This window comes from Blastococcus carthaginiensis (assembly GCF_030731085.1).
In the GTDB taxonomy this organism is placed as follows: domain Bacteria; phylum Actinomycetota; class Actinomycetes; order Mycobacteriales; family Geodermatophilaceae; genus Blastococcus; species Blastococcus carthaginiensis.
Genome location: NZ_JASNFN010000004.1, coordinates 113,354 through 336,374 on the forward strand (window position 1 = coordinate 113,354; position 223,021 = coordinate 336,374).

Below are 223,021 nucleotides of genomic sequence, written 5' to 3' on the forward strand. Positions count from 1 at the left end.
ACTCGTCGGCCGGGACGAGGAACGCGGTACCGCGCTTCGAGACGATCTCGACCGCGACCTGATCGGCGTTGACCTCTTCGATCAGCCGGAACAGCCGCTGACGGGCCTCGCTGGCGGTGACGGACATGAGACCTCCATCGGCGAGTGGTACGAGAAACCGTACGACTTCCTTCGACGCCGGGTAGGTGGTGTGCCTCCGATGAGCCGGGGTAGCGGCCGGTGTGTGCGAGCGATCTCCTACACCCAGCCCGGTGGCCCCGACGTCCTGGAGCTGGTCGACCGCCCGGTGCCCGAGCCCGGCCCCGGCGAGGTGCGGGTCCGCGTGGCCTTCTCCGGGGTCAACCCCACCGACTGGAAGTCGCGCACGAACGCGCAGCCCGGCCCGGACGGGCAGGTGCCGAACCAGGACGGCTCGGGCACCGTCGACGCCGTCGGCCAGGGCGTGGAGCCGGCGATGCTCGGCCAGCGGGTGTGGATCTGGGAGGCCGCGTGGCAGCGGCCGTGGGGCACCGCCGCGGAGTTCACCGTCGTCCCCGCGCGGCACGTCGTCCTGCTGGGCGAGAACACGCCGTTCGAGCTGGGCGCGGCGCTCGGCATCCCGTTCCTCACCGCGCACCGCTGCCTGACCGTGGCCGAGTCCCTCCCCGACCGGCTGGGGGCCGGGGCGCTCACCGGCCACACGGTCCTGGTGCAGGGCGGGGCGGGTGCGGTGGGCAACGCCGCCATCCAGCTCGCCCGCTGGGCGGAGGCGACCGTCATCGCCACCGTGAGCAGCCCGCGCAAGGCGCAGCTGGCGGCCGTGGCCGGCGCCGACCACGTCGTGGACTACAAGGAGCAGGACGTCGTCGCCGAGGTGCGCAAGATCGCGCCGAAGGGCGTGGACGCGATCGTCGAGGTCTCCGCCGCCGTCAACGCCGCCGTCGACGCCCAGGTGATCGGGATGCACGGCGCGGTCGCCATGTACGCCGACGACGGCGGCGCCGAGGTGACCGTGCCGGTGCGCGCGCAGATGGGACCCAACGCCCGCTGGCAGTTCGTGCTCGTCTACACCGAGCCCGAGCGGGCCAAGGTGCTCGGCATCGAGGACGTCGCCACCGCGGTCGCCGAGGGCGCGATACGGGTCGGTGAGGACGCCGGCCTGCCGCTGCACGTGCACCCGCTGGCCGAGACCGCGGCCGCCCACCAGGCGGTGGAGGACGGCGCCGTCGGCAAGACGCTGATCGACGTCACGGCCTGAGCGTGCGCCGACCGGCGTGGCTAGCCTCGGGCCATGAGCGGACCCGCGATGACCGACCTGTCCGCGCTCGCCGAGGAGCTCCTGGAGAAGGCCACCGGCGAGCACTCCGGCCGAGCCGGACGCACCCTGCCGCACCCCGTCGACGGGCTGCGGCAGACGGTGATCGCCTTGCGCGCCGGAGCGGAGCTGGGCGAGCACGAGAGCCCTGGGCCGGCCACGCTGCTGGTCGTCCGCGGCCGGGTCCGCCTGGTGGCGGGCGAGGCGTCCGCGCCCCTCGACGCCCACCAGATCTGCCCGATCCCGGACCGCCGGCACAGCCTGCACGCCGACGAGGACTCCGTCGTCCTGCTCAGCGTCGCGGTCCCGCAGCGCGCACCTTCCGCGCGCTGACGGCCGACCACGGATCACCGGGATAGCGTCAGCGGGATGACCGGCTCCCCCGCGCGCCCGCCGTCCCCCCTGGACCAGCTCGCCGACGGCTTCGTCGAGAGCTACGCCGCGGCCCAGCCGGTGGTCGCCACCTACATCGGCGTGCGCGGCCACGACGACCGGTGGCCCGACCTCAGCACCGACGGGCACGCCGCCCAAGCCGAGCTGCTGCGCCGCACCCGCGCCCAGGCCGAGGCGCTGGAGCCGGTCGACCGCCGGGACGAGATCGCCCGCAGCGCCATGCTGGAGCGGCTCGGCGCGGAGCTCGACCGCTACGACGCCGGCTACGCCCAGGCCGACCTGAACACGGTCGACAGCCCGCTGCAGGGCTTCCGCGAGGTCTTCGACCTCATGCCCACCGATTCCGACGAGGACTGGGCCGCCGTGGCGGTCCGGCTGGCGGCGCTGCCTGCCGCGCTGCTCAGCTACGCCCGCGGGCTGGACGGCGCCGCCGACCGCGGCCGGGTCTCCGCCGCCCGGCAGGTGCGGCTGGCGGCGGAGCGGGCACGGCAGTGGGCCGGCACGCCGGAACGGCCCGGCTTCTTCACCCGGCTGGCGCGCGAGGCGCCGGTCGAGCCGCGCAGCGCGCTGGGCCGCGACCTGGCCGACGGCGCCGAGCGGGCGTCGGGCGCTCTGCTGGGCTTCGCCGGGCACCTCGAACGGGTGCTGCTGCCACTGGCGCCGGAGGCCGATGGCGTGGGGCGCGACCGCTACCTGGTGGAGTCCCGGTACCACACCGGGGCGCGGCTGGACCTCGACGAGACCTACGACTGGGGCTGGGCCGAGCTCGCCCGCATCGTCGCCGAGAAGGAGCGGGTGGCCGAGGAGATCGCGCCCGGCGCGGGGGTGGCCGGCGCGATGGCCGCGCTCGACGCCGACCCGGCGCGGATCATCCGGGGCCGGGAGGCGCTGCAGGCCTGGCTGCAGGAGACCGCCGACCGCGCGGTGGCCGCGCTCGACGGCGTGCACTTCGACATCCCGGGGCCGGTACGCCGCATCGAGGGGCGGCTCACCCCCACCGCGGGCGAGGGCGTCTACTACACCGCCCCCAGCGAGGACTTCAGCCGCCCGGGTCGGATGTGGTGGTCGCTGCCCGAGGGCGTCGAGGAGATGACGACCTGGCGGGAGACCACGACCGTCTTCCACGAGGGCGTGCCCGGCCACCACCTGCAGATCGGGCAGACGGTGCACGACGCGGAGCGGCTCAACCGGTGGCAGCGGCTGCTCTGCTCCTGCTCGGGCAACGCCGAGGGCTGGGCCCTCTACGCCGAGCGGCTGATGGGCGAGCTGGGCTTCCTCGAGGACCCGGGCGACCGGCTGGGCATGCTCGACGCCCAGGAGCTCCGGGCGGCGCGGGTGGTGCTCGACATCGGGGTGCACCTGGATCTGCCCATCCCCGCGGGTGCGGCGGCCGGCACCCGCTGGGACTACGACGTGGCGCTGGCCTTCCTGCGCCGGCACGTGAGCATGGAGGACGCCATGCGCGTGGACGAGCTGCACCGCTACCTCGGCTGGCCCGGGCAGGCGCCGGTCTACAAGGTGGGCGAGCGGGTGTTCCTGACCTGCCGGGAGGAGGCCCGGCGGCGTGCGGGCGACGCCTTCGACCTGGCGCAGTGGCACCGCGACGTCCTGGCGCTCGGGCAGCTCGGCCTCGACCCGCTGGCCGCGGAGCTCGCCCGCCGCTGAGCGAGCGCGCGGCTCAGCCCGCGAGCGAGGCCAGGTGCTCCACCCGCGCGGGTGTGCGCTCCTCAGGGCTCCGCAGGTCGCGATGACCCCGGTGAGCGCACACCCGGGCGCGGTCGACGTCGGTCAGCCGACGCCGAGGTCGCGGGCGATGAGCATCCGCTGCACCTCGCTGGTCCCCTCGCCGATCTCGAGGATCTTGGCGTCGCGGTAGAAGCGGCCCACCGGGAACTCGTTCATGAACCCGTACCCGCCGTGCACCTGGGTGGCGTAGCGGGCGTTGTCCATCGCCACCTCGGAGCTGTACAGCTTGGCGATCGAGGCCTCCCGCTTGAACGGCTCGCCGCGCAGCATCTTCTCCGCCGCCCGGTAGTAGGCCAGCCGCGCGGTGGAGGCCCGCACCTCCATGTCGGCGATCATGAACTGCACGGCCTGGTTGCGGCCGATGGGCTGGCCGAACGCCTCCCGCTGCGCCGCGTACTTCACCGACTCGTCCACGCACCCCTGGGCGAGCCCGACCGACAGCGCGGAGATCGCGATCCGGCCCTCGTCGAGGATCGAGAGAAACTGCGCGTAGCCGCGCCCCCGCTCCCCCACCTGGTTCTCCTCGGGCACCCGGCAGTCGTCGAAGGAGAGCTCGCGGGTGTCCGAGGCATTCCAGCCGACCTTCGAGTACCGCTGGCCGACGGTGAAGCCCGGCGTCCCCGACGGCACGATGATCGCCGAGATCTCCTTCTTGCCGTCCGGCTTGGTGCCGGTGACCGCGGTGACGGTCACCAGCGACGTGAGGTCCGTGCCGGAGTTGGTGATGAACGCCTTGGAGCCGTTGATCACCCAGTGGCCGTCCTCCAGGCGCGCGGTGGTGCGCGTCGCCCCGGCGTCGGACCCGCCACCGGGCTCGGTCAGCCCGAAGGCGCCGAGCGCCTCACCGGTGCACAGCCGGGGCAGCCACTCCCGCTTCTGCTCCTCGGTGCCGAACCGGTAGATCGGCATCGCACCGAGCGAGACGCCGGCCTCGACGGTGATCGCCATCGAGCTGTCGACCCGGGCCAGCTCCTCGAGCGCCACGCAGAGGTCGAAGTAGGTGCCCCCGGCGCCGCCGTACTCCTCGGGGAAGGGCAGGCCGAACAGGCCGAGCTCCCCCATCTGCCGGACGATCTCCGTGGGGAACTCGTCGCGCTCGTAGAACTCCCCGATCTGCGGGGCGATCACCTCCCGGGCGAACTCCCGGACGGTGGTCCGCAGCGCCTCGGTCTCGTCGCTCAGCCGGTAGTCCAACATCAGTTCTCCTGCTGCTCAGGCGCGGCCGCCGGGGTCACCAGGGCCACCCGCTCGTCCAGCGCGACCGTCTGGCCCGCCGTCACCCCGAGCTCGGCCACCGTCCCCGCGACCGGGGCGGTGAGCACGTGCTCCATCTTCATCGCCTCGACGACGAGCAGCGGGGTGCCCGCCTCGACCTCGTCGCCGACGGAGGCGCGCACGACCGTCACCGTCCCCGGCATGGGGGAGGTCACGGCACCGTCACCCCCGGCCTGGCCGGCGGAGCTCGCTAGCCGCTCGTGCTCGCGCAGGGCCGTCACGCGGCCGCCGGCGGCCAGCCACACCGTCCCGCCGTCGTGCACCAGCGCGTAGGACGACGACTCCCCGGCGTAGGTGACCAGCAGCCGGTCGCCGTCCCGCACCGCCCGCGCCGGGGCGGGCGCCGCGTCGCCCACGGCCACCTCGGCGTCGGCGGCCCGGCCGCGCACCCGCACGGTCACCGGGTCGGCGCCGGCCACCTGGAGGCGCCGCACCGTCCACGCGGGCTCGCCCAGCCGCCAGCCGTCGGGGACGTCCCAGCGGTCGACGACGGGGCCGGCCGGCTCGGACTCCACCAGCAGCGCGAGCGCCGCGGCCGCGTAGACGTGCGCCGACGACTCGCGGACCGCGGTCAGCTCCTCGCCGCGCCGCTCGATCAGCCCGGTGTCCAACGTGCCGGCCACGACGTCCGGGTCGCCGAGCAGCGCGCGCAGGAAGGCCGCGTTCGTCGTCACCCCGAGGACGGCGGTGTGCCCGAGCGCCCCCACCAGGCGCGCCCGCGCGGTCTCCCGGTCGGGCGCCCAGGCGATGACCTTGGCGAGCATCGGGTCGTAGTCGGTGCCCACCCGCCCGCCGACGGCGAGCGAGCTGTCGACGCGTACTCCCGGGCCGGTGGGCTCCACCAGGCCGAGCACGGTGCCGGCCTGGGGCAGGAACCCGCGGGCCGGGTCCTCGGCGTAGAGCCGGGCCTCGATGGCGTGGCCGTCGAGCGCGACGTCGCTCTGGTCGATCGGCAGCGGCTCCCCCGCGGCCACCCGCAGCTGCAGCTCCACGAGGTCGAGCCCGGTGACCATCTCGGTGACCGGGTGCTCGACCTGCAGCCGGGTGTTCATCTCCAGGAAGAAGAAGTCGCGCGGCCGGTCGGCGTCGACGATGAACTCGACCGTGCCCGCACCCGTGTAGCCGACGGCCCGGGCGGCCTCGACGGCGGCGCGGCCCATGGAGGCGCGCATCGCGGTGTCCAGCAGCGGAGACGGCGCCTCCTCGATCACCTTCTGGTGGCGCCGCTGCAGGCTGCACTCGCGTTCGCCGAGGTGGATCACGGTGCCGTGGGCGTCCCCGAGCACCTGCACCTCGATGTGCCGGGAGTTGCCGACGTAGCGCTCCACGAGGAGGGTGTCGTCGCCGAAGGAGCCGCTGGCCTCGCGCCGCGCGCCGGCGATCGCATCCGGCAGCTCGTCCTCCGACCGGACGACCCGCATGCCCTTGCCGCCACCGCCGGCGCTCGGCTTGAGCAGCACCGGGAAGCCCACGGCGACGGCGGCGTCGGCGACCTCGGCGTCGCTCATGCCGGGCTCCGTCCGGCCCGGGACGACCGGCACCCCGGCGGCCATCACCGTCTGCTTGGCGCGGATCTTGTCGGCCATCGCCTCGATCGCGGCGACCGGCGGGCCGATGAAGACGATCCCCGCCGCCTCGCAGGCCCGGGCGAACTCCACGTTCTCCGACAGGAAGCCGTAGCCCGGGTGGACCGCCTGGGCGCCGGTGCGGGCGGCGGCGTCGAGCACCCGCTCGATGGAGAGGTAGCTCTGCGCGGCGGGGGCCGGCCCGATGGGGACGGCGACGTCGGCCAGCCGGGTGTGCAGCGCGCCGGCGTCGGCCTCGCTGTGCACGGCGACCGAGCGGATGCCCATCGCGCGCAGCGTGCGGATGACGCGGACGGCGATCTCGCCGCGGTTGGCGACCAGGACGGTGTCGAACATCTGGCTCACATCCGGAAGACGCCGTAGCCGACGTCCTCGAGCGGCGCGTTGGCGCAGGCGGACAGGGCGAGGCCGAGCACGGTGCGGGTCTGCGCCGGGTCGATGACGCCGTCGTCCCAGAGCCGTGCGGTGGCGTAGTACGGGTGGCCCTGCGACTCGTACTGGTCGCGGATCGGCGCCTTGAACGCCTCCTCCTCCTCGGCCGGCCACCCCTGCCCGCGGGCCTCGATCCCGTCCCTGCGGACGGTCGCCAGCACCGAGGCCGCCTGCTCCCCGCCCATCACCGAGATGCGGGAGTTGGGCCAGGTGAAGAGGAACCGCGGCGAGTACGCCCGGCCGCACATCGAGTAGTTGCCGGCGCCGAACGAGCCGCCGATGACCACGGTCAGCTTCGGCACGCGGGCGCAGGCGACGGCGGTGACCATCTTGGCGCCGTGCTTGGCGATGCCGCCGGCCTCGTAGTCGCGGCCGACCATGAAGCCGGTGATGTTCTGCAGGAACAGCAGCGGGATCTTCCGCCGGTCGCACAGCTCGATGAAGTGGGCGCCCTTGAGCGCGGACTCGGCGAACAGGACGCCGTTGTTGGCGATGATGCCGACCGGGTGCCCGTGCAGGCGGGCGAACCCGGTGACCAGCGTCTGCCCGTAGAGCGGCTTGAACTCCGCGAAGCGGGAGCCGTCGACCAGGCGGGCGATGACCTCCCGGACGTCGTAGGGCGTGCGCGGGTCCGGCGGCACGACCTCGTACACCGACTCCGGGGTGTGCAGCGGCTCCTCGGCCGGCTCGAGGTCCCACGGCCGCGGCTCGCGCGGGCCCAGCGTGGACACGATCTGGCGGACGATCTGCAGCGCGTGCGCGTCGTCGTCGGCCAGGTGGTCGGTGACCCCGCTGACCCGGCTGTGCAGGTCCCCCCCGCCCAGGTCCTCGGCGGTGACGACCTCGCCGGTCGCTGCTTTCACCAGCGGCGGCCCGCCGAGGAAGATCGTGCCCTGCTCGCGGACGATCACCGCCTCGTCGCTCATCGCGGGCACGTAGGCGCCGCCGGCGGTGCAGGAGCCCAGGACGGCGGCGATCTGCGCGATCCCGGCCTTGGAGAGGTTGGCCTGGTTGTAGAAGATCCGGCCGAAGTGCTCGCGATCGGGGAAGACCTCGTCCTGCATCGGCAGGAACGCCCCGCCGGAGTCGACCAGGTAGATGCAGGGCAGCCGGTTCTGCAGGGCCACCTCCTGGGCGCGCAGGTGCTTCTTCACCGTCATCGGGTAGTAGGTGCCGCCCTTGACGGTGGCGTCGTTGGCGACGACGACGCACTCCCGCCCCGAGATGCGGCCGATGCCGGTGATGATCCCGGCCGCGGGCGCCTCGCCGTCGTAGAGCCCGTGCGCGGCCAGCGGCGAGAGCTCGACGAAGGGGCTGCCGGGGTCCAGGAGTGCGTCGACCCGTTCGCGGGGCAGCAGCTTGCCCCGGGCGGTGTGCCGTTCGCGCGCCCGCTCGCCGCCGCCGAGGGCCACGGCGCGCAACTGGCCGGCCAGGTCGGCGACGAGCTCGGCGTGCGCCGCGGCGTTGCGGGCGGCGCCCGCCGGGTCGGCCGGCGAGGCGTGGGAGAGCACCGGTGCGTCCACGCCGCAGAGGTTAACCATGGTTCACCCTCGCGGTCCACTCCTCCCGGTCGAGGGGTTAACCGGTGTTCACCGCCGGGCTAGCATCCGTCGCATGACGTCGGCCGGCACGGGTCTGGAGCCGGGCTCCCCAGCCCAGGACAGCGCGCTGCACGCCGACGCCGCCCGGCCGTCCCGCCGCGAGCAGATCCTGCAGGCCGCCGCCCGGCTGTTCGCCGAGCGCGGCTCGCGCGCGGTGGGGGTGGACGACGTCGGGGCGGCGGTCGGGGTCACCGGGCCGGCGATCTACCGGCACTTCGCGAGCAAGGACGCGATGCTCGCCGAGATGCTGCTGCGCATCAGCGCCCGGCTCGCCGACGGCGGGCGCGACCGGGTGGCGGCCGCGGGCAGCGACCCGGCCGACCAGCTGCGCGCGCTCATCGGCTTCCAGGTCGAGTTCGCGCTGGACAACCCGGCGCTGATCGTCGTGCACGACCGGGACCTCGCCTCGCTGCCCGAGGCCGAGGCCGCCCAGGTGCGGCGGCTGCAGCGCCGCTACGTCGAGGTGTGGGTGGCGGTGCTGGCGCGGGTGCACCCCGACGCCGAGGCCGCCGCGTGCCGCGCCCGCGCGCACGCCGTCTTCGGACTGATCAACTCCACCCCGCACAGCGCGGGCCGCCTCGACCGGTCCGCGATGGCGGAGCTGCTCCGCGCCATGGCCTGGGCAGCGGCCACCGCCTGACGGAGAAGCCGGTCCCGCTCGCCGTTCGCCGGCGCGCCCCGACCCTCCGGGCCGTTCCGGGCCGTCACCTGAGAGGCGGCACCGGCAGGGCCAGGCCGTCGGAGGCGACCTTGTCCACCGCCGCGGCGCTGCCGGCGCCCGCACCGGCCCACGCGCTCTCGACGACGGTGACGGTGGAGCCGGACACCGCGCTGGCGTACTGCGCCGACCGCAACCCGGCCGGAGCACCGTCGTAGGTGACACCTTCGCGCAGCAGGTCGCTGACGTTGCCGCTGCCGTCGCGGTCGGTGAGCGCGCGCAGTTCGCGTGCGGCGGCGTCGTCGTCCATGGTCACCCGGGACACCGACACCACGACCGGTGCACCCTCCGCCTGCGCCGAGTACAGCGCGCGGGAGAGCCCGACGCAGTCGCGCGCGGCGAAGAACCCGGCCACCTCCCCGTAGGCGTGCCCGGCGCAGGTGTCGTCGACCTGCACCGCCTCCACGGTGTAGGCGGTGCCGTCCACCTCGCGCACCTCGCCCGGCGTGGGCCCGGCCACGACGGCGTCGGACGGGATCCCGACGTCGCCACCCGCGCCGTCGCCGGCCGGCTCGTCGCCGAGCAGCCACACACCGAAGACGCAGACGACCAGGACCGCCGCCACCGCGGCGGCCAGCACGGCGATCCGGCGGCGGTCGGCCGGCGTCCGGTCCCCGCCGCGCCCCGACGCGGTGGCACCCCACGCCGGGGAGAGCGGCGGCCGCGCGGGTCGCTCGGCGGCGGGTGGATCGGCGGCGGGTGACGCGGCGGTGGGTGACGCGGCCGGGAGCACCGCGGTACGGGGGCCGGACGGGGCCGGCGGCCCGTCGCCGCCGTCGCGGTCCGGCGTGCCGGTCCGCCCCTCGGTGCCCGCGTCGGGGCGCGGCGGGGCGGGCGCACCACCCACCTCGACGGTGTCGCGCTGCCCGGCGAGCCCCGGGGTCGCGCCCGTCGGCGCGGCCGCGGCCACGGCGGCGGCGTGCGCCGAGGCCACCGAGGCGGCGACCGCACGGGCCACGGCCGTGGCGCTCAACGCGCCGCCCTCGCCCTCCGGGGTGTCCGCGTTCCCGCCCGGCCCGGGCTCGCCGGCGTCCGGCGGGTCGGGCACCGGTGGGACGATCAGCGGCGAGGCGGCCATCGCCGCCGGGGTCAGCAGCTGGGGACGGCGCAGGACGTAGGGCGAGTACGGGAAGGCCTCGCCGCCCAGCTCCTCGACCGTGGGGCCGCGGCCGGGCAGCTCCAGCGCCGCCAGAGCCGCCCGCACGTCGGCGGTGGTCCAGAGCCGGGGGTTGGCGACGCCGGCGTGCCGGGCGGCCCGCGCGAACGCCAGCAGCAGGGAGCGGGGGTCGAGCGTGGCGACCAGGTCGCCCTCGCCGAGGTCGCCGTCGACGGGCACCAGCCCGGTGATCTCGCCGACCAGCACGGTGAGACGGGCGATCCGCCCCGGCTCCAGCCCGGCCCGGCGCAGCTTCATCGCGGTGTCCATGCCCGCGGCCATCAGCCCGTCGAGCGGCGAGGAGCCGCCACCGGCCAGGTGCAGCACCTGCTCGGGGCCGGGTCCGGCGATCGTCCAGGGCCCCTCGGGCTTCGCCGTCACCGTCCCGGACTGCCGGAGCACCTCGACGACGCGGATGACCGCGAGGCCCTCGGGGACCAGCAGCACCGCGTCGGACTGGCGGCGGCCGAGCGGCTCGTCGACCAGCGGGAGGGAGGCCACCACCGCGGCGCGGACCGAGGCGCCGGTGTCCCACCGGGTGAGCTCCCCGAAGAGCGCCCGCTCACCTGCCGTCTCCAGCGGCGCCGGGGTCAGGACCAGCACGTCGTCCTCCGGGCGGTCGGGATCTGCGGTCGGGGCCGGGCCGGTGCGGGCCACCGCCGGCGGCTCCCGCGGGCAGCCGACGACGACGCTACGTCATCGGTGCGACGGCTCCGTGGCGCGCGGAGCGGCTCCGGGTTCAGGCCGGGACGGTCGTGGCGGCCGGCTCGTCCGCGGCGCGCCAGCGCGCCAGCCAGGCGCTGGTGGCCAGCGCGTCGACCGCCGCCCACAGCGCGGCGGACGTCACCGCCACGGGCAGCACCGACCACCAGTTCCACGGCGGCAGCAGCCCCAGCTGCGCCAGCGGGTAGGCGACGGCGTACACCGCCGCGGTGACGACCGGGCCGGCCAGCCAGCCGGGGACCCGCCGGTCCACGGCGACGTCGACCAGCACCGCCCCCGCGATCAGCACCACCGGCAGCACCGACGGCGGGAAGTCCAGCGCCACCAGCCCGAGCCACATGAGCCCGCGGTAGCCGAGGTATCCCACGGCGACGAGCGTCGCCGTCCAGCGCAGGCCCACGACGCGGCGGGCGACGAGCAGCGCCAGCAGGCCCGCGCAGACCAGCCACGCCGGGTGCACCCACGACGGCACCGGCAGCATGAACATCGCCGGCGACTGGCCCTGGGAGGCCGCGAAGTCCAGCAGCGACGGCTCGGCCGTCGTCCGCCCGGCCTCGTAGGCCTCCAGCGACAGCACGCCGTACTCCTGGTGCTGGTTGGCGAAGAGCACGTTCTCGACGAAGAACAGCCAGAGCCCCAGCGAGACGAGGTCGCGGGTGCGCCCCGGCGCGGCGTAGAGCCACCAGCCGCGCAGCGCGCCGGCCAGCATGATCGCCGTCCCCAGGTAGAGCAGCGCGTGGCTGGGGCTCCAGCTGGTGATGTCCAGCCCGTTGATCCGGTGGTTGACCAGGTCGACCGGGATGGCGATCAGGAAGGTGGCGGTGCCGACCTGCATCCACCGCAGCGCGCGGCGGTCCACGCCGTAGCCGGTGTAGCTGTGGAACAGCACCAGGGCGACGACGACCGCGGTGCCCACGGTGTTGAGCAGGTGCGGGGGCGCGAGGTCGTCGCGCAGCCACTTGAAGTGCCAGGAGACGTCCCAGGAGGAGCCCAGCATCTTCAGCAGGAACGCCGCCAGCCAGGCGGTGTAGATCCAGCGCAGCTCGGTCTGCTCGGCGGGCCGCCCGGGCCGTCCCGGGGTCATGTACGCGGCCCACAGCCACCGCACCAGGGCGATCGGGTGGGCCAGGCCGGCGCGGAGCGTGCCGGGCGCCTGGGGCACGGCGGTGGCGACGGGTGCGGGTGCAGAGGACACGGGAGGGCTTCCTGACGGCGGGCGTTCGGGCGACCCTAACGGTCAGCCGCGCCGAATCCGAGCCCTTCGGGCCGCGCCGTCGCAGCCGCTGGGATGCGCGTCGACACGAGGGGTGATCGGGGCGGTCGTGGTGCGCGGTGCGTACTGTCGGGCGCCGTGGCGGAGAGCGCAGGGCACCTGGTCTGGATCGACTGCGAGATGACCGGGCTGGACCTCACCAAGGACAAGCTGATCGAGGTCGCGGTGCTCATCACCGACTCCGAGCTCAACGTCCTGGACCCGGGCCTGGACCTGATCATCTCCGCCGAGGACGCCGACCTCGACGGCATGACCGAGTTCGTGGCGGAGATGCACGCGAAGTCGGGGCTGACCGACGCCGTCCGGGCCGCCACGCTCACCGTGGCCGAGGCCGAGCAGCAGGTCCTGGCGTACGTGAAGCGGTTCGTCCCCGAACGGCGCACCGCTCCCCTGTGCGGCAACTCGATCGGCACCGACCGCGGATTCCTCGCCCGCGACATGCCCGAGCTCGACGACCACCTGCACTACCGGATGGTCGACGTCTCCTCGGTCAAGGAGCTGGCCCGGCGCTGGTTCCCCCGCGTCTACTTCGCCCAGCCGCCCAAGGGGCTGGCCCACCGGGCGCTGGCCGACATCATCGAGTCGGTGCGCGAGCTGGCCTACTACCGGCGCACGCTCTTCGTCCCGGCACCCGGGCCCAGCGGCGACCAGGCCAAGCAGGCCGCCGACCAGGTGGTCGGCTCCTTCGCCGAGCTGCTCGCGGCCGGGGACGCCGGCACCGCCTGAGCACGGCGACTCCCCCGGCGGGTCGCCCCGCGGCCTCCGGTATCGTTGTCGCGTTCCCCCGGGCCGCTGCGCCCGGGAGAAGCACGGTGGGTGTAGCTCAGCTGGTAGAGCACCAGGTTGTGATCCTGGGTGTCGCGGGTTCGAGCCCCGTCACTCACCCCGTCGCAGAAGGGCCCCGGTCAGGCGACTGACCGGGGCCCTTCTGCGTTCCCGCGGCTGGACCGGCGTGGCCGGACACGGCGAGACGTTGTCCCGCAGCACGACTTCGCACGCCTCGGAATGTCCGGTGGCGGGACAACGCCAGGAGCGACACCCATGCGGAGCGGCGATGACGTGGCGGCGTGACGCCTCATGGACATCGAAGTCGTCGCCGGTCATCGACGACGACCGGATGCTGGGCGGGGCTCACCGGCTGGCCCTGCGTCGGTGCCCTCGGGCGGGCCGCCCCGGCCCAGCCCCAGGATGCGGCCGTCAGGCGATCGCGGCGAGTGCACCCGGCGCGCTGACGGCGACTGTCAGCACGCTGGGCAGCCGCTCCAGCCGGAGGGTCACGAGGTCCAGCTCGTGAGGCGTGGCAGACAGGTCCACGGTGACCGTCCACCGCCCCTGGTCGGCCTCCTCGGCTGCCAGGCGGGTGAATCCGTGGTTGCGCCCGGTCAGCATGGTGAGGACGCGCTGCAGTCCCAGCGCGTCGGTGACGACGACGCGCACCTTGGCCGCGCTGGGAACGAGATCGTGGTGGGTGGTCATGGGTGCCTCCGGGCCGACGAAGCCCTGGTCAGCAGGGGAACGACCTCGACCGACGTGCTCTCGGACCCACCGGCGCGAGAGTCAGTCGCCGGCGAGCCCGCAGAGAATCCGGAACCCGACCACGCCGGCACGCTACCAGCGGCGGAGGAGCCCGCGAGCGGTGGCGGTGGCGGTGGCCACGGCAGCGGTCCGCCAATCGACGCCGAGCTTGGCGTAGACGTGCACGAGGTGGGATTTCACGGTCGCCTGACTGAGGAACAGTTGCTCGCTGATCTGCTGGTTGGACAACCCTTCGGCCACCAGCTGCAACAGCTCGACCTCACGGGGACTGAGCGTCTCGGCCGGCCTCCGCACCTGGTTCCGGCCGCCGAGCACCGTGCCCGGCGGCCAGGGCTGCGGGCGTCGTAGCCTCGCTGAGAATGGGGGTGGGCATGGCAGCACGAGGATGGACAGCGCTGCTGCTGCTGGCCGCCGTCTTCGCGATGCACGGTCTGCAGTGCACCGCCGCCACGACCGAGCACACGGCCGGCCACGGCGCGGCTCCGGTCGCCGCAGCCCCCGCCGGCCTGCTCGCGAGCGGTCCGCACCCGGGCCCGGTCAGCCGCGGCCTCGAGGCGCACACCGGCGTCCACGACGGAGACCCCACCAGCGCCCACGACACCGTTGCGACGATTGCCGCCGCCCCCCTGGCCGGCCTGCTCGCCGCGGGGCACGACAGCGCGCCGGCCGGAGCAGGCGCGCACCTGTGGTCCTTGTGCCTGGCGGTGCTCGCCGCCGGCCTCGCGGCGCTGGTCGCCCTGCTGCTGCCCCGCCTGCCGACACTGCTGCCGGCGGCGTGGGGGCGGCTGCGCGCGCACGCTCCCGCCGGCCTGGCGCCACCGCGCCCGCCGGACCTGCACTCCCTCTGCCTGCTGCGGATCTAGGCCGACCGCCTTCACCGCCGGCGCCTCAGCCCCACGCTGGCCCGCCGGCGGTGTACGCGCACGCCCACCGGTCCACATCCGCAGCTCCAGGAGACATCCACCATGACCCGCACCACCGCACGCCTGACCGGCCTCACCGCCGCCCTGCTCACCGGCGCGCTCGTCCTCGCCGGCTGCGCCGATGACCCCGACGCCGCCGGGCACGGCTCGATGATGAGCGGCAGCTCCTCCCCGGCCGGCGCGTCGGCCGAGCAAGCCCAGTTCGACGACGCCGACGTCGCCTTCGCCCGCGAGATGATTCCGCACCATCGGCAGGCGATCGCCATGGCCGAGCTCGCCGAAGGCCGCGCCACCGACCCTCGGGTGCTCGACCTGACCGCCCGCATCCAGGCCGCGCAGGACCCCGAGATCCAGACGCTGACCGGCTGGCTCGACCAGTGGGGCGCCGACCACATGGACGGCATGGGTCACGATGGCATGGGTCACGGCGCGGGGATGATGTCCGAACGGGATATGCATGCGCTGATGAGCGCCGGCGGCACCGAGTTCGACCGGCGTTTCCTCGAGCAGATGATCGTCCACCACACCGGCGCGGTGCAGATGGCCGAGACCCAGATCGCCGACGGGCGGGACGCCGACGCGATCGCCCTGGCCGAGGCCATCCGCGACAGCCAGTCCGCCGAGATCGCCGAGATGCAGCAGCTGCTCGCCAACCTCGGCAGCTGATCGACGCGGCGGGGCGGGCCTCCGTCCGTCCCGCCGCAGTCCCGAACTCGGCCACACCCACGCACACCTGGAGATCTCCATGCGCGCACCGCGCTCCGCCTGTCGCGTCACCGTCACCACGGCCGCCCTCGGCCTGGTCCTGGTCGGCTGCTCCGCCGGCGGCCCGGCGCCGGCCGCCACCCCGACCGCCGCCCCGACCGCGGCGCAGGCCGGTGAGTTGCCGGCTGCGCACGTGCACGCTGTCGCGATCGACCCCGGCGACGGTGCGCTGCTGCTGGCCACCCACGACGGCCTCATCGCGGTCGGTGACGACGGTGCGCTGACCGCGTCCGGTCCGGTCATCGACCTCATGGGTTTCAGCGTCGCCGGCCACGACCACTACCTGGCCTCGGGCCACCCCGGGCCGGGTACCGACCTGCCCGACCCCGTGGGGTTGATCGAGTCCACCGACGGTGGCCGCACGTGGACGCCGCTGTCCCGGGCGGGCGAGTCCGACTTCCACGCCTTGACGCTGCTGCCCGACGGTGGCGCGCTGGGCTACGACGGTGCGCTGCGCCGCACGACCGACGGCACCACCTGGGAGCAGCTGGACATCCCGGCCGAGCCGCACACCCTCGCCGCCGCCCCGGACAGCGGCACCGCGCTGGCCACCACCGCGCAGGGGCTGCTGCGCTCGACCGACTCGGGCAGCACGTGGGCCCGGGTGGCCGGGGCGCCGGTGCTGCAGGTCGTCGCCTGGGCGGATGCCAGCACAGCAGCCGGGGTCGACCCGGCCGGTGTCGTCTGGACGAGCACCGACGACGCCCGCACGTGGCAGCGCGCCGCGGACCTCGGCGAGGCCCCGCACGCCATCGGGGCTGCTGTCGCCGCGGCTGGGCTGCGGGTGGCCGTGGTCACCGGCGAGGGGCTCGTCGAGTCCGTCGATGGTGGGGCGACGTTCACCACGCTGCTCACCTCTTGACACCACCGCAGGCCGGCCCACCGACCAGGGACGACGGCGCCCGCCCGGCGGCGTGCCGTCGTTCCTGCGGGACAGGCGGCGTCGTCCGTCAGCCGGTGGGGCAGTCGCGCAGTGCGGACCCACTGAACTCCGGAACGGGCCGAGCCTGGGCCTCCTCGACGGTCTCGGCCTCCCCGTTCTCCTCGATGTCCTCGATCAGCCACTCCATCTCGGCGATCTCCCGCTCCTGGGCGCGGATGATCTCGACGGCGAGCTGGCAGACGCGGACGTCGTCGATGTCGGCACGCTCGGAACGGGTGATGGCCATGGAGTGGTGCGGGATCATCGCCTGCATCCAGTCGACGTCGTCCACCGTGGCTTGGCTGCGGTCGAGGGCTATGCCCCCACCCAGCAGCAGGAGGCTCACCGCCACGATGGCGATGTTGCCCTTTACGTTCTTGTACATGTTCAGCATCCAGCCGAGCATGACCAGCCCCATGGTGCCGCCCATGGTGAGCGCCATGAACACACGGCTCTCGCTGAACTGGACGTGGCTCCACTCCCACGTGCTCGCGAACATGGTCCAGTACATGACGACCACGGATGTGGTGATCATCGCCGCGAAGCGCAGGTACATCTTCGTCTCCATCTTGCGGTGACCGGATTCGTCGTGGTGGCCGGACTCCTCGCCGCCATGACCGCGCCGGTGCTCCTCGTTGCTGCTCTTCGTCGCCATGGGGGTGGTGCTCCGTTCTCTCGCCACCGGTGTCCGGAGGCCGGATGGGGATCGTCGTGCCGGTACGACGTGCCGGCGCCGCCTCGGACGTGCTGGTGCCCGGGGAGGCCTGCACGTCGGGCCGGGGGTTCGGTCAGCCCAGCGAGCCGGCGACATCGCGCAGCTTGTCGCCGACAGAACCCGCGGTACCCGTAGACCCGTACGGGTATGAGCGCGTCGGAGGTGTTTTCTGGATGTCCGAACCCACCCACGCGCACCCGGTCGACCCCGAGCGGGTCGCCCACGCCCGGGCCCGGCTGCCCAGCCGTGACGACGCAGCCCGGCTGACCAGCGTGCTGAGCCTCATGGCCGATCCCACGCGCGCCCGGGTCCTGTTCGCACTCGACCTCGTGGAGGAACTCTGCGTGGGCGACCTCGCGCTGGCCCTGGAGGCCAATGAGGACGCCGTCGGGTACGCGCTGCGGCTGCTGCGCACGGCGGGGTTGGTGGTCAACCGGAAGGAGGGGCGCGTCGTGTACTACCGCCTCGCCGACGGCTTCCCCGAGCCGCTGCGCGAGCACTGCCTGCACCAGTTGATCAGCCTGACCGAAGCACCGGCGCCCGACGAGGGCTGAGCGCCAGGCGTCCCGGGCTCCGGCAGCGCTCGGTGGTGGGTCCAGTAGCGCTGCCCCGCGTGGTCCTCACCAGGCCGGCGACCGGCACCACGCTGGACGGACTACCTGACGGTCATGTGCCGAGGTAGACCGAAATGGCACCGAACAGGGCGAAACCGGCAGTGAGGAAGACCGGCCCCAGCCGCGAGGTCTCACCCTCGTGGGCCTCGCTGATCATCTCCTCGACCACGACGGCGGTCAGCGCACCGCCGGTGAGGGCCAGCACGGACAGGGTGACGATCTCGGGAGCGTCTCGCAGGGCCCAGAAACCGATGGTGGCGCCGAGCAGGATCGGAACGGTGAATCCTGCCGCCATGGCGATCCGCTTCTTCCGGCCGATGCCGGCGTTGCGCAGGGTGGCGACGGCGGCGAAGCCCTCCGGCACGTCGGCGGGCACCTGGCCGACCGCCAGCAGAAGACCGAGCGCCGGGTCGACCACGGTGCCGGTCCCGATCATCACGCCGTCGCTGAAGAGGTCCATCGAGACCCCGGAGAAGATGGTGAGGGCTCCGGACTGCTTCTCGCCGCCGCCGGTCCGGGCCTGCACGTATCCGATCGACCGGTCGAGCCCGATGAAGGTGGCCCCACCGGCGACGAAGGCCAGCAGGGGAACCCAGGGCAGGCCGGCACTCAGCGCCTCGGGCATCAGCTCCAGGCCGACCACCGCCAGCACGATCCCTGCTGCCAGGTGCAGAGCGAGGCTCAGCGTGCGCTCGGAGACGCGGGAGACCTCGGCGAGCAGGCCTCCGGAGAAGTTGCCGGCCGCGGGCAGGGCAGCCAGGCCGAGGACGATCAGGAAGTCCGACATCCGCCCCTCCAACCACGCCGTGATCGGCGATCTTCGGCGGCGTTCTTTCCCGCACTACCGCGGTACCGCTGACCGCAACCGCGCCCTGGGGCCGGACATCGGCGCGGGCCCCGGCAGCGCGGCTCGGCGCGCCGCGGCCTCCGAGGGCTACGAGCCCCCGGCTCGCCGGCCGGCCCACGACCCACCCGGCGGCGTGCGCCGATCGCCCGGTCCGGTGCCGTCGAGGCCGCCGTGCCCGCAGCCCGCAGGGCGGGTGAGGTCATCGCCCGCGGCGTGGCGGGTCCCAGCGCCGCTGGTCCTGGTGGTGGTCGTCCGCGTACCGCCGCAGCACCTCCGCCGCGGACTGGCCGGTGCCCAGGAACTGCTCGTCGATGATGCGGGCGAGGTCCCCGAGGGCGGTGTCGAGGACCTCGGCCGCGACCCGGACGTCCTGCCGGGGGGCAGCTCGTCCGGCGGCGACCAGATCGACCGCGACCCCCAGCTGCGCCGGCAGCGAGGCATCGGTGCTGCCCTCGCGGAAGTAGTAGGTCTCGGCGTACTCGGTGAGGTCGACGCGGGCCTGCACCACCTGGGCCGACAGGCCGTCGAGCAGGGTCGCCGCCGACGCGGAGCCGGGGTCGTCCAGCAGTCCGGCGGTGGCCGAGCGGCGCAGCAGCGACAGCCGGACGGCGAGGCTGCGCCGACGGATCAGCGCCGGGTAGACCTGCAGCACCCAGGTCACGGACGCGGTGAGCAGCGCGAAACCGAACACGGCTTGCAGCGGCACCGCGATTCTCAGCCACGCTGCGGTCGGCAGCACATCACCGAACCCGAGGGTGGCCACGGTGACCATCGAGACGTAGACGGCATCCAGCACACCACCGCGCTCGGCCCGGTCCAGCGAGGAGCTGAACGCGAAACCCTCCGGCAGGTGCGGCGCGTAGAGCAACGCACCGCCGAGAACGAGGAGCAGCAGCCACACGGCGATCACCCCCGCCAGTGCCAGCGGACCGGTCAGGATGCCCGAGGCGCCGGCTCGCCGTCGCCGGCGGCCCAGGCGCCAGACCAGGCGCATGACGTGGGAACTGAGGTCTCCCTGCCCGCTCGGATACCACAGCGTGCGGAAGATGTCCCGCAGCGTCAGGACCGTCACCGCCGCTCCGGCGACCGTCACCAGCCAGCCCAGCCATCCCGCCATCGTCCCGAGCCTGGCAGAGCAGGACCCGTTCCGCCGTGCGTGGGCACAGGTCCCGGCAGCGGAGCGGGTGACGAAGGACTCACCGGTCAACCCTCACGTGAGGGACGAGTTCCCGGCAGACTGCTCCTGACACCGGCGACGCAGCTGCCGGCGCGATGCACCGGGCACCAGCCGGCGTCGCCGCCGACCCGGCGCGCCACCGCCGCGGTGCATGACGCACCACTCCCGACCCGGCACCACCCGGTGCTGCCCACCCGCGCCGACGACGGCGCACCCCGAACGAGACGGATCCATGACCTCAGCTGTCGCCGCGCCGCCCCGCCTCCGCCGGCCGGCGTGGCTGTCCCCGGGCACCGCCCGCACCGAGGTCCTCGCCGGCCTCGTCGTCGCGCTGGCCCTGATCCCCGAGGCGATCAGCTTCTCCATCCTCGCCGGGGTCGACCCTCGCGTCGGGCTGTTTTCCTCCTTCGTGATGGCCGTGGTGATCGCCTTCACCGGCGGCCGGCCGGCGATGATCACCGCCGCCACGGGGGCGATCGCCCTGGTCGTCGCACCGCTGGCGCTCGAGCACGGCGTCGAGTACCTGTTCGCCGCCGTCGTGCTGGGCGGGATCTTCCAGGTGCTGCTGGCCGCGGCCGGCGTGGCCAGGCTGATGCGGTTCATCCCGCGCAGCGTCATGGTCGGCTTCGTCAACGCGCTGGCGATCCTCATCTTCGCCGCCCAGCTGCCGCACCTGGTCGACGTCCCCTGGCTGGTCTACCCGCTGGTCGCCGCCGGGCTGGCGATGATCTTCCTGCTGCCGCGGCTGACGACCGCCGTCCCCTCGCCGCTGATCTCCATCGTGGTGCTCACCGGTCTCACCATCGCCGCCGGCTGGACCCTGCCGGACGTCGGTGACCAGGGGGAGCTCCCCGACAGCCTGCCCTTCCTCGGCATCCCGGCGGTCCCGTTCACCTGGGAGACGCTGACGATCATCGCGCCCTTCGCGCTGGGCGTGGCCCTGGTCGGGTTGATGGAGTCGCTCATGACGGCGAAGCTGGTCGACGACCTCACCGACACCGGCTCGGACAAGACGCGGGAGTCGTGGGGTCAGGGCGTGGCGAACGTGGCGTCCGGCTTCTTCGGCGGCATGGGCGGTTGCGCGATGATCGGCCAGACGATGATCAACGTGAAGTCCGGCGCCCGGACCCGGCTGTCGACGTTCCTCTCCGGCGTCTTCCTGCTGATCCTCGTCGTGGCGCTCGGCGACGTCGTCGCGATCATCCCGATGGCCGCCCTGGTCGCCGTCATGATCTTCGTGTCGATCGCCACCTTCGACTGGCACAGCCTGCGCACCATCCACCGGATGCCGCGCAGCGAGACGACGGTGATGCTCACGACCGTCGCCGGCACGCTGATCACCCACAACCTGGCCATCGGGGTCGGCGTCGGCGTCCTGGTCGCCTGCGTGCTCTTCGCCCGCCGGGTGGCGCACCTGGTCGAGGTCACCAGCGTCCTCGACCCCGACGGCGGGACGCGCGTCTACTCGGTGCACGGCGCCCTGTTCTTCGCCTCGAGCAACGACCTCGTCTCCCAGTTCGACTACAACGGCGACCCGGAGAGCGTCGTGGTCGACCTGTCCGACGCGCACGTCTGGGACGCCTCGACCGTCGCCGTGCTCGACGCGATCACGCACAAGTACGGGATGCGCGGGAAGACGGTCGAGTTCGTCGGGCTCACCGGCCACTCGGCCGACCGGTTCCAGCGGCACACCGGCCGGCTCGCCGGGGCGCACTGATGCAGGTGACGCGCACGGGGCTGCTCCAGATCGGCCAGGTCGCCGAGCGCACCGGGCTGAGCCTGCGCACCATCCGCTGGTACGAGGAGGAGGGCCTCGTCGTCCCGACCTCGCGGACCGAGGGCGGCTTCCGGCTGTACAGCGCCGACGACGTCGCCCGCCTCGAGGTGATCAAGCGGATGAAGCCGCTCGGGTTCGCGCTGGAGGAGATGCGCGAGCTGCTGGGCCTGCTCGCCGACCTCGACGCCGGCACCGGCGACCGGTCCGCGCTGCTGGACCGGCTGCGGATGTTCCACGAGGCGGCGACCGCCCGGGTCACCGCCCTCCGCGAGCAGCTCGCCGTTGCCGAGGGCTTCGCCGACGGCCTCGCCGGCCAGCTCGACGCCCGGGGCTGACCCGCCCGCCGGGGCGGCCGGTCTCCCCGGACCGGCCGCTCCCGCGATCACACCCTGGTGTTGCGCTTGGTCCACCCCCAGGCCGCGGTGGCCAGGAACAGCACCACGCCGATGACGAGCAGCCAGAACAGCCCCTCGACGATGGCTCCGAGGACGGCGAGCGCCAGCCACACGACCAGCAGCAGTCCGATCAGTCCGAGCACGGGATCCTCCTCCCCCTCGGCGCGTGGGCGCTCCGCGACCCGCGCGCACGTCCGACGTGCCGGTGACCGGGGTCGCGTACCCGACCGGCGCCACCACCATGCGCCGCACCCGCACACGGGATCGGTGGAGGCGTCAGGATGGGCGCGCGCACCGGCGCACCTTCGCCGGCAGCGGACGGAGGTGGGGGGCATGACGGGACGGGCGCCGGCCTCCATCGGGGATCCTGCCGCGGCACGACCACGCCGCACTCCCGGGACGGCGGCGGGAGCGCACGCCGCCACGTCCCCGCCGACCGGCCGGACCGGGTTCCTCCAGCGCGAGGCGACGATCGCGGGACGGGCCCTGGTGATCGGCCTGGCCGCGCTCGGGGTGGTCTGGCTGGTGCTCCAGGTCCAGTTCGTCGCCGCCGCGGCGATGCTCGGCATCGCCCAGGTCGCCATGCTGTGGCCGATCGCGAGCTGGCTGCGGCGGCGCGGCGTGCCGGCGGTGCTCGCGGCGATCCTCTGCGTCGTCGGCTACCTGGCCTTCTTCGTCAGCGTGCTGACCTTCCTGGTCCTGCAGCTCATCGAGGCCTGGCCGGGCCTGGTCGCCGCCGGCGTCGACGCCGTGAACTCCACGACCGCATGGGTGCAGGCGCGGACCGACGACCTGGACAACGCGGGGCTGGACCAGGTGCTCGAGCAGCTGGAGTCCTCGGTGGGCACGGCGGCCGCCGGCCTCGGGGGCGCGGCCGCCCAGGGGCTGAACGCGGTCGGCACCATCACCACGGTCCTGCTCATCGCGCTCTTCTTCACCCTCTTCGCCCTCACCAGCGGGGACCGGCTGTGGCGGCAGTTCGTCCGCGCGCTGCCCGTGGAGTACCGGTCGCCGACCGACGCCGCCTTCCGCGCCGGCCTGCGCACGGCCAGGGCGTGGTTCTACGCCTCGACCGCCACCGGGCTGGTCGACGGCGTGCTCATCGGCCTCGGGCTGTGGCTGCTCGACGTCCCGCTGGCCCTCCCCCTCGGCGCGCTGACCTTCCTGCTCGCCTACGTGCCCCTCGTCGGCGCGACGCTCGCCGGCGCCGTGGCGGTGGCGGTGGCCGGCGTGACCAACGGCTGGAGCACGGCGCTGTGGGCGCTGCTCGTCGTCGTCGTGGTGCAGCAGATCGAGGGCAACGTGCTCGCGCCGCTCCTGCTGTCGCGGGCGATCAGCTTCCACCCGCTGGTCGTGCTGCTGCTCACCACCGGGGCCGCCTCCGCCTTCGGCCTGCTGGGTCTGTTCGTCGCGGTGCCGGTGGCCGGCGTGCTCGCGGCGGCCGTGCAGGGCTGGCGGCGGCAGGTCGGCCGGCAGGCGGCGGAGCCACCGGACGACGGCGACGCCGTGGCCGGCGGGCGCACCGACGACGAGGTCGACGGCGCCGGCCGCCCACCCGCGCGACCGGGGACGCCGGCGTCCTGACCGCGGCACGGGGCGCGCGCGCTCGACCTGCCGGCCGGCGCGAACACCGCTACCGTTCGCCCGATCATCGTCTCCGCCGGAGGTGGGCCCGTGCCCGAATCCATCCTGGTAGGCCTCGACGGCAGCGAGGCGAGCGGTCGCGCCGCGGACGCGGCGGCCGACGCGGCCCGTCGCCACGACCTGCGGCTGGTCCTCGCCTGCGTCGTCCCCTGGTCGCCCTACTCCTTCACCACCGCGGAGGAGAACGAACGCCGCTCCGTGGAGAAGGAACGGGAGGCGACCGCCGCGCGCGAACGCGTGCTCGAACCGGTGATCGCCCGGCTCTCCGAGCCCGGGGACCTCGCGATCGAGAGTGCCGTCCGGCACGGGCACCCCGCCGAGACGCTGGTGCGGCTGGCCCGCGAGCACGACGCCGCCTGGATCACCGTCGGCCGCGTCGGGCAGAGCCGGGTGCGCACCCTGCTGTTCGGCTCGACGCCGAGCAGCCTCATCCAGCTCTCCCCGATCCCCGTCCTGGTGGTGCCGTGATGACCTCGCCGTCCGACTCGCTGCTGGCCGCCACCTTCGACGAGCAGGTCGACGGCTTCTTCGCGCCGATCTCCGATGTCATCACCACGGTCGTCTTCTTCGCCGTGCCGCTGGACTTCATCGACGAGGGCGTGGAGCTCCCGCTCATCGTCGTCTGGCTGGTCATCGCGGGCCTGTTCTTCACCATCTACCTGCGCGGCTTCCAGTTCCGCGCCTTCCGGCACGCCATCGAGCTGATCCGCGGCCGGTACGACGACCCGCGGGACGCCGGCGAGGTCACCCACTTCCAGGCGCTGGCGACGGCGGTGTCGGGCACCGTCGGCCTCGGCAACATCGCCGGCGTCGCGATCGCGATCTCGCTGGGCGGGCCGGGCGCCACGCTGTGGATGATCATCGCGGGCCTGCTCGGCATGTGCACCAAGGGCGTCGAGTGCACGCTCGGGGTGAAGTACCGCAACGTCTACCCCGACGGCCGGGTCTCCGGTGGCCCGATGTACTACCTGACCAAGGGGCTGCGCGAGAAGAGCCCGCGGCTGGGCACCTTCGGCAAGGTGCTCGCCGTCCTGTTCTGCATCTTCACCCTCGGCGGGGCCGTCGGCGGTGGCAACATGTTCCAGGCCAACCAGGCCTTCAACCAGGCGCAGTCGGTCACCGGCGGCGACGACGGCCCGCTCGGGTTCGGCGCCGCCGGCGCGGTGTTCGGGTTCGTGCTGGCACTGCTGGTGGGGGCGGTGATCATCGGCGGCATCCGCAGCATCGCCCGGGTCACCGACAAGCTGGTGCCGTTCATGGCGGTCTTCTACGTGCTCGCCTGCCTGACCGTGCTCCTGGCCAATTTCTCCGACATCCCGGCGGCGCTCTGGGCGATCGTCTCCCAGGCGTTCTCCCCCGAGGCCGGCTTCGGCGGCATCGTCGGCGTGCTCATCCAGGGTTTCCGCCGGGCGGCGTTCAGCAACGAGGCGGGGCTGGGTTCGGCCGCCATCGCGCACTCCGCGGTCAAGACGGAGCACCCGGCCACCGAGGGGCACGTCGCCGTCCTCGAGCCGTTCATCGACACCGTCGTCATCTGCACGATGACCGCGCTGGCCATCGTCATCACCGGCACCTACGCCGACGAGGCGAGCGACGCGGGCGTGGAGACGACGTCGGCGGCCTTCGAGACCGTGGTCAGCTGGTTCCCCATCGTGCTGGCGATCGCGGTGATCCTCTTCGCGTACTCGACGATGCTGGCCTGGAGCTACTACGGCCTGAAGGCCGCGACCTACCTCTTCGGCGAGTCGATGGTCGTCGACCGGACGTGGAAGCTCGTCTTCTGCCTCTTCGTCATCATCGGGGCGTCGTCCACGGTCGAGTCGGTGATCGGCTTCTCCGACAGCATGATCTTCCTGATGTCCCTGCCGAACATCATCGGCCTCTACATCCTGGCCCGGGTGGTGAAGCGGGAGCTCAACGGCTACCGCGCCCGGATCGACAGCGGCGAGATCCTGCCGGTCGCCGAGCGGACCTGACCGGCGCCGCACCGGGTGGCCGGTCCGGGTCACTCCCGCTCGCGCCGGGTGCGCACGGGCGGGAACGGCGCGTGCACGTCGAAGTGCACCCCGACCATCCGGATGGTGCAGCACAGCGCGGCGGCGCTGATCGAGGCGACCGGGCCGCGGGTGCCGAGCAGATCGGCCACCACCACGGCGGTGGCCCCGACCAGCGCCGGGACGGCGTAGAGACCGCTGGTGAGCACCGAGGGCACCTGGCGGATCAGCACGTCCCGGAGGGTGCCGCCGCCCACGCCGGTGATCGTGCCGACGATCACCGCCTGCGCGGGGCCGAAGCCGAGGTCGAGCGCCTTGAGGGCGCCGGTGACCGCGAAGAGGCTCAGGCCGGCGGCGTCCAGCACGTTGATGGTCCCGTTGAGCCGCTCCAGGTACGGGCCGGCGACGAAGGCGATCAGGCCCCCGCCGGCGGCCACGGCGAGGTAGCGCCAGTCGACGAACGTCGCCGGGGGCAGGCTGTCCAGGAAGACGTCGCGGATGGTGCCGCCCCCGAGCGCGGTGATCATGCCCAGGGTGACCACGCCGACGATGTCGAGCCGGGTGGTGCGCAGCGCGGTCAGCGCACCGTTGAGCGCGAAGGCGAAGGTGCCGACGAGGTCGAGCACCAGCAGGGCCGTCGTGGCCACGGATCCGCCCCCTCTGCAGGACTCCGGGAGGCATCAGCTTCCCAGGCGGTCCCCGCGGGCGGTGAAGGCCTCGACGATCGACTGCCAGTGCTCGACGTGCGGGCCGGTGCGGGGGGCGTCGGGCTGCAGCGCGTAGGTGAGCGCCTGACCCCGCATCGAGGTGAGCAGCACCTGGTAGACCGCCTCGGCCTGCGGGTGCCGCGCCACCTGCTCGCCGAACACCTCCATCGCCAGGGTCCGCAGCTGCGCCCCGAGGCGGCGCTCGTGCGGGAGCAGCGCGGCGCGGAGCTCCGGATCGGTCCGGGCCGCACCCCACAGCTCCATCGCCGCGACGAACAGCTCGCCGTGGAAGCGTTCCCAGATCAGCTCCACGCCGAGCCGGACGCGGGCGGCCGCGTCCGCCGGCAGGTCGGCCGCGGCCTGGCGCACGCTCGCGCTGAACTCCTCGTAGAGGTGGTCGACGGCGGCCAGCACGAGGTCGGCCTTCGTCGTGAACTGGTGGGTCAGCGCGCCCCGGGAGACGCCGGCCCGCCGCTGCACCTCCTGGGTGGTGGTGCGCGCGTAGCCGAGCTCGACCAGCGCCTCCACCGTGGCGCGCACCAGCGCCTCGCGGGTGCTGGCCCGCCGCTCGGCCTGCGTCCGGCGCGCGGCCGGGGCAGCGGTCACCTCGGCGTCCTCGCTCCCCCGCCGTCGTGCTCAGACCGCCGCGGCAGCGCGCAGGCTGCCGGCCGGCACGGCGCGCTCCAGCAGGATCGCCGGCGGCCGGAACCGCTCGCCGTAGCGGTCGGCCAGCTCGTCGGCCCGGGCGACGAAGCCCGCGACCCCGCCCGCGTACTGGTCGACGTACTGCAGCACGCCCCCGTACAGGGGTGGGAAGCCGATGCCCATGATCGAGCCGATGTTCGCGTCCTCGACGGTGCGCAGCACCTGCTCCTCCAGGCAGCGCGCGGTCTCCACGGCCATGGCGAACAGCAGCCGCTCCTGCGCGTCCCGGAACGGCACGGCGTCGGACGACGGGAACAGCTCGGTGAGCCCCGGCCACACCCGCTTCTCGGGCTGCCAGTCGAAGAAGCCCTGCCCCGACGACTTCCCGGTGCGGCCGTGCTCGACCATCGTCCGCAGCACCGCGACGCCGGGGTGGTCGTCGGCGGCCCCGGCCTTCGCGGCCTCGTCGCGGATCTTCAGCGGCAGGGTGAGCGTCACCTCGTCGAGCAGGGTGAGCGGCCCGGCCGGGAAGCCGGCCTGCAGCGCGGCCCGCTCCACGCTCATCGGCGCCAGCCCCTCGGCCAGCAGCGCGGCGCCCTCCATCACCAGCGTGCCGAACACGCGGCTGGTGAAGAAGCCCCGGCTGTCGGAGACGACGATCGGGGTCTTGCCGATCTGCCGCACGGCGTCGTAGGCGCGGGCGAGTGCGGTGTCCGACGTCCGCTCCCCCACGATCAGCTCGACCAGCGGCATCTTGTCCACCGGCGAGAAGAAGTGCATGCCGACGACGTCGGCCTGCCGCTGCACGCCCTCGGCCAGGCTCGTGATCGGCAGCGTGCTGGTGTTGGAAGCCAGCAGCGCACCGCGCGCGGCGTGCGCCTCGGCCTCGGCGAGCACCCGGTGCTTGAGGGCGGTGTCCTCGAACACCGCCTCCACGATCACGTCGCAGCCGGCGAGGTCGGCGGCGTCGCCGGTGGGGGTGATGCGGGCGAGGAAGGCATCCGCCTTGCCCTGGCTCATCCGCCCGCGGGACACCTGCTTGCCGACCACGTTCGCGACGTGCGCCTTGCCCTTCCCGGCCGCCTCGGCGCTCACGTCCTTGAGCACCACGTCGACGCCGACCTTGGCGAAGGCGTGCGCGATCCCGGCGCCCATCATCCCGGCGCCGAGCACGCCGACCTTGGAGGCACGAGACGTCTCCTCCACCGCCGGGCGGGAGCCGCCGCCGTTGATCCGGTTCAGGTCGAACCACAGCGCCTGGATCATGTTGGTCGACACCTGGCCGACGACGAGGTCGACGAAGTAGCGCCCCTCGACGGTGAACGCGGTGTCGACGTCCACCTGCAGGCTCTCCACCGCGGCGGACAGGATCGCGTAGGGCGCCGGGTAGGGCGCGCCCTTGAGCTGCTTGGTCAGGTTGGCCGGGAAGGCGGGCAGGCTCGACGCCAGCGACGGCGTGGAGGGGGTCCCGCCGGGCACCTTGTAGCCCTTGGTGTCCCACGGCTGGGCGGCGTCCGGGTTGGCGAGCACCCACTGCTTCGCCTTGGCCAGCAGCTCGTCCGCGCTCGCGAGCTCGTGCACCAGTCCGAGCTCCAGCGCCTTCTCGGGGCGGACCTGCCGGCCCTGCAGCAGCAGCTCCAGCAGCGCCGTCGTCAGCCCGAGCAGCCGGACCGACCGGACCACCCCGCCCCCACCGGGCAGCAGACCGAGGGTGACCTCGGGGAAGCCGAGCTTGACCTTCGGGTCGTCCAGGACGACGCGGTGGTGGGTGGCCAACGCGATCTCCAGCCCGCCGCCGAGCGCGGCGCCGTTGATCGCCGCGGCGACCGGGACCCCGAGGGTCTCCAGCCGGCGCAGCTGGCGCTTCACCAGCGTGACCTGGGCGAGGACCTGGTCGCGGGTCTCGGGTGTGGCCTGGATCAGGCTGCCCAGGTTGCCGCCGGCGAAGAAGGTCTTCTTCGCGCTCGTCAGGACGACGCCGCGGACGGACTCCTTCTCGCGCTCCAGCCGGTCGATCGTCTCGCCCATCGACCGCACGTACGCGTCGTTCATGGTGTTCGCCGACGACGCGGGGTCGTCCAGGGTGAGGGTGATGACGCCGTCGGCGTCCTGCTCCCAGCGGATGGTGCTCTCGGACATGCGGAGTGCTCCTCAGACTCGCTCGACGACGGTGGCGATGCCCATGCCGCCGCCGACGCACAGGGTGGCCAGGCCGTAGCGCAGGTCGCGCCGCTCGAGCTCGTCGACGAGCGAGCCCAGGATCATCGCGCCGGTGGCGCCCAGCGGGTGCCCCATGGAGATGGCGCCGCCGTTGACGTTGACCTGCTCGTGGTCGAAGCCGGTGTCGGCCATGAACCGCAGGACGACGGCGGCGAACGCCTCGTTCATCTCGACCAGGTCGATGTCGTCGACGGTCAGCCCGGCCTTGGCCAGTGCCTTGTGCGTGGCCGGCGCCGGGCCGGTCAGCATGATCACCGGGTCGGAGCCGGAGACGGCGGTGCTCACGATGCGCGCCCGCGGGGTCAGCCCGTGGCGCCGCCCGGCCTCCTCGGTGCCGACGACGACCAGCGCGGCGCCGTCGACGATGCCGCTGGAGTTGCCGGCCGTGTGCACGTGGTCGATCCGCTCGACCCAGTGGTACTTCTGCAGCGCGACGGCGTCGAAGCCGCCCATGTCACCGATGCCGGCGAACGCCGAGGGCAGGGCGCCCAGCGACTCGACGGTCGTGCCGGGGCGGACGAGCTCGTCGGCGTCGAGGACGACGGTGCCGTTCCTGTCCGTCACCGGGACGACGGAGCGCTCGAAGTACCCGTTGGACCAGGCCTTGGCGGCGCGGGCGTGCGACTCGGCGGCGTACGCATCGACGTCCTCCCGGCTCCAGCCGGCCAGGGTGGCGATCAGGTCGGCGCCGATGCCCTGGGGGACGAAGCCGGTGCGGGCGGCGGTCTCGGGGTCCATCGGCCAGGCGCCGCCGTCGGAGCCCATGGGCACCCGCGACATCGACTCGACGCCGCCGGCCAGCACCAGGTCCTCGAAGCCGGAGCGGACCTTCTGCGCGGCGAGGTTGACCGCCTCGAGGCCGCTGGCGCAGAAGCGGTTGATCTGCACGCCGGCCACCGTGTCGGGCAGGCCGGCGGCGAGCGCCGCCGTCCGCGCTATGACCGCGCCCTGCTCACCGACCGGGGAGACGACGCCGAGCACGATGTCGTCGACCAGGCCTGCATCCAGTTGCGGGTTGCGCTGCCGGACGGCGTCGATCAGGCCCGTGGTCAGGCTGATCGGCTTGACCGAGTGCAGCCCTCCGGTCTTCTTGCCCTTGCCGCGCGGGGTGCGCACGGCGTCGTAGATGAACGCCTCGGCGGTCATGCGTAGTCCTCTCGTCTCGCTTCGGATGGGGGTCAGACGCCGAGCGAGCGGCCGACGATCTCCTTCATGATCTCGGTCGTCCCGCCGTAGATGGTCTGGATGCGCGAGTCGAGGAAGGCCTTCGCGACCGGGTACTCGAGCATGTAGCCGTAGCCGCCGTGCAGCTGGAGGCACCGGTCGACGACCCGCTTCTGGAGCTCCGTCGTCCACCACTTGGCCATCGCCGCGTCCTCGACGGTGAACCGGCCGGCGTTGTGCTCGAGGATCGCCTTCTCGAGGTAGGTCTCGGCGATCGACACCTCGGTGTGCATCTCGGCGAGCTCGAACCGGGTGTTCTGGAAGCTGCCGATCGGCTTGCCGAAGGCGGTGCGCTCCTTGCAGTACCGGACGGTCAGGTCGAGCACGATGCGGGCAGAGGCGACGGCGCCCGCGGCGATGCTGAGGCGCTCCTGCGGCAGGTTCTCCATGAGGTGGAAGAAGCCGTGGCCCTCGGTGCCGAGCAGGTTGGCCGCGGGCACCCGCACGTCCTCGAAGAACAGCTCGGCGGTGTCCTGCGCCTTGAGGCCGATCTTGTCGAGGTTGCGCCCGCGCTCGAACCCCGGCATGCCGCGCTCGACGACGAGCAGGGAGAAGCCCCGGGCGCCGGCCTCGGGGTCGGTGCGGGCGACGACGATGACCAGGTCGGCGTTGATGCCGTTGGTGATGAACGTCTTCGACCCGTTCAGCACCCATTCGTCGCCGTCCCGGCGGGCCGTCGTCCGCAGGCCCTGCAGGTCCGAGCCCGCGCCCGGTTCGGTCATGGCGATCGCGGTGATGATCTCGCCGCTGACCAGCCCGGGCAGCCACCGCCGCTTCTGCTCGTCGGTGGTGAGCCCGATCAGGTAAGGGGCGACGACGTCGTTCTGCAGGGTGAAGCCCAGCCCGCTCGCCCCGGCGCGGCTGACCTCGGCGGAGAGGATCGCGTTGTAGCGGAAGTCCTTGACCCCGCCGCCGCCGTACTCCTCGGGCACGTCCATGCCCAGCAGGCCCTGCTCCCCCGCCCGCAGCCAGACGGCGCGGTCGACGACGCCGGCCCGCTCCCACTCGTCGTGGTGGGGGGTCACCTCCTTGGCCAGGAAGTCCCGCAGCATCGCGCGGAACGACTCGTGCTCGGCCTCGTAGAGAGCTGACTGCACACCGACCTCCGGGAAGTCCTGGATCTCCGGCGGTCCCCGCGCCGGGAACCCGAACATACAGACCACTCGTTCTGTATCTTCGCGAGCCACGTCACAACGCCGTGTCGTCACCCCGAGGAGCCCACCCGTGCAGGAGTACTCCAGCCCCACCGCTTTCGAGGTCCCGTCCACCGCCGCGCTGCCCGACGCGGTGACCACGCACGCCCGCGAGAACCCCGACCGGGTCGCGCTGAGCCGCAACGTCGGCGGCAGCTGGGTGCCGGTCACCAGCCGCGAGTTCGCCGAGCAGGTCGCAGCGCTCGCCCGCGGCATGATCGCGGCCGGCGTCGGACCGGGTGACCGGGTCGGCATCCTCGGCCGGACGAGCTACGAGTGGACGCTGGCCGACTACGCGATCTGGACCGCCGGCGGCGTCGGCGTCCCCATCTACGAGACCTCCTCGGACGAGCAGGCGCAGTGGATCCTGTCGGACTCCGGCGCGGTCGCCGTCGTCGTCGAGACCGCCGCGCACCGCGCCCTGGTGGAGTCGGTGCGGTCGGACCTGCCCGGCCTGCGCGAGGTCTGGACCATCGACGCGGGTGATCTGGACGCCGTCGCCGCCCGCGCCGGCGAGGTGCCCGAGGAGGAGCTGGCCGCGCGCCGCGCCACGCTCACCACCGACACCCTCGCCACGATCATCTACACCTCGGGGACCACCGGGCGCCCCAAGGGCTGCGAGCTCACCCACGGCAACCTGCTGTACGTCGCCGAGCTCGCCCCCAGGGTGATCCCGGCGATGGTGGCCGAGGGCGCGAGCTCGCTGCTCTTCCTGCCGCTGGCGCACGTCTTCGCGCGGATCATCGAGGTCGGCTGCATCCAGAACGGCGCACGGCTCGGCCACACCCCCGACCTCGCCTCGCTGCTGGCCGACCTCAGCACCTTCCGGCCGACCTTCCTCGTCGCCGTCCCACGCGTCTTCGAGAAGGTCTACAACGGCGCCCGGCAGAAGGCGCACGCCGGCGGCAAGGGCGCGATCTTCGACCGCGCCGAGCGGGTCGCCGTCGCCTGGTCGAAGGGGCAGGACACCGGCGGCCCCTCGCTCGGGGTGACGCTGCAGCACGCGCTGTTCGACCGGCTGGTCTACGGCAAGCTGCGGGCGGCGATGGGCGGTCAGGTGGAGTACGCGCTCTCCGGCGGCGCTCCGCTCGGCGAGCGGCTCGGCCACTTCTTCCGCGGCATCGGCGTCACCATCCTCGAGGGCTACGGCCTCACCGAGACCGCCGGGCCGAGCACCGTCAGCGGCCCGGACGCCCTCAAGGTGGGCACCGTGGGCCGCCCCGCTCCCGGCTCGGCGGTGCGCATCGACGAGCACGGCGAGATCCTCGTGCGCGGACCGCAGGTGTTCCGCGGCTACTGGCACAACCCGGAGGCGACCGCCGAGGCGATGCGCGACGGCTGGTTCCGCACCGGCGACATCGGGGTGCTCGACGACGAGGGCTACGTGACGATCACCGGCCGGATCAAGGAGCTGATCGTGACCTCGGCCGGGAAGAACGTCTCCCCCGCGGTGCTCGAGGACAGGATCCGCGCCCACCCGCTGGTCAGCCAGTGCATCGTCGTCGGCGACAACCGGCCGTTCATCGGCGCGCTGATCACCCTGGACGCCGAGGCGCTGCCCGGGTGGCTGGAGACCGAGGGGCGCCCGGCCGACACGCCGCTGGCCGAGCTGGTCGACGACCCGGAGGTGCTCGCGGAGATCCAGGCGGCGGTGGACGCGGCGAACAGGCAGGTGTCGAAGGCCGAGTCGATCCGCTCCTTCGCCGTCCTCCCGGTCGAGTGGACGGTGGAGGGCGGGCAGCTGACCCCCTCCCTGAAGCTCAAGCGCTCCGTGGTCATGAAGGAGTTCGCCGCCGAGGTGGAGAAGATCTACGCCTCCTGAACCGGCCCTCCTCCGCGTGCCCCCGGCCCCCTGCGGGCCGGGGGCACGCGGCCGTCCGGGGCCCCCGCGCCCGCCCGCACCCCCGATTCCGGAACGGGTGGGACCGGTGTGACGGGTGCGGCCGACACGTGCCCGGCGGTGGTGGCGCAACCGGCGGCGGGCTCGGACTCTGGGCGCATGACGAGCGTCTACGCGTACGGCACGGCACACGCGGTCGTCATGGTCGGCTCCTTCGGCGCCGAGGGCCTCACCCCGCGCCAGATCGGCCCGGCGCACGCGACGATCGGCCGGGTGAACGGGCAGAGCCGCAAGGCGCTCTGCGGCGCCTACGTCTCCATCGACGAGCAGCTGCCCTGGCCGCCGGAGGGCTACGACGAAGCCCAGCTCTGCCCGAACTGCGCCACCCTCGCCGCCCTCTGACCCCTTGGGGCATAGGAAGCTTTACCTGCGGGTTCGGCCACCAAGACGCAGGTAAAGCTTCCTATGCCCCCTCAGCTGCCGCCGGCGACCGACGGCAGCACCTGCACCACCGCGCCGTCGCGGACCGCCGTCGCCAGACCGCCCTGCCAGCGCGCGTCCTCCCCGTCGACGTAGACGTTGACGAACCGCCGCACTGCCCCCGCCTCGTCCCGGATGCGCCGGCCGAGCACCGGGTGCCGGGCGGCCACCGCGTCGAGCACCGCACCCAGCGTCGTGCCGTCCGGGTCGACCTGCAGGTGCCGCGTCCCACCGGCGAGGTCGGCCAGCGACCCGGGCAGCACCACCTCCACGCGCATGCCGGCCCCCGTCACGGCAGCCGGGCCGCCCGCACGACGAGCACGTCGGGCAGGTGCTCGGCCACCAGGGTGAAGGTGTCCCCCTCGTCGGCGCTGGCGTAGACGCAGCCGTCGCGGGTGCCGACGTACAGGCCGGTGACCTCGTGGTCGTCGGTGCAGAACGCATCGCGCAGCACCGCGGTCCAGGCACCGTCGGGGAGCCCCGCGCCGACCTCGGTCCAGCTGCCGCCGGCGTCGCGGGTGCGGTGGACGCGGAGCCGGCCGTCCGGCGGCACGCGCTGCACGTCGGCGACCAGTGGGACGACCCAGGCCGTGCCCGGCGCGGTCGGCGAGGCCGCGATCGGGAAGCCGAAGTCGGCCGGGAGCCCGTCGGCGATCGACGTCCACGACCCGCCGCCGTCGTCGGTGCGGAAGACGCCGAAGTGGTTCTGCGCGTACATCCGCGCGGGGTCGCCCGCGTCGGCGGCGACCTTGTGCACGCACTGCCCGTACTCCGGTGGCTCGGGCAGGAAGACGGCGCTGATCCCGCGGTTGTGCGGCGTCCACCCACTGGCCCCGTCGTCGCTGACGTAGACCCCGCCGGTGCTCATCGCGACGGTCACCCGGTCGGTGGCCGGGTCGGGGAGCACGGTGTGCACCGCACCGCCACCGGCCCCGGGCTCCCAGGTGGGCCGGTGCGGGTGGTCCCACAGCCCGCGCACCAGCGTGAAGCTGCACCCGCCGTCGGTGCTGCGCCACAGCGACTGCGGCTCGCAGCCGGCCCAGACAAGGTCGGGGCGGTCGGCGGAGTCGGGCCGCAGCTGCCACACCCGGCCGAGCGCGGCGCCGGTGTCCTCCGGGAAGCGGATGGCCCCGTGGTCGGTCTCCTGCCAGCTGCGGCCCAGGTCGTCCGACCACGTGACCGACGGCCCCCAGTGCCCGTACTGGACCCCCGCCAGCACCCGCGGCGTCGGGCGCCGGGTGTCCACCGAGACGGCCGCCACCTCCTGGGCCAGCAGGTGCGGCCCGTCCAGGGACCACGTGCGGCGGTCGTCGTCACTGCGGGCCAGCCACAGCCCCTTGCGCGTCCCGATGGCCAGCAGATCGGTCATGGCACCCCTCCGGTTCGACGGTCCTCGGGATGGGGACCGCCGCGGGGTCGGGAACTGAGCGGTGGGGCCTCAGATCCGCGTGGCGCCGCCCTCGGGGTGCGGCTGCCGGCCGTCGGAGGAGACGTCGGGGGCCAGGCGCTGCGCCTCGGCACGCAGCTGCTCGGCGGCGGTGCGGTCCTCGTCGGCGCGGGCGGCGCGCTGCCGGGCCTCCTGCTCGGCGAGCGCGGCGCGCTCCTGCACCTCGGCGAGCTCCCGGCGGGCGCGGGCCGCCTGCTCCTCGGCGAGCGCCTGCTCCTTCTCGGCGCGGGCGCCGCGGATCTCGGCCTCGCGCAGATGATCGCGGGCCTCCTCGCGCTGCTGCGCCCGCTTGCGGGCCCCCGTGGTCCGCGAGCGCCTGGTCAGCGCGAACGCCACCAACGCCAGCAGCACCAGCGCCACCACGATCAGCACGACGATCAACCACGGCTCCACGACGGACCCCCTCCTCGGATGCGTCGTCGTGGTGCCCCCCTGGGGTGCCCGGGAAACGCCCCGCCCTAGGCCAGCGCGCTGCCGGCGACCCACTTTTCCCACGGGATCGCCCAGTCGTAGATGGCCCCGTCGGCGGCCGAGAGCGTCGGGCCGATCGAGTTCTCGATCTCCACGACGTCGCCGGGCTGCGAGAAGTCGAAGAACCAGGCGGCGCGCTCGGTGGAGAGGTTGATGCAGCCGTGCGAGACGTTCTCGCTCCCCTGCTGGGCCACCGACCAGGGCGCGGCGTGCACGAACTCGCCGTTGTCGTTGAGCCGGACCGCGTACTCCACCGGCGTGCGGTAGCCGTCCGGGCTGTCCACCGGCGTGCCGTAGGTGCTGGAGTCCATGACCCGGTTCCGGTTCAGCTCGGTGACCACGTGCGGGCCGTTGCGGCTGGGGAACTCGGGGCCGCCGGCGCTCATCGGGAAGGTCTGCACCAGCTCGTCGCCGTCGTAGACGCGCATGGTGTGGGCGGCGGCGTCGGCCACGGAGACGTGCCGCTCGCCGATGGAGAAGGAGATCGAGCGGTCCTTCTCCCCCCACACGCCGTCGCCGAAGTCGACGCCGTAGAGGTTCGCGTCCAGGGTGACGTCGGTGTCCGCGGGCCAGTACGTGGACGGGCGGAAGTGCACCTCGGTGTCGCTGAACCAGCTCCAGACGCCGTCGGTGGGCGTCGAGCTGGTGACCACGAGGTTGCGCTCGACCGCGGCCTTGTCCACCACCGGCTCGGAGAAGTAGACGCGGATCGGTATCCCGACGCCGACCGTCTGGCCGTCGAGCGGGCCGATGCCCGGGGTCACCACCGACACCGGGTCCACGGTCGTGAAGGACGACGTCGCCGTCGTCGGCTCCGCCGCGTCGCCCGAGGCGGTCGCGGTCACCGTGTAGCCGGTGCCGTAGGCCAGCGGCGTCTCCGGTGCCCAGAGCGCCGTGCCGTCGTCGTCCGCGTCGTCCTCGACCGCACCGGCGACCGGAGCTCCGCCCGCATCGGTGACGGTGACCCCGTCGAGTTCGCCGCCGGTCACCGAGATCTCCAACGGGACCGCGGGCGAGACGTCCACCGCCCCGTCGGCGACCGCCAGCTCGATCGTCGCCGGCTCGGCCGCGGCCGTGGGCCCGCCCGCCTCCTCGGCGTCCGACCCGTTGCAGCCGGCCAGCAGCACCAGCGCCCCGGTCGCGATCATCGTGGCTGTGCGTCGCACCTCGTCCGACTCCCTCCCCCACCCCGCCCGGATCCGGGCGGGAGCACTCGTCCCAGTGTCCACGGCGGGACGACAGCCGGGGGTGGGATGCGCCACGGGCACGCCGTGGCACGCGGTCGCCGGGACGTGGCGGAGAGCACCCGCCCCCGGCGACGGGCGGGGGGTGGTCGCTGGTATGGTTTTCTCTCGTGCCCGGCCGCCGGGTGCACCGCGCCATTAGCTCAATTGGCAGAGCAGCTGACTCTTAATCAGCGGGTTCGGGGTTCGAGTCCCTGATGGCGCACAGCTCCAGCAGCGAGCGGTTCGTAGCCGCCGTTGCGCTCCACCGCCGCGAGCAGGTCGACGATGGACACGCCCAGCGCGCGGCACATCGCGTCGAGTTCGTTGAGGCCGGGCGACTGAGGCCCGCGGAGCCAGCGGGCGACTGTCGTCTCTGGCTGCCCGATCACCTGCGCTAGCCAGCGGCGGGTGCGGTCCTGGCGGGCCAGCTCGGCTCGAATCTCCTGCGCGACGCGCTGTTCAAGGGAAGCGTCCATGCGGAGACCGTAGCCGATCCTGGCTCAAATGCGCCATATCTGGCACACGCTTCCACTAGTGCGACACGCCGACGTTCACCCGTTCGGCTTGACCCTCACCCGGTCGTGTCTCTACGTTGCCATTTATGGCAGTCAACGTCAGTTCTGACACCGCGGACGCGGTCCGGGCGGAGCTCGCACGCCGGCGGCAGTCCGGGCGTGACCTCGCCGCGGCACTCGGCTGGTCAGAGCGCACGACAAGCCGGCGCCTGAGTGGGCAGCTCCCCTTCACGGTCGACGAGATCCTCGCCGTCGCCCGCTACCTCGGCGTCCCCCTCACCACCCTGTTGCCCACCGAAGAGCAGGTGCCGGCGTGACCGCGGGCCGCACCCAGCTGGCCCCTACCTACTCGGGCGGGGAACGCGGCTACTGGCTCCCCGGCCACGAGCCGGCCGAACTACCGGCCCAGGAACCGGCGCATCCGCTCGATCTCCTCGGTCGCGGCCGCCAGCGCATCGGTCAGCGCGAACACCTGGATCTGCAGCTTGCGGATCGCGTCCTCCGTCGATTCGTTCTCGATCTCGGGAACGCGCTGGAGCGAGCTGGCCGGCGCGTTCAGGTAGCCGCGGATCGTGGGCTGGATCTGGCGCGCGACGTCGAAGTCCATGAGTCGTCCTCTGCGGTTCGGAGCTCCGGCGCTGCAACGCCGGACGTCTCGGAACGAACCGTAGAGGCCCCCGCCGACAGCCCGCCCACCTCTGCGGGACGTGGCGCCGGCGGGACGCGTCCCCGGAGGTGGCCGCTCCGCCGCCTCCGGGGACGCCCCTCCCCCTGACCCCGGGCGCACCGCACCCGGTCCCTTCCCCCTGCAACGGCGACGGCCGCCCCCATGCCCGGGGACGGCCGCCTGAACCGACCGACTGAACCCTGAACAGGAGTCGATCACCTGTGAACGCTACGACCTCCCCGCCCCCGGCGGCGCGCATCTACGCGCCGGCCACCGACACCGTCGAGCTCCCGAGCGTCCGCCGCGGCGACGTCGCGCCCACCGCCGAGCTGCACCTGCTCGACCTGGTCCCGGCCGTGCCGCACCCCGCGCCGCGGCGCGAGGCCCGCGGGCTTCGTCACCTGCGGACGTCGCTCCGGTCCGCGGTCACGCCCGCGGCCGTGCTCGGCAGCGGCGCGCTCGCGATGGGCTTCGTGCTGGTGACCTATCGCCTCGGCGAGGTCCTGCACGCGCTCTCGACCACCGGTGCCACTCCGTGACCGCCGCCGTCACCGTGGCCACGCCCCAGCTCACCTACGAGGCCCACGTCGATCTCCTCGATGACGACGTCGACGGGCCGAACGACTGGACGGTCACGTTCGGCTTCGGGAAGCCGGCGGCCGGCATGTACACCGCCGTCCACTTCGCGGAGGTCCCCCACCTCAGCCTCCCGGAGCGGGTGCTGGAGGAGGTCGTCCGCCGGGTCGCCGTCGACCTGTACGGCACCGCCTGGGCGTTCACCTACCGGCCCGAGCAGTACGCCGACGCGATCGCCCGCTGGGGCCTGCGCCGCCGAGAGCGCGTCGTCGTCACCTCCATCGAGGTGTGGGAGTAGTGGCGACCGCCAGCTGCCGCTGCGGCCACACCGCGGCGCAGCACTACCGCGACCGCAAGGGCCGGCCGATGTGCGCGGGCCCGTGCGGCTGCACCGGCTACCAGCCGGCCGACCCGCCCCGCGCGCCCCGCGTCCCCGAGCACCTGACCGGCTCCGACCGACCCGGCGGCGGCGACCCCCTCGCCGACTACCTGCACCTCAAGGGAGAGCTCTGAGATGACCACGATCAAGCTTGGCGGGAAGCTGCCGAAGTCCGAGGACCGCAACGGGCTGCACGAGCTGTACCGCGACTTCGTCCGCGACCCGCACCGCTCCCACGTCCTGGTCGTCGTCGTCGACACCGCCAAGGTCATCAACGACATCGAGAACTACGACACCATCCCTCAGCTGCGGATCCTCGCCGTCGAGCCCATCTCCGGCGACGACGCCGGCACGCTGCGCGCGATTCTGCAGCGCCACCACGCCGACCGGACCGGGAACCTCGAGCTGCCGGCGGAGTGGGAGTCGGTGCTGGCCGACATGGCCACGCCGCGGCTGCCCGGGACGGAGCCGCGCCGGTGACCGCCGTCGAGACCCCGGTCGGGACGGGCAGTGGGGAACTGCCCGTCCCGACCGGCACCACCGACATCGCGGTGCCCGGCGTGTACGGCGGCATCTCCGACGCCGACTACCACCGGCACCCGGCGCTGTCGTCGTCCGGCGCCCGCGCGCTGCTGCCCCCGTCCTGCCCGGCGCTGTTCCGCCACCAGCAGCTGCACGGGCGGCCGGCCAAGAAGGAGTTCGACTTCGGGCACGCCGCGCACGCCAAGGTGCTCGGCATCGGCGGCGAGCTCGTCGTCGTCCAGCGCACGGCGAAGGACGGCGCGAAGTCCGACGCGGCCGACTACAAGTCCCCGACCGCCGTCGAGCACGCCGACGAGATCCGGGCCGAGGGCAAGGTGCCGGTCCTGCGTCGGCAGCTCGAGGTCGTCGACGCGATGGCCGACGCGATCCGCGAGCACCCGGTCGCGTCGGTCCTGTTCGACCCCGGTCTCGGTGGGCTGCCCGAGCAGTCCGCGTTCTGGATCGACGACCGGTTCGGCGTCGAGCGGCGGGCGCGGTTCGACTGGCTCCCGGGTCCCCGCCCGGACGGGCGGGTCATCGTCCCGGACTACAAGACGACGACCTGCGCCGAGCGCGGCGCCTTCGCGAAGTCGGTCAGCTCCTTCGGCTACCACGTGCAGGACGTCTGGTACCGGGACGCGCTGCACGACCTCGGCCAGGCCGAGGACGTCGCCTTCGTGTTCGTCGCGCAGGAGAAGACGCCGCCCTTCCTCATCAACGTCTTCCAGCTCGACGAGGGCTGGCTGCACATCGGCCGCGTCCAGGCCGACCGAGCGCTGCAGGTGTTCGCCGAGTGCACCGCGACCGACACCTGGCCGTCCTACAGCTCCGACGTCGAGCTGATCACCCCGCCCGGCTGGCTGGTCCAGCAGTACGAAGGAGCACTCCTGTGACCAACGCTCTCGACCAGATCGGGCAGCGCACTGCCGTACGTACCCCGCAGACCATCGGCCAGGCCACCGCCGTCGAGCAGGCCCGCGCCGTCGCCGAGGTCGCCGCAGCCGTCCAGGTCGCCCGTCAGTTCCCCCGCGAGCTCGACACCGTGCGCGCCGAGATGCAGGCCGCGTGCACGAGCTACGCCCTGGCCCGGCGCGCCTTCTACGCGGTGCGGAACCGCGGCGAGGGCCCGTCGGTGCACCTGGCCCGGGAGCTGGCCCGGATCTGGGGGAACTTCCAGTCCGGGGTGCACGAGCTCCGCCGTGACGACGCCGCCGGCGAGTCCGAGGTCCAGGCCTTCGCGTGGGACGTGCAGGCCAACACCCGGTCGACCAGGACGTTCATCAGCCCGCACGCGCGGATGAAGGACGGCAAGCGGATGCCGCTGATCGACCTGCAGGACATCTACCTGTCGAACCAGAACACCGGCGCCCGCGCGGTCCGCGAGTGCATCTTCGCCGCGCTGCCGGAGTGGCTGGTCGCCGAGGCGCAGCAGCTGTGCCGGCAGACGCTGGAGGCCGGCCCCGGCGGGAAGTCGATCGAGCAGCGCCGGCAGGAGGCCGTGGCCGCGTTCGCCCGCGGGAACGTCACCGAGCAGCAGCTGGTCGCCCGCGTCGGGAAGCCGGTCGCTCAGTGGACGGCGCAGGACGTGGCGTCGCTGGAGGTGCTGTTCGACTCGCTGCGGAACGGGGAGACGACGCGGGAGGAGGCGTTCGGGGAGCAGCAGCGGGTGACCGCCGCGGAGATCACCGGCGCCGGGCCGGCCGGGCCACCACCGCCGCCGGGCGACGTCGGGGTGCCGCCGGTGTCCCGGCAGCAGCTGACCGCGCTGCACGCTGGGCTGACGGCGCTGGGCTACACCGACCGGGCGGAGCGGCTGGCGTTCCTGTCGAAGGAGCTGGGTCGGGAGCTGGAGTCGACGACGGACCTGACGAGGAACGAGGCGTCGGGGCTGATCGACCGGATCCAGCAGCGTGAGGTGCCGGCGGCTGCGAGCGATGAGCCGGGCGAGGACTGGGTGCCGGAGCCGCCGGAGGACTGGCAGCCCGAGGACGGTGCCCGCTGATGCGCACGCTCCTGGCGTCCCTGGAGCTCGGCGACGACGTCGAGCTGCGTGTGCTGTCGTCCGTCGGCGGCCAGCTGCTGGTGCTCGCGGTCGACGACGAGGAGGGCATCACCGAGGCGGTACTGGACCGAGACGAAGCGACCCGTCTCCGCGCCACGCTCGACACCTTCCTCGGCGGTGCCCGGTGAGCCCCCGGCGGAACCACCCGGCCAGCCGGGCGCGCTGCTCGGACTGCGGGCACGTGCACGCCGGCCAGCACATGGGCGGCGTGTGCCTGGACTGCGACTGCAAGCACCGCGGCGGCGCCCGGTGAACCCCGAGCTCGTGTTCGACGTCGTGGGCGTCGGGCTGCTCGTCGTGGGGCTCGGCGGCCTGGCCGCCTTCCTCCGGTCGGACAGGCGAGCCCGCGCGGAGATCCGCGACCTGGAGCGCCGGATCCGGCAGGCCGAGGAGGCATCCCGGTGAGGGAGATTCGGCACCCGCACACCAGCCCCCACGACCGCGCCGCGGTCGAGCCGCTCCGCCCCGAGTGGGCCGACGAGCGCGTCGTCGCCGAGATCTCCCTGCAGGCCGGCGGCTTCATGGCCCTGCTGCTCATGGGCCGCGAGCGCGGCCTCACCGTCGAGCAGCTCGCCGAGCTCACCCGGCTGCGCCCGGAGACGGTCACCGCGCTGCTCACCGACTGGCCGATCGACGCCGTCCTGGCGGCGAAGCCATGAGGGACGTCCTCGAGCTCGAGGTGCTCGGCTCCCCGAAGCCGAAGGGCTCCCTGCGGCACGTCGGCCGCGGCCGCCTCGTCGAGCAGTTGGAGGGCTCGAAGCCGTGGCGTGAGGCCGTGAAGTGGGCCGCGCTGGAGGCCATCGCAGCCCGCGCCGGCACCCGGACCCCGGCCGCCGCGCTCACCGGGCCGGTCACGGTGGACCTCACCGTCACCGTCGCGAAGCCGAAGTCCGCGCCCCGCACCCGGCGGACGTGGCCGATCACCCGATCCTCCGGCGACGCCGACAAGCACCTGCGGAACGTGCTCGACGCCCTGGTCGACGCCGCCGTGATGGGCGACGACAGCCAGGTCATCGAGGCGACTGTGCGGAAGGTCTACCCGGGTGAGCACGTGCACGCCCTGGCGGTGCCGGGGGCGCGGATCTTCGTCGTGCCGCTGCAGCCGCTGGTGACGACCCTGCCGCTTCCGGCGGTGGAGCTGTGAACATCTCGCAGGCGGGGGCGGTGAACACGCTCGTCCGGGCGCTGGCCAGCATCCCCGACTACAACGGCGAGCTGCCCACCGTGGAGCAGCAGCAGCGTGCGGTCGACCTGCTGCTGGCCGGGGCGTACCGGAAGCTGTCCGCCGGCCTGCAGCCCGGCGACGTCACCATCGGGTCTGACCGATGAGCCGGCCGCGCCCGGTCGCCGTCCGCTGCAGCCGTGACGACGCCTGGCTGTGCGCCCGCAGGCAGCGGCGGGGCTGGTACTGCGCCCGCGGCCTGCACGTCGACGGGCCGTGTGCGCTGGTCCCCCGCTGGTGGAACGTCCGCGCCCGCTGGCGGTGGTCCCGGTGACGGCCCCTGTGCCGGGCGGCACCCGCGACCAGCTCGCCGCAACGTTCGGGCACGTGCCCTTGCCCGTTCACACCAGCAAGGGCCCGACCGACCTGCTGGCGTGCGACATCTGCATGGCTCCCTGGCCGTGTGCGACGACCCGCAAGATCGAGCGGGTCATGCTGCCCACGGTGGAGCGCATCGCCACCGAGCGGGCCGCCGAAGCGTGGGACGCGGGCTACTCCGCTGCCCAGCTCGACGCCGACGAGCAGCCCTACTCCGACCGGCCCGAGCGCAAGACCTGGCAGCGACGGCAGAACCCGCACCGCGCTTCCGCGCTCCGGGCCGCGACCAGCCAGCAGGAGACGACGTGATGGCGCGGGAGCCGTTCACCTGCCCGCGGTGCGGCCGGCGCAGCTGGCACCCCGAGGACAAGCGGCAGGGCTACTGCGGCGCCTGCCACGACTTCACCGCCACCCCCGCCACCCGCAACGAGGCACCCGACGGGCCAGCGGTCGCCGGACAGCCAGCCGCCGACCGGCTCATGGTCGCCGTCCGCACCCGCTACCGAGGGCCCTTCCGTGACGGCGAGATGCCCGACGCCCACCAGGTCGCGCTCGTCTGCCGCGCCCTGGCCGACCACACCGCCCTCGAAGCCGCCCGCACCTACCGGCGGTCCACCGACCACGCCGGCGACTTCCACCCGACGTCGACGTCGATCGGCCGCTGGCTGCAGGACGTCGCCGACCAGCTCGAAGAACGCGACCGCTCTCCGTAGCCCGCCCCGCGACGCCCGCTCCACCACACGACCACCCAGGGGGACCACCATGCCCACCACCGGGCACCCGCACGACCAGGCCGTCGACGACGCCGCCTGGAACGCCGTCGCCGTCGCCTCCATCGCCCACCGCGAAGCCGAGGACGCCGCCGACCGCGAGCGCCACACGTTCGCCCACGTCCTCGACCGCGGCCGCGCCCACGGCATGACCGTCGACGACCTGTGCGCCGCCTCCGGCCTCGACGAGCGCTTCATCACCGCGCTGCTGGAGCAGGCCGACCCGCGGAGGGCTGAGGCGTGACCTGGTTCAAGGTCGACGACTCGTTCCCGCAGCACCCCAAGGTGCTCCGCATCCCCCGGGTCAAGCGCATCGCCTGCGTCGGCCTGTGGGGGCTGGCCGGTCCCTGGTGCGCCCGGAACCTGACCGACGGCTACCTCGACGAGAACATGGTCGAGGAGCTGGGCGGCAGCAAGAAGCAGGCCGACGAGTTGGTCCGGGTCGGCCTGTGGGAGCGGGTCGACGGCGGCTTCCAGTTCCACGACTGGTCGGACTGGCAGCCCACCCGTGCGCGCGTCGAGGAACGGCGGGACGCCGAGGCGCGTCGCAAGCAGGAGTGGCGGGACAGGAAGCGCTCGGCCCGCGAGCAGACCGAGGATGTCCCGGCGGGACAGGGCCCGGACACGACGCGGGACAGTGACGGGACGGACGCGGACGTCCGCTCTACCCGACCCGACCCGACCCGACCCGACCCGGACACTCCTAACGGAGTGTCTTCTGGGCCGCGCAGCGGCGCGGCGACCGACCGACGCGGAACCAGGCTCCCAGACGACTTCGCCGTGAGCGACGAGATGCGTTCCTGGGCAGCCGAACAGGGTTGGGCAGACCGCTGGGTCGACTCCGTCACCGAGCGGTTCGTCGACTACTGGCGGGCGAAGGCCGGCCGGGACGCGACGAAGACGGACTGGCCGGCGACCTGGCGGAACTGGCTCCGTCGAGAGGCTGAGCGCGGCCAGCCGGTCGCCGCGGCCGCGGGGACTTCGCCCCGTCAGCTGCCGTCGTGGGAGCTGTGATGACCGCCCCGACCACGATCGCCCCGCACAACGTCGACGCCGAGCGCGCGCTGCTCGGCATCCTCATCGAGGTCCCGCAGCTCGCCGAGTCCTGCGGTGTCCGCCCCGGCGACCTCGACTCCTCCCGCGGCCACCCCGAGCTGCTCTCGGCCATCCAGGCCCTGTTCGAGGACAAGGGCACCGCGGACCCGGTGCTGCTGCTCGACGAGCTCCGCCGCCGCGACCAGCTGAACCGCATCGGCGACGGCGACCACCGCGGCGCGCTGTACCTGCACGAGCTGGTCTCCGCCGCCCGCCAGCCCGGGTCGATCGGGCACTTCGCCCGGCTGGTGCGGGAGGCGACGCTGCGCCGGCAGGTGCAGGAGATCGGCGCCGGGCTGGTGCGCACGGCGACGTCGCAGGCCGACCTCGACGTCGTCCTGGACAACGCCTCGGAGCTGCTCGTCCGGCTCGGCCTGGTCGTCGACGAGCCGATCGACGGTGACGCCCCGATCCCCGGCCTGGGCCTGGTGTCGGACTTCGTGAACGAGCCCAGTCCGCCGCACTCGTGGGTGATCCCCGGCGTCATCGAGCGCGCCGACCGGATCATGCTCATCGGCGGGGAGGGGTCCGGGAAGAGCGTGCTGGCCCGGCAGGTGTGCACGCTGCTCGCCGCCGGCCGGCACCCGTTCGCGCCGAAGGTGAAGATACGGCCGCGGCGGACGCTGCTGATCGACCTGGAGAACCCGCCGGACCTGATGCGCCGGGGCCTGCGCGGCATCGTCGGCCAGGTCTGGAACGAGGGCGTCGACGTGGAGGACCGGTTCTGGCGGTGGAACCGGCCCGGCGGCATCGACCTGCGGGCGCCGGCCGACCGGGCACTGCTGGCGCAGGCGATCGAGAAGACCCGCCCGGACCTGGTGGCGATCGGCCCGGCCTACAAGGCGTTCCGCCCGCGGTCGGGGGACACGCACGAGTCGGGGCCGGCCGACTTCGGCGCGGCGATCGACCACCTGCGGGAGCGGTACGGGTGCGCGTTCTGGATCGAGCACCACACGCCGAAGGGCGACGGTGCGGGCGGTTCCCGGCGCGGTGACCCGATCGGCTCGAGCTACTGGCTGCGCTGGCCGGAGTTCGGGCTGACGCTGCGCCAGCCGCGCGACGAGCGGGGCCACCTGACTGCGGAGCCGAACGTGTACGTGCTCCAGCGGTTCCGTGGGGATCGGGAGTCGCGGTCCTGGCCGGATCGGCTGATCAAGGGCGCCAGCCAGTACCCGTGGACGGCGGACTACGACCCGGAGAACCGGGCGAACCTGTTCGACGCGGTCGAGGAGGACAACGCGCTTGCGCTCGACATCCTCTGATCGTCGTCCAGTGCACCCATACTCGACCAAACGCACGCGAATGAGCACACTCGGTGACGAAGGTGGGAGGCGGGACGTGGACGCGAGCGAGCCCGACGAGTACGCGACCTGCGGGGCGGGTGGCCGACATCAGGTGCCCGTCGACCCGGACCGGTCGACGTCGTGCCGGTGCGGCCGCGTGACGCGCCACCCTGCGCCGGCGCCGGGTGGTGGTCGGGCGTGAGCTCGTGGCTGCTTCTGGCCGTCCTGGTCGTCGCGCTCGCGATCGCGGCCGCGCCGATCGCCGGCGACGCCTGGGGGAAGCGGCGGGCTGCCCGCGCGCGGCCGCTCCCGCACCGCCCAGCCCCCGGTGCACCGCGGCCGGCCGGGGCCCGGCACCGGATCGACGACGCGCATACCGCGTCGTACTCGGCGGCCGCGGTGCTGCAGGCGCTGCGGGATGAGGCCGACGCGAGGCACGCGGCGGCGCGGAAGGACACGAAGCGAGGAGGACGGCGCTGATGGGCATGCTCGGTGACGAGGAGATCAATCGGCGGCTGGGCTACCACCCGGCCACGACCGAGACGATCCCGCTGTTCGAGGAGAACCGGGCCCGCTTCGTGGAGCTCGCGCGCTACCTGGACGAGATGCTGCCTCCGGGCCGGGAGGCCGCGCTGGCGCAGACCGCGCTGCAGGAGGCGTTGCAGTGGAGCAACGCGGCGGTGGCGTGCTGCCTGGCGCCGCTGGAGGACCCGGCCGGCCGGGTTCCGAACCTGCTCGTGCGGGAGATGAGCGACCGCGTCGGTCGGCCGCTGCCGCCCGCCGGCTCCCCACCGGGACCGATCGACCGGCCCCGCCCCGCGAACTACCGGCCGTTCGCGTGAGCCAGCCCGATCAGCGGCGCGGTGAGGGCGCCCGCGGCGACGGCGAACCCGACGTCGTCTGCGCCGCACCCACCTGCCGCCGCGCGCCGTCCCGCGGGCTGCTGTGCGCCGCCGACGCCGACCAGCTAGGTCAGTGGCTCGCCGACTTCGCCGCCGACTGGAGGCAGCTCGACGCCACCCCGACGTCGGCGACCTCGGGCGGCGGCCGCGGCGGCGGGCTTGCGTCGCACCGGGCGCCCGCGCGGCTCGACGTCCTGGTCCTCACCGACCCCCGGTCCCGGCCGCGGGACGACGCGGATCCGGACGGCAACGGGGCCCGGTCGCTGCCGGAGGTGCTCGGGTCGTGGGCGTCCACCGTCCGCGAGGACATGGGCACCCCGGGGACCGAGCGGTACGACGTGCAGGCCGACCGCGCGTTCCTGGCGGCGGCGCTGAGCCGGTGGATCGTGCACCGCGACTACGTCGACGAGCTGTTCATCGACGTGCGGGACGTATGGGCGCAGCTGAAGGCCGCGACCGGGCAGTCCGCCGGGCCGCGGCCGGTGCGCGCCTGCCCCACGCTCGCCGGTCAGCCGGCGGCACGCTGCAACGGGCCGGTGTGGCTGGACAAGGACGCCGCCTGGTGCGGGCACTGCGGCACCGCCTGGTCGGGCTTCCAGCTGGTGCGTCTGCTCCGGGAGAAGGCCGCGTGAGGCGGCGGCTGCTGGATCGGGTCACCGGGCCACGGCGGCTGGCGGTGCCCCCGCCCGCGCCTCCGCGGCTGCGGGTCTGGCGGTCACCTCACCGGTTCTGGTGGTGGCGGCTCACCGGCCCGGAAGGCGAGCTGCTCGACGACGGCGCCGTGCCGACGTGGGACGAGGCGATGGCCGTCGGCCTGGCCGCGCTCGAGGTCGCCAGCCTCACCCCTCGGATCCAGGAGCATTGACGTGGACAGGCACCCCCGGGAAGAGCCCAGCGCCATGCACCGCGCCTTCGCGAAGGAGCTGCGGCAGATGTTCGTGGCTCTGCAGCAGGAGGGCTTCACGACGATGGAGGCCCTCACGGTCATCGGGCAGGTCATCGCCGCGAACACCGGCAACGGCCGTCAGGACTGATCGGCAGGATGAACGGCATGTCTGACCGGACGCAGCACGTCATCGACGCGATCGACGGCGCCCTCGCCGACGAGGACCTCCCCGACGCCATGCGCTGGTCCCCCGAGCCGGCCGCCGTCGAGGACGCCGGGAGGCCGTACACCGAGGACCCGTTCCCGACGCTGACCGGCATCCCGTTCGGGCTGGAGCACCGCCGCGCACGTCCCGTCGTGATCGGCCGCCCGCGACAGCAGGGCCGCGGCGTCTGGATCGCTCCCGCCGGCACGTCGTCGCCGATCCTCTTCGACGAGGCGCGCGAGTGGAGCGGCCACTTGGTCGACGACGTCCCCCTGATCACCCGCGCGGCGCTCGCCGTCCGCGCTGCCGAGGACCACGCCCGGGCGGAGCAGGCGCTGCGTGACCTGATGACCGCCGCCGGCGAGGCCGTCGAGCAGCTCATCGACCGCTTCCGCGGCATGGCCGAGGCGATGGGGCAGACGCTCCCGCAGCTGGTCGAGACCCTGCAGAAGCTCGCCACCACTGAGACGCGGCACCGGCCGCCCCCTCCGCAGCCCGACCTGCGCCGGACGGACCCGCGGGGGTACGCGTTGCAGCTGCGGCAGTCCAGGGGCACGGGCCCGTGCCGCGACCTCACCCGGCAACGGCGGCCCCGCCGACTCCCATGAGCCGCGGCCAGCCGCACCCCGAGCCCCGCCGGCTCGACGACGGCCGGATCCTCGTCACCCGCCAGGTCGTTGCCCAGCTCGGACACCGGCACGTCAACTACGTCCGCCGCGAGATCCCCCCGGTCGCTTGCGACGTACGTACACGGGCTGTACTGCTCGATCTCGACCAGGCGGAGGCGATCCTGGCCGGCCGGCAGCGCCTCCACACCGATCGGCTGGTGCCGCTGGGACCGGAGTGACGACACCGCGCGCCGCTCCTTGACGGCCGCACCACGGCAGTGCACCCTTTCGACCGCTGGCACAGCTGTATCCACAGCCGGCCGCACCGCCTGGGGACACGCATCGCGACCCAGGAGCGCCCCGGGAGCGCACGCGCCGCTGAGGCGAAGCGACCAGAGCAGAACGCACACACCTGACGCTGCTGACTGCTCGCTCGCCCACGCCGTGCCGTCGCGCCCCGGGGCCGCCTACTTCCCGGCCAGCCCGAGCAAGGGGAGGTGCCATGCCGACCGTCGTCTGCCTGCGCCACACCCGCTACTGGCTGGCCTCCTGCGGCACCTGCCGCGAAGCGCATCGCCCCCGGCCCACGTGAAGCCGGCCTGCGCCACCTCGGTACTCCCCGCCGAGACCTGGGACGCCGACGTCCTCCGCGAAGGCCGCAAGGCCAAGGCCGCCCGCATCGCCACCGCCAAGGCCGTCTGCGACACCTGCCCGATCCGCCGACCCTGCGGTCAGCTCGCCGACGACCGCCGCGACATCGGCGTCTGGGGCGGCACATACCGTGGCTGGAACCCGGCCCGGCTCCCCCGCATGACGCACGACATCGCCGCCTGAGGGAGGAGCGCGATGGGCCACCGCACCATCGAGGAGATCGACGCTGACCTCGCCGCCTACCGCGTCCGCCGGCAGGCCACGCTCGACCAGCTCTTCGCCAGCATGCTGATGCTCAACGCGATCGACTCCCGCGTCGAGGTCCTCCTCGACCAGCGCCACACCGCACGAGCCGGTGCCTGACCTCGAGGCCTACCGCCGCTCCCTGCAGCCGCACCGGCACGACTGGCAGCCGCTCCACCCCGACCGCGACGCCCCCGAGTGGTGCCCAGGCTGCGGCGCCGTCCGCCAGCGCGAGGACTGAGCCCCCGGACTGTCCAGAACTGGACACCTGGACGCCGGGGAGGCGCGATGCCCACCGCCGCGCCTCCCCGCTGCACGTGAACTTCGCGCTCGGCAACACCATCGCCGGCCTCGCCCTGGTCCTGCTGCTCACCACCGCCCCCTGGCCACCGCGCCCCCGACCGAGGAAGCGAGGACGCCGATGGGCTGGGAGACCAGCGACCGCCGAGCCTCCCTCCCCCCGGACTGGCCAGCACGCCGCCAGGCCCGCCTCGAACTGGACGGGCACCGGTGCACCTCCACCATGCGTGACGGCTCCCGCTGCCGGGACCGAGCAACCGACGTCGACCACCACCGCGGCCGCGACCACCACGAGCTCGACGACCTCCGCTCCATCTGCAGCTGGCACCACAACCGCAAGAGCTCCCGCGAGGGCGCCGCGGCACGCAAGCCGCTCAGCGAGCGCAGACGACGCGAGCCCCATCCCGGCCTGATCGGCTGACCCGCCGAGACGAGGCCGACAGCGGGCAGCTCAGACCCCTGGGGGGCACCCCCTCCCCCGGGGGTCTCCGCCACCGGAGAGGTGCTGCGGAAAAAGCCGTGTACGGGTCTGGGGTTTCGCGCGCAGGCCGCCGTGAGCGCACCGGAGAGGGCCTGCCGGAGCTGTCCGCAGGTGCGATGAGGGGCCGATCGGTCACGGAGGCCTCCGGCGGCCCGACCCGAAGGGGTGCGGCGTTGTCGCAGGTCAGCGCGTTCTTTCGTTACACTCGACGAGTGCGATGCGAAGAGTGCAGCGAGCCGCTCGCGGTCGCTGGCCGCGGTCGCATCCCCCGGTTCTGCTCCACCCGCTGCCGCGTCGTCGCACACCGCCGGCGTGCGCAGCTGCCCGCCGAGCTGCTCGCCGCGGCCCGCTGGGTTCGGCACGACGCGAAGCGGCCGATCACCTCGAGCGGAGCGCCCGCGTCCTCGACCGACCCGGCCACCTGGACCGACCACCGCACCGCGGCGCGCTCCCGCGCAGGTGACGGCCTCGGCTTCGTCCTCGGCGGTGGCTTCGCCTGCCTCGACCTCGACCACTGCCTCGACGAGCGCGGCCGGCCCAACGCGTACGCCGCGGCGGTGCTCGGCCGCCTGCCCGACGCGTACGTCGAGGTCTCCCCGTCCGGCGACGGGCTGCACGTGTGGGGCCGCGCCCCAGAGCTCCCGGGCCGCAGGCACCGCGAGCTGGAGGCCTACAGCGTCGGCCGGTTCATCACCGTGACCCGCCGCGTGCACCGACCTGGGGGCCTGGCCGATCTGGAGGCCTGGTTCCTCGACTGACCACCTGGAGGAACCATGCCCCGCACCCTGATCAACCCGCAGCCGGTCGACGCCGCCGGTGTGAAGCCGGCCTACACCGCTGCGGACGGCGTCAACGGCAACTCGTTCCGGCTCGCGTCCGGGACGGCGCTGCACGTGAAGAACGGATCGGCGGCGGCCGTGACGGCGACGATCCCGACGGCCATGACCGTCGACGGGCTGGCCGTGGCCGACCGCGCGGTGTCCATCCCCGCCGGGGAGGACCGGCTGATCGCGCTCGGCACCAACGCCGCCTACGTGCAGCCCGGTGGCGTCGCGCACCTGGACCTCTCGGCCACCGCCTCGGTGACCGTCGCCGTCCTCACCATCCCCTGACCTCCTCCTAACCGAGGAGGTCGAGCCCCTCGGTTAGGAGATCAGGTCATGGCTGGACGCGGACCGGCGCCGAAGGACCCCAGCAAGCGGGTGCGGCGCGGATCGGACCAGGGCGCGCGGCTGGTGCTCGTCGGCGGGACGGTGTCCCAGCCCGAGCTGCCCGACGACGTCGACTGGCCGGCCGCGACCCGCGCCTGGTGGAAGACCTGGGGCGAGGAGCCGATCAGCTCGGAGTTCCGGGCCACCGACTGGGCGTTCCTCGCGGAGACCGCGCTGCTGCACGCCGCGGTGTGGACCGGCGAGCTCAAGCACATGCCTGAGCTCCGGCTCCGCGTCGCCAAGCTCGGCGCGACGCTGGAGGACCGGGCGCGCCTGCGGATCACCTTCGCGCAGGCGGACGAGGCCGAGAAGCGGGCCGGCCGCCCGGCCCCGGCTGCAGGCGGCTCGGCGCGCGAGCGGTACCAGCGGCCGGTCGCCGTCGCCGAGTAGCCGTGCCCTGGAAGCCGCAGCACCCCGGCGACGTCCCGACGCTCGGCTGGTACGTCCTGGACTGGATGACCGCGTTCCTGGCGCGGCCGGCGCTCGGCTACTACGAGCCGTTCACGCCCTACCAGGAGCAGGCCGACTTCATCCTCCGGTGGTACGAGCTGGACCCGCAGACCTGCCGATTCCGGCACGACCGCGGGGTGATCCAGCGACCGCGTGGCTGGGGCAAGAGCCCGCTGCTCGCCTCGCTCGCGATCGTGGAGGGCCTGGCCGACGTCTTCCCCGCCGGGTGGGACGCCGACGGGCAGCCGGTCGGGCAGCCGTGGTCGAACGTCCGCACGCCGCTGGTGCAGATCGCCGCGGTCACTGAGCAGCAGACCCGCTTCACCTGGCAGCCGCTGCTGGAGATGCTCCGCGACGGCCCGGTCGTCGACGAGTTCCCCGGCCTGGAGCCGCTGGACTCCTTCGTGAACCTGCCGCGGGGCCGCATCGAGCAGATGACCGCCTCCCCACGGTCCGCTCGAGGTGCGCCGGCGACGTTCGTGGTGATGGACCAGACCGAGGCCTGGACGCCGTCGATCAACGGCCCGACGTTCGCGCAGACGCTGCGGACCAACGCCGCGAAGAACGGCGGCCGCACGCTGGAGAGCCCGAACGCGTTCGTGCCCGGCGAGAACTCCGTCGCCGAGGACTCCGCGAAGACCTGGGCCCTGATCAGGGAGGGTCGGTCCCGGAAGACCGGGCTGCTCTACGACCACCGCGAGGCCCCGCCGGAGACGGACATGGCCGACCGGGAGTCGCTGGTGGCCGGCCTGCGGGTCGCCTACGGCGACTCGTCCGGGCACGAGGGCGGCTGCGTCATCCATGAACCGGCGTGCCCGCCTGGTCACGTCGACCTGGAGTCGCAGATCTCGGTGATCTGGGACCCGGCGACCGACCCTCAGCTGGCGCGGGCGGACTACCTGAACCAGATCACCCACGCCTCGGACTCCTGGCTGTCCCAGCCGGAGTGGGCCGCTCGCTGGGGTGCTCCGGAGAAGGCGCCCAACGTCGTGCCGGCGATCGCTGACCGCGACACCGTCGTGCTCGGCTTCGACGGCTCCCGGAAGCGGAAGCGCGGCATCACCGATGCCACCGCGCTGATCGGCTGCCGGGTGTCCGACGGACACATCTTCGTGGTCCAGGTGTGGGAGCAGCCCGACGGCCCGGCCGGCGACGACTGGCAGGTCCCGACCGTCGAGGTCGAAGCCGAGATCCGGCAGGCGTTCGCCCGGTGGAACGTCGTCGGGTTCTACGCCGACCCCGCGCTGTGGGAGTCCTACGTCGCCAACTGGGAGGCCACCTACGGCGCGCGGCTGAAGGTCGGCCGCCGCGACCACCCGATCGAGTGGTGGATGAACCGGCCGAACCTCGTCGTGCAGGCCGTCGAGCAGCTCCACGCCGCAGTGGTCGACGGCGAGATGACCCACGACGGGCACCCGGTGCTCACCCGGCACGTGCTCAACGCCCGCAACCGCCGGTCGAAGGCCGGCATGTCCATCGCCAAGGCCGACCGGGACTCCCCCAACAAGATCGACGCCGCGGTGGCCGCGGTGCTCGCCTGGCAGTGCCGCCTCGACGCGCTGGCCAAGGGCCTGGGCCGCACCAAGGCGGTCGGCTACGTCCGCCGCATCCGCTGACCCACGAAAGGGGGCCTGACCATGACCCCCGAGCAGTGGCTGCAGTACCTGTGCGAGCGGATGGACGCCCGCGCCCCGCGCCTACGCGCGCTGCGCGACCGACTGGAGGGCAACGGCCCGCTCCCCGAGGGCGCCGACGGGATGCGGGAGGCCTACCGCGCGTTCCAGCGGCGAGCGCGAGCGGGCTTCGCCCCGCTGCTCACCAACGCCGTCGCCGAGCGCATGGTCATCTCCGGCGTCCGGGTCGGTGACGGCACCGGCGACGACGACACCGCGCGGAAGATCATGCGCCGCAACCGGCTGGGCATCCTGGCCCCGGACGTGCACCGCGACATGCTCGGCCTGTCCGCCGGCTACGTCTCGGTCGTCGGAACGCAGGGCAACGCCCGGATCGTCTACGAGCGGCCCGAGCAGGTCATCACCGAGTCCGACCCGCTCGACCCGTGGAACACCCTGGCCAGCCTCAAGGTGTGGCGGGACAAGGTCCGAGAGCGCGACTTCGCCGTGTTGTCACTGCCCGGCTACATGTACCGGTGGTTCCGGCCGCACAAGCGGGAGTCCGGGCTGATCGAGGCCCCGCTGCGGGTGTCCGGCGGGTGGATTCCGCAGAGCCTCACCGTCGACCTCGCGCCGTGGGTGACCACCGTGCCGTTCTGGAACGCCGGCGGCGTCGCCGAGTTCGAGCAGCACACCGACATCCTCGACCGGATCGACTACGGGATCCTGCAACGCCTGGTCGTCATGGCGATGCAGGCCTACCGGCAGCGGGCCACCGAAGGTGACCTGCCCGAGCACGACGAGGCCGGCAACGTCATCGACTACGCCGCCCTGCTCAAGCCGGGCCCCGGCGCCCTGTGGAACCTGCCCCCCGGCGTGAAGCTGTGGGAGTCGCAGTCGACCGACCCCACGCCGCTGCTCACGGCGGTCAAGGACGACATCCGCGAGCTCTGCGCGGTCACCAGCACCCCGCTGTCCACGCTGATGCCGGACTCGGCGAACCAGTCCGCCGAGGGCGCCTCGGCGGCGCGTGAGGGCTTGGTCTTCAAGACGGAGAACCGCATCGAGCGGGCCCGCGCGTCCTGGTCGCAGGTTCTCGCCCAGGCGCTGGCGATCGAGACCGGGGTCGAGCAGCTGCCCGACGTCGACGTCGACTTCCGTCCGGCTGCGCAGCTGTCGCTGTCGGAGCGCGCCGACGCCGCGACGAAGGCGACCGACCTGCCGTGGGAGACCCGGATGACCGACATCTGGGGCTACGACGGCGACGCGGTGAAGCGGATGCAGACGCAGCGGTCGCAGGACGCGCTCGTGCTGGGGCTGGCCCAGGCGCCGACCGCGCCTGCGCTCCCCTCCGCACCCACCCCTGCCGAGCTGCCCGCGCCGCGGCCGCCGGCTGAGCTCCCGGCCGCTGGCTGACCCCGGTGCCGGACCTCACCGACGCCTATCAGCGGCAGGCCGCTGCGCTGCGGGAGCGGGTGGAGCGGGTCATCCGCGCCACCTGGGGTGGACTGCCCGGCTTCCGCGACGCCGACGTCGACCGGTGGATCGCCCAGGTCCTCCCGCTGCTGCAGGCCGCGCAGGGGCAGATGGCCAGCCTCACCGACGCCTACCTCGCCCGGCTGGCCGGGCAGGCAGCGGCCGGGCTCGACCTGTCCGCGGTCACCGGGGAGGCGCTGCGCGGCGTCGACCCGGCCGAGGTGTACCGGCGGCCCGCGGTCACCGTGCGCACCGAGCTGTCCCGCGGCAAGCCGTTCGAGGCGGCCGCGGCAGCGGGGCTGCGGCGGGCGCTGTCGATCGCCACCACCGACCTGCAGCTGGCCAAGACCCACGCCGCCCGGGCCAACCAGCGAGCGCGGGGGGTGCGGTTCTTCCGGCGGGTGCTCACCGGCGCCGAGGACTGCGCGCTGTGCGTGATCGCCTCGACCCAGCGCTACCGGGTCGGGTCGCTGTCCCCCATCCATCCCGGCTGCGACTGCGGCGTGGAGGACCTCGACGTCGGCACTGACCCCGGGCAGGTGATCGACCCGGCTCTGCTCGAGCAGGCGCACGAGGCGGTCACCGGCGCCGGCTACACCGCGGACCGGAGTGGCCGGGCCCCGGACTACCGGAAGTTGATCGTCACCCGCGAGCACGGCGAGCTCGGCCCCGTGATCGCGCTGGCCGGCCATCAGTTCACCGGTCCCGGCGACCTCTGATCTTCCGAGCCCCGACAGGGGGCCCGGACCCCACCCGACAAGGGAGAACCGCACCACCATGCCTGCCAGCACCGACAGCTCGCCCCTCACCGCGGCCGCGCACGACCTGGCCGCCGCCTTCCTCAAGGCCCGCCACGCCAAGCACCTGGATTTCCGCATGGAGGGCGGCGCCGAGGGCGCTCCCGCCGGCGGCCCGGCCGGCGAGCCCGACCCCCAGGGCGGTGAACCCGGCGGCACCGACACGGAGCCGACCGACCTCACCGCCCAGGTCGAGAAGTGGAAGGCGCTCGCGCGCAAGCACGAGAACGCGTGGAAGTCGACGGCCGACAAGGCCCGCCAGTTCGACGAGCTGACCGAGGCGCAGAAGACCGAGCTGCAGAAGGCCACCGACCGGGCGGCCGCCGCCGAGGCCAAGGCCGCCGAGATCGAAGCGCGCGCCATGCGCGCCGAGGTCGCCGCCGCCAAGGGCATCCCGGCCAACCTGCTGTCCGGCTCGACCCAGGAGGAGCTCGAGGCCTCGGCCGACGCGCTCCTCGCCTTCCGGGGCCCCGCCACCCGGTCCGCCACCCCCGAGGAGGCGGCCGCCGGCAAGCAGGGCGAGGACATCAGCGCCCCCAAGCAGCTGACCCGAGAAGACCTCAAGTCCATGTCCGCGTCGCAGATCATGGCCGCCCAGAAGGCCGGCCAGCTGAAGACGCTCCTCCAGGGCGCATAGCCCAGAAAGCGAGCCTCCCGTGGCCATCAGCAACTTCATCCCCGAGCTGTGGAACGCCGCCGTCCAGATGCCGTTCGAGACGGCCCTGGTGTTCGGCCAGCCCAGCTGCGTCAACCGCGAGTACGAGGGCCAGATCCGGCAGATGGGTGACACCGTCCACGTCACCTCGATCGCCGACCCCACGGTCCGCAAGTACGACAAGAACACCGACCTGAACACCGAGGACCTCGCCGACGAGGACACCTCGATGGTCGTCGACCAGGGCGACTACTTCTCCTTCCGGGTCAACGACGTCGACCAGGTCCAGGCCGCCGGCAACTTCCAGTCCCCGGCCACCGCCCGCGCCGGCCACCGCATGGCCGAGCAGATCGACGCGTTCCTCTCCGGGATCATGGTCGCCGACGCCACCAGCAAGCTCGGCGTCGAGTCGATCAGCAAGTCCTCCCCCGGCCAGGCCTACGACCTGCTCGTCGAGCTCGGCGTGCGGCTGGACAAGGTGGACTGCCCGCAGGCCGGCCGCTTCGTCGCGGTCGACCCCGACTTCCACGGCGTGCTGCTGCGCGACGACCGGTTCATCCGGCTCGACGCGTCGGGCAGCTCGGACGGGCTGCGCAACGGCATCGTCGGGCGCGCCGCCGGCTTCGACATCCTCAAGTCGAACAAGACCCCGTCCGGGCAGCGCACCGTCACCGACGGCGCGACCACCAGCGCGGACAAGACCGTCACCTCCGCGACGGCGAACTTCACCGCCGGCGACGTCGGGTCGGCCATCAGCGGCACGGGCATCCCGGCCGGCACGACCATCGCCTCGGTCACCTCCCCCACCGAGGTCGAGCTGTCCGCGAACGCCACCGCCACCGGCGCCGGCGTCACCCTGACGATCGGCACCGCCGGCTCCCGGAAGCTCGTCGCCGGCATCCCCGACGCCACCTCGCTGGCCGTGCAGATCACCCAGACCGAGGCGCTGCGGGCCCAGAACCGCTTCGCCGACGTCGTCCGCGGCCTGCAGGTCTACGGCGGCAAGGTGTTCGCCCCCGACGGCCTGGCCGCCGTCACCGCCGTCATCTCCTGACCGAGAGGAGGTCCCGTGCCCGACCTGATCTGCACCGTCGAGCAGGCCGCCGGTTTCGACTACGTCGTCACCGCCGGCAAGCTGGCACGGGCCTCCTCCCGGATCCGCACCTACACCCGGCAGCAGGTGACCGTCGGCACCTCGACGGCCCTGCTGCCGGGCCCGGGGCCGTGGCTGCTGCCGCAGCGCCCCGTCCGCGCCGTCACCGCGCTGGTCGACGGCGACGGGCAGCCGGTCGGCTACCGGCTGGACGGCCAGGTGCTCCACGCCGCCGGCGAAGACCTCACCGTCACCTGGGACCACGGGTTCAACCCGGTGCCCGACGGGCTGCTCGAGGTGTGCGCGCAGATCGCCGACCGGCTGTCGACCGTGCCCAAGGCGCTCGCCGAAGGGGTGCAACAGGAGACCGTCGGCGGCATCACTCGCGGCTTCGGCTCGTGGGCCGCCGGCGGCGTCGCCGAGCTCACCCCCGCCGAGCGGCTGGTGATCGACCGCTTCTTCCCGCGGCGGCCGCGCACCACCCAGCTGGTGCCCTGATGTTCCACCAGCAGGTCACCCGGCTGCGAGGAGTCTCGGTCACCGACCGGTACGAGAACACGACGCTCGACTGGTCGAACCCGGCCCGGCTCATCGTCAACGGCGTCTCGGTGCAGCCGCGGGCCCGCACCGAGACCACCACCGACGGCCGCACCGTGCTCGTCTCCGGCTGGTGGCTGTGCACCGCCCCCGGCGTCGACGTCGACCTGACCGCCGCCGACCGCGTCGAGCACGACGGCCTGGTGCTCGAGGTCGACGGCGACGTCGCCCGCTGGCCCGACCCCGACGGCGACGGCGTGCACCACGTCGAGGCTGCCCTGCGACGCGTGACGGGGTGAGCCGGTGAGCATCCAGATCCGCATCGACCCCGCCGGCGTCGCCGAGGTCCTCCGCAGCCGCGAGATGGCCGCCGCCGTCGACGACCTCGCCGAGCAGCTCGCCGACCAGGTGCGCGCCGGCATCACCGACCCCGACATCGCGGCCACCGTCGACGTCGACTCCTACCTCACCGACCGGGCCGCGGCCGCCGTGACGATCGCGCACCCGGCCGGGCTGCCGATCCAGGCCAAGCACGGGACGCTCACCGCCGCGGCGTCCGCGCTCGGGCTGGACGTGAGGTCGCGGTGAAGCCGCTCGTCGTCTTCGGCGACGCCCAGGCCGCCGCGATCGGCGTGCTGCGCGCCGGCTTCGCCGCCCACCCCCAGCCCTACGCCACCGGCGTCACGATCGGCACCCGCGTGCCCGGTGACCGCTCGCCGGAGACGCCGCGGCTGCCCTTCGTGCTGGTCGCTCTCGACGGCACCCCGCGCGTCGAGTACCCGGTCAACGCCCGCGCCGCCCTGCGGATCACCGTGTGGCACCGCACCGAGGCCGACGCTCACGACCTGGCGCAGCTCGCGATGAGCCTGCTGCTCGTCCACACCGGCGCGGTGCTGCGCTCTGTGCGCCCCGGCGCCGGCGTGGCCAAGACCGTCGACCCGACCACCGGGATCGACCTCGCGACCTTCACCGTCGCGGCCAACGTCCGACCGGTCGCGGTCGAGACACCCACCACCTGAGAGAAGAGGTACCTGACATGGCAGGTGACGTCTCGAACGCGGCCCTGTGGGGCGACGCGGACGTCTACATCGGCACGGAGTCGGCGGCCAACCCGCTCGACGAGAACACCGCCTTCGGCGTCGGCTGGTCCCTGTGCGGGCTGCTCGACGGCGACGCCGGCATCACCGAGTCCCGCAGCGAGGACTCCGCGGACTTCTACGCCTGGGGCGGCATCCTCGTCCGCTCCTCGCGCAGCAAGTTCAAGCTGCAGCGGAAGTTCGTCTGCCTGGAGTCCAACGCGGTCACCCTCGGCCTGGTCTACCCCGGCTCCACCGGCGGCGTGATCAAGGTGCCGACTCGCAAGCGCTTCAAGATCGCGTTCGAGACGCGTGAGGGCACCGAGGTGCGCCGCGTGATCTCCGCGCTCTACGCCGAGGTCGCCGCCGTCGCCGACATCACCGAGTCGGAGACCGCGCTGAAGAAGTACGAGATCACCGTGACGATCTTCCCGAACGCGGCCAAGGAGCTGTTCATCGTGCAGCCGGCCGACCCGGTCGCGGCCTGATCGTCCCCCTGACCGGTGCTCGGCGGGCCGCTCGCAGGCCGGCCCGCCGAGCACCACCTTCCTGACCGCCCTGCGGATCGAGGAAGAAGACCCGCATGCCCAGCCTGCCCAGCTTCACCGACGAGCAGCTCGTCGCCGCCGGTATCCGCTTCGAGATGCTGCTGCCCGACAGTCAGCCCGCCGTCCTCACCCCGGGACTGCGCATCGCGATCAAGCGCCGGCTGCTGGCTGACACCGCGCCGCCGGCGCCGACCACCGCGCGCACCCTCGCCGCCCTGCACCGCGAACTCCTCGCCGAGCACCTGCCCGAGCAGCTCGCCAACGCGATCGTCCTCGAAGCCGCCCGGCTCGAGGTCCGCCGCCTCCACCTGGAGACGGCACCCACCCCCACCAGCTGAGAACTGGAGCCTGCGCATGACCACCACCGACCTCACCCCCGCCACCGACCCGGTGCGCGCCGAAGCCCTCGACCAGTCCACGATCGCCGTCCCCTTCGACGGCGCCACCTACACCGTGCCCCGCGACCTCGAGGACTGGCCCATGGCGGCCATGGAGGCCATGGAGGACGGCAAGGCCGTCACCGCCCTGCGCGCGCTCCTGCCGGCGACGCAGTGGGCGGCGTTCAAGGCCACCGGCCCGAGCATCCGCGCGATGTCGCAGCTGCTCGACGCCATCGCCGTCGAGGCCGGGTTCAAGAGCGCGGGGGAATAACCGGCCTCCGGCGTCTCTACCGCGAACACCGAGACGCCCTGGAGGCCGACCTCCAGATCCACGCGAACGGCACCGATCTGCGTGACCTGCACCGGCCCGGCACCGCGCTGACGTGGCGGCGGCTGGCCGTGCTGGTCCGCTACCTGCCGCCGGACGCACACACCCCGACGCTGCTCGGCGGCCCCGCCGCCGCGTGGCGGCTGGAGCACTACCTGCTGGCCGACGTGTGGCGGGCCACCGCGCACTCCCCCAAGCCGCACCCCGCCGTCCCCGACAGGTCCCAGACCGCCCGGGTCGCCGGCCGCGGCAAGGCCGCCCGGCAGGACGCGCGGCTGCGCGCCCAGCAGCGCCGCATCGAACGCCAGCAGGCCGCCGGAGAGGCGCCCAGCGACTGAGGAGAGGGGTGACCGGTGTCCACCGTCGGCTACGCCACGCTGCAGGTCATCCCCTCCATGCAGGGCATCGGATCCAAGCTGACCGGCGCCCTGAAGGGCCCGCTGGCCAAGGCCGGCGTCGACGGCGGCACCGCGGCGGCCGACGGGCTGGAGAAGAGCATCGGCGGCCGGATGAAGGGCATCGCCGGCGCCGCGGCCGGCGCGTTCATCGCCGCCTGGGGCGCGGCCAAGGTCGGCGAGTTCATCACCGGCAGCATCACCGCCGCCACCGACCTGTCCGAGTCGACGTCGAAGATCGGCGTCGTCTTCGGTGGCGCATCCCAGCAGGTGCTCGACTTCGCCGCCAACGCCTCCTCGGCGTTCGGGCAGTCCCGCGGCCAGGCGCTGGAGGCGGCCGGCACGTTCGGCAACCTGCTGCGCTCCCTCGGCCTCACCGAGCAGGCGTCGGCGGAGATGTCGACGTCGATGGTCGGGCTCGCCTCGGACCTGGCCAGCTTCAACAACACCGACCCCGCCGAGGCGCTGGACGCCCTGCGCGCCGGTCTCACCGGCGAGACGGAGCCGCTGAAGAAGTTCGGCGTCAACCTCAACGACGCCACCCTCAAGGCCAAGGCCCTCGAGCTGGGGCTGTCCGACGGCAAGGCCACCCTGGACGCCAGCGCGAAGGCGCAGGCCGCGTACGCGCTGGTCATGGAGCAGACCAGCCTGGCGCAGGGCGACTTCGCCCGCACGTCGGCGGGGCTGGCCAACCAGCAGCGGATCCTCGGCGCCCAGTGGACCGACGTGTCGGCCAACATCGGCGGGCTGTTCGTGCCCGCCCTGGGCAACGCCGCCAACCTGCTCACCGGCCGGCTCATGCCCGGCATCCTGTCGGCCACCTCCGGGCTGCCCGCCCTCGGCGACGCCCTCGGCTCGGTCGGCGACGTCGCCCGGGTCGCGTTCACCGACGGTCTCGACGCCGCGTTCGCGATGATCGAGGGAACCCAGGGCGCGGCCCGCTGGGTCGGTGTCCTGGCGGCCAACGTCGGCGACCTGTCGGCAGTGTTCCGCGAGGCCTTCGTCGACGGCGCCGGCGCTTCCGCTCTCCTCGGCGCGTCCGGGCTGGAGGGGTTCGCCGTCACCGCCGGGGAGGCGGCGTTCCGGATCCAGGGCGCCTTCTACTCCGTCTGGGAGGGCATCAGGACCGCCCTCGGCCCGGTCGTCGCGCAGCTGCAGACGACGTTCAGTGGCGCGTTCACCGCGATCAGCGAGTCCATCGGGGCCGCGTTCGGGTCCGGTGGCGGCAGCAGCTTCCTGCTGACGTTCGCCGACGCCCTGTCCGGGCTCGCGGAGACCGCGCTGCCGCTGATCATCGACTGGTTCACCCGCTGGGCCGAGGTGGTGCAGGCAGCCATCCCGATGATCGTCACCGTCATCCAGGGCCTGGTCCCCGTGGTGCAGGGCATCTTCGCCCAGCTGGGCCCGGTCCTGCAGTCGCTGGTGCCGGTCATCAGCCAGGTCGCCGGGGTCATGGCCAGCACGCTGCTGACCGTCCTCAACGCCCTCGCGCCGGTGCTACCCGTCCTGGTGCAGGCCATCGGGCAGGTCGCGACGATGCTGGCCGGCGCCTTCATGGGCGTGCTGGAGCAGCTGCTGCCGATCCTGCCTCCCATCGTGGAGGCGATCGCGCAGATCGCCGCGGTCATCGCCCAGGCGCTCGCCGGCGCCCTGCGGGCGATCCTCCCGGTCATCCCGAGCCTGGTGACGGTGCTGGTCACGCTGGTGACGACCGCGATCACCCCGCTGCTGCCGCTGCTGCCGCTGCTGGCTGGGCTGTTCGCTCAGATCATCACGGCACTGGCCCCGCTGCTGCCGCCGCTGGTGCAGATCATCGCGCTGATCATCCAGCTGGCGATCGCGGCGATCAGCCCGCTGCTGCCCTTCCTCCCGACCCTGATCGGCCTGTTCACCCTGATCGTCCAGGCGATCACCCCGATCATCGGCGTGGTCGTGCAGGTGATCGGGGTCTTCATCCGGCTGGTCGCCGAGGTACTGCCCCCGATCCTCGGGTTTGTGTCCCGCATGGTGGGGATCTTCACCACGCTCTGGACCAGCATCAGCACGATCGTGGGCAACATCTTCGGCTCGGTGACGGGCACGTTCGGTGGGCTCGTGAACGCGATCGTCGGGGTGTTCTCCGGGGTCGGCACGGCGGTGGGCACGGCGTTGGGCACCGTCGGCTCGGTCGTCCGCGGCATCGTGAACGGCATCATCTCCGCGATCAACAACACGGTGATCGCCGGGATCAACCTGGTGATCGACGGCGCGAACTTCGTCAACCCCTTCGACGACGTGCCGCACGTGCCCCGGATCCCGCGCCTGGCCGAGGGCGGCATCGTCCCGGCGACCCCGGGCGGTGTGCTGGCGTTCATCGGTGAGGGCGGGGAGGACGAGCTGGTCATCCCACGATCGAAGGCCCGGTCGATCCTCGGCGGCGCCGGTGACCAGGGTGGCCGGCCGATCGAGCTGCACGTGCACACCCGGCAGGAGATCGACGTCCCGGCGCTGGCCCGCCAGGTCGCCCGCGAGCTCGCTTGGGGGACGTCGTGATCGACCACCTGCGGGTGAGCGTGGACGGGTGGACGGCGGTGGCCGGGCCGGGCGCGGAGCCTGACCGGTTCGGCTGCTACTGGGACCTCGCCGAGATCGAGGGCTGGTTCGGTGGGCTGGCGGTGCGCGCGGACAGCGAGGACCGCACCGGCGCCGACGGTGCCCACGACGGCCAGCCGTACTTCGCCGCGCGCACCGTCACCCTCGCCGGGCTGCTGGACGCCCCGGACCCGGCCGCGCTGCTGGCCGCGATGCGGCGACTGGCCGGGGTCCTGGCCGGCCGCCGCACCGGCACGCTCGTCGTCGAGGAGGTCGCCACCGGCATCACCCGGTCGGCGGAGTGTCGGCTGGACGTGCAAGGCCGGGCCAAGCGCACCGGGGAGACGTCCGCGGACTGGGAGATCACGGTGTACTGCCCGGACCCGCTCCGGTACGGGCCGCCGCTGCAGGACTCCACCGGGCTGCCGAAGTCCGGCGGCGGACTGGCGTGGCCGCTGTTCACCAACGGCTTCCTGGACTGGGGGCAGCCCGGAGATCCCGGGCAGGTCATCCTCAGCAACGGCGGCACCGCAGACGCCCCGATCCTCTTCCGAGCGACGGCCGGACCGCTGGGTCTGCCCGAGGGGTTCGAGATCTCCGCCGGTGGGCGCCGGCTGACCTACGCCGCAGTGGTGCCGCCCCGGCAGACGATCTGGATCGACACCGCCACCGGCGCCGTGCTCGCCGAGGGCACCGCCGACCGGCGCAGCGAGCTCACGCACGCCGACTGGCTGCACGTGCCCGCGGCCGACCCGGAGACCGGGGTGGCCGGGGAGCTGACCATCCAGTTCACGTCGCTGGGCGGCGCCTACGACGAGGGGGCGCAGCTGGTCGCGCAGTGGACGGAGGCCGACACGTGACCGAACCGCAGGTCATGACCCTCGCCGCGGCGTCGGCGACCGCCATGGGTCTGCCCAAGCGGTCGCCGGTCACCACCCGGATCCTGTTCGGGGAGCTGCGCACCGGCCGTATCACCGGCGTGCTGCCCGTCACCGGCGCGGCCTGGTCCCGGGTGCAGAACGACGCCGGCACCGTCGACCAGGTGCGGGTCCACCGCAGCGTCGTCGCTGAGCAGCGGCTGCGGCAGAACGCCGCCGCCGCGCGCTGCTTCCTCGCCGTCGAGCAGGGCGACCGGATCCGACAGGCCGGGCCGATCTGGAAGCACTCCTGGTCCCGCCGCGACGGCCGGCTCACCCTCGGCGCCGCCGGGCTGTGGTCGCTGTTCGACCACCGCAAGGTGCTGCCGGTGCTCGCCGGGCGGCGGGTCCAGGACGTGTCCACCACCCTGACCGGCGCGGACTACGGGGAGTTGGCCCGCGCGCTGGTCGCTCAGGCGCTGGGCGACGTCGGTGGGGATCTGCCGCTGGTGCTGCCGGCGGCCCGGACCGGCAGCGACCGCACCGAGACGTGGCCGGGCTGGGCGCTGCCCGACCTCGGCGAGCAACTGCGCCAGTTCACCACCCGCGACTCCGGCGCACCGGACATCCGGTTCACCGCCCGGCGCCGCGCCGACGACGCCCGGTTCCTGGAGTTCGTGATGGAGACCGGCACCGCGGCCAGTCCGCAGCTGTCCCAGGCCGGCGCCGACTGGACCTTCGACACCACCGTCCGCAAGGGCCCGGTACTCGACATCGCCGTGGAACAGGACGCCACCGAGATGGGCATGCGCGGCTGGATCACCGGCAACGGCAGCGAGGCCGACACGCTCATCGCCACCCACGAGGACCTGGCGCTGGTGCAGGCCGGTTACCCGCTGCTGGAGCTCGAGCGGTCCCACTCGTCGGTCGAGGTGCAGTCGACCCTCGACGGGCACGCCCGCACCCTGGTCGCCGCCCGCGCCCGCCCGGTGGAGGTGTGGAAGCTGACCGTCCGCGCCGACGCCGCGCTGGAGGTCCTCGAGGGCGACTACGCCCGGGTGAAGACCAAGGGCGACGACTACCTGCCCGACGGGGAGCACCGCGTGCGCGTGCAGAAGATCAGCGGAGGCCTCGGCGACACCGTGGTCTTGGACATGTACCCGTTGAAGGCGGTGATCTGACGTGGCGCAGGAAGCGGCGGTACCGCTGTCGACGGTGAAGGAGCTCGCGCGGCAGATCGCCCGCGAGGAGGTCGCGAAGTTCGCCCGGTCGGGCTTCCTGCGCAACGCGTCGATCTCAGGTGGCGACGGGCTGACGATCAAGGACGGCGGCGCGCTGCGACTGGAAACCGCGGCGGGGGTCGAATCCTTCTACGTGGGGCCGGTGCAGCCGGATCTGCCGGACGGGTCGCCGCAGCCGGGCATGATCGTGCGCCGCAACGACGGGACCATCGCGCTGCACCTGTACGACCCGATCCCTAGCGCCGAGGACTACAACCAGTTCCTGGCGTGGCGGGACCGCGCGGGCAACGTCGTCATCTCCGACGACACCGACTCCGGCCAAGGCCTCGCCCGGCCGTACCTGGCCGGCGCCTTCTACCCGGCCCGCGTGCAGGACTTCCTGAAGACGACCAACCCTGCCTTCGAGACCATCTGGCGAGAGCGGCGACAGAAGCAGCACCCGAAGCTGTACGTCGAAGCCTGGGGCGCCACCGACACGTCCGGCACGACCGGCGAGGTGCGGGTGATGGTCAACGGCGTGCAGCTCGGGGCAACGCAGTCCGCGACCGCCGGGGTCGTCACCCAGTACCTGTTCGGGCCAGCCGCGATTGATGGCGGCTTCGGTGCAAACCTCAGCGTCGAGATCCAGGCCCGCCGCTCGGCAGGCACTGGCAACGTGCAAGTCGGCGCAGCCTGGGTGGACGGCCGGCAGTCCTAGCCCGACGTCGAGCTACGCGGCGTCTGGTTCAGGTCAGTGATCGAAGTCCCGCCGCCCTCGTAGCCGGGCTCCCCCGGCAGCTTCTCCATCGTCGGGGCAGGCGCCGGCACGTAGACGTAGCCACCCTGCTCGTAGGGCGCAGTCGGGTCGTACTCCTGCGTCGGCGCCGCCGAATCCGGCTGCTCGACCGGCGCCGGCGCCGGCTCAGGTGCCGGCGCGGGCTCGGGCTCGGGCTCGGGCGACGGCGGCGTCACGGCGGCCTTCGTCTCCTCGTACACCGGCGTCGGCTCGGTCTTCGGCACGGCCTCCACCGTAGGGGCCGGCTCCGACGTCGTCGTCGCGGCCGGCTCCGTCGTCTCCACCACCGACGAGTCCGACACCGTCTCCGCGTCCAGCGACCCCGACGCCGCGGCAGCACCGAACCCGAGCCCGGTCAGCAGCAGTGCACCGCCGACCGCGACGAGCCCGACCTTGTTCCGTGCCGCGGACGCCAGCTTCCCCATGCGCATGCCCGAAGTATCGGCACGCCTGGGTTCCCCCTTGAGCCGACGCGCCTCAGCGTCACCCGATCGTGAAGGAGACCCATGCCCGGCCTCGATGCCCTCGCCGTCGGAGGTGGCGTCACCGATCCCCGGGACGCTCGGCACGCCGTCGGCGGCCTGCTCGCCCTGCAGGGCCCCTCCGCCCTGGATGTGCGCACCGGCGTGCTGGTCGGTCCCGGCTCCACGCAGCTGATCACCGGCACGTCGAAGACCAGTCCGATGAGCGTGCAGATCGGAGCCCACGTCGCCGTCACCTCCCGCGGCGCGGCGAACGGCGCCTACCTCGGCCCGACGCTGGAAGCGCCGACCGAGGTCAACGTCGAGCTGGCGCCGGCGTCCGGGTCACGGATCGACGTCGTCTACGTCAAGCAGCGGGACACCACCTCAGGGGTTCCCACTCCGGACGCTACGACCGGCCCGCTGTACGGCGTGCTCACCGGCCAGGTGTCCACCGGCACCCCGGTCAAGCCGTCCCTGACCGACATCGTCGGCGCCGAGGAGCTGGGCACCGTGCAGGTGTCGGCCGGGGCGACGTCGACCAACGGCTCCGGTGTCGTCATCACCAACACGGCCCGGCAGAGCGTCCCTCGCGGCGCTCCGGTTCCCGTCCGCAGCAAGGCCGAGCGAGATGCCCTTCAGGCCTACCCCGGCCTCGAGGTCGTCCTCATCGCCGCGGACGGCTCGATCCCGGCCGGCACGAAGTACGTGTGCACCGTCGCTGGCTCCCCAGGAACGTGGGTGCGCACCAGCGGCCCCGACGTCGTGGGCAACGGCAGCATCACGGGGGGATTCACCGGGATCAGCCGGTGGGTGCAGCAGGGCCGCGTGGTCACCGTCACGACGGCGATCTCCCGCTCTGCGGCGGGGTACACCCTGCTCGCCAACACCGGCACCGTCGTCGTCAGCGGGCTACCTCCCGCCATGGACAACGATGTCCTCCACAACCACTGGGTCACCGGCGTCGTCGACTTCCCGCCCTTCGCGACCCGGATCATCTCCAGCGGGCGCCTGGAGATCTTCGCGCTCCGTGTCGACCGCGGCGTCGCGGACGGCGCCTTTTTCCACTCCACCGTCACCTACATCGCCGCGTCGCAGCCGTGAGCGCCGAGCGCCGCCTGATGGACATCGTCAGCCGCGCGCAGTGGGGCGCCCGGCACGAGGACGGGTTCGGGTCCGCGCCCCTGCCCGCACGAGAGGTGTGGCTGCACCACTCCGTGACCGTCGCCCCCGACCTCGTCGCGCCGTTCGACGACGAGGACCAGGCGATGCGGACCCTGGAGCGGATCGGTGAGCAGCGCTTCGGGCGCGGCATCTCCTACACGTTCGCCGTGATGCCCACCGGCCGGGTGTACGAGGGGCACGGCGTGGCCAGGCAGGGTGCGCACACCGGCGGGCGCAACTCCATCGCCCGGGCGATCGTGCTCGTCGGCAACTACGACACCACCCCGCCGACCCCGGCCCAGGTCGAGTCGACCGCCCGCCTGCTGGTCCACGGGCACCGGCAGGGCTGGTGGAGCGCCGCCCGGCTCGCCGGCGGGCACCAGCAGGCCCCCGGCGCCTCTACGGCCTGCCCCGGTCGGCACGCGATGGCCGCCATCCGCCAGATCAACGACCGTGCCGCCGCCCTTCTCGCCGGCGCACCACCCCTGCAGGAGGACGACATGCCCCGCTACCTGGACTGGTCCCCGGAGGACCGCCGCGCCCTGGCGATGGACATCTGGCGGTACGCCGACGAGACCGTCGTCAACGCCGACAACCAGCACGAGCCGACGTGGGCGATCCACCGCCTCGTCGGCATCGACCGGGCCGTGTGGCAGGCCAAGGACGCCGCCGAGTACGCGGCGCTCGGCGTCGACGGGCGCCCGCACCGCGACGGCCGCCGCTCCCCCCTGGCCGAGCTCCTCACCGGCGGCGCCGTCGACGGTCAGCTCGCCGAGGGCGTCCTGGCCGGCGTGCAGCCCGCCGCGCCCGGTGCGCCGATGGACGACGAGCAGCTCGCCCGCGTCCTGGCCCGCCCGGAGGTCGCCGGCGCGTTCGCCCGCGCCTTCGCCGACGAGCAGGACCGGCGGGCTCGCGACGGCGACCCCGCCACGGGCCCGGTCACGTGACCGTCCCCGTGCAGCGCGACGGGCCCGACAGCGGAGTGCTCGGCTTCGTCGCCGAGTCCCTCCGCCGCCTGGAGGACTCCGTCGCCCGAGGCTTCGCCGACGTCAACAACCAGCTGTCCCGGCTGCCCAACGACTACGTGCCCCGCCGGGAGCTCGACCGTCGCCTCGACGAGTTCACGTTCGACATCGCCGAGCTCCGCAAGCACCGCGAGACCGACGCCGCCGAACGGGCCAACGCCCGCCGCTGGCTGATCGGCCTGGCCGTCACCGGCGCCCTGTCCGCCACCGGCGTCGTCTCCGGCATCGTCCTGCACTTCACCTGAACGGGAGCCCCCGATGAGCACCACCGCCCTGCCCCGCCCCGAGCCGGTCACCCGCGCCGGGCTCATCGCCGGCACCGTCGCCGGCCTGATCATCACGATTGGGGGGCTGGCCCGCGCGCTGGGCTGGCTCACCGACGACCTGGACGTCCATGAGGTCGCCCGGCAGGTGTCCGACCTGATCCTGGGCGCCGGCGTGCTGTGGGCGACGCTGGCGCCGGCCGTGCTGGCGCTGTGGGCTCGGAGCAAGGTGACGCCGCTGGCCGACCCTCGCGACGTCGACGGGAACCCGCTCGTCGTCGACAGCTGGCCGGTCGACGTCGTCACCACGAACCCGGCCGACCTGGTGACCGCCGACCCGCGCGACCACTACCTGACCGACGACGAGCCGGGTGAGCACGCCGCACCCGAGCCGACGACGCAGATGCCGGCGCTGCCCGTCGTCCCGGCGCCGGTCGAGCCGACACCGATCGCGCTCGAGGTGGCCGCCGCGCTGACCGACACCCAGCCGGCCATCCCCGCCGTCCGGGTCTGAACTCTGGTTCTGTCACACCCTCGACCTAAACTCCGCTCGTCCACCTGCGGTGCGACGTGCGAAGCCCGGGACTGGTCCCCCGGATCCGATGAGCCCCACCTGCCTTTCCCCCCGGGAGGCAGGTGGGGCTCTTCGCCGTTCCAGGGCCCGGTCATCCGGGGCCGACAGCACGATGCAGCGCACGGTCTTCGGCGGCGCTTCCAGTGGACGAGACCCGCCACGGCAACCAGGTTGAGCAGCGCGGTCACCTGCGTCCCGGCAAGGACCTGCACGACGGCATTCAGTAGTTCGATCACGAGGACGAGGTCTGCGAACCGATGCCCGGTTGCTCAGCCCACGGTCGGCGACCTCGGGGTCAGGTCAGGCCGTGGCCGCGGTCTCAGCTGGCGTCGGCACCGCGTAGATCGCGCATCCGTCGCGGAACCGGCCGGTGCGCTGCAGCCGCCCGCGCTTCTCCGCCCGGGACAGCGCGCACGACGCCTGCCCCTGCCGCCACCGCAGCCGCTTCGCGGCCTCGTGCACCGTGTAGCCGTCGCGGGCGCGGGCGACCGCGCCGACGACCAGGTCCACCGACGACGGCGCAGGGGCCGGCTGCTCGTCGGCGGTGCCGTCGCTGGCGGCCGCCGGCGACGCGTCGGCCTGGGCGCGGCGGTCGTCCAGGCGATGCACCTTGGCGAGCTCCTGGCGGTCGTTCTGCACCGTGCTCTTCGAGACGGCGAGCTCGGCCGCGGTCTCCCGGACGCTCATCCCGGCCCGGTCCATCGAGTCGACCAGCGCCTGCCGCTCGTCGACGGGCAGGTGCAGCTGGCGCAACAGCTTCCCGAACCGGTCGAGCACGTATGCGTGCCAGGTGTCGAAGCCGCGCAGCCGGTGCGCCTGGCCCTCGCGGAGGCGGGTGAGGTTGCCGATCGCCGCGGCCAGGCCGGCGCTGACGCCGTCCTCCAGCTCGGTGATCTCCTGGTCGGTCAGGACGGCGGCCATGGCGGGCTCCTGTCGCAGGGCGGCGGTCATCGGGTGCTCCGGGTGGCGCAGCAGTTGCGGGCGGCCCAGCGGGCGAAGGAGCCGTGCGGGCAGCGCGGCGCGTGAACCGCCCAGCCGCCTTCCGGACGCGGCTGCGGCTCGTCGTCGACGTCGGGCACGCGCACAGGCGTGGGGATCGGAGGCAGCGGCCGCGCCTCGTCGACGGGGACGAAGCGGCTGCCCTGCCGCACGTAGAGGCCGGCGGTCACAGCAGCGCCCCGGCGATGAACCCGAGGGCCAGGGCGGCCAGCAGCGCGAGGAAGACCAGCGTGCTGGTGCTGAGCGTCTCGACGACGCAGCGGTCGTCGGTCCAGCGGGCGCTCACAGGATCACTCCGGCGGCGCGCATGGCCTCGGTCGCGACTGCGGCCTGTTCCTGCAGGAGGGCGACGGCCTGGTCGCGGGTGAGGAGCACGACGACGTCGGGGTCGTCGACGGCGACGCGGTCGAGGTAGTCGACGGAGTGGATGGTGCCGGTGGCGTCCTGGACGACGCAGGCGGTGGTGCGGCCGAGGACGAGGGCGGCGAGCTGCTCGGCGGTGATGGCCGGTGCGGTGTCTGCGATGCTCACGCAGACATAATCGGCTAAGCAGCCCCGTAACTCAAGCCAAACATGACTAGAATACTCACTCGGACGAGTGAACTCCTCGTCGCGCCCACGCCACGAGGTCCTCCGGATCGACGCCGAAGTGCTCCGCGATCCGCTGCACCTCGTCCAGGCCGAAGTCGCTCTCGCCCTTGAGCTTGCGGCTGATGTTTCGCTGTGGGATTCCGGTCGCGCCGGCGAGCGCATTGCCGCTGACGTTGTGCGCGAGCATGAGGCGTCGGATCTGTTCGGCGACGGCGGCTGCGAGACCCTCTGGCACGTCTCGCAGCGTAGCCGGATTCGACTAGGAGCCACACCGCCCGGCAAGGGCCCGGTCATCACGCCGCACCCTCGACCGCGCTGCGGAGCTTGTCCTGGCCGATGCGCGTGTAGACGCGGACGTTCTCCAGGTTCGCGTGCCCGAGCAGCTCGGCGATGACCGCGACGTCGGCGCCGCGGGCGTGCGCCCGGGTCGCGAACCGGTGCCGCAGCGTGTGCAGCGTCCAGCCGGCCGGGAGCACACGGCGGGCCAGCACCCCCAGATGCGCCGGCGTGAGGTGGTCCCCGTGCCGGGTCGGGCTTGGGAACAGCCAGCCGGGTGGCAGGCCGCGGACCGCCATGGCCAGCGCGCCGGTCAGCGGCACGTCGCGGTAGGCGTCGCCCTTGCCGTGCACCCGCAGCCACCAGCCGCCGTCGGCGTCGCGCCGCGCGTCCTGCTGGCGGAGCTCGGCGATCTCCGCGCGGCGCAGGCCTCCGTAGGCGGCGAGCAGCAGCATCAGCCGCACCCGCTCGTCGGCGCCGGCGACCGCTGCGCGCAGCACGTCCTCCGGCACCGGCCGGGGCAGGCCGCGGGTGGCCTTCACGCGGGGCAGCGCTGCGGCGGGCGAGCGCTCGAGGTGGCCGGCGGCGACGGCCCAGGCGAAGAAGGCCCGGAGGGCGCCGCGGTAGGCGCGGCGGGTGGCCGGCTTCCACTGGTCGTGCTGGGCGAGCCAGAGCACCAGGTCGTCGAGGGTGGTCTGCCACGGGATCGTGGCCGGGTGGTCGGCGGCGAAGCGGCGCAGCTGGTAGAGCCGCTGGCCGATGGTGGTCGACGGGGCGCCGGAGGCCTTCAGCCAGCCTTCCCAGGCATCGAGCTGTCGTTGCCACGGTTCCGGCACCCGCTTGTCTCCCATGCGAGAGGCATAGGCGACCGAGAGGTAGGACACGCTGCCGGTGACCGGTGTGGGTGACCCCCGCTCGGCCGTGTGGGTGACTGCGCCTGCTCCCCCTGCACGCGCTGTCACCAGGTGCCGGCCGCGGTGGCGGCCGGCCGTGCAGTGCCCCGGCGGACCCCGGGGAAGGCGATCACCTTGGCGTCGGTGCGGACGTCGTGCGCGGCGACGACTCCGAACCAGCGGGTTCGGGGTTCGAGTCCCTGATGGCGCACCACGCAGGACACCGAGCAGCGGCGATGCCTCCCGGCGTCGCCGCTGACTGCTTTCCCGGTCCTGCGATCCTTTTCCTTCCCCGCCCCGAGCACCCCGGCAGCACGGCCGGGCGTCGCCGCCCCTGATCCACCGAGGTCGGGGGTCGAGTCCCCGACCCGCCCGTGACAACAGCGGGCCGGACGCGGCGGCACCGTAGGGTGCGCCGGTGACCTGGAAGCGCGCCGTGTTCGCGCTGTTCGCCGTCGCGGCGGGCACCAACGTCCCCACCCCGCTGCTGCTGGTCTACCAGGAACGGCTCGACCTGTCGGCCGAGGTCCTGACCGCGCTGTTCGGCTGCTACGCCGCCGGGCTCGTGCCCGCCCTCATGCTGGCCGGCCCGCTGTCGGACCGGCTGGGCCGCCGGCGGGTGGCGATCCCGGGCATCGTCCTGTCGGGCCTGGCGTCGCTCGCCTTCGCCGCGGCCGGGGGCTCCCTGCTCCTGCTGTTCGCCGCCCGCTTCGCGCAGGGCGTGGTCAGCGGGGTCGTCTTCAGCGTCGGCAGCGCCTGGGTCGGCGAGCTGTCGAAGGCCTCCGGGGAGGGGGCCGGGGGGCGGCGCGCCGCCGTCGCCATGACCGCCGGGTTCTCGCTCGGGCCGCTGACCAGCGGCCTGCTCGGCCAGTACGCCCCGGCGCCCACCGTGCTGCCCTACCTCGTGCACACCGTGCTCGTCGCGGTGGGGCTGGCGTTCGCGGTGCGGTTGCCCGAGACGGTCGACCTGCTCCCCGGCCGGCGCGGCGGCACGGAGACGACGCCGGCCGCGCCGCTTGTGCGCCCCGGCGACGGCCTGCTCGTGCTGAGCGTCCTGGCCCCGGTGGCCGTCTGCGTCTACGCGTTCCCGTCGACGATCATCAGCGCCGTCCCGTTGCTGGTGGAGCTGCCCTACGGCGGGGTCGCGGTCACCGGCGTGCTGGCCGGGGTGACGCTCGGCGCCGGCACCGTGGTCGCCGGTCTGCAGCGCCGCCTGGGCGCGTGGACGGCCGTCGTCGGGACCGGGGCGGGGACGGTCGGGTTCGGGTGCGCCGCCGCATTCGCGTCGACCGGGGCGCTCCCCTGGTTGGTCCTCGCCGCCCCGCTGCTCGGCGCGGGCGGCGGCCTCTGCCTGGCGGCCGGGCTGACCCTGACCGCCCGGTTGGCCGCCCCGGCCCGGCTGGGGGCGCTGACCTCGCTGTTCCTCTCCTTCGCCTACCTCGGCTTCGCCGCACCGTTCGCGTTGGCCGTGGCGGCCGGGGCGACGACGGCGGCCCTGCCCCTGGCCGCGGCCGCCGCGCTCGCCGCGCTGCTCGCCCTCCGGCTGGTGCCGGTCGCCCGCGCCGGGCAGCTGTAGGCGGACGCGACGGCGCCCCCTCCCCGGGGTGGCGGGGAGGGGGCGCGGTCAGCGGGAACTGCGGTCAGTCGGCGGGCGCGAGGTCCGCGGCGAACTCGCCCTCGAACGCGTCGGCCGCGACGGTGGCGCCGCCGGGCACGTCCGCGGGACGGAGGACGAAGGACTGCAGGCTCGGGGATTCGCCCTGCTGGAAGCTCTCGATCGGGACGAGGACGCCACCGGTGTCCACCGACTCGAGCTCGTTGAAGGCTTCCAGCACGCCGGCGCGGGTCAGGTCGCCGTTCTCGCACGCCTGGTCGAGGACCGTGTCCATGACCGCCGACATGCCGTAACCGACGAGCACGCCCAGGCTGGGCGCGGCGTCGGGGTAGGCCGCCTCGTAGGCCTCCAGGAGCTCAGGGTTCGCGTCGAACGACGAGACCGGCGAGGCGACGTACAGGTCGTCCTTGAGCTTCTGGGCGGCAGCGCCCTGGAGCAGGCCCGGCGCGAAGACCGGGTTGCTGCCCAGGAGGGGCACGTCGAGGCCCTGGGCCTGCGCCGCCGCGGCGACCGACGCGGTCTGCGTCGGCGCCACGGTCAGGGCGATCGCGTCCACCCCTTCGGCGGCGAACTGGCTGACGATCGCGCTCATGTCCTGCTCCTGCGGGGTGATCTCCCGCTCGATCAGGGTGAGGCCCCTGGCCTCGGCGACGGCCTGACTGCCCTCCAGGCCGTTGGCCCCGTACTCGCCCTCGAAGTAGATGTGGCCGACCGTGTCGCCGTCGGCGAGCAGCCCCTGGTCGAACGCGTAGTCGTAGAGGTTGGAGATCTCCACGTCGTACGTGGCGCCGGGGACGCCGGTGCCGGGGATCAGGGTCAACGTCTCCGACCAGGCCGACGGGTAGCTGTTCATCTCGTCGGCTTCCAGCTCGGGAGCCAGGGCGGTGTTGATCGGCGACCCGAGCAGCTGCTGCATCGCCAGGATCTCGGGCTCCATCGAGCTGTACAGCTGGACGGCCCGCTGCACGTTGTAGCCGGCGTCCTGGACGTTGAGCTCGACGTTGTACTGGCCGCAGACGTCGTTCTCCATCCAGTACAGCTCGTTGGCGTTCGTGATGTCCCGGCCCAGGGCGGCGAAGACGCCGGTCAGGTCGGTGAGTGCGCCGAGGGTGATCGTGTCCCCCTCGACGCCCACGTCGGTCTGGACCTCCCCGCCTCCCTCACCGCCCCCGGCGGCCGCGCCGTCGTCCTCCGCCCGCGTGCTGCAGCCGGCGGCGGTGGCGAACACGAGGGCGGCGGCCAGCGCCGTGGCGACTCTGGTGGTCGGTCGTGATGTCATGTGGTTGCTGCTCCTTCGGATTGACGGTTCTCACGTGGACGGGTCGGTAGCGGGGTTGCTCGGGGGGCGGGTCACCTTGCCGCCGGGACGGCGGGCGCGGCCGAACCGGGAGTTGATCCGGCGGGCGAGGCCGGCCAGGCCGGCGGGCTCGAAGATGATGACCAGGACGATCGCCAGGCCGTACAGGTAGAGCGCCGCCTCGCCCGCGGCGATCCCGCCCTGCCCGGCGTCGCTGACGAACGGGAGTGCGTCGGCGTACTGCTGGAAGAGCAGCGGCAGCGCGGTGACGAACAGCGCCCCCAGCGCCGCGCCGGCCACCGAGCCCAGCCCGCCCAGCACGATCATGGCGAGGTAGGAGACCGACAGGAGGAGCCCGAAGGACTCCGGCGCGATGCTGCCGATCGAGAGCGCGTACAGGACTCCGGCCAGGCCCGCGTACGCGGAGCTCAGCATGAAGGCCCGGGCCTTGTAGGCCTGCACGTTCACGCCCATCACCGCCGCGGCGGTCTCGCTGTCCCGCAACGTCTGGATGGCCCTCCCCGGCCGGCTGCGCAGCACGTTCCGGGCGAAGAGGTAGGCGCCGACGGCGATGAAGAGGCCCAGGTACCACAGCCGCTCGCTCTCGCGGAAGGGAACACCCATCACGAAGAGCTCGGGGTCGTCGTTGCCGAAGCTGAAGCCGAACAGCTGGAACTCGGGCACCGACCGGCCGTTGAAGCCGCCGGTGACCGACGTCCAGCTGTTGAACACGTGCTGACCGATGAAGACGAGACCCAGCGAGGCGACGCCGAGGTAGATGCCGCCCAACCGCGCCGAGATGGGGCTGAACAGCAGACCGGCCAGTGCGGCGACGAGCACGCCGGCGATCATCCCGACGACCGGCGGCAACCCGAGCCCGGCCAGGTCGGTCACCCCCAGGCCTCCCTCGTCGGTGGCCGACACGTAGGTGTAGGTCACCGCGCCGACGGCGAGGAAGAAGGCGTGGGCGAGGGAGAGCTGGCCGGTGTTGCCGACCAGCAGGTTCAGCCCGATCGCCCCCACCACGGCGGCGAACACCGCGAACCCGGTGCGCAGCCAGAACTCGTCGAAGTACAGCGGGAAGACGAGCAGGAAGAGCAGCAGCGCGGCCAGCAGCAGCGGCTTGACCACCGAGCGGCGCCGCCGTGGAGGGTCGGCGGGCGCGCCGGCCTTGGTGGCGCCGGTGTCGACGGTGGCGGTCGCCTCAGACACGGGTCAACTCCTTCGTGCCGAACAGACCGGAGGGCCGCACCAGCAGGACGGCGAGCATCACGACGTAGGGGATGACGCTGCCGAAGCCGCGGCCGAGGAAGAGGATCTGGTCCTGGTAACCGGCCGCCATGGCCTCGGCGACCCCGATGAGCAGGCCGCCCACGAGGGCGCCGCCGGTGGAGTCCAGCCCGCCGAGGATCGCGGCCGGAAGCGCGCCGAGCGCCACGGTGTAGACCGTCGGGCTCACCCCGGGGGTCGGTGCACCGACGAGGAACAGTGCGGCCACCGCGGCGAGCACCCCGGCCACGATCCAGGCCACCGCGGAGACCCGGCCCTGCCGGATCCCCATCAGCGCGGCCGCCTCGCCGTCCTCGGCCGAGGCGCGCATCGCCACGCCCCAGCTGGAGTACTTGAAGGCGAGGAAGAACAGCCCGATCAGCCCTGCGGCCACCGCCAGGGAGATGACGCGGTTGAGGCTGAGCCCGGTGCTGCCGATCCGGATCGACTCGCCGGCCCACGGGTGCGGCACGTTCAGGATGTCCGAGCCGATCCGCCGGATCATCTCGGTGAGGATGATGATGTCCACGCCGATGGTGACGATGGCGAGACTGATCACCGCCGCGCCGCGGATCCGGTTGATGATCAGTCGCTCGATCAGCAGCGCCACGACCGCGGTGAGCGCGACACCGGCCAGCACGGCCGGCACGAACCCGATCGAGTCGCTGAACCTGGCGATGGAGTAGGCGCCCAGCAGCAGCAGCGAGCCGTGCGTGAAGCTGACCACTTCGCTGGACTTGAAGATGATCACGAAGCCGAGCGCGATCAGCGCGTAGAGGGCGCCGAGCGAGACTCCGTTGAGCAGCAGCGCTAAGAACTGGGTCACGATCTCGTCCCGGGCGTCTCGGTGGATGGTTGGTCGGCGGTGGCGCCGCTGTCGTCGGAGGTCCCGGCGGGGGCCGGGGCGGCGGAGTGGTGCGCGGTGTAGGACTCCGACGGGCTCTCCTCGTCCCCGGAACCGAGGTAGGCGCGGATGACCTCCGGGTCGTTCTGCACCTCGGCGGGGGTGCCGTCGGCGATCCGGCGGCCGAAGTCGAGCACCGTGACCCGGTCGGCCAGGGACATGACCATCCCCATGTCGTGCTCGACGAGGATGATCGAGATCCCGAGCGCCGCCCGGATCTCCCGGATCGCCCCGGCCATCCGGGCGGTCTCCTCGGCGTTCATGCCGGCGACCGGCTCGTCGAGCAGCAGCAGCCGCGGCTCGGTGCAGAGGGCCCGGGCCACCTCCACCCGCTTCTGGTCACCGTAGGAGAGCACCCCGACCGGCGTGTGCAGCTTGTCGCCCAGGTCCAGGAACTCGGCGATCTCGTGGACCCGCGCCCCGTGCCGCTTGCCCTCCCGGGTCGCCCTGGGCAGCCGCAGACCGGCGGCGATGAACCCGGCCTTGGTCAGGTGGTGGCGGCCCAGCATGAGGTTCTCGCCCACGGTCTGGGTGCCCGACAGCGCGATGTTCTGGAACGCCCGGGCCACGCCGACGTCGGCGATCTTGTGCGGGACCATCTGGTCGAGCCGGACGTCGCCGAAGCGGACCTGCCCCTCAGCGGCCTTGTAGACGCCCGACAGGACGTTGAACATCGTCGACTTGCCCGCACCGTTGGGCCCGATGATCGCGTGGATCGCCCCGGGGACGACGGTGAACGAGACGTCGGAGAGCGCCTTGATGGCCCCGAACCGCACGCTGACGTGCTCGACCTCCAGGGCCGGGATCTCCGGTCCGGCAGCCGTTCCGTCCGCCGCCGGCGCGGCCGCGGAGGCTCCGGCCGCGGAGGCTCCGGCCGCGGTCATGCCGTCCACCGGGACAGCGTCTTGCGGGTCACCACGGGGCTGAACTCGTCGGCCTGCTCGCTCTCGTGGCCGAGGTAGAGCCGCTGCACCTCGTCGGTCCGGGAGAGCTCCTGCGCGTCGCCGGAGAGCGACACCTGCCCCACCTCCAGGACGTAGGCCAGGTCGGCGACCCCGAGCGCCATGGTCGCGTTCTGCTCGACGAGCAGGACCGACGTGCCCTGCCGGTTGATCTCGGCGATCACCTCGCCGATCTGGCCGATGATCCGCGGCGCCAGCCCCAGGGAAGGCTCGTCGAGGAGGAGGACCTTCGGGCTGGCCATCAGTGCGCGGCCGATGGCGAGCATCTGCTGCTCACCACCGGAGAGCAGGCCTGCCCTCTGCGTGCGGCGCTCCTGGAGCACGGGGAACATGTCGTAGACGCGGTCCTGGGCCTCCGCCTTGGCCGTCTTGTCCTTGTTGCCCATCCCCCCGGCCCGCAGGTTCTCCTCGACCGTGAGCCGGCCGAAGATGCGCCGCCCCTCGGGCACCTGCACGAGGCCGAGGTGGACCGCCTGGGCCGGGTCGCGGGAGCCGATGTCGGTGCCGTCGAATGTCACGCTCCCCGACTCGATCCTCCCCCGGTGCAGCCGCAGCGTTCCCGAGATGGTGCGCAGCAGCGTCGTCTTCCCGGCGCCGTTGCTGCCGAGGACGGCCACGACCTTGCCGTCGGGCACCTCCATGGACACCCCCCGCACGGCCTGTACGGCGCCGCCGTAGGTGACGTGCAACGACTCGATGCTCAACACGGGGAGCACCTCCTCTCCGCGCCGCCGGACGGCGCTGGACCGAGCGGGCGGCGGAGGGGGGCCGGCGACGTCGCGGCGGCCCTGGTGCCGGGCCGGGCGGTGACCGCGGGCACTGCCGCCGGTCGCCGCCCGGCACGGCGACGACGGCGCATGCGCCCCGGCCGTGGGGTGCGGCTCGTGCCGGCCGGACGACCGGTGAGTGATCTGGCACACATGGGCCGTGACTCTAGGGGTAGATCCGGTGATCGAGATCACCCGAACGGTCACGGATCGGTCACCTTGCTGCCGAGCGCCCCCGCACCGCCGTCCGGTGTGCCCGTGCCACACCCGTGTGCCGGGAGCTGCGTGCGGTGAGCACGTTGCGCCGGTCGGCCCGGTACGGCCTGCCGGCGTGGGTCAGGGGGTTCGCGTCCCGGGGTCCCGGCGGCGCGCAGCGGTCGGGGATCCGGTCCCGTTCTCGGGGGTGCGGACACCCGGCCGCCCCACGGGCGGGACGGGGTCGACGTCGTCGACACCCACGTGGATGGCGTCGAGCACGGCGGCGGCCCGGCGCCGCGACTGCTCGGGGGTCTCCCCCACGGTCATGACATGCGCGAGGTGCTCCGCCGGGCCGGTCGTGCGCCCCACGTCGGTGAAGACCTCGGCCACCACCAGACCGGGGACCGTGCCCGCGCCCCGGACGCCGGCGACCGCACGCACCCGGCCGATCGCGTGGGCGGTCAGGTGCATCTGCGTGCACGCGCCCGCGACGCCGGCGCGTGCGGGGCCGGCAGCGGGCTCGCCGAGGAGCCGGGCCACCACGAGGTCGGCGGTGTCGATGCCGCTCACCTGGTCGACGCAGGTGTGCGCGCCGTCGCCGGCGAGACCGGTCGCGACATCGGCCAGCCGCGGACCGGCGGGGCCGAGGACGAACTCCAGGTGGAACGGCCCGGTGTCGTGGCCGACCGCCGCGAGCCAGCAGCGGACCCAGCCCACGGCGTGCGGTACCGGCGGCCGCGTCGTCGCGGTGCTGACCAGGTGGTCGTGCTGCGGCGGCGGGGTGGTGACGATCTCCGACCAGGCGAGGACGACGTGGTCCCCGTCGCCGGAGAAACCGTCCGCCCCGAACCGAGGGCCGGGGACGTGCTCCTCGACGACCAGCCGAGGTCGGGGCAGCCCTCCCCACCTCCGGTCCGACCGCGCCAGGTGCCGGGCCGCCACGTCCCGCAGCTCCCGGTCGTCGGAGACGAGTGCGGCATCCCGCCCGCCGCCGCCCGCGACCAGCCGCACCACGCAGGGGTACCCGACGGGAGAGGTCAGGTCCGGGGCGTCCGCGGCCACCTCCGCCCAGCGCACGTCGGCCAGGCCGGCCGCGGCGAGCGCCCGGCGCAGGGTGCCGCGGTTCCCGGCCAGCGTCGGCGACCCGGGCGTCGGACCGCGCAGCCCCAGCGTGCGAGCGGCGACGGCGGCCGGACCCGAGAACCGGACGACCGTGCTGGTCACCGCGGCCACCGTCCCCCCGAGCGAGTGCACCGCGCCGACGATCGCGAGGGCGTCCCCGGTGTCGCAGTCGACCCAGCGGTCGACCGCCCAGTCGAGGTCCTCGCCGTAGGCCTCGCGGTCCCGCGTCAGCACCGCCGTCCGCAGGCCCCGGGAGCGCGCCCGCTCGAGCACCGCCACCCCCGCCGCGTCCAGCCGCTCCCCGGCCGCGAGCTCCGGCCGCGCGACCGTCGCGCGCACCTGCACCTCGACGGAGACGAACCACGGCTCGGCCACGATCCCGGCGGACCGGTCGCCGGGCACGGGCTCGGTCATGGCGCCTCCCCCCGTCGGCCGTTCGTTGCTCGGTGCACCGTACCGGCCGGTCGGTTTCGACGGAACGGCTTCGGCTGCGCCTCCTCGCACGGCGGACGGGAAGCAGCGGCCTCGGCGGCCCGTTGCCCGTGAGGTGACCCCCGCTCCGCACGCCCGCGACGTCGACGTCGACGTCGTCGTCGTCGGCGCAGGGCAGGCCGGCCTCTCGACGGCCTGGGCGCTGGCCCGCCAGGGATTCGAGCGGAGCACCGGGTTCGTCGTGCTCGACGGCGAGGACGCCCCCGGTGGCGCCTGGCGGCACCGCTGGCCCTCGCTGACGCTGGGCACCACCCACCGGGTGCACGACCTGCCGGGCCTGCCGTTCCGGCCCGGGGACGAGGCGGCGCCCGCAGTCGAGTCCGTTCCCGCCTACTTCGCCGGGTACGAGCGGCGCTTCGAACTGCCCGTGGTCCGGCCGGTGCGCGTCACCGCCGTCGACCGGACCGACGACGGCCGGTTCTCCGTCGTCACCGACCGGGGCACCTGGACCGCCCGCGCCGTCGTGAACGCCACCGGCACCTGGACCCGGCCGTTCGTGCCGCGCTATCCCGGGCAGGAGCTGTTCCGCGGGCGCCAGCTGCACACCGTGGACTACCGCTCCGCGGAGGAGTTCCGCGGGCAGCACGTCGTCGTGGTCGGCGGCGGCGCCTCGGCCACCCAGCTGCTGGCCGAGATCTCCCGGGTGACGTCGACGACGTGGGTCACCCGCCGGCCACCGGTCTGGCGCGAGGGCCCGTTCGACGAGCACGTCGGCCGCGCGGTGGTCGCCGAGGTGGAGAAGGCGGTGCGCGAGGGACGGCGGCCCGGCAGCGTCGTCGGGCTGACCGGGCTGCTCGTCAGCACGCCGTACGTCCGGGAGGGGCTGGAGCGCGGGGTGCTCGAGCGGCTGCCGGTGTTCGACCGGATCACCCCCGACGGCGTCGCGTGGGATGACGGCCGCTCCCTCGCCGCCGACGTGATCCTGTGGGCCACCGGGTTCCGGGCGGCGGTCGGCCACCTCGCGCCGCTGCGGCTTCGCGAACCGGGCGGGGGATTCCGCCTGGACGGCACGCAGGTCGTCGGCGAACCACGCATCCACCTCGTCGGGTACGGCCCGTCCGCCAGCACGATCGGCGCCAACCGGGCCGGCCAGGCCGCCGCGCGCGCCCTGCGCCGGGAGCTGCACCCGGGGATGCCCCTGCCCCGCACGGCCTGACCTCCCAGGGACCTTTCAGGGTCCGATCAGGGCGCTCCCCGATGTGCCCGCACCCCGGCGGACGACAGGCTCCGGGGCATGACTTCCCGACCGCTCCCCGGAGGCCCGCGATGATCGAGGCGCGGGGCCTGACCAAGAAGTACGGCGACCGCACCGCCGTCGACGGCATCTCCTTCACCGTGCACCCGGGCCGGGTCACCGGCTTCCTCGGGCCCAACGGTGCCGGCAAGTCCACGACGATGCGCATGCTGCTGGGCCTGGACCGGCCCACCGCCGGCAGCATCACCGTGCACGGGCGCAGCTACGCCGACTTCCCCGCACCGCTGCGGCAGGTCGGCGCGCTGCTGGAGGCCCGCGCCCTGCACCCCGGGCGCTCGGCCCGCGACCACCTGCGCTGGATGGCGGCGAGCAACGGGCTACCGGTGCGCCGCGTGGACGAGGTGCTCGACCTGGTCGGGCTCACCGACGTCGCCGGGCAGCGGGTCGGCCGCTTCTCCCTCGGCATGGGCCAGCGCCTCGGCATCGCCGTCGCCCTGCTGGGCGACCCGCCGGTCGTCGTGCTCGACGAGCCGGTCAACGGCCTGGACCCCGAGGGCATCCGCTGGGTGCGCACGCTGACCCGGCAGCTGGCCGCCGAGGGCCGCACCGTCTTCCTGTCCAGCCACCTGATGAGCGAGATGGCGCTCACCGCCGACCACCTCGTGGTCATCGGGCGGGGCCGGGTGCTGGCCGACTGCTCGATGCCCGACTTCATCGCCGAGCACGCGGCCTCCTTCGTGCGGGTGCGCAGCCCGCAGCGGGCCGAGGTGGCCGAGCTGCTGCGCCGCGACGGCCTGGAGGTCACCGCCGTCGACGACGAGCTGCGGGTGCAGGGCCGCGACGCCGCCGGCATCGGCGAGCTGGTCGGCCGGCAGGGGCACCTCCTGCACGAGCTCACCCTCGTCAGCTCCTCTCTCGAGGACGCCTTCATGACCCTCACCGCCGCGAGCGTCGAGTACACCGCGCGCGACCGGACCCCCGCAGGAGCCACCCGATGACCGGAACCCTGAGCACCCCGGTGCCCGACACCGTCGCCCTGGACCCGAACCGGCACGTACCCGGGGCCCGGGACCCCGGCTTCGCGCAGACCGTCCGCGCGGAGTGGGTCAAGTTCTGGTCGGTGCGATCGACACCGTGGTCGATCGGCGCGTTGGTGGCCCTGGGCGCCGGGCTGACCGTGCTGGTCTGCGCGGTCAGCGCCGCGGACCTCGCGGAGGGCACCACCGGCGAGGCCGCGGGCTCCTTCATCACGTGGGGCATGACGGTCGCGCAGATCACCGCCATCGTGCTCGGCGCGCTCGTGGTCACCAGCGAGTACGGCACCGGCATGATCCGCGCGACGCTGACCGCGACCCCGCACCGCGGCCGGGTGCTGGCGGCCAAGGCCCTCGTGCTCACCGGGACGCTGTTCGTCGCCGGCACGGTCACCGCCGTCCTCGGCTACCTCGGTGGCAACTGGTTCCTCGAGCGGGAGGGCATCGGCCTGGCGCTCTCCGACGACGGCGTGCTCCGCTCGCTGCTCGGGAGCGGTCTCTACATGGCCGGCATCGGCCTGCTCGCCGCGGCGGTCGGGCTGCTCGTGCGGCACACCGCCGCGGCGCTGTCGATCGTGCTGGCCCTGCTGCTGGTGGTCGGCAACATGGTGATGCTGCTGCCGGGCGCCTGGGGCGAGTGGGCCACCAAGCTGATGCCGGGCAACGCGGGCTCCGTCGTCGCCACGCCGGTGTCGTTCAACCCGGACCTGCTCGACCCGTGGACCGGGTTCGCCGTGTTCTGCGCCGAGGTGGCCGCCGTCCTGCTCGCCGGCTACCTGGTGCTCCGCCGGCGCGACGCCTGAGGTTCGCGCACCCGCTGTGCCCCGGCCCCCGCGGCCGGGGCACAGTGGTGCGGTGACCACGCCCGACCCGGCCGCCGAGGGCCGCCGCCGCGCCGACGAACTCCTGACCGCCCTGACCGCGGGCGACGACGCCGCCGCCGAGCGGCTGCTCGCCGACCTGGACGAGATCCGCGACCTGGTGTTCGTGGGCGCCGGGCTCACCACGATCGCCCGCGCCGAGGGCCGGGCGCTGCCCACGGCTCAGCGCGCGCAGGCCAGCACCCGCCAGCTCAAGCTCGGGCAGGTGCGCGACGCCAACCGCGACGACCCCGACGGGCTGCGCACCTGGCTGCGGCGCTCGGCCGAGGAGATCCTCTTCCTCCGCTCGCTGCACGCCGCCCGGCAGGGCTGAGCTCAGCCGCGGCCGAGCGGGGCGCGGGCGGCCGCCTGCGCCAGCGGCAGCACCGCGGCCAGCACGACGGCGGACACGACGAACGTCCAGGGCAGGCCGGCCGCGCCGTAGGCGAACCCGAGCAGCAGCGCCCCGGCCGCCGTGCCGGCGTCGAAGGAGGCGTTCCACAGCGCGCTGGCCGCCGTCGTCCCCCGCTCCCCGGCCCGGGCGAAGGCCCGCAGCAGGGTCAGGTTCTGCACCGCGCCGAAGCCGGCGCCGAACAGCGCCGCGCCCAGCAGCACCCAGCCCGCGCCCCACCACAGCCCGGCGCCGGTGACCGCGAGCCCCACCGCGCCGACCAGCACCGACAGGGGCAGCAGCAGCGCAGTGCCCAGGCGGTCGGCCAGCACGCCGGCCCGCCAGCGGGTCAGCGCACCGGTCAGCCCCCACAGCAGCAGGGCGGCGGTGGCCAGCAGTCCGTCGGGGCGGTCGATGGGCAGGAAGGTCACGAAGCCGCCGCCGGCCGTCGTCACCACGAACAGCACCAGCGACGGCGCCAGAGCGGCGCGCACGGCGGCCCGCGCGTTGCCGGCCGGGGCGGGTTCCTCGCGGCCACCCGCCGCGCGCAGCAGCGCGGGCAGGAACACCAGGCCCAGCACCGGTGCGGCCGCCAGCCAGGACAGCACCCCGATGTGCCCGCTCAGCACCAGCGCCACGCCCACGGGGACGGCGGCCATGTTCGGCAGCGCGATGGCCAGCCCGTACAGGCCGATGGATTCCCCGCGCCGCTCCGGGGGCGCCACCCGCGCCGCCAGGGTCGCGCCGAGGACGGTGATGACCGCGAACCCGGCGCCGCGCACGGCCGACAGCGCCGAGATCCAGGCGACGCCGTCGTCCAGCACGTAGAACGGCGCCGGCACCCCCAGCGCGAGCAACCCCGCCACGAACACCGGGCCGGTGCCGAAGCGGTTCACGAACGCGGGCACGACCGACTGCACCGCGATGGTGACGACGAGGAAGACCGCGGTGACCACCCCGGCCGTGCTCTCCGCCGCGCCGCCGGCCACCGCGTAGGCCGGGAGCGAGGCGAGCGTCAGGAAGTAGCTGACGAAGCCCAGCGCCGTGACGCCGACCAGCGACTGCACCCCGCGCGACCGCCACAGGGGGGCCTGCACCTCCACCGCTCCCCCGCTCGCTGCTCCGTCGTCGATCCCGTGCCCGCCGATCATGACCCGCCAGGCGCCGCCGGTCGCGCCCGGGTAGGCAGGACACGTGGGGTTGCTGACCGTGGGCCACGGGTCCGACGACCGCGTCGCGCTGGGCACCCGGCTCACCGCGGCGGGGATCGACCTGCTGGTCGACGTACGGCGGTTCCCCGGCAGCCGCGCCAACCCCGACGTGCGGCGGGAGGCGCTCGCCGGGTGGCTGCCCGAGGCGGGGATCGGTTACCGGTGGGAGGAGCGCCTCGGCGGCCGCCGCCGGCTGCCGCGGAGTGAGCCGGTCGCCGACGGCTGGTGGACCGTCGCCCAGTTCGCCGCGTACGCCGCGCACACCCGCACGGCCGGGTTCGCCGGGGCGTTGGACGAGGTGCTGGCCGCGGCGGCCGACCGGACGGTCGCGGTGCTGTGCAGCGAGTACGTGTGGTGGCGCTGCCACCGGCGGCTGATCGCCGACGTCGCCGTCCTGGGCCGCGCCGTGACCGTCGGGCACCTCATGCCCGACGGCCGGGTGACCCCGCACCGCCCGGCCGACGGCGCGAGGCTCGGCGACGACGGCCTCGTCCACTGGCCCGCTGCCCGTGTTGATCAGGTCACCTGATCGTTCCGGGTCCTGGCTCAGTGTCGACCGTGAGCCAGGACCCCGTGAGGTGAGCCGAGACGACGGTTGTCCACAGATCCGCGCGATCCGGACCGACGGCCCCCTCGGACTGGCGAGACTCGGCCGGTGCACCCGCTGCTGCAATCGCGCGCCGACCAGCGACTCGGCGTCTTCACCAGCCAGGAGGCGCTGGCCGCCGGCTACTCGGTCGACGACGTCCGGACGGCGCTGCGGACCCGCCGGTGGACGCGGCTGCGCAAGGGCGTCTACACCGAGACCGCGCGACTGGCCGCGGCAGGTGAGAGCGACCGCCACCTGATGGCCGGCATCGCCGTCCTGCTCTGCCTCGGCGCCGGCCCGGTGCTCAGCCACGCGTCCGCAGCCCGCCGGCACGAGCTGCTGGTACCGGCGTCCGCGGGGACCGACGTCCGGGTGACCGCCGTCGACCAGTGGCGCGCCGGCCGCGGCTACCGCGTCGCCCGCGCCAAGCTCCCCGACACCGACGTCGTGCCCTGGGTCGCGGGGTTCGCCACCACGTCGGCGGCCCGCACCCTCGTCGACTGCGCCCGGGAGTGGTCGCTGCAGGACGCGGTCATCGCCCTGGACGCCGCGGTGCACCAGCGCCGGGTGCGCCGCTCGGAGCTGCTGCTCGCCGTGCACGCCGCCCGGCACCGCACGGGAGCCTCCCGCGCGGCACGCGCCGTCGGCCTCAGCGACGGCCGCGCCGAGTCGCCGCTGGAGACCGAGGGACGGCTGGCGCTGCTGGCCGCCGGCCTGCCGCGGCCCGAGCTGCAGGTCGACCTGCACGACGCGCGCGGGTTCGTCGCCCGCCTCGACGCCTGGTACGAGGAGGCGGCCGTGGCGCTGGAGTTCGACGGTCAGGTGAAGTACAGCGACCCCTACGGCGGCCGCTCCCCCCACGACGTGCTGTGGGAGGAGAAGCGCCGCGAGGACAAGGTGCGCCGGCTCGACATCCGGGTGCTGCGGATCGCCAAGGCCGACCTCGGTGGCGCCTGGTCGAGGACGGTCGCCGACCTCACCCGCATGCTCGCGACGGCCTACTCGGGCCCGCGCCGGTTCTCCGTCGTCCGCCGTCCGGAGCCGGGGGCGGAGCTCGACGTCGCCTGAGCCGGGCATCCTGGCTCACCTGCTGTGGTCCTGGCTCACCACCGGTCGTGAGCCAGGACCCGGAACGATCAGCTCACCTGATCAACACGGGCGGCGTCAGCCCATGTAGGGGTAGCGGTGGTCGGTCGAGGGCGCGAACGTCTCCTTGATCGACCGGCTCGACGTCCACCGCATGAGGTTCTGCTTGGCGCCGGCCTTGTCGTTGGTGCCCGACGCCCGCCCCCCGCCGAACGGCTGCTGCCCGACGACGGCGCCGGTCGGCTTGTCGTTGACGTAGAAGTTGCCCGCCGCGTGCCGCAGGAACTTCTGCGCGTGCGCGATCGCCACCCGGTCCTGCGCGATCACCGCACCGGTGAGCGCGTAGGGCGCGACCGACTCCATCTGGGTCAGCACCGCGTCGTAGTCGGCGTCGTCGTAGACGTGCACCGCGAGCACCGGGCCGAAGTACTCGGTGCTGAACACCTCGTGGCCCGGGTCGGTGCCCTCGATGATCGTGGGCCGCACGAAGAAGCCCTCGCTGTCGTCGGCCGTGCCGCCGGCGACGATGGACAGCGCCGGGTCGTCGTCGACCCGGTCCAGGACGCCGGACAGCTTCGAGAACGACTTCCGGTCGATGACCGCGCCCATGAAGTTCGAGAAGTCGGTGACGTCGCCCATCGGCAGCGACTCGGTCACCGCCACGAGGTCGTCGCGCAGCCGGCCCCACACCGACCGCGGCACGTAGGCGCGCGACGCCGCCGAGCACTTCTGCCCCTGGAACTCGAAGGCGCCGCGGACCAGCGCCGTCCGCAGCACGTCGACGTGGGCCGAGGGGTGAGCGACGATGAAGTCCTTGCCGCCGGTCTCCCCGACGATCCGCGGGTAGCCGCGGTACCCCCCGATGTTCTGCCCCACTGTGCGCCACAGGTGCTGGAACACCGGCGTGGACCCGGTGAAGTGGATTCCCGCGAGGTCGCGGTCGGCCAGGGCGACCTCGGAGACGGCGACCCCGTCGCCGGGCAGCATGGTGATCACGCCCGGGGGCAGCCCGGCCTCCTCCAGCAGCCGCATGAGGAAGTGCGCGGCGAACTGCTGGGTGGGCGCCGGCTTCCACACCACGGTGTTGCCCATGAGCGCCGGCGCGGTCGGCAGGTTACCCGCGATCGCGGTGAAGTTGAACGGCGTGATCGCGTAGACGAAGCCCTCGAGCGGGCGGTGGTCGGTGCGGTTCCACACCCCCGGCGAGGACTCCGGCTGCTCGGCGAGGATCTGCCGCGCGAAGTGCACGTTGAAGCGCCAGAAGTCGATCAGCTCGCACGCGCTGTCGATCTCCGCCTGCTGCGCGGTCTTGCTCTGGCCCAGCATCGTGGCGGCGTTGAGGGTCTGCCGCCACGGCCCGGCCAGCAGGTCGGCGGCCTTGAGGAAGACCGCGGCGCGGTCGTCGAAGGAGAGCTCCTGCCACGCGGGAGCGGCCTCCTTCGCGCAGCGGACGGCGTCCTGCGCGTCGGCGTGCGTGCTGTGCGCGGAGGTGCCCAGGACGGCGGCGTGCCGGTGCGGCTGGACGACGTCGAACCGCTCGCCGCGAGCCATCCGCTGCCGGGCCCCGATCGTGGCGGTCAGCTCCAGGGGTTCGGCGGCCAGCTCGGCGAGCCGCCGCTGCAGCTCGTCGCGCTCGGGCGTGCCGGGGGCGTAGGTGAGCACCGGCTCGTTGGCCGGGGCCGGGACTCGGGTGACGGCGTCCATGAGAAGACCTCTCGGGTTCAGGAGCGGGTGGCCAGGGAGCGGAGGAAGAAGGCGACGTTCGCCGGGCGTTCGGCCAGCCGGCGCATGAAGTAGCCATACCAGTCGGCGCCGTAGGGCACGTAGGCACGGACGCGGGTGCCGGCGGCGGCCAGCCGGCGCTGCTCGTCGGGGCGGATGCCGTAGAGCATCTGCACCTCCCAGGAGTTGGCGGCCCGCGAGTGCTGCGCCGCCAGCTCGTGCGCCCGCTGCAGCATCGCGGGGTCGTGCGAGCCGACCATGGGGTACCCGGGCCCGCTCATGAGGATCTCCAGGCTCCGGCGGTAGGCGGCGTCGACGTCCCGCTTGCGCTGGTGGGCGACCGACTCCGGCTCGTCGTAGGCGCCCTTCACCAGCCGCACCCGGGAGCCGCTCACCGCGAGCGCCTTGGCGTCGTCCACGGTGCGGTGCAGCATCGACTGCAGGACGGCGCCGGTCGCCGGGTGCTCCTTCCGCAGCTCGGCGACGGCGGCGAGCGTGGAGTCGACCGTCCGGTGGTCCTCCATGTCGAGGGTGACCGTGGTCCCCGCGGCGGAGGCGGCCTCGACGACCGGGCGGACCAGCTCGAGCGCGAGGTCGTGCCCGCCGTCGGGCAGCGCCTGGCCGAACGCCGAGAGCTTCACCGACACCTCGGCCGCCGGCCCGAGCCGCAGCGGGGCCAGCGCCTCCAGCGCGGCGAGGTAGGCGTCGCGCGTGCGGAGCGCCTGCGCCCGGTCGGTGACGTCCTCGCCCAGGTGGTCGAGGGTCACCGCGATGCCGTCGGGGGCCAGTGCGCGCACCGCCGCGATGGCGTCGTCCAGCGACTCGCCGGCGACGAACCGGTCGACCACCCGGCGGGTGGCCGGTGTGCCGGTGACCGCCCGGCGCAGCGCCGGCCGGCGGGAGGCCGCCAGCAAGGCCTTCTGCAGCACCACGGGTCCTCCTCGGGCCGACGCCACGTGCCTCTCGAACGCTAGGTACCCACCACACCTCCGGACCAGCGACAGATGTCGGGATTCCGCGCATCTGCTTTCATACAGCTGTACGAGACCCGGCGCGGAGGGGGACGGCGGTGCGCGACGAGCTGCAGGAGCTGGTCGACGAGGTGTCCCGGGTGCTCGGCGCTCCCGCCACGCTGGAGGACGCCGGCTTCACGCTGCTGGCCTTCTGCGCGCACGACGACAGCGGTGCCGATCCCATGGACGCCGTCCGCACCCGATCGATCCTCACCCGCGGCTCCACCTCCGAGACCCGGCGCTGGTTCGAGGACTTCGGCATCGCCTCGGCGACCCGGCCGATGCGGACACCGGCCGACCCCGCGGCCGGGGTGCTCACCCGGCTGGTGCTGCCCGTCCGCCACGAGGACCGCACCCGCGGCTACCTCTGGCTGCTCGACGACGGGCGCATCGACCCCGACGACCACGCCGACCCGGCGCTGCGCCGCGCGCTGGACCTGGCCGCCGACGCCGGCCGCACGCTGGCCGGCCGGCCCGCCGACGATCTCGGCCAGGTGCTCGCCGACGCGCTGGCCGGCCGGCCGGCGGCGCGGGCGCAGGCCGCCCTGCGGCTCGGCGGCCGGCTGCCCGGGGACGGCGCCCAGGTGCTGGTCGCCCTCTGCCCCGCCGACGGCTCCCCGGCGCCCGGCCGGCCGCTGCCCGCGGCCGGCGCGGTGGCCACCGTCGTCGAGGACGGGATCGCCGTGCTCGTCCCGCTGCCATCGCCCGCGGACCTGCGCCCGGCGGGTGCGCTCGCCGCGGCCTCCCTGGCCGCCCTGCCGGCCGGCAGCACCGCCGGCGTCTCGTCGGCCCGCCGCGGCACCGGCGACCTGCCCGGCCAGTGGGGCGAGGCCCGGGCGGCGGCGCGGGTGGCCGCGGCGGTCGACCGGTTCTTCCCCGTCGCCCGCTGGGGGGAGCTCGGCGGGTGGCGGGCGGCCACGGCGCTGCCCGGACCCGACCCGGTGCTGGCCCCGCTGCTGGCGGACCCGATGCTCGCGACGACGGCGGAGACGTTCCTCGACTGCGCCGGCAGCGCGGCCCGGACGGCGGCGGCGCTGCACGTCCACCGGCAGACCCTGTACTACCGGCTGGGGCGCATCGCGGCGTTGACCGGACTGGACCTCGCCGACGGCGACGCCCGCCTGCTCCTGCACACCGGTCTGCGCGCCGCCCGGCTCTCCGGAGAGCCCCGGTTCCACCGCCCGTGATCACCGACCGTCACCTACTCTCCATCTCGATGGCTGCGGGAGACATGGCTGCGCAGGTGGAGCACCCCCGCAGCGGGCACGACGACGTCCTGCGCGCGCTGCGCACCGGGACGGCCGGGGAACACCAGATCCTCGAGGACACCCTGGACCTGCTCGACCCGGAGCTGGACCGGGCACGGCTGGCGCACGTGCTCGGCCTGATGCACGGCTTCTGGACGGCGGCCGAGCGCGGGCTGGACGAGTGGGCCGAGCGCCACCCCGCCGACGCCGCGCGGGTGGACTGGGCCCGCCGCCGCCGGGCCGGGCTGTTCGCCGCGGACCTCGCGATGCTGGGCGCGCCCGTGCCCGGCGCGGCACCCGAGCTGCCGCCGGTCCCGGGCACCGACGAGGCGCTGGGCCGGCTCTACGTGCTGGAGGGCTCCACCCTCGGCGGCACGTTCATCGACCGGCACCTCGCCGCGCTGCCCCGCCTGGCCGGCGTCCGCATCCGGGCCTTCTCGCCCTACGGCAGCGAGACCGGCGCGATGTGGGCCGCCTACCGCCGGGTCGCCCGGGCGCACGTGGCCGCGGGCGGGGACGCCGAGCGCGTCCTCGGTGCGGCGCGCGACGCGTTCCGCGCGCTCACCGGGTGGTGCCGGCCCGCCGCGCGGGCGCAGGCGGTCGGGGCGTGACCGAGGGCGGGGAGGACGACGTCGCGCTCGTCGCCGTCCGGCTCCGGTCGCCGCACGGCTGAGCCCGCCGGTCAGCCGCCCGGCGCGGTGAACCGGGGGGTCAGCCCGTCGTCGGGCGGGCCGCCCCGGCCGGGCAGCGGGCGCTCGTCCTCCGCCGCGCGGACCACGGCGATGGTGTCCAACGGGTCCGGCGGCCCGGCGGAGCGCCCGTCGCGCTCGAGCGCGGCGAGCAGCCGCTCCTCGTCGGGCGCGAGGTCACCGGGGCCGAGCCGCCCACCGGGGCTGCCCGCGTCGGAGCCCGACGCCATCGCGGTGTCGGGCGTCGGGTCGTCCGGGGCGCTCATGCGGGAGTTCCTCATGGTCGGTCAGCGGGGGAAGTTCGGCTCGAGCCGCGGCACGACCTGCATCTCGGGGACGAACGCCGCCGGGTGCAGGAGCAGCAGCGTGCGGATCGCCTCGGCGACGGCCGACGGCGGCATCATCAGGTGCCCCGGGATCCCCCACTGCTCCATCATCGGGGTGTCCATGGCGGCGGGGATGACGCTCTGCACCCGGCAGGGGAACGGCCGCTCGCTGCCGTCGTCGAGCCGCACCGCCTTCTCCCGCAGCTCGCGCTGGATGCACCGGGTCGCGTTGAGGAACCCCGCCTTGGAGCCGTTGTAGGCGATCGCCCCGCTGCCCGAGGTGATCGCCGAGAGCGAGACGACGTGCACGACGTCGGCGGTGCGCCCCTCCGGCAGGTGCTGCACCCGCTTCATGAACTCGCTGGTGAGGAAGACCGGCCCCTCGCAGTTCACCGCCTGCACCCGCTGGTAGTCGGCGAGGTCGATGTCGGTGATGTAGCCGGGCCGGTCGATGCCGGCGACGTTGACCAGCACGTCGAACGCGTCGCCGTGCCGGTCGAACAGGTCGGCGACGATGGCGCGCCGGCTCTCGTCCTGGGTGACGTCCAGGCCGGCGACCTCCGCGGAACCGCCCGCGGCGGTCACCCGGGACAGGGTCTCCTCGCTGCCCGCCGCGTCGATGTCGGCGATCACCACGTGGGCCCCGCCCTCGGCCAGCGCGAGCGCGGTGGCCCGGCCGAGCCCGCTGGCCCCGCCCGTCACGAGTGCGACCCGGCCCTTCAGCGACGCCTCCACAGCTGCTCCTCCGTCGTCCGTGCGTGTCCGTCGCGGACAGCCTCGCCGAAAGCCGCCGGGGCCGCAGGTCGGGCCGCTACCGCCGGTCGGCCCAGACGTCGGCGAGGGTCACCGTGCGCAGGCCGCGCTCGGCGATCAGCTCCAGGAGCTGCCCGTACACGGTGGTGACGGTGGGGTGGTTGGCGTGGCCGACGACGATCGTCCGGGCGCTGAACCAGCGCCGGGCCGCGGCCACGAGCTCCTCGGCGGTGAGCACCCGGTAGTCCTCGAAGGTGCCGTTCCACATGACGGTGGTCGGGTGCCCGAGGTCGGCGGCGATCCGGTCGGTGCACTCGTCGTGGGCACCGAAGGGCGGGCGGAAGAAGGGGCTGTCCGCCACCCCGAAGGTCGCGCGCAGGAAGTCGCGGTTGCGCCGGATCTCCTCGGCCACCTCGCGATCGCCGAGCGTGGTGAGGTCGGGGTGGGACCAGGTGTGGTTGCCGAGGGCGACCTGCCCGGACTCGACGAGCGGGCGCAGCAGCGCGGCGTTCTCCGCCCAGGCGCGGTACCGGCCGTTCGGGAAGAAGGTCATGCGGGTGCCGCTGTCGGCGGCGAAGCGCGCGAACGCCGCGACCACCTCGACGCTGGTGCCGTCGTCGATGGTGAGCGCGAGCAGGTTCCCCTCCCCCGGCAACGCGTCGACCACGCCGGTGGGCGGCGCCTGCGGCTCCACCCCGGGGACACCGCGGTGCACCTGCTTCCAGCGCGCGGCGGGGTTCCCGGCCGGTCCGGGCGGGGGCGCCGCCGCGGATTCACCCAGCGCGGCCGCGGGCTCGCCGAGCCCGGCCGCGCCGCGTGCCACCGCCGTGCCCGCCACCCCGGCGGCGAGGGCGAGCAGGAACCGTCGACGGTCCATGCCCGGCACGCTAGCCAGGGCCGCGCACCACCCCGCGGAGGCCGGTCGACGGCGCGCCGGAGCTCGCGGCGGTGCACCCGGCGGCCCGCGTGCCGTGACCGGGAGTGGTCAGAGGCGGTGCAGGCCGGCGGCCTCGATCAGCCGGGCCTGCTCGCGGCACCACGGGGACCAGGCGTCGCCCTCGGTCTCCTGCCGACGGCGGAACGCGGTCCACTCCAGCAGCTCCCACTCGCCCACCTCGGTGGGCTCGGGAGCGGGCGAGCCGGTGAACCGCCCGACGTAGACCGGGCACACCTCGTTCTCCACGACCCCGCGGAACTCCGCGCGGTAGCGGTAGCCCGGCAGCGCAGGCCGGACGCCGGAGACGCCGAGCCCCAGCTCGAAGCCGGCGCGGCGGGCGATCGCCTCGCCGTCGTCCTCACCGGGGCCCGGGTGGCCGCAGACGGTGTTGGTCCACATGCCGGGGAAGGTCGCCTTGCCCTCGGCCCGGCGGGTGACCAGCAGCCGGCCGTCGTCGGAGAAGAGGTAGGCCGAGAAGGCGCGGTGCAGCGGCGTCTCGCCGTGGTGCACCTCCGGCTTGGGCATGGTGCCGATCGCCTGCCCGTCCTCGTCGACCAGCACGATGAGCTCCATGCCTCATTGTCTCCCTACCGGTCGACGCCCGCGTCCAGGGCGGGTTCCCCTGCTCCGCTGAGCCGCTTCGTCCTGCCTGCGCGGAGGCCTCCGGCCCCCACTCGGCACGACCCTGCGCCGAGTCCTCGGGCATGGCTCATCCTCGGATGGGCACAGTTCCGTGGTGGACAGCTTCCGGCGGAACGGCCTCACCTTCGACGTCCGGGACGCCGGGCCGGCCGACGGCGACCCCGTCGTCCTGCTGCACGGCTTCCCGCAGGACTCCAGCGCCTGGGACCGGGTGGCCCCGGTCCTGCACCAGCACGGGCTGCGCACGCTCGCGCCCGACCAACGGGGCTACTCCCCCATGGCCCGCCCGCGCGGCCGCGCGCACTACCGGCTGCGCGAGACGGTGGAGGACGTCGTCGCCCTGCTGGACGCCGCCGGACTGGCGTCCGCCCACGTGGTCGGGCACGACTGGGGCGGGATCGTCGGGTGGGCGCTCGGCGCCTGGCACCCCGACCGGGTCCGCACCCTGACCGCCCTCTCGGTGCCGCACCCGGGGGCGATGGCGCGCGCCATGGTGCGCAGCGACCAGGCGCTGCGCTCCTACTACATGGGGCTGTTCCAGCTGCCCGTGCTGCCCGAGCGGCTGCTGCTCGCCGGCGACGGGGCCGTCCTGCGCCGGATGCTGCGGCGCGGCGGCCTGCCCGACGACGCCGTCGACCGCTACGTCGGCCGGATGCGCGAGCCGGCCGCGCTGACCGCGGCGCTCAACTGGTACCGCGCCCTGCCGTGGAGCGGGCGGGACCCGGTCGGGAAGGTGCCCGTGCCCACGCTGCACGTGTGGAGCACCGGCGACGCCTTCCTGGGCCGTGCGGCCACCGAGGGCACCGCCCGCTTCGTCGACGCGCCCTACCGGCTGGAGGTCCTCGACGACGTGACGCACTGGATCCCGGAGCTCGCCGCGGAGCGGACCGCCGAGCTGGTCACCGCCCACGTCCGCGGCTGAGCCCGGGCATTGCGAGACTGCACGGCATGAGCGAGACGACGTCGCCGCTGACCCGCGCCGAGCGGCTCGACCGGCTGCCCGTCAACCGGGAGCACCACCGGCTGGTGGTCGGCTCGGGCATCGGGTGGGCGCTGGACGCGATGGATGTCGGGCTCATCTCGTTCGTGATGACGGCGCTGGTCGCGCAGTGGGGGCTGTCCAACGGCGAGGTGTCGTGGATCGGGTCGATCGGCTTCGTCGGCATGGCGCTGGGCGCCACGCTCGGCGGGCTTCTCGCCGACCGGTTCGGCCGCCGCCAGGTGTTCGCGCTGACCCTGCTGGTGTTCGGGCTGGCGACCGGGGCGGCGGCGCTGTCGTGGTCGGTGGGCGCGCTGCTGGTCTTCCGGTTCCTCATCGGCCTGGGGCTGGGCGCGGAGCTGCCGGTCGCCTCCACGCTGGTCAGCGAGTTCGCCCCGGCGCGGGTGCGCGGCCGGGTGGTGGTGCTGCTCGAGGCGTTCTGGGCGGTGGGCTGGACGCTGGCCGCGCTGATCGGCTACTTCGTCGTGCCCGCCGGCGACGACGGGTGGCGCTGGGCGCTGGCCCTGGGCGCGGTGCCGGCGCTGTACGCGGTGGTCGTGCGCCGGGGGCTGCCCGAGTCGGTGCGCTTCCTCGAGCTGCGCGGCCGCACCGACGAGGCGGAGGCCACGGTGCGCCGCTTCGAGCGGGCCGCCGACGTCGCGCCCGTGCCGTCCCCTGCGCCGGCTCCGCCCACGGCCCCGCCGGGCGCCCGGGCGCTGTGGACCGGTGGCGCCGGGCGACGGACGGCCGCTCTCTGGATCGTCTGGTTCAGCATCAACTTCGCGTACTACGGCGCCTTCATCTGGCTGCCGACGCTGCTGTTCAACGACGGCTTCTCGCTGGTCAAGTCGTTCCAGTACACGCTGATCATCACGCTCGCCCAGCTGCCCGGGTACGCGGTGGCGGCCTACCTGATCGAGAAGTGGGGACGGCGCCCCACCCTGGCGACGTTCCTCCTCGGCTCGGCCCTGGGAGCCGGGCTCTTCGCGGCCGCCGACGCCGACACCGCGGTGCTGGTCACCGGCATGGTGCTGTCGTTCTTCAACCTCGGCGCCTGGGGCGCGCTCTACGCGGTGACGCCGGAGATCTACCCGACCGCCCTGCGGGCCACCGGCGCCGGCGCCGCGGCCGGGTTCGGCCGGCTCGCGTCCATCGCCGCCCCGCTGTGCGTGCCGCTGCTGGTCGACGCCGGGGGCACCGGCCTGGTCTTCGCCACGTTCGCCGCCTTCTTCCTGGTCGCCGCGCTCGCCGCGCTGGCGCTGCCCGAGCTGCGGGGGCGGTCGCTCGACGCGGACCCCGCGCGCGGGGTGACGCCGTCGACGCTGCGCGGCTGACCCGAACCGTGCCGGTTGGCCGGAGGACGGGCGGGTAGCGGCAGGTCATGCCGAACCTCTCCCCCGGCCAGCTGCGCGGCCGCACGATCGCCGTCACCGGTGCCAGCGGCAACGTCGGCACCGCCCTGCTGCGCCGGCTGACCGACCCGTCGGCCGGCGTCGCCGAGGTCCGCGGGCTGGCCCGCCGGCGCCCGCCGTCGTCCGCGCCCTACGACGGCGTCCGCTGGCACCTCGCCGACCTGGGCGAGGCCGCGAGCGAACGGGAGATCGCCGAGTTCGTCGACGGCGCCGACGCCGTCGTCCACCTGGCCTGGGCGCTGCAGCCGGGCCGGCAACCCGAGCGGCTCCGCGAGGTGAACGTCGAGGGCACCCGGCGGGTGGCCCGCGCCGCGGCCGCCGCCGGCATCGACCAGTTCGTGCACATGAGCTCCATCGGCGCCTACGCCGGTGGCGCGCGCGGGCTCCGGGTGACGGAGGACTGGCCGACCACCGGCATCCCGAGCGCGCAGTACAGCCGCGACAAGTCGCGGGCCGAGAGCGTGGTCCGCGACGTGTTCGGCCGCCACCGGGACACCACGCTCACCGTCGTCCGCCCCACCCTGGTGCTGCAGCCGCAGGCCGGCAGCGAGATCGGCCGCTACTTCCTGGGCCCGCTGCTGTTCGGCGCCGCGCGCATGCTGCCCGGCGCGGTCGCCCGGCTGCTGCCGCTGCCCGCGCTGGCGATCGCCTTCGTGCACGCCGACGACGTCGCCGACGCCATCGCGCGGATGCTCGACCGCCGCGCGCCGGGCCCGTTCAACCTGGCGGCCGAGCCCCTGATGGACGCCGATGCGCTGGCGAAGGCCCTCGGTTCGCGCCGGGTGCCCACCCCGGCGGTCGCGCTGCGCGCCGGGCTGCACGCCGCCTTCGCCGCGCACCTGGTGCCCACGGAGCCCGGGTGGCTCGACATCGGCACGCAGGTGCCCGCGCTGGACACCGCCCGGGCGCGCAAGCTGCTCGACTGGGCCCCGTTCCACACCGGGGACGACGTGCTCCGGCAGTTCGTCGCCGCCCTCGGCAGCGGTGCGGGCGGGCCGGGAGCACTGCTGCGCCCGGCGGGTGGCCCGGCGATGGATCCCGCCGGCGACCCGGCCAACGCGCCCGGCCCCCGGGCCGACTGACTCAGCCCGGAACGCTGCCCAGCAGGGTGCGGGTCATCGCGTTGCGGGTGTCGAGCAGCTCGTCCAGCGCCGCGGTCAGGTCGCCGGCCGACACCGCGAGTGCGCCGCCGTCCGGGGTCCGTGACGCGGCGACCAGCGCAGCCCGTCGGAGCAGCTCCTTGAGGAACGACGCCGTCACGCCCTCGGTGCGGGCGAGCACGTCGTCCAGGCCGCTGGTGTCCACCTCCAGCTCACCGCGGTAGAGCTCGAACAGCGCCCGCCGTGCCGCGGCATCGGGCAGGTCCAGGGCCACCGCCTGGTCCACCCGGCCCGGGCGGGCGGCGAGCGCCGGCTCCAGCAGGTCGGCCCGGTTGGTGGTCAGCACGAAGACGACGTCGGCGTCCTCGGCGAGCCCGTCCATCTCGTTGAGCAGCTGGAACAGCAGCGGGTGCTGGCCGGGGTGCATGCCGCGGTCCTCGGCGATGAGATCGACGTCCTCCACCACGAGCATCGCCGGCTGCAGCGCCCGCGCCACCGAGCACGCCTCGGCGATGAGGTGCAGGGCGTTGCCGGTGAGCTGGATGACCGTGGTGCCGTGCAGGCTGCTCACCAGGTACCGGACGGTGTGGGTCTTGCCCACGCCGGGCGGACCGTAGAGCAGCACCCCGCGCTTGAGGTGCTGCCCGGCGGCCAGCAACCGCTCCTTGTGCCGGGCGACGTCGACCACCTGCCGCTGGATCTCGGCGAGGGTGGCCGGTGCGAGGACCAGCTGGTCGGCCCGCAGCTGCGGACGGCGGTGGAACTGCGGCAGCGTCTGCCCGTGCCCGAACACCTCCTGCCCGAAGGAGAGCACCTGGCCGCGGAAGACGTTGTGCTCGACGCTGGCGGCGCGGATCTCGGCCGCGGCGCCGGCCACGCCGGCCAGGTCGGTGCCGACCAGCTGCACCGATACCTGCGTCATGCCCATCTCCGGCGACGCGCCGCGCAGCAGCAGCGCGGCGCGATCCCCGTCCGGCTCGGTGACCAGGTAGATCGCGCAGCGCTGGCAGGCCCGCACCTCGCCGTCGGGGCCGCAGGCGAGGTTGACCGTCGCCGGGTTCCCGGGCCGCGGGCCGTGCGGGTGCTCCCCCGCCGACCCCAGCAGGTCGCCGAGCCCGAAGTGCATGTGCTGGAAGCCGGCGACGCCGACCAGTTCGTGCCGCCGCCCCGGCCGGCCCAGCCAGGCGTCGACGCCGGCCTGGACGTTGACGTGCTCGTAGCCGGGCCAGGTCTCCTCGACCACGTCCAGCCCCTCGGCGGCGTCGCCGAGGTGGGCGGCCAGCACCCGGGACAGCTGCGGCCGCTCCCCCGCCCGCGCCGCCCCCACCAGCGCCCGCACGCCGCGGCGGGCCAGCCGGCCGACGTCGGCCAGCTCCGGTCGCAGGCCGTCAGGGACCACGGCGGACGGTGCGGTGAGCGGTTGGTAGGAGCCGCTGTAGCTGACCCGGGTGCGTCGCACGAGCCCTCCTGGGACGTCGGTGGAGGGCGGACGCTACCGGGCACCGAGCCGTTCCCGAACCGGTTTCAACTGCGACTGGTCCAGGCGCCGACGTCGCGGCCGGTGCGCGCGAAGACCTCCGACGCCCGCTCGGCGCGGAGGGCGACCAGCAGCGCCTCGCCCTCGGCGAGCGTGGTGTCCGGGTCGTCCGCGGCGACCAGCCGCGCGGTGGCGGTGGCGCGCCGTCCCTCGACCGAGACCAGCTGACCGATGACCACGAGCGGCACGCCCAGGTGCACCGGCCGCCGGTAGGTCACCGTGAGCGTCGCGGTCAGCCCACCATGCCCGGCTCCGCGGGCCGAGCGTGCGAGCACGTGGTCCAGGAGCGTGGCCACCACCCCGCCGTGCACCAGCCCCGGCGGGCCCTCGAGCTTCTTGGGGACGGTCACCCGGCCGACGCACCGGCCCTCGTCCGGGAAGTCCTCGACCACCATCGGCGGGGCGACCGGGCTGCCCGGCCCGTACACCGGGCTGTACCAGCGCTCGCCGGTCTCCGGGTCGTCCACCGAGGCGATCTCGTGCACCTCGCGCAGGTCGGCCGAGAGCAGCGCGGTGAGCTCGCGCGCCGCACCGGTGGCCTCGGTGAGCCGGTCGAGCGGCACCTCGGTGCGGACGGCGGCGTCGACCAGGTCGCGCAGCGCCTCCCCGAGCTCGCCGACGGCGCCGCGGCGGACCTCCCGCTCCCCCGGGGTCAGCTCACCCACGGGGCATGCCGGCCTCGCGCAGCAGCGCGCCCCCGACGATGACCCGCTGCACCTCGCTGGTGCCCTCGTAGAGCCGGAACAGCCGGGCGTCGCGGTAGAAGCGCTCGACCGGCGTCGTCCGCAGGTACCCCATGCCGCCGTGCACCTGCACGGCCTTGTCGACGGCGCGCCCGACCATCTCGGTGCAGAACAGCTTCGCCGACGACGGGCCGACGGAGGTGTCCTCGCCGGAGTCGTAGCGGGCCGCGACGTCGCGCACCATGCTCCGGCCGGCGAGCAGCTCGGCGTGCATGTCGGCGAGCATCGCCTGCACCAGCTGGAAGCGGCCGATCGGCGCCCCGCCCTGCTTGGCGGTGGCGGCGTAGGCCACCGACTCGTCCAGCACCCGCTGCGCCATGCCGACGCACAGCGCCGCGATGTGCAGCCGGCCGCGGGAGAGCACGGTGAGCGCCTTCGAGTAGCCCCGGCCCTCCTCGCCGATCAGGGCGTCGGCGGGCACCCGCACGTCGTCGAAGTACACCTCGGAGGTCCAGGCGCCGGCCTGGCCCATCTTCTTGTCCTTGGGCCCGACGGTGACACCCGGCGTCGTCGTCTCCACCACGAAGCTCGAGATGCCGCGGCCGCCCTTCTGCCCGGGGTCGGTCCGGGCGAAGACCACGAACAGGTCGGCGATCGGCGCGTTGGTGATGTAGCGCTTGCTGCCGTTGATGACCCACCCGTCGCCGTCCCGGCGGGCGCTGGTGCGCAGCGCGGAGGGGTCGGAGCCGGCCTCGGCCTCGGTGAGCGCGAAGGAGCCGATCAGCTCGCCCGCGGAGAGGCGCGGCAGGTACTTCTTCTTCTGCTCCTCGTTCCCGAACTTGGCGATCACCTGGCCGGAGATGCCGTTGTTGGTGCCGAACAGCGAGCGGAAGGCCGGCGTCGTGTAGCCGAACTCCATGGCCAGCTCGACGTCCTCGCTCATGGTGACGCCCAGCCCGCCGTAGTCCTCGGGCAGCGCGTAGCCGAAGAGCCCCATCTCGGCGGCCTGCGCGCGCAGGTCGTCGGGGATGCGGTCCTCGTCCTCGATCTGCTCCTCGCGGGGCAGCACCGATTCGCGGATCAGCTGGCGAACGGCGTCCTTGACCTGGCGGAAGTCCTCGGCGTCCACGCAGGCCATGGTGACGCGTGCCGCATCCGGCCGTCGAGCCGGGGTCCGGAGCGCCCGCCGCCCCTGGGGCATAGGAAGCTTTACCTGCGTCCGGGGGCTGCTCGACGCAGGTAAAGCTTCCTATGCCTCCGCGACCGTGCCCAACGGCGCCGAAGTCCCTCGTCAGGCCAGCGCGTCCAGGCGGGCCATGTCCTCGGCCGAGAGCGTCAGCCGCGCCGCACCCAGGTTCTCGGTGAGGTGGTCGACCGACTTGGTGCCCGGGATCGGCAGCATCACCGGCGACTTCTGCAGCAGCCAGGCCAGCGCCACCTGCGAGGGGGTGGCGTCCAACTCGCGGGCGATGTCGGCGACCGGGCTGTCCGGGGCGGCCAGGTTCCCGGTCGCGATCGGGAACCACGGGATGAAGGCGATGCCCTCGGCCGTGGCGTGGTCCAGCACGTCCTGGCTCTGCCGGGTGGTCAGGTTGTAGAGGTTCTGCACGCTGACGATCTCGGTGATCCCACGGGCGGCCTGCAGCTCCTCGACCGACACCTCCGAGACGCCGATGTGCCGCACCTTGCCCTGCTCCTTGAGCTCCACGAAGGCACCCAGCTGGTCGGCCAGCGGCACCTCGGAGTCGATCCGGTGCAGCTGGATGAGGTCGATGCGCTCGACCTTCAGGTGCCGCAGCGAGAGCTCGACCTGCTGCTTGAGGTAGGCGGGGCGCCCGACCGGCGTCCAGACGTCCGGGCCCTGCCGCGTGAGCCCGGCCTTGGTCGCGATGACGAGGTTCTCCGGGTACGGGTGCAGCGCCTCGGCGATGATCTGCTCGCTGATCTCGGGGCCGTAGGAGTCGGCGGTGTCGATGAAGTCGACGCCCTGCTCGACGGCGGCCTGCACGACGCGGACGGCGGCGGCGCGGTCGGCCGGCTCGCCCCAGACACCGGGGCCGGGCAGCTGCATGGCGCCGTAGCCGAGGCGGTGCACGGGGAGGTCGCCGCCGATGGAGAAGGTGTCGTTCAGTTCAGCAGTCGTCATGGCCCTGGCCAGCGCGGCGGCGGGCGCGCGTGTTCCCGCGTCGGCGTGTTCGATGGGCTGCGTGGGCGGGAACGGCGGCGGGCGGACGGGTGAGGTGGTCGTGCTGAGGCACGGGCAGACGGAGTGGAGCCGCACCGGCCAGCACACCGGCGCCACCGACCTGCCGCTGCTGCCCGAGGGCGAGGAGCAGGCCCGCGGGCTGCGCGAGGCGCTGGGGCGCCGGGTGTTCGCCGAGGTGCGGGTCAGCCCGCTGCAGCGGGCGCGGCGCACCGCGGAGCTCGCCGGCATCATCCCCACGGCCGTCGACCGAGACCTGGTCGAGATCGGCTACGGGGGCTACGAGGGCCGCACGACCGCCGAGATCAGCGAGGAGCTGGGCCGGGAGTGGTCCATCTGGCGGGACGGCACGGTGGACGCCGAGGTCCCCGGTGAGTCGCTGGCCGACGTCGGCGCGCGCGTCGACCAGGTGCTCGACCGGGTGCACGCCCGGCTCCCCGACGGCGACGTCGCGCTCGTCGCCCACGGCCACGTGCTGCGCGTGCTGACGGCCCGGTGGCTCGGGCTGGCTCCCGAGGCCGGGGCGCTGTTCGCGCTGCCCGCCGGCCGCTACGGCCTCCTGGGGCACGAGCACGGCCGCCCCGTGCTCAGCGGCTGGGCGCTGGGCTGAGCCTGCCTCAGCGGGTGCGCTCCACCGGCTGCCAGCGCCCCTCGCGCTCCTCCGCCGGGGGCTCGGGGCGCACCGGCCGGCCGAACAACCACCCCTGGCCCATGTCGGCCCCCAGCGCGGTGACCTCCTCGGCCAGCTGCTCGGTCTCGATTCCCTCGGCCACGACGACCGCCCCCAGCTGGTGGGCCAGGTCGGTCACCGCCTTCAGCACCGTGCGGGCGCCGTCGTCGGGCAGCTCCTGCACCAGCCCCTTGTCCAGCTTGACCACCTCGGGCCGGACCGCGGCCAGCAGCGACAGGCTGGACCAGCCGGCGCCGACGTCGTCGAGCGCGACCCGCCAGCCCAGCGAGCGGTAGTGCTCGAGCACCGACACCAGGTGCCCGCGGTCGGCGATCGCGTGGGACTCCACCACCTCGAAGACCAGCTGGTGCGGGTCGACGCCGGCGTCGTGCGCGACGCGCTCGGTGCTGGCCAGGCAGACCTGCGGCCGGTAGATCGAGGTGGGGTTGAAGTTGACGAACAGGTCGTCCGCGCCCAGCCACGGCACCGCGCCGGCGATGGCGGACTCCCGGCCGATGCGGTCCAGCCGGTGCAGCCAGCCGGCGGACTCGGCGACGAAGAACAGGTCCCCGCCCCCGACCTCCCGGCCGTCGACCAGCCCGCGCAGCAGCGCCTCGTACGCGACTACCGAGCGGTCGGCCAGCGAGACGATCGGCTGGTAGACCGACCAGAACTCCGCCTCGGCGAGGACGCCGACCTCCACGGTCACCCCGCGCCGGGCGAGCTCGACGGCGAGCGTGGGCGCGGTGAGCAGCCGGGCGGTGAGCGCGGCGCCGTCGTCCGGCGGGTCGGTGGCCACCCGCACGGCCTCGGTCTCCGCGCCGGTCAGCTCCCGGGCCAGCTTCTGGAACAGCCGCTCCAGGCCCCGGCCGCCCCGGTCGTCGACGACGTCGACCACCTGGGGCGCCGAGTGCACGGTCAGGCCCAGCGCCTTCGCGGTGCGGGCCACGTGCGGCAGCACGTGCCCGATCGAGGTGGCCAGCAGGGCGCGGCTGGCCCGGCCGGGCACCTCCCAGTTCTGGCGGCACCCGCAGACCCCGCCGCAGATGGTTCCCACGACGACAGGGTGACCCACCGGTCGGGGCGTGCGGGACAGGCGCGCGGCGGTATCGGAACGCTCTTCCGGGGTACTCGCAGGGGACTTCCAGCACTTTCACAACTTGAATGTCTAAGGTTTGCCCATGGCCGCTCTCCCCACCGCAGAAGCCGCCCGTCCGAGTCGCGGCGGCCGCCCGCGCGACCCCAGCCGGGACGGCGTGATCCGCGCCGCGATCCTCCGGCTGCTCGCCGACGTGGGTTACGGCGCGCTGACCATGGACGCGGTCGCCGCGGAGGCCGGCGTCGGCAAGGCCACGATCTACCGCCGCTGGCGCACCAAGCAGGACCTGGTCGTCGACACCATCGCCGACCTCAACCGCGACGAGGTGCACAGCCCGGACACCGGCTCCCTCGAGGGGGACCTGCGGCAGATCATGCACAGGTTCGTCGGCGTGGTGAACGGCCCGACCGGCGCCGCCACCCTGTCCCTGCTGTCGACCATGCCCCGGCATCCGGCCCTGGCCGAGGCGTTCCGGAACGGCCCACTCACGGTGTGGAACCACACCTTCGAGCAGATGTGGGACAAGGCCGAGGCGCGCGGGGAGATCGGCCCGGCCTTTCGCCACTCGGTCGCCGCCGAGAGCATCAGCGCGCTGATCGTGCAGCGCTGGCTCCTCACCGGTCTCCCGGTCGACGAGGCCTATGCCGACGAGGTGCTGCAGACCGTCGTCATGCCCCTGGTGCGCAGCCAGGCCTGATGAGGCCGCTCACCAGCCGAGGGAGCCGGGCGCGCCCTTGACGGGCCCGGCGATCTCGTCGGTGATCCACCCGCCGTAGAAGCGACCCGGCTGCCGCCGCGCCTGCTCGCCGTCGACGAGCGCCCGGTCGACCCTGGCGGGGTAGAAGGCGATCGCCGAGCGCAGGGGCTCGTAGCCGGGGGCGGGGTCCTCGTAGGACCACCCGATCTCCGGGATGCGCCGGCCGTCGACGACGGCGTCCCAGGAGGTCGCCGCGCCCTTCCACTCGCACACCGAGCGGCCCGGCGCCCGCTCCAGCAGGTCGACGGCGACGTCCTCGCGCGGGACGTAGTACACCGGCGGGTGGCTGGTCTCGCAGACCCGCACCGCCCGCCGGGTGTCGGCCAGCACCCGCCCGGCCACCTCGACGACGACGTGGCGGTCGCTCACCCGCGCCGAAGGCGGGCGCGGGTAGTCCCAGACCGACTCCTGGCCGGGCCCGACCGGATCGCGGCGCACCGGATCAGCGCGTGCGGTGGCCCTTGTCGACCACGACCATGCGGCGGCCGAGCACCTGGACCTCGTCCTTGCGCCGGTGCCGCACCTTCTGGACGACCACCAGCGTGACCAGCAGGCCGACGGCGCCGACCGTGGCCTGGCCCGCCGGCGTGCGCAGGAAGCGCTGGACGGCGTCCCGGCCCTGCGCCTTCAGGCGGGTCGGGCTGCTCCGGTAGGCGATCTGGTCCAGGGTGGCGGCCAGCGACTCGCGGGCCGCATCGATCTCGAGCTGGATCTGTCGTGGGTCGCGGGGCACGGCGACAGCCTGCCAGACGTCCCGCAGGTCAGCGCGGCGACGGTCCTCCGCGGCCACCCGCCCCGGGTGCTCCTAGACTCCGGGTCCACGCGGGAGTGGTGTAACGGCAGCCACGCCAGACTTAGGATCTGGTGCCTTCGGGCGTGGGGGTTCGACTCCCCCCTCCCGCACTCGCCCGGGCCGGGACCGTGCGACGTGCACCCGACCGGGTGACGACGGGTGCGGTGCCAGCCGCGACCTCGCAGGCTTCCCCGGTGAACGCGTGGTTGCTGCGAGCGCCCTGGTGGCAGGTCGGCATCGTGATGGGGGCGCTCCTCGCGCCCTTCTCCGTCCTCCTCTTCAGGCTGGCGGACGACCGTAGCTGGACGGCGGCAGTGCTCATGGGCGTCGGTGTGATGGTCGTCTGCGCTCCCGTCCTCGGCTTCGTCACCGCGAACACCATCCGCGACTCGATGGCGGCCGTCGAAGAGGTGCCCGAGCACCAGCGCGCTGCCGTGGAACTGGCGGCCCGCCGGGGCCCGGTGCCCGCGGATGACGCCCTGCGGGAGGCTGCGCTGCACCTCGTGGAGGACCGCCTGCTCACCATCTACGCGACGCGGACCCGCGCGCTCGCGCTCCCCGCCGTCCTGGCGCTCGTCACCGGCTTCCTCGCGCTCGCGCAGTCCGCGTGGTGGTGGGTGGGGGTCGCGGTGGCTGCGGCGCTGGCCGTGCTCGTCCTCGTCGCTCCCAGGCGGCTCGAGCGCAGGGCCGAGCTGCTCCGCCGGGCCGGCTGAGCGCGGCGGTCAGCCCAGGACCACCCGCAGGTCCAGCTCGGCCGACGGGGTGTCCGGGTCGTCGTCGTCCACGACGGCCAGCAGGTGCACCTCGCCGTCCTCGACCCCGCGGAGCGCCAGACCCTCCACCTTGTGCACGTGCCCGTCCACCTCCGGGATGGGCGCGACCGCCTGCACGGTGCCGCCGTCCACCAGCGCGATCGCGGTCGCGACCACCGGCCCGTCGTCGACCGCGTTCGGGGTGTCCTCGGCGGCCGCGCTCAGCAGCACCCGGCCGTCGGGCAGCGCGACCGCGTCGGTGATCGCGAGGCCCACGCCCTCGACCTCGCCCAGCTCGTACCGCCGGGGCCGGTCCACCGGGACGGCGGCGGGCTCGGCCCGGCCGAGGACGGCGGCGACCATGTCCTGGAGCGGCACGTCGACGCTCGCCGAGCGGACGCCGGCCATCAGGTTGCCCCGGTTGAACCACCGCACCACGTCGCCGTGGCGGCTCGCCCCCTCCAGGTTCACGTGGTCCATCGGCAGTTCCAGCAACTCGGCCACCCGCCGGTACACCGGGCCGAGCTCCGCCGAGCACACCACCGGCCGCCCGTCCTCGAGCCGCACCAGCACCCCGCGCATGCGCCGGGGCGAGGAGCCCGACCCCAGGAGGAGCACCGCCGGTCCCCCGTCCACCTCCGCCGGGCAGGCCACCTCCAGGTCGGGCTTGAGGTGCTTGGTGCCCTCGGCCTCCCGGAACGTGCGCAGCCCCTCGACGGGCGGGAGCACCTCGACCGCCACCACCTCGTCCGGCCGGCGCCAGGCGGCGACCGTCGAGTCGTCCTGCACGACCAGCCAGCCGTCCCCGAGCGGGGCCACGCCCGAGGCCGCGGTCACCGGGGTGCCGTCGGCGAACCACAGCGTCCGGGCGGCGTCCACGAAAACCTGCATCGCCCCGGGATGCCCCGCCCGGTGGAAGGTCACGCACCGGTCAGTAGTAGCCGGTCCGCCCGTCGAGCATCTCCCGCAGCAGGTCGAGGTGCCCCACGTGCCGGGCCACCTCCTCCACCATGTGCCCGAGGATCCAGCGGAGCGAGAGCGTCGTGGCCCCGTACTCCTTGTTGCAGCCGCGGTCGTCCAGCGACGCGGCCGCGACGATCTCCGCCGAGACCGCGCACTGGCGGGCGTACTCCGCCAGAAGTTGCGCCAGCGGCAGGCCGGGGACGCGCCAGTCCGCACTCGCATCGTCGCCAAACTTGTAGTGCACCAGCGCGCGCTGGAGGTCCAGCCAGCCGGCGAGCTGCGCCCGTTCGTCGCCGGTCCCGGGCGGGCGGACGCGCTCCGGCAGGCTCACGGCGCCGGACGTTAGCGCCCGTCCCGCGGCCCGTCACCTGGGTTCGCTCCGGTTCCGGGCGACGGCGACGAGGCGATCCCGGCGCACCGGCCGGTCACCCGGCCGGGTGGCGCGGGGATCCCACCCCTGCGCCGCGGTGGATCGGCAGCCGATGGGAGGGCATGACCTCCAGCGCCACCTCGACCGCGACCTGGCTCCCGGCCGCCCTGGTGCGCGCCGCCGTCGTCCACCCCACCGCCGCCGTGCCCGCCCGTGGCCGCCACCGCACCCCGGAGCCGGGCGCCCCCGTCCCGGTCGGCGACGGCGAGCAGCCGGCGCGCCCCGGCCGGCACGTCGAGCCCGAGGAGCAGGACTCCCTCGCCTGGCTGGGCTTCTCGCTGCGCCGGGATTGACCGGGCGCCGGGCTCATCGCGGCGTCAGCACCTCGGCCAGGACCGGCACCAGCGCCGCGAACGCCTGGCCCCGGTGGCTGCGGGCGTCCTTCTGCGCCGGCTCCAGCTCCGCGGAGGTCACCTCCAGACCCTCCGGCACGAAGACCGGGTCGTAGCCGAAGCCGTTGGTGCCCCGCTTCTCGCGCACCACGTGCCCGCGCCACTGCCGCTCCAGCACCCGCTCGGTGCCGTCGGGGGTGACCAGCGCGGCCGCGCAGACGAACGCCGCACCCCGCCGCTCGTCGGGCACGTCGGCGAGCTGGCCGAGCAGCAGCGCGGTGTTGCCGTCGTCGTCGCCGTGCCGGCCCGACCAGCGCGCCGACAGCACCCCGGGCATGCCGTTGAGGGCGTCGACCGCGAGACCGGAGTCGTCGGCCACCGCGGGCAGGCCGGTGTACCGCACCGCCTCGCGTGCCTTGAGCAGCGCATTATCGGCGAAGGTCGCACCGGTCTCCGGCGCCTCGGGGTACTCCTGGACGTCGCGCAGGCCGACGACCTCGACACCGGGCACCGCGGACTCCAGGAGCCGCTGCAGCTCGGCGAGCTTGCCGGCGTTGCGGGTGGCCAGCAGCAGCCGGGTGCTCATCGGCCGACCGGCTCCCGCGACAGCGCCTCGGCCTGGAGGCGGGTGAGCTCGGCGCAGCCGGCGACCGCCAGGTCGAGCAGCGCGTCGAGTGTCGGCCGGTCGAAGACCGCGCCCTCCGCGGTGCCCTGCACCTCGACGAAACCGCCGTCCCCGGTGCAGACCACGTTCATGTCGGTGCCGGCGCGCACATCCTCCTCGTAGGCGAGGTCCAGCCGCGGCTCGCCGTCGATGACGCCGACGCTGACCGCGGCGACCGACTGCACGAGCGGCTCCTTCTTCGCCAGCTTCTTGCGCTCGCCGAGCCACGAGACGGCGTCGGCGAGCGCGACGTAGGCACCGGTGATGGCCGCGGTCCGGGTGCCGCCGTCGGCCTGGAGCACGTCGCAGTCGATGGCGATGCTGTTCTCCCCCAGCGCCCCCAGGTCGATCGAGGCGCGCAGCGAGCGGCCGATGAGCCGGCTGATCTCGTGCGTGCGGCCGCCGATCTTGCCCCGCACCGACTCGCGGTCGCTGCGGGTGTGCGTCGCGCGCGGCAGCATCGAGTACTCGGCGGTCACCCAGCCCAGGCCCGAGCCCTTGCGCCACCTCGGCACGCCCTCGGTGACGCTCGCCGCGCAGAGCACGCGGGTGCGGCCGAACTCGACGAGCACCGAGCCCTCGGCGTGGTCGAGCCAGTTGCGGGTGATGGTCACCGGGCGGAGCTGGTCGGCCGATCGGCCGTCGGCACGGGGCGTGGATCGAGGCTGCGTCACGGGTGCCGACAGTAGTGCGCGTCCGCCGCGGCCCCACGTCCAGCGGGAGAGGGGACGGGCGACCGGATCTCCGGCAGGATCACCGGTCATGAGATCGGAGCTGCGTGCCGTCCGGACCGGCGGCGTCCCCGTCGTCGTCGACCTCACCGACGACTGCGCCGAGTTCGTGCAGCAGGAGGGCGACGGCCTGCTGCACGTCTTCGTCCCGCACGCCACCGCCGGCCTGGCGATCCTGGAGACCGGCTCGGGCAGCGACGACGACCTCCTGGCCCAGCTCGACGAGCTGCTCCCCCGCGACGAGCGGTGGCGCCACCGGCACGGCAGCCCGGGGCACGGCCGGGACCACGTGCTGCCGGCGTTCGTCCCGCCGCACGCGAGCGTGCCGGTGCTGGAGGGCCGGTTGATGCTGGGCACGTGGCAGCGCATCTGCCTGGTGGACACCAACACCGACAACCACCAGCGGCAGGTGCGTTTCTCCTTCCTGCCCGGCTGACGCCCGCTTGCGAGCCCCTCCCCGGGACACGGCAGGATGCGCGGCATGACCGAGACCGACGCCGCCCCCGTCCGCCTGACCCCCGGCGACCCGGCGCCGGACTTCACGCTGCCCGACGCCGACGGGACCCCGGTGGCGCTGTCGGCCTACCGCGGCCGGCGCGTGATCGTCTACTGCTACCCGGCCGCGCTGACCCCCGGCTGCACCACCCAGGCCGTCGACTTCACCGCCGCGGCCGGCGACCTCGCCGAGGCGGGGCTGGAGATCATCGGCATCTCCCCCGACCCGGTCGAGAAGCTCGCCCGCTTCCGCGAGAAGGAGGACCTGCGCATCACGCTCGTCTCGGACCCCGGCAAGCAGGTGATGCAGGCCTACGGCGCATACGGCACGAAGAAGCTGTACGGCAAGGAGGTCGTCGGCGTGATCCGGTCGACGTTCGTCATCGACGCGGAGGGCCGGGTGGAACGCGCCTCCTACAACGTCAAGGCCACCGGGCACGTGGCCAAGCTGCGCCGCGACCTCGGGCTCGACTGACCGGCTCAGGCGCGCCACGTGCCCGGCCGGGGCTGGCACTCCGGCGGGCAGGGGTACCCCGGGTCCCAGGGGAAGCCGCCGTCCCGGTGCGCCCAGGTGAGCTGGTAGGCGGGGACGGAGAACTCGTCCGGGCGCTGGTAGAAGCGGTTGGCGGTGTACAGCACCTCTCCGGGGTTGGGCAGCTCCTCCACCACCAGCGGCTCAGCCCTGCCGTGGGTGACCACCTCGCCGGGCACCAGGTCCCGCCCGGCGAGCACCAGCCCGGCGACGTGGTTCAGCAGGCCGCACGCCGACTCGTGGCCGGTACCCACCACGACCAGTTCGGGATGCCCGACGCCGAACAGGCCCACGGTGTAGCCGAACGGCGGCTCGTCGGACTCCTCGCCGCGCATCACGTACTGCACGGCGACCCGGTGGGCACGGATCGTCTGCGCCAGCCGGCTGTCCTCCTGGTCGAGCCAGGCGAGCGTCTGCGGATCGGTCGTCATGCCGGACAGCCTGCGGCCGGCCACCGACAGCCGGTGCGCCCGCGCGGTGGTCTATGGACGGGCACGCCCCCTGGGGACGACGCACCCCTCCGGCGATGAGTTCTCCCGGCTCGGGCGGTCCAACCGTCGTCGACCACCCAGGAGGAGCCCCGTGGACCAGCTGCTGAGAGTCCAGAACTTCACCGTCTCGAGGGACGGCTTCGGTGCCGGCGAGGGGCAGAGCCAGGAGCGGCCGTTCGGCCATGCCGACCCCATGGATCTGATGGCCTGGGCCGTGGCGACCGCGAGCTTCCCGAACCGCACCGGACCCGGCGGCAGCCGCGGCCTCGACGACTACTTCACGCGCGACTTCGCGCACGGCATCGGCGCCGAGATCATGGGCCGCAACAAGTTCGGCCCCCAGCGCGGTCCGTGGCAGGACCACGAGTGGCAGGGCTGGTGGGGCGCCGAGCCGCCCTTCCACACCCCCGTGTTCGTCATGACCCACCACCCGCGGCCGTCGTTCACGCTGGCGGACACCACGTTCCACTTCGTCGACGGCGATCCGGCCACGGTCCTCGGACTGGCACGGGAGGCGGCGCAGGGCCGCGACGTCAGGCTCGGCGGCGGGGCCACCACCGTCCGGCAGTTCCTGGACGCCGACCTCGTGGACACCCTGCACGTCGCAGTGGCACCGGTGGAGCTGGGTTCCGGGACGCGGCTGTGGAGCTCACCCGACGAACTGCTCGACCGGTACCACCGCAACGTGGTGCCCAGCCCCAGCGGGGTGGTCCACCACCTCTTCTGGCGCCGGTGACCGGACCACGAGAGCGGGCCGCCCCCCTTACGGTGACGGTGTGATGGTTGCCCAGCGCACCGTTCCGTAAGCGCCCCTGTCCGGGGCGTCCAGTGCCTACGCCACGCTGACGCGTGACCGGCTGGTTCCTGCTTCACCGGGCAGCACCGCCGCGGCCTGGCTGACCGCGGCTGACACCCACCCTCCACAGGCATGCCGAGCGCGCTCGGCTGACGGGCCACCCGGGTGGCGGTCCCCGTCCTGGGTCACACACGGGCAGCTCCCGAGCGTGTGCTCGCCCCAGGCGGCGAGATTCGCCGCGGCGTTGACGTCCCGGTCGGCCATGTGGCCGCAGGAGTCGTTGCCGCAGTGGAACGTGCGCTCGGCGAGGGTGAGCTTGGGTCTCACCGCACCACACGCCGAGCACGTCTTGGAGCTCGCGAACCAGCGATCCGCAACGATGATCTGTCCGCCGTGACGGGCGGTCTTGTAGGTCAGCTGGCGGGCGAGTTCGGCCCAGCCCTGGTCGCCTATCGCGGCCGCGAGACGCCCGTTGGCCATCATGTTCTTCGTCGCCAGGTCCTCGACCACGACGACACCGTGCTCGCGGGACAGCATCGCGGTGAAGGCGTGCAACGCGTTAGCCCGGACCGCGGCCGCCTTCGTGTGGGCGCGGCCGAGGCGGGCGACGGCCTTCCGCCGGTTCGCCGAACGCTTCTCCGTGCGAGACACGGCGCGCTGCAGGTGCCGCACCTGCCGGAGCCGGTCGCGCAGCGCCCGGGACGCCAGCAGCTCGGCCACGAGCTCGCCGCTGGAGGTCGCGACCACCGCTGCGGTCTTCATGCCACGGTCCACCCCGACCACCGGGCCGTCCGGCGCGGTGCGCTGCTCGGCCGGGACCCGCGCCTGGCGGTCGAAGGTGATGGTCGCGTACCAGTGCCCGTCGGAGTGCCGGGTCACGGTGATGTGCTGCAGACTCGCGTTCCCGCGGCGCAGCAACCGGCGCAGCTTCGCCTGCTGCGGACACGCCGCCGCGATGCGCACCCAGCCGTACTTGGCCAGCCTCACCCGGCCGGCCTCGAGCCGCAGGCCGTCGCGGACGGTGAACCGGGCCCGGTCACGGTGCCGGGACTTGAACCGGGGGAACCGGCGCTTCCCGGACAGGAACGCCTGGTGGGCGTTGGCCGCGTCGCGCAGCGCGTACCGGAACGCCCAGGTGGAGTGCGCATCGAACCAGGGCGCGACATCCGTCTTCTCCGCCGTCCACATCTTCGCCAGCGTGAAGAACGTCAGCGGGCGCACCCGGTCGGGCCGTTCGATGCCGTAGCTGGCCTCGGCGGCCCACTGGTCGGCGTTCGCCTTGATCTTCGCGACCGCCCAGTTCCATGCCTTGCGCCGGGCACCGGCGGCGCGCAGCAGCATGCCGGCCTGGACGTCGGTCACGTCCAGCCGAACCCGTACCGCGCCATGCGTCACGAGCCCGATAGTGCCGGGCGGGTCCGACAAGATCAGGGGCCTGCATCACACCTTCACCGTAAGGGGGGCGGGCCGTCAGGTCCCCTCGATGCCGAGGACGCTGGTGATCAGCGCGTCGAGCACCGTCGTCGCCGCCTTGAGGTCCGGCGCCCGGGCGGCCAGCACGTCGGAGTAGAGGAAGGACTCCCCCAGCCGCACCACCGCCAGCGCGAGCAACGGCACGGGGATCTGCGGCACGAGCCCGTGCTCGTCGACGTCGCGCTGGAACAGCTCGGTGTAGGCCTCGACCACCCGTGGCTGCACCCGTCCCTGCGGATCGGTGAGCACCCGGATCGCGGTCGCCGGCTCCTCGTCGAGCAGCCGGCGGACGGGGAGGGCGGTGCTGAGGGCGTAGCGGAAGTCCTCGCTCACGGCCAGCGAGCGCAGCCGGGTCGCCTGACCGTCCCCGGTCGGCCGGGCGCCGTGCTCGCGTTCGATGGCGGCCAGCGTGCGCCGGCCGAGGAAGGCCAGGGCGTCGCCGAGGATCGCGTCGCGGTTGCCGGCCCGGCGGAACAGCGTCGCGCGGGAGATGCCGAGCTCGGCCGCCAGGGTGCCGGTGTCCAGCCGGCGGCCGCTCATCAGCGTCCGCGCCGCGTGGCGCACGATCTCCTCGGGGGCGCCGGTCACGGGTGGCAGCGTAGGCCAGGACGGGGCGGGCCCCGACGCCGTCGGAACCCGCCCCGTCAGCCTCCCTCGGAGGCCCGCCGCTGACGGGCGCGGCGCTTCCCCTCGTGCATGGCCTGCACCCGGGCCACCGGAATCGTGTGGCCCTCGGCGACGAGGTCGGCCGGGAGCTCCTGCGGCTCCGGCAGCAGGGCCGCCCAGTCGGGCAGCGGCGGCGAGGAGGTGACGGTGACGCCACCCGGCCGGGCGGCATCCAGGTCGGCCCAGTCCACGGGCGCGGACACCGGGAGCCCCGGCCGCACGCGCGGGCTGTAGGCGGCGACGACCGTGCCGGTGCCCGACCGGGTGGAGTCCACGAAGACGCGCCCCTCGCGCTCCTCCTTGAGGAACGCCGTCGTCGCGACGGCGGGGTCCAGCTCCGCCGTCCGCCGGGCGAGCGCCCGCGTGGCCGCGGCGACGTCCTCGACCGGCGAGCCGTGCACCGGGACGACGACGTGCAGCCCCGAGGAGCCACTTGTCTTCACCGCGCCGGCGAGCCCGACCTCCTCCAGCGCCCGGCGGGCGAGCCGGGCGACGGCCACGACGGCGGCGAAGTCGGCGCCGTCGGGCGGGTCGAGGTCGAGCACCAGCCCGGTGGACTCGCGCGACCCGACCCGGAGGAAGGGCACGTGGAACTCGACCGCACGCTGGTTGGCCAGCCACAGCAGGGTGCGCCGGTCGTCGCAGAGCACCTGGTGCACCTCGCGGTGCGCCGACTCCGCCCAGACGGCCACGGTGCGCACCCAGGCAGGGGCGCCCTTGCTCACGTTCCGCTGCTTTTGGACAGCCCAGGGTTGTGTCAGCCCGTCCGTCGCCACCACCCACCCGGTCGCCCGGCTCGCCGCGCCCCTCACAGCCAAGCCGGACATTTACGTCAGCACAGCATGTGTCTGCGGGCAGATCAGCCGTAGGCGGGAAACCAGTCCTTGCCGAAAATGATCTGCCACTGTCCGATGGCTGATGCAATCTGCCCGTTGCGTTCGTACTCGCGGGCCTTGGAGGCGCGGTCACGAGCGCTGCGCAGACTGGTGATCACGTCCTGCCGCTTGGTCCAGGACCAGTCGGCGGTGAAGGAGCCGCTGAGGCCAGCGGGGTCGGCCACGTCCAGTCGGTACTCGGCGTTCTGGAAGAAGTCCTCGACGCGTTCGGCCTCGTTCGAGTAGAGGTAGCCGACGCCGTGCTGGGCCATGACCTCCAGGTGGAAGGACTTCAGCCGACTGCTGTGGCTGCGGTTCCAGCGCTTGAGCATGCGAACGAGTGGCTTGAGGCGATTGCTCAGGGCCTGGTTGCGGGTGGCCATGAAGTCGGCGTGCTGGTCGGGGTTGGTGGCGAGCCAGCCGCCGTCGCCCTTGGGAATGAGATAGCCGCCTCCTTGCCGGTTGAAGGCGGGGGTGAGATCGACGTGCGCACCGTTGGCGTACTGGAGTCGGACGGCTTGGCCCTTGCTGCCCACGAGGCGGACGCTCGCCTCGCTCTTGAGGGCGTCGCGGACTCGGTAGAGGAATGCCTGAGAGTCGCGCTGGTACGTGGGCCAGACGAGGGTGTGGTCGAACACGGCGAGCATGTCGATGTCATCAAGTGGCCGGATGATCGTCGAGCGCGCCGCTGAGCCGATCAACTTCTGAGCGGTGGTCGCCATGTTCGACGAGGCAGGGAACGCCCGCTTGACGGCCGCGGTGGCGCTCGCCTTCTTGTCGCGCACCTCCTGCTGCTGGGTGGCGGTGAGTGCGATGTTGGCGAGAAGGTCGTCGAACGACTTGGAGACGGTGTAAGGCATCGGTTCCCCCGTGATGATCGGTGCGCAGGACTAGTCGTAGGCAGCGCCGGTGAGGTGTTCGCCTGCCGTGAGGCGGGACCGTAACCCCGCGCTACGACAGTTCCGGCGGCCCGAACCAGTCGAAGAAGTCGGGCTTCGTGAAGGGAAAATGCCGTGGCCGGTGCCAGTCAGATGTCGTCGGCATTGGGCAGGACATGCCCTCGTGCCCTGGCTTCCTCGACCAGGTGGGACGAGTTGGCGAGCATCGTTGACTCGTTCTGCCCCCAGCGCCGCTTGTAGAACCAGTCGGGAACGCGAGCATTCGACTGCCGGAGTTGCAGGATGCGGTCCTGCGCCGCGCGGCAATCCGTGTCGGTGACGGTGGCCGGGTCGTCTAGCGCCCTGCGCCACAACTCCGCCACCTTTGTCTGGAGGGTCGCCTTGTTAGTGGCGCTCTCACGGTGCAGCACAGCCTCCTTGACCAGGGCAGCCGCCGTCGCCGCCAGAGGCGCGACGAGAGCGAACACCCAGTTGAGCAGCGTGTACTGGAAGGTGAACCCGACGGTGACCGCGAGGGCGAGGACCACTCCCAGAACGAGGACGAGCAATCGGGCGTAGGCGCGGTGGAGGGAGACCCCGTAGTCCAGGTTGGCCCGCTGGCAGACCAGGACATCGAGGGGTCGAACAAGGTCACTGAGAGAGCGCGGCTGATACCAGTTAGGGAGACCATCGCGGGACCCGCGGTTGGCGGCTTCGGTGATCTCCCAGTCACTTGGCCGGGTGGCCAGGTAGGGGTGCCGGTCGAGACGGAAGAGGCCGGTATCAAACTCCTCTTGGATACTGGCGGCGGTTCCGTTCTTGCGCTTCTCGACGACTTCGCCGAGGACTGCCCATAAACCCATTCCGATCGCGACGGTCCCACCGATGTAGTTGCGCGCCGACGGAGCGAAGACACCAACGACGATCGTGGCCGCCGCGATGACCGCGAGCGCGATCAGCCTGCGGTTGTGACTGGCCTTCACGTCCGCGTAGAGACGGCGCTGCGCGGCCAGGAGCCGTAGGAACGCCTCGGTGTTCTGCTGCTCTGTGATCGGTGGTTCGGTGCGACGGACGGGTCCAGGCACGGAGGCTCACTCGGGTTCGGTAGCGGTCGACACAGTTCCGGGGCCTGGCAGCGGACGTGATGTTGACTCGGACTGAAGTTGACCAGTGACTGGCTCATCGGTTCGCTGCGTGATGGCAGGTCACGCGGACTGCGCCTCGGCTCGGAGGTTCTCGTGAACGAGTTCGCCGAGGAGGTACACGACCTTGGCTTTGATCTTCTCGTCGGTGAAGAAGATGTCGGCCATCTTGTTGTGACTGGTCTGGTTGCCGAGCACGGCCTCGACGACCGCGTCGTTGAGGTCGGGGGACTCCATGAACTGCTTCTTGGAGTTGTTTGTCGCCTGCGTCTGGATGGTGTCGTCGCTCATGAGGACGGTGACCACTCCCTCGACCCACGACTGTTGTGCCGCGGGGGTGAAGTCCTCCCCCGCGAAGAGGTCGTTCACCTTCGCGAGGACCTCCTGCAAACGGACCATGCGCGGGTCGTGCCTCTGCCCGGAGCCAGTGGCGGTGATGGGCTTGAGGCCCTTCGCCGGGCCGATGCCGAGGTCCAGGCTGTGGTCGCCGGTGCGGGACTGCTTGATGTGGGTCAGTTCGACGGTGGAGAAATCGACTTCCTGGTTGCGGTTCTTGGCCGCGATCTGGCGGCTCAGGAACCGCAGGTAGAGCGACCGCTTCTCCAGGTCGGTGTCCTGGTAGTTGACGATCTGGGAGAGGAAGTCGTAGAGCCGGACGAACGATCCAACGTCCTTGCGGAAGATGTCCAGTTCGTCGATCTTGGCCTTGTCGTTCGCGGCGACGGCGGCCTCGTAGCGGTCGTTGAATCGGTCCTTTGCCGCCTTGAGCGGGGCCTGGATGGCGGAGTTGCCCTTGCCGCCGACGTACGCCTCGGCGAACGTGTCGACCTCTGCGGCGGTGTAGATGCCCGCGTGGTCCAACTTGCCCTGAAGGTCGTGGACGAGGTCCGGGTCGGTCTCGCCTTCGATGGTGGCGGTCTCGAAATACTGCTTGAAGTCGGCGAGGACCTCGTCGGGGTTGTTGACGAAGTCCAGGACGTAGGTGGTGTCCTTGCCGCCCGCCGGATAAGTCCGGTTGAGCCGGGAGAGGGTCTGCACGGTCGTGACGCCGGAGAGGCGCTTGTCGACGTACATGGCGCATAGCAGCGGCTGGTCGAAGCCGGTCTGGAACTTGTTGGCGACCAGCATGACCTGGAACTCGTCGGTCGCGAACGCCTTCGGCAGGGACCGGCCCTTGAGGGCGGGGTTGAGGTTGCCTTCGGTGTAAGGCGGCTCAGCGTTGGGGAATGCGACTCCGTCGACCTCGATGGATCCGGAGAACGCGACGAGGGTGGCGATGTCGTTGTAGCCGCGCTTCGTGATGTAGCGGTCGATGGCTTCCTTGTACCGGACGGCTGCCTCCCGCGAGGAGGTGACGACCATGGCCTTGGCATGTCCGTCTAGAAGGTGCCGCACGTTCGTGCGGTAGTGCTCGACGATGATCTGGACCTTCTGGGCGATGTTCGTGGGGTGCAGTGACACCCACTTCATCAGGCCCTTGGTGGCTTCGGCTTCGTCGACGACCTTGGCCTCGGACAGCGTCGTCTTCCCGGCGGCAGCGGTGGCCTTGACCTTCTCGGCGATGCGGTAGGCGGTGTTGTAGGTGGTGTAGTTCTGGAGAACGTCGAGGATGAATCCCTCCTCGATGGCCTGCCGCATCGTGTACTCGTGGAACGCGCGCGGAAGGCCGTTCGCGTCCTTGCGTCCGAACAGTTCCATCGTCTTCTGTTTCGGCGTTGCGGTGAACGCGAAGAAAGACAGGTTCGGCGACTCGGCGCGCCCTTCCATCTCTGCTGCGAGGAGCGCCTCGGTGTCGATCTCGCCGCCGTCGGCGAGGTCGGCCTCTTCCTCGGTGGTGAGCACCTTGCGCAACTGCTGGCTGGTGCGACCGGTCTGGGAGGAGTGGGCCTCGTCGGCGATGATCGCGAACTTCTTGCCCGCCAACCCCTTGTTGGAGGCGATTTCGGCCATCGCGAATGGGAAGGTCTGCATCGTCACGACGATGATCAACCGGCCCGACATCAACTCCTTCGCCAGCAACCCCGACTTCGAGGTCTGACCGGCGTTGCGCGCTTCGTCGATGTTGATCTTCCCGACGGTGCCGTCGGTGCCTTCGATCTGCTTGATGGCCGCCTGCAACTGGTCGTCGAGGACGTTGCGGTCGGTGATGACGATGACCGAGTCGAAGACCTTCTCGTTGTTGTCGTCGTGCAGGGTCGCTAGACCGTGCGCGGTCCAGGAGATGCTGTTGGTCTTTCCGGACCCCGCGGAGTGCTGTCCCAGGTAGCGGTGGCCCGTCCCTTCGGCCTTGACGGTGGTGAGGAGTTTGGTGACCAACTCCCACTGGTGGAAGCGCGGGAACAGCAGCGTCGTCTTCTTCGACTTGGCCCCGGTGATCGGGTCGATGTCGTCCTTGATCTCGACGTGCAGGAACTTGCCGATGATGTTGAGCCACGAGTCGCGGTCCCAGACGCGCTCCCACATGTACGACGTGGAGGACGTGCCCTCGACGACCAAGTTACCGGCTCCCCCGTCACGACCCATGTTGAACGGCAGGAAGAACGTCTCCTGACCGGCCAACTTGGTGGTCATGTAGACCTCGTCGTTCGACATTGCGAAGTGCACTAGCGCTCGCGACCCGAACGCCAGCAGCGGCTCACCCTTGACGGGGCGGTCATCGCGGTACTGCTTCTTAGCGTCCTCGACCGTCTGGGTCGTGTCGGTCTTCAACTCGACCGTGGCAACCGGAAGGCCGTTCACGAAGAAGACCAGGTCGATCGACTCGGCCGGTCGCTGCTTCGAGTAGTGCACCTGCCGCATCACCCGCAGACGCACCGTGCCATACCGCTCCAGCGTCGCCTTGTTCAGGGTGGTGGCGGGCTTGAACTCGCACATCGAGAACCGGCCGGGGGTCTTCTTGAAGCCCTTGCGGAGCACGTTGAGCGTGCCGCCGCCGGACTCCAACGGTGCATCGAGCGCCTTGACGAGGCGGTCAAGGAACTGGTCGCGCGCCTTCTTCTCATCCGCAGCCGATGCGCCCGGCTTAATGACCTTTGCGAACTCCTCCGACTGCGTGTCCCCAAGCCACCCGAACACGTCATCCGGGAACAGCGCTCGATCCTTGTCGTAGCCCTCGTCGTTCTTCGAGTACAGCCAACCGTGTGCGGCGAGGTACTCGCACAGTTCTCTCTCGAACTCGCGCTCGTGTTCCTGCGCCACCGTCAGGCCACCTCTCCCCGTACATCAATCTGCCCCGTAACCGCAGCCGTGACCAACGCTGACCGACGCTCCTTGGCTACCGCGACGATCCCCTCCGCCTCAGCGATCAGAGCGTCAATCTTGTCGGTCTGCTCTTCGAGGTAGGCGACGATCCGACGCTGCTCCTCAACGGGAGGGAGGGCCACAGGGAAGTCCGCAAGGACTGGACGGCGCAGCGATTCCATGGTCACCGTGTTACTGCCCGCGAGTGCTACTGGGCGCAGGAACGTGGACAGAAAATAGAAGTAGTACCGACCCAACAAGTCCTTGAAGTCTTTGTACACATAGACGCGCTGGTGAGCCTCAAACTTGCCATTGAAGTAGTGAAAGACCTTCCCAGTGCCTCCTTGCCCGTCCCCCGGTGTCATCACGGCCTCACAGTCAAAGGAGTAGTGACCGATACGAAGGATCTCGCGCCCACGAACGAAGAAGGGGTACTCGCCATCGTCTTCGGCATTACCCGAGTCCTCTGACCCGGTTGTGATTTTGCACAGATACCGCGTCGGAACAGTACGCCAGTGCGCCGGTAGATCACCTAGCCAGTCGACGCGCGATGGTTCCACGGGCACATTGGAGTCAAGCCCACTGACGAGAACCCGTGCGATCAGCGCTGCACGCCGTTCCTGGAGGACTGCAACCAAGCCCTCCTGTTCTTTTACCAGCGCATCGATCCGGACGGTTTCTCTGTCCAGAAAGTCGGCAATCGCCTTCTGTTCAGGTACGGAAGGAAGGGCGATGGCGGCTTTGGTGAGATCCGTGCTGCGGATCCCAACCCGCGTGACGCCGGAGGCGAGCACTTCCCACTGCCCGAACGTCGGTTTGGCGCTCATCGCCCAGAACAGGAATCGGGGCACCACCAGGTCACGATTGGGCCGAATGATCGCAAGGTGATACCCGCAGATGAGGTCATCCGCTTCATAGTCAACGTACGCGGGAATGCCGATGTCGTCGGGAGTCTCCGAGTCCTTGGTGATGATCGTGTCGCCGCGACGAAGCCGGAATCGTGCGATCTGGTCCGTCGTCGCCGTAGCCCGCATGAACTCCATGCTTTGAACAATCGCGTCATTCTTGTAAACGTCCGTATAGTTGCACAGACGGACGGGTGACTGTCCCTCAACGGAGTGCTTGTCGACATTGCTCGTCCATGCAGTGGCCAGTTGATAGAGCCGAGCCACACGCCAATGCGCGGGGATCACTTCGAGCCACTGCGTCCCCGACTCGACGAGACTTGCATAACGGACGTTCACGCCTCGACCTCCCGCAACATTTGGAGCACGCGCGCGATGCGGGCTTCGAGGTCGGCGTCGATCTCTTCCAGACTGCGGGGCGGCTGGTACTTGTAGAAGGTCCGCGTAAAGGGAATCTCGAATCCGACCTTGGTCTTGGCGGTATCCACCCACGCGCCTGGGGCGTGCGGGAGGACCTCTGTGTTGAAATACGCCTCGATTGTGGCGTCGCGACCGTCTGCCCCGTCGGCGTTGCCGTTGTAGGGGAAGGGAACGTTCTCGGTATCGCGGAGCGCAGGATCCGGCTCGGGATTGCCGCTCTTGTCGCGACAGATGTCTGCGGTGTCGTCCTGCTCCCCGAGCGCTAGCCAGAGCGCCTTTCGCTGTGCCGTCGTCACCAGGACGCGATGCTGGCCGAGGATCGGGCTGAGCGCCTTGAGGAAGGCTTCGCGGTTGATGTAGGTCTCGGTGCCGAACGCTTCGAGTGCGGCCAGGAGTTGCACGGGATCGATGCTCTTGAGCGGCTTGGAGGCGAGCGCGCGGTCGATCCGCTCTGGAGTGCAGGCGAAGTTGAGGCGGAGCGGCCGTTCGACCGTGATGGTCCAGTAGCCGAACTGGTCGGTGGTAAGGATTTTCGACCGCTCGTTATCGGCCATCTCGTCGTGGAGTCGCAGGATGGTGTCGCGGTGGGCTTCGGTGAGTTCGCGGTTCTTGGAGCCCAGGCTCTTGCGCATCTTGGCGTAGAGGTCGGTGCCGTCGATCAACTGGACCTTGCCGACGCGCTCGGGCTGCTTGGTGTTGTCGAGGAGCCAGATGTAGGTGGCGATGCCGGTGTTGTAGAACATGTTGGTCGGCAACGCGACGATGGCTTCGACGAGGTCGTTCTCCAGTAGCCAACGGCGGATTTCACTCGGGCCGGACTCTGCGCCGCCGGAAAAGAGCGGGGAGCCGTTGAGGAAGATGGCTGCCCTGCCGCCGCCGTCTTCGACGGGCCGCATCTTGGTGGCGAGGTGCTGGAGAAACAGCATCTGACCGTCGCTGACCGGCGGAAGACCTCCAGGGAAGCGGGAGTAGGCGCCACCGTGCTTGTACTCGGAGACGACGGCGTCCTGGGACGCCTTCCAGTCGACGCCGTATGGCGGGTTGGAGAGGCAGTAGTCGAAGGTCCGTCCGGCGAACAGGTCGTCAGCCAGCGTGTCGCCGCGCTTGATGTTCCCGGCGTCCTGGCCCTTGGCGATCATGTCGCTCTTGCAGATGGCGTAGGACTGGTCGTTGATCTCTTGCCCGTACAGGTTGAGGCGAGCGTCGGGGTTGCGGGACTTGAGGTGCTCGTCGGCGACCGAGAGCATGCCGCCGGTCCCTGCGGTGGGGTCGTAGACCGAGCGGACAACACCCTTCTCCGTCAGGGCGTCGCCGTCCTCGGCGAACACTAGGTCGACAGCGAGCCGGATCGCGTCGCGAGGGGTGAAGTGCTCACCGGCGGTCTCGTTGGAGGCTTCGGCGAACTTGCGGATGAGTTCCTCGAAGAGGTCGCCCATCTCAGCGTTCGACACCACGTCGGGGTGGAGATCGATGTCGGCGAACTGCGAGACGACGATGTAGAGCCGGTTGTTCTCTTCGAGAGTGGCGATCTCGTTCTCGAACTTGAACCGCTCGAACACGTCGATGTTGGCGGAAAACTTTGAGATGTAGTCGATGAGGTTGTTGCGCAGCCCGTCGGGGTCCTTCTTGAGTCGGGCGAGGTCGTAGTCGGACGTGTTGTAGAAGTTCAGGCCGAACTGGCGGCGCACCTTCACGTCGAGGATCTCGGGACGGGCCTCGGCTGCGGCGAGGGCACGTACCTCGTCGCGGGTCGCTTCGAGCACGCAGTCGAGGCGGCGCAAGATCGTCATCGGGAGAATGACGTTGCCGTACTGACTGGGCCGGTAGACACCTCGCAACTGGTCTGCGATGCCCCACACGAAGTTGCCGAGGTTGCTCACTGCTCTCCCTTTGCCGGAACGTCTCTTGTCGGTATCGGCAGACAGCCGCGGCTACCTCACCGGCCGTCGACCGCCGCGACACGTGCTCTTGGCGCTTGGACGACGAGGTCGTTCACGCCGCTCGTCCATCACAACATGAGTTGCTTCGGCGCCAAGGCGCGACAACTGATGGCTTGGATCGACCCGCGGGCCCTAGTCGGGGCAAGGTGCGCGGCGCGGCGCGGCGCAGCGCGGCTCGAAGGCCTCCGCCGTTGACCTCGACTCACAGGCCGCGAGCAGCATGACGGGTCCCGGCCCGAGCAGGACCCGCCGGTCGAACCGCGTCAGCGTGCGAGGTGGCGGAGGACCGCACGAGGAGCATCAGTCGGGCAGCAAGTCTCGGGCGGTGACCCTCAGCGCGTCGGCGATGGCAAACAGAGTCGCCAGAGTCGGGTTCGCGACTCCTCGCTCGATGCGTTGGATGTGCTCCGCTCCGACGCCAGACCCTTGTGCCAGCAACTCCTGGGTCATCTGGGCGTGTTGCCGGGCCCCTCTTACCTTGGCGCCCAGCGCCTGGCGGCGCCCATCCGAGAGAGCGACGTGTCGAGAAGATTTATGGTCCGGCACGGAGAGTAACCGTCCGTGTCGTCCCGCGGACTTACCACAGCATTTATGCTGGGTTTGCCATAGGCGTCTCGCTGGTCCGCACCGGTCAAGGGCGCCTCGCAGCCTGTAGCCAGGAGGTCCAATGAGTGACGCGACCGACCCATGCCGGTGCTGGGAAGCACCGGCAGGAGACCTCTGCGGCCTGTCCTGGCTCGGCGACCGCGATCGAATCGCAGTCACCGCCCAGAACGGCGGGCATGTTGAGGGCCGAGCAGACGGCGCGGTTTGGTGGCGGCACGACGGCGCCTGGGAACCCGGCTTCCAAGTCATGCGCGACGACGGTTCGGCGTCCTTCGTTCCCCTTGCCGCCGTGAAGACGATGACCATCCGCAGGCCCCTGAGCCCAAGGGGAGTCGTCGACTCTCTGTCGCATGCGCTAAGGCCACTGCCGCACGCTGGAGTCACGGACCCCACGGAGGCGGCCACCGATCAAGAGCAGCACCTGGAGGTCACCCTCACCGTGGTGGCGGCACCCAGTGCGGCCGCCGAGCAAGATCCTGGTACAGCGCTTCCTGCCCCCCAGAGTCACCCTGGGAGGTTGGGACCTTCCCGGCCGAGGGACTCCGACAGGCCGGACAGCAGTCGAGAGGAGTAGGACAGTCCAGCACCCCACTCCGGCCTCTATGGCCGGGGGCCGGAGCGGGGCTGCCGGAGCCGCGATCGCTCCGGAGCACCCCTTCCCCAGCGCGCATCGGCCCTGCCGGAGAGCCACTCCCCAGGGACCCTCCTCTCTGGCCGACGCCCCGCGTCTCGTCGGACCGTCACGGTGGCTCTGGAGTGACGGCGGGCAACCGTGCGCCCCCGAGCGACACGGTTCGACAGACACCAGCACACATTCACCTTGCCGGGCAACGCTTTTTCGGCAGGTTCGCCAAAGTCCCCATGCTGGCCATTCTTGACACAATGTCTGCGCCATTCTTGCACTCTTGCAGAATGGCGGCCCTTGGGGTAGGCAAGAAGGCGTGCAGCGCGCTCACTTCGCCTCCGGCCTCAGATGCCGACCCTTGACGTCTGGCGTCACCGCAACACATGCAGGAACCGACTACCACCTGTTGAGCGAGCGCCGGTGACGGCGAGCGCACCGGATTGGTACTCCGGCACCGCGATCGTCCGGCCGCGGGTTATGCGCCTTCGAGCCGACCAGGAGCCTGCCTTGGCAGTTGTCCCGACTCTCGACGGACTGCGCGACCGTGTCGCCGCCGCACTGAACTCCCGCCCCACGGAGAGCAATGGCCGACCAGTCAGGTCTGGACAATCACACGTGATTCTCGGTCCGGGCGGCATGCCATGGGAGGAGGGGAACGCATACCTCGCGCGATTGGCGAAAGCCAAGAAGGCTGCGGGAACGGTGGACCAGTACGCAAGCGTCATTCGTGTGTACGCCGAATACTGCACCGAGATGCAGCGGGACCCGGCGCACATGACGTTCGACAGCCTGGAGGCGTACCGCCAGCACCGCATCGATGAGGGTGACTTAGGGGCCGAGACCTGGAATGCCAGCCTGGCCCCCTTGAAGGGCCTCTACAACAGAATCCGATCCGGTCCCGGCATCGTGCTGCGGCCGATAACCGACGAGGACTGGCGCGACCTCCGTCTGAGTGGCGACCGCGTGAGCATGCCCCGTTTCGTGGAGCCCGATGACTACGTGCGTTTTCGCTTGACTGGCCTACAGGCACGCGACTTGCGGACCGGGCGTCTCACCGTGGCCTCCTACGCGTTGCGCTCGCCGGTCCGCAATGCTCTCTACGCCGACTGCCTGCTCACCCATGGCATGCGGCGCGCCGAGGCTGGCTACCTCACGTTGCTCGACTTGCCTCGCCGTCGGGAGGGCTACGCCTGGAACAGCGGCTCGCTCTCGGCCAAGATTTGTAAGGGCAGCGTCAGCCGCCCGTGGCGGGAACAGCGGTCCTGGGTTAGGCGTCTCGCGATCTATCAGGACACCGAGTGGACGACCACGGTCGAGCAGTTGCAGCCGACCTTGCGTCGGCTTCGCAAGCAGGGGGATCTGCTCGTAGTCACCGACGTCGATGATCGATTCGGCACGCCTCGTCTCGTGTTGGAAGGACCGCGCCGAACGCGGGCACTGGGGAAGTTGAGCCGCGAGCAACGACGGCGCCTGGTCTGCACACCCGAAGTCGCTGCCCGCATGGGCAGCGAGACGGGCATGGGCGCCCGAGGTTTCACCCATGTCACTGCCAAGGAGTTCATCGTCCCGCTCGCGGTGTTCCCCGGAACGCGTACCGCGATGCTGACTCCAGCAGCGTGGGGGCTCACCTTCCGTGAGGCGAACGCGAGGGTCAAGGCAGCGGTTCGGGCGACCGACCCGCTGGCCTCGGCTCCAGGGCGCGTCACTCCCCACATGCTCAGGCACACCTTCGCTACGCGATTCCTCGATGAACGGCTTACCGAGATGGCTAAGGAGGACCGAGAGTTCGCCGAGGCATACGCGAACGGAGACTTCGCTCGATTGCGAAAGCGCTTTTTCAATCCCCTGCTGGACCTTCAGAAGTTGCTCGGCCACGCGAGCCTCGACACGACGCTGCGCTACCTCAAGTACCTGACTGAGCGGCAGCCAGCGGTTCACATGCCCGGCGACTCCTGGACCGAGTCCTACCTCAACGACATCCCCGCGTGATGGGAGCACGCCGCCCCGGCCAGCACCGAACATTTTCCGGTGCACCACGGCCGCAGCATCATGCTGAAGAGCCAGAGAACTTTTCGCTCATGCTCCACGCGACCAACAGCCCACACCCGGTGCGTCTCAGTCTCGATCCTTCGCTCGCTGGAGTGGCCCATCGGCTAGCCGAGGATCTATCCAAGCGATGGATGAGGAAGCACAGGAAGAATCGTCGCTATAGGAGCGCTTCGCTCGATCGCGCCATGCTCCACAAGTTCTTCTCCGAGGTGCTCGCCGATGCTGGAGTCGAACGCTGGGACCAAGTCACGGTCGCGTTGCTGGAGCACACTGAGTCGCACTTTGCCGCCACCAGCACGTACTTAGTCGCGCCGCTCTGGCGGTACCTTCAGGCCGCACCGAAGGACTCTTCCCACGACCAACTCCCAGAAGAGGTTCACACGTTTCTGCTGTCTCCACCGAATACGCCAGGGCGGCGAACCACAGCGACTGAAGCGCTGCCGGGTGCCATGTTGCGTCAAGTATTGCGCGCAGCCATGTACGACGTGCAGCAGGCGGAGTATCGAATACACGGCGCGCGGTGGGACGGCAAGGGCCGCCCTCCTAGAGCGACTCTCATCCGGCGCCGCGAAGTCCTCGCCTTTTACGTGCTGTTGTGCTTCGAGATGTTGCTCTCGCCCGACGTGATCAAGTCCCTCTCCTTCGACCCTGAGCAGCCGACATCGGTGCAGGAGTGGCGCGACGGTGGGGCGATCGTAACGATCCGATGGCGCAAGAACCGCGGTGGCCGCAAGGACCTCATGACTCTATTGGCCGACAAGGAGTGGCGGGCCGGAGCGCTACTTCGCCGTCTGAGAGACGCATCCGCCCCCACACGACAAGCCGCAGGAAGCGCATGGCGTGACTATGCATGGGTCTGCGCCGAATCCGTTTATACCGCCGAGACGCATGCAGGCAACTGGGATAGGCACGTCCGCCACCGGTTAGGCGCACACACCGACCAAGTTCTCGACTATCCCGAGGGCGAGATGTGGTTGGACAGCGCCTTTGCAGAACAGCCCCGATTCAACTTCCTCCAGTGGTGCCAGGAAGTTCGAAAGCCCGGCCTGAACATCGACATCCCCGAGCAGTACACGCGCAAGGACGCTCGCGTACGGCTTACCTTCCGAGCAATCCGCCCTGCGGCGAAGTGGGCCAAGTACCAAGCGATCGGCAAGGGTCTACCCCTTGCCGACCTTGCCGATGACCACACCATTGAAGTGCTTGCTGCTCACTACCTGAACAGCGAGATCGCCATGCGCGACATCGGCGAGGCGTGGTCGCACATCAGTGACATCGCCGAGGAGGTTGCGCGTGGCCTGCGCCCGACCGTCCTAGACAGGCGAGGACAGGTGGTCAGTGGCAAGCCGATCACGGCCCAAGAGGCGAACCGCGCCGTAGGCGACAACCGCGTCGGTATCAGCGGGTGCCGCGACCCCTACAACTCTCCCCTGGAGGGGGAGCGAAAGGGATCGCTTTGCGGGTCCGCTAACCGCGCCTGCTTCTTCTGCCGAAACAGTGTCGTGACCCCGGAGGACATCCCCGTCCTGCGGGCTTATCTCCTCCTCGCCGAGAACGCCGTCGTCACCATGTCCCCCCCGGAATGGCAGATGCACTGGGGTAGAACCGTCCGCTGGATCCAGCACGTCCTGCCCCTCATGGACCCTGATTGGGAAGACATCCCCGTCGCCGCTAGCGACTTGTTCGATCTGGGATTGGTGGCATGACCGGCCTGACAGATGCCGACATGGTCGACACCCAAGAATCCCTCATCGGCGTGTCCGGCCCCGCCCTGCGCAGTGTGCTGGTGAGCGATGACCAACTGGTGTTCTCCGGGGCCTGGCACAGCGCTCATCCACGGCCTCGCTTCGGTCAGCAACTCTGGGAGGTCATCGGCGCTGACCCAACCGGGAGTCGAACGTCGTGGTTGATCGACTTCTCTGACATGAGTCCCGAATGGAGTTTGATCACCCGAGAACTCCTTTACGTACGAGCCAACTCAAGAAGGTTTCGACACCGCATCGTTTGGCACAAGGCCATTCGACCCACCTTCCGGCCCTCAACCATCAGCAGTTGGCAACACGTTCTCGGAACGTTGGAGCGCCTCTCCGGCGAACTGGGCCTGGGCCTGCCGGTCGACTGGGGACACGAGGGGACGGAGCGACTCCGGGAGTTAATCCAGGAGCGATCTCCCTGGGCGATGTACGGCACGATGGTGAGCCTGCTTCACCAGGCGCGGGACGTGCTCACACTTGGTGGACTCCGGTTCGATCCCACCCACGACATCGGCGTAGCCGAGTGGGCGGGAGACACCACGACGAACCGCGAGTTGGCCACCCAGGGCCTTGACCCCGAGACCTTCCGCGCCGTCGTTGGAGACGCGCTGGCGTACGTCGACGGCGCGCCAGACATCCTCCACGGCGTCCAATGGCTATCGACTTGGACGCCGGATCCGCTGCCGTCCGGACGACTGCCTTCGTCTCACCCCGTCCGTCTGACGCACCCCCATGTCACGACGTGGCGGCAGTCGCGCCTACAAGCCGCCATCGATGAAATCGAAGGAATCCCGACTGCGACGGTGGCCCGGCGGTCCAAGAGCAACGCATCCGTCGGCGAACCATGCCTACCAACCCTGCGGTTGGTGGCGCGGCTGCCGGAAAAGCGTGATGGCTCGGACGCCGCATGGGTGCAGGACCGCGTTCGCGCCGGTGTACCGCTAGTGCGAGGCGGCCTGCCAGTGCCGATCTCGGCAGTTACGCGCGCCGACGGGTCGAGCGGCCGGTGGCGTCTCCCTTTCTGCGCCCAGTCCATAGGGGTTGAGGCGCAAACACTTCAGGAAGCCTGCAAGATCATCTGCATGGCCTTTACGGCAATGCGGGACAGTGAACTGGCTGGAATCTCCCGCACCGACTGGCGAACCACCTGGCACGGCGCCGACGCCATCACCAGCCCGCTGGTGAAGAACGCCAATGGCGAACCCATGAAGTGGTGGGCGACTCCGCCCGTAATCCGCGCATGTGAGATTCTAGAGGAACTCGCCGATCCGAAAGATGAATACCTCTTCCGCAGGGCCCCTGGGTTCAGTCAAGCCGCAGCCATCAAGCGAGGCGATGCCTACTCTCGCGAAGGCGGCCACTCCAGGGACGTCAGTCATCGAATCGCCGCCGCCGCGAACTGGGAGTCCATACAGCACTTCGTCTGGCGCTTGAACACCGACGAGTCGCTTCTTGGGTTCCTCCCCATCCCCGCTGGATGGTCCACGGAACGTGGGAAGGACGACTCGCTGCCCCTGATCAACCCCCGACGGTTTCGATTTACGCTCGCGTCGATCAGCAACTTTGTTGGCCTCGGTGACATTGCGTTCCAGCGTCAGTCTAAGCACGCCTTGGTTGCCTTGACCCATTCGTACGCCGCCAATGGCGCCACGAACGCTTGGGGTGACCTGCTGAACACCATCGCCAATCGGGAGGCAAATGATCGCATCGCCAAGACACTCGACATCTACCAGAAGGAGTGGGCCGGAGAAGGTTCGCTAGCCGGGCACGCAGGCCGCGAACTGACACGCACCGTCCGGTCCCTGTTGGATGGACTACCCCTCGGGGAGTACGACCCAGAGGCTGACGACCCCCAAGCCGAGCAGTTCCGGACGCAGGTGATGCAGACCCCAGAACTGGCTGCGGCGATCAAGTCGACCGCAGCCATCCTGCACCCAGGGTCCATCAACCACTGCCTGCGCTACGTCCCGCAGATGGAGTGCACCGACGGCGTCGATCCCATGCAAGGGCTCTGCCACCCCGAGACCTGCCGAAACGTCCTGATCGAACAGGCACAGCAGCCTCTGTGGAGGCACCGCCACGGCGAGGTCACCGCGTGGCTGGGCATGCCACGCATCCCCCCCGCCCAGAAGGCGGTGCTGGAACGCTCCCAGCAGCGACTGGAAGCCCAACTACGAACGGTGGATGGCTAGCGTTGGCTCTGCCCGAGAACGTGGCCGCTGTCCTCGCCGCGATCAAAGCCGTGTACAGCACGGCTACAAGCGAGCCCCACCAGGGCGACATCGTTGCCGCGAGCGGGCTTAGCCGCAGCACCTATCACCGGGTACTGCGCGATCACCCTGAGGCAGGGGAGGCGCTTGACCTCGCCCACGCCGTCTTCATGCGCGCTTCTGGCGTCATCGAGCCACGGGAGGATCCGGACGAAGGCGACCCGGTAAAGCGAAATCCAATGGCCGCCATCAATGAGTTGCTGATCACCATCGCCCGGCTGACCGACATCGTAGAGGCGCAGAAGCGTCGCATTCAAGCCCTGGAGGACGAACGCACCCTGCGACGCCTGAACCTCTAGCCTCCCAGTCCCTCTTTCGGACATTCCTCGGCGATCATTTCATGTGCGTCGGTGCCGCTAACCGTAAGGAAGTTCAAATGAGTGAGGAACCATCCACTGACCCCGCAGATAGCACGACGATCGAGAGATCCTGGCACTGCGCGACATGCGACATCCTCGTTCCCTCTCGGGGACTGCAAGATCATCTCATTCGGGACAGTGCAGCAGCCAGTGAGGGCTGCGATTCACCCCGCGAAAATGGCGGACACCTTCGGTAGTTCGCGGGTGGAGGGGAGTCGGGATAGACCACACGCGCGCAACGCATCGCTGGGAGATTGCTTCGTCACCGAATGTCGAGGCGTAGCCGTGAGAACTGTGGGATGGCGAGTCAGTCGCGCGCCAGCAGCGCGCTGCTAAGGCTTGGGGAGTCGTCCGCGAAGAGAGCCAAGCGTCTCCCCCGTGGCCACCCTCCAGAAGCGCCACCCGTTGACGTTGCTTCCGGTGATGGCAACTGCGGCAGCCGTGGGACTGGGGTAGTCCTTCCCCTGGAGAGAGAGATAGCCGTTCCCCCGCACGGTTGCGCGGTACTCCACTCCCTTGTAGCGCGCGTTCAGGACGTCCCCCACCGACAGCAGGGACGCTTGCAGTAGGGCGAACACATCCACCGTGCCGCGAACGGGAGGAGGGCCCTCGGGAGGCTTGACGGGTGAAGCACCGCTGTCACGGGTGGCGTCCGATGGAGGGGGAACGGCTTGAGGCGGGGACGCCGGACGCTCAAGGCTCTTCCGTAGGGCAGTCATGGATAGGAGTTCGCCACTCCCCGAGAGAAGTCCCCAGAACTCCCACCCGTTGACGCTGTGACCTGTAACTGCTCTTCCGGCGGAGGACAGCGTGTTATGCCGGTCACCACGCACAACCAGTGTCCCGTCGGCTTCGACCACGGCGCTGGCTTCGTACGACGGAGTAGTGGGGTGCAGCACGCTTCCGCTCTTGATCAAGCCAGCCTGCATGAGGTCGGTGACGCTGCCGTCGTAACGCGCCTTCTCGACGGGTTGCGAGATGAACGAGGCGCCCTGCTGATCCGGGGTATCGGGGTCAAGCCCCAACACCCTGAGCACGCCGAGGACAGGACCGACGATGGCTTCCAGTTGTTGGCGTTGCCACTGCGGGAGGGTCTCGTCACTCGGTCGGTTGCCGTTTCCGAGAGAGATGCGGCCTGCCGAGTTGAGGACGTCATAGAGACGTCCTTCCAGCCAGCCGACCTCCGCGCTGTTGAAACCTTGGTATGGCCTGCGGATGAGCAGCGCTCGTCGCCAGTCCTCCCGAACACGGACGTGCTGCCGAACCCGAGTGATCAGTCCACCTGGAGCCTTGCCGACGTAGACCCCGGCGCACCCCTCGGCATCGACGGGGTCCATGAGTACGTAGGTCCCTGGAACATTCCATGACTCGTCCAGCCCGGACAGGCACTCCCGATTGACGACTGCGAAATCGAGGTTCGCACCGGGAAGATCAATCAGCAGTGGCTCGGTGCTGTTCGCGGGCATGAACCACGTTGCGCCGATGCCGCGCTGCCGTGGATCGGTACTCACGCGTAGCAGTCTGCCTGCCACGCTCGCTTCTGCCTGATCAGACGCGGCGCCAACTGACTCATCCGGGGGCGATGGTCTTCAACTCTGCGGGCCGGGCGACCGGGTGGGCGGTGGCGAGGGACGGGCTGACACAAGCCGCCGACGTGAACGCACAAACCAGTCCGCTTGCCTGCGCCGGGACGCGGAGGCGAAGTCGCGTTCGAGTCGGGCTGAACCTGACACAGCCTTGGCTGACACAAGCAGGGGGTCGCTCCAAAACGGACGATGAACGGCGCCTGGCCCGGGCGCACCCGCACGACCGAGAGCGGCCGGCCGGCCAGCAGCGGCACCATCCGGTCGGCGACTGCGTCGAGGTGGTCGACCAGGGCCCGCTTGGTGACCTCCAGCCCGTCACCGAGCGGCGAGTCGAGGCTGCTCAGCGGCACCCCGTCGCGTTCCTCGTCCACGCCGCTCACCGTGCCGTCTCCCCTGGCCCCCGGCAAGCGGCCCCCGGCTCAGAGTTCGTACACCGCGCCGGGGCTGACCAGCTCGGTCTCGCTGAACACCGAGCTGGCGGCGAACAGCTGGCCGATGTGGTCGACCCAGGCGGGGATGTGGGTGAGCAGCAGCCGGCCGACGCCGGCGGCCGCGGCGTGCTGCGCGGCCTGCCGCCCGGTGAGGTGCAGGCCCGGGGGCTGCTCCGGTGCGTTGTCCGGGTGCGCTGCCTCGGCGAGCAGCACGTCGGCGCCGCGCGCCAGCTCGACCACCCGGTCGCAGGGGCCGGTGTCGCCGGTGTAGACCAGCGACCGGCCGCCCGCGGTGAGCCGGACGGCGTAGGTCTCGACCGGGTGGGCCGTGCGGGCCAGCTCGACGTCGAAGGGCCCGATGCGCAACGCGCCGGGACCGACGGGGACGAAGTCGAAGACGTCGGTCAAACCGTCGCCGTCCACGTCGTAGGCCAACGCGAGCCGCCGCTCGGCCCCCACCGGCGCGTACAGCGGCACCAGCGGCCCGCGAGTGCGCCCGGAGTAGCGGTGCCAGACGACGAACGGGGCGACGTCGAGGCAGTGGTCGGCGTGCAGGTGCGAGAGGAAGACCGCATCCACGGACCCGGGATCGACGACCCGCTGCAGCGCGCCGAAGGCACCGTTGCCCAGGTCGAGGACGAGCCGGAACCCGTCGTGCTCCACGAGGTAGCAGGACGCGGGCGAGTCGGGGCCGGGGCCGCTGCCGCAGCACCCCACGACGGTCAGCTTCACGCGGCACCCGCCCGTCCGGCCGCGAGCACCGCACCGACCTCCGGCCCCAGGAAACGGCGGCCGAGCCGGGCGAACGGCTCCGGGTCGCCGGTGGCGAGGAAGGCATGCCGCGGGGACGTCGCGGCGGGGTCGCGCAGCAGGTCGGTGCGGGTGAGCACCCGGTAGACGTCCTTGGCGGTCTCCTCGGCGCTCGAGACCAGCGTGACGCCGTCACCGAGCACCACCGACAGCACCCCGGTGAGCAGCGGGTAGTGCGTGCAGCCCAGGACGACGGTGTCGACGCCGGCCGCCATGAGCGGGTCGAGGTAGGACTGCGCCAGGCCCAGCAGCTGCCGGCCGCTGGTGATCCCGCGTTCGACGAAGTCGACGAAGCTGGGGCAGGCGGCGGAGGTCACCGACACCTGCGGGGCCGCGGCGAACGCGTCGTCGTAGGCGCCGCTGGTGACGGTGGCCTGGGTGCCGATGACGCCGATCCGCCCGTTGCGGGTGGCGGCGATCGCCCGGCGGACCGCGGGCAGCACCACCTCGACCACCGGGACGTCGTAGCGCTCCCGCGCGTCGCGCAGCGAGGCGGCGCTCGCGGAGTTGCACGCGACGACGAGCATCTTGACGCCGCTGCCGACCAGCTCGTCCATGACCGCCAGGGAGTGCCGGCGCACCTCGGCGATGGGCAGCGGGCCGTAGGGGCCGTTCGCGGTGTCGCCGATGTAGCGGACCGCCTCGCCGGGCAGCTGGTCCAGCACGGCGCGGGCGACGGTGAGCCCACCGACGCCCGAGTCGAAGATGCCGATCGGTGCGTCGGCTCCTGGCTGCGTCCCCATGTCGCCGGTCAGGCTAGCCGGGACCCCCGACACGTCCGAGCTAGGCCCAGAGCTGGCCCTCCAGCGCGGAGGTCGCCTCCTCGAGCGTGCCCGCGTATGCGCCGGTGGAGAGGTACTTCCAGCCGCCGTCGCAGACGACGAAGACGATGTCGGCCCGGCGCCCGGCCGCGACCTCCTTGTCGGCGATGCCCAGGGCCGCGTGCAGGATCGCGCCCGTGGAGATGCCGGCGAAGATGCCCTCGCGCTCCACCAGCTGGCGGGTGCGGTGGACGGCGTCGTCCGGCCCCACGGAGAACCGGGAGTCCAGCAGCTCGGCGTCGTAGAGCTCGGGGATGAAGCCCTCGTCGATGTTGCGCAGGCCGTAGACGAGCTCGCCGTAGCGCGGCTCCGCGGCGATCACCTGCACCCCCGGCTTGTGCTCGCGGAAGTAGCGGGAGCAGCCCATCAGCGTGCCCGTCGTCCCCAGGCCGGCGACGAAGTGGGTGATCGACGGCAGGTCGGCGAGGATCTCCGGCGCCGTCCCCTCGTAGTGCGCCGCGGCGTTCGCCGGGTTGCCGTACTGGTAGAGCATCACCCAGTCGTCGTGCTGCCCGGCCAGTTCCTTGGCCACGGCGACGGCCTGGTTGGAGCCGCCGGCGGCCGGCGAGGAGATGATCTGCGCCCCGTACATCTCCAGCAGCTGCCGGCGCTCCACCGAGGTGTTCTCCGGCATGACGCAGATCAGCTGGTAGCCGCGCTGCCGGGCCACCATGGCCAGCGAGATGCCGGTGTTGCCGCTGGTCGGCTCGAGGATGGTCGAGCCCGGTCGCAGCAGCCCCTCCTTCTCGGCCGCCTCGATCATCTTGATCGCGGCGCGGTCCTTGATGGAGCCGGTGGGGTTGTGGTCCTCGAGCTTGGCCCACAGCCGCACGTCGGCGGTCGGCGAGAGGTTGGGCAGCCCCACGAGCGGGGTGCCGCCGAGGGAGTCGACGAGGGAGGCGAAGCGGGCCATCGGGTGAGCTCTTCCGGGACGGGGACGAGGGCGGGAGCGGAGGGCCGCTCAGCAGCCGCCCGCGACCGCCGGGAGGATCGTGACCGAGTCGCCGTCCTTCACCTGGGTGTCGAGGGCGCCGGTGAAGCGCACGTCCTCGTCGTTGACGTAGACGTTGACGAAGCGGTGCAGCTTGCCCTCGTCGGTGACGAGGCGGTCCTTCAGGCCCGAGTGCTTGCTGTCGAGGTCGTCGATGAGCGCGGCCAGGGTGTCCCCGCTGCCCTCGACGGTCTTGCTGCCGCCGGTGTGGGTGCGCAGGATGGTCGGGATCCGGACCTCGATGGCCATGGCGTGCTTCTCCTCGGTACGTGGGTATCAGGGCGCTGCGCAGGCAGCGGTGGTGCGTCTGATCGGGCTCAACGCCCGTCCACCGCGCGGGATTCCGTGCAGCGGACGGCCCCGTCCAGGGCCCCGCGCCGGACGTGCGAGGCGTGGGGGGACGGGGCGTTTCCTCAGTCGTAGACGACGGTCGTCGGCGAGTGCCCGAAGAGGTAGGACTCCACGATCTCGACCTCCTCCTCCGACACCTCCCCGTCGACGATGCGGTAGCTGCGGAACTCGACGTCGTCACCGGCCAGCCCCGTCTCGGGACCGTGGTGCCGGGTGGAGACCAGCACGTAGTGCGTGCGCGGGTCGGCGGCCGGCCCCGACGCGTAGCCGATGTCGGTGCGCGACGGGTAGGCCTCGGTGGCGGTGTGCGAGTGGTAGACGACGACCGGCCACTCGTCGCGGTCGTCCAGGTCGCGGTACAGCGCCAGCAGGTCGGCGCTGTCGAACTCGTAGAACGTCGGCGACCGCGCCGCGTTCAGCATGGGCACGAAGCGCTCGGGGCGCTCGGTCCCCTCCGGTCCGGCCACGACGCCGCAGGCCTCGTCCGGGTGGTCCTTCCGGGCGTGGGCCACGATGGCGTCGTAGGTCGCGCGGTCGATGCGCAGCACGCCGACCAGTCTAGGCGTGCCCGCCGGGCCGCTCCCCGGTCGCCCCCGGAAGCCCACTGCCGGGTGACCGACGGGTGCCTGCCGGGTGGCCGGTCGGGGAACGAGCGGGGACCGATACGGTCGGCGTCGTGTGGGTCCCGCTGCTCCTGACCGCCGGCGTCGTGCTGCTGGCCCTGCCGGCGCTCGTGATGGGCGCGCGAGGGCTGTTCCGGCACCGCGGCTACAGCGCCCTCCACCCGGGCGACCGCGGCCCCGTGGTGGTGATCGTGGTCGTGCGCGCCGTCCTCCTCCTGCTGGTGCTCGCCGCCTCGGCCCTGGTGCTCGTCTCCACGGTCGGCGCGACGCTGGTCGAGGTGGAGCTGCACGGCATGGTGTACGTGCTCTTCGTCCTCGACCTGCTGCTCGCCGCCCTGGTGCTGCTCACCTTCGGCCGGCGCGACCCGCGACGAGCGCGTCCACGAGCGACCCCTGCAGCGCGGTGAGCCAGTAGTAGACCGCGAGCTGGTGGTCGCCCTCGTCCACGATCTCCTCCGGCGGCTCGGTGTCCTCGCCGATGTCCAGCCGCGTGCCGAGCGCCAGCCGGAGGTCGTTGCTGGTGCGCAGCCAGGCACCGGCCTGGTCCTCGTCCAGCCGCACGTCTCCCCCGTCGGCCGGCAGCGTGGCGCGCACGGTGGCCAGGTCGTCGGCCTTCCCGCCGCGCAGGGCCTGCTCGGTGAGGCCGCGGTAGTCCTCGGCCAGCGCCGGGTCGCTGCGGTGGCCGGCGGGGAACAGCCGGTCGATCACCGGGTCCCCGCTGCTGTCGGCGCGGTCGGCGGCCAGCAGCTGCTCCAGCTGGTCGAGCAGCAACCCGACGACGCCGGCCTCCGCCCTGTCCAGCCGGGCGACGAGCTGCCCGCCGCGGGCACGGAACGGCTTCACGCAAACCTCCTCGCTGCGCTCGTCGGACGCGTGAACCCTGGGCGCTCCGTCACCGTGAGCTCGCGAGCTCGCTCATGAGTCCCTCTGGTAGCTGGCCCACAACCCGTAGGCGTGCAGCCGGCTGGTGTCGTGCTCCATCCGCTCGCGCGGGCCGGAGCTGACGATCGCCTTCCCCTCGTGGTGCACCTGCAGCATCAGCGTGGTCGCCGTCGGCTCGTCGTAGCCGAAGAGCTCCTGCAGCACGAAGGTCACGTAGGTCATGAGGTTGACCGGGTCGTTCCAGACGACGGTCACCCACGGCCGGTCGAGGTCTCCGTGCTCCTCGACGGTCGTCTCGGGGGCCCGGGTCGGGGCGAGCGGTCCGGCCACGGTCCCCAGCTTAGGACGTCGTCCGGCCCGGTGATCGGGGTCCGCCTACGCTCCGGAGCCATGCCGACGGCTCCCGCGCTGCTCACCGATCGCTACGAGCTGACGATGCTCGCCGCCGCGCTGGCCGACGGCACGGCCGGGCGGGACTGCGTCTTCGAGGTGTTCGCCCGCCGCCTGCCGCACGGCCGCCGCTACGGGGTGTTCGCGGGCACCGGCCGGTTGCTCGAGGCGCTGCCGCACTTCCGGTTCGGCGACGAGGAGCTCGCCACCCTGCGCGACCAGGGGTTGACCGACCGGCGGCTGCTGGACTGGCTGGCCGACTTCCGGTTCGGTGGCGACGTCGACGGCTACGCCGAGGGCGAGCTGTTCTTCCCCGGGTCACCCGTGCTCACGGTGCGCGCCCCCTTCGGCGAGGGCGTGCTCCTGGAGACGCTGGCCCTGTCGATCCTCAACCACGACTCGGCGATCGCCGCGGCGGCGGCCCGCATGGTGGCCGCCGCCTGCGAGCGGCCCTGCATCGAGATGGGTTCGCGGCGCACCCACGAGCAGGCGGCGGTGGCCGCCGCCCGCGCGGCACACCTGGTGGGGTTCGCGGCGAGCTCCAACCTGGAGGCCGGCCGGCGCTACGGCGTCCCGACCACCGGCACCAGCGCGCACGCCTTCACCCTGCTGCACGACGACGAGCGCGCCGCCTTCCGCGCCCAGGTCGAGACCCTCGGGACGGGCACCACCCTGCTCGTCGACACCTACGACGTCGAGCAGGGCATCCGGACGGCGATCGAGGTGGCCGGGCCCGGGCTGGGCGCGATCCGGCTGGACTCCGGCGACCTGCCGACCCTGGCCAGCCGCGCCCGGGAGCTCCTCGACGAACTGGGCGCCACCGGCACCCGCGTGATCGTCACCAGCGACCTGGACGAGTACGCCATCGCGGGGCTCCTGGCCGCGCCGGTCGACGGCTACGGGGTGGGCACCTCGCTGGTCACCGGCTCGGGGGCGCCGACGGCCGGGATGGTCTACAAGCTCGTCGAGCGCGACGGCGTCCCCGTGGCCAAGCGGTCGGAGGGCAAGAACTCCGTGGGTGGGCGCAAGCACGCCGTCCGCCGGCACGGGGCCGACGGCACGGCCACCGCCGAAGTGGTGAGCAGCGCGCCCATCGAGCCGCGCACGGGCGACCGCGACCTGGTGATCCCGCTGGTACGGGACGGCGCCCTCTGCGACGACGTCGCCCCGCCCGAGGCGCTGCGGCGCGCCCGCGCGCACCACGCGCGGGTGCGGGAGGCGCTGCCGGCCGAGGCGTGGGCGCTCTCCCGCGGGGAATCCGTCCTGGAGACCCTGACCGCCTGAACCCGGGGATGATCCGTCCCATGACCCGCGCGCTGATCGTCGTGGACGTGCAGAACGACTTCTGCGAGGGCGGCAGCCTCGCCGTCGCCGGTGGCGCCGCGGTCGCGGCCGCGATCACCGAGCACGTCCGGACGGCGGGCTACGACCACGTCGTCGCCACCCGCGACCACCACGTCGACCCCGGATCCCACTTCGCGGAGGCGCCGGACTTCGTCGAGACCTGGCCGCCGCACTGCGTCGTCGGCACCGGCGGGGTGGAGCTGCACCCGGCGCTGGACCGCGAGCCACTGGAGGCGGTCTTCGACAAGGGCGAGCACGCCGCCGCCTACTCCGGCTTCGAGGGGATGGGCGACGGCGTCGGTCTGGCCGACTGGCTGCACGGGCGCGGGGTGGACGCGGTCGACGTGGTCGGCATCGCGACCGACCACTGCGTGCGCGCCACCGCCCTGGACGCCGTCGCCGCGGGGTTCACCACCCGGGTGCTGCTGCCGCTCACCGCGGCCGTCGCCGAGGGGACGGTGGCCGCCGCCCTCGACCAGCTGCGCACGGCGGGCGTGCGGCTGGAGGAGCAGGTCCCCCGGGGCTGACCCTTCCGGACCGTGCGCGCACGGGGGCGCTGGAAGGTCCTGTGCGCCCGGTGAGCCCTTATCCTCCAGCCGTCGGGGGAAGACTCTGGGTTCCGCAAGCCTCGGGGGAAGCGATGAGCCGGCTGGGGTTCCTGGTGGGGACGATCACGCAAGCCCTGAGCGGCTTCAACGGTGAGTCCACCGCCCGGCGGGCGTTGATACTGGCAGACGGCCACGCCCTTCTGGACGACGCCGCGCTCCGCGAGGCCTGTCAGCGGCTGGTCCACGCGCCGAAGGCCGCGGTGCCCACCGAGGACGACGCCGGCCGCTACCGGCTGATCGGTCAGCAGCTGGACGAGCGCGACGCCGAGGCCCTGGCGCTGGCCTGCGCCGCCTTTCGCCGCTTCCCTCCACAGGGGACCCTCCGCGGCACGTCGCTCTACGAGGAGCAAGTCCAGTGCGCGGCCCACCTCATGCGCGGCTCGCTCGTGCAGATGGACACCGGAGAGGGAAAAACGTTCGCGCTGATGGTGGCCGCGCTGGCTCTGCTGCGCCGGCACGACCGGGTCTACGTCGTGACGGCCAATCCGTACCTGGCCATACGGGACGCTGCCAAGACCGCGCCGTACTGGACTGCGCTCGGCATCTCCGTCGGCGCCGCCCTGCCGAAGGGGTACGAGGCACGCGGTTGGCGGACCTGGGATGCGCGGGTCGTCTACACCACTGCGGATTCCCTGGTCTTCCGCAAGCTCCACGACGACCTGGTGCCGGGAACCGACCAGCGCAAGCTGCGGGCGGCCGCCGTCCTGGTCGACGAGGTCGACGCCATCCTCCTCGACGCCGGGTCGAACACCTACCAGATCTCCCGCGCCGTGTCCGCGCGCACCAAGAACTGGCGCCTAGCCGCCTCTCTGGCACGGGAACTGGACGACCGGCACGTCGAGCGTGCGAAGGACCCCGACGTCAAACGGGTGTACCTGACCGCCGCCGGACAGCAGCACGTGCGCGACGTGTCCGGGACCCTCCTCGACGACGCCCAGCACCTGGGGCTCTACCGCGACATCGAACTCGCCTACGCCGGCTTGTTCGAGGCCGTCGAGGGCAGGGACTACGAGATCATCAATCACCGGGTCGTCCCCTTGGACCCGCGAAGCGGCTGGCGCCGCCCGGGTGTGACCCTGGACTGGGTGGCGCCGCTCGCCAGCGCCCGCGGCCTGACGGTTCCGCCGCACCAGCAGACGATCCACCTCACCTCCCGGCTGGACGCCCTCCTGGAGTTCGACCACTTCGCCGGGACATCCGGCACGGTCGTCGACGAGGCCGTCGAGTACCTGCTGCTGGCGCAGTTGCCGCTGGCGGTCATCCGCCCGCGGCACAAGCGACGTCACGGCCGCCGTCCGGATCTCTACTTCCCGTCGCTGGCGGACGCCGAGGAGCACATCGAGCAGGTGGCCGCCCGCGAGGCCCCGCGCCGGCCGCTGCTCGTGGTCGCCTCGGCCAAGCCCACGGTCTACCAACTGCGCAGTCGGCTGCGGGAGACCCTGCCCGAGGACGTGGACGTCCGATTGGCGCTGGGCGAGTCGGCCGCGCAGGAAAAGCAGTTCGAGGACGCCGGACGGCCCGCCGTGGTGCTGGTCTCCACCCGCCAGGCCGGCCGGGGCGTGGACATCCCGCTCGACGAGCGAGCCCGGCAGAACGGCGGCAGCCTGCTCATCCTGCTCGGCCACAGCAGCGAGCCCCGCCACGATCGGCAACTCCTCGGCCGGGTCGGTCGGCAGGGCAACCCGTACACCGCGTACTTCTGCAACCACCCCGACGACGACCTGGTCAGCCTGATTCCGCTCGCCCCCAAGATCCGCCGCACCTGGCCCCGTCGCGGCGTCGAGTCCCGGACCATGGACCGTGGCCTGCACTCCCTCCAGCGGTCACTCCGCCAGCTGAACCTGCAACGGTTCGCCAGCAACGTCACGGCGATGCGGGCAGACGGTGACGTCTACCGCATGCTGGGGGGCTGGCGGCGAGCCGCGCAGCAGGACACCGACGGTTCCCTGTTCCGCAAGCCGTTTCTGGATCGCATCGCAACCACCTTCATCGCTTATCACCTACCCAGCCTCGGCACCGACACGGTCACTCAGCCGGAGGCCGCGCGCATCGCGGCCCAGGTCGGCGGCGCCCTCGGCCTCGACGGTCCGGCCCAGGAACTGCACGTCCGCGTGCTGGGTCAGACTGGCGAGGCCGCGAAGCAGATAATCTCGACCCGCCTCGTCGCTCGGCTGGACGAGGCGATGCGCGAGAACGTGCGTCGCACCGACGAGCTCACCGCACAGCAGCACGCCGCAGCAGCGGCCGCGTGGGGGCTGCAGGTCCTGGCCGTCCTCCGCGCGCGGGTCGACCGGCTGTCCGGTTGCCCGCCGCCACCGGCCCACATGGACGCCCCTTGGGGATCGGCCCTCTCCGGCATCCCTGGTCCGCGCCTCTCGTGGGCGGCGCGAGAGTGGGTGCGAGAAGGGCTGGCGCAGCGAGCGGCAGCCCCGGTGCGCGGTGCGGGTACCGCCCACGGCGCGCCGTCTGCCGAGGACTCGGACGAGACGACGCAGGTACTCCGAGAACTGCGGGCCCTGGTCCTCGCCACCGTCCGGCTGCCCGTCACGCCCGATGCCGCCCCTGCGGCAGACCTGGAAATCCTCGCGGAGGGGCTGAGCCGGGCCGCGATACGCTTTCAGGAGCGCGTTGCCGCTGCGCCGCTGGTGGACACCGCCGCACAGAGGACGCGTGGCCGCGACCCGGTGTCCATCGTCTCCGAAACCCTCGCCGAGGCCTCGGACGCGGTGAACGACGGGCTCCAACGGCTCCGCTTTCAAATCGCCCAGCGCCAGCTCAGTGGACTGCGCCACCAGAACGCCTACAGCAGCGGGACCGAGGATCTCCTGAAGGTTCACGAGTCGAGCCTCGTGAAGCAGCTCGTGGTGAACCTGCGGAAGGGGGCCGATCCGGCCGCGCTCGACGCGCTCTTCACCGCCCGGGAAGCCAGCGTGTACGTGCCACCCTCCATCGGGGAGGTCACCGACTTCGCTCGCCGCTTCTCCCCGCCGACCACGGCAAACGACGACCTGGACCGCCGACCGTCCGGCGAACGGGACGCCTTGGTCCGGTACTTCCTGGATTCCCTGGCCAACACCGGGGACGCGCGCCGCGGACCGCGGGCCGAGGAGGTGGCCCCCGCGCTCAATGCGCTGCTCGACGCCACGCCGCTTGCCGCCATGTCCACTCCCGAGGGGGTCACCGAGGCCCTGGACCGGTGGCGGAAGGACCCCGTCCGTCTTCGTCCGCTGCCCTGGCGGCGGCGCAAGGTGGACCGGACGATCCGGGACTTCCTGGACTTCCTCAACGCGCAAGGGCTGGTCGCCCGTCGTCCGAAGGGGGTCCGCAGCCGGTCGCAGGTCATGTGGAGCCGGGCGACGGCCCGGCTGGGGGCTCCCCGGCTGGCCGCAGGGGTCGTCCTCGTCAGCGTCGCCGTCGCCCTCGGGCTGTTCCTCGCCATGGCCCACGTCGGCGAACCGGTGTCGTCGACCGGCTGGAGCCGCTTGCTCGACCTGTCGCTGTCCGGCGGCATGCTGGGGGCCGCTTCCGTCCTCGGCCCCGCGCTGGTCGCCACTCTGGGCGCCACCTTCGTCGGCTGGCTGCCGCGCGGCTACGGAGACGTGGTCGGCAACTCGCCGGCCGAGCGGACCCTGGCCCTGATCGCGGCGGTCACCGTCTCGGTATGGCTCGCGGACGAGGCCGATCCCACCCGCGGCTGGGCATCGGACGCGGTCGTCCTCGCCGTCCTCCTGGCCGCTGCCCTCGTCGTCCGAAACCTGGTGTGGACGGCGCAGAACGTCGGTCGCGTCCACGTCCCGGCCGTCCTCATCGGCGTCTTCGTCCTCGGCGTGGCTCTGCCCGCGCTCAGCCGTCAGCACGGGACAGCTGTCCTCATCCCGGCGCTCCTCGGTGTCGCCGTCATCCTCTCCCGGGGGCTGTTCCGACTGCGGCTCCCTGTCAGCTCCATGCAGTGGGCTGAGGATGGAGGGGACACCGGCCACGCCGTCCCCTCCATGGTCCCGTTGCCCGTGCCCGAACGGTGGCCCGCCCACTTCTACGCACTGCTCGCTGCACTGGCGACGGGGGCGGTCCTACGCGGGCGTCTGGATGCCCTCGGGGAGAGCATGACGACAGGTGCCGTGTACCTCGTCGTGTACTCGTTGTGGGCGCGACGCCTGGCGCTGACGGCCACCGCACTGGACCGGTGGACCACGCGGCTGCGCGGCGCCAACCAGGCCTACCGGCCCTCCGCCGGACGGCAGACGTTGGAGAGCGGCTTGGCGTCGCTGCGCCGGTTGCTCGTCGTGCGTGAGGTTGCCACGGCCTCCCTGATCGTCGCCTGCGCGATCATGGTCGGCTCGGTCGCCAGCCTGTTCGGCGGGCCGGAGGTGAACCTCGGCCTGTTGGCGGCGGGCCTGGGCATCATCGGCACCGAGTTGCTCACCGCGGCAGTCCTAAGCCTGTGGCAGGTGGTGGGCTCCGAGCGTCCGGCCGGCGGCGGCGACGACACGGAAGCCCTCTCGGGGGGCATGGTCGCCGACGTCCAGGAGGTGCTGACGCGCTTCGGCAAGCGGGTCAGTCTGCTAGTCGTGGCCTTCCTGGTACTGCGCGGCATCGCCGACATCATCGACGTGTGGGAGGTGGCGGCCGGGTTCTGGCGGTGGCTCCGGGGCCTGCTCGCGCAGCCTTGACCCGAACGGGCCGGCACCGCCTCAAGGGACGGCGTCGAGGACCTCGTCGCGGGTGAAGCCGAGCACCTGCAGGACGGCGTCGAGGTAGGGCTGGTTGAGCGCCGTGTGCGCCTGCTCCCGCACGAAGGGCTTCGCGTTGAAGGCGATGCCCAGCCCCGCGGTGCTCAGCATGTCGAGGTCGTTGGCCCCGTCCCCGACGGCCACCGTCTGGTCCAGCGGGATGCCGTACTGCTCGGCGAAGCGGATGAGCGCGCGGGCCTTGCCGGGCCGGTCGACGATCTCCCCGACCAGCCCGCCGGTGAGGCGGCCGCCCCGCACCTCGAGGGTGTTGGCCGCGGCGAAGTCCAGCCCCAGGCTCTCGGCCAGCGGATCGGTGATCTGCGTGAAGCCGCCGCTGACGATGCCGCACCGGAAGCCGAGGCGCTGCAGGGTGCGGATGAGCGTGCGTGCGCCCGGCGTCAGCACCAGGTGCTCGCGCACCTCGTCGAGCACCGCCTCCGGCAGCCCGGCCAGCACGGCGACCCGCGCCCGGAGCGACTCGGCGAAGTCGAGCTCGCCGTTCATCGCCGCCGCGGTGATGCGGGCCACCTCCGCCGCCCGCCCCGCACGCGCGGCGAGCTCGTCGATGACCTCCCCGCGCACGAGCGTGGAGTCGACGTCCAGGACGATCAGCCGCTTGCTGCGCCGGGCGATCCCCACCTGCTCGACGGCGATGTCGGCACCGGTCGAGGCCGCTACCGAGGCGAGCGCGGTGCGCAGCGCGGTGGCCTCCGCGCCCGAGACGGTGAGCTCGAAGCTGGTGACCGGGACGTCGGAGAGCCGCCGGATGGCGTCGATGTTGCCCCCGGCACCCGCGATGGCCTGCGCGGCACCGGCCACCGCCTCGGGAGGCACCGGGCGCCCCAGCACGATGACGTGGTGCGCCCGCCCGCCGGTGATCGGCGCGTCGGGGCCGCTGGCCGATTCGACCGCCACGCGGACACCCACGGCGGCCTCGACCTCGCGACCCACCCGGCGGAGGTGGTCCAGCAGCTCGCGTTCGGCCTCCGCCGGCTGCCCGGTCCCGAGGGCGCCGACCACCACGCCCAGCGCCAGGTGGCCGTGCACCACGACCTGCTCGACGTCGAGAACCTCGACCGCCGGGCGCCCGTCACCGTCGGAGGCCAGGGCGGCGAACAGGTGGGCGGTCACCCCCGGCCGGTCCGCGCCGGTGACGGTCAGCAGGGCCCGCGGCGCGCTGGCGTCGGGGGCCGTCAGCGGGTCGGGCGTCGGCTCGTGCGGCACGCGGCCATCGTGCCGCACGCCCCCCGCGCGGCCCGTCCGGGGCCATCGACGGCCGACGCCCCGCCGGCCCGGAGGCCGGCGGGGCGCCGGTGACGTGCTAGGAGGACCCCTGCCGGGGCCCGTCTCAGGTCGGGTCGGGGTCGTTCGGACCCTGACGGTGACCAGCGGTGGCGCCGAGCTCGCTGACGCCGCCGTAGGGCTCGTGCCGCTTACCGACGTGCGCTTCGGCCTGCAGCCGCTCGATGAGGTGCGGGTAGTGCGCCTCGAACGCCGGGCGCTCCGAGCGGATCCGGGGGATCTCCACGAAGTTGTGCCGCGGCGGCGGGGACGAGGTCGCCCACTCCAGGCTGTTGCCGTGGCCCCACGGGTCGTCCCGCAGCGCGAGCTCGCCGTACTTCCACGACTTGACCACGTTGTAGATGAACGGGATCACCGAGGCGCCGAGGATGAACGACCCGATCGTCGAGACCGTGTTGAGCACGGTGAACGCGTCGCTCTCCAGGTAGTCCACGTACCGGCGCGGCATGCCCTCGTTGCCCAGCCAGTGCTGCACCAGGAACGTGGCGTGGAACCCGATGAAGGTGAGCCAGAACTGCAGCTTGCCCAGCCGCTCGTCCATCATCCGGCCGCACATCTTGGGGAACCAGAAGTAGATGCCGGCGTAGGCGGCGAACACCACGGTGCCGAAGACGACGTAGTGGAAGTGGGCGACGACGAAGTAGCTGTCGTTGACGTGCCAGTCCAGCGGCGGGCTGGCCAGCAGGACACCGGTCAGACCACCCAGGAGGAAGGTGATGATGAAGCCGATCGAGAACAGCATCGGCGTCTCGAAGGTCATCTGACCCCGCCACATGGTGCCGATCCAGTTGAAGAACTTGATCCCGGTCGGCACGGCGATGAGGTAGGTCAGGAAGGCGAAGAACGGCAGGAGCACCGCGCCGGTGGCGTACATGTGGTGCGCCCAGACGGCCAGGGAGAGGGCGCCGATCGCGATGGTCGCGAAGACCATGCCCTTGTAGCCGAACAGCGGCTTGCGGGCGAAGACCGGGATGATCTCGGTGACGATGCCGAAGAACGGCAGCGCGATGATGTAGACCTCGGGGTGCCCGAAGAACCAGAACAGGTGCTGCCACAGCATCGGGCCGCCGTTCTCGTCCGAGTAGACGAGAGCGCCCAGGTTGCGGTCGGCCAGCATGCCCATGATCGCGGCGGTCAGGATCGGGAAGGCGAAGAGGACCAGCACGCTGGTGACCAGCGTGTTCCAGACGAAGATGGGCATCCGGAACAGGGTCATGCCCGGCGCCCGGAGGCAGACGATCGTGGTGATGAAGTTGACCGCGCCGAGGATCGTGCCCAGGCCGCTGACCGCCAGGCCGGCGAACCACATGTTCGCGCCCGGGCCGGGCGAGTGCACCACGTTCGAGAGCGGGGCGTAGGCGTACCAGCCGAAGTCCGCCGCGCCACCCGGCGTCAGGAAGCCGCCCACCGCGATCAGACTGCCGAACAGGAACAACCAGTAGGAGAAGGCGTTCAGGCGGGGGAAGGCGACGTCCGGCGAACCGATCTGCAGCGGCATGATCAGGTTCGAGAACGCGAAGAACAGCGGCGTCGCGAACATCAGCAGCATGATCGTGCCGTGCATCGTGACCAGCTGGTTGTACTGCTCCGGCGACAGGAACTGCAGCCCCGGCCGCGCCAGCTCGCCACGCATCAGCAGCGCCATGAGGCCACCGCCGATGAAGAACACGAACGACGTGGTCAGGTACATCAGACCGATGGTCTTGTGGTCGGTGGTCCGCAGCAGGTTCGAGAGCCGCGAGCCCTTCTCGACCACGTGAGCCGGGCTGGGCCGGCTCACGATGGGCGCCGGTGCAATCGTCACGGCTGGCAGCTTAGACCGTGCGGTGCGGCACCTCAGGTCCGGCAGGCCAGGCGCGCCGGGACGATCACCGACGGCGCCGGTAGGAGGTCACGTCGACCGAGATCGTGACCGGCACGGCGGCCGGCAACCGCGCCAGCGAGGCCGCCAGCGCGGCCGGCGTCAGGTGCCGGGCGTGCGGCCCCATGCCCACCAGCGTCGCCACCGCCGCGTGGTCCAGCAGCAGGGTCCGGCGATGCCGCTCGGCCCCCTCGCGCGCCAGGTGCGGCTCCAGGGCAGCGCTGAGCCGTTCGGCCTTCGCGGGGTCGACGCGCAGCAGCCCGAGCGGCCCGACGAGCTCGGTGAGGTGGTCCCGGCCGGGCGTCACGACGACCAGCCGACCCTCCGGGCGCAGCACCCGGGCGATCTCGGGGCCGTTGCGCGGTGCGAAGACGACCAGCGCCCGGTCCACGACGGCGTCGCGCACCGGCAGCCGGGCCCAGGTGTCCCCGACGACCGCCACCGCCCGCGGGTGCGCCCTCGCCGCCCGGCGGGCCGCGTAGCGGGAGGCGTCGAGCACCACGCCGGTCGCCCCCGGGAGCGCATCGAGGAGGCGGGCCAGGTGGTGCCCGGTCCCGCCGCCGAGGTCGAGCAGCGTGCGGGGCTCCCCGGGCGTGACCGCCGACGCCAGCGCCGCCGTCACGCCGTCGTAGTGGCCGGCGGAGAGGAACGCCACGCGGTCGGCGACCATCTCGGCCGAGTCACCGGTGGGCGGGCGGCGCCCCGGGGGCAGCAGGGTCAGGTGCCCCTGCCGCGCCCGGTCGACGGCGTGCCCGGTGGCGCAGCGGAGCCCGGAGCCGTCCCGCTCCGCGGTGAACGGCGCCGCGCACACCGGGCAGGCGAGCAGCGCGACCGCGCGCGGGTCCAGCGGCGCGGCGCTCACCGCCGCGGGGGCACCGGGTGGAAGGTCACGTCCCGGAGCCGGCCGGCGTCGGCCACCGCGGTGACGAACGTCCCGTGCGGCTGGCGGCGGCGGTCTGTCGGCGACCCCGGGTTGACCAGCCGCAGGCCGGAGGGGGCCGTGGTGTCCCAGGGGATGTGGCTGTGCCCGAACACCAGGACGTCGGCGTCGGAGAACCGGGCCGCGCACCGGGCCTCCCGCCCCGTCGCCTGCCCCGTCTCGTGGACGACGACGAACTGGACGCCGTCGAGCTCGATCCACGCCTCCTCCGGCAGGCGCTCCCGCAGCACCCCGTGGTCGTTGTTGCCGACCACCCCGACCAGCAGCCGGGAGCGCTGTTCCAGCTCGTCGAGGAGCGCCACGTCCACCCAGTCGCCGGCGTGGAACACGACGTCGGCCGAGTCGATCGCCGCCCACAGCGCATGAGGTAGCTCACGCGCGCGCTTGGGGACGTGCGTATCTGCGGTGAACACCAGCGAAACAGGCACGACGACATGGTTGCAGGCCGCTACGTTCTCTCCCGGCCGGCGATCCGGCCCGTTCCGCACGACCCGAGGACTTCCCGTGACCGAACCCCTTCCCTCCCCTGCCGCGACCGGCGCGACGAGCTCCGCAGACGAGCCCTACGAGAAGCGCTGGCTGGCCCTGGGCGTCATCGCCATGACCGTCCTGCTGGTCATCCTCGACGCCACGATCGTCAACATCGCCCTCCCGGCGGTCACCGCCGACCTCGGCATCAGCGCCGCCAGCCAGCAGTGGATCGTCACCGCCTACACCCTCACCTTCGGCGGGTTCCTGCTGCTCGGCGGCCGGATCGCCGACTTCTGGGGCCGCAAGCGCACCTACCTGGTGGGCGCGGCCGGCTTCGCCGTCGCCTCCGCGCTCGGCGGCATCGCGCAGAACGAGGCGATGCTCTTCGGCGCCCGCGCGCTGCAGGGTGTCTTCGGCGCCCTGCTCGCCCCGGCGTCGCTGGCGCTGCTGACCGTCCTGTTCACCGACCCGAAGGAGCGGGCCAAGGCCTTCGGCGTCTACGGCGCCATCGCCGGCGGTGGCTCGGCGGTGGGCCTGCTACTGGGCGGCGTCCTCACCGAGTACGCCGACTGGCGCTGGTGCTTCTGGGTGAACCTGCCGGTCGCGCTGCTCGCGATCGTCCTGGCGATCCCGATCGTCCCGGAGAGCAAGGCGCCCGGTGACACCAGCTACGACATCCCCGGCGCGGTGCTGGTCACCCTCGGCCTCGGCGCCATCGTCTACGGCTTCACCCGCGTCGCCGAGGCGTCGCAGACCTTCGCCGCCGAGGCCGCCGCGGCGAACGCCGAGGCGGCGGCACAGGGGGCGCCGGCGCTGGTGACGCCCGCCAGCGGCTGGACCGACGGGCCCGCCTGGCTGTTCATCGTCGGCGGTCTGGTGCTGGTGGCGCTGTTCGTGCTGCTGGAGCTGCGCACCCGCAACCCCCTGCTGCCGATGCGCATCGTGCTGGACCGCAACCGCGGCGGTGCCTACCTGACCTCCACCCTGGTGGGCGCCGGGCTCATCGGGGCGTTCTTCTTCCTGAGCCTGTACTTCCAGCAGGTGCTCGGCTACGAGCCGGTGGTGGCCGGGCTGGCCTCGCTCCCGACCACCCTCGGTGTGTTCATCTCGGCCGGCGCCTCCAGCGCGCTGCTCCCGCGGGTCGGGCCGAAGCCGCTCATGGTCCTCGGTGGGTTCCTGGCCGCCGCCGGCCTGTTCACGCTGTCGTTCGTGGGGCTGGACACCGGGTTCTGGGCGCTGCCCTTCCCGGGTCAGCTGCTGCTGGGCCTCGGCCTCGGCTTCACCTTCGTGCCGCTGTCGAACCTCGCGCTCGTCGGCGCCGGGCAGCACGACGCCGGTGCGGCCAGCGCGATGCTGAACGCCACGCAGCAGGTGGGCGCCTCGATCGGCACCGCCGTCCTGGCCTCGCTGTCGGTGGCCACCATCAGCGCCTACACCGCCGACGCGCTCACGTCCGGGGCGAACCCCCAGGACCCGGCCGTCGGCCTGGCCGCGCAGGTCGAGGGCTACACCACGGCGTTCACCTGGGCCGCCGCCCTGCTGGTGCTGGGCGCGCTCGTCACCCTGGTGCTCATCAAGGCGACGAAGGAGGACCTGCCGGCCGAGGGCGACGCCGTCGTCCACGTCGGCTGAGCGACTCGTCGGGCGCCCCTTCCCGTCACGGGGAGGGGCGCCTGACGCGTTCTCGCGGAGCTCAGGCCCGCTGCTGCTCCGAGAGGGCCCGCAGCCGGGCGTTGTACGCGGCGAGCTCCGCGCCGCCGTCGCGGTCGGCCGCCCGGTCGAGGGTGCGGGCCCGCCGCTCGTCCGAGCGGGCCCAGGAGAAGAAGACGACCGACAGCACCAGGACGGTGGGCAGCTCGCCGAAGGCCCACACGATGCCCCCGGCCACGGCCTGGTCGGCGAGCGGGTCGACGCCCCACCCGGCCGGCGGCTCGGCGAAGGAGTCGACCACCAGCGACCCGGCCATCATGATCGCGACGCCGAAGAAGGCGTGGAACGGCACGGGCAGGAACAGCTCGAGCATCCGCCCCGGGTGGCTGAGCGTCCGCGGCCACGGGTCCTGGGCGACGATCGGGCCGAAGAACAGCAGCCCGGTGACGACGAAGTGGGCCAGCATGAACTGGTGCCCCACGGGGTTGGACATGAGCGCGTCGAACAGCGGCGTGAAGTAGACGCCGTACAGGCTCGCGAGGAAGAGCGGGACCGTGAACAGCGGGTGGGCCACGACGTAGGCGAACCGGCTGTGCAGCGCCTCGAGCAGCAGCGCCCGCGGGGCACCGGCCGGGCCACGACCGCGCGGCAAGGTGCGCAGCGCCAGCGTCACCGGCGCGGCGAGCAGCAGGAGCAGCGGCGTGATCAGCGAGAGCACCATGTGCTGGGTCATGTGGACGCTGAAGAGCACCATGCTGTACCCGTTGAACCAGGTGCCGGTCGCGGCGAAGAGCGACGCGGTGCCCCCGGTCCAGGCGAGCGTGCGCCACCACGGCCAGCTCACACCGGTGCGCCGCAGGTGCACGACCGCGGCCAGGTAGAGGACCAGGCCGGCGACGCTGAGCCCGGCGAGCACCGACCAGGCGTCCAGGTGCGGGAGGAACATCCGCCCCCAGGTCGGCGGCTCGCCCGGGACCCACATCCCCGAGTGGTGCCCGTGCTCCACCGCGACCTCCTCTTGCCGGCCGGTCCTGCGACCCACTGTCCCACCGCGCTGCCCCACCCGAGCGGGAGGCACCGGCGATCTCCCCCACGTGCGACGACGCCCTCCGCCGGAACTGCTCCGGGGGAGGGCGTCGTCGTGGGCCGTGCGGTGTCAGATCTGGACGCCGCGCTCCCGCAACCAGGGCAGCGGGTCGATCCGCTCCCCGTCGATGCCGCCGACGTGCACCTCGAAGTGCAGGTGCGGGCCGGTGGACTGGCCGCGGTTGCCGAGCAGCGCGATGGTGTCGCCGGCGCGCACCACCTGGCCGGGCGTCACGAGGATCTCGTCCATGTGGCCGTAGACGGTGACGTCCCCGTTGCCGTGCTGGATGTACACGGCCAGCCCGTAGCCGCTGGCTGGGCCGGCCTCGAGCACGACGCCGTCCATCACGGCGTACTCCGGCGTGCGCATGGGCGCGGCCAGGTCGATGCCCGCGTGCAGCGTGCCCCAGCGCGCGCCGAAGCCGCTGGTGAGCCGCCCGCCCTCGACGGGGAGCACCGCCTTCGGGCGCGCGGCCTCGGCCGCGGCGCGGTCGGCCTCCTCCTGGGCGATCCGGTCGGCCTCCGCCTGGGCGTCCGCGGCGGCGGTGCGATCGGCATCGCGGGCGTTGCGGCTGGCGACCATCTCGCGCAGCCGCGAGGTGTCGTCCTCGTCGACCTGCGGCGCCGCGGTGGAGGCGTCGATGCCGAGCTGTTCGGCGACGCTGATCGAGTGGCCGGCCGTCTCGGTCGCCACCTCCGTCGCACCGCTGACCGACGCCCCGCTGATGCTGAGCGCGCCGACCAGGGCCGCGGCCAGGTAGAGCGCGGAACGCCGGCGACCGGCCGATGGGCGGCGGTCCAGCCAGCCGCGACGGCCCGCCGCGACGGCGGCGACGACCTGCGCCGGCTCCGCCTCGGGTGCGACCGCGGCGTCGAGGACGACGACGACCGGCTCGACGGGCGCCGCCGGCGAGGGCTCCTCCTCGACGTCCTTGACGACGACGACGGCCGCGGGCGCGGGTGCCTGTGCCTCGGCGAGCGCGGCGACGTCGGTGACCGGCGCCAGTGCGGCGAGGTCGACGGTGGGCCGCTTGTAGGGCGTCGGCCGGCGCCGCACGGGCACCTCGGCGGCGGCCGCGGCGGCGACCTTGGCGGCGATGACCTGCAGGACCGCAGCCCGGGCCGAGGTGAGCGGGGTCGACCCCGCGGACGGTGTGGCGCCCTTCGCGGTCGCGCCGGCGGCCCGGCTGCGTGTGCGGGTGGTGGGAGCGGTCGTCCGACGGGCCCCCGCCCCGCGCGCCTTCCCCTGGCGCTGCGGCGGAACCGTGGACCCGGCCTTCTCCTCGATCGTCCCGCTGGCGGCGCGGGCCGGGGCGGGCGTGGCGTCGACCGTGCCGGTCGGTGCCGCACCCCCCTCGGGGAGGCGGTCGTGGTGGAGCGAACTCATGCACCTGACTTCCGTCGGCGGACATTGCAGAGCGGCTCCCGGGGAGAGGAGCGGGGCCCATGTAAACACGGCGTGATGGATTCGTGATCTGCCCGACGGGGTAGCGACCTGCAGTTCTATGAACTGGATCACCGCACTGCGCGCAGCTTGCTCACCGTTGCGTGAACATTGGTTAGCGCAGAGTGAGGGACGCGCCGTAGATGGTTGAGAGTCGCGCGATCCGGCTCACGTCGGGGCAGAAGACCCTTTTCCGAAGCCCGATCGAGGGAGAAGTCGTATGCGCGCAGTGACCTGGCACGGTCGTGGAGACGTCCGGGTGGACACCGTCCCGGACCCCGCGATCCAGGAGCAGACCGACGTCATCGTCGAGATCACCTCCAGCGGCATCTGCGGGTCGGACCTCCACCTCATCGAGGTGATGGCCCCCTTCATGTCGGTCGGTGACGTGATGGGCCACGAGCCCATGGGGGTCGTCCGCGAGGTCGGGCGGGACGTGACCGCGGTGAAGCCCGGCGACCGCGTCGTCGTGCCGTTCAACATCTCCTGCGGCACCTGCTGGATGTGCGCCGAGGGGCTGCAGTCCCAGTGCGAGACGACGCAGAACCGCGAGCAGGGCATGGGCGCCTCGCTGTTCGGCTACACGAAGCTCTACGGGCAGGTACCCGGCGGTCAGGCCGAGTACCTGCGGGTGCCCTTCGGCAACACGCTGCCGATCAAGGTGCCCGACGCCCCGTCGGACGACCGCTTCGTCTACCTCTCCGACGTGGTCCCCACCGCCTGGCAGGCCGTCCAGTACGCCGCCATCCCGCAGGGCGGCAGCGTCCTGGTCCTCGGCCTGGGCCCGATCGGCGACATGGCGACCCGCATCGCCAAGCACCTGGGCGCCGGGCAGGTCATCGCCTCCGACGTCGTCCCGGAGCGCCTGGCCCGGGCCCGACGCAACGGCATCACCGTCATCGACTCGACCGACCAGGCCGAGGTGGTCGCCCGCGTGCGCGACCTCACCGACGGCCGCGGCCCCGATGCGGTGATCGACGCCGTCGGCATGGAGGCGCACGGCTCCCCGCTGGCGTGGGCCGCCCAGAAGGCCAGCGCGGTGGTGCCCGACGCGATCATGGAGAAGGTCATGACCGTGGCCGGCATCGACCGGCTGGCCGCCCTCAACACGGCCATCGAGGCGGTCCGCCGCGGCGGCACCATCTCCCTGTCGGGCGTCTACGGCGGCGCGACCGATCCGCTCCCCCTCATGCGCATGTTCGACAAGCAGATCCAGCTGCGCATGGGCCAGGCCAACGTGTGGCGCTGGGTGCCCGACATCCTCCCGCTGCTGATCGACGGCGACCCGCTCGGCGTCGACGAGTTCGCCACGCACCGGGTGCCGCTGGAGCAGGCGCCCGAGGCCTACGCGAACTTCCGCGAGAAGAAGGACGGCGCGGTCAAGGTGCTCCTCCAGCCCTGACCGGCGCCCGACGACGAGGCCCCGGTCACCGCGCTTGCGGTGGCCAGGGCCTCGTCGTGCTGGGCCTTGGCGAATCACCACTTCGCCCCCGAGCCGAGGCTTCGAGCACCGCAGCCGCTCGCCGGCCCTGCCCCCGGCCGGCACCTGCCGTGGGCGCCTCCTCTCCCGCCAGCACCTGCTGTGGGCGGCTTCCTCTCGCCGGCACCGGGCCTTCCCGGCACCTGCCGTGGTCGGCTTCGCCCTTGCCGGCACCCGACCTGGCCGACGCCTGCCCGCGTGGGTCCGGAATTGTCGTACCCCCGGCCTAGCCTGCGGGTATGTCGGTGGCGGCGAGCTTCGAGGTGGGGGTGTCGGTGTCCCTGGTGGACCCGTTCCCGTCGGAGTGGGAGCTGGCCGACCCCGATCCGCAGCGGTGGGACGAGCCGCTGTCGGCGTGGCTGCCGGCCCGTCGGTCGGCGGGCGAGGCGGCGGATCTGCTGGGGCAGATCGTGGCGGCCGAGGCCCGGCTGGCCGCACTGCGGGTGGAGCTGGTGATGGACCTGGCCGCCGCCCGCCCCCCGGCGGGGAACGCGCCGGATCGGTGGGCCCGGCCGGGGCGAGCGAGTTCGTGCCCGACGAGCTGGCGATGGTGCACAACAGCAGCCGCACAGCAGCGGTCACCCTGCTGGAGCACGCCGAGGTGCTCACCACCCGGCTGCCCGCCACGTTCGCGGCGCTGCGGCTGGGGCGGCTGGACTGGCCGCGTGCCCGGGCGCTGGCCGCGGAGGTCGCCGCCTTCGGCGCCGACACCGATCCGGCGGTGATCGCCGCCGCCGAGGCCGCCGTGCTGCCCGGCGCCACCGGCCTGGGGGTGGGCAAGCTGCGCGAAGCGCTGCGCGGCGAGCTGCTGGCCCGCGACGCCGAGGCCGCCGACCGGCGCCGGCAGACCCGACAGCGGGCCGCGGACGTGACCGTGCGCCCGGTCGGGGACGGGATGAGCGAGTTGCGCGCCCTGCTCCCGCACCCCGACGCCCGGGCCTGCCGGGCGGCCCTGGACGCCCACGCCCGGGCGGCGCAGGAGGCCGGCGACGGGCGGCCGATCGGCATGTTGCGCGCCGGCGCCGCCGCCGATCTGATCCTGCGCCCCTGGCAGGACCAGCCCGCGGTCACCGCCCAGCTGACCGTCATCGCCCCGCTGACCGCCCTGACCCCCGCCGGGTTCCTCGCCGCCGGGGCCCCCACCCCGGCCGCCTTCACCCCACCCGGCACCCCACCCGGGGTTCCCGAGCCGGTCGGGGAGGTCGACGGGGAACCGATCACCGCCGCCCACCTGCGCGAACTGCTCACCCAGCTGGACGCCTGCCACCTGCAGGCACCTCCGGCCGGCAGCCTGCACATCGCGATCACCGACGCCACCGGCGCGCTGCAGGCCGTCACCGGCCGCACCGAACTGGCCCGCCTGGCCACCACCGGCTGCCCCCACCACCCCGAGCAGGCCTGTGGCTGCCCGCTGCTCGGGCCACCCGGCCCGGGGACCGCTACCGCCCCTCGGACCCTCAGCAACGATTCCTCCCGCTGCGCGACCGCACCTGCCGCCACCCCGGCTGCACCGTCCCCGCCGGCTGGGCCGACCTCGACCACGTCATCCCCCACGCCCAGGGCGGGGCCACCGCCTGCGAGAACCTGTGCTGCCTGTGCCGCCGCCACCACCGGCTCAAGACCTTCGCCCCCGGCTGGCAGCACACGATGAGCGACGACGGGGTGCTCACCGTCATCACCCCCACCGGCGTCACCCGCACCACCCGACCACCGGGCTACCGCGTCCTCACCACACCACCCGAACCACCACCGGAACCAGCGGACCCGGACGACGACCCACCACCGTTCTGACCCACCCGGTTAGTGCGGCCGGGCGTTCATGCCCCCTCCCCCGGGACGAGATCTGCGGCGCCGCGGGCGATCGACGCGGCGGGGCCATGGAGCTGCTGGGCTGCCGGGCTGCCGGGCTGCCGGGCTGCCGGGCTGCCGGGCTGCCGGGCTGCGGGGCCATGGGGTGGGGCACCGGGGTTCCGAGGGCATCTCCAGCGGGCGAGCCGGGAAGCTCAGGCTCCGCCGGGGCGGCCGGCGTCGTCTCCACCGCCTCGACCTCCGGCTGCTCGCGGTCCCAGCAGCCTATGGCGCAGAGGCGGCCGGGACGCGCATGAGCGGCCCGCGCCGGGTAGGGGCGGGGCATGACCACCACCACCGCGGAGAAGTCCGGCAGCTACCGCCTCGGCGACCGGGAGGTGCACCGGCTCGGCTACGGCGCCATGCAACTGGCCGGCCCTCACGTCATGGGGCCGCCGGCCGACCGGGACGCCGCGATCGCCGTGCTGCGCCGCGCCGTCGAGCTCGGCGTCGACCACATCGACACCAGCGACTACTACGGCCCCACCGTCGTCAACGAGCTCATCCGCGAGGCCCTGCACCCCTACCCCGACGACCTCGTCATCGTCACCAAGGTCGGCGCCCGCCGTGACGCCGACGGCGGCTGGCCCGAGGCCCTGGCGCCCGACGACCTGCGCCGGGCGGTGCAGGAGAACATCGACCACCTCGGGGTGGCGGCCCTGGACGTGGTGAACCTGCGCATGCCCGGCTTCGCCGAGCCGGTGCAGCGCTCGCTCGCCGAGCCCTTCGAGGCACTGGCCGCCATGCAGCAGGACGGGTTGGTGCGCCACCTGGGCGTCAGCAACGTGACGCCGCAGATGTTCGCCGAGGCGCAGGCGATCGCCCCGGTGGTGTGCGTGCAGAACCACTACAATCTGGTCCACCGCGCGGACGACCCGATGATCGATGCCCTCGCCCGCGAGGGCATCGCGTACACGCCGTTCTTCCCGCTGGGTGGCTTCAACCCGCTGCAGTCGGCGGCCCTGGAGACGGTGGCCCGGCGGCTGGAGACGACGCCGATGCAGGTGGCGCTCACCTGGCTGCTGGCCCGCTCCCCCAACCTGCTGCTCATCCCGGGCACCTCCTCGGTCGCGCACCTGGAGGAGAACCTGCAGGCGGCCGCCCGGGTGCTCGGTCCGGAGGAGCTGGCGGAGCTCGACCGCATCGGCGGCACCGGGCAGCCCGATCCGGCCGGTTGACCCGCCGGCGCCGTCCCACAGGTCTGCGAGGCCGGCCCCAGCACCCGGTCGAGGTGGTCGTTGCCGAAGACCCCACCGGCGTCCAGCCGGTCCCGCAGCGCGCGGACCGGGCACCGCGGACCGGGTCCGCGGAGGGACCGGTCCCGGCATCTGCCGGGGCAGGTGGGACGGCTGGTGGCTCGCCGCAGGTGTCGGGCCCCGGATGAGCGGGCGAGCCGCGCCGGACCCATACGGTCCCGGCCGGTACCACCGCATCCTCGAAGGAGCCCGTCTTGTCCTACCCCCCGCAGGCGCCGCCGCAGTTCTACGGGCCGCCTCCCGCCTACCAGCCGCCCAAGAAGGGCGCCGGTCTGGCCATCGCCTCGATGGTGCTCGGCATCATCGCCCTGCTCCTCAGCTGGATCCCGATCGTCAACAACGTGGCGGCCGTCATCGGCCTCGTCGGGCTCGGCCTGGGCATCCCCGCGCTGCTGCGGGCCCGCCGCGGGACGCACGGCGGCACGGGCATGGCGATCACCGGCCTGATCACGTCGGTGCTCGCCGTCGTCGTCGTCTTCGCGACCCAGGCCTTCTACGCCGAGGTCATCGACGAGGTGCAGGAGGAGCTCGACCGCGCCGGCGACGAGATCTCCGCGCCGCCGGCCGGTGACACGGCCCCCGTCGACGCCGGGGGTGAGCCTGCCGCCGAGGCGGTGCCGCTCGGGGTGCCGGCGCAGGTCGGCGACTACCAGGTCACCGTCGACGCCGTCGAGCTCGACGGGAACGCGACCGCCGCCGCCGGCAACCAGTTCAACGAGCCCGCGACCAACGGCCAGTACGTCGTCGTGCAGCTGACGGCTACCTACACCGGCGCCGAGGAGGGCTTCCCGGGGATGGACCTCACCGCGGTCGTCCACGGCAGCGACAACCGGCAGTACAGCGACTCCGAGTGCATGGCGGTGCTGCCGGACGACGCGATGAACGCCCCCACCCTCAACCCGGGCGGCACGGACACCTTCCAGTTCTGCATGGACGTCCCGCCGGCCGCTCTCGCGGGTGCCGAGCTGTCGGTGGAGCCGACCATCAGCTTCGACTCCGACGAGCGCGTCTTCTACGCACTGGGCTGACTGGCCGCACGACGGCGGCCGCGCGGCCGCCGTCGTGCGCTGGTGCTCAGCGGGCGCGGGCGACCCGCGTCTCGTCGAACACCGGCTCGGCGGACTCGTACACCCGGCCGTCGGCGCCGAAGACCAGGAAGCGGTCGAAGGACCGGGCGAACCAGCGGTCGTGGGTCACCGCGAGCACCGTGCCGTCGAAGGCCGCGAGCGCCTCCTCCAGCGCCTCCGCGGAGAGCACGTCGAGGTTGTCGGTCGGCTCGTCGAGGAGCAGCAGCGTGGCGCCGGAGAGCTCCAGCGCGAGGATCTGGAAGCGCGCCTGCTGACCGCCGGACATGGTCCGGAAGGGCCGGTCGGCGGCCTCGGTGAGCCCGTACCGGCGCAGCACCGCCATCGCCCGCCCGCGGTCGACGCCCGGCCGGCCCGGTTCGCCGTGCCAGAGCAGGTCGACCGGGGTCCGGTCCTGCCACTCCGGGTGTGCGTGGGTCTGGGCGAAGAGGCCGGGGACGACGCGCGCCCCGAGCCGCCACGACCCGGTGTGCGCCACCTCCTGCCCGCCGAGCAGCCGCAGGAAGTGCGACTTTCCCGCACCGTTGGCCCCCAGGACGCCGACGCGGTCGCCGTACCAGACCTCGAGGTCGAACGGCTGCATCAGCCCGGTCAGCTCGAGCTGCTCGGCGATCACCGCGCGGACCCCGGTGCGGCCGCCGCGCAGCCGCATCGCCACCTTCTGCTCCGGCGGCCGGTCCGGCGGGGGCCCGGCGGCTTCGAACTTGGCCAGCCGGGTCTGCATGGCGTGGTAGCGGCTGGCCATGTCCGGCGAGTTGGCCGCCTGCTGCTGCAGCGTGCGGACGAGGTCGACCAGCCGCTGGTGCTCCTCGTCCCAGCGCCGGCGCAGCTCGGCCAGCCGCTCGTGCCGGGCCGTCCGCGCCTCGGGGTAGGAGGCGAACCCGCCGCCGTGCACCCACGCCGTCCCGCCCTCGACGGTCACCACGCGGTCGGCCACCCGCGCCAGGAGCTCGCGGTCGTGGCTGACGAACAGCACCGTCTTCCGCGTCTCCACCAGCCGCTGCTCCAGCCAGCGCTTGCCGGGGACGTCGAGGTAGTTGTCCGGCTCGTCGAGCAGCAGCACCTGGTCCGGGCCGCGCAGCAGCGCCTCCAGCGCCAGCCGCTTCTGCTCGCCGCCGGACAGCGTGGTCAGCTCGCGGTACTTGCAGCGCTCGTAGGGCACGCCCAGCGCCGCGACGGTGACCGTGTCCCAGGTGACCTCGGCGTCGTAACCCCCGGCATCCCCCCACTGCGCCAGCGCATCGGCGTAGGCCATCTGCGAGCGCTCGTCGTCGGTCTCCATGAGCGTCAGTTCCGCGGCCTCCACCGCATCCCAGGCGGCGCGCACCGCGGGCGGCGAGAGGTCCACGAGGAACCGCTGGACGGTCGTGTCGTCCCGTACCGACCCGATGAACTGGCGCATCACCCCGAGACCCCCGGTGCGGGCCACCGAGCCCACCTCCGGCGTCAGGTCGCCGGCGATGATCCGCAGCAGGGTGGTCTTGCCCGCACCGTTCTCCCCCACCAGCGCCGCCCGGGCGCCCTCGCCGACGCGGAAGGAGACGTCGTCCAGGAGCACCCGGCCGTCGGAGAGGGTGTGCCGGATCCCGGTCACGTCGACGTAGCCCACGCCGACATCCTCCCGCGCCCGGCAACAGGGTTTCGGCCGGTCAGCCGATCTGCCGGTCCAGGCGGTAGCGCGCCAGCCGCTCGACCAGCTCGGGCAGCGCCCCGACCGGTGACCCCCCGAGCTCCCGCCGGCAGTCCCGGACCACCCGCACGACCAGCTGCGGCCGCACCCGGCCGGCGTACTCCCCGCGCAACCGGTCGACGGCCTGGTCGACCGACGGGTCCACGGCCTCCCCGGCGCGCGGGGCGTCGGGACGCTCCGGCGTCGAGCCGGAGGCGCTGGGCGGAACGGCCAGGGTCATGGACGGTCCTCACGTCTCGGAACAGGTGCCGGCCGGATGGCGTGGCGGTTCCACACGGTGCCGTACCGCAACGTGCGGGACCAGGGACCTAGGTCACGCCGGGTCGGCCTGCTCCGCTCAGGACGACGAGGCGAAGGCGTTGCCGCCGGAGCGCGTGGCCGCCACGGCATCGCGCACCAGAGCACTCAGCTCGGCGGTGTCGACCGCATCCAGGGAGGAAAAGCGGATGCAGCTCTTGCCGCAGGAGACGCGGCCGAGCCGTCCGGCCCGCGTCTCGGGCAGGTACTCGCCGTCGACGACGGCGCACACGTAGAGCGACAGGTGCCGCTTCTGGGCGGCGAGCGCGATCAGCGGCCAGGACGTCGTCGCCTTCGCCGACCTCGGCCGGTACGGCATCATCCCGTAGCCCAGCATCGCCGTGGCGCCCATGGGCACCAGCTGGCGGTCGATGCCGGGAGCGGCGAGCACCACGAGCTCGTCGACCCGGCGCAGGTCCTGCTCCCGGGCGCCGGCTGCCGCGAACCAGGTGTCGATCCCGCCGGTCCCGGACACGCGCCCTCCTCAGCCCAGCGCGATCGAGAGCACCGTCGCGCCGGCCGCGAGGACCATCGCGAGGACGACGAGCGCCGCGACCAGCCGCCGCCGTCGTTGCGACTCGGGGCCGCCGACCCCACCCATTCCCATCACGGCCACCGAGGCTACCGCCGGCCGGCGCGCCGTCCCCAGAGCAGCGTGTCCAGCGCGGTGCCCTCCGGGGTCACCCGGCGCACCTGCTCCAGCCGCTCGACCTCCAGGAGCCGGGCGACCGGGGCCAGCCGGTCGACGCTGTGCAGGATCGCCGGCTCCTGCGGGCCGCCGACCCCGGCCGTGAGGTTCTCCACGTCGTGCCCGAGCAGCAGCAGCCGGCCGCCGGGGCGGAGCCACCCGACGGCCCCGGTGAGCAGCGCCGTCGTCTGCTCCTCCGGCAGGTGGAGGTAGGCGACCAGGATCAGGTCGAGCGATCGCTCCGCCGCCGACCAGGTGAGCACGTCGGCCGTCACCCAGCTGACCTGCTCGGCGTCAGGGCGGGCCCGGCCGCGGTCGAGGCCCACGGCGGAGAAGTCGACCGCGGTCACCGCCCACCCGCGGGCGGCCAGCCACAGCGCGTGCCGGCCCTCGCCCGCGGCGAGGTCGACCGCCGCGCCCGGCGGGACGTCGGCGAGCAGCTCCGCCACCAGCTCGTTCGGCCCCGACGACCACTGCGCCTGCTCGCCGTACCGCCGATTCCAGTCCTCCGCCCGCACCCCGGGAGTGTGGCAGCCGAGGAGCCCCGGATCGTCGTCCCCGTCTGCCACCGTGTCCGCGTGACGACGCTGCACGACGTGGCCCTCATGCGCCTGGTGGCCCAGCGGCTGGCCGGCCCGCCCGCCGCCGACGCCGCCGCGGCGGTGCACCGGCTCCTGGCGGTGCAGGGTCAGGACTTCCCGGGCGCGGTCACCTCGCTGGCCCTGCGCACCAGCACCCGTGACCGCACCGCCGTGCTGCACGCCCTCGACACCGGGTCCGTCGTCCGCTCCTGGCCGATGCGCGGCACGCTGCACCTGGTCCCCGCCGGGGACCTGCCCTGGATGCTCGAGCTGCTCGGCCCACGCGCGCTGGCCGGGCTGGCCGGCCGGCGCGCCGCCCTGGGGCTGACCGACGCCGACGCCGAGCGCGCCCGCGGCCTCGCCGTCGCGGCGCTCGCGGGCGGCCGCCGGCTCCCCCGCCGCGCGCTGCTGACGGCGATCGACGAGGGCGGCGTGCCGACCACCGGTCAGCGGGGCTACCACCTGCTCTGGTTCCTCGCCCAGACCGGCACCCTCTGCCTAGGGCCGACCGACGACGGCGAACAGCTGTTCGTGCTGCTCGACGAGTGGGTGCGCGCACCCCGGCGGCTCGCCCGCGAGGAGGCGCTCGCCGAACTCGTGCTGCGGTACTTCCTGGGTCACGGCCCGGCCACGGTGCACGACCTGGTGCGCTGGGCGGGGACGACGGTGCGCGACGTCCGCACCGGGCTGGACGCGGTCCGGGACCGGCTGGAGCGCATCGAGGTGGACGGGACCGAGCACTACCTCGACCCGGAGACGCCCGAGCGCTGCGCGGCGCACCGGGAGGCCGCGCGGGCGCCACTGCTGCTGCCGGGGTTCGACGAGTTCGTGCTGGGCTACGCCGATCGCGGCGCCGTCCTGGACCCGGCCCACGCCGAACGCATCGTCCCCGGGCGCAACGGTGTCTTCCGCCCGACCGTGGTCGTCGACGGCCGGATCACGGGCACGTGGCGGCCGGCCGGCCGCGGGGCGGCGCGCACCGTCGAGGCCGAACCGTTCACCGCGTGGGATGCCACCGTCGCCGAGGCCGTCCCGCGGCTGGCGGCCGCGCTGCCGTGAGGCACCGGGGCCGCCGTCGGATCAGCGGCGCTCGACGAGGAAGACGGGGATGCGCCGCTCGGTCTTCTGCTGGTACTCGGCGTAGGGCGGGTAGGCCGCCACGGCCCGCTCCCACCACTCGTCGCGCTCGGCGCCGGAGATCTCCCGCGCCACGCCGTCCCACGGTTCCGGCCCGTCCTGCACGGTGACCTGGTCGGGGTGCGCCCGCAGGTTGGCCACCCAGGCGGGGTCGGTCGGCGCGCCGCCCTGGGAGCCGACCATGGCGTACACGCCGTCGTGCTCGACCCGCATCAGCGGCTGCTTGCGCACCGTGCCGGACTTCGCCCCCCGCGTGCTGAAGACGACCACGGGCAGCCCCGTGTCCCGGAGCGTGTTGGCCTCGCGACCGCCGGTGGCCTCGTATCGCTCCACCTGGTCGCGCACCCACTGCTGCGTGCTCGGCTCGTACTTCCCCTCCAGCGGCATGTCCCGAATCTAGGGCCGGCTCGGCAGCGCTGCGCGCCGACCCGAGTCGCGGAGGGGCGGAGCCCGGTGGCACCGTGCACTCGGCCGGACGGCGGGAGGAGCAGCACGGGATGCGGTACAGCGAAGGAGCCGACCTCGGCACGTCGGGCGTCCGGGACCTCCGGGGCGGCGGCGGCCTGGGGGTGGGCGCCACTGCGACACCTTCGCCACCGACGACCTGGGCTGAGGCATGACCGACCACCTCCGCGTGACCCGGGACGGGCACGTCGCCGTCCTCACCATCGACCGGCCCGAGAAGCGCAACGCCATGACCGTGGGCATGTGGGCGGCGCTGCCGGCCGTCCTGGCGCCCCTCGCCGCCGACCCCGGCGTCCGGGTGCTGCTGGTCACCGGCGCCGGCCCGAGCTTCTGCGCCGGCGCCGACATCTCCGACCTGCTCGGCGGCGCGGACCCGGTCGACCCGATGGCCGACGTGCGGCGGCACAACCTCGCCGCCCAGGCGGCGCTGCGCGGCTTCCCCAAGCCCACCGTCGCGGTCGTCCGCGGGCACTGCATCGGGGGCGGGGTGGAGCTCGCCACCTGCTGCGACCTGCGGTTCGCCGACCCGACGGCGGTCTTCGGCGTCACCCCGGCCAAGGTCGGCATCGTCTACACGCCCTCCTCCACCAAGGCGCTGGTGGACCTGATCGGGCCGGCCACGACGAAGTACCTGCTCTACAGCGGGGAGCTGATCGACGCGGGCACCGCCCTGCGCACCGGCCTCGTCGACCGGCTGGTCGACGCCGAGGACCTCGACGCCGAGGCGCACCGCTTCGCCGGGGTGCTGGCGTCCCGCTCCGCACTCACCCAGCGCGCGACCAAGGAGGTCGTCGCCGCGCTCGCCGACGGCGGGGACGGCGAGTCGCTCGCCGCGGCCCGGTACCGGGAGACGATCGCCGCCGGCGAGCTGGCCGAGGGCGTCGCCGCCTTCGCCGGGCGCCGCGCGCCGCGCTTCCCCTGGTCCGGCTGACCCCCGGCGTTTCAGCCACGCCCGGCCGCGGGTACCCGACCCGCTGCGCGGAACGGGGTTCTCGCGAGCGGCGGAGGGCCGGTGCAGCGCTGCGCCGGTCTGTTCCACCGCCCCCCGACCGCGCCCCGGGACGCACGGATGCGCCGGGGCACCAGTTCAGCGCTCGCGCCCGAACCCACGAGGCGCCGGCCCGACGACGTCACGGCCGTCCGACCGCGGTGCTCCACCGCCCGGATGTGTGCCGGAACGGCGCCGGGGTAGCGCTCCGACCGACCACGAAGCATGCCGAGGAGGACCGATGACTCACTCCATCGATGCCCCGTTCCCGCCGCCGGTTCCGGCCACGACGGGCACCACCACGACCACCGAGAGCCCGTCCACCGGCGACGTCGCCAAGGGCGAGGCCCAGCACACCAAGGACGTCGCCAAGGGTGAGGCCCGCAACGTCGGGCAGACCGCCGCGCAGGCCGGCAGCCAGGTCGCCGCGACCGCGTCCGACCAGGCCAAGCACGTCGCCGGGGAGACCCAGCGCCAGGCCCAGGACCTGCTCGAGCAGGGGCGCAGCCAGCTCAAGGACCAGACGGTCGCCCAGCAGCAGAAGGCCGCCACCGGGCTGTCCTCGCTCGCCCAGGAGCTGCGCGGCCTCGCCGACGGCACCAGCGACGGCGCCCCCGGCCCCGCCCGCGACCTCCTCCACCAGGCCTCCGGTCTGGTCGAGGGCTTCGCCGACAAGCTGCAGAACCGCGAGCCGGCCCAGCTGCTCGACGAGGTGCGCACCTTCGCCCGCCGCAAGCCGGGCCTGTTCCTGCTCGGTGCCGCGGCCGCCGGCATCGTCGCCGGCCGGCTGACCAGCGGCGCCCGCGCCGTGCACAGCGACTCCGGCCAGGGCGGCAGCGGCGCCAACCGCGGCACGTCCACGAACTACGTCGACCCGGCGCCGACGTACTCCGGGTACTCCACCGCCACCACCGGTACGGGCACGGGCACGGGCACCGGCGCGCCGCTGCCCCCGCCGCCGTACGGCACGGTGCCGCCCGCCGGCGGCATGGTGCCCCCGGCCGCGCCCGCGGGCTGGGACGACCCGGCCCGCCGGCCCGGCGAGGTGCGCTGAGATGAGCTCTCCCTACTCCGGGGCCACTCCCGCGGGTTCGCAGGGCTACGCGGAGCCGACGTCGCAGAACTACGCGGCGGACTACTCCGAGGGCCAGCACTACAGCGGCACCATGGGCACCCCCACCACCGAGTCCGGCCAGCCCGACGTCGAGGGCGTCTCGGTCGGCGCGCTGATCGGCGAGGTCACCAAGGACCTCTCCACCCTGATGCGCCAGGAGCTCGAGCTGGCCAAGGCCGAGCTCAAGGTCGAGGCGAAGAAGGCCGGGCAGGGCGCCGGGATGTTCGGTGCCGCCGGCTTCGCCGGCTACATGGTGGCGCTGTTCCTCTCCCTCGCGCTCATGTGGGCGCTGGCCAGCGCCATCCCCACCGGGTGGGCCGGGCTGATCGTGGCCGTCCTCTGGGGCGTGATCGGGGCCGTCGCCTTCGTGATGGGCCGCAAGAAGTTCCAGCAGGTGAACCCCAAGCCCGAGCGCACCGTGGACACCCTCCAGCAGGTGCCCGGCGCCCTGAAGCCCCACTGACCACCAGACCGCGAGGAGTCGCAACCATGACCAGCAGTGACCCGGACGTCATCCGGCGGCAGATCGAGGACACCCGGCGCGAGCTCAGCTACGACGTCGACGCCCTCAACGAGAAGGTCAACCCGTCCCGCGTCGTGGACCGGCGGGTGACCGCGGCCAAGGGCCGCATGACCTCCCTGAAGGAGAAGGTGATGGGTTCCGCGCACGACACCACCTCCGCGGCGCAGCACCGCGCCTCGGGCGCGGCCGGCTCCGTTCAGGGTGCGGCCTCGGGCGCGGCCGGCAGCGTGCAGGACGCGGCCTCGTCCGCGGTCGACGCCGTCCAGCAGGCACCGGACACGATCGTGCGCCAGGCGCAGGGCAACCCGCTCGCCGCCGGGCTCATCGCCTTCGGTGCGGGCTGGCTGGTGTCCAGCCTGCTCCCCGCGTCGCAGAAGGAGCAGGAGCTCGCGCACCAGGCCGAGACCACGCTGCGCGAGAACAAGGACACCCTGCTCCAGCCCGCGAAGCAGGCGGCGCAGGAGATGGGCGAGCAGCTGAAGCCGGCCGCCCAGCACGCGGTGGAGGAGGTCCGGTCCACCGCCCAGGACGCGACCGAGACCGTCAAGCAGGAGGGCCAGTCGGCGGCCCAGGACGTGCAGGGTCAGGCCCAGCAGTCCAAGGAGTCGGTGCAGGGCCAGGCCCAGCACTCCAAGGAGTCGGTGCAGAGCCGGTCCTCCGGCTCCTGACACCCGCGGGTCGGCCGACCCGCACGCACGTCTGCGCCCCGCCGGGCCTCCTGGCGGGGCGCAGTGCTGTCCGCGTCCGGTCCCACCCCGACGGGTGAGCCGACGCGCCCCCTGCTGCAGGCCCCTCGGCGCGGCGCCGTTCCCCCCTGGGACGACGACACCGGTCCCCCCGCAGCCGCGGGCCGGGACCACGACCGACGGGAGCTCCCGTGGACCCGGCCCTGCACTCCCCCGGCGGCGGCCTCGCCGGACCGGTCCCGGGCGGCGAGGTGCGCGTGCTCGTCGCCGACGACGAGGACGACATCCGCGCCCTGGTCTGCCTGGCCGTCCGCAAGGCCGGCTGCCGGGTGGTCGCCGCCGCCCCCGACGGCACAGCGGCGCTGGAGGCGGCGCGAGCCGCGCTGCCCGACCTGGCCGTCCTGGACGTCTCCATGCCGGGTGCGACGGGGCTGGAGGTCTGCGAGGCCCTCCGCTCCGCCCCCGCGACCGCCGGCACCCGGATCCTGCTGCTGTCCGCCGGCGCCTCGCCGGACGAGGTCGCCCGCGGCCTGGCCGCGGGCGCGGACGCCTACCTGCCGAAACCGTTCACGGTGGCGGGTCTGGTGCAGCAGGTGCGGGCGCTCGCCGTGCGGGAGCCGGTGGCATGAGCCTCGCCGTCCTCGACCGCCCGCAGGACGCCGGTGACCCCTGGATCCGCCGGCTCAGCGAGCCGGCCGGCCGGCCGGCCGCCGTCCACGGGCCGCTGCTGTGCACGGTCCTGCACACCGCGGCCGCGCTCCTGCTGCTCACGGGTGCCCTTCCCGTCGTCGACCGCGGCCTCGTGCTCGCCGGCCTGGCCGCGGCCTCCGCCGCCACCGGGGTCGCGTGGACCGCCCGCCGGTCGCGTTCCGTCGTCGGCTCCCTCGCCGTACCGGCGGCGCACCTGGGCGCCGTCGCCCTGCTGCACGCGGGCACCGGCTCCGCGACCACCCTCTTCCTCCTCGTCGGCCCGCTGTGGGCGCTCGCCACGCTGCCGGACCGCCGCGGGGTGCTGGTCGCGGTGCTCGGGACGACGGCGGTGCTGGCGGCGCCCGCGCTCGCCGGCCCCCCGACCGCCGCCGACGACCTGCCCGGCGCGCTGCTGCTCGGGCCGCTGGCGGTCGCCGCCGGCACCGCAGCGGTCCACGGGAGCACCCGCCGCCTGGCCGCGCAGTCGCACCGCATCGCGCAGCTCCAGCGGGAGCAGGCTGCGCTGCTGACCCAGGTGCAGAGCCGCGCGGACGAACTGGACACCGCCTCGCGCATCCTGGCCGCCCGCGCCCAGACCATGACCAGCGTGATCGACGCCGTCACCGAGCAGTCGATCATCGGCACCGACCGGGACGGCACCATCCGCGTCTGGAACCCCGGCGCGGAGAAGATGCTGGGCGTCCCCCGTCCGGACGTGGTGCGCACCCGGTCGATCCTCGACTTCCACCTGCCCGAGGAGCTCGCCGCCGCCGCCGAGGACCGCGGCTGCGGCACGGGCCTGGAGGCGCTGGTGCACGCCGCTCGCGAGCACGGCAGCGACGTCCGGGACTGGACCTACGTCGCCGCGGACGGGAGCCACCGCACCGTGTCGGTCGCCATCACGCCGCGCTCGGACGACCGCGGCGTGCACGCCGGCTGGAACTTCGTCGGCACCGACATGACCGAGGCACGCGCCACCGAGCGCATGAAGGACCAGTTCGTGAGCCTCATCAGCCACGAGCTGCGCACGCCGCTGAGCTCGATCCTCGGTTACCTGGAGCTCGTCATGGACGACGAGGACCAACCGCTCACCGACGAGCAGCGGCAGTACCTGTCCACGGTGGAGCGCAACGCCCAGCGGCTGCTGCGGCTGGTCGGCGACCTGCTCTTCACCGCGCAGGTGGAGAGCGGCCGGTTCACCCTGCAGCCGGCCGACGTCGACCTCGCCGGCGTGGTGCGCGCGGCCGAGGAGACCGCCCGGGTCGCCGCGGCGTCCGCGGGCGTGCAGATCGTCGTCGACGTCCCCGAGGACGGGCTGGTCGTGGCCGGCGACGCCGTCCGCCTGGGCCAGGCCTGCGACAACCTGGTCTCCAACGCGGTCAAGTTCACGCCGGCCGGGGGGCGCATCGACCTCGCCCTGCGGCGGGGCTGGCGGACGCCCGACGGGGCGGTCGTGGACCACCGGTCGCAGGACGCGGTGCCGGTGGCGCTCCTCTCGGTCGCCGACACCGGGATGGGCATCCCAGCCGGGGAGCAGGGGCAGATGTTCACCCGCTTCTTCCGGACGTCGAACGCCCAGCGCAACGCCGTCCCCGGTGTCGGGCTCGGGCTCACGATCACCAAGGCGATCACGACCGCCCACGGCGGCACGCTGGACCTCGTGAGCACCGAGGGCGTCGGCACCACCTTCACGATGGCCCTGCCCGTCGCCGGGTGACCCGAGCCCGACCCGCGCCCCCCCGCCCCCTGTGGGACGGGGGGCGCGGCGCGTTCCGGGGACCTGCGCGTCGAACGCCGATTCCTTGCGGATTCCTTGCGGATCGCTGGTGGGTGGCCTGCGGTCGGGCCGCCAGAGTCCTCGTTGTCGCCGGAACACCGGCGGGCCACCCGGACACAGGAGACGCAAGGACATGAGCACCAGGACCACCGCCACCGCCTCCACCGCCCGCAAGGTCGTCGGCTCGCTCGGCGTGATCGGCGCGGCCGCCGCCGTCGCCGGCCTGGGGACCTTCGGCAGCTTCACCGACTCCACCTCGGTGGACACGACCATCAGCTCGGGCAGGGTCTCGATCGACCTCACCGAGCCCGTCGCCATCCCGGTGACCACCGCCGGCTTCGTCCCCGGCGACGTGCTCACCCGCCCGGTGACCCTCGTCAACGACGGCGACACCGCCCTCGGCGCGGTCAATCTGAGCGCGACCGCCGCCGCGTCGAGCGTCCTGACCAGCGACGCCGCAAAGGGGCTGCAGCTGACCCTCAAGTCGTGCCCCGTGGCCTGGACGCAGGGCAGCACCGCGTCGACCTGGACCTGCGCCGGCGGCGAGACGACCCTCGGCTCGGGCGCCGTGCTCGCCCCCATCGCCCTCGGCGCGGTGAACTCGCTGAACGTCGGCGGCACCGACCACCTGGCCTTCTCCATCAGCCTGCCGACCACCGCCGACAACGCCTTCCAGGGCAAAACCGCCGCCCTGACGCTGACCTTCACCGGCACCCAGCGCAGCGGCACCGCCCGCTGAGCCCCGGCCGACGACCACTCGGAGACCACGCCATGACCACCGCCCTCCCCGTCCGCGCCGCGGGTGCAGCCGTCCGGCTGCCCCTGGGCGAAGACGCGCGCTCCACGGCCGGCCGCCCGGCCGACCGGGTCCGCCGCACCGTGGGCCGCACGGCCCCGTGGCTGGTCCGCGGAGTCATGGGGGTCGCCGTCCTGGCCTTCGCCGTCCTGGCCGTCGGACCGCACGTGCTCGGCTACCGCACGATGACCATGCTGACCGCGAGCATGGCGCCGGAGATCGAGCCGGGCGACATCACCATCGCCACCCCGATCGACGTCACCGAGCTCACCGAGGGCATGGTGATCACCTACCACATGCCGGTGGGCGACCGCAGCCTCGTCACCCACCGCGTCGTCTCGGTCGACCTGGCCGCGGACGGCAGCGCCACCGTGCAGACCAAGGGTGACGCCAACGAGGCGGTCGACCCGTGGACCGCCGGCCTGGAGGGCGACACCGTCTACCAGGTCCGCGCCGTCATCCCGGAGTTCGGCCACCTGGTCCAGCTCGTGCGCACCCCGGTCGTCAGCCAGGTCCTGCTCTACGGGGCGCCCGCCCTGCTCGCCGGCTGGCTGCTCCTGACGATCTGGCGTCCCACTCCCGAGACCGAGGAGGACCAGGCATGAACGCCGTCCGCCGCGCCCTGGCCGTCACCGGCCTCGCCGTCGCTCTCGCCGTCGGCACCGCCGTCCCGGCCGCCGCCACCTACGCCGACAGCGCCGCGGTCAGCACCTCCGTGGCCACCGGCACCGTCGCCGCGCCGGCCTCGGTCGCGGTCGACGACTGGTGCATCACCACGACGGTCACCACCACGCGGACGGTCCACACCGACCCGGTCACCGGCGCGCAGACCCAGACCGCCTGGAGCCGCACCTCCATCGACTCCGCCAGCAGCATCAACGTCAACAGCGACACCAGCACCTCGGTGTCGGGTCCTGGTCTGAACGAGACGACGACCACCAGGATCCAGCAGGACACGGAGCTGTACGTGTCGGCGACCTGGCAGGCCAGCGGCTCGCGTGGCGTCACCGGCTACGCGGTGGCCGCGCACCTGTCCGACGGTTCCGCCTTCATCATGGCGACCACGGCCGGCACGAGCATGAGCGGCCACGAGGACGCCGACGCCCGCCGGTACAGCCCGCGCCTCTCCGTCACGACGCTGACCAGCTACAACTGGACGGCCACTTCGGCCCTGACCCGGGTGCTGTCGTGCTGACCGCCCTCGTCGTGGACGCCGGTGCCACCGCCCGCGGCCAGGTCGCCGACCTGCTCCGCCTCGGCGGCTGGCACGTCCGGGAGGCCGCCGGCCCCGAGGACGCCGTCCGCCTCGCCCTGGTCACCGACGTCGACCTGGTCGTGACCGGCCTGGTGCTGCCCGGCGGCCCGGGCGCCGGGATGCTCCGCCGGATCCGGCGCAACGGGTCCCGCGCCCGGTTCGTGGTGGTCGCACCGCACCCGACCGACGAGGACCGCGCCGAGGCCGCGGCCGCCGGGGCGCTGGTCACCCTGGCCGCCCCCGTCACGGCGCGGGCGCTCCTGGACCTCCTGCACGCCCGGACCACGGGGCCGGGCGCGCAGGCCGGGTACGCCGCCGGTGCCGACGACGACCTGGTCGACGCCGAGCTGATGAACCGGCTCCAGGGCATCTACGCCGACGCGCTGCCTTCGCGGCTGTCGGCGATCGACCGGCACACCCGCGCCGGCGACGCCACCGCGGTCGCCTTCGCCGCGCACACCCTCGCCGGGACCAGCGGTCAGCTGGGCCACCCGGAGGTCGCCTCGATCTGCCGGCAGATCGCCGCCGACGCCCGCCGCGGGATGCTCGCGCACTCCCGGGTCGCCCGGCTGCACGAGCTCGCCGGCGTCTGAACCCCGACCCCGCGAGGCATAGGAAGCTCTACCGGCGTCTCGGGCCCGCGATACGGGTGGATAGCTTCCTATGCCTCCGTGAGGTCAGGCAGCCACGAGGCGGTAGCCGACGCCGCGGACGGTCCTGATCTCCGGGGAGTTCAGCCCGGCGGCCACGAGCTTGCGGCGCAGGTTGGACATGTGCGCCTCGACCAGGCGCAGGTTGCCCTCCCAGTCGGTGTGCCAGACCTCGCGCAGCAGCGTCTCCCGCTGCAGCACCCGGCCCGGTCGCGAGGCGAGGGCGGCGAGCAGGTCGAACTCGGTGCGGGTCAGGTCGACGACCTCGCCGTCGACCCGGACCTCGCGGCTGTCCTCGTCGACCTCGAGCTCGGCGAGCCGGCGCACCGACTCGGCCACCGCGGCCGGCTCCGCGACCGGCTGCGGGGCGGTCCGCGGGAAGCGGAGCATCGCCTGCACGCGGGCCACGAGCTCGCGCGGCGAGAACGGCTTGGCCATGTACCCGTCGGCGCCGACGGCCAGCCCGATGAGCAGGTCGACCTCCTCGGCGCGGGCGGTGAGCATGAGCACGTAGCAGGGCGTCCGAGCGCGGATCTGCCGGCACACCTCGGTGCCGTCGGCGTCCGGGAGCCCGAGGTCGAGCACGATGAGGTCCGGCGGGTCCCGCCGCACCTCCTCGAGGGCCTCGGCCCCGGTGCCGACGGCGCGCACGGCCAACCCGGCGCGCCCGAGCACCGTGGTCACGAGCTCGCGGATCTCCGGGGTGTCCTCCACCACGAGCACGGACTGGTCCGGCACGACGCCTCCTCCTCGCTTGCTCGCTCAGCGTGCGGAGGCTGGTCCTCCGGTCACCTGACCGGGTGATCGGCACGGCGGCCGGCCGGCTTGAGCAGGCGGCCGTTCGCCCGGCCGGGCCGGCCCACCCCATCGGGTGAGGGGCGGGGAGCCCGGCTCATGGGACCGGCCGGTGCGGCCGTCAACCCCCGCGGGGACACCTCGTTCCCCCTCCCGGCACGCCCGGGGGACCCGACCGACGGGAGCCGGAACCGTGGACGGTGCTCTGCACGTCCTGGTCGTCGACGACGACCCCGACACCGCACTCTTCGTGCGCACCGTGCTGCAGCGGGGCGGCATGGCCGTGACCACGTGCGCGGACCCGCTCGAGGCGCTCGCCCTCGCCGCCCGCACCGAGTTCGACGCCGCGATCACCGACATCGAGATGCCGGGCATGACCGGGCTGGAGTTCCTCGACCGGCTCCGCCAGCTGCGCCCGGACCTGCCGGTGACGGTGATGACGGCGCACGCGTCGGTCGACTACGCGGTGGACGCCCTGCGCCGCCAGGCCGACGAGTTCCTCGTCAAGCCGGTGCCCAAGGACACCCTCGCCGCGACGATCCGCCGGCTGGCCGAGACCGCGCAGGCCAAGCGCGCCGCCGCTCCGCAGCGGCAGACGGTGCTGGCCATCGGCGCCCACCCCGACGACGTCGAGATCGGCATCGGCGGCACCCTCGCCGCGCACCGCTCCGCCGGCGACCAGGTCGTCATCCTCACGCTCTCCCGGGGCGCCCGCGGCGGGGAGGTCGACGACCGGCAGAACGAGTCGCTGGCCGCCGCCGAGCTGATCGGCGCCCGCCTCTTCCTCGAGGACCTCGAGGACACCCGGATCAGCCCGATGGACCCGACCATGTCGATCATCGAGCGCGTCGTGGCCGAGGTGCGGCCGACGATCGTCTACACGCACTCGGCCAACGACCGGCACCAGGACCACCGGGCGGTGCACCAGGCCGCGACCGTCGCGACCCGGAACGTGCCGACCGTCGCGTGCTTCCAGAGCCCCTCGGCCACCATCGACTTCCGGCCCTCCCGCTTCGTCTCCATCGACGGGTTCACGCGCACCAAGCTCGACCTGCTCAAGAGCTTCTCCTCGCAGGCCGGCATCCGCGCCTACCTCCAGGACGACTTCGTCCTGGCCACCGCCCGCTACTGGTCCCGCTACGGCAGCGGCGGCCAGTACTGCGAGCCGCTCGAAGTGGTCCGCGACGCCGGTGGCGTCGTCGGCGCGACCAGCGAGTCCGCCTTCCAGCAGCCCACCCCCGCCACCTCGACCACCCCGGAGCGTTTCGGTGTCTGAGCCCACCCCCACCCGCGTCCTCGTCACCGGGGCCGGCGGCCCCGCCGGCATCGCCGTGCTGCGCTCGCTGGCCCGGCGCGACGACGTCGTCCTGCTCGCAGCGGACATGGACCCCCTTGCCAGCGGCCTCTATCTGGTCGACGCCCCCGCACGGCACCTGGTCCGGCCGGGCCTCAGCGAGGAGTTCGTCGACCACCTGGTCGCGCTGTGCGAGCGGGAGCGGGTCGACGTGCTGTTCTCCACCGTCGACGTCGAGCTGCCGCGGCTGGCCGCCGAGCGCAAGCGCCTGGACGCCGTCGGCACCACGCTGGCCGCCCCGAGCCTGGAGACCCTCGAGGTCTGCCTGGACAAGTACGCGCTGGCGCAGCGCTGCACCGAGGTGCTGCCGACGCCGCGCACCGCGCTGCTCGGCGAGATCGACGCCGACAGCTGGGACTACCCGGTGATCGTCAAGCCGCGCCGCGGCGCCGGCTCCCGCGGGGTGCACCAGGTGGAGGACGCCGCCGCGCTGCGCGCCCTCGGCAGCGACGAGGACACCCTGGTGCAGGCCCACCTGCCCGGCGACGAGTACTCGGTGGACACCCTCGCCGACGCCGACGGGCACGTGGTCGCCGCCGTCCCGCGCTCGCGGTTGCGGGTCGACTCCGGCGTTTCGGTCGCCGGGGCCACCGTGGCCGACCCGGAGCTGGAGGAGACCGCCCGCCGGGTGGCCGCCGCCATCGGGCTGGTCGGGGTGGCGAACGTGCAGCTGCGCCGCGACGCCGAGGGCCGCCCGGCCCTGCTGGAGGTCAACCCGCGCTTCCCCGGTGCGATGCCGCTGACCGTCGCCGCCGGCGTCGACATGCCCTCGCTCGCCCTGGACCTGGCGCTGGGCCGGCCGCTGCCGGCCGAGGTGCCGTTCCGCGAGCTCGCCGTCGTCCGGTACCTCGAGGACGTCTTCCTCGCCCCGTCCGACGTCGTCGCCGAGGAGGCCGCCCGATGACCGCCGCCCTGCAGGACCTCGACCTGCTGCTCACCGACCACCACGTGCACTCCACGTGGTCCGACGACGCCGTGAGCGCGCCGGTGGAGAACCTGGTCGCCGCCCGGGACACGGGCCTGGCCAGCATCCGCATGGTCGACCACGTCCGGACCACGACGACGTGGGTGCCCGGCTTCCTCGCCGAGGTGGCCGCGCTCCCCCGCGTCGAGGGGCTGGAGGTGCTCACCGGCGTCGAGGCGAAGATCCTGGACGCCACCGGGCGCCTCGACGTGCCCGAGGACCTCGTGGTCGGGCCGGGCGGGGTGGACCGCATCCTCATCGCCGACCACCAGTTCCCCGGGCCGGACGGCCCGTGGAGCCCCCGCCGCACGCGCGAGGAGATCGAGGGCGGGCTGTCCGGCCAGGACGCGCTGTCGATCCTCGTCGAGGCGACCGTGCGGGCGATGGAGCGGGCCGGTCGCGGCCAGCTCGCCCACCTCTTCTCGCTGCTCCCCAAGATCGGGCTGCACGAGAGCGAGCTGCTCGACGAGCACGTGGCGGCGATCGCCGACGCCGCGGTGCGCACCGGCACCACGGTCGAGGTCAACGAGAAGTGGCGCTGCCCCGGGCCCCGCGTCGTGCTGGCCCTCGCGGCCGCCGGCGTGACCCTGGTCGGCTCCACCGACAGCCACGACGCCACGACCGTGGGCCGCTACTCCTGGGTGGCGGACGCGGCGTCGGCGACCCGGCTGGTCGGTGCCCGGTGACCATCCTCGCCGCGGGCACCGACGTGGCCGCGATCGGTGAGACGGCGCTGACCGTCTTCCTGCTGGTGCTGGTCGGCGTCGGGGCGGTCCCCGTCGTGGCCGGGCTGGCGCAGTTCCTCGTCATCCCGTTCCACGCGGTGCGCAACCACTACCGGGAGACCGGCCCGTACCTGCCCAACGTCGCGGTGGTGATCCCGGCCTGGAACGAGGCCGCAGTGCTCACCACCTCGATCGAGCGGCTGATGGGGCTGGACTACCCGCCCGACCGGCTGCGCGTGTACGTGGTCGACGACGCCAGCACCGACGACACCCCCGCGGTGCTCGCCGCCTGCGCCGCGCGCTTCCCGGGCCGGGTCGTGCACCTGCGCCGCGACAAGGGCGGCGAGGGCAAGGCGCACACCCTCAACCACGGCCTGCGCGAGATCCTCGCCGATGACTGGATGGAGGCGCTCCTGATCATGGACGCCGACGTCATCTACGAGCCGGCCTCGCTGCGCAAGATGACCCGCCACCTGGCCGACCCCACGGTCGGCGCGGTCACCGCCTACATCCGCGAGGGCAGCGGCGACCCGGAGGGCATCACCCGCTTCATCGGCTTCGACTACCTGGCCGCGCAGGCCGCCTCCCGCCGGGCGCAGAACGTCGCCGGTGCGATGGCGTGCCTGGCCGGGGGCGCGCAGCTCCACTCGCGGGAGAACCTCGTGGCCATCGGCGGCCAGATCGACACCTCGTCGCTGGCCGAGGACACCGTCACGACCTTCCGCACCCAGCTCGCCGGGCGCCGGGTCGTCTTCGAGCCGCACGCCCGCGTGCTGGCCGAGGAGCCGGCCGGGGTCGACGCGCTGTGGAAGCAGCGGCTGCGCTGGGCCCGCGGCAACGTGCAGATCACCTCGATGTACCGGCACCTGTGGTTCCGCCGGTCGGTGCACCCGGGGCTGGGCGGCTTCTTCTTCGGCGTCTTCTGGTTCGCGATCCTGCTGCTGCCGGTGGCGATGCTGCTCACCTCGATCGGCCTGGTCGGGCTCTACCTGCTGGACAGCGAGCTGGCCTCGGAGGTGTTCGGGGCGGCGGTGTTCGTGCCGATCGCGACCTTCGTCTTCATGATCACGCTGACGATGTCGGTCGACCCGCGCACCGGGTTCACGGTGTGGCGGGAGGCGCTGCTGTTCCCCGGCGCCATCTCCTTCGTCGTCCTGCTCTCGGCCGCCTTCCCCGGCGTGGTCCCGCTGTCGGACACCGCGGAGACGGTCTGGACGCTGTTCGTCTACAGCTGGCTGGTGCTCTGCATCCCGCTGGCCTACGGCGTGCGGAAGCTGGAGGGAACCCGCTGGGGGCGGCCGCTCACGCCGCTGGCGCTCTACCTGGTCGGCTTCGGGCCGATGATGTGCGCGATCACCGTGGACGCCTACGTCAAGGAGGTCCGCGGGGCCGCGATGACCTGGGACAAGACCGAGAAGACCGGGAGGGTCACCGCATGAGCACCGTCCACCGCCTGGTGGGGGCCGGGCAGCCGTTCCGGGTCAGCCCGCCGGTCGTGCTCACCGAGGAGCTGCTCGCCCGCTGCGGCGGGCTGCCCCCGGTGTGGGCCGACCCGGTCGCGCTGGCCGACGAGACAGAGGCCGACCGGGTGCGCGAGCGCCGGCTGTGGGTCGGGCTGGCCGTGGCGGTCGCCGTCGTGGTGCTGCTGTACCTGGTGCGCACCGCCGTCCTCGGCGCCTGAGACGCAGCCGTCCTCGGCGCCTGGGACCGCGCCCCGGCCCGCCCCCCTGACCCGGGGCGGGGCGGGGCGCACTCGCCGGCTCAGGTGAACGCGCTCACGCCGGTGAGCGCCCGCCCGACGATGAGCTGGTTGATCTCCCGCGTCCCCTCGTAGGAGTAGAGCGCCTCGGCGTCGTTGAAGAACCGGACGACGTCCCGCTCGAGCAGGATGCCGTTGCCTCCGAGCAGCTCCCGGGCCCACGCCACCGTCTGCCGCGCCTGGCTGGTCACGTAGCTCTTCGCCAGCGCGGCGTGGTCGTCCCGGAAGACGCCCTCCTCCTGCAGCTGCGCCACGCGCACCGCCATGCCGAGGCTCGCGGTGACGTTCCCGGCCATGCGCGCCAGCAGGTCCTGGATCAGCTGGAACCCGGCGATCGGCCGGCCGAACTGCTCCCGCTCCTTCGCGTACGCCAGCGCCGCCTCGAAGGCGCCCATCTGGCAGCCGACGGCGCTCCACGCGACACCGCCGCGGGTCAGCTTCAGCACCCGGTTGACGTCCTTGAACGTGTTGCCGCCCTCGAGCTTGTTCTCCGCCGGGACCCGGCAGCCCTCGAAGGTGATGTCGGCGTTCTGCACGGTGCGCAGGGCGTACTTGCCCTCCATCTTGGTGGCGCTGAACCCGGGGGTGCCCTTCTCCACCACGAAGGTCTTCACCGAGTCGTCGGCGACGTCCCGGGCGAAGACGACGACGAGGTCGGCGAAGGTGCCGTTGCCGATCCACCGCTTGGCGCCGTCGAGCACCCACTCGTCGCCCTCCTGCCGCGCGGTCGTCTCCAGACCGAGCGCGACGTCGGAGCCGCCGTGCGGCTCGGTCAGCGCGAAGCAGCCGATCTTCTCCAGCGCCAGCATGCCCGGCAGCCAGCGCTCCTTCTGCTCCTCGGACCCGAGAGTGACGATCGAGCCCATCGCCAGGCCGTTGTGCACGCCGAGGAAGGTCGCCATCGACGGGTCGACGCGTGCGACCTCCAGCGCGATGAAGCCGGTGAACAGCCGCGAGGCCCGCGGCGACCCCTCGGTGTCGTAGCTGCGACCGACCAGGCCGGCCTCGGCGAAGCGTGGGACGAGCTCCATCGGGAAGGTCGCCGCCTCCCAGTGCTCGTTGACCCCCGGCCGGACCTCCTCCTGCAGGAAGGTGCGGATACCGGCCAGCTCCGCGCGCTCGTCGTCGGCCAGCAACGACTCGTAGGCGTAGAGATCGCCGGGTACCAGGTCGTCGGTCATGCGGGTGTCCTCTCGTCGGTGACCCCCGGGCTCCTACCCGCCGGTCCCGCGCCGCAACTCGACCGCCGCCGCGGGCAGCGGAGCGGTCGCCGCCCGGTGCACGGCGTGCTCGGCGAAGCCCCGCTCCCCCGCCGACCGGCGCACCCCGGCCCGGACCCGCTCGACGGTGTCCGCACCCATCTCGGAGAAGCCGACGACCACGCGCCCGCCAGGGACCAGCACCCGGTCGACGACGTCCCACTCGGCGCCCGGCGGGGTCCAGAAGGCGCGCACGTCGAAGGAGACGACGACGTCGAACCAGCGCTCCGGCAGCTCCGCGGCGACCAGCGGCCCGCCGTGCACGGTGACCCGGCCGGCCTCGATCGCAGCGCGGTTGCGGGCGATCGCCGCCGCCACCATCGCCGGCGACCGGTCGAGCGCCACGACGTGCCCGCCCGGCAGCCGCCCGGCGAGCAGGTCGACCAGCACGCCGTGGCCGCAGCCGACCTCGAGCACCCGCTCCCCCGGCGCCGGGGCCACCACGCCCGCCGCCCAGGTCAGCCGCTCCGACGCCCGCACGGGGAGCCCCTAGCTCAGCAACCGGGTGCCCGGGGGCAGCACTCCGCCCGCGAGCAGCGCCGCCGTCGCGTCCTGCAGGGCGGTGAGGGCGGCGAGCACCTCCCCCACCGCGGCCACCGCCTCGTCCAGGGGGCGCACCGCGTCCTCGAGGTTGCCGCCGACGGCGCCGGCCGCGATCGCTCGCGCCGCCGTCCCGCCCGGATCGCCGTAGCCGGCCTCCATGTCCACCGAGACGGGGAGGTCCACGGTCGCGGTGATGCGGCGCACCACGTCGAGGTGCAGCTCCAGCGGGATGCGCTCGCCGTCCTCGTACCCGAGGGACGCCGCGACGGCGTGGCTGGCGGTCGCCAGGGCACCGGTCCCCTGCGTGGCGGCCACGACCCGGGCCGAGGTGACGTCCCAGACGTTGGCCAGGACGAGGGTGCGGGGATCGGTCTGCAGCCGCAGCAGGGTGCGGGCGCGGGATGCCAGGCCGGCCATGCGGGCAACCTAGGACGTGCCTCGGTCGGCTGACCAGCGGTCTGGCGGAAGCCGGTCAGGTAAGGCTAACCTGCACCCGTTGCCCCGGGGTTCGGTGCCGGAGCAGCGCCGCCCTTGCCGTCTCGCGATAGGCGACCCGCACCATGTACGTGTGCCACTGCAACGTGGTGACCGACCGCGACATCCTCGAGGCCATCGCCAACGGCGCCCGCTGCGTCGCCGACGTCGCCCGCGCGACCGGTGCCGGGCGCACCTGCGGCAACTGCGTCGACTCGCTCCGCGATCTGGTGTGTCAGCATTGCCCGGTCCGGGCCGAGCGCGCGACCGAGCGTTCGGCCGAGCGAGAGCTGGGAGTATCCGGTGCAGCCCGTTAGCCCCCGCGTGGTGGAACTGCTCAACGACGCGCTGACCTTCGAACTGACGGTCACCAACACGTACTTCCTGAACGCCCGCATGCTCGACGCCTGGGGCCTGCCCAAGCTCGGCAAGGTCTTCTACGACCTCTCCATCGACGAGATGCGCGATGCGGACGCCCTCATCCAGCGCATCCTGCTCTTCGACGGCCACCCCAACCTGCAGCGTCTCGGGGCGATCCGGGTGGGCGAGACCGCCGAGGAGATGCTGGTGCTCGCGCTCGACAGCGAGAAGGCCGCCGTCGCGCAGTTCAACGCCTCCGCCAAGGAGTGCCACGACCTCGGCGACCACGGCACGGCGTCGGTGTTCGAGGAGATGGTCCTCGACGAGGAGAAGCACGCCGACTGGTTCGAGGCGCAGCTCGCCGCCATCGAGCGGGTCGGCTCGCCGCAGTACCTGGCCGCGCAGATCTCCACCGAGACGCCCTGACGGCGCACCGCCCGACCTGACGAGGACCCCCTCCCGATCGCGGGGAGGGGGCCCTCGGTGCGTTCGCCGGGTCAGCCGGCCAGGAGCTCCTCGAGCTGCTCGAGCTGCAGCGTGGCGGCCTTGAGACCGATGCCGGTGTAGAAGACGTCGTCGTTCACCTGGTACGCCCGCCCGTTCTCGACCGCCGGCAGCCGCGGCCACAGCGGGCCGGCGACGATCTCCGCCTCGCCGGACTCGTCGGCCGATCCGTAGGACGAGTACAGGACGACGTCACCGTTCGCCTGGGTGAGCTGCTCCTCGCTGAGCTCGGCGAACGTGGCCCCCTCGCCCCCGGGCAGCTCGACGAGGTCCAGCCCGATGTCGCCGAGCACCGTGCCGATGAACGACTGCGGCTGGTAGGCGCGGATGGGGCCACCCACGAAGCGCAGGGGGCTGATCGTCGTCGCCCCGGGGTCGCCGATCGCCTCGCCCAATGCGTCGGCCTGCTCCTCGTACGCCGCGAGCAGCTCTTCGGCCTCCTCCTCCTTGCCGAGCGCCTCGGCGTCGAGCAGGAAGTTCTCCTTCCAGGTGTCGCCGAGGTCGGCCGCGAACACGGTCGGCGCGATCTGCGACAGCTGGTCGTAGATGTCCTCGTGCCGGACCGAGTTGGAGAGGATCAGGTCCGGCTGCAGCGCGGCGATCGCCTCGAGGTTCGGCTCGGCGATGGTGCCGACCACCTCGATGCCCTCGGCGTCGTCGGCGAGATAGCTGAGGAACTCGCTGTCCACAGCCGTGGTGACCGCGCCCACCGGCGTCACGCCGAGGGAGAGGGCCGAGTCGAGCTCGCCGGTGTCCAGGACGACGATGCGCTCGGGCTCCGCCGGGATCTCGGTCGTGCCCATGGCGTGCTCGACCGTGCGCGGGAAGTCGGTGTCGCCGGCGGTGGTCTCCACGGCGGCCGCGTTCTCGGGAGCGGCGTCGTCCCCGCAGGCGGTCAGGGCCAGGGCGGCCGCCACGGCGAGGGTGCTCGCCCGCATGAGGCGCATCGTCATCGTTCTCCTTCGAACGGGTGCGCATGCCCGGGGCATGCGGCTGGATCGGTCGGCATCGGTGTGGAAGACTGCCGGAAGCCAGGGAAGGCTACCCTAAGTCGAAGAACGGCCCGCACCTGCTCGATCGAGGAGGCCCCGTGACGGTCCAAGCCCCGCAGATCCCCGCCTACCGCACCTTCCCGGTGCGGGTCGCGCGGGTGCAGCGGCTGAGCCCGAGCTTCCTGCGGGTCACCTTCACCGGGCCGGAGATGGACGACCTGACGTCCAACGGCCGCGACCAGCGGATCAAGATCATGCTCCCGCTACCCGGGCGCGGCATCCTCGACTGCCCGGCGGGCGACGACTGGTACGGCGCCTGGCGGCTCCTGCCCGCAGAGCGCCGGATACCGATCCGCACCTACACCGTCCGGGCGCTGCGCCCCGAGCACCGCGAGGTCGACGTCGACTTCGTCCTGCACGGCGCGACCGGCCCCGCTTCGGCCTGGGCCGAGCAGGCCGGGCCCGGCGACGAGGTGGTCCTGGTGGCGCCGAACGCCCGGTTCCCCGGGGAGACCGGCGGCTTCGAGTGGCGCCCGCCGGCCGACGCCTCCTGCCTGCTCATCGCGGGTGACGAGACCGCGGTGCCGGCCATCTGCGCGATCGTGGAGGGGCTGCCCGCGGGCCGCCGCGCCAAGGTCCTGCTCGAGGTGCCGACGGCCGGTGACGTCCTGAACGTCGCCGCCCCGGCTGGCGTGGAGATCGCCTGGCTACCCCGCCGGCCCGCCGACGGGGCGCCCGCCGCACCGCGGGGGCAGCTGCTCACCGGGGCCGTCCTGGCGGCGGTGCGCGAGCTGGGCGACCTGATCACCCCCTCCCCCGCACCCGACCTGGCCGACGTGGACGTCGACGCGGGCATCCTCTGGGAGGTCCCCGCCGAGGGCACCGCCGCCGCGGGGTCCTCGGGCGTCTACGCCTGGCTCGCCGGCGAGGCCGGCGTGGTCAAGGGCCTGCGCCGGCACCTGGTCCAGGAGGCCGGGGTCGACCGCCGGTCGGTGGCCTTCATGGGGTACTGGCGCGAGGGCCGCGACTCCGACTGACAGGTCTCCGTTTGACACCGTGACATCAGCCGGTGTCACATGGGCTCGTGCCTGGTTACGACGTCGTCGCCACGGACGGCCTGAGCGTCATCGGGACCGTCGGCTTCTTCGTGCCCGCGGCCGTCCTGGTGGCGCTGGTCGCCGGGGCCGTCGTCCGCGATCGCCGGATCAGCGCGCGGGAGGCGGCGGCCGAGGCCGACCGCCGGGGCATGGCCCGGGAGGAGATCGCCGACGGCGACGCCCCCTACCGCTAGCCTCCGAGCTCTCCCAGCGCCGCCTCGACGGCGTCCGCCACCTCCGCGGCCATCTCCGTGCGGAACGCCGCCAGCACCGCCTGCGCCGACACGGGCTGGAGCCGGGCGACGGTGGCCAGGATGGCGTCCAGCTGCTCGGGCGGTGCCCCCGCCTCCACGAAACCCCGCCAGACGGTGCCCACGAACATCTGCACGTAGGTGCGGCTGATCGCCCGGACGTGCTCGTTGACCTGCGCCTGCGCCGCGATGAGCGCCGTCACCGGCACGCCGAGGGCCACGACCTGCTGCCCGGCCACGAGCAGCGCCGGGTCGAGCACCCGCAGCCGCTCCCCGTCCAGCCGTTCCACGATGCCGAGCTCCACCAGCTGGTCGATCAGCTCCGGACCGGCCGGCACGCCCATCCGTGCGGCGAGCTCCGGGCCGGTGGCCTCCTCCGGCTCCGGCGGGAGCCAGGGCACCAGCAACGCCCGGTGCAGCGCGAGGGTGGCCGAGCTCGCCGTCGGCGGCGCACTGGCGAGGGTCCGCTCGATCATCGCCAGCGAGTACCCCTCGGCGAGCATCTCCCGGACGAGCAGCAGCCGGGCGACGTGCTCGCGGCCGTAGTAGCCGGTGCGGCCGGCCATCCGCGGCGGCGGCAGGAGCCCCCGGGCGGCGTATGCGCGCACGTTGCGGACGGTGAGCCCGACGCGGGCGGCGAGCTCGTCGACGGTCAGCTCGTGCTCGGCGTCGTCGCCGGGCGGCCGGGGTTGCGCTGCGCTCACCGGGTCCTCCTCCCGCTCGTCCCCCACACGGTATGCGACTCGACCTATGGAACAGTTGCCGATGTAACCGTTACTGGTGTTACATAGCTACATGCCTGGAAGGGATGCCGTGCTGCTCGCCGCCGAGACACGACCGGCCGGAGGTGCCGCCCTGGGCGAGGTCTTCCTCGCGACGGGGATCGGCGGCGCCCTGACGGTCGCGCTGCTCGCACTGGTCCTCCTGCACCGGACCCGGCGCTCGACCCTGCTCACCCGGGTGGGCGACCGGCTGGGCGGCGCCACCGGCGCGCCGGGCTGGGTGGCCCTGCCGACCGTCCTCACCACCCTCTCCCTGCTCACCGCCCTGCTCGGCATGCTGTGGGACATCGCCCTGCACATCGGCGTGGGCCGCGACGAGGGGCCGCTGGCCAACCCGGCGCACTACCTGATCCTCTTCGGCCTCTTCGGCGTCTTCGCCGGCGGCGTGCTCGCCTGCGCCATGCCGCTGGACGGCGAACCGGGCCCCGCCGCCGTCCGCTTCGTCCGCGGCTGGGACGTACCGGTCGGCGGCATCCTGCTCACGGCTGCGGGCTTCTACGCCCTGCTCGGTTTCCCGCTCGACGACGTGTGGCACCGCATGTTCGGCCAGGACGTGACCCTGTGGGGCCCCACGCACCTGATGCTGATCGGCGGCGCAGGCCTGTCGATCATCGGGCTGCTCGTCCTCGAGCAGGAGGGGCACGGCGGGCTCTCGACCGACGACGGCGACCGCAAGGCCGGCCGCACGGCGCGGTTCCTGCGGCGGGCCTCGGCCATGGGCGGGCTGCTGCTGGGCATGTCGGTGTTCCAGGGCGAGTACGACTTCGACGTGCCGCAGTTCCGGCTGGTGCTGGAGCCGTTCATGATCGCCGCCGCCGCCGGCATCGCGCTGGTCGCGGCCCGGATGTTCATCGGCCGGGGCGGCGCGCTCGCCGCGACGGCGTTCTTCCTCGTCGTCCGCGGCCTCATCGCACTGGTCGTCGGGCCCGGCCTCGGCGAGATCGTGCCGACGTTCCCGCTCTACCTCGGCTCGGCGGTCCTGGTCGAGCTCCTGGCGCTCGCCCTGCCACCGGCCCGCCGGCCGCTGCTGTTCGGCGCCGTGGCCGGCATCGCGATCGGCACCGTCGGTCACGGCACCGAGGCGGGCTGGACCCACGTCGTCCAGGAGCTCACCTGGGGCAGCGACATCCTGGTCGAGGGCACGCTCATGGCGCTGGCCGGCGGTGTCGCCGGGGCGCTGCTGGGTGCCCTGCTCGCGACCGGCCTGCGCCGCCGGCTGCCACGCCCGGCCGTCGCCCGCGGCACCCTGCTGGCCTGCCTCGCGGTGCTCGCGGCCGCCGTCGCCAACGGCCTGGTCGCCACCGTGCCCGACGACGTCGAGGCGACCTTCACCATCGAGGACGTCACCACCGATCCCCGCACGGCCGACATCGGGGTGCGGCTGGACCCGGCCGACTTCCCGGACGACCCCGCGTGGGTGCAGATCACCGCGTGGCAGGGCCAGGGCCTGGTCGTGACCCCGCTGGAGCGGGTGGGCGAGGGCGAGTACCGCACGACCGAGCCGGTGCCGCTGCACGGCACGTGGAAGACGCTGCTGCGGGTGCACGACGGGCGTGTGCTCACCGCGTTCCCCATCTACCTGCCGCAGGACGAGGCGATCCCCGCCGACGAGATCCCGGCCGAGGACGGCATGACCCGCAGCGCGATCCCCGAGATCGACATCCTGCAGCGCGAGCTCAAGGACAGCGGTGGCGGCCTGTGGCTGGTGTCCAACCTGGTGGTGCTGGCCTGCACGCTCGCGCTCATCGCCGCCATGGCCTGGGGCGTGGGCCGCTATGCCCGCCGCGCCACCGTCCGCGAGCTGTTCGCGGACGCCCCCGCCGACAGCCCCGTGGAGGACACGACGACCTCCGCGGCGGTGCCCCGGTGAGCCCTCGCCGGGCGGCCGCGGCCCTGCTGCTCCTGGCGCTGCCGGTCGCCGGCTGCGCCGGCACGGCGGCCCCCGCCGCCGAGGGGACGGCGGCGTCGGCCTCGGACGCCCCCGCCACGGGCGCGCCCACGGGGACCACCCCGGCACCGGCGCCGCCGGAGGCCGCCGGTCAGCGCATCGAGGTGGCAGTCGCGGGCGGCCGGGTCATCGGGGACACGGGCCGGGTGCCGGTACCCCTGGGTGAGCCGGTCACCGTCGTCGTCACCTCCGACGTCGCCGACGAGGTGCACCTGCACGGGTACGACCGCCTCGCCGAGCTCGTCCCCGGGCAGCCGGCGGAGCTCGCCTTCGACGCCACGATCCCCGGCGTCTTCGAGCTGGAGCTGCACGACGCCGGGACGGTGCTGCTGACGCTGCAGGTCGGGTGAGCACCCTCGCGCACGGGGTCGGCTCGCGCACGGACCTGCCCATCCCGATCGGCTTCGCGCTCTACGGCGCGGGGGCGGCGATCCTGGTGAGCTTCGCCGTCCTGCTGCTGTTCTGGCGCACCCCGCGGCTGGGCGGCCCCGGATCCGGCCGACCGCTGCCCACCGGTCTGCAGCGGGTGCTCGACGGCGCGCCGCTGCGGCGGGGGCTCCAGGCCCTCGCGCTGGGCATCGCGGCCTTCGTCGTCGCCGTCGCGCTGCTGGGGCCGGAGGAGACCTCACGCAACCTCGCCCCGTGGGTGCTCTACGTGACCTTCTGGGTGGGGCTGGTGCCGGCGAGCCTGCTGCTCGGCCCGGTCTGGCAGGTGGCGAACCCGCTGCGGCTGCTGCACCGGCTCCTGCGCCCGGGAGCGCCGACCGCACCCGGTGCGGCACGGCTGCCCGCGCTGGGGCTGTGGCCGGCGGCGGGATCCCTGCTGGTGTTCGTCTGGCTGGAGCTGGTCTTCCCCGGCCGGGCGGAGCCGCGCACGGTGGCGGTCTTCCTGCTGCTGCACGCCGTCGTGCACGTGGCGCTGTCGCTGTGGTTCGGCGAGGGCTGGTTCGCCCGCGGCGACGGGTTCGAGGCCTGGTCCACGCTGATCGCCCGGCTCTCCCCGTGGGGACGGCGGGACGACGGCCGACTGGTGCTGCGCAACCCGCTGGCCGGCGCGCTCGCCACCCCGTCCGAACCCGGGCTGTCCGCGCTGGTGGTAGTGCTGCTGGGCTCGACCGCCTTCGACGGGCTCTCGCGCACGGTGTGGTGGCAGACCGGCCCCGGGGCGGCGGACGACACCCTCTCGGGCACGGTGGGCTTGCTGGCGTCGATCGGCGTGGTCGCCGGCCTGTACGCGCTGGGCACCCGGCTGTCCGGGCGGCTGGCGGGCCAGGACCCGGGCGTGCAGCCGGGCCGCTACGCGGCCACGGTCATCCCCATCGCGCTGGGCTACACGGTGGCGCACTACTTCAGCCTGCTGCTGCTCGACGGGCAGAAGACCTGGATCCTGGTGAGCAACCCGTTCGGTGCCGACGGGGTGGACCTGTTCGGCACCTACGGCAACCGGGTCGACCTCACCGCGGTCGGCTCCGACGCCATCGCGCTGGTGCAGGTGGGGGCGATCATCGCCGGCCACGTCGTCGGCGTCACCCTGGCGCACGAGCGGGCCCTGCTGTCGGCCCGTCGCGCGCGGGCCTCCGACCAGCTCCCGCTGGTGGTGGTGATGGTCCTGTTCACCCTGGGCGGCCTGGGCCTGCTGTTCGGTTTCTGAGCGCGGCCGTTCACCCGAACGGGCGCATCCCCGTGCGGCGGCCTCCAGCACCGGTCCCGGGATGCCGATGGCCCCGGTGCCGGACCGCCTTCCGGACCGGCCCACCGGTCCCCGGGCCGACGAGTGCGAAAGGACCGCCTCGTGATCGCTGTGACCTGCCGCAACGGTGAGCACTTCTCCGTCGACCCCGACCACATCGAACGGATCGAGCACCACGGCGACACGGTCGTCCACCTCGTCGACGGCACGCACTACGTCGTCGAGACCGGGTTCGAGGACGTCCTGCGCTCGATCGCCGCCCACCGCGCCGGTGCGCTGGTCGCCCGCTCGCGGCTCACCAACGGGTACGCCGCCACGCCGACGGCCGCCCGGCTCGCCCGCCGGCACGGCAGCGGCCGGGCGCCCGGACCGGAGCTGGGCGCCGTCCCGCGCTGACGCGCTCGGCTCAGCGGCGGTCGAGCCGCAGCACCGCCATCGTGCGCGCGGCCATCCCCGCCTCGCCCAGCGCGTTGGGGTGCACGATCACCGGGTTGAGCCCCTGCAGGACCGGCTCGACCCAGCGGACGCCGATCGGCTGGCAGGCGTCGTGGCCGTCCGAGACGCGGCTCAGGTCGACGAAGGTGACGCCGGACAGGGACGCCGCCCGCCGCACGACCTCGTTGAGGGTCGCCTGGAGCTCGCGCAGGTAGGGGATGTCGCCGGTGGCGATGGGCATGCGGTCGAAGCAGCCGCCGCTGGCCGGCACGATCCAGGGGTAGCCGAGGATGGCGATGCGCGCGTCCGGCGCCGCCTTCCGCACGGCCCGCAGAGCCTCCACCAGCGCCGGGAACGTGGTGCCGCGCACGGTGTCGGTGAACGAGCTGCCGTACCGGTCCTTGCACGGGCTGCCCTGGCCGAGCGTGGCGAGGCCGGCGGTGCTGCAGGCGATCACCGAGTTGATGAAGACGCCGCTGTCGTTGCCACCGATGGTCATGGTCACCAACTGCGTGTCCCGGCCGAGCGCCTCGAGCTGCGGGGCCACCCCCGGGTGCTGCCCGGTGAAGAAGTCGCCGGTGTCGGCGCCGCCGCAGGTCACGTCGGTGAGCTCGGCACCGATCGCGCGGGCGATCACGTTCGGGTAGTTGCGGACCGAGCGCAGGCACTGCGGCGGTGCGGTCAGGTCCGGCGGCAGGACACCGGAGGCCGCGCTGTAGGAGTCACCGAGGGCGACGTAGCGCAGCGGGGCCGGCGCGGCCTGGGCCGAGGGCGCGACCACGACGCCGGTGAGGACCGCGAGGGCGGCGAGGACGCAGGTAGCGAGACGGCGCACGTCTCCTCCAGATCGGGTGGGGGCGGTGTGCGCGGATCAACGTGCGACACCGCCGGCAGTTACGCGCGTCACACAGGCATCGGCGCGGCGGCGGCGCCCGCGGCCCGGCCGCTACGGTCGGGACATGGGCCGGGGGCGCGTCGTGCTGGCCGTCGTGGCCGTCGTGGTCGTGGCGCTGGCGGCCTCCGTGCTCGTGCGCGACAGCCCCACCCGTCGGCTGGCCGAGGCCGTCGCGCACTTCGAGTGCTTCCTGTCCCCGTCCGACGAACCGGGCGGCACCGTGGCCCTCGGCGACTCCATCACCGCGGGGAGCCACGTCGCGGCGCTGGACATCGGGGTCGACGACTCGTACTTCGACGTCCTCGGCTGCCGCGGGGACTCCCCGGTCACGTACGGCGGCAACGCCGGGGTCGGCGGGGAGCGGAGCGACGAGATCCTCGCCCGGGTGCCCGAGGCGCTCGCCCCGCGGCCGGACACGGTGCTGGTGCTCGCCGGCACCAACGACGTCCGGCAGGGGCGCACCGACGGGACGATCGACACCCTTACCCGCATCGCCGAGGAGGTCGAGGCCGGCGGGGCGACGCCCGTCTTCGCCACCCTCCCTCCGAGCGCGGAGTTCCCCGACGAGACCGTGGCACTCAACGAACGGCTGCGGGTCTGGGCCGACGAGCGCGGCGTCGAACTGCTCGACTTCTGGACCCCGCTGGCCGATCCGGACGGCACCTTCGCCGAGGGGATGAGCGACGACGGCACCCACCCCTCCCTCGAGGGGGCGGAGGTGCTGGCCGACGTCGTCGCCGACGCCCTGGGCTGAGCCGCGCGGGCCCAAGGTGCTGTGGACCTGCCACGCCCCCGGCAGACGGGCGACCGAGGGGCTGGCAGGTGTAGTTGCAGGACCTGGCGGCGGCCCTCACGTGGGCCCGACCTCGGCGCGTCGCTGCTGGCGCAGGACGAAGCGCTGGATCTTGCCGCTGGAGGTCTTGGGCAGCTCGTCGACGAAGTGCACCGTCCGGGGATAGGCGTGGGCGGCGAACTGGTCCTTGACCAGCTGCTGCAATTCGGTGGCGAGCGCCCGGTCCCCGCTGTCCCCGGCGCGGAGGACGACGAAGGCCTCGAGCACCTCGCCGCGCAGCGGGTCGGGTACCCCGATGACCGCCGTCTCCATGACCCGCGGGTGGGTGATCAGCACGCTCTCCACGTCGAACGGCCCGATCCGGTAGCCGGCCATGATGATCACGTCGTCGTCGCGGGCGGAGAAGTAGAAGTGGCCGTCCTCGTCGGCGCTACCGGCGTCACCGGTGAGGTACCAGGCCCGGTCGTCGGTGAAGCGCTCCGCGGTCTTCTCCGGTGCTCCGGCGTACCCGGTGAACCACATGAGCGGGCTGTCGGCGACCTTGATCGCCACCCGCCCCACCTGCCCGGGCGGGACCGGCGTCGCCGCGGTGTCGTCGAGGACCGTGGCGGACCAGCCGGGCAGCGGCTTGCCCATCGAGCCCGGGCGGACGGTCTCCCTCACGGCGTCGGACCAGCCGTTGACGATCATCATGCCGTGCTCGGTCTGGCCGTAGTGGTCCCGGACGGGGACGCCCAGGTGTTCCTCGGCCCAGTCGATGACCTCTGGCGTCAGCGGTTCGCCGGCCGAGGAGGCGCGGCGCAGCCGGGTCCCCTGAGGCACCGGGGTCGGATCCGCGCGGAGCGAGCGGTAGACCGTCGGCGCGGCGGCGAAGTTGGTGACCGCGAACCGCTCGACGACCTGCCACGTCAGGGGCGCCGAGAAGCCCGCGTGGAGCAGCAGGCTGCGGCGGCCGGCCGCCAGCGGTCCGAGGATCGCGTAGTAGAGGCCGTAGGCCCAACCGGGGTCCGCGGCGTTCCAGAACACGTCCTCGGACGAGACGTCCAGGCCGAACTCCAGGTAGGCCTGGAACGAGGCGAGCGCCTTGACGGGCACCGGCACTCCTTTGGGCGTGCCCGTGGTCCCCGAGGTGAACAGCAGCACCAGCGGGCCGTCGCCGCCGACGGCCACCGAGGCGCCGGCCGGCTCGTCGGGGCCGTGGTCGCTGACGAGCTCGTGGAAGGACAGCTGCCCCTCCTCCGGAGCGCCGCCCACGACGACCACGCGCCACGGCGCGTCGGCGGGCATGTCCGGTCCCGGCTGCACCTTGGCCCGTTGGTCGGCGTCGGTGATCACGACCTTGGCCTGGCTCGCCGCCAGGCGCAGCGCGATGGCCGGGGTGGCGAAGGCGGTGAACAGCGGCACGTGCACCGCACCGCGCCGCCAGATGCCCAGCAGCGCAACCGCCAGCTCGGCCGACTTCCCCATCAGCACGGCCACCGCGTCACCCGGCCCGACGCCGAGATCGGCCAGGGCCGCGGCGAACCGCGCCGACTCCCGGCGCAGGTGGCCGTAGGTCAGGTCGTGCGCGGACAGGTCCGCCTCGACCACCGTGAACGCCACGTCATCGGCCGGGTGCCGGTCACACAACAGCTCGGCCGCGTCGGCATCCGGTGAGTCGTAGACGGCCAGCAGCTCCAAGACACGTTCTTCGTTCGACACCTCAAGAACCTCCGCTGGTGGTCGAGATCGGGTTCGTGGCCCGGTGGGCCCCCGATCGGGAAGTCATCGCGCCGTCATCCGCGAAGCGCCGTCCATGCCGATGACCTCGCCGTTGAGATCGTCGAGGTCGGCGAGCATCGCCACCAGCCGGGCGAACTCGGCCGGCTGTGCGAGCCGGCGCGGGAACGGGACGGTCGCCGCGAGTCCGGCCCGGACCTCGGCGGACAATCCCGCCATCATCGGCGTCTCGACGATGCCGGGAGCAATGGTCATGACCCGGATGCCGTACTGCGCCAGGTCGGGTGTCGCCGACGCGCCGGCGACGGCTTTGTCGAGGTCCAGGTCGCACACGGTGGCACCGCGGCCGGCCAGGTCGGCCGCCATCGCGGCGCCGAGGCCCGAGACCGCACCGGTGACCAGGGCGGCAACGCCGTCGAGCTGCATGTCTGACTCCCCGGGTCGAAGGCGTCAGCGGGCGAGCTGCCGGCTGATGGACGTCCTCCGCTTCACCGGTCCCCCGCCGGCCGAGGCTCTCGAGGTCGTCGGCGTCCCGGTCGTCGAGGTGGCGCACCACAGCGAAACCCCGCACGCCGACCTCTTCGTCCGGATCAGGGAGGTCGATCCGAAGGGGCTCTCCCGCAACGTCAACGACGGATACATCCGGCTGGACGCTGCATCGGCGGACGATGTCGTCCGCCTCCAGTTGGACGCGATGGGCGAACTGCAACCAGAGACGACTCAGGCCGCTCCCCCGAAGGGGAACGGCCTGGTCATCGGGGTGGAGCTGAGGGGACTCGAACCCCTGACCCCCACACTGCCAGGCCGTCATGATCGCGTTCGCCAAGGTCCGCCGAAGTCCGAAAAGGCCTTGTAAGCAGCGGGTTCATCGCTTCGCCGGACGACGGCGAACAAGCGCGAACCAAGATCGAACTGGGCCAACTGCAACCACAATTGCAACCACGTTCCTCCGGTCATGAGGACGGCTCATTAGCCGATCTCAGCAGCCCAGGGCGGGCATGGTCCGTCGTTAAGGCGTCGGGTGTGCCACCGTCAGCTCTCAGCTGGCCTTGAAGACCGTGTCCAGGTGCCATTCGAGGAACTCGCGGTTTGGCCGGTCCGTCCGGTGCTCGGGGACTGCGATGGGTTGCCCGACTCGCGTGTAGAACTGCTCGCCGTTTCCGAACTCCTCCCGCAGCCGCGGACTGACGAGCAGTCGGTGTTTGGGGTCGACGCCGAGGTATCCCCGGTCGTACAGGGTGTGTACGTCTGAGCGCAGCAGCAATCCGTTGTCGAGGCGGTGCTCACCGCCGTTCGGTAGCGGCTTGATGTGCGCCGCCTGCAGCACAGGGCGGATCTTGTCACCGGTGATGGCGCAGCGCCGGCTGTAAGCACCCAGCACCACGGCCTGGAAAGCTTGCTGTCCGAGCCGTTGCGGGGTGAGGCGCGGATCGCCGTAGACGGGTCCGCCTAGTTGCCACGGCCGCGCCAGGTCGATGACCACGTTGTTGTCGAGGACTCGGTGCAACAGGTCACTGAAGTACTCCAGCCAGCGGCGCTCCGCGAGGTCGTAGCTCTTCCCCTGCACGACGCTGGGCGCGAACTCCGGAGGCGGCTCGGCTGCCTCGTCGCCGGTGAAGAACCGGGTGTCGCGGATCAGCAGACAGCCGATGACCGGGTCCTCCTGTTGGGACAGGGGCTGCCTCCGGTACCTACCGACCCTGACGCGCATCTCCTCCAACGTGCGGGCACCGTCGCCTCGGCCGAACATGTCCCAGGCCTCAGAGATAGGCAGCGCAGCGAAGCCGCTGAAGAAGCCGCCACCGACGACCCGGTTCTCCGGGTGGTGGGACTTGAAGAAGAAAGGCTCCCCGTGACTGAGAACCTTAAACGGCCTGCCGCTCGCTGGCCGCCAGAAGTTGACCTCCCCACCAGGTGGCTGCTCCGCGAGCTGGCGATACCACTCGCCGTCGGTGACCCCGACGTACGCCTTCATGCCCATCAGTGTGCTGGGCAGGGCAAGCCCCGGATCCATTGATGCTTCAGCCATGCACGCCCAGAGCACCGGCCGCGGCGTTACGTCGGGCGTCGTTCTTTACGGCCACATTGAACCGCCCCGGGTTCAGTGGAGGCTCGGTTCTGCCGGGGAGTCCTCGGTGAGGCCGACGATCGAACGGTAGTGGTTGTCCTCGTACTCGACCGGTGGGATGTCGCCGCAGGCGCCGTGGAGGCGGCGGTGGTTGAACCAGTCGACGTACTCCAGGGTGGCCAGCTCGACGTCGTCGAGGCCCTGCCACGGGCCGCGGCGGCGGATGAGTTCGGTCTTGTAGAGGCCGATGAGGGATTCGGCGGCGGCGTCGTAGGAGTCGCCCTTGCTGCCCACCGACCGGAGGGCGCCGGCGGCGTCGAGGCGTTCGGTGTAGCGGATGGCGAGGTACTGGACGCCGCGGTCGGAGTGGTGGACCAGGCCGCTGACGTCGCGGGCGTCGCGGGCTCGGGTCCACAGGCCCTGCTCGAGAGCATCGAGGGCCAGATCGGTGCGCAGGCTGGTCGACGCCCGCCAGCCGACGATCCGGCGGGAGAACACGTCCATGACGAAGGCGACGTAGACGAACCCCGACCAGGTGGCGACGTAGGTCAGGTCGGCCACCCACAGCCGGTTCGGCGCCGGCGCGCTGAAGATCCGGTCGACCAGGTCACCGGGGCGGGCGGCCACGTCGGCCGGCACGGTCGTGCGCTTGACCTTGCCGCGGACCACGCCGGCCAGGCCCAGCTCGCGCATGAGCCGCTCTACCCGGCAGCGGGCGACCGGGACGCCCTCCCGGTTCAGGGCCCGCCAGATCTTGCGGGCGCCGTAGACGCCGAGGTTGGCCGCATGCACTCGATCGATCTCGGCCTTGAGCTGCTCGTCGCCGACCGCCCGCGCCGAGGGAGCTCGGGTCCGTGCGGCGTAGTAGGTGCTCGGAGCGATCTTGGCGCCCGCCTCGGTGAGCGCGCAGCAGATCGGCTCGACTCCGAACTCCTGGCGATGCTGGTCGATGTAGTCGATTAGCGCTGGGATGGCCGGTCGAGCTCGGCCGCGAAGAAAGCCGACGCGCTCTTGAGGATCGCGTTCGCCCGGCGCAACTCGCGGTTCTCCCGCTCCAGCTCGGCCAGCCGCGCCCGCTCATCGGTGGTCAGGCCCGGCGCAGCGCCGGCATCGATGCGCGCCTGCTGCACCCAGTTCCGCAGCGAGTCCGGCACGATCCCCAGCTGCTCACCGACCCGCTTGCACGCGGCGTTGACGCTCAGCTTCTCCGGCCCCTGCACCAGCTCGACCGCGAAGCGGATCGCCCGCTCACGCAGCTCGTCGGGGTACTTCCTCGGTGCCGCCATGACTTCCATCCTTCGGGGGTTGGAAGCCTCCATCAATCCCGGGGCGGTTCACATCGGTGACGTCCATGATCGGTACACGCGGCGACTCACCCAGTGACGGGGTGACCTACTGTCCGCGTTGTGAGCACCGCTGAGACTGACGCGACGCGCTTTCTAGCCCCCCAGCGAACATGGCGACGCGAGGACGTGCTGCTCAGGCCGTCGCCCATTCCGGCGGCGCCGGGCGTCTATGGATGGTGGTTCGATCGTTTGCCCGCACCGATCGAGGCCAGCAGATGTAACACCTGGCTTGGCCTCACCCTGCTCTACACAGGCATCAGCCCCAAGCGGCCACCCATGAACGGACGGCCGCCCAGCAAGAGCCACCTCCGGGAGCGCATCAAGACGCATTACACCGGCAATGCCGAAGGCTCGACCCTGCGCAAGACCCTCGGATGCCTCCTGACCGAGGAGCTAGGGATCCAGCTTCGTCGGGTTGGCTCCGGCAGCCGCCGGACGTTCGTAGAAGGCGAGCGAACCCTGTCTGAGTGGATGGCGGAGCACGCGTTCGTGACTTATGTCGAGCATCCGAACCCGTGGAAACTGGAGGAGGAGTCATCAGCACGCTGGATGTTCCCCTGAACCTCGACGGGAACAGCAGGAACGCCTTTCATCCACGGCTGACGCAAGTCCGAAAGAAGTGCGTCGCCACCGCCAACGCGCTGCCCGTCATCCCCAACTCGGGCATCGGAGGGCGTTGAGGGGCGGACACAAGCACGCCCCCCCACGTCACCAGCCTCATCGCCGAGCCGCCATTGCTACGGACGGAGTGCGTGAACGATGTCGTCGATTCCTCGTGCAGACGCGACGCTCGACTGAGTGCGCGCCTGCGCTCGACAACGGGCACCTCCTGCCATTGTGCTGCGCCAGCGCCGGCCCTGGCGCGGGAGGCGGCCGACCACAAGGGCTGCAACGTGAGGGGGGTCAATTGCCGCTAGCAACAAGTTCGGTCGCTTGACCACCATCGTGGCACTATCCCGCGGCCGCGTGGTCGGCGCATCATCCGACCGACGACCACCACGGAGGGCCGCGCGCTTAGTACGTCGGGCAGCGCCTTCGACAGGTCAATGCGACGGTTAGAACACGCCTAGCCGATTGCCTCGGCTCCCCCGTCGGGGCCCGAATGATGCGTCGGCCAGCGTTCGGGCTACCCGGAGGACAACGACAACGCAGACGTACTCCGCGCTGCGGAACTGACCGGCTCGGCGACACGCTCAACCGCAGTAGGACCCCGGCGCTCTGCTGGACTACGGGTCCTGCTCCTGGCGTGGCTTCCGAACTGGAGCACACCGAGTGGCCTGGATGCTCGCCAACGGCTACGAGATCCCGGGGACCTTGGTCGTCGACCATCTGTGCGAGGTCAAGTGGTGCGTCAACGGCTACCGCCACCTCGAGGTCGTGACCTTCGGGGGGAACACCAGCCGGCAGCGCCGCCGTAGTCCCGAAGACTGCCGCACAGCAACGAGCTTCGAGCCACCGTGGGAAGACCGCTGGTATCCGTTCGGACGCCGGCTCTATGCCGAAGACGGCGAACGGCTGGCCTAGCGCGCCAAATGCAGCCAGCACTGGGCGTGCTTACTCTGTTTCGGACGTGTCACTCTGGAGAAGCGCGTTGAGTCGATCCGTCGCGCGCTGCATTTTGGCGGCTCGGTCTTTCAGTACCTCCGAAGTCAGGGTCCAGATGTGTTCCAACAGGGACAACACGACCTCCCGCAACACCGCCGCGACCTGACCATCGGGAGTCAGCGTGCTCGGCAGAAAAGGCGCACAGTTTGGATCCTCGGCGCGATCCTCTGGGCTGACTTTGGGGAACGCCTTGAGCATTCGGGCAAGTGCCGCGGAATCAACCTCGAACTCAAGGTTATGGGCCAGCTTATTCCTTACGGCATTTAGTGCAAGTAGCGGCTCACCCCCTAGATGCAGGGTGCCCTGCGCCCGGGCGAGCGCCACCTTAGAAGGAAATGGGAGTCGCTCCAACTCCCGCCACTCATCTGGGAGCTCAAGGTCCGCGCGGATGAGATCGACCAACGCTGTCTCGATCCACAGATGCCCCTTGAGCAGCACCCCCGTGGCGTCATCGGGTGATAGATGCGCTTGGAGCACTGCAAGGTCCACGTGCGGGCGCTTCGCTCGTCCTCCTCCGCCGCTCACGAGGTGAGGCGGCAGGACGGCTTGATCAGGACAGGCGTCGTCACCCTCCGAGCCTATCGGAGACCTCGGACCGCAGAGGGACCAGCGGCGGAGCCGCAAAAGCGTGCACTCTCAGCCTATGAGATGTTGCCTCGCGCTGTTGGAAGCCTGCTAGTAGTCCTCGTAGCCGGCGTACTCCTCTCGCATCCACTGCTCGTACTCGTCCCTCACGCGGCCATCCTCATAGGTGGCTGTACCCGCAGCGTTGAAGAAGTTGGACAGCCGGAGCATCGAATCATGAAAGGCCGCTAGGTCGATCCACGGCAGCCTGCCGAGGCTCGGAGTTTTGTCGTTCCTGGTGGAGTAGCGGAACTCCTGGTTGGTCCTGTCAGTGTCGTGAAGTTGCAACAGCAAGTCCTCCACGGCATCAAGGTCGCCTGTGTCGTTTGGGCTCGTCGCTTCCAAGCGCCGCCGTACGTCCCTCCACAGCTTCTGCAGGTCGTGGGTGGCGGGAGCCTTGACTGGCTCCCGCTGATAGCGCTGAAGCTCCATAAGAAGACTCTTGAGCTGTAGTTCCACGTGGTGACGCCAGCACATCCCGAACGGGAAGAGGATCATGTCCTGGTCTTGGCCCGTCTGCTTGACGTGCTTGAACATCAACTCGGCGGCGAGTCGGAACCCAGCGACATACGGGTAAGTGGACATGTCCGGCGAGTGCTGCCACTGCAGGAACGCATGAAACCTGTGCGCGTTCCCGCCGGACAAGATGTTGAGACCAGGCACCGGCCAGACATGGCCGTCCGAGTACGAGTCATCGTCCATTGACCGAGTCTGCGGGACATACGCGTGCGTTGCACCGAGGCGCGCGGGCTCGAAACGACAGAAGCCCCCGGACGCAGATCCGAGAGCTTCTGATCGTTGGCCCGCTACAAGCTACGTTCGCTGTTTGTGGAACTAACAATAGTGATAAGCCGGAGGGGCTAAGAACCACCCGAAGCGCCGGTGACGGAGCCGAGTAGGGGGGGGCCGTCGGCGCCAAGCAGCTTGAACACATTGGAGTTTGCGGTCAGCCCGTGGTCTTCTCGGGGAGGCAACGCAATCCGCGTGGAGCGTGTCGCATGATCACTTGAAGTCGCCCCTGGCGTTAATGCCCTCGCGCCGGGCATCCGCACGTTGGAGGTCTCCCTCATCCGAGCGTGGAGAACCGGCGTCGCCTGTTCGGGGAGCGATCCGATGACGACTCTGAGGAGCCGTGAGCGTTGCTTCCCGCCACTGCACATGCTGGCTGAGCCTGACCGCGAGCGCGATGACCGCGGCCGAGGCCAGCGAGTCGGGGAGAAAGCCTGCTCCCCCGTACGCGAACTGTTCTGCGCCAGACAGCTGCCCAGTTCTACCGACGCTTCTCCCTGGGAACTTGAGGATGACTTGGAACGCGACGGCGGCTTACCCCTACGCCGACCGTGAACGGGCGACGTGCGGGCTACGCGCCCAGCTACGCGAGATCGTGGCTACGGCCGGCGCTGGCACTCCCGAATAGTCAACGTCGGAGTTGGATGGGCCGGTCGAGATAACTGGTGCGCACGGACGCTCGTGGTTCGTGTGGACCGCCAGCGTGGAGGCGGTCATCGCACCGTACGGGAAGGCCATCCGGGCGCGTAGGCCATGCGCCTGTACACGAAAACACCCGCCAACCACTTAGTCGCGGGTTTCCGATCCCCCACCGCACTTGGCCGGGACATGCGCACAGATGTACCTTAACGGTCGGGTTGAGGTTTGACCGTCGGGTCGGGTCGGGTCGCCGGTCGAGAGGAGGCCGCCGACCGTTGGGCCCAGGCGGTGCCTTACCGATTAGTGGGGTTACCGGCCTGGGTGCCGCCGGAGACGGAGATGTTGAGGCCGGCCGCGACGGCGGCCTCGAGGAAGCGGGCGGCCTGCCCGGTGATCGTGCCGAGGGCGACGAGCTCGAGGCTGTGGGCCTGCAGTACGAACTTGCGGTGTTGACGGCCATGTGCCGCCGGGGTATGTCGGGGTTGAGCACATGCAGCCGGGAGCCGTCGGTTATCTTCCCGTCTACCACCGGCTCAAGGTTCGGCTGCCGCTCCGGCCTGCACAGACATCCCGACTCGCAACTTCGCGAGGCGTCAAAAACCGTCAGAGACGCAGCGCTCGGGTCAGCCGCATCTGCCATCCGACTCCACAGACGCTCAGAGACACGGCTGCCCAGCGCCCAGAGGTGTCGGTGACTGTCTGCGAGACTTCGAGACTTCGCGGTCGACGGAGGAGGTGGAGCGTGGCACTAGTGGTGACGGGACAACTACGCCACCGCCAACTACAACCCCACGAGGTCATGCAAGCGCTTCGAAAGCGTTTACCGAACATCGTCCCAGCGGCTCAAGATTTCGTGGTCCAGCGCCCCAACTCAACTGTCACGTTTTTCTGCAACACCACGTCCACACTGGATTTCACTGTCGCAGCGAAAGCGACCAATATCCCCGCCCCAGCGCGCGTTACGGTGCTCGTACGAGAGACTGACAGTCTCAACGCTGTCTTGGTCCCCGCCCTTTCGCAAGCGTTTCGTAAGGCGGAGGTCGAGTACTGCATCATGGAGGACGATCGCTCCCGCAGGGAGCTTCTCTCTTGGCGTCGGGAACCTCCGCTGACCTCCAGGCCCGCACGACTTTCCTACATCATTTGCGTAATACTGCTGGCCCTCGGCGCGGCCCTACTCTACAAACAATTCGAGCAGCCACCGAGCGATACTCGGACCTTCAACGTTGTCTCACTGACCTTGGCGATCGGACTCCCTGTCCTTACCATCCCGTTACCCTTTATTTTTGAACATCTGAGGGTCAAAGATTGTGGGCGTTGGTCCGTTGCTCGCATGGGCGGAGAGACGACATGACCCGCTTCGACCAGCCTCCCTGGGAGCAGACTCATCAACGACTCGTTGACACACTCCAGGAGGCCGGATGGGAACCCAAGGACGGAATAGCGCCAGACGGCTGGGAACCGGACCTTGTGGCCGTAGACGGTCGCGGTACCCTTCTCTGCGTTGACGTGAAAGTCGGGACCCGCCCCCTGCATTCCGAGGTCCTCAACCGACTAGCTCGCGCACAGGACGATTTGGCTGCGTCCTGGCCGGGCCGCTCCGCCGTGATGCTTTTGACCACCAGCCCCATCAGTGCTCGCCTAGATTCCGCCTTCGCAGCCCGGGGTGTAATCGTCTTGCCAGTGCGCGACGCGCGACACATGCCGAGCGCACTGCGGTCAGCGATTGTGCCCCTGACACGCGAAGGTGGAGTAAGGGAATCTGGGGCAAGAAAAAGCCTGACAAACGAGATCGCAGTGGCTCTCGACGACGAGGATTATCGCAAAGCGATCGATCTATATCAGACGGTCCTCGACAAGCAGCGGCGCGCACTCGGCCCCAGTCACCCCATCATGTTCGACACGATGGGGCGCCTCGGAAGCCTTCTGGTCCGCGTTGGACGATCCGACGACGCGCTGAAAGTGATGACGGACCTTCTTCAACGGCAGCTACAAGCCGTTGGACCAGACCACCCAAGCGCCCTAGAGACCGAAGCGCGTCTCGCCTCGACATACATCCAGACAGGGCGCTCGGCTGACGCATTGACGCTCCTTGGGCGATTGATTCCGCGAATGAACGACGTGCTGGGCGAGTGTGACGTCCGAACCCTGGAGGCGCGCTTCGCATACGCCTCGGTCCTGCGGAGCCTTCTCCGCTGGAATGAGGCTTTGGCATCGTATGAAGATGTCTTACAAGACCAGATCGAGACATTCGGACCGGATCATCCAACAACACTCCGCACGCGCCGGAGTATCGTGTCAGTGTTGACTGCGATCGAAAGCTCAAGGGAAGCACTTGATCAGTCCACGGCCTTACTGCAAGACGAGTCCCGAGTCCTTGGTCCTGATCATCCAATAACATTGGACACGCGTGGTTATCATGTTGGCGCCCTGGCCAGCCTCGGCTGGCACGACCAGGCGCTGACCGCGGCGAAAGACCTGCTGGCGGACCGTGAACGAGTTCTGGGCCCTGCGCATAGCTCAAACTCGTGGCTTCGACAACTGATAGCGGACTTGGACCAGCAGACAGACAGTCGCTAGCTCCGCTCCGTTGGCGATCGAGCGCCCCCCCACCCCCCGCAGGAGCAAACCTAACCCGTACGAATCATCAGCGCGCCGGTGCGTCAGTGACAACTAGTGCCGGGTCAGGCAACCTTCGCCCTCTTGATGGTTTCGGCTCGGCGGACGACCTTGCGGAGCGTGGGATCGGTGATGTGCCGGTTCCGCCAGGCGATGTAGCGGCGGATCATGCTGGCCTGCTCGCGGTGGGTCTCGTGGTCGGTGCCGTCGAGGGCGAAGTAGCGCAGGGCGGTGAACTGCGCCTCGATCCGGTTGAGCCAGGAGCCGTAGAACGGGACGTAGGCGAGCTCGACGTTGTTGGCGGCGGCCCACTGTCCGACGCGGTCGTCGGTCTTGGTGGACAGATGTGGGCTGAAGTTGTCCAGCACGATCGCGATGCGCACGTCGGCCGGGTGCAGTGAGCGCAGGTAGCGGCAGAAGGACAGGGACTCGGTGCGGCCCTTGCGGATCTTGACGTGGCCGTAGAGCCGGTCGGTGGACAAGTCGTAGCCGGCCAATAGGTGCCGCACGCCGTGCGGGCGGGTGTAGGTCGCCCGCCGGCGCGGCCGATCCTGGTCACCCTTTCCGGAGGCGGCTGGCGCCCACTGCTTGCCGGGGTGGGGCTGCAGGTTCAGCGGCCCGAACTCGTCGACGCAGAAACGACGGTCGGGTCATCGGGGCCGGGTGCGGCCTTGCCGTCGGCGATGGCGTAGAGCTCCAGCACCCGGTTCTTCTTGGCCTCATAGTCAGGATCGGTGCTGGTCTTCCAAGGCTTGACGGCCTGGAAAGGAGATACCTTGGTCGCGCAGCAGCGTGCGCAGGCCCCCTCGTGGGAGATGTCGTCGACCACCCCCTCGGCGACCAGGAAGTCAGCCAGCTTCGACAGGCTCCAGACCGAGAACGGCAGCCCGTGATCGGCCGGACGACCCAGTGCGATCTTCTTGATCTCCGCCCGCTGAGCCAGGTCGAACTTTGGTGGCCGACCGCCGGCGTACCTCGGCTTCAGCGAGTCGAACCCGTCGGCGTTGAACTTGTGCATCACGTCCCGTACCCGGTCGGCGCTGCTGAACGTCACCTCGGCGATCTGCGGCACTGCCATGCCTTGGGCCGACAGCAGCACCATCTGCGCTCTTCGCCAGGTCACCACCGACCCGCTGCTACGGCGCACGATCTGCAGCAGCCTGTTGCCCTCGTCGTTGCTGATTTCGCGGACCTGCACGCGATGGACCATCTCGCATCTCCTGCGGGGAAGACAGGATCAGACGAGCCCCACGGTCGACACACCGAGGGCCTCAGCCAAGAACCCCGGCGGGCGTGTCACCGAAGTGGGGCGAAGGTTGCCAGCCGCGGCACTAGGCGCCCTCCTCGCCGAGTAGCCAGCTCGCCGGGCGTCTCCTCTCCCGAGACTCCCGTGCTCAACCGCTATGAGGTGGCGAGCCCGACCCCCGTCCGAACCGCATCGACGCCACGCCGCGCCGTGACGCCACAGACCCACGGCTAGGGCTTCGTCGGCACCTTGGGCCGGGCCACGACGGCGACCACGTTGCCGGAACCGGCGGGACGGTGGCGGAGGTCTGGCCGCAGATGTAGCGGGCGCGCAATGGGGCCCGCCTCCTCGCGGAGGAGGGTGCCCTCGGTAGAGGCCGGGGCCTAGAGCCGAGTCGACAACTGAACGACGGTGGCGTGGTGACGTGGGCCGCTGTCGCGTCTCACTTCGCCTTGCTCGCGCGCACCAGCGCCGCGATGGCGACAGGGAAGAGGACCACCTCGATCGCGTTGGCGAGGTCTCCGACGATCTCTTCGAAGTTCGGATGTAGCTGCGCTAGCAGGTAGACCATGCTGACCGCGAGCGTGACTGCTACGACCTGGCTCGGTGAGGACCTAGCGATGCGGACCAGGGCCTGAAGGCCGGCTCGACCTTGTGACCTAGCAGTCAGCAGTGCCAGGCGCAGCGCCTCCAGGAACTGGCGCGCGTCGGCTTCCTCCGCGATCCCACGTGGGAGGGCGATCGTGTGGACGGTGCTTTCGGCGTAGTTGGACGCGATGATTCCGGCGAAGGTCGACTCATAGCGGGAGGAGAGTGAGCCGAGGGCGAGCTTCGCGGAGCTGTACTCGCTCATCACCGAGGAGAGCGAGCCGAGGGCCGAGTCGAGGCCGTGGGTGGCGAGCTTCGCGGAGCTGTACTCGCTCATCACCGAGGACAGCGAGCCGAGGGCCGAGTCGAGGCCGTGGGTGGCGAGCTTCGCGGAGCTGTACTCGCTCATCACCGAGGACAGCGAGCCGAGGGCCGAGTCGAGGCCGTGGGTGGCGAACTTCGCGGAGCTGTACTCGCTCATCACCGAGGACAGCGAGCCGAGGGCCGAGCCGAGGCCGTGGGTGGCGAACTTCGCGGAGCTGTACTCGCTCATCACCGAGGACAGCGAGCCGAGGGCCGAGCCGAGGCCGTGGGTGGCGAACTTCGCGGAGCTGTACTCGCTCATCACCGAGGACAGCGAGCCGAGGGCCGAGCCGAGGCCGTGGGTGGCGAACTTCGCGGAGCTGTACTCGCTCATCACCGAGGACAGCGAGCCGAGGGCCGAGCCGAGGCCGTGGGTGGCGAACTTCGCGGAGCTGTACTCGCTCATCACCGAGGACAGCGAGCCGAGGGCCGAGCCGAGGCCGTGGGTGGCGAACTTCGCGGAGCTGTACTCGCTCATCACCGAGGACAGCGAGCCGAGGCCGTAGCTGGCGACGCTGGCCCTAGTGGTGCCGAGGACGGTGTCGGCCATCCTGCTCGTGCCGAGGACGGTGTCGGCCATCCTGCTCGTGCCGAGGACGGTGTCGGCCATCCTGCTCGTGCCGAGGACGGTGTCGGCCATCCTGCTCGTGCCGAGGACGGTGTCGGCCATCCTGCTCGTGCCGAGGACGGTGTCGGCCATCCTGCTCGTGCCGAGGACGGTGTCGGCCATCCTGCTCGTGCCGAGGACGGTGTCGGCCATCCTGCTCGTGCCGAGGATGCTCTCGGCGATGCTGGCCCTGGATTTCAAGACGGTGTCGAACGCGGTCGACGTCTCCCCCGCTGGATTGTCGAAGTCAATCTCGTCCAGGTCCAGTCTCGGAGGTAGGGCGTCCTCCGCGGGGTCGCCGGTCGATGGATCCTCGGTGGACTCGACGGGCATCGCTACGTCCTTCGTCTGCAAACGACAGGTCTTCTGGAGTGCTAGGTTACCGCCGGGTACTGACAGTTTCGGTCCCCGAAGAGGGCGCGAGCGGCGAGGCGGATCGTCCGGCGGAGTGCGGAAGTTTCCTCTTCGCATCTGCTCGACCCCGTGCAGTACCTAATAGACCGGCTCGACCGGGCTGCGACGTCGATCCTGGTGCACTGCTTCACCGGGCCGGTCTGCGCCTCATCGCGACTGCAGTTGCACCAAGATCAAGAGCCACACACGTCTTGCATCTCGGTCGGCAGAAGGCGTTGTAACAGGTTCCTGGAGGTCGGCGCTCACGGCCCGAGCGTCACCAGCAGGGAAGCCAGCACCACGCCCAACGAGTCAAGGGATGCGGCATACGAGCCGTAGCTGCGCGTGGTCCATCCCGCCAGCTCGTTGGCAGCGCAGGCGCGCCGAGGCGGTCGCATCGCTTCTACGAGCCGAGCTACTCAGGCAGCTGGGGGTCCTCGTCGTCGTCGGTGTTCCAGGGCATCGCTTCCAGCTCCGTGATCGACGGCCGGAATCGGGAGTCCTCGAGGCGCAAGCGCACCACCTCACGAGTGAACCAGTCGTTCGCTTCGGCACGCTCTTGAAAGCTCTCGCTGATCGCGATGCTGCCGTTGACGTAGACCTGAACGACGAACTCCTTCGTAGGCTGCCACCAGACCATGGAGGCGCCCCATCGACGGGGCGCTTCGTCGTCCAGCCAGTCGGGGCCTCTCTCGAAGGTCAGCCGGGTCATCTGTGGGTGTTGGACGGTTGGGTCCGTCAGCGTTCCGGGGTCGGGTAGTGCGAGCTGGTACTCCTTGAGGTCCTTGTTGCGGCAGTTCGCCCAGGTGGCGTAGCCACGAATTTCAGGGTCATCGGAGTGCCCGCGGTGCTTGCCGCCCTGAGTCCCCCGGCCGCAGTGCCAGCAGCGACTCCACCCCTCACCCGCGTCTACGGGGGTCGCGGTCGGTCGCGAGGTCGTCACGTGCCCCAGTAGGTCTTGCAGGCGTGCGTGCCGTCAAGATGGTCTGCTGCATGAGCGGGTGGCACCCGGCCCCGCCCTACCCGTGAGCCGACCGGCCACCGGCGACGGTCAGTGAACTGGGGAAGCGGCAGCTCAGAACATCGGGACTTGTCCCGCGGGGGGATCCGCTTCCGGGACGACGGCAGTACCGTCTGCTGGCCGACGGGCCGGTCGACGTGCGGGACTCTGACACGAAGCTTCGGGAGGCCGCGCGACGAGTCGCCTGTCCGATTTTCACTGACCTGCCGGGGCGACAGACTGCTGGTCAACGCCTTGTCCGCGTGCTTGCGCTTCCGGCTGGCGACTGCCGTCATCGAGCGGTTCGGCAGTCCACCCGCTGCCGAGCAAGGGCCGTCCATCGCGTTGGATGACGCCCTCGAGCCCGAGATCGCGCCGGACGGCGTCATACAGCGCGAGTTCGGTGTCGTTGTAGGTCTCCTGTAGGTCGTAGAACTGGTCGTCGTCGGCACCGTGCCGGGTCAGGTGACCCCAGCGCCAGCACGCGGAGTAGGCCGCATCGGCCGCGGCGAGGACGGGCGGGGAGGCGTACACGCGAAGGTGTTCGAGCTTGCGTGCCGTGGCCATGTTCCATTCGAACGGCAGCTCCCCATCGTCCTCCTCCGGCGGGGGGCTCAGGCCCATCCCATGGTCGTAAGCGGTGCGGGACATCTCGCGCAGCGACTCGTAGAACGACACGTAGGCCTCGCGGCGGTGCTCGAAGTTGCGCAGGGCGTCTTCTCGCTGCCAAAGCTCGCGCTGCCGGATGCGATCTCGTTGCCACGTGGCGAGCTCACGTCGATCGGAACGCCGCTGGGCAATCAAAGACTCCGGCAATGGTCCCTGTCACGGTGCCAAGCAGGCCGATTCCGGCGACGACCAGCGGCACCCACAGCGGAGTCACGCGACCGGCCTCCCTTGCTCGTGCACCACAAGGTAATCCCGGCACCGCCTCCGGTCCCGCCGGCATCGCGGTGCGCCCGGTGCGCGCCACCACGCAGCGAACTGTCGGACGCCGACACCCGGGGACACTGGCCTGGACCCTGCGCGGACTGAAGAAGAGAGCGGCGCACCGCAAGCGAACCTCTGCCGGGACGCCAGTGCCCGGTTCTGCTGATGAGCGGATGAACCAGGCGTTGACTTGGCGGCGTCAGGGTGAGCGGACGGCGCCTACCGTCGCACCTCATTCAAATCCTGCTCCAGCGACCTCCGCAGCGCGCGGTGGCGATTACGGCTGTTCGCCGTCCGCGCCCCGCCGCCGCACATGGCCAGTGAGGGGAGGTCAGGCGTCGTCCGGGACGGCTCCCTGCGTCGGCGAGAACGGTCCGCACCGGGCCCCGTTGACGAGTACGCAGCCGGCCTCCGTGAGCGCGGCGACGGCAAAGAGGTACCGGCGAGCCGCGAAGCCTAGCACTAGTGCGCCGGGCGAATGTCGCACGGGCACGTCGGAGAGTCGCGCTGCGGCCGTCCCCGCCATAGCCGTGGCGGCGAGCAACTTGAGGACGCCCAGCGGCGCGAGGGCAGGTGCGTGGAGCAGCGCGATGGGCGTGAGCACAGGAGCGGCCAGCCAGTCCCACAGCAGCTCGGCGCGACGGATCGTTCGCGACGGCTCGTCGAGCTCGCGCGTCGCCTGGACGTCGCCGTAGAACCAGCGGCGGGCTTGCCGAACGTACTCACGGAAGCCGTCAGGGCTTAGCGCTCTGTCGGCGTCCGGGCTCAGCCCGACCCGCTTTCCCTGCGCCGAGATTCGGTACCCGTAGGCGAGGTCCTCCGCGGTTGCCGACTCATCCAGAGGCTCTCGTTCCAGGAGTTCGCGCCGGATCGTCACCCCGTGCCCCACGAGATACCACCGGCGTCCCAGCCACTTGCCGCTTTCGTACGTGACGCCCCACCAGGTCTGGGCGAGGGCCACCCCGTTCCAGAACGGGCTCTCGCCGGCCGGGCGGTACACGCAGCGCCGGGTCACGACGTCGAGGTTGGCCGCCCGGCGCCCGATGGCGAGACGCGCCGTGGCGGGGGCCGAGTCAACATCGTAGACGGTGATCCAGTCGGTCGGCGGGATCTGCCGGACCGCCCAGTTCACCTGGGCGGCCTTGCCCGCCGCTGTCCGCGGCGCCACGACGACCTGCGCCCCCGCGGCGCCAAGGGCCTCGGCCGTGCCGCAGCAGTCCCGCGCCGAGGCCGCGAACCACAGCGCTCCTCCGCTCCCCATCCGGCTGTGGTGCTCCAGCGACCTGACCGCCTGCTCCGGGCAGTCGAGCACGGGGACGACCACGGCCTCGCTGCCCGGGACCTCGTACGCTGGCCCGGCGGTCCGTCGCCAGGCGACGACGGCGAGGATCGCCCGGCGGGCCGAGACGAGCTGACCTGCCACGAGGACCAGCACCCAGCCGCGGCAGGCTGGACGCTGGAGACAGCGGTTCACGGACGCCCTTCGGAGGGCTTCTGCGGGACGCCCCGGACGCCGGCTGCCAGGCCGTCCGCAAGCGCCCGCAGGAATGCGTGGCCGAAGGTCGTGTCAGGTTCGAGGACGTTGCCCTCCGCCCATTCGTTCCACGACTTCACGAAGACGATCCGCGGCGCGGGCTCCGCAAGCTCGCGGGCCCGGGCCCGCGCGACGGCGCGCTGGAACGTCTCCGGATCCGGTTCGTGAAGGACGACGCCGCGCGCGCCGCTGCGCGGGGTGTTGTCGAACCCCGGCACGACGCAGGGATGCTGCCGGATGTCGGCGGGGATCCCGTCGAGCAGCCACTGGGCGTACCGGTCGTCGTAGGGAAACACGCGCGGCTGTTGGCGCAGCGGCGGCACGGGGAACACGTCGGCGAGCCAGTCGTCCGCGGGAGGAGGCGGCGGGTTCCAGACGGCCGCGTCGACGCCGGACCGCGGGTCGTGCACCCACCCGCCGGCGGCCTCTCCGACCAAGTAGAGCCCCGGCAGGCCGTGCTGCTCAGCCAGGTCCCTCCAAAGTGAGGTGAACGCGGCAAGATCCGGGACGGTTGAGGGCCTATAGAGGTAGATCACAGGCTTGTCGTCGACGGTCAGGTACCGCGGGTCCCGCAGGTGCGGAAGCAGGTACAGGAAATGCGCCGTGTCGTCTTCCCGGCCAAGGTACAGCTGGCGCTGCAGCACCTCTTCACCTCGTCCGTGCCAGGCGCCCGTCCAGTCCTCGTTCGCCCAGCCGAGGCAGTACCGGTGAGGGATCTCGGAATCGGCGATCAGATCGTCGAGCGGGCGGTGGAGGAGCCTGGTCCCTGCGCCGAACCAGTAGTGCCAGTAGCAGAACGCCGTCACCCCGTGGCGGCGGGCGAGATCCCACTGCTGGACCCGCGTCTCCTTGACCCGCAGATCGTAGAAGCCGAGGTCGGCAGGCAATCGCGGCTGTGCGTGCCCAAGGAACAGGGGCCGGGCGGCGGCCACGTGGGTCCACTCCGTGAAGCCCGGGCCCCACCACCTGTCGTTCTCCGGTATTGGATGGAACTGAGGCAGAAAGAACGCGACGACGTCGACCAAGGGGGGCGGCTCCTCGGAGGTTCCAGCGGACCGGCCGGTCATGCCGGGAAGACGCGCTGCTGCCAGACCGGCCACGCCCATCCGGGCGCGTCCCGCAGCGGCCTCGTCCCCCGGACCAAAAGGCCCTCATGGCCCGCCCCGGAGCCCGGCGCACCGAACGGCACGTCGACCGGATGCATGGTTGACGCGGTCGTGCCGGTCTCCGTCACGTGGTCCCCCGCCCTCCGGTAGCGGTTCACCGCGGCGTGCCGCCAGCGGCCGGAACGGTTGCCGGGCGACCCGTGCAGCAGGAGTCCGCCGAAGATCAAGATGTCGCCTGCGGCGCCCTCGACGGCGACCGCGTCGCTGGTCCGGACGTCGAGCGCGAGGTGGCTGTCCGAGTCGTCGTGTGGGCGCAAACCGCCGAGGTGGGAACCCGGGACGACGTGCAGCGCGCCGGACTCGACCGTCGTGTCCTGGACGTACACCAGCGCCGCGAACTGGCCCGGCCCGGCGTGGCGGAAGAAGGCTTCGTCCTGGTGCCAGTGCTTCTCCGTTCCTGACTCTGGCGCCTTCACGAAAGCCTGCCCCTCGCCGAAAAGCTCGATGGCGGGACCGAGGACGTGCTCGAGGACGTTTAGGACCTGCGGTTCGCACGCGACGGAAAGCATGGCTGCGCTGGTGCGGTAGGTCAGCTGCAGCTGCGTCAACGCGCGGCGGTCCGCTGACCATAGTGATCCGTCCGTGCCGTGCCAGCCGGACGGGCACGCCGAGCCGTCGTCGCGCGAGGCCGCCGCCTGCTCGCTCAGCGTTGCGAGGTCGTCGGCGAGCTGGCGGACTTGCCCCGCCGCCCCGCCTCGCAGGACGACGAAGCCGTCGTCACGGAGCGATGCGGCGGCCTCCGCCGCCGTCGGGCGCTCAGCCATCGTTGCCCCTTTCGTCGGGCAGTCCGGAGAGGATCGCCGTGGCATGGCGTAGGTAGTCGGCGTACCGGATCACCCGTGTATCCAGCAGGTGGGTGAGTCCGCAGAGGGTCTCGTAGGCGCGTTCTGAGTCCGGCACGGCCAGACGCACCCCGTCGGCGGTGTCGACGAAGAGCGCGCCCAGGCAGCGCCTGTCGAGCGGCAGGGCCCGCAGGTACGGCGCTTCGATTGTGCAGGACCTTCCAGTGCGTCGGTTTGCCTGGAGCTCCGACAGGCCGTGCTCGCTGACGAAGCTCACCCATACAGCGGCCCACGCCAGCTCCGCAAGCAGCGGGTCTCCGGTCTGCAGAAAGTGCGACCCCTCGTGTATCCACTCGAGCGCGAGGGCGAACTCGGCGAGCCCGGCCGGGCCGTTAGCCTGGACGAGGTCGTCGATCTGGTCCGCTTCGAGGAACGCCAGGAAGCCCGGCCCGTTGATGGCGGGCGGCCCTGGGAAGTACACCGAATGGCGGTACAGATCCGTCAGGGTCATTTCACTCGGCAGCCTGAACAGCCCGCCGTCGCAGATGCCGTACCGGCTCAGATGGCGCGTCCAGGCGTCGACCAGGTCGCGGAGACGCCGCGACGGCCTGAACGGCTCGTCCAGGGCCGCAGGGGGGAACGCGGCGCCGACGGCCGGATGGCTCTGCAGCCAGCCTGCGAGCTGGGCAGGGAAGTCCGGCGCCTTGTGCCTGAACGGGATCAGGTCGCCCAGCAGGACGGCCGCATCCGTGTGGCCTTGGTCCCGGTACATCCGGTACCCGACCCTGTCGGCCCAGTAGCCCGGCATCACGGAGCTGCGCCCCGGATCGAAAGCCGCGACCGTGTCGGCCCAGGCTTGCGACGCGGCCGCCCGGAACGCCATCGGCCGGTAGGCCGACGTGTAGGCGGCTTCGGCGACCCCGGAGAATCGCCGACCCGGACTATCCATCGGTCGTCTTCGTCCGGAGCTGAAGGCCGCCGGCCGCTAGCAGGCTCACCCGCCGCCTCTGGAACTGGTATGCGTTCTCGCGAGCGCCGCGGGTTAGCAGGAAGAACACGAGCGAGGCTACCGCGGCGACCGCCGCAGCGCCCGCGACGCCGGCGGCCGCGCCGCTCGCCGACCCCTCGCCGTAGGCCACGGCCATCAAGGGCGGCAGCGCAAGCCCCAACGCGAGAACGGAGTTCCGCTGAAACTCCATGTAGTACCAGTAACTGTCCTTGAGCTGGGCCATGCGTTCGCCGGTCACGGCCGGGTGGAGCAGGTAGTCGACGTTGAGGAGCTTGGCCTCTGCGGCCGCTTCGTCGTCCGTCAGCGGCGGCCATCCAAACTCGGCTCGGCTCCGACGCCAATGATCCAGCTTGATTTCATCCTCCAGGGCCGAGAGCGCGTCCATGTTCCGCTGGCGCTCCCCGGTGCGGTTCCGCCGCGGGCGCTGCAGCCGGAGGAAGACGAGCATGTTGCTGAGCAGACCCAGGAACAGGCTCGCAGGAACCAGAACCGTGGCGGCGAGGCCCACGTTCCGGGCCAGCACGTCGTGCAAGAAGGTCTCCGGTGGCGCGCCGATCGACGCGACCAGGTCGTAGTAGCCGACGAACGACAGCGCCATGATCAGGCCGGGCAGGAAGGTCTTGATCAGCCGACTGAAAGCCATCCCGCCGAGCATTGCCCCTCCTTGGCGATTGGCCGATCACGACGCTGCGCCAGACGTTACAGACCGGCCGCCGGCGGCCGCTGGCCGCTGGCCGGTGGTGGAACGGACCTTGTAGGCGGCCTCGGTGCTCTTGTACCGGCGGGGCGAGAGTTGCACCTGCGACGCTCGCGAGCCGTCGCTCTTTGACCGCCGGGCGCGGCTGCAAGTCAGCGCGGCCGCACCGGCCGGAATTTGCGGCTCCGCCCCGGGCAGTAGGCGGTTAACGGAACCTACTCGAGTCTGGCTGCGCCTGACGGACACGGGAGCCGAGGGGCGGCGCGTACGTCGGCCGCGCTGCGACAGAACAAGTCACGTTGGAGTTGCCCTACCGGGATCGGCTGCCGGACGTCTGCGGGCTAGCGAGCCGAAACGTGTCTGTCAGCAAACACGAGTGGCGGACCGGCCGGCGCAGTCGTGCCTTGGCTCAAGCCCTCTAGAGCCGATTTCGGCCACCGCCCGGTTAGCGATCGGGCGCCAGCCGGTACGCAGCGGCCACCCTGGGGGGCGTTGCCATCATCGATCGTTCGTCGCAATCTCCTACTGTCGCTGTACCCGATTCCCGACTGCCGGTCCTCAGACCGGTGCTGGTGCACCCGGCCGCGTACGTCTCAACAAGTGGATCAAGATCGGCACGCTTACCTCGATCGTGTCCGGCCTCGCAGCACTCGCTGCCTACTTGGAAGGAGGTACGACCATGATCGCTAGCGCTGCAGTTAACCTCGCTGTCGCCATCGGCGTCGCGGTCGGGGGTCGGGTAGGGGGCAGCAGCCCGCTGACGTAGGCGTTCGCCCTGCGTGGTGGACTTCGGTCGCTCACGGCTGACTAGAGGCTGTCGCGGTGCCGATCGTCGATCGGGTCTTCGATGCTCGTAGCCGCTGGCGGATTCCGCGGCCTTGCTGCTTGGGCGAATCCGTGCAGCGGGTGCATGGTGGCGATCGACGGTGCGTGTCCGATTCGAGGGATACTCGCGCCGTGAACTGGAGCACCGCAGTAGCGACGTCCGTCGCCGTGAGCGGCGCCGTTGTTGCCATCGTTGGGTCGATGTTCACTTTCCTGTCCAACAGGAGGGGGCAGTACGACAACGTCCTGATCGAGACGGCCAAGCTGACGTCGGGGGACACGGCTCGGGCTCGGCACGTCATCGGCTCGGTGCTAGAAGCGCATCATGCGCCGGCACACGGCGGTCCGGTGCCCCTGAGCAACGAGGCGATGCAGGCGTACTTCGACGTCCTCTGGACCTTCGAGCGGCTCTATGCCCTTCACACTTCCCTTCGCCCCCTCGTGCTGAGAAGCCGGCTGTCGGGACCGCAGCGCCTACTGCTGCTGAGCATCAACGGCTCGATCGTCACATGGCTCGACTATGAAAAGCGAGTGGGCGACTCGGTCCGGTCGCACGCCAGCAGTGAAGGGCTTAGACGCCTCGGACGAGAGCTGGCCCGACTCGGCCAGCAAACTCGATGACCGCGGGCGTCTCATAAGCCGAACCCCTAACGGTGATGTTGCAGGTCAAGTCGTGAGCCATCTGCTGGCGTCCCGTATGACCCGCCCGCGAACATGCCCGATGAGGGGGCGGTTTCCGGACAGCTCAGCCGCCGAACTGCGCGGATAGCGGCCGCGATGCGGACGGCCGCGCAACTCGCCGACCACTCCTCCGTGCAGCGTCACGTGCCTGCCGATGTCAATCACTTCAACACCGGCTTCGAGACCCCAAGGGCGCCGACCGAGGCTCACGTCGCCTCTCGGCCAGCGCACTCTCCAGGTACCTGGAGAGTCCAAGATCACGGGGCGACACACCGCACGCACCTGTGGTGTGCCGATTCGTGGTGACGGGTTTCTGGAGACTCGCCCGGAGTGTTGACGGCATGGGAACCAGCGGCAGCCCCGAGTACCGAGCGCGACGGCGGGAGCAAGAGCAGCAACGGCGTCAGCAGACACGGCGGACTAGCCAGAGGGCCCGCGCGGGCCCGGCCGTAGCGGACGTGCACGGTCCCGAACGGAGGACCGCCGCGACGACGTGCGGGTGGTGCGGTGGACCCATCACTCCGCGAAGCCGGGGGCCGATCCCGAAGTGGTGCTCGACCACCTGCCGGCACCGCGCCTGGGAGCAGGCCAGAGCCGCGGCATCCGGTTTGTCCGCGGTGGAGATAGTCGAGCGGCGCGTCGAAGTCCAGGTCCATCTCGTACCCACGCGCCGCGACTGGCCCAAACTGCTCGGCGAGCTCTCTGGCCAGCTGAACGACGGGCGGGTCTACGACCGCGACCTGCCTGCCCTGGCGCGGGCCTTGGAGCCCGCACTGGCGGCGTACCGGCGACGCGCGCACCTCACCGGCGCTCCGCACCTGCACTGAGCCGAACCCTCCAGAACTTCTGCAGTAGCCAAGAGGAGTCGCCCAACTCTCCAGTCGCCAGACGTCAACGCCGCGGAGGCGTGCGGCTGCGGAGGTACTGAAGATGTTCTGCAGGCCGCTCTCCCACGGTTGTACGGCAGCCGTCGCGCAGGAACGCGCGACCGATCCGGGAGAGGTCGACATGGGTGATCCGCAGCCGCTTCGGGACGTCATTGCCGCCGATCGGCTCCTCCTCACTCCCGAAGAGGCCGCGGAAGTCCTCCGCATCGGTCGCACGACGGTGTACGCGCTCATGAAGAGCGGGGAGCTGCGTCCCGTGCACATCGGCCGCAGCTGCCGAATCTCCGGGGCAGAGCTCGACCGCTACGTCCGCCGGCTCGAGGCTTCCGCGTCCCGTCCACATCCTTCGCCGGACGCGGCGTGAATTCACAGCACGACTGCCCCTTACCCGAGTGCTCCAGGAAACTGAGCCGTCGAGAGAGCACCAAGGGGTAGCGGATGGCGGGACGCGCGTCGAACGGCGAGTCGACGATCTACAAGGGCGCCGACGGGCGCTGGCACGGCTACGTCTCCGTCGGGTTCACGCTCGACGGCAAGCTCGAGCGCAAGCGTGGCTCCGGGACGGTCGGCGAGACGTCGGCCCCGACGGTCGCCGAGTGGCTGGAGCACTGGCTCACCACCATCGCCCCGCGCCGCGTGCGGCAGCGGACGCTGGAGAGCTACGAGTCCGCCGTCCGCAAGCATCTGATCCCCGGACTCGGCCGGCACCGCCTCGACCGGCTGCGTCCGGAGCACCTCGACCAGCTCTACACCGCGCTCCTCGATGCCGGCTACTCCCCCGCCACCGTGCTGCGCCACCACCGCATCCTGTCCCGGGCCTTGACCGTCGCCGTCCAGCGCGGCCACGTCCCGCGCAACGTCGCCGCCCTCGTCGACCCGCCGGCCCAGCGGCAGAGCGACCTGGCCACCGCCCTCGATCTGGATGAGGCCCGGGCTGTCCTGGAGGCCGCAGTCACCGTCCGCAACTCCGCCCGCTGGACCGTCGCGCTGGCCCTCGGCCTGCGCCAGTCCGAGGCGCTGGCGTTGCAGTGGAAGGACATCGACCCGCTGGCTGGCACCCTCACCGTGCGGCGCAGCATCCACCGGGTCCGGGGCGGAGGGCTGATCTACGAAGAGCCCAAGACCAAGCGCAGCCAGCGAACTCTGGCGCTGCCGCTTCCGCTCGTCGCCGAACTGCACCGGCACAAGGCCGCGCAGCTGGGCCGAGCGGATGCTGGCCGGCCCCGAGTGGCACGACGAGGACCTGGTCTTCGCCCAGCCCAACGGCCGGCCGATCGACAAGAAGACCGACCACGACGACTGGACCCGGCTGCTCCAGGCGGCCGGCATCCGGCACGTCCGGCTGCACGACGGCCGGCACACGGCCGCGACGCTGCTGCTCAGCGAGAACGTCCACCCGCGGGTGGTCATGGAGCTGCTCGGCCACAGCCAGATGCGCACCACGATGGACATCTACAGCCACGTCATGCCGGCCCTCGCCCGCGAGGCCGCCGACCGGATGAGCGCCCTGCTGCTGCCAGGTAAGGGTGGGCAAACTGCAACCACAACTGCAACCAGAGACGACTCAGGCCGCTCCCCAGAAGGGGAACGGCCTGGTCATCAGGGTGGAGCTGAGGGGACTCGAACCCCTGACCCCCACACTGCCAGTGTGGTGCGCTACCAGCTGCGCCACAGCCCCGATCCGGGCCCGGCGAACTTCCTCCGAGCCGGGAGCAACTGTACAGGGCCGGTGACCGGACCCGACGGAGGGGGTCGGCGGCGCGCACCGCGTGGCGGCGCCGCCGTCACGCCTCCTTCATCTGCGCGATGCGCACGTGGTTGCCGAACGGGTCGCGGAGGCCGAAGTCGATGCCGTAGGGCTGGTCGACCGGCTCCTCGGTGATCTCCACGCCGCGCTCCTTGAGCTCGGCGTGGGTCTTCCAGGCGTCGTCGCAGGTGAAGAAGAGGTGACCGCCGGCCGCCCCCTTGCTCACCAGTTCGCGCACCTGGGCGGCGGTCTCCTCGCTCATCGCCGGTGCGCCGGGCTTCTCGAGGAGCACCGCGTGCCCGGGGTCGGTGGGCAGCGCGACGGTGAGGAAGCGCATCGGCCCGAAGTTCATGTCGGTCTGCACCTCGAAGCCGAGCTTCCCGACGTAGAAGTCGAGCGCGGCGTCCTGGTCGGGGACGTAGATCTGGGTGATGGAGATCGTCTTCAACATGGGGCGAACGCTAGGGAGCCGGGTCCGGTGACCGCTTCTCCGAAACTGCTCGATCCGTCGCCGGCCGGGCCCAGGCCATCGCGAAGCAGGTGGGCACCGGCGGCAGCGGACCCCGGCGCCGATAGGCGCTCGGCGGCTCCCCGACGACGTCGCGGAAGACGCGGCTGAACGTACCCAGGCTGGAGAAGCCGACCTCCATGCAGACGTCGGTGACGCTGCGGTCGCCGGTGCGCAGCAGGAACATGGCCCGCTCCACCCGGCGGCGCTGCAGGTAGCGGTACGGGGTCTCGCCGAACGCCGCCCGGAACGAACGGATGAAGTGGGCCGGCGAGACCAGGGCGATGCGGGCCAGCGTCGGGACGTCGAGCGGCTCGGCGTAGTGCGCGTCGATGGCGTCCCGCGCGCGCAGCAGCCGCCGGTTGCTGTCCTCGGCGGCGGTGGTCACGGGGCGATCAGACCACGCCCGCGCACGCCTCAGATGTGGACGCCGCGTGCCGCCAGCCACGGGATCGGGTCGATCCGCTTGCCGTCGAGGCCGCCCTTGTGGACCTCGAAGTGCAGGTGCGGGCCGGTGGACTGGCCGCGGTTGCCCAGCAGCGCGATCGTGTCCCCCGCCTCCACGTACTGCCCCGGCGTGACCAGGATCTTGTCCATGTGGCCGTAGACGGTGACGTCGCCGTTCTCGTGGAGGATGTAGACCGCCAGGCCGAACCCGCTGGCCGAGCCGGCGCGGAGCACCACGCCGTCGGCGGCGGCGTACTCGGGCGTGCGCATCGGCGCGGCCAGGTCGATGCCGTAGTGGAAGGTGCCCCACCGGCTCCCGTAGCCGCTGGTCAGCCGGGCGCCGGCGACCGGCAGGACGGCCTTCGGGCGGGCGGCCTCCGCGGCAGCGGCCGCCGCGGCCTCCGCCGCCTCCTCGGCGGCCTGCCGCTCGGCACGCGAGGCGGCGACCTCCTGGAGGCGCGCCTGGGCCTCGGCGACGGTGATCGAGGCCTGCGGCAGCACCTCGAGGCCCTCCTCGGCCGTCAGCAGCGAGTCCTGGGCGGCGAGCACGGAGGTGGCCTCGGCGGCGGGCGCACCCTGCAGGCTCACCCCCGCGGCGACGACGCCGCCGAGAAGCAGCGAGCCGAGGAGCAGCGCCGGGCTGCGCCGGGCCTCGGCGCGGGGCGGGCGCCGGTGCGCCCGGCGCTGCGCCGCCCGACCGGTTCGGGGCCGCACCGCCACCAGCAGCTCCGTGCGGGCCTCCGGGCCGATACCAGCGTCCATGCACCCTGTCCGTCTCGCGTTCCCTGATGTGCGTGCCCTCGATCGGGGCGCACCCATCGAAACATTCCGTGACTGGTTCGTGACCACCTGTTCGGCGCGTCGTCCACGACACGCCGCCGTGAGCCGCACCACGAGCCCCTGGTTCCCCATGAGTCACACGCGGAACTGACACCGGTGTAGTTCGACCCGCCTGTCGGGCCGCTGCGCCGATCGGCGATCATGGACGCCGACACCGGCACGAAGCCGCCCTTCAGGAGCCTCCGACGGCACGTCCCCGCCGTCGGCCGCGCCGCGCCGTCGACGACGCGGGACGCGAACCTGACGCAAGCGGCGCCGGTACCCGCACACTGTCCCCATGGCCCCCGCTCCGGGGCGCCGCGATCGATCGTGTCCGCACACGGCCGGAGGAGGGATTGCGTTGACCGACGCCCGACCCGTTGACCACGTGACCCCTCCGTCCCGCCGGTGAGGATCACCTACTTCAGCTTCCGGGGGCTGTACGCCGACAACCCGCGCGCCCTCTACGAGGCCCTCGCCGCCCGGGGCGACCGGGAGACCGAGCACACCTGGCTGTGCACCGAGAAGACGCGGCACACCTTCCCCCCGGACGTCGGGACGGTGCTGTACGGGACGCCGGAGGCCCGCGCCGCCCTGGAGACGGCCGACCTCGTCATCGCCAACGACTGCATCTCCATGCCGTGGACCAAGCGGCCGGGGACCTTCTACCTGCAGACGTGGCACGGCACGCCGCTCAAACGCATCCACCACGACGCCGAGGGCGGGCCGGAGGGCTGGCTGACCAACGCCGACCTCGACGTCGCCCGGTGGGACCTGCTGCTCTCGCCGAACGCAGCCACGACCGACCGGCTGGGCGGGGCCTTCGGGCACCGCGGCCCGATCGCCGAGACCGGCTACCCCCGCAACGACCTGCTGAGCAGCCCCCGGCGCGACGCGGTGCGGAAGGAGGTCCGCGCCGACCTCGGTCTCGACGACGGGCGGACCGCAGTGCTCTACACCCCCACCTGGCGCGACGACCTGGTGTTCCAGGGCGGCGGCGAGGCCCCCCCGCTCGCGATCGACCTGGCGGCGTTCACCGCGCGGCTGGGCGAGGACCACGTGCTCCTGCTGCGGCTGCACAACATGGTGGTCGGTCGGCTGGAGTTCCCGCCGGGCGCCCCGGTGGTCGACGTCTCCGACCACCTCGACGTCGCCGAGCTGTACCTGGCGGCGGACATGATGGTCACCGACTACTCCTCGACGATGTTCGACTTCGCCGTCACGGGTAAACCGGTGCTGTTCTTCGTCTACGACCTGGCGCGCTACCGCGACCAGCTGCGCGGGTTCTACTTCGACCTCGCGGCGGTGGCACCGGGTCCGTTGCTGGCCACCAGCGACGAGCTGATCGACGCCATCGCGGGCGTCGACGCGGTGGCCGCGAAGCACGCCGGGCGCTACGCCCGGTTCCGCGAGACCTTCTGCCACCTCGAGGACGGCTCCGCCACCGAGCGCGTCCTCGATCTCCTCCCGACCGCAGCCGCGTCCGGGCACACCACCAGCACCAACCCTGAGGGAGATGATGTCCGTGCGGACCGGTGACCACGTCCTCAACCCCGTCCGTCGGGGTGGATCCCCCCTGTCGGCCCGCACGACCGGCCGGCGCCAGCAGACGCCGTCGGTGCAGGTCGTCATCCTGGCCGCGGGCATGGGCACCCGGCTGGGCCGGCAGGACCCCAAACCGCTGACCCGGCTCGACGACGGCCGCAGCATCCTGCAGCGCCAGCTCGACGGCCTGCGCGCCGTGCTGGGCGCCGACGTGTCGGTCACCGCGGTGGTCGGCTACCGCAGCAAGCGGATCATGAAGGCGGCGCCCGAGCTGCTGTTTGCCTACAACCCGGACTTCGCGGCGACCAACACCTCCAAGAGCCTGCTGCGCGGGCTGCGCACCACGCGGGAGGGCGGGGTGCTCTGGCTCAACGGCGACGTCGTCTTCGACCCGGCCGTGCTCGAGGTGGCCCTCCCCTACCTCGTGGCCGACCAGAGCTTCGTCTGCGTCGACACCAGCACGGTCGCCGACGAGGAGGTCAAGTACACCCTCGACGGCGACGGGTGCATCCGCGAGCTGTCCAAGACCGTCCGCGGTGGGCTCGGCGAGGCGGTGGGCATCAACTTCGTCTCCTCGACCGACAAGGCCCTGCTCGTCGAGCACCTGGAGGCCTGCTCCCACCAGGACTACTTCGAGCGGGGCATCGAGACGGCGATCGCCGAGGCGGGCATGCGCGTGCGCCCCGTCGACATCTCGCAGTACGCCGCGGTCGAGGTGGACTTCGAGGGCGACCTCCAGCGGGCCAACACGCTGTTCGGCGGCGGGGCGGCGAACGTCGTCGCCGACATCGCCTGACCCCGCGGGAACCGCCGTCAGGCCGCCGGCATCGCCCGGCCGGCGGCGGTTCCCGCGGGTGCTGCCGGGGTCTCCCGGAACCGGCGGACCGCGGCGATGCCGCCGACCAGCAGTCCCACGCCCAGGGACGCCAGCACGGTCACGGCCACCCGCGCCAGGGGCTGCGGCCCGGCCGAGAGCACGTTCGCCGACCACAGCACGTCGACGTCGGGCAGGCCCTGCACCAGCAGCAGCCACCCGGTGACGACCGCCAGCAGCCCGGTCATCGCGCCCCGGCCCAGCCAGGCGGCCCGCAGCCCCAGGACCGCGCACAGCAGCGTGGCTCCCGCCGGCAGGAGCGCCGAGACGACGGCACCGGCGTGGGAGCCGACGGTCACGGGTGGCTCGGGTGTGGCCACCGCGTGCCAGACCGCCGCGAGCGCACCGACGCCGAGGAGCGCCCCCAGCGGGAGCGGCGTGCGCGCCAGCAGGCCCGCGGCCGCGGCGGCCAGCACCAGCGCGGCCACGGGCAGCCACACCACCCACGGCGGAGGCGGCGGGCTCCAGGTCAGCACGCCGGCGACCTCCACCTCGGTCGACCCGTGCCGCAGCGGCACGACCCATTCCGAGACCACGTGCTCGCGGCCGGGGTCGGCGGCGACCTGCGGCGGGAGGACGCCCTCGCTCATCCAGTGGGTGCGGTGGTCGTGCCAGACGTAGGAGGGCTGGGTGGAGACCTGCTCCCAGTCGGGCACGGCGCCCGCGTCGGCGGAGGCGGGCAGCGCCGTCCGCCCGTAGCGGTCCAGGTTGATCCAGGTCGCCGGGCTGTTCGCGTTGCGCCAGACCCCGTCGGGGCCGATCCGCAGGTAGGGCTCGTCGGAGTACCCCGGGACCAACACCTCGACGTCGGTGGTGTTCACCAGCTCCAGCTCGTCGCCGAACTGCAGCGAGCGCACGCTCACCCCGGGCAGCTGCGGGGTCACCTGCAGCACGCGGGCGTCGAAGTCGCTGCCGGCCGCCTCGCCACCGACGTGCGCCGACGCCGGCCCGGCGAGGGCCAGGATCGCCACCACGGCGGCCAGGACCGCCAGCAGCCGGCCGAGGCCACGGCTCACGCGCCCGCCACCACCTGGAGGTCCTCGGCGATGTCCTGGTGGGTGTTGCCCGCGTTGAAGGCCACGTGCGCCGCGTCGTCGGCGCCGTACAGCAGCAGCATCGTCGAGTGCAGCCGGCCGTTGTCCTCGGCCTGCGGCACCCCGGCCGCGAGCTGCGCCCGCTCCACCGCCTCCTGGTCGCCGGTGAGGCCGACGAACGAGGTGGGCAGGTCGGCGTCGAACCGGTCGAGGTACTCCCCGAGCACCTGCGGGGTGTCGGTCGCCGGGTCGGTGGTCACGAAGACCACCTGCACCTGCTCGGCCAGCGCCGGGTCCAGCCCACGCAGCGCCACCGCGACGTCGGCCATCGTGGTGGGGCAGATGTCGGGGCAGTTGGTGTAGCCGAAGAACAGCATCGTCGGGCGGCCCGCGGTGGCCGCCCGGAAGTCGTACTCCGCGCCGGTGGTGTCGGTCAGGGTGAACGACGGCCGGCGGTAGGGCTCGGGGAGGTCGAGCCCGGCGTAGCGGTCTTCGGGCCCCTCGACGACCGCCGGAGCATCCCCGGAGTGGTCGTGCCCCCCGGCCGCGGCGGGGTCGGCCGCGCCGTCCGCCGAACCCCCGCAGCCCGCGAGCAGCAGGCCCGTGGTGAGCAGGAGCGCCGGTGCGGCCCGGCGGGAGCGTCGGCGGACGGCGGGGATCACGAGGACACGGTACGTCGGGACGCGCGGATGCCGAGGACGACACCGGCGACGGCGACGAGCAGCGCGAGGATGGAGAGGAACAGCGCGACCGAGCCGGGGTCGGCGGAGTGCCCGGCCGTCCCGTCGTCGGCCGCCGCGACCTCGGCGTCCGCGGTGCCGTGGCCGTCCTGCGCGGCACCGGCGGCCAGCGACAGCACCGGGGCGGGGCGCTCGGGTTCGTCCTGACCGGCGACCGCGGGCTCGATCCACGCCGCCTCGCTGCCGTCGCTGTAGCTCTGCACCGCCGGGAAGCTGAGCTGCTCCGCATCCGGGAACGGCCCCCCGGACAGCGCGAACTCCTGGAACTCGCCCGGCGCGATGCCGCCGCCGCCGGCCGCGCGGTACTCCACGACCGAGATGTAGGAGCTGAGCTCCCGGCCGCGCACCTCGATCGGCTCGGCCAGCTCGGTGGTCTCCGTGGTGATCGTCCAGCCCGGCACCGGCTGG

Annotated in this window: 249 protein-coding genes, 4 tRNA genes, 2 pseudogenes and 1 other annotated feature (2 of these 256 cut by a window edge); of the genes and pseudogenes, 142 read left to right on the plus strand and 113 right to left on the minus strand. The window is 72.5% G+C overall.

Annotation, left to right across the window (positions count from 1 at the left end):
* Positions 1–127: the 5' portion of a type II toxin-antitoxin system Phd/YefM family antitoxin gene (locus tag QOZ88_RS05565; RefSeq protein WP_305998803.1), read on the minus strand. Its footprint begins 119 nt before the window's first position; the window shows 127 of its 246 coding nt (coding positions 1–127); it begins with the start codon at positions 125–127; its stop codon lies off the left edge, out of view.
* Positions 128–223: 96 nt separating this feature from the next.
* Here QOZ88_RS05565 and QOZ88_RS05570 point away from each other — a divergent pair, with 96 nt between their 5' ends.
* Genes QOZ88_RS05570 through QOZ88_RS05580 form a run of 3 tightly spaced genes read left to right on the plus strand, consistent with a single transcriptional unit; the run spans position 224 to position 3,352 of the window.
* The gene (locus QOZ88_RS05570) at positions 224–1,237 is read left to right on the plus strand and encodes an NADPH:quinone reductase (RefSeq protein ID WP_305998804.1); all 1,014 of its coding nucleotides are present in this window, start codon (positions 224–226) and stop codon (positions 1,235–1,237) included.
* Positions 1,238–1,270: 33 nt separating this feature from the next.
* Positions 1,271–1,627, plus strand: coding sequence for a cupin domain-containing protein (locus QOZ88_RS05575; protein WP_305998805.1), 357 nt, complete (start codon positions 1,271–1,273; stop codon positions 1,625–1,627).
* Positions 1,628–1,663: 36 nt separating this feature from the next.
* Positions 1,664–3,352: a DUF885 domain-containing protein gene (locus tag QOZ88_RS05580; protein ID WP_305998806.1), complete on the plus strand. Its 1,689-nt coding sequence runs from the start codon at positions 1,664–1,666 to the stop codon at positions 3,350–3,352.
* Positions 3,353–3,475: 123 nt separating this feature from the next.
* Here QOZ88_RS05580 and QOZ88_RS05585 read toward each other — a convergent pair whose 3' ends face one another.
* From QOZ88_RS05585 to QOZ88_RS05595, 3 genes are read right to left on the minus strand one after another with little or no spacing between them, the layout of a single operon-like run.
* Positions 3,476–4,630, minus strand: coding sequence for an acyl-CoA dehydrogenase family protein (locus tag QOZ88_RS05585; RefSeq protein ID WP_305998807.1), 1,155 nt, complete (start codon positions 4,628–4,630; stop codon positions 3,476–3,478).
* Complete coding sequence (locus tag QOZ88_RS05590) at positions 4,630–6,630, minus strand: acetyl/propionyl/methylcrotonyl-CoA carboxylase subunit alpha (protein WP_305998808.1); 2,001 nt, start codon at positions 6,628–6,630, stop codon at positions 4,630–4,632. The genes QOZ88_RS05585 and QOZ88_RS05590 overlap by 1 nt, the downstream gene beginning before the upstream one ends.
* Before the next feature lie 5 nt (positions 6,631–6,635).
* Positions 6,636–8,249, minus strand: a complete 1,614-nt coding sequence (locus QOZ88_RS05595) for a carboxyl transferase domain-containing protein (protein WP_305998809.1) — start codon at positions 8,247–8,249, stop codon at positions 6,636–6,638.
* 91 nt (positions 8,250–8,340) lie between these two features.
* Here QOZ88_RS05595 and QOZ88_RS05600 point away from each other — a divergent pair, with 91 nt between their 5' ends.
* Complete coding sequence (locus QOZ88_RS05600) at positions 8,341–8,967, plus strand: SACE_7040 family transcriptional regulator (protein ID WP_305998810.1); 627 nt, start codon at positions 8,341–8,343, stop codon at positions 8,965–8,967.
* Positions 8,968–9,031: 64 nt separating this feature from the next.
* Here QOZ88_RS05600 and QOZ88_RS05605 read toward each other — a convergent pair whose 3' ends face one another.
* The gene (locus QOZ88_RS05605) at positions 9,032–10,858 is read right to left on the minus strand and encodes a hypothetical protein (RefSeq protein ID WP_305998811.1); all 1,827 of its coding nucleotides are present in this window, start codon (positions 10,856–10,858) and stop codon (positions 9,032–9,034) included.
* Between the two features lie 82 nt (positions 10,859–10,940).
* A complete protein-coding gene (locus tag QOZ88_RS05610; protein ID WP_305998812.1) occupies positions 10,941–12,119 on the minus strand; it encodes a hypothetical protein in 1,179 nt (392 codons plus the stop codon).
* Positions 12,120–12,275: 156 nt separating this feature from the next.
* Here QOZ88_RS05610 and orn point away from each other — a divergent pair, with 156 nt between their 5' ends.
* Together orn and QOZ88_RS05620 are read left to right on the plus strand one after the other, a co-directional pair.
* The gene (gene orn, locus QOZ88_RS05615) at positions 12,276–12,923 is read left to right on the plus strand and encodes an oligoribonuclease (protein WP_305998813.1); all 648 of its coding nucleotides are present in this window, start codon (positions 12,276–12,278) and stop codon (positions 12,921–12,923) included.
* An 86-nt stretch (positions 12,924–13,009) separates the two neighbouring features.
* A tRNA-His gene (locus tag QOZ88_RS05620) sits at positions 13,010–13,082 on the plus strand.
* A gap of 312 nt (positions 13,083–13,394) precedes the next feature.
* On the opposite strand, the gene QOZ88_RS05625 is transcribed toward QOZ88_RS05620, so the two are convergent.
* Together QOZ88_RS05625 and QOZ88_RS05630 are read right to left on the minus strand one after the other, a co-directional pair.
* Positions 13,395–13,673 (minus strand): hypothetical protein, encoded by a 279-nt coding sequence (locus QOZ88_RS05625; RefSeq protein ID WP_305998814.1) that lies wholly within the window; start codon positions 13,671–13,673, stop codon positions 13,395–13,397.
* A 132-nt stretch (positions 13,674–13,805) separates the two neighbouring features.
* Positions 13,806–14,114, minus strand: a complete 309-nt coding sequence (locus QOZ88_RS05630; RefSeq protein WP_319946874.1) for a helix-turn-helix domain-containing protein — start codon at positions 14,112–14,114, stop codon at positions 13,806–13,808.
* On the opposite strand from QOZ88_RS05630, the gene QOZ88_RS05635 reads away from it, so the two are divergent.
* The 3 genes from QOZ88_RS05635 to QOZ88_RS05645 all read left to right on the plus strand — a co-directional run bounded on the left by QOZ88_RS05635 (position 14,105) and on the right by QOZ88_RS05645 (position 16,283).
* Positions 14,105–14,596, plus strand: coding sequence for a hypothetical protein (locus QOZ88_RS05635; RefSeq protein WP_305998815.1), 492 nt, complete (start codon positions 14,105–14,107; stop codon positions 14,594–14,596). The two genes, QOZ88_RS05630 and QOZ88_RS05635, sit on opposite strands and share 10 nt — an antisense overlap.
* A 102-nt stretch (positions 14,597–14,698) precedes the next feature.
* On the plus strand, positions 14,699–15,322 hold the full coding sequence (locus QOZ88_RS05640) for a DUF305 domain-containing protein (RefSeq protein ID WP_305998816.1): 624 nt from the start codon (positions 14,699–14,701) through the stop codon (positions 15,320–15,322).
* A gap of 79 nt (positions 15,323–15,401) precedes the next feature.
* A complete protein-coding gene (locus QOZ88_RS05645) occupies positions 15,402–16,283 on the plus strand; it encodes a F510_1955 family glycosylhydrolase (RefSeq protein ID WP_305998817.1) in 882 nt (293 codons plus the stop codon).
* 88 nt (positions 16,284–16,371) lie between these two features.
* Here the strand turns inward: QOZ88_RS05645 and QOZ88_RS05650 are convergent, their stop codons facing one another.
* Positions 16,372–16,998: a DUF305 domain-containing protein gene (locus QOZ88_RS05650; RefSeq protein ID WP_305998818.1), complete on the minus strand. Its 627-nt coding sequence runs from the start codon at positions 16,996–16,998 to the stop codon at positions 16,372–16,374.
* Between the two features lie 233 nt (positions 16,999–17,231).
* Between QOZ88_RS05650 and QOZ88_RS05655 the strand changes: the two genes are divergently transcribed.
* Positions 17,232–17,612: an ArsR/SmtB family transcription factor gene (locus QOZ88_RS05655; protein ID WP_305998819.1), complete on the plus strand. Its 381-nt coding sequence runs from the start codon at positions 17,232–17,234 to the stop codon at positions 17,610–17,612.
* Between the two features lie 112 nt (positions 17,613–17,724).
* On the opposite strand, the gene QOZ88_RS05660 is transcribed toward QOZ88_RS05655, so the two are convergent.
* Complete coding sequence (locus tag QOZ88_RS05660; protein WP_305998820.1) at positions 17,725–18,459, minus strand: ZIP family metal transporter; 735 nt, start codon at positions 18,457–18,459, stop codon at positions 17,725–17,727.
* A 259-nt stretch (positions 18,460–18,718) separates the two neighbouring features.
* The gene (locus QOZ88_RS05665) at positions 18,719–19,636 is read right to left on the minus strand and encodes a potassium channel family protein (protein WP_305998821.1); all 918 of its coding nucleotides are present in this window, start codon (positions 19,634–19,636) and stop codon (positions 18,719–18,721) included.
* Between the two features lie 292 nt (positions 19,637–19,928).
* On the opposite strand from QOZ88_RS05665, the gene QOZ88_RS05670 reads away from it, so the two are divergent.
* A complete protein-coding gene (locus QOZ88_RS05670; RefSeq protein ID WP_305998822.1) occupies positions 19,929–21,413 on the plus strand; it encodes a SulP family inorganic anion transporter in 1,485 nt (494 codons plus the stop codon).
* Between the two features lie 5 nt (positions 21,414–21,418).
* A complete protein-coding gene (locus QOZ88_RS05675; RefSeq protein WP_305998823.1) occupies positions 21,419–21,808 on the plus strand; it encodes a MerR family transcriptional regulator in 390 nt (129 codons plus the stop codon).
* Between the two features lie 47 nt (positions 21,809–21,855).
* Here QOZ88_RS05675 and QOZ88_RS05680 read toward each other — a convergent pair whose 3' ends face one another.
* Positions 21,856–22,011, minus strand: coding sequence for a hypothetical protein (locus QOZ88_RS05680; protein ID WP_170852378.1), 156 nt, complete (start codon positions 22,009–22,011; stop codon positions 21,856–21,858).
* Positions 22,012–22,201: 190 nt separating this feature from the next.
* On the opposite strand from QOZ88_RS05680, the gene QOZ88_RS05685 reads away from it, so the two are divergent.
* The 3 genes from QOZ88_RS05685 to QOZ88_RS05695 all read left to right on the plus strand — a co-directional run bounded on the left by QOZ88_RS05685 (position 22,202) and on the right by QOZ88_RS05695 (position 25,488).
* Complete coding sequence (locus tag QOZ88_RS05685; protein ID WP_305998824.1) at positions 22,202–23,452, plus strand: AI-2E family transporter; 1,251 nt, start codon at positions 22,202–22,204, stop codon at positions 23,450–23,452.
* A gap of 90 nt (positions 23,453–23,542) precedes the next feature.
* Positions 23,543–23,980 (plus strand): universal stress protein, encoded by a 438-nt coding sequence (locus QOZ88_RS05690; protein WP_305998825.1) that lies wholly within the window; start codon positions 23,543–23,545, stop codon positions 23,978–23,980.
* Positions 23,980–25,488 carry an alanine/glycine:cation symporter family protein gene (locus QOZ88_RS05695; RefSeq protein WP_305998826.1) on the plus strand — a complete coding sequence of 503 codons (1,509 nt, stop codon included), beginning with the start codon at positions 23,980–23,982 and terminating at the stop codon, positions 25,486–25,488. Before QOZ88_RS05690 ends, QOZ88_RS05695 begins: the two co-directional genes overlap by 1 nt.
* Before the next feature lie 29 nt (positions 25,489–25,517).
* On the opposite strand, the gene QOZ88_RS05700 is transcribed toward QOZ88_RS05695, so the two are convergent.
* Genes QOZ88_RS05700 through QOZ88_RS05720 form a run of 5 tightly spaced genes read right to left on the minus strand, consistent with a single transcriptional unit; the run spans position 25,518 to position 31,456 of the window.
* Positions 25,518–26,153 carry a trimeric intracellular cation channel family protein gene (locus QOZ88_RS05700; RefSeq protein WP_305998827.1) on the minus strand — a complete coding sequence of 212 codons (636 nt, stop codon included), beginning with the start codon at positions 26,151–26,153 and terminating at the stop codon, positions 25,518–25,520.
* 33 nt (positions 26,154–26,186) lie between these two features.
* Positions 26,187–26,819 (minus strand): TetR/AcrR family transcriptional regulator, encoded by a 633-nt coding sequence (locus tag QOZ88_RS05705; protein ID WP_305998828.1) that lies wholly within the window; start codon positions 26,817–26,819, stop codon positions 26,187–26,189.
* Between the two features lie 30 nt (positions 26,820–26,849).
* Positions 26,850–28,997 (minus strand): 3-hydroxyacyl-CoA dehydrogenase NAD-binding domain-containing protein, encoded by a 2,148-nt coding sequence (locus QOZ88_RS05710; protein ID WP_305998829.1) that lies wholly within the window; start codon positions 28,995–28,997, stop codon positions 26,850–26,852.
* Between the two features lie 12 nt (positions 28,998–29,009).
* Positions 29,010–30,224: an acetyl-CoA C-acetyltransferase gene (locus tag QOZ88_RS05715; RefSeq protein WP_305998830.1), complete on the minus strand. Its 1,215-nt coding sequence runs from the start codon at positions 30,222–30,224 to the stop codon at positions 29,010–29,012.
* A gap of 32 nt (positions 30,225–30,256) precedes the next feature.
* Positions 30,257–31,456 (minus strand): acyl-CoA dehydrogenase family protein, encoded by a 1,200-nt coding sequence (locus tag QOZ88_RS05720; protein ID WP_305998831.1) that lies wholly within the window; start codon positions 31,454–31,456, stop codon positions 30,257–30,259.
* Positions 31,457–31,526: 70 nt separating this feature from the next.
* On the opposite strand from QOZ88_RS05720, the gene QOZ88_RS05725 reads away from it, so the two are divergent.
* Together QOZ88_RS05725 and QOZ88_RS05730 are read left to right on the plus strand one after the other, a co-directional pair.
* Positions 31,527–33,317, plus strand: a complete 1,791-nt coding sequence (locus tag QOZ88_RS05725; protein WP_305998832.1) for an AMP-dependent synthetase/ligase — start codon at positions 31,527–31,529, stop codon at positions 33,315–33,317.
* A 177-nt stretch (positions 33,318–33,494) separates the two neighbouring features.
* Complete coding sequence (locus tag QOZ88_RS05730) at positions 33,495–33,737, plus strand: hypothetical protein (RefSeq protein WP_091931537.1); 243 nt, start codon at positions 33,495–33,497, stop codon at positions 33,735–33,737.
* Between the two features lie 71 nt (positions 33,738–33,808).
* Here QOZ88_RS05730 and QOZ88_RS05735 read toward each other — a convergent pair whose 3' ends face one another.
* The 4 genes from QOZ88_RS05735 to QOZ88_RS05750 form a co-directional block, all read right to left on the minus strand.
* Entirely contained in the window at positions 33,809–34,093 is a 285-nt protein-coding gene (locus QOZ88_RS05735; RefSeq protein ID WP_305998833.1) for a ubiquitin-like small modifier protein 1, read from the minus strand.
* A gap of 11 nt (positions 34,094–34,104) precedes the next feature.
* Entirely contained in the window at positions 34,105–35,184 is a 1,080-nt protein-coding gene (locus QOZ88_RS05740) for a sialidase family protein (RefSeq protein ID WP_305998834.1), read from the minus strand.
* A 69-nt stretch (positions 35,185–35,253) separates the two neighbouring features.
* Complete coding sequence (locus QOZ88_RS05745) at positions 35,254–35,655, minus strand: hypothetical protein (protein ID WP_091931543.1); 402 nt, start codon at positions 35,653–35,655, stop codon at positions 35,254–35,256.
* A 65-nt stretch (positions 35,656–35,720) separates the two neighbouring features.
* Positions 35,721–36,899, minus strand: a complete 1,179-nt coding sequence (locus tag QOZ88_RS05750; protein ID WP_305998835.1) for a L,D-transpeptidase — start codon at positions 36,897–36,899, stop codon at positions 35,721–35,723.
* A gap of 210 nt (positions 36,900–37,109) precedes the next feature.
* On the opposite strand from QOZ88_RS05750, the gene QOZ88_RS05755 reads away from it, so the two are divergent.
* Positions 37,110–37,182, plus strand: a tRNA-Lys gene (locus tag QOZ88_RS05755).
* Here QOZ88_RS05755 and QOZ88_RS05760 read toward each other — a convergent pair.
* Positions 37,148–37,435, minus strand: coding sequence for a helix-turn-helix domain-containing protein (locus QOZ88_RS05760; RefSeq protein ID WP_305998836.1), 288 nt, complete (start codon positions 37,433–37,435; stop codon positions 37,148–37,150). The two genes, QOZ88_RS05755 and QOZ88_RS05760, sit on opposite strands and share 35 nt — an antisense overlap.
* Positions 37,436–37,560: 125 nt before the next feature.
* Here QOZ88_RS05760 and QOZ88_RS05765 point away from each other — a divergent pair, with 125 nt between their 5' ends.
* Positions 37,561–37,791: a helix-turn-helix domain-containing protein gene (locus tag QOZ88_RS05765; protein ID WP_305998837.1), complete on the plus strand. Its 231-nt coding sequence runs from the start codon at positions 37,561–37,563 to the stop codon at positions 37,789–37,791.
* A gap of 80 nt (positions 37,792–37,871) precedes the next feature.
* On the opposite strand, the gene QOZ88_RS05770 is transcribed toward QOZ88_RS05765, so the two are convergent.
* Complete coding sequence (locus tag QOZ88_RS05770) at positions 37,872–38,081, minus strand: hypothetical protein (RefSeq protein ID WP_305998838.1); 210 nt, start codon at positions 38,079–38,081, stop codon at positions 37,872–37,874.
* A 281-nt stretch (positions 38,082–38,362) separates the two neighbouring features.
* Between QOZ88_RS05770 and QOZ88_RS05775 the strand changes: the two genes are divergently transcribed.
* The 49 genes from QOZ88_RS05775 (at position 38,363) to QOZ88_RS06015 (ending at position 66,569) form a co-directional block, all read left to right on the plus strand.
* Positions 38,363–38,680 (plus strand): hypothetical protein, encoded by a 318-nt coding sequence (locus QOZ88_RS05775; protein WP_305998839.1) that lies wholly within the window; start codon positions 38,363–38,365, stop codon positions 38,678–38,680.
* Complete coding sequence (locus QOZ88_RS05780; protein ID WP_305998840.1) at positions 38,677–39,015, plus strand: hypothetical protein; 339 nt, start codon at positions 38,677–38,679, stop codon at positions 39,013–39,015. Before QOZ88_RS05775 ends, QOZ88_RS05780 begins: the two co-directional genes overlap by 4 nt.
* Positions 39,015–39,230 (plus strand): hypothetical protein, encoded by a 216-nt coding sequence (locus QOZ88_RS05785; protein WP_305998841.1) that lies wholly within the window; start codon positions 39,015–39,017, stop codon positions 39,228–39,230. The genes QOZ88_RS05780 and QOZ88_RS05785 overlap by 1 nt, the downstream gene beginning before the upstream one ends.
* A gap of 1 nt (position 39,231) precedes the next feature.
* The gene (locus QOZ88_RS05790; RefSeq protein WP_305998842.1) at positions 39,232–39,576 is read left to right on the plus strand and encodes a hypothetical protein; all 345 of its coding nucleotides are present in this window, start codon (positions 39,232–39,234) and stop codon (positions 39,574–39,576) included.
* The gene (locus QOZ88_RS05795; protein WP_305998843.1) at positions 39,573–40,511 is read left to right on the plus strand and encodes a PD-(D/E)XK nuclease-like domain-containing protein; all 939 of its coding nucleotides are present in this window, start codon (positions 39,573–39,575) and stop codon (positions 40,509–40,511) included. The genes QOZ88_RS05790 and QOZ88_RS05795 overlap by 4 nt, the downstream gene beginning before the upstream one ends.
* On the plus strand, positions 40,508–41,620 hold the full coding sequence (locus QOZ88_RS05800) for a hypothetical protein (protein WP_305998844.1): 1,113 nt from the start codon (positions 40,508–40,510) through the stop codon (positions 41,618–41,620). Before QOZ88_RS05795 ends, QOZ88_RS05800 begins: the two co-directional genes overlap by 4 nt.
* Positions 41,620–41,808, plus strand: coding sequence for a hypothetical protein (locus QOZ88_RS05805; RefSeq protein WP_305998845.1), 189 nt, complete (start codon positions 41,620–41,622; stop codon positions 41,806–41,808). The genes QOZ88_RS05800 and QOZ88_RS05805 overlap by 1 nt, the downstream gene beginning before the upstream one ends.
* Positions 41,805–41,933: a hypothetical protein gene (locus QOZ88_RS05810; protein WP_305998846.1), complete on the plus strand. Its 129-nt coding sequence runs from the start codon at positions 41,805–41,807 to the stop codon at positions 41,931–41,933. The genes QOZ88_RS05805 and QOZ88_RS05810 overlap by 4 nt, the downstream gene beginning before the upstream one ends.
* Positions 41,930–42,085, plus strand: coding sequence for a hypothetical protein (locus QOZ88_RS05815; RefSeq protein ID WP_305998847.1), 156 nt, complete (start codon positions 41,930–41,932; stop codon positions 42,083–42,085). Before QOZ88_RS05810 ends, QOZ88_RS05815 begins: the two co-directional genes overlap by 4 nt.
* Positions 42,082–42,339, plus strand: coding sequence for a hypothetical protein (locus QOZ88_RS05820; protein ID WP_305998848.1), 258 nt, complete (start codon positions 42,082–42,084; stop codon positions 42,337–42,339). Before QOZ88_RS05815 ends, QOZ88_RS05820 begins: the two co-directional genes overlap by 4 nt.
* Positions 42,336–42,824, plus strand: a complete 489-nt coding sequence (locus QOZ88_RS05825) for a RusA family crossover junction endodeoxyribonuclease (protein ID WP_305998849.1) — start codon at positions 42,336–42,338, stop codon at positions 42,822–42,824. The genes QOZ88_RS05820 and QOZ88_RS05825 overlap by 4 nt, the downstream gene beginning before the upstream one ends.
* The gene (locus QOZ88_RS05830; RefSeq protein ID WP_305998850.1) at positions 42,821–43,009 is read left to right on the plus strand and encodes a hypothetical protein; all 189 of its coding nucleotides are present in this window, start codon (positions 42,821–42,823) and stop codon (positions 43,007–43,009) included. Before QOZ88_RS05825 ends, QOZ88_RS05830 begins: the two co-directional genes overlap by 4 nt.
* Entirely contained in the window at positions 43,006–43,176 is a 171-nt protein-coding gene (locus tag QOZ88_RS05835; protein ID WP_305998851.1) for a hypothetical protein, read from the plus strand. Before QOZ88_RS05830 ends, QOZ88_RS05835 begins: the two co-directional genes overlap by 4 nt.
* 53 nt (positions 43,177–43,229) lie before the next feature.
* Complete coding sequence (locus tag QOZ88_RS05840; RefSeq protein WP_305998852.1) at positions 43,230–43,529, plus strand: hypothetical protein; 300 nt, start codon at positions 43,230–43,232, stop codon at positions 43,527–43,529.
* Positions 43,529–43,933 (plus strand): hypothetical protein, encoded by a 405-nt coding sequence (locus tag QOZ88_RS05845; RefSeq protein WP_305998853.1) that lies wholly within the window; start codon positions 43,529–43,531, stop codon positions 43,931–43,933. Before QOZ88_RS05840 ends, QOZ88_RS05845 begins: the two co-directional genes overlap by 1 nt.
* Positions 43,934–43,982: 49 nt before the next feature.
* Positions 43,983–44,234 carry a hypothetical protein gene (locus QOZ88_RS05850; protein ID WP_305998854.1) on the plus strand — a complete coding sequence of 84 codons (252 nt, stop codon included), beginning with the start codon at positions 43,983–43,985 and terminating at the stop codon, positions 44,232–44,234.
* Positions 44,231–45,004: a hypothetical protein gene (locus QOZ88_RS05855; RefSeq protein WP_305998855.1), complete on the plus strand. Its 774-nt coding sequence runs from the start codon at positions 44,231–44,233 to the stop codon at positions 45,002–45,004. The genes QOZ88_RS05850 and QOZ88_RS05855 overlap by 4 nt, the downstream gene beginning before the upstream one ends.
* Positions 45,004–46,347: an AAA family ATPase gene (locus QOZ88_RS05860; RefSeq protein WP_305998856.1), complete on the plus strand. Its 1,344-nt coding sequence runs from the start codon at positions 45,004–45,006 to the stop codon at positions 46,345–46,347. Before QOZ88_RS05855 ends, QOZ88_RS05860 begins: the two co-directional genes overlap by 1 nt.
* Before the next feature lie 219 nt (positions 46,348–46,566).
* Positions 46,567–46,848, plus strand: a complete 282-nt coding sequence (locus QOZ88_RS05865; RefSeq protein ID WP_305998857.1) for a hypothetical protein — start codon at positions 46,567–46,569, stop codon at positions 46,846–46,848.
* On the plus strand, positions 46,848–47,210 hold the full coding sequence (locus QOZ88_RS05870) for an Acb2/Tad1 domain-containing protein (RefSeq protein ID WP_305998858.1): 363 nt from the start codon (positions 46,848–46,850) through the stop codon (positions 47,208–47,210). Before QOZ88_RS05865 ends, QOZ88_RS05870 begins: the two co-directional genes overlap by 1 nt.
* Complete coding sequence (locus QOZ88_RS05875; protein WP_305998859.1) at positions 47,207–47,902, plus strand: hypothetical protein; 696 nt, start codon at positions 47,207–47,209, stop codon at positions 47,900–47,902. Before QOZ88_RS05870 ends, QOZ88_RS05875 begins: the two co-directional genes overlap by 4 nt.
* The gene (locus tag QOZ88_RS05880) at positions 47,899–48,135 is read left to right on the plus strand and encodes a hypothetical protein (protein ID WP_305998860.1); all 237 of its coding nucleotides are present in this window, start codon (positions 47,899–47,901) and stop codon (positions 48,133–48,135) included. The genes QOZ88_RS05875 and QOZ88_RS05880 overlap by 4 nt, the downstream gene beginning before the upstream one ends.
* 1 nt (position 48,136) lies before the next feature.
* Positions 48,137–48,304: a hypothetical protein gene (locus QOZ88_RS05885; RefSeq protein WP_305998861.1), complete on the plus strand. Its 168-nt coding sequence runs from the start codon at positions 48,137–48,139 to the stop codon at positions 48,302–48,304.
* Positions 48,305–48,321: 17 nt separating this feature from the next.
* Positions 48,322–48,969, plus strand: coding sequence for a hypothetical protein (locus QOZ88_RS05890; protein ID WP_305998862.1), 648 nt, complete (start codon positions 48,322–48,324; stop codon positions 48,967–48,969).
* A complete protein-coding gene (locus QOZ88_RS05895) occupies positions 48,966–49,208 on the plus strand; it encodes a hypothetical protein (protein WP_305998863.1) in 243 nt (80 codons plus the stop codon). Before QOZ88_RS05890 ends, QOZ88_RS05895 begins: the two co-directional genes overlap by 4 nt.
* Before the next feature lie 349 nt (positions 49,209–49,557).
* On the plus strand, positions 49,558–49,803 hold the full coding sequence (locus QOZ88_RS05900) for a WhiB family transcriptional regulator (protein ID WP_305998864.1): 246 nt from the start codon (positions 49,558–49,560) through the stop codon (positions 49,801–49,803).
* A gap of 12 nt (positions 49,804–49,815) precedes the next feature.
* Entirely contained in the window at positions 49,816–49,983 is a 168-nt protein-coding gene (locus QOZ88_RS05905) for a hypothetical protein (RefSeq protein ID WP_305998865.1), read from the plus strand.
* Positions 49,976–50,104, plus strand: a complete 129-nt coding sequence (locus QOZ88_RS05910) for a hypothetical protein (RefSeq protein WP_305998866.1) — start codon at positions 49,976–49,978, stop codon at positions 50,102–50,104. Before QOZ88_RS05905 ends, QOZ88_RS05910 begins: the two co-directional genes overlap by 8 nt.
* Positions 50,105–50,386: 282 nt before the next feature.
* Positions 50,387–50,584 carry a hypothetical protein gene (locus tag QOZ88_RS05915; protein ID WP_305998867.1) on the plus strand — a complete coding sequence of 66 codons (198 nt, stop codon included), beginning with the start codon at positions 50,387–50,389 and terminating at the stop codon, positions 50,582–50,584.
* A 272-nt stretch (positions 50,585–50,856) separates the two neighbouring features.
* Positions 50,857–51,402: a bifunctional DNA primase/polymerase gene (locus QOZ88_RS05920; RefSeq protein WP_305998868.1), complete on the plus strand. Its 546-nt coding sequence runs from the start codon at positions 50,857–50,859 to the stop codon at positions 51,400–51,402.
* 15 nt (positions 51,403–51,417) lie between these two features.
* The gene (locus QOZ88_RS05925) at positions 51,418–51,756 is read left to right on the plus strand and encodes a hypothetical protein (RefSeq protein ID WP_305998869.1); all 339 of its coding nucleotides are present in this window, start codon (positions 51,418–51,420) and stop codon (positions 51,754–51,756) included.
* 48 nt (positions 51,757–51,804) lie between these two features.
* Positions 51,805–52,245 (plus strand): phage terminase small subunit, encoded by a 441-nt coding sequence (locus tag QOZ88_RS05930; RefSeq protein ID WP_305998870.1) that lies wholly within the window; start codon positions 51,805–51,807, stop codon positions 52,243–52,245.
* Positions 52,246–52,247: 2 nt separating this feature from the next.
* Positions 52,248–53,921 (plus strand): hypothetical protein, encoded by a 1,674-nt coding sequence (locus QOZ88_RS05935; protein WP_305998871.1) that lies wholly within the window; start codon positions 52,248–52,250, stop codon positions 53,919–53,921.
* Positions 53,922–53,942: 21 nt separating this feature from the next.
* Positions 53,943–55,334: a hypothetical protein gene (locus QOZ88_RS05940; protein WP_305998872.1), complete on the plus strand. Its 1,392-nt coding sequence runs from the start codon at positions 53,943–53,945 to the stop codon at positions 55,332–55,334.
* A 5-nt stretch (positions 55,335–55,339) separates the two neighbouring features.
* Positions 55,340–56,113, plus strand: coding sequence for a hypothetical protein (locus tag QOZ88_RS05945; RefSeq protein ID WP_305998873.1), 774 nt, complete (start codon positions 55,340–55,342; stop codon positions 56,111–56,113).
* A gap of 58 nt (positions 56,114–56,171) precedes the next feature.
* Entirely contained in the window at positions 56,172–56,828 is a 657-nt protein-coding gene (locus QOZ88_RS05950; RefSeq protein ID WP_305998874.1) for a hypothetical protein, read from the plus strand.
* Between the two features lie 19 nt (positions 56,829–56,847).
* Complete coding sequence (locus QOZ88_RS05955) at positions 56,848–57,900, plus strand: P22 phage major capsid protein family protein (protein WP_305998875.1); 1,053 nt, start codon at positions 56,848–56,850, stop codon at positions 57,898–57,900.
* A gap of 15 nt (positions 57,901–57,915) precedes the next feature.
* Positions 57,916–58,437: a hypothetical protein gene (locus tag QOZ88_RS05960; RefSeq protein WP_305998876.1), complete on the plus strand. Its 522-nt coding sequence runs from the start codon at positions 57,916–57,918 to the stop codon at positions 58,435–58,437.
* Positions 58,437–58,775, plus strand: coding sequence for a hypothetical protein (locus tag QOZ88_RS05965; protein WP_305998877.1), 339 nt, complete (start codon positions 58,437–58,439; stop codon positions 58,773–58,775). The genes QOZ88_RS05960 and QOZ88_RS05965 overlap by 1 nt, the downstream gene beginning before the upstream one ends.
* 4 nt (positions 58,776–58,779) lie before the next feature.
* On the plus strand, positions 58,780–59,064 hold the full coding sequence (locus tag QOZ88_RS05970) for a hypothetical protein (RefSeq protein ID WP_305998878.1): 285 nt from the start codon (positions 58,780–58,782) through the stop codon (positions 59,062–59,064).
* Complete coding sequence (locus tag QOZ88_RS05975) at positions 59,061–59,495, plus strand: hypothetical protein (RefSeq protein WP_305998879.1); 435 nt, start codon at positions 59,061–59,063, stop codon at positions 59,493–59,495. The genes QOZ88_RS05970 and QOZ88_RS05975 overlap by 4 nt, the downstream gene beginning before the upstream one ends.
* Positions 59,496–59,512: 17 nt before the next feature.
* Positions 59,513–60,040: a hypothetical protein gene (locus QOZ88_RS05980; protein WP_305998880.1), complete on the plus strand. Its 528-nt coding sequence runs from the start codon at positions 59,513–59,515 to the stop codon at positions 60,038–60,040.
* Positions 60,041–60,135: 95 nt separating this feature from the next.
* A complete protein-coding gene (locus QOZ88_RS05985; RefSeq protein WP_305998881.1) occupies positions 60,136–60,438 on the plus strand; it encodes a hypothetical protein in 303 nt (100 codons plus the stop codon).
* Positions 60,439–60,454: 16 nt separating this feature from the next.
* Complete coding sequence (locus QOZ88_RS05990) at positions 60,455–60,751, plus strand: hypothetical protein (RefSeq protein ID WP_305998882.1); 297 nt, start codon at positions 60,455–60,457, stop codon at positions 60,749–60,751.
* 128 nt (positions 60,752–60,879) lie between these two features.
* Complete coding sequence (locus QOZ88_RS05995) at positions 60,880–61,146, plus strand: hypothetical protein (RefSeq protein WP_305998883.1); 267 nt, start codon at positions 60,880–60,882, stop codon at positions 61,144–61,146.
* A 15-nt stretch (positions 61,147–61,161) separates the two neighbouring features.
* Positions 61,162–63,735: a phage tail protein gene (locus QOZ88_RS06000; RefSeq protein ID WP_305998884.1), complete on the plus strand. Its 2,574-nt coding sequence runs from the start codon at positions 61,162–61,164 to the stop codon at positions 63,733–63,735.
* Positions 63,720–64,634, plus strand: coding sequence for a phage tail family protein (locus QOZ88_RS06005; RefSeq protein ID WP_305998885.1), 915 nt, complete (start codon positions 63,720–63,722; stop codon positions 64,632–64,634). The genes QOZ88_RS06000 and QOZ88_RS06005 overlap by 16 nt, the downstream gene beginning before the upstream one ends.
* Positions 64,631–65,812 carry a hypothetical protein gene (locus QOZ88_RS06010; protein ID WP_305998886.1) on the plus strand — a complete coding sequence of 394 codons (1,182 nt, stop codon included), beginning with the start codon at positions 64,631–64,633 and terminating at the stop codon, positions 65,810–65,812. The genes QOZ88_RS06005 and QOZ88_RS06010 overlap by 4 nt, the downstream gene beginning before the upstream one ends.
* Before the next feature lies 1 nt (position 65,813).
* A complete protein-coding gene (locus QOZ88_RS06015; protein WP_305998887.1) occupies positions 65,814–66,569 on the plus strand; it encodes a hypothetical protein in 756 nt (251 codons plus the stop codon).
* Here the strand turns inward: QOZ88_RS06015 and QOZ88_RS06020 are convergent.
* Entirely contained in the window at positions 66,566–67,078 is a 513-nt protein-coding gene (locus tag QOZ88_RS06020) for a hypothetical protein (RefSeq protein WP_305998888.1), read from the minus strand. The genes QOZ88_RS06015 and QOZ88_RS06020 overlap by 4 nt on opposite strands.
* Before the next feature lie 75 nt (positions 67,079–67,153).
* Here QOZ88_RS06020 and QOZ88_RS06025 point away from each other — a divergent pair, with 75 nt between their 5' ends.
* Genes QOZ88_RS06025 through QOZ88_RS06040 form a run of 4 tightly spaced genes read left to right on the plus strand, consistent with a single transcriptional unit; the run spans position 67,154 to position 70,074 of the window.
* Positions 67,154–68,212 (plus strand): hypothetical protein, encoded by a 1,059-nt coding sequence (locus QOZ88_RS06025; RefSeq protein ID WP_305998889.1) that lies wholly within the window; start codon positions 67,154–67,156, stop codon positions 68,210–68,212.
* Positions 68,209–69,219: an N-acetylmuramoyl-L-alanine amidase gene (locus tag QOZ88_RS06030; protein WP_305998890.1), complete on the plus strand. Its 1,011-nt coding sequence runs from the start codon at positions 68,209–68,211 to the stop codon at positions 69,217–69,219. Before QOZ88_RS06025 ends, QOZ88_RS06030 begins: the two co-directional genes overlap by 4 nt.
* Complete coding sequence (locus QOZ88_RS06035; protein ID WP_305998891.1) at positions 69,216–69,542, plus strand: hypothetical protein; 327 nt, start codon at positions 69,216–69,218, stop codon at positions 69,540–69,542. The genes QOZ88_RS06030 and QOZ88_RS06035 overlap by 4 nt, the downstream gene beginning before the upstream one ends.
* Positions 69,543–69,555: 13 nt before the next feature.
* Positions 69,556–70,074: a hypothetical protein gene (locus QOZ88_RS06040; RefSeq protein WP_305998892.1), complete on the plus strand. Its 519-nt coding sequence runs from the start codon at positions 69,556–69,558 to the stop codon at positions 70,072–70,074.
* Positions 70,075–70,434: 360 nt separating this feature from the next.
* Here the strand turns inward: QOZ88_RS06040 and QOZ88_RS06045 are convergent, their stop codons facing one another.
* The 5 genes from QOZ88_RS06045 to QOZ88_RS06065 form a co-directional block, all read right to left on the minus strand.
* Positions 70,435–71,085 carry a hypothetical protein gene (locus QOZ88_RS06045; protein WP_305998893.1) on the minus strand — a complete coding sequence of 217 codons (651 nt, stop codon included), beginning with the start codon at positions 71,083–71,085 and terminating at the stop codon, positions 70,435–70,437.
* Positions 71,082–71,303 (minus strand): hypothetical protein, encoded by a 222-nt coding sequence (locus tag QOZ88_RS06050; protein ID WP_305998894.1) that lies wholly within the window; start codon positions 71,301–71,303, stop codon positions 71,082–71,084. The genes QOZ88_RS06045 and QOZ88_RS06050 overlap by 4 nt, the downstream gene beginning before the upstream one ends.
* A gap of 112 nt (positions 71,304–71,415) precedes the next feature.
* Positions 71,416–71,664, minus strand: coding sequence for a hypothetical protein (locus QOZ88_RS06055; RefSeq protein WP_305998895.1), 249 nt, complete (start codon positions 71,662–71,664; stop codon positions 71,416–71,418).
* 55 nt (positions 71,665–71,719) lie between these two features.
* Positions 71,720–71,959 carry a helix-turn-helix domain-containing protein gene (locus QOZ88_RS06060; RefSeq protein ID WP_305998896.1) on the minus strand — a complete coding sequence of 80 codons (240 nt, stop codon included), beginning with the start codon at positions 71,957–71,959 and terminating at the stop codon, positions 71,720–71,722.
* A 58-nt stretch (positions 71,960–72,017) separates the two neighbouring features.
* Positions 72,018–72,851 (minus strand): tyrosine-type recombinase/integrase, encoded by an 834-nt coding sequence (locus tag QOZ88_RS06065; protein WP_305998897.1) that lies wholly within the window; start codon positions 72,849–72,851, stop codon positions 72,018–72,020.
* 460 nt (positions 72,852–73,311) lie between these two features.
* Between QOZ88_RS06065 and QOZ88_RS06070 the strand changes: the two genes are divergently transcribed.
* Positions 73,312–74,469, plus strand: a complete 1,158-nt coding sequence (locus tag QOZ88_RS06070) for an MFS transporter (RefSeq protein ID WP_305998898.1) — start codon at positions 73,312–73,314, stop codon at positions 74,467–74,469.
* A gap of 64 nt (positions 74,470–74,533) precedes the next feature.
* On the opposite strand, the gene QOZ88_RS06075 is transcribed toward QOZ88_RS06070, so the two are convergent.
* The 6 genes from QOZ88_RS06075 to QOZ88_RS06100 all read right to left on the minus strand — a co-directional run bounded on the left by QOZ88_RS06075 (position 74,534) and on the right by QOZ88_RS06100 (position 81,441).
* Positions 74,534–75,787 (minus strand): ABC transporter substrate-binding protein, encoded by a 1,254-nt coding sequence (locus tag QOZ88_RS06075; RefSeq protein WP_305998899.1) that lies wholly within the window; start codon positions 75,785–75,787, stop codon positions 74,534–74,536.
* A 30-nt stretch (positions 75,788–75,817) separates the two neighbouring features.
* Positions 75,818–77,017 carry a branched-chain amino acid ABC transporter permease gene (locus QOZ88_RS06080; RefSeq protein WP_305998900.1) on the minus strand — a complete coding sequence of 400 codons (1,200 nt, stop codon included), beginning with the start codon at positions 77,015–77,017 and terminating at the stop codon, positions 75,818–75,820.
* Positions 77,010–77,900 carry a branched-chain amino acid ABC transporter permease gene (locus QOZ88_RS06085; RefSeq protein WP_091931556.1) on the minus strand — a complete coding sequence of 297 codons (891 nt, stop codon included), beginning with the start codon at positions 77,898–77,900 and terminating at the stop codon, positions 77,010–77,012. The genes QOZ88_RS06080 and QOZ88_RS06085 overlap by 8 nt, the downstream gene beginning before the upstream one ends.
* The gene (locus tag QOZ88_RS06090) at positions 77,897–78,862 is read right to left on the minus strand and encodes an ABC transporter ATP-binding protein (protein ID WP_305999083.1); all 966 of its coding nucleotides are present in this window, start codon (positions 78,860–78,862) and stop codon (positions 77,897–77,899) included. The genes QOZ88_RS06085 and QOZ88_RS06090 overlap by 4 nt, the downstream gene beginning before the upstream one ends.
* Complete coding sequence (locus QOZ88_RS06095) at positions 78,859–79,647, minus strand: ABC transporter ATP-binding protein (RefSeq protein ID WP_406568211.1); 789 nt, start codon at positions 79,645–79,647, stop codon at positions 78,859–78,861. Before QOZ88_RS06095 ends, QOZ88_RS06090 begins: the two co-directional genes overlap by 4 nt.
* A gap of 396 nt (positions 79,648–80,043) precedes the next feature.
* Positions 80,044–81,441, minus strand: a complete 1,398-nt coding sequence (locus tag QOZ88_RS06100; protein WP_305998902.1) for an ATP-grasp domain-containing protein — start codon at positions 81,439–81,441, stop codon at positions 80,044–80,046.
* Between the two features lie 133 nt (positions 81,442–81,574).
* Here QOZ88_RS06100 and QOZ88_RS06105 point away from each other — a divergent pair, with 133 nt between their 5' ends.
* The 4 genes from QOZ88_RS06105 (at position 81,575) to QOZ88_RS06120 (ending at position 84,942) form a co-directional block, all read left to right on the plus strand.
* A complete protein-coding gene (locus QOZ88_RS06105; RefSeq protein WP_305998903.1) occupies positions 81,575–82,675 on the plus strand; it encodes an NAD(P)-binding domain-containing protein in 1,101 nt (366 codons plus the stop codon).
* Positions 82,676–82,785: 110 nt separating this feature from the next.
* On the plus strand, positions 82,786–83,712 hold the full coding sequence (locus QOZ88_RS06110) for an ABC transporter ATP-binding protein (protein ID WP_091931564.1): 927 nt from the start codon (positions 82,786–82,788) through the stop codon (positions 83,710–83,712).
* Positions 83,709–84,551 (plus strand): ABC-2 transporter permease, encoded by an 843-nt coding sequence (locus tag QOZ88_RS06115; RefSeq protein WP_305998904.1) that lies wholly within the window; start codon positions 83,709–83,711, stop codon positions 84,549–84,551. Before QOZ88_RS06110 ends, QOZ88_RS06115 begins: the two co-directional genes overlap by 4 nt.
* Positions 84,552–84,603: 52 nt before the next feature.
* The gene (locus tag QOZ88_RS06120; protein ID WP_091931566.1) at positions 84,604–84,942 is read left to right on the plus strand and encodes a hypothetical protein; all 339 of its coding nucleotides are present in this window, start codon (positions 84,604–84,606) and stop codon (positions 84,940–84,942) included.
* A 2-nt stretch (positions 84,943–84,944) separates the two neighbouring features.
* On the opposite strand, the gene QOZ88_RS06125 is transcribed toward QOZ88_RS06120, so the two are convergent.
* A complete protein-coding gene (locus QOZ88_RS06125; RefSeq protein WP_305998905.1) occupies positions 84,945–86,096 on the minus strand; it encodes an MFS transporter in 1,152 nt (383 codons plus the stop codon).
* 97 nt (positions 86,097–86,193) lie between these two features.
* Here QOZ88_RS06125 and QOZ88_RS06130 point away from each other — a divergent pair, with 97 nt between their 5' ends.
* Together QOZ88_RS06130 and QOZ88_RS06135 are read left to right on the plus strand one after the other, a co-directional pair.
* Positions 86,194–86,739, plus strand: a complete 546-nt coding sequence (locus QOZ88_RS06130; RefSeq protein WP_305998906.1) for a DUF488 domain-containing protein — start codon at positions 86,194–86,196, stop codon at positions 86,737–86,739.
* 126 nt (positions 86,740–86,865) lie between these two features.
* A complete protein-coding gene (locus QOZ88_RS06135; protein ID WP_305998907.1) occupies positions 86,866–87,867 on the plus strand; it encodes a hypothetical protein in 1,002 nt (333 codons plus the stop codon).
* Between the two features lie 96 nt (positions 87,868–87,963).
* Here the strand turns inward: QOZ88_RS06135 and pruA are convergent, their stop codons facing one another.
* Positions 87,964–89,589 carry an L-glutamate gamma-semialdehyde dehydrogenase gene (pruA, locus tag QOZ88_RS06140; RefSeq protein ID WP_305998908.1) on the minus strand — a complete coding sequence of 542 codons (1,626 nt, stop codon included), beginning with the start codon at positions 89,587–89,589 and terminating at the stop codon, positions 87,964–87,966.
* A gap of 17 nt (positions 89,590–89,606) precedes the next feature.
* Positions 89,607–90,539: a proline dehydrogenase family protein gene (locus QOZ88_RS06145; RefSeq protein ID WP_305998909.1), complete on the minus strand. Its 933-nt coding sequence runs from the start codon at positions 90,537–90,539 to the stop codon at positions 89,607–89,609.
* 137 nt (positions 90,540–90,676) lie between these two features.
* Here QOZ88_RS06145 and QOZ88_RS06150 point away from each other — a divergent pair, with 137 nt between their 5' ends.
* Positions 90,677–91,807: a helix-turn-helix domain-containing protein gene (locus tag QOZ88_RS06150; protein ID WP_305998910.1), complete on the plus strand. Its 1,131-nt coding sequence runs from the start codon at positions 90,677–90,679 to the stop codon at positions 91,805–91,807.
* Positions 91,808–91,836: 29 nt separating this feature from the next.
* Positions 91,837–92,478: a biliverdin-producing heme oxygenase gene (locus tag QOZ88_RS06155; RefSeq protein ID WP_305998911.1), complete on the plus strand. Its 642-nt coding sequence runs from the start codon at positions 91,837–91,839 to the stop codon at positions 92,476–92,478.
* A 71-nt stretch (positions 92,479–92,549) separates the two neighbouring features.
* Here QOZ88_RS06155 and QOZ88_RS06160 read toward each other — a convergent pair whose 3' ends face one another.
* The 4 genes from QOZ88_RS06160 to idi all read right to left on the minus strand — a co-directional run bounded on the left by QOZ88_RS06160 (position 92,550) and on the right by idi (position 95,145).
* Positions 92,550–92,822 carry a hypothetical protein gene (locus QOZ88_RS06160; protein ID WP_305998912.1) on the minus strand — a complete coding sequence of 91 codons (273 nt, stop codon included), beginning with the start codon at positions 92,820–92,822 and terminating at the stop codon, positions 92,550–92,552.
* 21 nt (positions 92,823–92,843) lie between these two features.
* On the minus strand, positions 92,844–93,617 hold the full coding sequence (locus QOZ88_RS06165) for an SDR family NAD(P)-dependent oxidoreductase (RefSeq protein WP_305998913.1): 774 nt from the start codon (positions 93,615–93,617) through the stop codon (positions 92,844–92,846).
* Between the two features lie 76 nt (positions 93,618–93,693).
* Entirely contained in the window at positions 93,694–94,512 is an 819-nt protein-coding gene (locus QOZ88_RS06170; protein ID WP_305998914.1) for a polysaccharide deacetylase family protein, read from the minus strand.
* A gap of 108 nt (positions 94,513–94,620) precedes the next feature.
* Entirely contained in the window at positions 94,621–95,145 is a 525-nt protein-coding gene (gene idi / locus QOZ88_RS06175; protein ID WP_305998915.1) for an isopentenyl-diphosphate Delta-isomerase, read from the minus strand.
* Positions 95,146–95,308: 163 nt separating this feature from the next.
* On the opposite strand from idi, the gene QOZ88_RS06180 reads away from it, so the two are divergent.
* The 3 genes from QOZ88_RS06180 to QOZ88_RS06190 are packed head-to-tail and all read left to right on the plus strand — an operon-like array spanning position 95,309 to position 98,687.
* Positions 95,309–96,136, plus strand: coding sequence for an alpha/beta fold hydrolase (locus QOZ88_RS06180; RefSeq protein WP_305998916.1), 828 nt, complete (start codon positions 95,309–95,311; stop codon positions 96,134–96,136).
* A gap of 26 nt (positions 96,137–96,162) precedes the next feature.
* Positions 96,163–97,527, plus strand: coding sequence for an MFS transporter (locus tag QOZ88_RS06185; protein ID WP_305998917.1), 1,365 nt, complete (start codon positions 96,163–96,165; stop codon positions 97,525–97,527).
* A 47-nt stretch (positions 97,528–97,574) separates the two neighbouring features.
* A complete protein-coding gene (locus QOZ88_RS06190; protein ID WP_305998918.1) occupies positions 97,575–98,687 on the plus strand; it encodes an NAD-dependent epimerase/dehydratase family protein in 1,113 nt (370 codons plus the stop codon).
* A 1-nt stretch (position 98,688) separates the two neighbouring features.
* Here the strand turns inward: QOZ88_RS06190 and QOZ88_RS06195 are convergent, their stop codons facing one another.
* The 4 genes from QOZ88_RS06195 to QOZ88_RS06210 form a co-directional block, all read right to left on the minus strand.
* Entirely contained in the window at positions 98,689–100,164 is a 1,476-nt protein-coding gene (locus QOZ88_RS06195; RefSeq protein WP_305998919.1) for an ATP-binding protein, read from the minus strand.
* Positions 100,165–100,229: 65 nt separating this feature from the next.
* Entirely contained in the window at positions 100,230–100,907 is a 678-nt protein-coding gene (locus QOZ88_RS06200; RefSeq protein WP_305998920.1) for a PaaI family thioesterase, read from the minus strand.
* The gene (locus QOZ88_RS06205; RefSeq protein WP_406568214.1) at positions 100,900–102,054 is read right to left on the minus strand and encodes an acyl-CoA dehydrogenase family protein; all 1,155 of its coding nucleotides are present in this window, start codon (positions 102,052–102,054) and stop codon (positions 100,900–100,902) included. The genes QOZ88_RS06200 and QOZ88_RS06205 overlap by 8 nt, the downstream gene beginning before the upstream one ends.
* 162 nt (positions 102,055–102,216) lie before the next feature.
* Positions 102,217–103,071 (minus strand): aldo/keto reductase, encoded by an 855-nt coding sequence (locus tag QOZ88_RS06210; RefSeq protein WP_305998922.1) that lies wholly within the window; start codon positions 103,069–103,071, stop codon positions 102,217–102,219.
* Positions 103,072–103,132: 61 nt separating this feature from the next.
* On the opposite strand from QOZ88_RS06210, the gene QOZ88_RS06215 reads away from it, so the two are divergent.
* Positions 103,133–103,738 (plus strand): histidine phosphatase family protein, encoded by a 606-nt coding sequence (locus tag QOZ88_RS06215; protein ID WP_305998923.1) that lies wholly within the window; start codon positions 103,133–103,135, stop codon positions 103,736–103,738.
* A 7-nt stretch (positions 103,739–103,745) separates the two neighbouring features.
* Here QOZ88_RS06215 and QOZ88_RS06220 read toward each other — a convergent pair whose 3' ends face one another.
* Positions 103,746–104,855 carry an EAL domain-containing protein gene (locus tag QOZ88_RS06220; protein ID WP_305998924.1) on the minus strand — a complete coding sequence of 370 codons (1,110 nt, stop codon included), beginning with the start codon at positions 104,853–104,855 and terminating at the stop codon, positions 103,746–103,748.
* Between the two features lie 124 nt (positions 104,856–104,979).
* Between QOZ88_RS06220 and QOZ88_RS06225 the strand changes: the two genes are divergently transcribed.
* Positions 104,980–105,594 carry a TetR/AcrR family transcriptional regulator gene (locus QOZ88_RS06225; RefSeq protein ID WP_091931611.1) on the plus strand — a complete coding sequence of 205 codons (615 nt, stop codon included), beginning with the start codon at positions 104,980–104,982 and terminating at the stop codon, positions 105,592–105,594.
* A gap of 9 nt (positions 105,595–105,603) precedes the next feature.
* Here QOZ88_RS06225 and QOZ88_RS06230 read toward each other — a convergent pair whose 3' ends face one another.
* Positions 105,604–106,092, minus strand: a complete 489-nt coding sequence (locus QOZ88_RS06230; RefSeq protein ID WP_305998925.1) for a DUF427 domain-containing protein — start codon at positions 106,090–106,092, stop codon at positions 105,604–105,606.
* A gap of 4 nt (positions 106,093–106,096) precedes the next feature.
* The gene (locus QOZ88_RS06235; RefSeq protein WP_305998926.1) at positions 106,097–106,387 is read right to left on the minus strand and encodes a DUF3618 domain-containing protein; all 291 of its coding nucleotides are present in this window, start codon (positions 106,385–106,387) and stop codon (positions 106,097–106,099) included.
* Positions 106,388–106,476: 89 nt separating this feature from the next.
* Between QOZ88_RS06235 and QOZ88_RS06240 the strand changes: the two genes are divergently transcribed.
* Both QOZ88_RS06240 and QOZ88_RS06245 read left to right on the plus strand, forming a co-directional pair.
* Positions 106,477–106,557: transfer RNA gene (locus tag QOZ88_RS06240), tRNA-Leu, on the plus strand.
* 84 nt (positions 106,558–106,641) lie between these two features.
* On the plus strand, positions 106,642–107,160 hold the full coding sequence (locus tag QOZ88_RS06245; protein ID WP_305998927.1) for a hypothetical protein: 519 nt from the start codon (positions 106,642–106,644) through the stop codon (positions 107,158–107,160).
* A 9-nt stretch (positions 107,161–107,169) separates the two neighbouring features.
* Here the strand turns inward: QOZ88_RS06245 and QOZ88_RS06250 are convergent, their stop codons facing one another.
* Complete coding sequence (locus tag QOZ88_RS06250; protein ID WP_305998928.1) at positions 107,170–108,090, minus strand: DUF6910 family protein; 921 nt, start codon at positions 108,088–108,090, stop codon at positions 107,170–107,172.
* Between the two features lie 40 nt (positions 108,091–108,130).
* Positions 108,131–108,493 (minus strand): mycothiol transferase, encoded by a 363-nt coding sequence (locus tag QOZ88_RS06255; RefSeq protein ID WP_305998929.1) that lies wholly within the window; start codon positions 108,491–108,493, stop codon positions 108,131–108,133.
* Positions 108,494–108,654: 161 nt separating this feature from the next.
* On the opposite strand from QOZ88_RS06255, the gene QOZ88_RS06260 reads away from it, so the two are divergent.
* Positions 108,655–108,885 carry a hypothetical protein gene (locus QOZ88_RS06260; protein ID WP_305998930.1) on the plus strand — a complete coding sequence of 77 codons (231 nt, stop codon included), beginning with the start codon at positions 108,655–108,657 and terminating at the stop codon, positions 108,883–108,885.
* A 13-nt stretch (positions 108,886–108,898) separates the two neighbouring features.
* Here QOZ88_RS06260 and rdgB read toward each other — a convergent pair whose 3' ends face one another.
* Positions 108,899–109,510 (minus strand): RdgB/HAM1 family non-canonical purine NTP pyrophosphatase, encoded by a 612-nt coding sequence (gene rdgB, locus QOZ88_RS06265; RefSeq protein ID WP_305998931.1) that lies wholly within the window; start codon positions 109,508–109,510, stop codon positions 108,899–108,901.
* Positions 109,507–110,262: a ribonuclease PH gene (gene rph, locus QOZ88_RS06270; protein ID WP_305998932.1), complete on the minus strand. Its 756-nt coding sequence runs from the start codon at positions 110,260–110,262 to the stop codon at positions 109,507–109,509. Before rph ends, rdgB begins: the two co-directional genes overlap by 4 nt.
* 88 nt (positions 110,263–110,350) lie before the next feature.
* Between rph and QOZ88_RS06275 the strand changes: the two genes are divergently transcribed.
* Complete coding sequence (locus tag QOZ88_RS06275) at positions 110,351–110,755, plus strand: YjbQ family protein (RefSeq protein ID WP_305998933.1); 405 nt, start codon at positions 110,351–110,353, stop codon at positions 110,753–110,755.
* A 45-nt stretch (positions 110,756–110,800) separates the two neighbouring features.
* The gene (gene bcp / locus QOZ88_RS06280) at positions 110,801–111,289 is read left to right on the plus strand and encodes a thioredoxin-dependent thiol peroxidase (RefSeq protein WP_305998934.1); all 489 of its coding nucleotides are present in this window, start codon (positions 110,801–110,803) and stop codon (positions 111,287–111,289) included.
* A gap of 5 nt (positions 111,290–111,294) precedes the next feature.
* Here the strand turns inward: bcp and QOZ88_RS06285 are convergent, their stop codons facing one another.
* Positions 111,295–111,777 (minus strand): DUF4262 domain-containing protein, encoded by a 483-nt coding sequence (locus tag QOZ88_RS06285; RefSeq protein ID WP_305998935.1) that lies wholly within the window; start codon positions 111,775–111,777, stop codon positions 111,295–111,297.
* Between the two features lie 151 nt (positions 111,778–111,928).
* On the opposite strand from QOZ88_RS06285, the gene QOZ88_RS06290 reads away from it, so the two are divergent.
* Positions 111,929–112,573, plus strand: coding sequence for a dihydrofolate reductase family protein (locus QOZ88_RS06290; protein ID WP_305998936.1), 645 nt, complete (start codon positions 111,929–111,931; stop codon positions 112,571–112,573).
* 96 nt (positions 112,574–112,669) lie between these two features.
* Here QOZ88_RS06290 and QOZ88_RS06295 read toward each other — a convergent pair whose 3' ends face one another.
* From QOZ88_RS06295 to QOZ88_RS23150, 9 genes are all read right to left on the minus strand, one after another.
* A complete protein-coding gene (locus QOZ88_RS06295) occupies positions 112,670–114,028 on the minus strand; it encodes an RNA-guided endonuclease InsQ/TnpB family protein (protein ID WP_305998937.1) in 1,359 nt (452 codons plus the stop codon).
* Positions 114,029–114,103: 75 nt separating this feature from the next.
* Positions 114,104–114,694: a QsdR family transcriptional regulator gene (locus tag QOZ88_RS06300; RefSeq protein ID WP_305998938.1), complete on the minus strand. Its 591-nt coding sequence runs from the start codon at positions 114,692–114,694 to the stop codon at positions 114,104–114,106.
* A gap of 56 nt (positions 114,695–114,750) precedes the next feature.
* Entirely contained in the window at positions 114,751–115,599 is an 849-nt protein-coding gene (gene ligD, locus QOZ88_RS06305; RefSeq protein WP_406568215.1) for a non-homologous end-joining DNA ligase LigD, read from the minus strand.
* 32 nt (positions 115,600–115,631) lie between these two features.
* Positions 115,632–116,507 (minus strand): SMODS domain-containing nucleotidyltransferase, encoded by an 876-nt coding sequence (locus tag QOZ88_RS06310; protein WP_305998940.1) that lies wholly within the window; start codon positions 116,505–116,507, stop codon positions 115,632–115,634.
* Positions 116,508–116,674: 167 nt separating this feature from the next.
* Positions 116,675–117,610 (minus strand): S-4TM family putative pore-forming effector, encoded by a 936-nt coding sequence (locus QOZ88_RS06315; RefSeq protein WP_305998941.1) that lies wholly within the window; start codon positions 117,608–117,610, stop codon positions 116,675–116,677.
* 120 nt (positions 117,611–117,730) lie between these two features.
* A complete protein-coding gene (locus tag QOZ88_RS06320; protein WP_305998942.1) occupies positions 117,731–120,865 on the minus strand; it encodes a type I restriction endonuclease subunit R in 3,135 nt (1,044 codons plus the stop codon).
* A 2-nt stretch (positions 120,866–120,867) separates the two neighbouring features.
* A complete protein-coding gene (locus tag QOZ88_RS06325) occupies positions 120,868–122,151 on the minus strand; it encodes a restriction endonuclease subunit S (protein WP_305998943.1) in 1,284 nt (427 codons plus the stop codon).
* Positions 122,148–124,112: a type I restriction-modification system subunit M gene (locus QOZ88_RS06330; protein WP_305998944.1), complete on the minus strand. Its 1,965-nt coding sequence runs from the start codon at positions 124,110–124,112 to the stop codon at positions 122,148–122,150. Before QOZ88_RS06330 ends, QOZ88_RS06325 begins: the two co-directional genes overlap by 4 nt.
* A 360-nt stretch (positions 124,113–124,472) precedes the next feature.
* On the minus strand, positions 124,473–125,084 hold the full coding sequence (locus QOZ88_RS23150; protein ID WP_406568216.1) for a helix-turn-helix domain-containing protein: 612 nt from the start codon (positions 125,082–125,084) through the stop codon (positions 124,473–124,475).
* Positions 125,085–126,018: 934 nt separating this feature from the next.
* Between QOZ88_RS23150 and QOZ88_RS06335 the strand changes: the two genes are divergently transcribed.
* The 4 genes from QOZ88_RS06335 to QOZ88_RS06350 all read left to right on the plus strand — a co-directional run bounded on the left by QOZ88_RS06335 (position 126,019) and on the right by QOZ88_RS06350 (position 131,775).
* Positions 126,019–127,392 (plus strand): hypothetical protein, encoded by a 1,374-nt coding sequence (locus QOZ88_RS06335; protein ID WP_305998945.1) that lies wholly within the window; start codon positions 126,019–126,021, stop codon positions 127,390–127,392.
* A gap of 245 nt (positions 127,393–127,637) precedes the next feature.
* Entirely contained in the window at positions 127,638–129,158 is a 1,521-nt protein-coding gene (locus tag QOZ88_RS06340; RefSeq protein WP_305998946.1) for a hypothetical protein, read from the plus strand.
* On the plus strand, positions 129,155–131,398 hold the full coding sequence (locus QOZ88_RS06345) for a hypothetical protein (RefSeq protein WP_305998947.1): 2,244 nt from the start codon (positions 129,155–129,157) through the stop codon (positions 131,396–131,398). Before QOZ88_RS06340 ends, QOZ88_RS06345 begins: the two co-directional genes overlap by 4 nt.
* 2 nt (positions 131,399–131,400) lie before the next feature.
* Positions 131,401–131,775, plus strand: a complete 375-nt coding sequence (locus tag QOZ88_RS06350) for a hypothetical protein (protein ID WP_305998948.1) — start codon at positions 131,401–131,403, stop codon at positions 131,773–131,775.
* A 392-nt stretch (positions 131,776–132,167) separates the two neighbouring features.
* Here QOZ88_RS06350 and QOZ88_RS06355 read toward each other — a convergent pair whose 3' ends face one another.
* The 6 genes from QOZ88_RS06355 to QOZ88_RS06380 all read right to left on the minus strand — a co-directional run bounded on the left by QOZ88_RS06355 (position 132,168) and on the right by QOZ88_RS06380 (position 137,373).
* Positions 132,168–133,346: a restriction system modified-DNA reader domain-containing protein gene (locus QOZ88_RS06355; RefSeq protein ID WP_305998949.1), complete on the minus strand. Its 1,179-nt coding sequence runs from the start codon at positions 133,344–133,346 to the stop codon at positions 132,168–132,170.
* A 494-nt stretch (positions 133,347–133,840) separates the two neighbouring features.
* Entirely contained in the window at positions 133,841–134,584 is a 744-nt protein-coding gene (locus QOZ88_RS06360; RefSeq protein WP_305998950.1) for an MBL fold metallo-hydrolase, read from the minus strand.
* A complete protein-coding gene (gene murI / locus QOZ88_RS06365) occupies positions 134,581–135,405 on the minus strand; it encodes a glutamate racemase (RefSeq protein ID WP_305998951.1) in 825 nt (274 codons plus the stop codon). The genes QOZ88_RS06360 and murI overlap by 4 nt, the downstream gene beginning before the upstream one ends.
* A 40-nt stretch (positions 135,406–135,445) precedes the next feature.
* Positions 135,446–136,396 (minus strand): PLP-dependent cysteine synthase family protein, encoded by a 951-nt coding sequence (locus QOZ88_RS06370; RefSeq protein ID WP_305998952.1) that lies wholly within the window; start codon positions 136,394–136,396, stop codon positions 135,446–135,448.
* A gap of 48 nt (positions 136,397–136,444) precedes the next feature.
* On the minus strand, positions 136,445–136,723 hold the full coding sequence (locus QOZ88_RS06375; RefSeq protein WP_091931649.1) for a MoaD/ThiS family protein: 279 nt from the start codon (positions 136,721–136,723) through the stop codon (positions 136,445–136,447).
* A gap of 164 nt (positions 136,724–136,887) precedes the next feature.
* Positions 136,888–137,373: a M67 family metallopeptidase gene (locus QOZ88_RS06380; protein ID WP_305998953.1), complete on the minus strand. Its 486-nt coding sequence runs from the start codon at positions 137,371–137,373 to the stop codon at positions 136,888–136,890.
* A gap of 128 nt (positions 137,374–137,501) precedes the next feature.
* Here QOZ88_RS06380 and QOZ88_RS06385 point away from each other — a divergent pair, with 128 nt between their 5' ends.
* A complete protein-coding gene (locus QOZ88_RS06385; protein WP_305998954.1) occupies positions 137,502–137,855 on the plus strand; it encodes a hypothetical protein in 354 nt (117 codons plus the stop codon).
* On the opposite strand, the gene QOZ88_RS06390 is transcribed toward QOZ88_RS06385, so the two are convergent.
* Both QOZ88_RS06390 and clpS read right to left on the minus strand, forming a co-directional pair.
* On the minus strand, positions 137,794–138,291 hold the full coding sequence (locus QOZ88_RS06390; protein WP_305998955.1) for a DUF2017 family protein: 498 nt from the start codon (positions 138,289–138,291) through the stop codon (positions 137,794–137,796). The genes QOZ88_RS06385 and QOZ88_RS06390 overlap by 62 nt on opposite strands.
* Before the next feature lie 72 nt (positions 138,292–138,363).
* Positions 138,364–138,660 carry an ATP-dependent Clp protease adapter ClpS gene (gene clpS, locus QOZ88_RS06395; RefSeq protein WP_305998956.1) on the minus strand — a complete coding sequence of 99 codons (297 nt, stop codon included), beginning with the start codon at positions 138,658–138,660 and terminating at the stop codon, positions 138,364–138,366.
* 60 nt (positions 138,661–138,720) lie between these two features.
* On the opposite strand from clpS, the gene QOZ88_RS06400 reads away from it, so the two are divergent.
* The 3 genes from QOZ88_RS06400 to QOZ88_RS06410 all read left to right on the plus strand — a co-directional run bounded on the left by QOZ88_RS06400 (position 138,721) and on the right by QOZ88_RS06410 (position 145,342).
* Complete coding sequence (locus tag QOZ88_RS06400; RefSeq protein WP_305998957.1) at positions 138,721–140,004, plus strand: nicotinate phosphoribosyltransferase; 1,284 nt, start codon at positions 138,721–138,723, stop codon at positions 140,002–140,004.
* A gap of 20 nt (positions 140,005–140,024) precedes the next feature.
* Positions 140,025–140,591, plus strand: a complete 567-nt coding sequence (locus tag QOZ88_RS06405) for an isochorismatase family protein (RefSeq protein WP_305998958.1) — start codon at positions 140,025–140,027, stop codon at positions 140,589–140,591.
* A 113-nt stretch (positions 140,592–140,704) separates the two neighbouring features.
* Positions 140,705–145,342, plus strand: coding sequence for a hypothetical protein (locus QOZ88_RS06410; RefSeq protein WP_305998959.1), 4,638 nt, complete (start codon positions 140,705–140,707; stop codon positions 145,340–145,342).
* 21 nt (positions 145,343–145,363) lie between these two features.
* On the opposite strand, the gene serB is transcribed toward QOZ88_RS06410, so the two are convergent.
* The 4 genes from serB to QOZ88_RS06430 form a co-directional block, all read right to left on the minus strand.
* Entirely contained in the window at positions 145,364–146,626 is a 1,263-nt protein-coding gene (gene serB / locus QOZ88_RS06415) for a phosphoserine phosphatase SerB (protein WP_305998960.1), read from the minus strand.
* Between the two features lie 124 nt (positions 146,627–146,750).
* Entirely contained in the window at positions 146,751–148,508 is a 1,758-nt protein-coding gene (gene ctaD / locus QOZ88_RS06420; RefSeq protein ID WP_305998961.1) for an aa3-type cytochrome oxidase subunit I, read from the minus strand.
* A gap of 64 nt (positions 148,509–148,572) precedes the next feature.
* On the minus strand, positions 148,573–149,412 hold the full coding sequence (locus tag QOZ88_RS06425) for a putative RNA methyltransferase (protein WP_406568218.1): 840 nt from the start codon (positions 149,410–149,412) through the stop codon (positions 148,573–148,575).
* A gap of 11 nt (positions 149,413–149,423) precedes the next feature.
* On the minus strand, positions 149,424–149,933 hold the full coding sequence (locus QOZ88_RS06430; RefSeq protein ID WP_305998963.1) for a metallophosphoesterase family protein: 510 nt from the start codon (positions 149,931–149,933) through the stop codon (positions 149,424–149,426).
* 76 nt (positions 149,934–150,009) lie between these two features.
* On the opposite strand from QOZ88_RS06430, the gene QOZ88_RS06435 reads away from it, so the two are divergent.
* Positions 150,010–151,608 carry an MFS transporter gene (locus tag QOZ88_RS06435; RefSeq protein ID WP_305998964.1) on the plus strand — a complete coding sequence of 533 codons (1,599 nt, stop codon included), beginning with the start codon at positions 150,010–150,012 and terminating at the stop codon, positions 151,606–151,608.
* A gap of 61 nt (positions 151,609–151,669) precedes the next feature.
* Here QOZ88_RS06435 and QOZ88_RS06440 read toward each other — a convergent pair whose 3' ends face one another.
* Together QOZ88_RS06440 and QOZ88_RS06445 are read right to left on the minus strand one after the other, a co-directional pair.
* Positions 151,670–152,632, minus strand: coding sequence for a cytochrome c oxidase assembly protein (locus tag QOZ88_RS06440; RefSeq protein ID WP_305998965.1), 963 nt, complete (start codon positions 152,630–152,632; stop codon positions 151,670–151,672).
* A 150-nt stretch (positions 152,633–152,782) separates the two neighbouring features.
* Positions 152,783–154,099: a M23 family metallopeptidase gene (locus QOZ88_RS06445; protein ID WP_305998966.1), complete on the minus strand. Its 1,317-nt coding sequence runs from the start codon at positions 154,097–154,099 to the stop codon at positions 152,783–152,785.
* 316 nt (positions 154,100–154,415) lie between these two features.
* On the opposite strand from QOZ88_RS06445, the gene QOZ88_RS06450 reads away from it, so the two are divergent.
* The 5 genes from QOZ88_RS06450 (at position 154,416) to QOZ88_RS06470 (ending at position 159,768) form a co-directional block, all read left to right on the plus strand.
* Positions 154,416–155,558 carry an alcohol dehydrogenase catalytic domain-containing protein gene (locus QOZ88_RS06450; protein ID WP_406568217.1) on the plus strand — a complete coding sequence of 381 codons (1,143 nt, stop codon included), beginning with the start codon at positions 154,416–154,418 and terminating at the stop codon, positions 155,556–155,558.
* A gap of 607 nt (positions 155,559–156,165) precedes the next feature.
* Positions 156,166–157,287 carry a DUF222 domain-containing protein gene (locus QOZ88_RS06455; protein WP_305998968.1) on the plus strand — a complete coding sequence of 374 codons (1,122 nt, stop codon included), beginning with the start codon at positions 156,166–156,168 and terminating at the stop codon, positions 157,285–157,287.
* Positions 157,284–157,427, plus strand: coding sequence for a hypothetical protein (locus QOZ88_RS06460; protein WP_305998969.1), 144 nt, complete (start codon positions 157,284–157,286; stop codon positions 157,425–157,427). Before QOZ88_RS06455 ends, QOZ88_RS06460 begins: the two co-directional genes overlap by 4 nt.
* A gap of 341 nt (positions 157,428–157,768) precedes the next feature.
* On the plus strand, positions 157,769–158,662 hold the full coding sequence (locus QOZ88_RS06465; RefSeq protein WP_305998970.1) for an oxidoreductase: 894 nt from the start codon (positions 157,769–157,771) through the stop codon (positions 158,660–158,662).
* Between the two features lie 272 nt (positions 158,663–158,934).
* Positions 158,935–159,768 carry a DUF4190 domain-containing protein gene (locus QOZ88_RS06470; RefSeq protein WP_305998971.1) on the plus strand — a complete coding sequence of 278 codons (834 nt, stop codon included), beginning with the start codon at positions 158,935–158,937 and terminating at the stop codon, positions 159,766–159,768.
* A gap of 46 nt (positions 159,769–159,814) precedes the next feature.
* Here the strand turns inward: QOZ88_RS06470 and QOZ88_RS06475 are convergent, their stop codons facing one another.
* The 5 genes from QOZ88_RS06475 to QOZ88_RS06495 all read right to left on the minus strand — a co-directional run bounded on the left by QOZ88_RS06475 (position 159,815) and on the right by QOZ88_RS06495 (position 163,069).
* A complete protein-coding gene (locus tag QOZ88_RS06475) occupies positions 159,815–161,434 on the minus strand; it encodes an ABC-F family ATP-binding cassette domain-containing protein (RefSeq protein ID WP_305998972.1) in 1,620 nt (539 codons plus the stop codon).
* Positions 161,435–161,474: 40 nt separating this feature from the next.
* Entirely contained in the window at positions 161,475–161,735 is a 261-nt protein-coding gene (locus QOZ88_RS06480) for a three-helix bundle dimerization domain-containing protein (RefSeq protein WP_305998973.1), read from the minus strand.
* Between the two features lie 117 nt (positions 161,736–161,852).
* The gene (locus QOZ88_RS06485; RefSeq protein ID WP_305998974.1) at positions 161,853–162,287 is read right to left on the minus strand and encodes a DUF1801 domain-containing protein; all 435 of its coding nucleotides are present in this window, start codon (positions 162,285–162,287) and stop codon (positions 161,853–161,855) included.
* Between the two features lie 9 nt (positions 162,288–162,296).
* On the minus strand, positions 162,297–162,428 hold the full coding sequence (locus tag QOZ88_RS06490; RefSeq protein WP_305998975.1) for a hypothetical protein: 132 nt from the start codon (positions 162,426–162,428) through the stop codon (positions 162,297–162,299).
* Positions 162,429–162,433: 5 nt separating this feature from the next.
* Entirely contained in the window at positions 162,434–163,069 is a 636-nt protein-coding gene (locus QOZ88_RS06495) for a class I SAM-dependent methyltransferase (protein ID WP_305998976.1), read from the minus strand.
* A 9-nt stretch (positions 163,070–163,078) separates the two neighbouring features.
* On the opposite strand from QOZ88_RS06495, the gene QOZ88_RS06500 reads away from it, so the two are divergent.
* Entirely contained in the window at positions 163,079–164,140 is a 1,062-nt protein-coding gene (locus tag QOZ88_RS06500; RefSeq protein WP_305998977.1) for a winged helix DNA-binding domain-containing protein, read from the plus strand.
* Between the two features lie 21 nt (positions 164,141–164,161).
* Here the strand turns inward: QOZ88_RS06500 and QOZ88_RS06505 are convergent, their stop codons facing one another.
* Positions 164,162–164,605 (minus strand): nitroreductase family deazaflavin-dependent oxidoreductase, encoded by a 444-nt coding sequence (locus QOZ88_RS06505; RefSeq protein ID WP_305998978.1) that lies wholly within the window; start codon positions 164,603–164,605, stop codon positions 164,162–164,164.
* A gap of 229 nt (positions 164,606–164,834) precedes the next feature.
* Here QOZ88_RS06505 and QOZ88_RS06510 point away from each other — a divergent pair, with 229 nt between their 5' ends.
* The 10 genes from QOZ88_RS06510 (at position 164,835) to QOZ88_RS06555 (ending at position 173,105) form a co-directional block, all read left to right on the plus strand.
* Entirely contained in the window at positions 164,835–165,614 is a 780-nt protein-coding gene (locus QOZ88_RS06510; protein WP_305998979.1) for an enoyl-CoA hydratase/isomerase family protein, read from the plus strand.
* A gap of 298 nt (positions 165,615–165,912) precedes the next feature.
* A complete protein-coding gene (locus QOZ88_RS06515; RefSeq protein WP_305998980.1) occupies positions 165,913–166,725 on the plus strand; it encodes a hypothetical protein in 813 nt (270 codons plus the stop codon).
* Position 166,726: 1 nt separating this feature from the next.
* On the plus strand, positions 166,727–167,248 hold the full coding sequence (locus QOZ88_RS06520; protein WP_305998981.1) for a phage holin family protein: 522 nt from the start codon (positions 166,727–166,729) through the stop codon (positions 167,246–167,248).
* 26 nt (positions 167,249–167,274) lie between these two features.
* The gene (locus tag QOZ88_RS06525) at positions 167,275–167,976 is read left to right on the plus strand and encodes a DUF3618 domain-containing protein (RefSeq protein ID WP_305998982.1); all 702 of its coding nucleotides are present in this window, start codon (positions 167,275–167,277) and stop codon (positions 167,974–167,976) included.
* 209 nt (positions 167,977–168,185) lie between these two features.
* Positions 168,186–168,623, plus strand: a complete 438-nt coding sequence (locus QOZ88_RS06530) for a response regulator transcription factor (protein ID WP_305998983.1) — start codon at positions 168,186–168,188, stop codon at positions 168,621–168,623.
* On the plus strand, positions 168,620–170,401 hold the full coding sequence (locus QOZ88_RS06535; protein ID WP_305998984.1) for a sensor histidine kinase: 1,782 nt from the start codon (positions 168,620–168,622) through the stop codon (positions 170,399–170,401). The genes QOZ88_RS06530 and QOZ88_RS06535 overlap by 4 nt, the downstream gene beginning before the upstream one ends.
* Before the next feature lie 193 nt (positions 170,402–170,594).
* Complete coding sequence (locus QOZ88_RS06540; RefSeq protein WP_305998985.1) at positions 170,595–171,200, plus strand: TasA family protein; 606 nt, start codon at positions 170,595–170,597, stop codon at positions 171,198–171,200.
* A 32-nt stretch (positions 171,201–171,232) separates the two neighbouring features.
* Entirely contained in the window at positions 171,233–171,862 is a 630-nt protein-coding gene (locus QOZ88_RS06545) for a signal peptidase I (RefSeq protein WP_305998986.1), read from the plus strand.
* Positions 171,859–172,452 (plus strand): hypothetical protein, encoded by a 594-nt coding sequence (locus QOZ88_RS06550; RefSeq protein WP_305998987.1) that lies wholly within the window; start codon positions 171,859–171,861, stop codon positions 172,450–172,452. The genes QOZ88_RS06545 and QOZ88_RS06550 overlap by 4 nt, the downstream gene beginning before the upstream one ends.
* Positions 172,446–173,105, plus strand: a complete 660-nt coding sequence (locus QOZ88_RS06555; RefSeq protein ID WP_305998988.1) for a response regulator — start codon at positions 172,446–172,448, stop codon at positions 173,103–173,105. The genes QOZ88_RS06550 and QOZ88_RS06555 overlap by 7 nt, the downstream gene beginning before the upstream one ends.
* An 84-nt stretch (positions 173,106–173,189) precedes the next feature.
* On the opposite strand, the gene QOZ88_RS06560 is transcribed toward QOZ88_RS06555, so the two are convergent.
* Positions 173,190–173,900 (minus strand): response regulator transcription factor, encoded by a 711-nt coding sequence (locus QOZ88_RS06560; RefSeq protein ID WP_091930061.1) that lies wholly within the window; start codon positions 173,898–173,900, stop codon positions 173,190–173,192.
* Between the two features lie 250 nt (positions 173,901–174,150).
* Between QOZ88_RS06560 and QOZ88_RS06565 the strand changes: the two genes are divergently transcribed.
* Genes QOZ88_RS06565 through QOZ88_RS06585 form a run of 5 tightly spaced genes read left to right on the plus strand, consistent with a single transcriptional unit; the run spans position 174,151 to position 178,681 of the window.
* A complete protein-coding gene (locus QOZ88_RS06565) occupies positions 174,151–175,233 on the plus strand; it encodes a response regulator (protein ID WP_305998989.1) in 1,083 nt (360 codons plus the stop codon).
* Entirely contained in the window at positions 175,226–176,215 is a 990-nt protein-coding gene (locus tag QOZ88_RS06570; RefSeq protein ID WP_305998990.1) for an ATP-grasp domain-containing protein, read from the plus strand. Before QOZ88_RS06565 ends, QOZ88_RS06570 begins: the two co-directional genes overlap by 8 nt.
* Complete coding sequence (locus QOZ88_RS06575; protein ID WP_305998991.1) at positions 176,212–176,961, plus strand: histidinol-phosphatase; 750 nt, start codon at positions 176,212–176,214, stop codon at positions 176,959–176,961. Before QOZ88_RS06570 ends, QOZ88_RS06575 begins: the two co-directional genes overlap by 4 nt.
* Entirely contained in the window at positions 176,958–178,439 is a 1,482-nt protein-coding gene (locus QOZ88_RS06580; protein WP_305998992.1) for a glycosyltransferase, read from the plus strand. Before QOZ88_RS06575 ends, QOZ88_RS06580 begins: the two co-directional genes overlap by 4 nt.
* Positions 178,436–178,681 (plus strand): hypothetical protein, encoded by a 246-nt coding sequence (locus tag QOZ88_RS06585; protein ID WP_305998993.1) that lies wholly within the window; start codon positions 178,436–178,438, stop codon positions 178,679–178,681. Before QOZ88_RS06580 ends, QOZ88_RS06585 begins: the two co-directional genes overlap by 4 nt.
* 80 nt (positions 178,682–178,761) lie before the next feature.
* On the opposite strand, the gene QOZ88_RS06590 is transcribed toward QOZ88_RS06585, so the two are convergent.
* The 3 genes from QOZ88_RS06590 to QOZ88_RS06600 are packed head-to-tail and all read right to left on the minus strand — an operon-like array spanning position 178,762 to position 180,978.
* The gene (locus QOZ88_RS06590) at positions 178,762–179,940 is read right to left on the minus strand and encodes an acyl-CoA dehydrogenase family protein (RefSeq protein WP_305998994.1); all 1,179 of its coding nucleotides are present in this window, start codon (positions 179,938–179,940) and stop codon (positions 178,762–178,764) included.
* A gap of 33 nt (positions 179,941–179,973) precedes the next feature.
* Positions 179,974–180,498 carry a class I SAM-dependent methyltransferase gene (locus QOZ88_RS06595; RefSeq protein WP_305998995.1) on the minus strand — a complete coding sequence of 175 codons (525 nt, stop codon included), beginning with the start codon at positions 180,496–180,498 and terminating at the stop codon, positions 179,974–179,976.
* A gap of 9 nt (positions 180,499–180,507) precedes the next feature.
* Positions 180,508–180,978: an isocitrate lyase/phosphoenolpyruvate mutase family protein gene (locus tag QOZ88_RS06600; RefSeq protein WP_305998996.1), complete on the minus strand. Its 471-nt coding sequence runs from the start codon at positions 180,976–180,978 to the stop codon at positions 180,508–180,510.
* 143 nt (positions 180,979–181,121) lie between these two features.
* Here QOZ88_RS06600 and QOZ88_RS06605 point away from each other — a divergent pair, with 143 nt between their 5' ends.
* Both QOZ88_RS06605 and bfr read left to right on the plus strand, forming a co-directional pair.
* Positions 181,122–181,352, plus strand: coding sequence for a (2Fe-2S)-binding protein (locus QOZ88_RS06605; protein ID WP_091930055.1), 231 nt, complete (start codon positions 181,122–181,124; stop codon positions 181,350–181,352).
* 10 nt (positions 181,353–181,362) lie between these two features.
* Complete coding sequence (bfr, locus tag QOZ88_RS06610) at positions 181,363–181,821, plus strand: bacterioferritin (RefSeq protein ID WP_305998997.1); 459 nt, start codon at positions 181,363–181,365, stop codon at positions 181,819–181,821.
* A gap of 71 nt (positions 181,822–181,892) precedes the next feature.
* On the opposite strand, the gene QOZ88_RS06615 is transcribed toward bfr, so the two are convergent.
* Positions 181,893–182,852 carry an ABC transporter substrate-binding protein gene (locus QOZ88_RS06615; protein ID WP_305998998.1) on the minus strand — a complete coding sequence of 320 codons (960 nt, stop codon included), beginning with the start codon at positions 182,850–182,852 and terminating at the stop codon, positions 181,893–181,895.
* A 137-nt stretch (positions 182,853–182,989) separates the two neighbouring features.
* Here QOZ88_RS06615 and QOZ88_RS06620 point away from each other — a divergent pair, with 137 nt between their 5' ends.
* Positions 182,990–183,928: a siderophore-interacting protein gene (locus QOZ88_RS06620; protein WP_305998999.1), complete on the plus strand. Its 939-nt coding sequence runs from the start codon at positions 182,990–182,992 to the stop codon at positions 183,926–183,928.
* 47 nt (positions 183,929–183,975) lie between these two features.
* Positions 183,976–184,182 (plus strand): hypothetical protein, encoded by a 207-nt coding sequence (locus QOZ88_RS06625; protein WP_305999000.1) that lies wholly within the window; start codon positions 183,976–183,978, stop codon positions 184,180–184,182.
* On the opposite strand, the gene QOZ88_RS06630 is transcribed toward QOZ88_RS06625, so the two are convergent.
* On the minus strand, positions 184,179–184,943 hold the full coding sequence (locus tag QOZ88_RS06630; RefSeq protein WP_305999001.1) for a MerR family transcriptional regulator: 765 nt from the start codon (positions 184,941–184,943) through the stop codon (positions 184,179–184,181). The two genes, QOZ88_RS06625 and QOZ88_RS06630, sit on opposite strands and share 4 nt — an antisense overlap.
* Before the next feature lie 91 nt (positions 184,944–185,034).
* Here QOZ88_RS06630 and QOZ88_RS06635 point away from each other — a divergent pair, with 91 nt between their 5' ends.
* From QOZ88_RS06635 to QOZ88_RS06650, 4 genes are all read left to right on the plus strand, one after another.
* On the plus strand, positions 185,035–186,891 hold the full coding sequence (locus QOZ88_RS06635; protein WP_305999002.1) for a hypothetical protein: 1,857 nt from the start codon (positions 185,035–185,037) through the stop codon (positions 186,889–186,891).
* Complete coding sequence (locus QOZ88_RS06640) at positions 186,888–187,319, plus strand: cupredoxin domain-containing protein (protein WP_305999003.1); 432 nt, start codon at positions 186,888–186,890, stop codon at positions 187,317–187,319. Before QOZ88_RS06635 ends, QOZ88_RS06640 begins: the two co-directional genes overlap by 4 nt.
* Positions 187,316–188,620 carry a hypothetical protein gene (locus tag QOZ88_RS06645; RefSeq protein ID WP_305999004.1) on the plus strand — a complete coding sequence of 435 codons (1,305 nt, stop codon included), beginning with the start codon at positions 187,316–187,318 and terminating at the stop codon, positions 188,618–188,620. Before QOZ88_RS06640 ends, QOZ88_RS06645 begins: the two co-directional genes overlap by 4 nt.
* A gap of 141 nt (positions 188,621–188,761) precedes the next feature.
* The gene (locus tag QOZ88_RS06650) at positions 188,762–189,055 is read left to right on the plus strand and encodes a flagellar FlbD family protein (RefSeq protein WP_305999005.1); all 294 of its coding nucleotides are present in this window, start codon (positions 188,762–188,764) and stop codon (positions 189,053–189,055) included.
* A 10-nt stretch (positions 189,056–189,065) separates the two neighbouring features.
* Here QOZ88_RS06650 and QOZ88_RS06655 read toward each other — a convergent pair whose 3' ends face one another.
* On the minus strand, positions 189,066–189,929 hold the full coding sequence (locus QOZ88_RS06655) for an SGNH/GDSL hydrolase family protein (RefSeq protein ID WP_305999006.1): 864 nt from the start codon (positions 189,927–189,929) through the stop codon (positions 189,066–189,068).
* 124 nt (positions 189,930–190,053) lie between these two features.
* Between QOZ88_RS06655 and QOZ88_RS06660 the strand changes: the two genes are divergently transcribed.
* Positions 190,054–190,743, plus strand: coding sequence for an SGNH/GDSL hydrolase family protein (locus QOZ88_RS06660; protein WP_305999007.1), 690 nt, complete (start codon positions 190,054–190,056; stop codon positions 190,741–190,743).
* A gap of 96 nt (positions 190,744–190,839) precedes the next feature.
* Here the strand turns inward: QOZ88_RS06660 and QOZ88_RS06665 are convergent, their stop codons facing one another.
* Complete coding sequence (locus tag QOZ88_RS06665; protein ID WP_305999008.1) at positions 190,840–192,483, minus strand: AMP-binding protein; 1,644 nt, start codon at positions 192,481–192,483, stop codon at positions 190,840–190,842.
* A gap of 63 nt (positions 192,484–192,546) precedes the next feature.
* Positions 192,547–192,927: an SDR family oxidoreductase gene (locus QOZ88_RS06670; RefSeq protein ID WP_305999009.1), complete on the minus strand. Its 381-nt coding sequence runs from the start codon at positions 192,925–192,927 to the stop codon at positions 192,547–192,549.
* A gap of 46 nt (positions 192,928–192,973) precedes the next feature.
* Between QOZ88_RS06670 and QOZ88_RS06675 the strand changes: the two genes are divergently transcribed.
* A complete protein-coding gene (locus QOZ88_RS06675; protein ID WP_305999010.1) occupies positions 192,974–193,357 on the plus strand; it encodes a CocE/NonD family hydrolase C-terminal non-catalytic domain-containing protein in 384 nt (127 codons plus the stop codon).
* 183 nt (positions 193,358–193,540) lie between these two features.
* Here the strand turns inward: QOZ88_RS06675 and QOZ88_RS06680 are convergent, their stop codons facing one another.
* Positions 193,541–194,476 (minus strand): HNH endonuclease, encoded by a 936-nt coding sequence (locus QOZ88_RS06680; RefSeq protein WP_305999011.1) that lies wholly within the window; start codon positions 194,474–194,476, stop codon positions 193,541–193,543.
* A gap of 126 nt (positions 194,477–194,602) precedes the next feature.
* A protein-coding gene (locus QOZ88_RS06685) for an IS3 family transposase (RefSeq protein WP_305999012.1) occupies positions 194,603–195,855 on the minus strand; the annotation gives its coding sequence in 2 pieces (ribosomal slippage) (positions 194,603–195,570 and positions 195,570–195,855; 1,254 coding nt in all).
* Positions 195,443–195,571: a sequence feature (AL1L pseudoknot), on the minus strand. (Overlaps the previous gene by 129 nt.)
* 120 nt (positions 195,856–195,975) lie before the next feature.
* Between QOZ88_RS06685 and QOZ88_RS06690 the strand changes: the two genes are divergently transcribed.
* Positions 195,976–196,476 (plus strand): GIY-YIG nuclease family protein, encoded by a 501-nt coding sequence (locus tag QOZ88_RS06690; protein WP_305999013.1) that lies wholly within the window; start codon positions 195,976–195,978, stop codon positions 196,474–196,476.
* 711 nt (positions 196,477–197,187) lie between these two features.
* On the plus strand, positions 197,188–197,439 hold the full coding sequence (locus tag QOZ88_RS06695) for an HNH endonuclease (RefSeq protein WP_305999014.1): 252 nt from the start codon (positions 197,188–197,190) through the stop codon (positions 197,437–197,439).
* Between the two features lie 30 nt (positions 197,440–197,469).
* Here the strand turns inward: QOZ88_RS06695 and QOZ88_RS06700 are convergent, their stop codons facing one another.
* Both QOZ88_RS06700 and QOZ88_RS06705 read right to left on the minus strand, forming a co-directional pair.
* Positions 197,470–197,958, minus strand: a complete 489-nt coding sequence (locus tag QOZ88_RS06700) for a hypothetical protein (protein ID WP_305999015.1) — start codon at positions 197,956–197,958, stop codon at positions 197,470–197,472.
* Positions 197,959–198,195: 237 nt separating this feature from the next.
* Positions 198,196–198,846: a hypothetical protein gene (locus QOZ88_RS06705; RefSeq protein WP_305999016.1), complete on the minus strand. Its 651-nt coding sequence runs from the start codon at positions 198,844–198,846 to the stop codon at positions 198,196–198,198.
* Between the two features lie 2,523 nt (positions 198,847–201,369).
* Here QOZ88_RS06705 and QOZ88_RS06710 point away from each other — a divergent pair.
* On the plus strand, positions 201,370–202,152 hold the full coding sequence (locus QOZ88_RS06710; protein WP_305999017.1) for a tetratricopeptide repeat protein: 783 nt from the start codon (positions 201,370–201,372) through the stop codon (positions 202,150–202,152).
* Positions 202,153–202,256: 104 nt separating this feature from the next.
* Here the strand turns inward: QOZ88_RS06710 and QOZ88_RS06715 are convergent, their stop codons facing one another.
* The 10 genes from QOZ88_RS06715 to QOZ88_RS06760 form a co-directional block, all read right to left on the minus strand.
* Positions 202,257–202,805: a transposase gene (locus QOZ88_RS06715; protein WP_319946876.1), complete on the minus strand. Its 549-nt coding sequence runs from the start codon at positions 202,803–202,805 to the stop codon at positions 202,257–202,259.
* The gene (locus QOZ88_RS06720; RefSeq protein ID WP_305999018.1) at positions 202,802–203,389 is read right to left on the minus strand and encodes a helix-turn-helix domain-containing protein; all 588 of its coding nucleotides are present in this window, start codon (positions 203,387–203,389) and stop codon (positions 202,802–202,804) included. Before QOZ88_RS06720 ends, QOZ88_RS06715 begins: the two co-directional genes overlap by 4 nt.
* Before the next feature lie 490 nt (positions 203,390–203,879).
* The gene (locus tag QOZ88_RS06725; RefSeq protein WP_305999019.1) at positions 203,880–205,328 is read right to left on the minus strand and encodes a hypothetical protein; all 1,449 of its coding nucleotides are present in this window, start codon (positions 205,326–205,328) and stop codon (positions 203,880–203,882) included.
* A gap of 475 nt (positions 205,329–205,803) precedes the next feature.
* On the minus strand, positions 205,804–206,100 hold the full coding sequence (locus QOZ88_RS06730) for a hypothetical protein (protein ID WP_305999020.1): 297 nt from the start codon (positions 206,098–206,100) through the stop codon (positions 205,804–205,806).
* Between the two features lie 504 nt (positions 206,101–206,604).
* Positions 206,605–207,192 (minus strand): hypothetical protein, encoded by a 588-nt coding sequence (locus QOZ88_RS06735; protein ID WP_305999021.1) that lies wholly within the window; start codon positions 207,190–207,192, stop codon positions 206,605–206,607.
* A 457-nt stretch (positions 207,193–207,649) separates the two neighbouring features.
* Complete coding sequence (locus QOZ88_RS06740; protein WP_305999022.1) at positions 207,650–208,753, minus strand: glycosyltransferase; 1,104 nt, start codon at positions 208,751–208,753, stop codon at positions 207,650–207,652.
* Between the two features lie 35 nt (positions 208,754–208,788).
* Entirely contained in the window at positions 208,789–209,877 is a 1,089-nt protein-coding gene (locus QOZ88_RS06745) for a glycosyltransferase WbsX family protein (RefSeq protein ID WP_305999023.1), read from the minus strand.
* Positions 209,878–209,915: 38 nt separating this feature from the next.
* Positions 209,916–210,782 carry a phytanoyl-CoA dioxygenase family protein gene (locus QOZ88_RS06750; protein ID WP_305999024.1) on the minus strand — a complete coding sequence of 289 codons (867 nt, stop codon included), beginning with the start codon at positions 210,780–210,782 and terminating at the stop codon, positions 209,916–209,918.
* Complete coding sequence (locus QOZ88_RS06755; RefSeq protein ID WP_305999025.1) at positions 210,775–211,749, minus strand: hypothetical protein; 975 nt, start codon at positions 211,747–211,749, stop codon at positions 210,775–210,777. The genes QOZ88_RS06750 and QOZ88_RS06755 overlap by 8 nt, the downstream gene beginning before the upstream one ends.
* A complete protein-coding gene (locus tag QOZ88_RS06760) occupies positions 211,742–212,464 on the minus strand; it encodes a hypothetical protein (protein ID WP_305999026.1) in 723 nt (240 codons plus the stop codon). Before QOZ88_RS06760 ends, QOZ88_RS06755 begins: the two co-directional genes overlap by 8 nt.
* 999 nt (positions 212,465–213,463) lie before the next feature.
* On the opposite strand from QOZ88_RS06760, the gene QOZ88_RS06765 reads away from it, so the two are divergent.
* The 5 genes and pseudogenes from QOZ88_RS06765 to QOZ88_RS23160 form a co-directional block, all read left to right on the plus strand.
* The gene (locus QOZ88_RS06765) at positions 213,464–213,952 is read left to right on the plus strand and encodes a hypothetical protein (protein ID WP_305999027.1); all 489 of its coding nucleotides are present in this window, start codon (positions 213,464–213,466) and stop codon (positions 213,950–213,952) included.
* A 677-nt stretch (positions 213,953–214,629) separates the two neighbouring features.
* Entirely contained in the window at positions 214,630–214,839 is a 210-nt protein-coding gene (locus QOZ88_RS06770) for a hypothetical protein (protein ID WP_305999028.1), read from the plus strand.
* Between the two features lie 103 nt (positions 214,840–214,942).
* Positions 214,943–215,263, plus strand: a complete 321-nt coding sequence (locus tag QOZ88_RS06775) for a helix-turn-helix domain-containing protein (RefSeq protein WP_305999029.1) — start codon at positions 214,943–214,945, stop codon at positions 215,261–215,263.
* Between the two features lie 74 nt (positions 215,264–215,337).
* Positions 215,338–215,646 (plus strand): annotated as a pseudogene (locus QOZ88_RS23155) (N-terminal phage integrase SAM-like domain-containing protein); the annotation flags it as partial.
* 463 nt (positions 215,647–216,109) lie between these two features.
* Positions 216,110–216,304 (plus strand): annotated as a pseudogene (locus QOZ88_RS23160) (tyrosine-type recombinase/integrase); the annotation flags it as partial.
* Between the two features lie 200 nt (positions 216,305–216,504).
* On the opposite strand, the gene QOZ88_RS06785 reads toward QOZ88_RS23160, so the two are convergent.
* The 4 genes from QOZ88_RS06785 to QOZ88_RS06800 all read right to left on the minus strand — a co-directional run bounded on the left by QOZ88_RS06785 (position 216,505) and on the right by QOZ88_RS06800 (position 218,363).
* Positions 216,505–216,577 (minus strand) — tRNA-Ala (locus tag QOZ88_RS06785).
* A 106-nt stretch (positions 216,578–216,683) separates the two neighbouring features.
* A complete protein-coding gene (locus QOZ88_RS06790; RefSeq protein ID WP_305999031.1) occupies positions 216,684–217,097 on the minus strand; it encodes a VOC family protein in 414 nt (137 codons plus the stop codon).
* Positions 217,098–217,107: 10 nt separating this feature from the next.
* Complete coding sequence (locus tag QOZ88_RS06795) at positions 217,108–217,542, minus strand: AraC family transcriptional regulator (RefSeq protein WP_305999032.1); 435 nt, start codon at positions 217,540–217,542, stop codon at positions 217,108–217,110.
* Between the two features lie 29 nt (positions 217,543–217,571).
* Positions 217,572–218,363, minus strand: a complete 792-nt coding sequence (locus tag QOZ88_RS06800) for a M23 family metallopeptidase (RefSeq protein ID WP_305999033.1) — start codon at positions 218,361–218,363, stop codon at positions 217,572–217,574.
* A 465-nt stretch (positions 218,364–218,828) separates the two neighbouring features.
* Between QOZ88_RS06800 and QOZ88_RS06805 the strand changes: the two genes are divergently transcribed.
* Positions 218,829–219,959: a CDP-glycerol glycerophosphotransferase family protein gene (locus QOZ88_RS06805; RefSeq protein WP_305999034.1), complete on the plus strand. Its 1,131-nt coding sequence runs from the start codon at positions 218,829–218,831 to the stop codon at positions 219,957–219,959.
* The gene (locus QOZ88_RS06810; RefSeq protein WP_305999035.1) at positions 219,937–220,761 is read left to right on the plus strand and encodes a phosphocholine cytidylyltransferase family protein; all 825 of its coding nucleotides are present in this window, start codon (positions 219,937–219,939) and stop codon (positions 220,759–220,761) included. The genes QOZ88_RS06805 and QOZ88_RS06810 overlap by 23 nt, the downstream gene beginning before the upstream one ends.
* 17 nt (positions 220,762–220,778) lie before the next feature.
* Here QOZ88_RS06810 and QOZ88_RS06815 read toward each other — a convergent pair whose 3' ends face one another.
* The 3 genes in view from QOZ88_RS06815 to QOZ88_RS06825 are tightly spaced (each overlapping or abutting the next) and all read right to left on the minus strand, a layout consistent with a single transcriptional unit that may run on beyond the window.
* On the minus strand, positions 220,779–221,855 hold the full coding sequence (locus QOZ88_RS06815; protein ID WP_305999036.1) for a hypothetical protein: 1,077 nt from the start codon (positions 221,853–221,855) through the stop codon (positions 220,779–220,781).
* Complete coding sequence (locus tag QOZ88_RS06820) at positions 221,852–222,535, minus strand: SCO family protein (protein WP_305999037.1); 684 nt, start codon at positions 222,533–222,535, stop codon at positions 221,852–221,854. Before QOZ88_RS06820 ends, QOZ88_RS06815 begins: the two co-directional genes overlap by 4 nt.
* A protein-coding gene (locus tag QOZ88_RS06825; RefSeq protein WP_305999038.1) for a YcnI family copper-binding membrane protein crosses the window boundary here: on the minus strand, positions 222,532–223,021 show its 3' portion. It continues 242 nt past the right edge of the window; the window shows 490 of its 732 coding nt (coding positions 243–732); the start codon falls outside the window, past its right edge — the gene reads right to left on this strand; its stop codon occupies positions 222,532–222,534. The genes QOZ88_RS06820 and QOZ88_RS06825 overlap by 4 nt, the downstream gene beginning before the upstream one ends.

Coding starts and splice junctions, on each gene's coding strand:
- QOZ88_RS06810 (WP_305999035.1), top strand. CDS start 219,937: ATGATGTCCGTGCGGACCGGTGACCACGTCCTCAACCCCGTCCGTCGG.
- QOZ88_RS05925 (WP_305998869.1), top strand. CDS start 51,418: ATGCCCCGCACCCTGATCAACCCGCAGCCGGTCGACGCCGCCGGTGTG.
- QOZ88_RS06375 (WP_091931649.1), bottom strand. CDS start 136,723: ATGGCCATCGAGGTCCGGATCCCGACCATCCTGCGCACCCACACCGGC.
- QOZ88_RS05650 (WP_305998818.1), bottom strand. CDS start 16,998: ATGGCGACGAAGAGCAGCAACGAGGAGCACCGGCGCGGTCATGGCGGC.
- QOZ88_RS05985 (WP_305998881.1), top strand. CDS start 60,136: ATGCCCAGCCTGCCCAGCTTCACCGACGAGCAGCTCGTCGCCGCCGGT.
- QOZ88_RS06285 (WP_305998935.1), bottom strand. CDS start 111,777: ATGACGACCGATCCGCAGACGCTCGCCTGGCTCGACCAGGAGGACAGC.
- QOZ88_RS05850 (WP_305998854.1), top strand. CDS start 43,983: ATGCCCACCACCGGGCACCCGCACGACCAGGCCGTCGACGACGCCGCC.
- QOZ88_RS05590 (WP_305998808.1), bottom strand. CDS start 6,630: ATGTTCGACACCGTCCTGGTCGCCAACCGCGGCGAGATCGCCGTCCGC.
- QOZ88_RS05655 (WP_305998819.1), top strand. CDS start 17,232: ATGTCCGAACCCACCCACGCGCACCCGGTCGACCCCGAGCGGGTCGCC.
- QOZ88_RS05905 (WP_305998865.1), top strand. CDS start 49,816: ATGGGCCACCGCACCATCGAGGAGATCGACGCTGACCTCGCCGCCTAC.
- QOZ88_RS06605 (WP_091930055.1), top strand. CDS start 181,122: ATGTACGTGTGCCACTGCAACGTGGTGACCGACCGCGACATCCTCGAG.
- QOZ88_RS06210 (WP_305998922.1), bottom strand. CDS start 103,071: ATGACGACTGCTGAACTGAACGACACCTTCTCCATCGGCGGCGACCTC.
- QOZ88_RS05860 (WP_305998856.1), top strand. CDS start 45,004: ATGACCGCCCCGACCACGATCGCCCCGCACAACGTCGACGCCGAGCGC.
- QOZ88_RS06170 (WP_305998914.1), bottom strand. CDS start 94,512: ATGGACCGTCGACGGTTCCTGCTCGCCCTCGCCGCCGGGGTGGCGGGC.
- QOZ88_RS06100 (WP_305998902.1), bottom strand. CDS start 81,441: ATGACCGAGCCCGTGCCCGGCGACCGGTCCGCCGGGATCGTGGCCGAG.
- QOZ88_RS06545 (WP_305998986.1), top strand. CDS start 171,233: ATGACCACCGCCCTCCCCGTCCGCGCCGCGGGTGCAGCCGTCCGGCTG.
- QOZ88_RS05715 (WP_305998830.1), bottom strand. CDS start 30,224: ATGACCGCCGAGGCGTTCATCTACGACGCCGTGCGCACCCCGCGCGGC.
- QOZ88_RS06590 (WP_305998994.1), bottom strand. CDS start 179,940: ATGACCGACGACCTGGTACCCGGCGATCTCTACGCCTACGAGTCGTTG.
- QOZ88_RS06340 (WP_305998946.1), top strand. CDS start 127,638: ATGCTCCACAAGTTCTTCTCCGAGGTGCTCGCCGATGCTGGAGTCGAA.
- QOZ88_RS06065 (WP_305998897.1), bottom strand. CDS start 72,851: ATGGGAGACAAGCGGGTGCCGGAACCGTGGCAACGACAGCTCGATGCC.
- QOZ88_RS06445 (WP_305998966.1), bottom strand. CDS start 154,099: ATGAGTTCGCTCCACCACGACCGCCTCCCCGAGGGGGGTGCGGCACCG.
- QOZ88_RS23150 (WP_406568216.1), bottom strand. CDS start 125,084: ATGGTCATCGTCTTCACGGCGGCAAGGGGAACGAAGGACGCCGAACCG.
- QOZ88_RS05625 (WP_305998814.1), bottom strand. CDS start 13,673: ATGACCACCCACCACGATCTCGTTCCCAGCGCGGCCAAGGTGCGCGTC.
- QOZ88_RS05585 (WP_305998807.1), bottom strand. CDS start 4,630: ATGTTGGACTACCGGCTGAGCGACGAGACCGAGGCGCTGCGGACCACC.
- QOZ88_RS05950 (WP_305998874.1), top strand. CDS start 56,172: ATGCCTGCCAGCACCGACAGCTCGCCCCTCACCGCGGCCGCGCACGAC.
- QOZ88_RS06040 (WP_305998892.1), top strand. CDS start 69,556: ATGAGCACCACCGCCCTGCCCCGCCCCGAGCCGGTCACCCGCGCCGGG.
- QOZ88_RS06045 (WP_305998893.1), bottom strand. CDS start 71,085: ATGACCGCCGCCCTGCGACAGGAGCCCGCCATGGCCGCCGTCCTGACC.
- QOZ88_RS05790 (WP_305998842.1), top strand. CDS start 39,232: ATGACCACGATCAAGCTTGGCGGGAAGCTGCCGAAGTCCGAGGACCGC.
- QOZ88_RS05685 (WP_305998824.1), top strand. CDS start 22,202: ATGACGGGACGGGCGCCGGCCTCCATCGGGGATCCTGCCGCGGCACGA.
- QOZ88_RS06635 (WP_305999002.1), top strand. CDS start 185,035: ATGCCTGGAAGGGATGCCGTGCTGCTCGCCGCCGAGACACGACCGGCC.
- QOZ88_RS06465 (WP_305998970.1), top strand. CDS start 157,769: ATGACCACCACCACCGCGGAGAAGTCCGGCAGCTACCGCCTCGGCGAC.
- QOZ88_RS05580 (WP_305998806.1), top strand. CDS start 1,664: ATGACCGGCTCCCCCGCGCGCCCGCCGTCCCCCCTGGACCAGCTCGCC.
- QOZ88_RS06520 (WP_305998981.1), top strand. CDS start 166,727: ATGAGCTCTCCCTACTCCGGGGCCACTCCCGCGGGTTCGCAGGGCTAC.
- QOZ88_RS06670 (WP_305999009.1), bottom strand. CDS start 192,927: ATGCAGCTCGACGGCGTTGCCGCCCTGGTCACCGGTGCGGTCTCGGGC.
- QOZ88_RS06115 (WP_305998904.1), top strand. CDS start 83,709: ATGACCGGAACCCTGAGCACCCCGGTGCCCGACACCGTCGCCCTGGAC.
- QOZ88_RS06750 (WP_305999024.1), bottom strand. CDS start 210,782: ATGGCTGAGCGCCCGACGGCGGCGGAGGCCGCCGCATCGCTCCGTGAC.
- QOZ88_RS06505 (WP_305998978.1), bottom strand. CDS start 164,605: ATGCCGCTGGAGGGGAAGTACGAGCCGAGCACGCAGCAGTGGGTGCGC.
- QOZ88_RS05930 (WP_305998870.1), top strand. CDS start 51,805: ATGGCTGGACGCGGACCGGCGCCGAAGGACCCCAGCAAGCGGGTGCGG.
- QOZ88_RS06250 (WP_305998928.1), bottom strand. CDS start 108,090: ATGCAGGTTTTCGTGGACGCCGCCCGGACGCTGTGGTTCGCCGACGGC.
- QOZ88_RS06075 (WP_305998899.1), bottom strand. CDS start 75,787: ATGACATCACGACCGACCACCAGAGTCGCCACGGCGCTGGCCGCCGCC.
- QOZ88_RS06400 (WP_305998957.1), top strand. CDS start 138,721: ATGCCGACGGCTCCCGCGCTGCTCACCGATCGCTACGAGCTGACGATG.
- QOZ88_RS06020 (WP_305998888.1), bottom strand. CDS start 67,078: ATGCGCATGGGGAAGCTGGCGTCCGCGGCACGGAACAAGGTCGGGCTC.
- QOZ88_RS05915 (WP_305998867.1), top strand. CDS start 50,387: ATGCGTGACGGCTCCCGCTGCCGGGACCGAGCAACCGACGTCGACCAC.
- QOZ88_RS06680 (WP_305999011.1), bottom strand. CDS start 194,476: ATGAAGGCGTACGTCGGGGTCACCGACGGCGAGTGGTATCGCCAGCTC.
- QOZ88_RS05990 (WP_305998882.1), top strand. CDS start 60,455: ATGACCACCACCGACCTCACCCCCGCCACCGACCCGGTGCGCGCCGAA.
- QOZ88_RS05740 (WP_305998834.1), bottom strand. CDS start 35,184: ATGACCGATCTGCTGGCCATCGGGACGCGCAAGGGGCTGTGGCTGGCC.
- QOZ88_RS05895 (WP_305998863.1), top strand. CDS start 48,966: ATGAGCCGCGGCCAGCCGCACCCCGAGCCCCGCCGGCTCGACGACGGC.
- QOZ88_RS05765 (WP_305998837.1), top strand. CDS start 37,561: ATGGCAGTCAACGTCAGTTCTGACACCGCGGACGCGGTCCGGGCGGAG.
- QOZ88_RS05940 (WP_305998872.1), top strand. CDS start 53,943: ATGACCCCCGAGCAGTGGCTGCAGTACCTGTGCGAGCGGATGGACGCC.
- QOZ88_RS05670 (WP_305998822.1), top strand. CDS start 19,929: ATGACCTCAGCTGTCGCCGCGCCGCCCCGCCTCCGCCGGCCGGCGTGG.
- QOZ88_RS05890 (WP_305998862.1), top strand. CDS start 48,322: ATGTCTGACCGGACGCAGCACGTCATCGACGCGATCGACGGCGCCCTC.
- QOZ88_RS06585 (WP_305998993.1), top strand. CDS start 178,436: ATGAGCACCGTCCACCGCCTGGTGGGGGCCGGGCAGCCGTTCCGGGTC.
- QOZ88_RS06675 (WP_305999010.1), top strand. CDS start 192,974: ATGGACGTCCTCCGCTTCACCGGTCCCCCGCCGGCCGAGGCTCTCGAG.
- QOZ88_RS06260 (WP_305998930.1), top strand. CDS start 108,655: ATGACCTCCAGCGCCACCTCGACCGCGACCTGGCTCCCGGCCGCCCTG.
- QOZ88_RS06310 (WP_305998940.1), bottom strand. CDS start 116,507: ATGCCTTACACCGTCTCCAAGTCGTTCGACGACCTTCTCGCCAACATC.
- QOZ88_RS05770 (WP_305998838.1), bottom strand. CDS start 38,081: ATGGACTTCGACGTCGCGCGCCAGATCCAGCCCACGATCCGCGGCTAC.
- QOZ88_RS06370 (WP_305998952.1), bottom strand. CDS start 136,396: ATGGCCCGCTTCGCCTCCCTCGTCGACTCCCTCGGCGGCACCCCGCTC.
- rdgB (WP_305998931.1), bottom strand. CDS start 109,510: ATGAGCACCCGGCTGCTGCTGGCCACCCGCAACGCCGGCAAGCTCGCC.
- QOZ88_RS06190 (WP_305998918.1), top strand. CDS start 97,575: ATGCCGAACCTCTCCCCCGGCCAGCTGCGCGGCCGCACGATCGCCGTC.
- QOZ88_RS05980 (WP_305998880.1), top strand. CDS start 59,513: ATGGCAGGTGACGTCTCGAACGCGGCCCTGTGGGGCGACGCGGACGTC.
- QOZ88_RS06480 (WP_305998973.1), bottom strand. CDS start 161,735: ATGACCCTGGCCGTTCCGCCCAGCGCCTCCGGCTCGACGCCGGAGCGT.
- QOZ88_RS05870 (WP_305998858.1), top strand. CDS start 46,848: ATGGGCATGCTCGGTGACGAGGAGATCAATCGGCGGCTGGGCTACCAC.
- QOZ88_RS06615 (WP_305998998.1), bottom strand. CDS start 182,852: ATGACGATGCGCCTCATGCGGGCGAGCACCCTCGCCGTGGCGGCCGCC.
- QOZ88_RS06600 (WP_305998996.1), bottom strand. CDS start 180,978: ATGGCCGGCCTGGCATCCCGCGCCCGCACCCTGCTGCGGCTGCAGACC.
- QOZ88_RS06160 (WP_305998912.1), bottom strand. CDS start 92,822: ATGAGCGCCCCGGACGACCCGACGCCCGACACCGCGATGGCGTCGGGC.
- ligD (WP_406568215.1), bottom strand. CDS start 115,599: ATGTCCGGCTTGGCTGTGAGGGGCGCGGCGAGCCGGGCGACCGGGTGG.
- QOZ88_RS06510 (WP_305998979.1), top strand. CDS start 164,835: ATGACCGACCACCTCCGCGTGACCCGGGACGGGCACGTCGCCGTCCTC.
- QOZ88_RS05575 (WP_305998805.1), top strand. CDS start 1,271: ATGAGCGGACCCGCGATGACCGACCTGTCCGCGCTCGCCGAGGAGCTC.
- QOZ88_RS06460 (WP_305998969.1), top strand. CDS start 157,284: ATGAGCGACGACGGGGTGCTCACCGTCATCACCCCCACCGGCGTCACC.
- QOZ88_RS05760 (WP_305998836.1), bottom strand. CDS start 37,435: ATGGACGCTTCCCTTGAACAGCGCGTCGCGCAGGAGATTCGAGCCGAG.
- QOZ88_RS05735 (WP_305998833.1), bottom strand. CDS start 34,093: ATGCGCGTGGAGGTGGTGCTGCCCGGGTCGCTGGCCGACCTCGCCGGT.
- QOZ88_RS06705 (WP_305999016.1), bottom strand. CDS start 198,846: ATGGACGATGACTCGTACTCGGACGGCCATGTCTGGCCGGTGCCTGGT.
- QOZ88_RS06760 (WP_305999026.1), bottom strand. CDS start 212,464: ATGCTCGGCGGGATGGCTTTCAGTCGGCTGATCAAGACCTTCCTGCCC.
- QOZ88_RS06155 (WP_305998911.1), top strand. CDS start 91,837: ATGGCTGCGGGAGACATGGCTGCGCAGGTGGAGCACCCCCGCAGCGGG.
- QOZ88_RS06515 (WP_305998980.1), top strand. CDS start 165,913: ATGACTCACTCCATCGATGCCCCGTTCCCGCCGCCGGTTCCGGCCACG.
- idi (WP_305998915.1), bottom strand. CDS start 95,145: ATGGAGCTCATCGTGCTGGTCGACGAGGACGGGCAGGCGATCGGCACC.
- QOZ88_RS06800 (WP_305999033.1), bottom strand. CDS start 218,363: ATGGACGCTGGTATCGGCCCGGAGGCCCGCACGGAGCTGCTGGTGGCG.
- QOZ88_RS05720 (WP_305998831.1), bottom strand. CDS start 31,456: ATGTTCGGGTTCCCGGCGCGGGGACCGCCGGAGATCCAGGACTTCCCG.
- QOZ88_RS06275 (WP_305998933.1), top strand. CDS start 110,351: ATGAGATCGGAGCTGCGTGCCGTCCGGACCGGCGGCGTCCCCGTCGTC.
- QOZ88_RS06090 (WP_305999083.1), bottom strand. CDS start 78,862: ATGACCGCGGCCGGAGCCTCCGCGGCCGGAGCCTCCGCGGCCGCGCCG.
- QOZ88_RS05645 (WP_305998817.1), top strand. CDS start 15,402: ATGCGCGCACCGCGCTCCGCCTGTCGCGTCACCGTCACCACGGCCGCC.
- QOZ88_RS06525 (WP_305998982.1), top strand. CDS start 167,275: ATGACCAGCAGTGACCCGGACGTCATCCGGCGGCAGATCGAGGACACC.
- QOZ88_RS05965 (WP_305998877.1), top strand. CDS start 58,437: ATGTTCCACCAGCAGGTCACCCGGCTGCGAGGAGTCTCGGTCACCGAC.
- pruA (WP_305998908.1), bottom strand. CDS start 89,589: ATGGACGCCGTCACCCGAGTCCCGGCCCCGGCCAACGAGCCGGTGCTC.
- QOZ88_RS06345 (WP_305998947.1), top strand. CDS start 129,155: ATGACCGGCCTGACAGATGCCGACATGGTCGACACCCAAGAATCCCTC.
- QOZ88_RS06730 (WP_305999020.1), bottom strand. CDS start 206,100: ATGACCCGGCTGACCTTCGAGAGAGGCCCCGACTGGCTGGACGACGAA.
- QOZ88_RS05660 (WP_305998820.1), bottom strand. CDS start 18,459: ATGTCGGACTTCCTGATCGTCCTCGGCCTGGCTGCCCTGCCCGCGGCC.
- QOZ88_RS05665 (WP_305998821.1), bottom strand. CDS start 19,636: ATGGCGGGATGGCTGGGCTGGCTGGTGACGGTCGCCGGAGCGGCGGTG.
- QOZ88_RS06775 (WP_305999029.1), top strand. CDS start 214,943: ATGTTCTGCAGGCCGCTCTCCCACGGTTGTACGGCAGCCGTCGCGCAG.
- QOZ88_RS06405 (WP_305998958.1), top strand. CDS start 140,025: ATGACCCGCGCGCTGATCGTCGTGGACGTGCAGAACGACTTCTGCGAG.
- QOZ88_RS06025 (WP_305998889.1), top strand. CDS start 67,154: ATGCCCGGCCTCGATGCCCTCGCCGTCGGAGGTGGCGTCACCGATCCC.
- QOZ88_RS05710 (WP_305998829.1), bottom strand. CDS start 28,997: ATGTCCGAGAGCACCATCCGCTGGGAGCAGGACGCCGACGGCGTCATC.
- QOZ88_RS06185 (WP_305998917.1), top strand. CDS start 96,163: ATGAGCGAGACGACGTCGCCGCTGACCCGCGCCGAGCGGCTCGACCGG.
- QOZ88_RS05835 (WP_305998851.1), top strand. CDS start 43,006: ATGAGCCGGCCGCGCCCGGTCGCCGTCCGCTGCAGCCGTGACGACGCC.
- QOZ88_RS06110 (WP_091931564.1), top strand. CDS start 82,786: ATGATCGAGGCGCGGGGCCTGACCAAGAAGTACGGCGACCGCACCGCC.
- murI (WP_305998951.1), bottom strand. CDS start 135,405: ATGGGGACGCAGCCAGGAGCCGACGCACCGATCGGCATCTTCGACTCG.
- QOZ88_RS06755 (WP_305999025.1), bottom strand. CDS start 211,749: ATGGATAGTCCGGGTCGGCGATTCTCCGGGGTCGCCGAAGCCGCCTAC.
- QOZ88_RS05640 (WP_305998816.1), top strand. CDS start 14,699: ATGACCCGCACCACCGCACGCCTGACCGGCCTCACCGCCGCCCTGCTC.
- QOZ88_RS05730 (WP_091931537.1), top strand. CDS start 33,495: ATGACGAGCGTCTACGCGTACGGCACGGCACACGCGGTCGTCATGGTC.
- QOZ88_RS05825 (WP_305998849.1), top strand. CDS start 42,336: ATGAGGGACGTCCTCGAGCTCGAGGTGCTCGGCTCCCCGAAGCCGAAG.
- QOZ88_RS06660 (WP_305999007.1), top strand. CDS start 190,054: ATGGGCCGGGGGCGCGTCGTGCTGGCCGTCGTGGCCGTCGTGGTCGTG.
- QOZ88_RS05805 (WP_305998845.1), top strand. CDS start 41,620: ATGCGCACGCTCCTGGCGTCCCTGGAGCTCGGCGACGACGTCGAGCTG.
- QOZ88_RS06535 (WP_305998984.1), top strand. CDS start 168,620: ATGAGCCTCGCCGTCCTCGACCGCCCGCAGGACGCCGGTGACCCCTGG.
- QOZ88_RS05695 (WP_305998826.1), top strand. CDS start 23,980: ATGACCTCGCCGTCCGACTCGCTGCTGGCCGCCACCTTCGACGAGCAG.
- QOZ88_RS06550 (WP_305998987.1), top strand. CDS start 171,859: ATGAACGCCGTCCGCCGCGCCCTGGCCGTCACCGGCCTCGCCGTCGCT.
- bcp (WP_305998934.1), top strand. CDS start 110,801: ATGACCGAGACCGACGCCGCCCCCGTCCGCCTGACCCCCGGCGACCCG.
- QOZ88_RS06575 (WP_305998991.1), top strand. CDS start 176,212: ATGACCGCCGCCCTGCAGGACCTCGACCTGCTGCTCACCGACCACCAC.
- QOZ88_RS05635 (WP_305998815.1), top strand. CDS start 14,105: ATGGCAGCACGAGGATGGACAGCGCTGCTGCTGCTGGCCGCCGTCTTC.
- QOZ88_RS06790 (WP_305999031.1), bottom strand. CDS start 217,097: ATGTTGAAGACGATCTCCATCACCCAGATCTACGTCCCCGACCAGGAC.
- QOZ88_RS06410 (WP_305998959.1), top strand. CDS start 140,705: ATGAGCCGGCTGGGGTTCCTGGTGGGGACGATCACGCAAGCCCTGAGC.
- QOZ88_RS06725 (WP_305999019.1), bottom strand. CDS start 205,328: ATGCCCGTCGAGTCCACCGAGGATCCATCGACCGGCGACCCCGCGGAG.
- QOZ88_RS06540 (WP_305998985.1), top strand. CDS start 170,595: ATGAGCACCAGGACCACCGCCACCGCCTCCACCGCCCGCAAGGTCGTC.
- QOZ88_RS05600 (WP_305998810.1), top strand. CDS start 8,341: ATGACGTCGGCCGGCACGGGTCTGGAGCCGGGCTCCCCAGCCCAGGAC.
- QOZ88_RS05845 (WP_305998853.1), top strand. CDS start 43,529: ATGGCGCGGGAGCCGTTCACCTGCCCGCGGTGCGGCCGGCGCAGCTGG.
- QOZ88_RS06225 (WP_091931611.1), top strand. CDS start 104,980: ATGGCCGCTCTCCCCACCGCAGAAGCCGCCCGTCCGAGTCGCGGCGGC.